Annotated in this window: 161 protein-coding genes and 4 pseudogenes (1 of these 165 only partly in view); 111 read left to right on the forward strand and 54 right to left on the reverse strand. The window is 74.3% G+C overall.

Features of this window, described 5'->3' with window-relative positions:
- The 5 genes from KBX06_RS07125 to KBX06_RS07145 all read right to left on the reverse strand — a co-directional run.
- Positions 1-28 carry the beginning of a bifunctional diguanylate cyclase/phosphodiesterase gene (locus KBX06_RS07125; protein ID WP_247685424.1) on the reverse strand. Its footprint begins 1,628 nt before the window's first position, so the window shows 28 of its 1,656 coding nt (coding positions 1-28); its start codon is at positions 26-28; its stop codon lies off the left edge, out of view.
- Between the two features lie 121 nt (positions 29-149).
- Positions 150-959, reverse strand: coding sequence for an SAM-dependent methyltransferase (locus tag KBX06_RS07130; protein ID WP_210833425.1), 810 nt, complete (start codon positions 957-959; stop codon positions 150-152).
- Between the two features lie 192 nt (positions 960-1,151).
- A complete protein-coding gene (locus tag KBX06_RS07135; protein WP_007072219.1) occupies positions 1,152-1,820 on the reverse strand; it encodes a response regulator transcription factor in 669 nt (222 codons plus the stop codon).
- Between the two features lie 7 nt (positions 1,821-1,827).
- Positions 1,828-3,522 (reverse strand): GAF domain-containing sensor histidine kinase, encoded by a 1,695-nt coding sequence (locus KBX06_RS07140; protein ID WP_307854481.1) that lies wholly within the window; start codon positions 3,520-3,522, stop codon positions 1,828-1,830.
- A gap of 14 nt (positions 3,523-3,536) precedes the next feature.
- Positions 3,537-5,339 carry a long-chain fatty acid--CoA ligase gene (locus KBX06_RS07145; RefSeq protein ID WP_210833426.1) on the reverse strand — a complete coding sequence of 601 codons (1,803 nt, stop codon included), beginning with the start codon at positions 5,337-5,339 and terminating at the stop codon, positions 3,537-3,539.
- A 178-nt stretch (positions 5,340-5,517) separates the two neighbouring features.
- Between KBX06_RS07145 and KBX06_RS07150 the strand changes: the two genes are divergently transcribed.
- From KBX06_RS07150 to KBX06_RS07175, 6 genes are all read left to right on the forward strand, one after another.
- Positions 5,518-5,973 carry an SRPBCC family protein gene (locus tag KBX06_RS07150; RefSeq protein WP_210833427.1) on the forward strand — a complete coding sequence of 152 codons (456 nt, stop codon included), beginning with the start codon at positions 5,518-5,520 and terminating at the stop codon, positions 5,971-5,973.
- Positions 5,974-6,004: 31 nt separating this feature from the next.
- Complete coding sequence (locus tag KBX06_RS07155; protein WP_210833428.1) at positions 6,005-6,649, forward strand: hypothetical protein; 645 nt, start codon at positions 6,005-6,007, stop codon at positions 6,647-6,649.
- A gap of 76 nt (positions 6,650-6,725) precedes the next feature.
- A complete protein-coding gene (locus tag KBX06_RS07160; RefSeq protein ID WP_210833429.1) occupies positions 6,726-7,673 on the forward strand; it encodes an ROK family glucokinase in 948 nt (315 codons plus the stop codon).
- Between the two features lie 10 nt (positions 7,674-7,683).
- On the forward strand, positions 7,684-8,391 hold the full coding sequence (locus KBX06_RS07165) for an endonuclease/exonuclease/phosphatase family protein (protein WP_307854482.1): 708 nt from the start codon (positions 7,684-7,686) through the stop codon (positions 8,389-8,391).
- Positions 8,392-8,483: 92 nt separating this feature from the next.
- The gene (locus KBX06_RS07170; protein ID WP_210833430.1) at positions 8,484-9,890 is read left to right on the forward strand and encodes an NAD(P)/FAD-dependent oxidoreductase; all 1,407 of its coding nucleotides are present in this window, start codon (positions 8,484-8,486) and stop codon (positions 9,888-9,890) included.
- 11 nt (positions 9,891-9,901) lie between these two features.
- The gene (locus KBX06_RS07175) at positions 9,902-10,705 is read left to right on the forward strand and encodes an alpha/beta hydrolase (RefSeq protein WP_210833431.1); all 804 of its coding nucleotides are present in this window, start codon (positions 9,902-9,904) and stop codon (positions 10,703-10,705) included.
- A 24-nt stretch (positions 10,706-10,729) separates the two neighbouring features.
- On the opposite strand, the gene KBX06_RS07180 is transcribed toward KBX06_RS07175, so the two are convergent.
- The 3 genes from KBX06_RS07180 to KBX06_RS07190 all read right to left on the reverse strand — a co-directional run bounded on the left by KBX06_RS07180 (position 10,730) and on the right by KBX06_RS07190 (position 13,905).
- Positions 10,730-12,148 (reverse strand): trehalose-6-phosphate synthase, encoded by a 1,419-nt coding sequence (locus tag KBX06_RS07180; RefSeq protein ID WP_210833432.1) that lies wholly within the window; start codon positions 12,146-12,148, stop codon positions 10,730-10,732.
- A gap of 187 nt (positions 12,149-12,335) precedes the next feature.
- Positions 12,336-13,184, reverse strand: coding sequence for a DUF308 domain-containing protein (locus KBX06_RS07185; RefSeq protein WP_210833433.1), 849 nt, complete (start codon positions 13,182-13,184; stop codon positions 12,336-12,338).
- Between the two features lie 322 nt (positions 13,185-13,506).
- Positions 13,507-13,905, reverse strand: coding sequence for a hypothetical protein (locus tag KBX06_RS07190; RefSeq protein ID WP_307854483.1), 399 nt, complete (start codon positions 13,903-13,905; stop codon positions 13,507-13,509).
- Positions 13,906-14,213: 308 nt separating this feature from the next.
- On the opposite strand from KBX06_RS07190, the gene KBX06_RS07195 reads away from it, so the two are divergent.
- Entirely contained in the window at positions 14,214-14,921 is a 708-nt protein-coding gene (locus KBX06_RS07195; RefSeq protein ID WP_210833434.1) for a 1-acyl-sn-glycerol-3-phosphate acyltransferase, read from the forward strand.
- A 22-nt stretch (positions 14,922-14,943) separates the two neighbouring features.
- Here KBX06_RS07195 and KBX06_RS07200 read toward each other — a convergent pair whose 3' ends face one another.
- Positions 14,944-18,501, reverse strand: coding sequence for an adenylate/guanylate cyclase domain-containing protein (locus tag KBX06_RS07200; RefSeq protein ID WP_210833435.1), 3,558 nt, complete (start codon positions 18,499-18,501; stop codon positions 14,944-14,946).
- A 163-nt stretch (positions 18,502-18,664) separates the two neighbouring features.
- On the opposite strand from KBX06_RS07200, the gene KBX06_RS07205 reads away from it, so the two are divergent.
- Positions 18,665-18,874: a hypothetical protein gene (locus KBX06_RS07205; RefSeq protein WP_210833436.1), complete on the forward strand. Its 210-nt coding sequence runs from the start codon at positions 18,665-18,667 to the stop codon at positions 18,872-18,874.
- Positions 18,875-18,930: 56 nt separating this feature from the next.
- Here the strand turns inward: KBX06_RS07205 and KBX06_RS07210 are convergent, their stop codons facing one another.
- The gene (locus KBX06_RS07210; protein WP_210833437.1) at positions 18,931-19,623 is read right to left on the reverse strand and encodes a Crp/Fnr family transcriptional regulator; all 693 of its coding nucleotides are present in this window, start codon (positions 19,621-19,623) and stop codon (positions 18,931-18,933) included.
- A 306-nt stretch (positions 19,624-19,929) separates the two neighbouring features.
- Here KBX06_RS07210 and KBX06_RS07215 point away from each other — a divergent pair, with 306 nt between their 5' ends.
- From KBX06_RS07215 to proC, 4 genes are all read left to right on the forward strand, one after another.
- A complete protein-coding gene (locus tag KBX06_RS07215) occupies positions 19,930-20,427 on the forward strand; it encodes a polyadenylate-specific 3'-exoribonuclease AS (protein WP_210833575.1) in 498 nt (165 codons plus the stop codon).
- 60 nt (positions 20,428-20,487) lie between these two features.
- Entirely contained in the window at positions 20,488-20,991 is a 504-nt protein-coding gene (locus KBX06_RS07220; RefSeq protein ID WP_210833438.1) for a pyridoxamine 5'-phosphate oxidase family protein, read from the forward strand.
- A 178-nt stretch (positions 20,992-21,169) separates the two neighbouring features.
- Positions 21,170-22,198 (forward strand): 6-phosphofructokinase, encoded by a 1,029-nt coding sequence (locus KBX06_RS07225; RefSeq protein WP_121400914.1) that lies wholly within the window; start codon positions 21,170-21,172, stop codon positions 22,196-22,198.
- A 28-nt stretch (positions 22,199-22,226) separates the two neighbouring features.
- The gene (gene proC / locus KBX06_RS07230) at positions 22,227-23,045 is read left to right on the forward strand and encodes a pyrroline-5-carboxylate reductase (protein WP_210833439.1); all 819 of its coding nucleotides are present in this window, start codon (positions 22,227-22,229) and stop codon (positions 23,043-23,045) included.
- A 58-nt stretch (positions 23,046-23,103) separates the two neighbouring features.
- Here the strand turns inward: proC and KBX06_RS07235 are convergent, their stop codons facing one another.
- The gene (locus KBX06_RS07235) at positions 23,104-23,532 is read right to left on the reverse strand and encodes a hypothetical protein (protein WP_210833440.1); all 429 of its coding nucleotides are present in this window, start codon (positions 23,530-23,532) and stop codon (positions 23,104-23,106) included.
- Positions 23,522-23,713 carry a helix-turn-helix transcriptional regulator gene (locus KBX06_RS07240; RefSeq protein WP_210833441.1) on the reverse strand — a complete coding sequence of 64 codons (192 nt, stop codon included), beginning with the start codon at positions 23,711-23,713 and terminating at the stop codon, positions 23,522-23,524. Before KBX06_RS07240 ends, KBX06_RS07235 begins: the two co-directional genes overlap by 11 nt.
- A gap of 172 nt (positions 23,714-23,885) precedes the next feature.
- Between KBX06_RS07240 and KBX06_RS07245 the strand changes: the two genes are divergently transcribed.
- Together KBX06_RS07245 and KBX06_RS07250 are read left to right on the forward strand one after the other, a co-directional pair.
- Positions 23,886-24,275: a PadR family transcriptional regulator gene (locus KBX06_RS07245; protein ID WP_210833442.1), complete on the forward strand. Its 390-nt coding sequence runs from the start codon at positions 23,886-23,888 to the stop codon at positions 24,273-24,275.
- On the forward strand, positions 24,272-25,048 hold the full coding sequence (locus tag KBX06_RS07250; protein ID WP_210833443.1) for a hypothetical protein: 777 nt from the start codon (positions 24,272-24,274) through the stop codon (positions 25,046-25,048). The genes KBX06_RS07245 and KBX06_RS07250 overlap by 4 nt, the downstream gene beginning before the upstream one ends.
- A 1-nt stretch (position 25,049) precedes the next feature.
- Here the strand turns inward: KBX06_RS07250 and KBX06_RS07255 are convergent, their stop codons facing one another.
- The gene (locus KBX06_RS07255) at positions 25,050-26,345 is read right to left on the reverse strand and encodes an exo-beta-N-acetylmuramidase NamZ domain-containing protein (protein WP_210833444.1); all 1,296 of its coding nucleotides are present in this window, start codon (positions 26,343-26,345) and stop codon (positions 25,050-25,052) included.
- 177 nt (positions 26,346-26,522) lie between these two features.
- Here KBX06_RS07255 and KBX06_RS07260 point away from each other — a divergent pair, with 177 nt between their 5' ends.
- On the forward strand, positions 26,523-26,873 hold the full coding sequence (locus KBX06_RS07260) for a DUF2203 domain-containing protein (RefSeq protein ID WP_307854484.1): 351 nt from the start codon (positions 26,523-26,525) through the stop codon (positions 26,871-26,873).
- An 86-nt stretch (positions 26,874-26,959) separates the two neighbouring features.
- Here KBX06_RS07260 and KBX06_RS07265 read toward each other — a convergent pair whose 3' ends face one another.
- Together KBX06_RS07265 and KBX06_RS07270 are read right to left on the reverse strand one after the other, a co-directional pair.
- Positions 26,960-27,907, reverse strand: a complete 948-nt coding sequence (locus KBX06_RS07265; protein WP_210833446.1) for a threonine/serine dehydratase — start codon at positions 27,905-27,907, stop codon at positions 26,960-26,962.
- Between the two features lie 122 nt (positions 27,908-28,029).
- A complete protein-coding gene (locus KBX06_RS07270) occupies positions 28,030-28,803 on the reverse strand; it encodes an NADPH-dependent F420 reductase (protein ID WP_256442303.1) in 774 nt (257 codons plus the stop codon).
- A 135-nt stretch (positions 28,804-28,938) separates the two neighbouring features.
- Here KBX06_RS07270 and KBX06_RS07275 point away from each other — a divergent pair, with 135 nt between their 5' ends.
- Positions 28,939-29,379: a DUF4259 domain-containing protein gene (locus KBX06_RS07275; protein WP_210833448.1), complete on the forward strand. Its 441-nt coding sequence runs from the start codon at positions 28,939-28,941 to the stop codon at positions 29,377-29,379.
- Positions 29,380-29,389: 10 nt separating this feature from the next.
- Here KBX06_RS07275 and KBX06_RS28675 read toward each other — a convergent pair whose 3' ends face one another.
- Complete coding sequence (locus tag KBX06_RS28675; protein WP_374225585.1) at positions 29,390-30,037, reverse strand: hypothetical protein; 648 nt, start codon at positions 30,035-30,037, stop codon at positions 29,390-29,392.
- Positions 30,038-30,207: 170 nt separating this feature from the next.
- Here KBX06_RS28675 and KBX06_RS07285 point away from each other — a divergent pair, with 170 nt between their 5' ends.
- The 4 genes from KBX06_RS07285 (at position 30,208) to KBX06_RS07300 (ending at position 35,071) form a co-directional block, all read left to right on the forward strand.
- A complete protein-coding gene (locus KBX06_RS07285) occupies positions 30,208-31,833 on the forward strand; it encodes a glycosyl hydrolase family 18 protein (protein WP_210833449.1) in 1,626 nt (541 codons plus the stop codon).
- 179 nt (positions 31,834-32,012) lie between these two features.
- A complete protein-coding gene (locus KBX06_RS07290) occupies positions 32,013-32,510 on the forward strand; it encodes a hypothetical protein (RefSeq protein ID WP_210833450.1) in 498 nt (165 codons plus the stop codon).
- A gap of 72 nt (positions 32,511-32,582) precedes the next feature.
- On the forward strand, positions 32,583-33,989 hold the full coding sequence (locus KBX06_RS07295) for a class II 3-deoxy-7-phosphoheptulonate synthase (RefSeq protein WP_210833451.1): 1,407 nt from the start codon (positions 32,583-32,585) through the stop codon (positions 33,987-33,989).
- Positions 33,990-34,039: 50 nt separating this feature from the next.
- Positions 34,040-35,071: a low specificity L-threonine aldolase gene (locus KBX06_RS07300; RefSeq protein ID WP_210833452.1), complete on the forward strand. Its 1,032-nt coding sequence runs from the start codon at positions 34,040-34,042 to the stop codon at positions 35,069-35,071.
- Positions 35,072-35,089: 18 nt separating this feature from the next.
- Here KBX06_RS07300 and KBX06_RS07305 read toward each other — a convergent pair whose 3' ends face one another.
- Positions 35,090-35,953, reverse strand: coding sequence for a deoxyribonuclease IV (locus tag KBX06_RS07305; RefSeq protein ID WP_210833453.1), 864 nt, complete (start codon positions 35,951-35,953; stop codon positions 35,090-35,092).
- Between the two features lie 2 nt (positions 35,954-35,955).
- Positions 35,956-37,944, reverse strand: coding sequence for a Stk1 family PASTA domain-containing Ser/Thr kinase (pknB, locus tag KBX06_RS07310; RefSeq protein WP_210833454.1), 1,989 nt, complete (start codon positions 37,942-37,944; stop codon positions 35,956-35,958).
- 164 nt (positions 37,945-38,108) lie between these two features.
- Between pknB and KBX06_RS07315 the strand changes: the two genes are divergently transcribed.
- Positions 38,109-38,504 (forward strand): Rv2175c family DNA-binding protein, encoded by a 396-nt coding sequence (locus KBX06_RS07315; RefSeq protein WP_210833455.1) that lies wholly within the window; start codon positions 38,109-38,111, stop codon positions 38,502-38,504.
- An 89-nt stretch (positions 38,505-38,593) separates the two neighbouring features.
- Here the strand turns inward: KBX06_RS07315 and KBX06_RS07320 are convergent, their stop codons facing one another.
- Both KBX06_RS07320 and KBX06_RS07325 read right to left on the reverse strand, forming a co-directional pair.
- Positions 38,594-39,676, reverse strand: coding sequence for a polyprenyl synthetase family protein (locus tag KBX06_RS07320; RefSeq protein WP_210833456.1), 1,083 nt, complete (start codon positions 39,674-39,676; stop codon positions 38,594-38,596).
- Positions 39,677-39,685: 9 nt separating this feature from the next.
- Entirely contained in the window at positions 39,686-41,110 is a 1,425-nt protein-coding gene (locus tag KBX06_RS07325; protein WP_247685380.1) for a transcriptional regulator, read from the reverse strand.
- A 297-nt stretch (positions 41,111-41,407) separates the two neighbouring features.
- Between KBX06_RS07325 and metF the strand changes: the two genes are divergently transcribed.
- Together metF and KBX06_RS07335 are read left to right on the forward strand one after the other, a co-directional pair.
- A complete protein-coding gene (gene metF, locus KBX06_RS07330; RefSeq protein WP_210833457.1) occupies positions 41,408-42,325 on the forward strand; it encodes a methylenetetrahydrofolate reductase [NAD(P)H] in 918 nt (305 codons plus the stop codon).
- Positions 42,326-42,372: 47 nt separating this feature from the next.
- Positions 42,373-43,059, forward strand: a complete 687-nt coding sequence (locus tag KBX06_RS07335) for a CDP-alcohol phosphatidyltransferase family protein (protein ID WP_210833458.1) — start codon at positions 42,373-42,375, stop codon at positions 43,057-43,059.
- 112 nt (positions 43,060-43,171) lie between these two features.
- On the opposite strand, the gene KBX06_RS07340 is transcribed toward KBX06_RS07335, so the two are convergent.
- The 6 genes and pseudogenes from KBX06_RS07340 to KBX06_RS07365 form a co-directional block, all read right to left on the reverse strand.
- Entirely contained in the window at positions 43,172-44,659 is a 1,488-nt protein-coding gene (locus tag KBX06_RS07340; protein ID WP_210833459.1) for an NAD(P)/FAD-dependent oxidoreductase, read from the reverse strand.
- A gap of 11 nt (positions 44,660-44,670) precedes the next feature.
- On the reverse strand, positions 44,671-45,798 hold the full coding sequence (locus KBX06_RS07345) for a glycosyltransferase family 2 protein (RefSeq protein ID WP_210833460.1): 1,128 nt from the start codon (positions 45,796-45,798) through the stop codon (positions 44,671-44,673).
- A complete protein-coding gene (locus tag KBX06_RS07350; RefSeq protein WP_210833461.1) occupies positions 45,795-46,685 on the reverse strand; it encodes a carotenoid biosynthesis protein in 891 nt (296 codons plus the stop codon). The genes KBX06_RS07345 and KBX06_RS07350 overlap by 4 nt, the downstream gene beginning before the upstream one ends.
- Positions 46,682-47,257: a GNAT family N-acetyltransferase gene (locus tag KBX06_RS07355; protein WP_210833462.1), complete on the reverse strand. Its 576-nt coding sequence runs from the start codon at positions 47,255-47,257 to the stop codon at positions 46,682-46,684. The genes KBX06_RS07350 and KBX06_RS07355 overlap by 4 nt, the downstream gene beginning before the upstream one ends.
- Positions 47,254-47,997 (reverse strand): monooxygenase, encoded by a 744-nt coding sequence (locus KBX06_RS07360; protein WP_210833463.1) that lies wholly within the window; start codon positions 47,995-47,997, stop codon positions 47,254-47,256. The genes KBX06_RS07355 and KBX06_RS07360 overlap by 4 nt, the downstream gene beginning before the upstream one ends.
- Positions 47,998-48,103: 106 nt before the next feature.
- A pseudogene (locus tag KBX06_RS07365) lies at positions 48,104-48,244 on the reverse strand (YbaK/EbsC family protein); the annotation flags it as partial.
- 562 nt (positions 48,245-48,806) lie between these two features.
- On the opposite strand from KBX06_RS07365, the gene KBX06_RS07370 reads away from it, so the two are divergent.
- From KBX06_RS07370 to KBX06_RS07410, 9 genes are all read left to right on the forward strand, one after another.
- On the forward strand, positions 48,807-49,256 hold the full coding sequence (locus KBX06_RS07370; RefSeq protein WP_210833464.1) for an SAV_6107 family HEPN domain-containing protein: 450 nt from the start codon (positions 48,807-48,809) through the stop codon (positions 49,254-49,256).
- Positions 49,257-49,340: 84 nt separating this feature from the next.
- Positions 49,341-50,141, forward strand: a complete 801-nt coding sequence (locus tag KBX06_RS07375; RefSeq protein ID WP_210833465.1) for a hypothetical protein — start codon at positions 49,341-49,343, stop codon at positions 50,139-50,141.
- Positions 50,138-51,700: a DNA polymerase Y family protein gene (locus tag KBX06_RS07380; protein ID WP_210833466.1), complete on the forward strand. Its 1,563-nt coding sequence runs from the start codon at positions 50,138-50,140 to the stop codon at positions 51,698-51,700. The genes KBX06_RS07375 and KBX06_RS07380 overlap by 4 nt, the downstream gene beginning before the upstream one ends.
- 222 nt (positions 51,701-51,922) lie before the next feature.
- Positions 51,923-55,444, forward strand: coding sequence for an error-prone DNA polymerase (locus KBX06_RS07385; protein ID WP_374225586.1), 3,522 nt, complete (start codon positions 51,923-51,925; stop codon positions 55,442-55,444).
- 98 nt (positions 55,445-55,542) lie between these two features.
- Positions 55,543-55,716, forward strand: coding sequence for a hypothetical protein (locus KBX06_RS07390; RefSeq protein ID WP_210833468.1), 174 nt, complete (start codon positions 55,543-55,545; stop codon positions 55,714-55,716).
- 61 nt (positions 55,717-55,777) lie between these two features.
- Positions 55,778-56,542: a methyltransferase domain-containing protein gene (locus KBX06_RS07395; RefSeq protein ID WP_210833469.1), complete on the forward strand. Its 765-nt coding sequence runs from the start codon at positions 55,778-55,780 to the stop codon at positions 56,540-56,542.
- Positions 56,494-57,690, forward strand: a complete 1,197-nt coding sequence (locus KBX06_RS07400; protein ID WP_210833576.1) for a nucleotide pyrophosphatase/phosphodiesterase family protein — start codon at positions 56,494-56,496, stop codon at positions 57,688-57,690. Before KBX06_RS07395 ends, KBX06_RS07400 begins: the two co-directional genes overlap by 49 nt.
- Positions 57,691-57,741: 51 nt before the next feature.
- The gene (locus KBX06_RS07405; protein ID WP_210833470.1) at positions 57,742-59,001 is read left to right on the forward strand and encodes a DNA polymerase IV; all 1,260 of its coding nucleotides are present in this window, start codon (positions 57,742-57,744) and stop codon (positions 58,999-59,001) included.
- A gap of 115 nt (positions 59,002-59,116) precedes the next feature.
- Complete coding sequence (locus tag KBX06_RS07410; RefSeq protein WP_210833471.1) at positions 59,117-59,512, forward strand: DUF3040 domain-containing protein; 396 nt, start codon at positions 59,117-59,119, stop codon at positions 59,510-59,512.
- Positions 59,513-59,787: 275 nt separating this feature from the next.
- Here KBX06_RS07410 and KBX06_RS07415 read toward each other — a convergent pair whose 3' ends face one another.
- The 3 genes from KBX06_RS07415 to KBX06_RS07425 are packed head-to-tail and all read right to left on the reverse strand — an operon-like array spanning position 59,788 to position 64,625.
- The gene (locus KBX06_RS07415) at positions 59,788-62,253 is read right to left on the reverse strand and encodes a DUF3488 and transglutaminase-like domain-containing protein (protein WP_210833472.1); all 2,466 of its coding nucleotides are present in this window, start codon (positions 62,251-62,253) and stop codon (positions 59,788-59,790) included.
- A gap of 16 nt (positions 62,254-62,269) precedes the next feature.
- The gene (locus KBX06_RS07420; RefSeq protein WP_210833473.1) at positions 62,270-63,568 is read right to left on the reverse strand and encodes a DUF58 domain-containing protein; all 1,299 of its coding nucleotides are present in this window, start codon (positions 63,566-63,568) and stop codon (positions 62,270-62,272) included.
- Position 63,569: 1 nt separating this feature from the next.
- Positions 63,570-64,625 (reverse strand): MoxR family ATPase, encoded by a 1,056-nt coding sequence (locus KBX06_RS07425; RefSeq protein WP_210833474.1) that lies wholly within the window; start codon positions 64,623-64,625, stop codon positions 63,570-63,572.
- Positions 64,626-64,913: 288 nt separating this feature from the next.
- On the opposite strand from KBX06_RS07425, the gene mbhE reads away from it, so the two are divergent.
- The 7 genes and pseudogenes from mbhE (at position 64,914) to leuS (ending at position 73,718) form a co-directional block, all read left to right on the forward strand.
- Positions 64,914-67,652 (forward strand): hydrogen gas-evolving membrane-bound hydrogenase subunit E, encoded by a 2,739-nt coding sequence (gene mbhE / locus KBX06_RS07430; RefSeq protein WP_210833475.1) that lies wholly within the window; start codon positions 64,914-64,916, stop codon positions 67,650-67,652.
- Positions 67,649-68,044 carry a sodium:proton antiporter gene (locus tag KBX06_RS07435; RefSeq protein WP_210833476.1) on the forward strand — a complete coding sequence of 132 codons (396 nt, stop codon included), beginning with the start codon at positions 67,649-67,651 and terminating at the stop codon, positions 68,042-68,044. Before mbhE ends, KBX06_RS07435 begins: the two co-directional genes overlap by 4 nt.
- Positions 68,041-69,507 (forward strand): monovalent cation/H+ antiporter subunit D family protein, encoded by a 1,467-nt coding sequence (locus KBX06_RS07440; RefSeq protein ID WP_210833477.1) that lies wholly within the window; start codon positions 68,041-68,043, stop codon positions 69,505-69,507. Before KBX06_RS07435 ends, KBX06_RS07440 begins: the two co-directional genes overlap by 4 nt.
- The gene (locus KBX06_RS07445) at positions 69,504-69,911 is read left to right on the forward strand and encodes a Na+/H+ antiporter subunit E (protein WP_210833478.1); all 408 of its coding nucleotides are present in this window, start codon (positions 69,504-69,506) and stop codon (positions 69,909-69,911) included. The genes KBX06_RS07440 and KBX06_RS07445 overlap by 4 nt, the downstream gene beginning before the upstream one ends.
- A 4-nt stretch (positions 69,912-69,915) precedes the next feature.
- On the forward strand, positions 69,916-70,173 hold the full coding sequence (locus KBX06_RS07450; RefSeq protein ID WP_210833479.1) for a monovalent cation/H+ antiporter complex subunit F: 258 nt from the start codon (positions 69,916-69,918) through the stop codon (positions 70,171-70,173).
- Positions 70,170-70,481, forward strand: a pseudogene (locus KBX06_RS27645) (cation:proton antiporter); the annotation flags it as partial. The gene KBX06_RS07450 and the pseudogene KBX06_RS27645, both read left to right, overlap by 4 nt.
- Before the next feature lie 372 nt (positions 70,482-70,853).
- On the forward strand, positions 70,854-73,718 hold the full coding sequence (leuS, locus tag KBX06_RS07460; protein ID WP_210833480.1) for a leucine--tRNA ligase: 2,865 nt from the start codon (positions 70,854-70,856) through the stop codon (positions 73,716-73,718).
- A 134-nt stretch (positions 73,719-73,852) separates the two neighbouring features.
- On the opposite strand, the gene KBX06_RS07465 is transcribed toward leuS, so the two are convergent.
- A complete protein-coding gene (locus KBX06_RS07465) occupies positions 73,853-74,707 on the reverse strand; it encodes a hypothetical protein (protein WP_210833481.1) in 855 nt (284 codons plus the stop codon).
- Positions 74,704-75,618, reverse strand: a complete 915-nt coding sequence (locus tag KBX06_RS07470; protein ID WP_374225587.1) for an ABC transporter ATP-binding protein — start codon at positions 75,616-75,618, stop codon at positions 74,704-74,706. The genes KBX06_RS07465 and KBX06_RS07470 overlap by 4 nt, the downstream gene beginning before the upstream one ends.
- 132 nt (positions 75,619-75,750) lie before the next feature.
- Here KBX06_RS07470 and KBX06_RS07475 point away from each other — a divergent pair, with 132 nt between their 5' ends.
- Together KBX06_RS07475 and KBX06_RS07480 are read left to right on the forward strand one after the other, a co-directional pair.
- The gene (locus KBX06_RS07475; protein ID WP_210833483.1) at positions 75,751-76,998 is read left to right on the forward strand and encodes a sensor histidine kinase; all 1,248 of its coding nucleotides are present in this window, start codon (positions 75,751-75,753) and stop codon (positions 76,996-76,998) included.
- Positions 76,995-77,651: a response regulator transcription factor gene (locus KBX06_RS07480; RefSeq protein WP_210833484.1), complete on the forward strand. Its 657-nt coding sequence runs from the start codon at positions 76,995-76,997 to the stop codon at positions 77,649-77,651. Before KBX06_RS07475 ends, KBX06_RS07480 begins: the two co-directional genes overlap by 4 nt.
- A 163-nt stretch (positions 77,652-77,814) precedes the next feature.
- Here the strand turns inward: KBX06_RS07480 and KBX06_RS07485 are convergent, their stop codons facing one another.
- Genes KBX06_RS07485 through KBX06_RS07495 form a run of 3 tightly spaced genes read right to left on the reverse strand, consistent with a single transcriptional unit; the run spans position 77,815 to position 80,454 of the window.
- Positions 77,815-78,555 (reverse strand): TVP38/TMEM64 family protein, encoded by a 741-nt coding sequence (locus KBX06_RS07485; protein ID WP_374225593.1) that lies wholly within the window; start codon positions 78,553-78,555, stop codon positions 77,815-77,817.
- The gene (locus KBX06_RS07490) at positions 78,495-79,217 is read right to left on the reverse strand and encodes a type 1 glutamine amidotransferase (RefSeq protein ID WP_210833486.1); all 723 of its coding nucleotides are present in this window, start codon (positions 79,215-79,217) and stop codon (positions 78,495-78,497) included. The genes KBX06_RS07485 and KBX06_RS07490 overlap by 61 nt, the downstream gene beginning before the upstream one ends.
- Positions 79,207-80,454, reverse strand: a complete 1,248-nt coding sequence (locus tag KBX06_RS07495) for a Mur ligase family protein (RefSeq protein WP_210833578.1) — start codon at positions 80,452-80,454, stop codon at positions 79,207-79,209. Before KBX06_RS07495 ends, KBX06_RS07490 begins: the two co-directional genes overlap by 11 nt.
- A gap of 356 nt (positions 80,455-80,810) precedes the next feature.
- Here KBX06_RS07495 and mraZ point away from each other — a divergent pair, with 356 nt between their 5' ends.
- The 23 genes and pseudogenes from mraZ (at position 80,811) to KBX06_RS07610 (ending at position 105,179) form a co-directional block, all read left to right on the forward strand.
- A complete protein-coding gene (gene mraZ, locus KBX06_RS07500) occupies positions 80,811-81,242 on the forward strand; it encodes a division/cell wall cluster transcriptional repressor MraZ (RefSeq protein ID WP_210833487.1) in 432 nt (143 codons plus the stop codon).
- 206 nt (positions 81,243-81,448) lie between these two features.
- Positions 81,449-82,562: pseudogene (rsmH, locus tag KBX06_RS07505) on the forward strand (16S rRNA (cytosine(1402)-N(4))-methyltransferase RsmH).
- Positions 82,552-83,157: a hypothetical protein gene (locus tag KBX06_RS07510; RefSeq protein WP_210833488.1), complete on the forward strand. Its 606-nt coding sequence runs from the start codon at positions 82,552-82,554 to the stop codon at positions 83,155-83,157. Before rsmH ends, KBX06_RS07510 begins: the two are co-directional and overlap by 11 nt.
- Before the next feature lie 5 nt (positions 83,158-83,162).
- Positions 83,163-85,373: a penicillin-binding protein 2 gene (locus KBX06_RS07515; protein WP_210833489.1), complete on the forward strand. Its 2,211-nt coding sequence runs from the start codon at positions 83,163-83,165 to the stop codon at positions 85,371-85,373.
- Positions 85,374-85,425: 52 nt separating this feature from the next.
- Positions 85,426-86,988 (forward strand): UDP-N-acetylmuramoyl-L-alanyl-D-glutamate--2,6-diaminopimelate ligase, encoded by a 1,563-nt coding sequence (locus tag KBX06_RS07520; protein ID WP_210833490.1) that lies wholly within the window; start codon positions 85,426-85,428, stop codon positions 86,986-86,988.
- Positions 86,985-88,409, forward strand: coding sequence for a UDP-N-acetylmuramoyl-tripeptide--D-alanyl-D-alanine ligase (murF, locus tag KBX06_RS07525; protein ID WP_210833491.1), 1,425 nt, complete (start codon positions 86,985-86,987; stop codon positions 88,407-88,409). The genes KBX06_RS07520 and murF overlap by 4 nt, the downstream gene beginning before the upstream one ends.
- Positions 88,406-89,533 carry a phospho-N-acetylmuramoyl-pentapeptide-transferase gene (gene mraY, locus KBX06_RS07530; protein ID WP_210833492.1) on the forward strand — a complete coding sequence of 376 codons (1,128 nt, stop codon included), beginning with the start codon at positions 88,406-88,408 and terminating at the stop codon, positions 89,531-89,533. The genes murF and mraY overlap by 4 nt, the downstream gene beginning before the upstream one ends.
- 296 nt (positions 89,534-89,829) lie before the next feature.
- The gene (locus KBX06_RS07535; protein ID WP_210833579.1) at positions 89,830-91,242 is read left to right on the forward strand and encodes an FtsW/RodA/SpoVE family cell cycle protein; all 1,413 of its coding nucleotides are present in this window, start codon (positions 89,830-89,832) and stop codon (positions 91,240-91,242) included.
- Positions 91,242-92,348, forward strand: a complete 1,107-nt coding sequence (murG, locus tag KBX06_RS07540) for an undecaprenyldiphospho-muramoylpentapeptide beta-N-acetylglucosaminyltransferase (RefSeq protein WP_210833493.1) — start codon at positions 91,242-91,244, stop codon at positions 92,346-92,348. The genes KBX06_RS07535 and murG overlap by 1 nt, the downstream gene beginning before the upstream one ends.
- A gap of 31 nt (positions 92,349-92,379) precedes the next feature.
- Positions 92,380-93,924 (forward strand): UDP-N-acetylmuramate--L-alanine ligase, encoded by a 1,545-nt coding sequence (gene murC, locus KBX06_RS07545; protein ID WP_210833494.1) that lies wholly within the window; start codon positions 92,380-92,382, stop codon positions 93,922-93,924.
- Complete coding sequence (locus tag KBX06_RS07550) at positions 93,921-94,736, forward strand: cell division protein FtsQ/DivIB (RefSeq protein ID WP_210833495.1); 816 nt, start codon at positions 93,921-93,923, stop codon at positions 94,734-94,736. The genes murC and KBX06_RS07550 overlap by 4 nt, the downstream gene beginning before the upstream one ends.
- Before the next feature lie 246 nt (positions 94,737-94,982).
- A complete protein-coding gene (ftsZ, locus tag KBX06_RS07555) occupies positions 94,983-96,098 on the forward strand; it encodes a cell division protein FtsZ (protein WP_210833496.1) in 1,116 nt (371 codons plus the stop codon).
- Between the two features lie 9 nt (positions 96,099-96,107).
- Entirely contained in the window at positions 96,108-96,854 is a 747-nt protein-coding gene (locus KBX06_RS07560; RefSeq protein WP_210833497.1) for a YggS family pyridoxal phosphate-dependent enzyme, read from the forward strand.
- A gap of 191 nt (positions 96,855-97,045) precedes the next feature.
- Positions 97,046-97,741 (forward strand): cell division protein SepF, encoded by a 696-nt coding sequence (locus tag KBX06_RS07565; protein WP_210833498.1) that lies wholly within the window; start codon positions 97,046-97,048, stop codon positions 97,739-97,741.
- Positions 97,742-97,771: 30 nt separating this feature from the next.
- Entirely contained in the window at positions 97,772-98,077 is a 306-nt protein-coding gene (locus tag KBX06_RS07570; RefSeq protein WP_210833499.1) for a YggT family protein, read from the forward strand.
- A gap of 44 nt (positions 98,078-98,121) precedes the next feature.
- Positions 98,122-98,931 (forward strand): DivIVA domain-containing protein, encoded by an 810-nt coding sequence (locus KBX06_RS07575; protein WP_210833500.1) that lies wholly within the window; start codon positions 98,122-98,124, stop codon positions 98,929-98,931.
- A 73-nt stretch (positions 98,932-99,004) separates the two neighbouring features.
- On the forward strand, positions 99,005-99,628 hold the full coding sequence (locus KBX06_RS07580) for a hypothetical protein (RefSeq protein WP_210833501.1): 624 nt from the start codon (positions 99,005-99,007) through the stop codon (positions 99,626-99,628).
- Between the two features lie 19 nt (positions 99,629-99,647).
- Entirely contained in the window at positions 99,648-99,947 is a 300-nt protein-coding gene (locus tag KBX06_RS07585) for a DUF167 domain-containing protein (protein ID WP_210833502.1), read from the forward strand.
- 331 nt (positions 99,948-100,278) lie between these two features.
- Positions 100,279-100,698 carry a TraR/DksA C4-type zinc finger protein gene (locus tag KBX06_RS07590; protein WP_007463005.1) on the forward strand — a complete coding sequence of 140 codons (420 nt, stop codon included), beginning with the start codon at positions 100,279-100,281 and terminating at the stop codon, positions 100,696-100,698.
- Positions 100,699-100,764: 66 nt separating this feature from the next.
- The gene (gene lspA, locus KBX06_RS07595) at positions 100,765-101,400 is read left to right on the forward strand and encodes a signal peptidase II (protein ID WP_210833503.1); all 636 of its coding nucleotides are present in this window, start codon (positions 100,765-100,767) and stop codon (positions 101,398-101,400) included.
- Positions 101,397-102,341, forward strand: coding sequence for an RluA family pseudouridine synthase (locus tag KBX06_RS07600; protein WP_210833504.1), 945 nt, complete (start codon positions 101,397-101,399; stop codon positions 102,339-102,341). Before lspA ends, KBX06_RS07600 begins: the two co-directional genes overlap by 4 nt.
- A 385-nt stretch (positions 102,342-102,726) precedes the next feature.
- Positions 102,727-104,352: an AAA family ATPase gene (locus KBX06_RS07605; RefSeq protein WP_210833505.1), complete on the forward strand. Its 1,626-nt coding sequence runs from the start codon at positions 102,727-102,729 to the stop codon at positions 104,350-104,352.
- Between the two features lie 56 nt (positions 104,353-104,408).
- Positions 104,409-105,179 carry a DUF2567 domain-containing protein gene (locus tag KBX06_RS07610; RefSeq protein ID WP_307854488.1) on the forward strand — a complete coding sequence of 257 codons (771 nt, stop codon included), beginning with the start codon at positions 104,409-104,411 and terminating at the stop codon, positions 105,177-105,179.
- Here the strand turns inward: KBX06_RS07610 and KBX06_RS07615 are convergent.
- Positions 105,094-105,795 (reverse strand): LON peptidase substrate-binding domain-containing protein, encoded by a 702-nt coding sequence (locus KBX06_RS07615; RefSeq protein ID WP_210833506.1) that lies wholly within the window; start codon positions 105,793-105,795, stop codon positions 105,094-105,096. The genes KBX06_RS07610 and KBX06_RS07615 overlap by 86 nt on opposite strands.
- 106 nt (positions 105,796-105,901) lie before the next feature.
- Between KBX06_RS07615 and hisD the strand changes: the two genes are divergently transcribed.
- From hisD to hisF, 12 genes are all read left to right on the forward strand, one after another.
- A complete protein-coding gene (hisD, locus tag KBX06_RS07620; RefSeq protein ID WP_210833507.1) occupies positions 105,902-107,224 on the forward strand; it encodes a histidinol dehydrogenase in 1,323 nt (440 codons plus the stop codon).
- 55 nt (positions 107,225-107,279) lie between these two features.
- Positions 107,280-108,350: a histidinol-phosphate transaminase gene (locus tag KBX06_RS07625; protein WP_210833508.1), complete on the forward strand. Its 1,071-nt coding sequence runs from the start codon at positions 107,280-107,282 to the stop codon at positions 108,348-108,350.
- A 55-nt stretch (positions 108,351-108,405) separates the two neighbouring features.
- Positions 108,406-109,017, forward strand: coding sequence for an imidazoleglycerol-phosphate dehydratase HisB (gene hisB, locus KBX06_RS07630; RefSeq protein ID WP_132236332.1), 612 nt, complete (start codon positions 108,406-108,408; stop codon positions 109,015-109,017).
- Positions 109,018-109,137: 120 nt separating this feature from the next.
- Positions 109,138-109,311 (forward strand): hypothetical protein, encoded by a 174-nt coding sequence (locus KBX06_RS07635; protein ID WP_210833509.1) that lies wholly within the window; start codon positions 109,138-109,140, stop codon positions 109,309-109,311.
- A 55-nt stretch (positions 109,312-109,366) separates the two neighbouring features.
- The gene (gene hisH / locus KBX06_RS07640) at positions 109,367-109,999 is read left to right on the forward strand and encodes an imidazole glycerol phosphate synthase subunit HisH (RefSeq protein ID WP_210833510.1); all 633 of its coding nucleotides are present in this window, start codon (positions 109,367-109,369) and stop codon (positions 109,997-109,999) included.
- A 99-nt stretch (positions 110,000-110,098) separates the two neighbouring features.
- Positions 110,099-110,422 carry a hypothetical protein gene (locus tag KBX06_RS07645; RefSeq protein WP_210833511.1) on the forward strand — a complete coding sequence of 108 codons (324 nt, stop codon included), beginning with the start codon at positions 110,099-110,101 and terminating at the stop codon, positions 110,420-110,422.
- 17 nt (positions 110,423-110,439) lie between these two features.
- Positions 110,440-111,165: a bifunctional 1-(5-phosphoribosyl)-5-((5-phosphoribosylamino)methylideneamino)imidazole-4-carboxamide isomerase/phosphoribosylanthranilate isomerase PriA gene (priA, locus tag KBX06_RS07650; protein WP_210833512.1), complete on the forward strand. Its 726-nt coding sequence runs from the start codon at positions 110,440-110,442 to the stop codon at positions 111,163-111,165.
- Positions 111,162-111,551, forward strand: coding sequence for a RidA family protein (locus tag KBX06_RS07655; RefSeq protein WP_210833513.1), 390 nt, complete (start codon positions 111,162-111,164; stop codon positions 111,549-111,551). The genes priA and KBX06_RS07655 overlap by 4 nt, the downstream gene beginning before the upstream one ends.
- Before the next feature lie 128 nt (positions 111,552-111,679).
- A complete protein-coding gene (locus KBX06_RS07660) occupies positions 111,680-112,123 on the forward strand; it encodes a MarR family winged helix-turn-helix transcriptional regulator (protein WP_210833514.1) in 444 nt (147 codons plus the stop codon).
- A gap of 5 nt (positions 112,124-112,128) precedes the next feature.
- Positions 112,129-112,554 (forward strand): organic hydroperoxide resistance protein, encoded by a 426-nt coding sequence (locus tag KBX06_RS07665; protein WP_247685465.1) that lies wholly within the window; start codon positions 112,129-112,131, stop codon positions 112,552-112,554.
- On the forward strand, positions 112,551-113,552 hold the full coding sequence (locus tag KBX06_RS07670) for an NADP-dependent oxidoreductase (protein WP_210833516.1): 1,002 nt from the start codon (positions 112,551-112,553) through the stop codon (positions 113,550-113,552). The genes KBX06_RS07665 and KBX06_RS07670 overlap by 4 nt, the downstream gene beginning before the upstream one ends.
- A gap of 95 nt (positions 113,553-113,647) precedes the next feature.
- Positions 113,648-114,415: an imidazole glycerol phosphate synthase subunit HisF gene (gene hisF / locus KBX06_RS07675; protein WP_210833517.1), complete on the forward strand. Its 768-nt coding sequence runs from the start codon at positions 113,648-113,650 to the stop codon at positions 114,413-114,415.
- 99 nt (positions 114,416-114,514) lie between these two features.
- On the opposite strand, the gene KBX06_RS07680 is transcribed toward hisF, so the two are convergent.
- Positions 114,515-114,976 carry a hypothetical protein gene (locus tag KBX06_RS07680; RefSeq protein ID WP_210833518.1) on the reverse strand — a complete coding sequence of 154 codons (462 nt, stop codon included), beginning with the start codon at positions 114,974-114,976 and terminating at the stop codon, positions 114,515-114,517.
- A 149-nt stretch (positions 114,977-115,125) separates the two neighbouring features.
- Positions 115,126-115,782 carry a YitT family protein gene (locus KBX06_RS07685; RefSeq protein ID WP_210833519.1) on the reverse strand — a complete coding sequence of 219 codons (657 nt, stop codon included), beginning with the start codon at positions 115,780-115,782 and terminating at the stop codon, positions 115,126-115,128.
- A 58-nt stretch (positions 115,783-115,840) separates the two neighbouring features.
- Between KBX06_RS07685 and KBX06_RS07690 the strand changes: the two genes are divergently transcribed.
- Positions 115,841-117,298 (forward strand): PLP-dependent aminotransferase family protein, encoded by a 1,458-nt coding sequence (locus KBX06_RS07690; RefSeq protein ID WP_210833520.1) that lies wholly within the window; start codon positions 115,841-115,843, stop codon positions 117,296-117,298.
- An 88-nt stretch (positions 117,299-117,386) separates the two neighbouring features.
- On the opposite strand, the gene KBX06_RS07695 is transcribed toward KBX06_RS07690, so the two are convergent.
- From KBX06_RS07695 to KBX06_RS07705, 3 genes are all read right to left on the reverse strand, one after another.
- Positions 117,387-119,213, reverse strand: coding sequence for a long-chain fatty acid--CoA ligase (locus tag KBX06_RS07695; protein WP_210833521.1), 1,827 nt, complete (start codon positions 119,211-119,213; stop codon positions 117,387-117,389).
- 140 nt (positions 119,214-119,353) lie between these two features.
- Positions 119,354-120,307: a terpene synthase gene (locus tag KBX06_RS07700; protein WP_210833522.1), complete on the reverse strand. Its 954-nt coding sequence runs from the start codon at positions 120,305-120,307 to the stop codon at positions 119,354-119,356.
- Between the two features lie 123 nt (positions 120,308-120,430).
- Complete coding sequence (locus KBX06_RS07705) at positions 120,431-121,060, reverse strand: TIGR03085 family metal-binding protein (protein ID WP_210833523.1); 630 nt, start codon at positions 121,058-121,060, stop codon at positions 120,431-120,433.
- A gap of 147 nt (positions 121,061-121,207) precedes the next feature.
- Here KBX06_RS07705 and KBX06_RS07710 point away from each other — a divergent pair, with 147 nt between their 5' ends.
- From KBX06_RS07710 to KBX06_RS07720, 3 genes are all read left to right on the forward strand, one after another.
- Positions 121,208-123,082 (forward strand): ABC transporter ATP-binding protein, encoded by a 1,875-nt coding sequence (locus KBX06_RS07710; protein WP_210833524.1) that lies wholly within the window; start codon positions 121,208-121,210, stop codon positions 123,080-123,082.
- Between the two features lie 201 nt (positions 123,083-123,283).
- On the forward strand, positions 123,284-125,011 hold the full coding sequence (locus tag KBX06_RS07715) for an ABC transporter ATP-binding protein (protein ID WP_210833581.1): 1,728 nt from the start codon (positions 123,284-123,286) through the stop codon (positions 125,009-125,011).
- Between the two features lie 109 nt (positions 125,012-125,120).
- Positions 125,121-125,879 carry a DUF2470 domain-containing protein gene (locus KBX06_RS07720; protein ID WP_210833525.1) on the forward strand — a complete coding sequence of 253 codons (759 nt, stop codon included), beginning with the start codon at positions 125,121-125,123 and terminating at the stop codon, positions 125,877-125,879.
- 28 nt (positions 125,880-125,907) lie between these two features.
- On the opposite strand, the gene KBX06_RS07725 is transcribed toward KBX06_RS07720, so the two are convergent.
- The 3 genes from KBX06_RS07725 to KBX06_RS07735 form a co-directional block, all read right to left on the reverse strand.
- Complete coding sequence (locus KBX06_RS07725) at positions 125,908-126,516, reverse strand: TetR family transcriptional regulator (protein ID WP_210833526.1); 609 nt, start codon at positions 126,514-126,516, stop codon at positions 125,908-125,910.
- Between the two features lie 113 nt (positions 126,517-126,629).
- The gene (locus tag KBX06_RS07730; protein ID WP_210833527.1) at positions 126,630-127,385 is read right to left on the reverse strand and encodes an ABC transporter permease; all 756 of its coding nucleotides are present in this window, start codon (positions 127,383-127,385) and stop codon (positions 126,630-126,632) included.
- Positions 127,382-128,110, reverse strand: coding sequence for an ABC transporter ATP-binding protein (locus tag KBX06_RS07735; protein ID WP_210833528.1), 729 nt, complete (start codon positions 128,108-128,110; stop codon positions 127,382-127,384). The genes KBX06_RS07730 and KBX06_RS07735 overlap by 4 nt, the downstream gene beginning before the upstream one ends.
- Positions 128,111-128,416: 306 nt before the next feature.
- On the opposite strand from KBX06_RS07735, the pseudogene KBX06_RS27650 reads away from it, so the two are divergent.
- The 4 genes and pseudogenes from KBX06_RS27650 to KBX06_RS07750 form a co-directional block, all read left to right on the forward strand.
- Positions 128,417-129,013, forward strand: a pseudogene (locus KBX06_RS27650) (phosphoribosyl-AMP cyclohydrolase); the annotation flags it as partial.
- A 180-nt stretch (positions 129,014-129,193) separates the two neighbouring features.
- Positions 129,194-129,631, forward strand: coding sequence for a phosphoribosyl-AMP cyclohydrolase (gene hisI / locus KBX06_RS27655; protein ID WP_307854498.1), 438 nt, complete (start codon positions 129,194-129,196; stop codon positions 129,629-129,631).
- Entirely contained in the window at positions 129,628-131,217 is a 1,590-nt protein-coding gene (locus KBX06_RS07745) for an anthranilate synthase component I (protein ID WP_210833530.1), read from the forward strand. The genes hisI and KBX06_RS07745 overlap by 4 nt, the downstream gene beginning before the upstream one ends.
- 77 nt (positions 131,218-131,294) lie before the next feature.
- Positions 131,295-131,831 carry a Trp biosynthesis-associated membrane protein gene (locus KBX06_RS07750; protein ID WP_247685470.1) on the forward strand — a complete coding sequence of 179 codons (537 nt, stop codon included), beginning with the start codon at positions 131,295-131,297 and terminating at the stop codon, positions 131,829-131,831.
- Here KBX06_RS07750 and KBX06_RS07755 read toward each other — a convergent pair.
- On the reverse strand, positions 131,824-132,081 hold the full coding sequence (locus tag KBX06_RS07755; RefSeq protein WP_210833532.1) for a hypothetical protein: 258 nt from the start codon (positions 132,079-132,081) through the stop codon (positions 131,824-131,826). The two genes, KBX06_RS07750 and KBX06_RS07755, sit on opposite strands and share 8 nt — an antisense overlap.
- Before the next feature lie 433 nt (positions 132,082-132,514).
- On the opposite strand from KBX06_RS07755, the gene trpC reads away from it, so the two are divergent.
- The 5 genes from trpC (at position 132,515) to KBX06_RS07780 (ending at position 137,924) form a co-directional block, all read left to right on the forward strand.
- Positions 132,515-133,378, forward strand: a complete 864-nt coding sequence (gene trpC / locus KBX06_RS07760; RefSeq protein WP_210833533.1) for an indole-3-glycerol phosphate synthase TrpC — start codon at positions 132,515-132,517, stop codon at positions 133,376-133,378.
- Between the two features lie 32 nt (positions 133,379-133,410).
- On the forward strand, positions 133,411-134,649 hold the full coding sequence (trpB, locus tag KBX06_RS07765; RefSeq protein WP_210833534.1) for a tryptophan synthase subunit beta: 1,239 nt from the start codon (positions 133,411-133,413) through the stop codon (positions 134,647-134,649).
- Between the two features lie 4 nt (positions 134,650-134,653).
- Positions 134,654-135,457 carry a tryptophan synthase subunit alpha gene (trpA, locus tag KBX06_RS07770; RefSeq protein ID WP_210833535.1) on the forward strand — a complete coding sequence of 268 codons (804 nt, stop codon included), beginning with the start codon at positions 134,654-134,656 and terminating at the stop codon, positions 135,455-135,457.
- A gap of 75 nt (positions 135,458-135,532) precedes the next feature.
- Positions 135,533-136,723, forward strand: coding sequence for a prolipoprotein diacylglyceryl transferase (lgt, locus tag KBX06_RS07775; RefSeq protein ID WP_210833536.1), 1,191 nt, complete (start codon positions 135,533-135,535; stop codon positions 136,721-136,723).
- A 13-nt stretch (positions 136,724-136,736) separates the two neighbouring features.
- Positions 136,737-137,924: an NAD(P)/FAD-dependent oxidoreductase gene (locus tag KBX06_RS07780; protein ID WP_210833537.1), complete on the forward strand. Its 1,188-nt coding sequence runs from the start codon at positions 136,737-136,739 to the stop codon at positions 137,922-137,924.
- 34 nt (positions 137,925-137,958) lie between these two features.
- On the opposite strand, the gene KBX06_RS07785 is transcribed toward KBX06_RS07780, so the two are convergent.
- Positions 137,959-138,804 carry a GNAT family N-acetyltransferase gene (locus KBX06_RS07785; protein WP_210833538.1) on the reverse strand — a complete coding sequence of 282 codons (846 nt, stop codon included), beginning with the start codon at positions 138,802-138,804 and terminating at the stop codon, positions 137,959-137,961.
- A 146-nt stretch (positions 138,805-138,950) separates the two neighbouring features.
- Here KBX06_RS07785 and gltB point away from each other — a divergent pair, with 146 nt between their 5' ends.
- The 5 genes from gltB (at position 138,951) to KBX06_RS07810 (ending at position 149,859) form a co-directional block, all read left to right on the forward strand.
- Entirely contained in the window at positions 138,951-143,690 is a 4,740-nt protein-coding gene (gene gltB, locus KBX06_RS07790) for a glutamate synthase large subunit (RefSeq protein WP_210833539.1), read from the forward strand.
- Complete coding sequence (locus KBX06_RS07795) at positions 143,683-145,191, forward strand: glutamate synthase subunit beta (RefSeq protein ID WP_210833540.1); 1,509 nt, start codon at positions 143,683-143,685, stop codon at positions 145,189-145,191. The genes gltB and KBX06_RS07795 overlap by 8 nt, the downstream gene beginning before the upstream one ends.
- Before the next feature lie 225 nt (positions 145,192-145,416).
- On the forward strand, positions 145,417-146,217 hold the full coding sequence (locus tag KBX06_RS07800; protein WP_210833541.1) for an SGNH/GDSL hydrolase family protein: 801 nt from the start codon (positions 145,417-145,419) through the stop codon (positions 146,215-146,217).
- A 141-nt stretch (positions 146,218-146,358) separates the two neighbouring features.
- Positions 146,359-148,905, forward strand: coding sequence for an FtsK/SpoIIIE domain-containing protein (locus KBX06_RS07805; RefSeq protein WP_210833542.1), 2,547 nt, complete (start codon positions 146,359-146,361; stop codon positions 148,903-148,905).
- On the forward strand, positions 148,906-149,859 hold the full coding sequence (locus KBX06_RS07810; protein WP_210833543.1) for a hypothetical protein: 954 nt from the start codon (positions 148,906-148,908) through the stop codon (positions 149,857-149,859).
- Between the two features lie 422 nt (positions 149,860-150,281).
- Here the strand turns inward: KBX06_RS07810 and KBX06_RS07815 are convergent, their stop codons facing one another.
- Both KBX06_RS07815 and KBX06_RS07820 read right to left on the reverse strand, forming a co-directional pair.
- A complete protein-coding gene (locus tag KBX06_RS07815) occupies positions 150,282-151,283 on the reverse strand; it encodes a hypothetical protein (RefSeq protein ID WP_210833544.1) in 1,002 nt (333 codons plus the stop codon).
- Positions 151,280-151,531, reverse strand: a complete 252-nt coding sequence (locus tag KBX06_RS07820) for a hypothetical protein (RefSeq protein WP_210833545.1) — start codon at positions 151,529-151,531, stop codon at positions 151,280-151,282. Before KBX06_RS07820 ends, KBX06_RS07815 begins: the two co-directional genes overlap by 4 nt.
- 259 nt (positions 151,532-151,790) lie before the next feature.
- On the opposite strand from KBX06_RS07820, the gene KBX06_RS07825 reads away from it, so the two are divergent.
- From KBX06_RS07825 to KBX06_RS07840, 4 genes are all read left to right on the forward strand, one after another.
- Positions 151,791-152,018, forward strand: a complete 228-nt coding sequence (locus KBX06_RS07825; RefSeq protein WP_210833546.1) for a winged helix-turn-helix domain-containing protein — start codon at positions 151,791-151,793, stop codon at positions 152,016-152,018.
- Positions 152,019-152,227: 209 nt separating this feature from the next.
- Positions 152,228-152,491 carry a DUF6244 family protein gene (locus KBX06_RS07830; protein ID WP_091076450.1) on the forward strand — a complete coding sequence of 88 codons (264 nt, stop codon included), beginning with the start codon at positions 152,228-152,230 and terminating at the stop codon, positions 152,489-152,491.
- A 187-nt stretch (positions 152,492-152,678) separates the two neighbouring features.
- A complete protein-coding gene (locus KBX06_RS07835) occupies positions 152,679-153,146 on the forward strand; it encodes a hypothetical protein (protein WP_210833547.1) in 468 nt (155 codons plus the stop codon).
- Positions 153,147-153,404: 258 nt separating this feature from the next.
- On the forward strand, positions 153,405-153,968 hold the full coding sequence (locus tag KBX06_RS07840; RefSeq protein ID WP_210833548.1) for a dihydrofolate reductase family protein: 564 nt from the start codon (positions 153,405-153,407) through the stop codon (positions 153,966-153,968).
- Positions 153,969-154,009: 41 nt separating this feature from the next.
- Here KBX06_RS07840 and KBX06_RS07845 read toward each other — a convergent pair whose 3' ends face one another.
- Complete coding sequence (locus tag KBX06_RS07845; protein ID WP_247685385.1) at positions 154,010-154,555, reverse strand: hypothetical protein; 546 nt, start codon at positions 154,553-154,555, stop codon at positions 154,010-154,012.
- A 389-nt stretch (positions 154,556-154,944) separates the two neighbouring features.
- Between KBX06_RS07845 and KBX06_RS07850 the strand changes: the two genes are divergently transcribed.
- From KBX06_RS07850 to KBX06_RS07860, 3 genes are read left to right on the forward strand one after another with little or no spacing between them, the layout of a single operon-like run.
- Positions 154,945-158,418 (forward strand): DEAD/DEAH box helicase family protein, encoded by a 3,474-nt coding sequence (locus tag KBX06_RS07850; RefSeq protein ID WP_210833550.1) that lies wholly within the window; start codon positions 154,945-154,947, stop codon positions 158,416-158,418.
- Positions 158,415-159,812 (forward strand): restriction endonuclease subunit S, encoded by a 1,398-nt coding sequence (locus tag KBX06_RS07855; RefSeq protein ID WP_210833551.1) that lies wholly within the window; start codon positions 158,415-158,417, stop codon positions 159,810-159,812. The genes KBX06_RS07850 and KBX06_RS07855 overlap by 4 nt, the downstream gene beginning before the upstream one ends.
- The gene (locus KBX06_RS07860; protein ID WP_307854492.1) at positions 159,809-161,302 is read left to right on the forward strand and encodes a class I SAM-dependent DNA methyltransferase; all 1,494 of its coding nucleotides are present in this window, start codon (positions 159,809-159,811) and stop codon (positions 161,300-161,302) included. The genes KBX06_RS07855 and KBX06_RS07860 overlap by 4 nt, the downstream gene beginning before the upstream one ends.
- An 85-nt stretch (positions 161,303-161,387) precedes the next feature.
- On the opposite strand, the gene KBX06_RS07865 is transcribed toward KBX06_RS07860, so the two are convergent.
- Both KBX06_RS07865 and KBX06_RS07870 read right to left on the reverse strand, forming a co-directional pair.
- Positions 161,388-161,642, reverse strand: coding sequence for a flavin reductase (locus KBX06_RS07865; protein WP_210833552.1), 255 nt, complete (start codon positions 161,640-161,642; stop codon positions 161,388-161,390).
- Positions 161,639-161,971, reverse strand: coding sequence for a hypothetical protein (locus KBX06_RS07870; protein WP_307854493.1), 333 nt, complete (start codon positions 161,969-161,971; stop codon positions 161,639-161,641). The genes KBX06_RS07865 and KBX06_RS07870 overlap by 4 nt, the downstream gene beginning before the upstream one ends.
- A gap of 193 nt (positions 161,972-162,164) precedes the next feature.
- Between KBX06_RS07870 and KBX06_RS07875 the strand changes: the two genes are divergently transcribed.
- From KBX06_RS07875 to KBX06_RS07885, 3 genes are all read left to right on the forward strand, one after another.
- On the forward strand, positions 162,165-162,974 hold the full coding sequence (locus KBX06_RS07875; protein WP_374225590.1) for a helix-turn-helix transcriptional regulator: 810 nt from the start codon (positions 162,165-162,167) through the stop codon (positions 162,972-162,974).
- Positions 162,962-163,156 (forward strand): DUF397 domain-containing protein, encoded by a 195-nt coding sequence (locus KBX06_RS07880; protein WP_210833554.1) that lies wholly within the window; start codon positions 162,962-162,964, stop codon positions 163,154-163,156. The genes KBX06_RS07875 and KBX06_RS07880 overlap by 13 nt, the downstream gene beginning before the upstream one ends.
- A 161-nt stretch (positions 163,157-163,317) precedes the next feature.
- Complete coding sequence (locus KBX06_RS07885) at positions 163,318-163,815, forward strand: hypothetical protein (protein ID WP_210833555.1); 498 nt, start codon at positions 163,318-163,320, stop codon at positions 163,813-163,815.
- 83 nt (positions 163,816-163,898) lie between these two features.
- Here KBX06_RS07885 and KBX06_RS07890 read toward each other — a convergent pair whose 3' ends face one another.
- A complete protein-coding gene (locus KBX06_RS07890) occupies positions 163,899-164,327 on the reverse strand; it encodes a nitroreductase family deazaflavin-dependent oxidoreductase (protein ID WP_210833556.1) in 429 nt (142 codons plus the stop codon).
- Between the two features lie 227 nt (positions 164,328-164,554).
- Here KBX06_RS07890 and KBX06_RS07895 point away from each other — a divergent pair, with 227 nt between their 5' ends.
- Positions 164,555-165,391, forward strand: a complete 837-nt coding sequence (locus tag KBX06_RS07895) for an alpha/beta fold hydrolase (RefSeq protein ID WP_210833557.1) — start codon at positions 164,555-164,557, stop codon at positions 165,389-165,391.
- Positions 165,392-165,446: 55 nt separating this feature from the next.
- Here the strand turns inward: KBX06_RS07895 and KBX06_RS07900 are convergent, their stop codons facing one another.
- Both KBX06_RS07900 and KBX06_RS07905 read right to left on the reverse strand, forming a co-directional pair.
- On the reverse strand, positions 165,447-166,319 hold the full coding sequence (locus tag KBX06_RS07900) for an aldo/keto reductase (RefSeq protein ID WP_210833558.1): 873 nt from the start codon (positions 166,317-166,319) through the stop codon (positions 165,447-165,449).
- Positions 166,320-166,432: 113 nt separating this feature from the next.
- A complete protein-coding gene (locus tag KBX06_RS07905) occupies positions 166,433-167,065 on the reverse strand; it encodes a hypothetical protein (protein ID WP_210833559.1) in 633 nt (210 codons plus the stop codon).
- Positions 167,066-167,336: 271 nt separating this feature from the next.
- On the opposite strand from KBX06_RS07905, the gene KBX06_RS07910 reads away from it, so the two are divergent.
- The 5 genes from KBX06_RS07910 to KBX06_RS07930 all read left to right on the forward strand — a co-directional run bounded on the left by KBX06_RS07910 (position 167,337) and on the right by KBX06_RS07930 (position 172,198).
- The gene (locus tag KBX06_RS07910) at positions 167,337-167,702 is read left to right on the forward strand and encodes a YciI family protein (RefSeq protein ID WP_210833560.1); all 366 of its coding nucleotides are present in this window, start codon (positions 167,337-167,339) and stop codon (positions 167,700-167,702) included.
- Positions 167,703-167,946: 244 nt separating this feature from the next.
- Entirely contained in the window at positions 167,947-169,395 is a 1,449-nt protein-coding gene (gene pyk / locus KBX06_RS07915) for a pyruvate kinase (RefSeq protein WP_210833561.1), read from the forward strand.
- Positions 169,392-170,276: an acyl-CoA thioesterase II gene (locus KBX06_RS07920; protein WP_210833562.1), complete on the forward strand. Its 885-nt coding sequence runs from the start codon at positions 169,392-169,394 to the stop codon at positions 170,274-170,276. The genes pyk and KBX06_RS07920 overlap by 4 nt, the downstream gene beginning before the upstream one ends.
- Before the next feature lie 84 nt (positions 170,277-170,360).
- On the forward strand, positions 170,361-170,831 hold the full coding sequence (locus KBX06_RS07925; protein ID WP_210833563.1) for an Rrf2 family transcriptional regulator: 471 nt from the start codon (positions 170,361-170,363) through the stop codon (positions 170,829-170,831).
- Between the two features lie 326 nt (positions 170,832-171,157).
- Complete coding sequence (locus tag KBX06_RS07930; protein ID WP_210833584.1) at positions 171,158-172,198, forward strand: sulfite exporter TauE/SafE family protein; 1,041 nt, start codon at positions 171,158-171,160, stop codon at positions 172,196-172,198.
- A 122-nt stretch (positions 172,199-172,320) separates the two neighbouring features.
- Here the strand turns inward: KBX06_RS07930 and KBX06_RS07935 are convergent, their stop codons facing one another.
- Positions 172,321-173,754: a pyridoxal-dependent decarboxylase gene (locus KBX06_RS07935; RefSeq protein ID WP_307854495.1), complete on the reverse strand. Its 1,434-nt coding sequence runs from the start codon at positions 173,752-173,754 to the stop codon at positions 172,321-172,323.
- Between the two features lie 303 nt (positions 173,755-174,057).
- On the opposite strand from KBX06_RS07935, the gene KBX06_RS07940 reads away from it, so the two are divergent.
- A partial coding sequence (locus KBX06_RS07940; protein WP_210833564.1) for a cellulose-binding domain-containing protein occupies positions 174,058-174,591 on the forward strand: 534 nt, incomplete at its 3' end.

The raw sequence follows: 174,591 nt of genomic DNA on the forward strand, positions 1-174,591 counted from the left end.
ACAGCGCCTCGAGCTGGGCCAGGGTCATCGGCAGGTAACTGGTGCCGGAGACGGCCTTGGCCCACGCCCGGGCGAAGATTTCCGTTCCGGGGCGGGACGGGTGCCGCACGGTGGTGCCGGTCGGGGCGACGGTGGTCGCCCCGGACGGCTCACCCACCGAGCCGCCCGACGCCGCCGATGAAGGCCGCCCGCTCGGCGTCCTCGGCACTGTCGGGGGACTCCGGACGCCACTGCGGCACCCAGACCACGCCGGGGTCGACGAGCTCGAAGCCGTCGAAGAGGACCGTCAGCTCGCTGCGGCTGCGGATCCACAGCGGATTGTCGGTCCGCCGGTAGACCCGCTCGGCGTCGGCCCGCTCGTCGTCGCCACGGCCGTCACCGCTGGCCTGCGAGAGCACCAGGTAGCTGCCCGGCGTCAGAGCCTCGCGCAGCGTCCGCAGCAGCTCGGCGGGCCGGTCGTCGTCCGGCACGAAGTGCAGCACCGCCACGATCATCACGGCGATCGGCTGGTCGAAGTCGAGCAGCCGGCGGACGTCGGGGTGGGCGACGATGCGCTCGGGGTGGCGCAGGTCCTCCTGCACCACCACGGCACGGTCGTTGCCCTCCAGGATCTCCCGGCTGTGGGCCACCGCCACCGGGTCGACGTCGACGTAGACCACGCGGGCGTCCGGGGCGTCGCGCTGGGCGATCTCGTGCACGTTGCCGACGGTCGGGATGCCCGAGCCGACGTCCAGGAACTGCCGGACGCCGGCGTCGAGGAGGAACTGCACCGCGCGGCGGAGGAACGCCCGGTTCGCCTGCGCCATCAGCGGGGCCTCCGGCACCGCCGCGACCATCGCCTGGGCCGCCGCCCGGTCGACCGCGAAGTTGTGCGAGCCGCCGAGGTAGTAGTCGTACATGCGGGCCACGCTGGGGCGCTCGATGTCGATCTCGTCGGGTGCCCAGACCGGCCGCTGCATGCGCTCACCCCTCCTGTCGGCGTGCGGGTCACCGTTGCCCGCGCCGGTATTCTGCCGGCTGCCCGCCCGGGAGACCATAGCGCGCCGCGAACCCTTCGCCGTCGCCGCTCGATGCGACGGCGACGGGCCCGCGCCGCCCGTCGGCGGTCGCGGACCCGTCGGTGTACGTCGACGATCTCCCGCGGGGAGCGGTCAGAACTTCGGGGCGTCCGGGGCCTCGAGCAGACCGAGCCGCAGCGCGGTCATCAGCGCCTGGGCCCGGTTGGCCGCGCCCAGCTTCTCGTAGAGCTTCGAGATGTGGGTCTTGGCGGTGGACTCGCTGACGAAGAGCTGCTTGGCGATGCCCGCCACGCTCATCCCGTCGGCGAGCAGCCGCAGCACCTGACCCTCGCGGGGGGAGAGTTGCGGCCCGGACGGGGCCAGCCGGCGCTTCATGGCCTCGGCCAGGTCGGCGGCGGTGAAGGCGCTGGGGGAGGAGGCGGCGTGCCGGGCGGCGGCGACGACCTCGTCGGCCGGCGCGGTCTTGGGCACGAAGGCGCTGGCCCCGGCCTCCAGGGCGCCGAAGAGCTGGTCGTCTCCGGCGTACATGGTGAGCACCACGATGCCCATCGAGGCGCTGGACTTGCGCAGTGCCCGGGTGGCCTCCAGGCCGCTGCCGTCGGGCAGCCGCAGGTCCATGATCACCACGTCCGGTTGCAGCGCACCGGCCTGGCGTACCCCCTCCGCCGCCGTGGCGGCCTCCCCTACGACCTCGAACTGCCGGTCGCGCTCGAACGCGTGCCGCAGGCCCTTGCGGATCAGGTCGTGATCGTCGACAAGGAGGACCTTGGTACGGGTGGCCGGTGTCGGACTTGTGGTCATCCTCGGGTTACTCCCCTTCTGCTGCCGCTACGCTACCGCGCACGTTATCGCGCCGGGGCGAGGAGCCGAGCACCACCGCCACGGTCGTGCCGCTCGGTTGCCGCGGCCTGATCTCCAACCGGCCCCGGATACGTTCCGCCCTCTCGGCCATGATCGCAAGACCGTAGTGCCCGTCGGAACGCTGGTCAGCGATCCCCTGACCGTCATCCGACACTTCGATCTGCGCGTACGGCGGGTCGACCTCGCAGGTGACCCAGAGATTCGCCGCGCCCGCGTGCTTGCGCGCGTTGGTGACCGCCTCCTGGGCGATGCGCAGCAACTCGGCCTCGGTGGCGGCGGGCAGCCGGGCGGTGGACTCGTCCAGGGACAGGTGCACCCGCAGCCCGCCCGAGGCGCCGACCGTCCGGGCGTACTCGGCGATCGCGGCGGCCAGGCCGCCGTGCCGGTCCACCTCGCTGCGCAGCTCGAAGAGGCTCAGCCGCAGCTCGGTGATCACCCGGGTCACCTCGCCGCGCAGCGTACGCAGCGCCTCGGCGGTCTCCTGCGGATCCTCGTCGACGTACGCCAGGGCGTTGTCGATGCCGTAGCCGACCATCACCAGTTCCTGCGCCACCCCGTCGTGGATCTCCCGGGCCAGCCGCTGCCGTTCCTCGTTGGTGGCCAGCGAGCGGACCTCGTCGAAGAGCAGCGCCGCCTCCAGCCGCAGCGCGGCCGGCCGGGTCAGCCCGGTCACCCGGGACACCACGCCGGGCGGGTACGCCTGCGCCGCGTCCGCCTCGAGCACCACCAGCCCGACCGTGCGCACCCCGGCCACCAGCGGCACGATCAGGGCCGAGACGTCGCCGCCGCGGTGCGAGCGGGCCTGCGAGCGGGCGGCGGTGTGCGGCTGCTGGCTGGCCCACGCGTCGGCGATGGCCGAGTCCGCGTCCAGCGTCGTCTCCCAGTCGACCCGTTCCACGCCGACCTGGGCCAGCACCACCAGCCGGCCGCCGCCGCTGGCCGACAGCACGGCCGCCCGGTCCGCCCGGGCCACCGCGCGCAGCTCCTCCAGCAGGTGCTCGGAGATGCCGCCCGGGTCGAGGGTGGCCCCGGGCAGCTGCCGGGCCACCGTACGCAGCTGGGTGAGCAGCCGGGTCGCCTCGGCGTACGGCTGGGGCTTGCCCTCGTTGCGGACCTGCATGACCCGGTGCAGGCCGCTGGCGGCGGCGAGGCCGAGCCCGGCCAGGATCAGCCACTGGGCGCAGATCACCAGGTAGCCGAGCTCGCCGATCTGCCGCCCGCCGTCGACGTCGGTGAGGGCGCCGGCCACCAGCAGGGTCGCCGCGGCGACGGCCAGCAGGGCGACGCCCTCGCGGAACCGGCGGCGCAGCGCGGTGACGGTCACCGGGACCGCCAGGTAGGGCAGCACCGCCGAGGCGCCCAGCCCGCCGACGTCCCCGCCGACGGTGGCCACGGCGGCGACCTGGCTCGCGGCCAGCCCCAGCACCAGCACCTCGGCCACCCGGCTGAGCGGGCCCACCGGCCGGTGCTCGGGCGCCAGCAGCGCGGGCAGCCCGGCGACCGCCAGCAGCGCGATCCACCAGAGCTGACCGGGGTCGTGCGTGGCGTACAGGGTCAGGACTGCGACGAGCGCCAGCATGACCACGCGCGCGGCGGCGGCGAGGGGATGCGGCTGGGGCCGGGAGGGTGTCGAGGCGGGCACGTGACGGATCGTAGTCAGGCTCGGTAGATGTCGGCGATCTCCGCCGCGTACGACTTGTGCACGACCTGTCGCTTGACCTTGAGTGACGGGGTCAGCTCGCCGGTCGCCTCGGTGAAGTCGTGGGGCAGGATCCGGAACACCTTGATCGCCTCGGCCTTGGAGACCGCCTGGTTCGCGGTGTCGACCGCGCCCTGGATCTCGGCGCGCAGCCCCTCGTGCTCGCGCAGCTCCCCGACGGGGGTGTCCTCGGGCAGGCCGGCCGAGGCGAGCCAGCGCGGCAGCGCCTCCTCGTCGATGGTGACCAGCGCGGCGATGAACGGCGCGCGGTCGCCGACCACCACGCACTGGCTGACCAGCGGGTGGGCCCGGACCTCGTCCTCCAGCACGGCCGGGGCGACGTTCTTGCCGCCGGCCGTCACGATGATCTCCTTCTTCCGGCCGGTGATGCTCAGGAAGCCCTCGTCGTCGAGCCGGCCCAGGTCGCCGGTGCGGAACCAGCCGTCCGCGCTGAGCGCCTCGGCGGTGGCCGTCTCGTTGCGCCAGTAGCCCTGGAAGATCAGGTCGCCGGCGATCAGGATCTCGCCGTCGTCGTCGATGCGGATGGTGACCCCCGGCAGCGGGCGGCCGACCGAGCCGATCCGGGTGGCGCCGGGCAGGTTCGCGGCGGCGGCGGGGGAGGTCTCGGTGAGGCCGTAGCCCTCGCACACGTTCACGCCGATGCCGCGGAAGAAGTGGCCCAGCCGGGCGCCGAGCGGGGCGCCGCCGGAGATGGCGTCGCGGCACCGGCCGCCGAGCGCCGCCCGCAGCTTGCGGTAGACCAGCTTGTCGAAGAGCGCGTGCTGGGCGCGTAGCGCCAGGCCGGGGCCGCCGGAGGTCTCCAGCGCCTCGCTGTAGGCGATGGCGACCTGTTCCGCGCGGGCGAAGATCCTGCCCTTGCCCTCGGTCTCGGCCTTCTGCTTGGCGCCGTTGTAGACCTTCTCGAACACCCGGGGGACCGAGAGCACGAAGGTGGGGCGGAAGTCCTGCAACTCGCCGACCAGGTTCTTCGGGTCCGAACAGTGCCGCATGGTGGCCCGTGCCTGCACCACGCCGATCTGGATGAGCCGGGCGAAGGCGTGCGCCAGCGGGAGGAAGAGCAGGGTCGAGGCGCCCGGTCCGAACAGGTTCGGCAGCACCGGCACCGCGTTGGCGATGTCGGCGTACATGTTCCGGTGGGTCAGCACGCAGCCCTTGGGGCGGCCGGTGGTGCCGCTGGTGTAGATGATGGTGGCGAGGTCGTCGGCGCGCACGGCGGCCCGCCGCCGGTCGATCTCCGCCGGGTCGACCGCCGCGCCGGAGCGGACCAGCTCGTCCACGGCGTCGAGGTCGATCTGCCAGACGTGGCGCAGGTCGGGCAGCCGGTCCTGGACGCCGGCGATCAGGGTGGCGTGCGCGCCGCTCTCCACCACGCAGCCCACCGCGCCGGAGTCGGACAGGATCCAGGCGGCCTGGTCGGCGCTGGAGGTCTCGTAGACCGGCACGGTGACCGCGCCGGCCGCCCAGATGGCGTAGTCCAGCAGGGTCCACTCGTAGCGGGTGCGGCTCATCAGGCCGATCCGTTCGCCGGGCTGCACGCCGGCCGCGACCAGTCCCCTGGCCACCGCCACGACCTCGTCACGGAACTGCCGGCAGGTGACGTCGGCCCAGGCGCCCGCCGCGCCGGCGGGGCGGACGAACTGGACCGCCTCCGGGGCGACCTCGGCGTTGTCCCAGACCGGGTCGGTGAGGTTGGCCGCGTCGCCGACGGTGACGATCGGCGGGACGGAGAACTCGCGCACCTGCACTCCCTCGTGCTCGCACTGGCCTGGTCGGCCGCCACCGGGGCGGCTCTGTCGAAACCTACCCGCCCCGGCGACCGGGGTGAAAAGGCAGGTGGTCCAGCCTGTCCGAGGGCCGCCGCCGGCGTGCCGGGGGCGGCGCGGCGTGGGCGCCGCCGCTGCCGGGTAGCCTCCCTGCATGGCGGACATCTCCACCCAGTCGATCGTCGTCGGCGCGTCACCGGAGCAGGTGGCGGCGGTCATCTGCGACTTCCCGAGCTACCCGGAGTGGACCGAGGCGGTGCGGCGGGTCGAGGTGATCGAGGAGTACGAGGACGGCTACGCCAGCCAGGTCCGGTTCACCATCGACGCCGGCGTGCTGGCCGACGAGTACGTGCTGGCCTACGAGTACGCCGAGGACCTCTCCCGAATCGAGTGGCACCTGGTGGCGCCCTCGAAGATGCAGAAGTTCCAGCGCGGCTCGTACGACCTGGACGGCAACCCGGACGGCGGCACCACGGTGACCTACACCCTGGAGGTCGAGCTCTCCGTCGGGATGCTCGGCATGTTCCGTCGCAAGGCCGAAAAAATGATCATGGATACGGCGTTGAAGCACCTCAAGCGCCGGGTAGAAGCATCCGGCGCGGCGCAGTGACGCGCCCCGCCGCAGGGTAGGGGAGCCGACCATGGGTGCAACGGATCCGGGCTCGGCCCGGGAAGAGGCCGAACGTCTGGTCGCCACGGCGCTGGCCGCCGCCCGACTGGCCGCGACCGGCACGAAGAGCGGCCAGTGGGGTCCGCTCGGTGGGATCGTGTCGAGTGTCCTCGGTCACAGCGTCAGCCCGGGCGGGCCGGCCGGGCCGCCCCCGGGTGGTTTCGCCACCGGCGCGGCCGAATGCTGCGTCTGCCCGGTCTGCCGGGGCATCGCCGCCCTGCGCGATCCGAGTCCCGAGTTCGCCGAGCGCCTCGCGACCGGCGCGGGCGACCTGGCCGCCGGCGTGGCCAGCCTGCTGCGCGCCTTCGGCCCGCCCGAGCCCCCCGCCGACGCTCCGGCGGGCTCGGCGACGACCCCGGCGCCGGGTGGCGGGGACGACCACGTGTGGCGCGAGGCCACCCGGAACGGGCATGATTCTCAGCCGGCACCGGAGCGGGACGTCTGGTCCACCGCCACGCGGGCGGAGGACGAGGCCGCGCCGGCCGTCGTACCGCCCGTCGACGTCGCCGGGCAGGCCGCCCCGGTGACCGTCCGGACGTCCACCGACGGGCCCGTGGTCCCCGCGTCCCGGGCGCCCGGCGACGAGGGCGAGCGGTCCCCGGGCGACGGGGCCTGACCAACGCACATCCCGACCACGCGCCGGCTGTCCGCCGGCGCCGGTGCGGACAGCACAGCAGAGGGGAGTGGCAGCGGTGACGCTGACCATCGGAGTCGACGTCGGTGGCACGAAGGTGGCCGGTGGTGTCGTGGACGCCGCGGGCACGGTCCTCGTGCAGGTCCGACGGGACACCCCCGCCGACGACGTCGCCAAGACCCGGGACGTGATCATCGAGCTCGTCCGCGAGCTGGCCACCGGGTACCCGGTCGAGGCGGTCGGCATCGGCGCGGCCGGCTGGATCGACGCCAGCCGGTCGACCGTGCTGTTCGCCCCGAACCTGGCGTGGCGCGACGAGCCGCTGCGCGACTACGTGAGCGCCGCGACCGGCCTGCCGGCGGTCGTCGAGAACGACGGCAACGTGGCGGCCTGGGCGGAGTTCCGCCACGGCGCCGCCCGCGACGCCGACGACTCGATGGTCATGTTCACCATCGGCACCGGCGTCGGCGGCGGCATCGTGCTCAACGGGGAACTGCTGCGCGGCGCCAACGGCATCGCCGCCGAGCTGGGCCACATGCTGACGGTGCCGGACGGCCACCAGTGCGGCTGCGGTCGGCTCGGCTGCATCGAGCAGTACGCCAGCGGCAGCGCGCTGGTGCGGTTCGCCCGCGCCACCGCCCGGCAGGAGCCGCACCGCGCCACCGGCCTGCTGGACCTGGCCGGCGGCGACGCCGAGGCGGTCACCGGGCCCATGGTCACCGCCGCCGCGCAGGCCGGCGACCCGGTCTCCACCGAGGCGTTCGCACAGGTCGGGCGCTGGCTCGGCACCAGCCTCGCCGACATGGCGCAGATCCTCGACCCGCAGGTGCTCGTCGTCGGCGGCGGGGTGATCGACGCCGGGGACCTGCTGCTCGGCCCGACCCGCCGGTCGTTCGCCGACGCCCTAGCCCAGCGCAGCCGCCTCCCGGTCGCCGAGATCCGCCCGGCCGAGCTGGGCAACACCGCCGGCGTCATCGGCGCCGCCGACCTGGCCCGCCGGATCTGAGGCGGTGACCGTGACGCAGAGCTCGGGCGTGCCCCTGCGCGTCGTGTCGTACAACATCCACAGCCAGCGGGACGACACGGCCGCGCTGGCGGCGGTGGTCCGCGACGTCAGGCCGGACGTGGTGATCGTGCAGGAGGGGCCGCGCCGGTTCCGGTGGCGGCAGAAGTCGGCGGCGCTGGCGGAGTCGTTCGGCCTGGTGGTGGCGGCCGGCGGGCTGCCCGCCCTGGGCAACCTGCTGCTGACCAGCCTGCGGGTGCGGGTGGTGGCCGGGAGATGCCAGCGCTTCCCGCTGACCCCCGGCCGGCACCTGCGCGGCGCCGCGTACGCCGAGTGCGTGGTGGCCGGCGCCGCCCGGTTCACCGTGGCCGGCTCGCACCTGTCCACGCACCAGGCCGAGCGGTCCGGGCAGGCCGCGCTGTTCAAGCGCGAGTTGGACGCCCTCGCCACGCCGGTGGTCGCCGCGGCCGACCTGAACGAGGGGCCCGACGGGCCGGCCTGGGCCACCGTGGCGCGCGGGCTGACCGACGCCGCCGTGGCGACGGGCCGGGCCGACCGGCTCACCTTCTCCTGCACGGACCCCCGGCGGCGCATCGACGCCCTCTTCGTCGACCCGCGCATCACGGTGGTCGACTACGACGTGGTGGACACCCCGCAGACCCGGCGTGCCAGCGACCACTTCCCGGTCCTGGTCGACCTGCTCCTGCCCGCCGCCGACTGACTCCTCCGCCGCGTCCGGGGCTGGACAACGCGCTCCGTTGTGGAGAGGATGCTGCGCGACCCGGCATTCGTGCCGCACAAAAGGAGATCCCGGTGTCCACCTCCACCGACCACGGCCGGCCCGACCCGGAGGCGAGCACCCTCGCCCTGACCCGTGACGGCCGGCCGGTCTCCGACCGGGGCGACACCGTCTGCGTCGTCGGCGCCGGGGCCAGCGGTCTCACGGCCATCAAGAACCTGAGGGAGCACGGGTTCGGCGTCGACTGCTACGAGCGGGAGACCGGCGTCGGCGGCGCCTGGAACTGGCGGCACGACCGCAGCCCGGTGTACGCGAGCACGCACCTGATCTCGTCGCGGCCGTTCACCCAGTTTCCCGACTTCCCGATGCCGGACGACTGGCCGGACTACCCGCACCACAGTCAGCTGCTGTCGTACTTCGAGCGGTACGCCGACCACTTCGACCTGCGCGGGCACATCTGGTTCGGCACCGAGGTCGTCCGGGTGGAGCCCGTGGCCGGCGACCGCTGGGACGTGACGACCCGCAGCACCGGCGGCTACGGCCCGGAACGCACCTCCCGCTACGCGGCGGTGGTGATCGCCAACGGCCACAACTGGTCGCCGAAGCTGCCCCGCTACGAGGGGCTGGAGGAGTTCCGGGGCGAGGTCATGCACGCCTCGTCCTACAAGGATCCGGCGCAGCTTCGCGGCAAGCGGGTGCTGGTGGTGGGCGCCGGCAACACCGGCTGCGACGTCGCGGTGGAGGCCGCCCAGCAGGCGTCGCGCTGCTGGCACTCCACCCGCCGGGGCTACTGGTACGCCCCGAAGTACGTCCTCGGTCGCCCCGCCGACCAGGTCAACGACGCGCTGCTGGCCCTGCGCGTGCCGCTGCGGGTGCGGCAGTGGCTCTACCACTGGACGCTGCGGCTGACCGTCGGCGACCTGACCCGGTTCGGCCTGCCGAAGCCCGACCACCGGGTCTACGAGACGCATCCGATCGCCAACAGCCAGCTCGTCTACTACGTGGGCCACGGCGAGATCGCGCCGGTGCCCGACGTCGCCCGCTTCCACCCGTACGCCGTCGAACTCTCCGACGGGCGGGAGATCGACCCGGATCTGGTCGTCTTCGCCACCGGCTACCTGCCGCGCTTCGAGTTCCTCGACCCCGCGGTGCTCGGTGACGAGGCGGGGCAGGGCCGGCCGAAGCTCTGGCTGAACGCCTTCGTCCCCGGCCGCCCCACGCTGGCCGTGGCCGGGCTGGTGCAGCCCGACTCGGGCATCTTCCCCCTGTCGCACTGGCAGACGGTGCTCTTCGCCCGGCTGCTGCGGCTGCGCGTGACCCGTCCCGACCGGGCGGACGCCTTCGCCGCCCGGGTGACGGCGAAGGCGGGGGAGCGGTACGCCGGGCCCGTCAAGGACAGCAGCCGGCACTGGTTCGAGGTGGGCCACGCCGACTACCTGCGCGCCGTGCAGCGCGCGCTGCACGACCTGGAGGAGAAGTGAAGGTGCGGGTCATGCGGGGGCGGGAGTGGGCCCGCCCGGTTCGCCCGGTCCGGCGTGAGGTGCTCGGCGCGGCCCCCGAGGTGGAGCAGGGACGTCCACCGCTGCTCTTCGTACCGGGCTTCGGGCACGGCGCCTGGGCGTTCGCCGAGCACTGGCTCGGCCACGCCGCGTCCCGGGGCTTCCCGGCGTACGCGCTGAGCCTGCGCGGGCACGGCGACAGTGGGCCGGCGCCGGAGGCGACGCTGCGGGCGTACGCCCACGACGTGACGCAGGTGGCGGCGGGCCTGCCGCGCCAGGCGGTGCTGGTGGGGCACGGTGCCGGGGCGCTCGTCGTCGCCCACGCACTGGCCCGCTACCCGGCCCGGGCCGCGGTGCTGGTCGCGCCGGTGCTCGGCGGCTGGGCGACGTTCGGGGCGGCGTTGCGCAGCAACCCGGTCGGCACACTGCCGGCGGTGTTCGGCGGGCCGCTGCGGCTGCACCGCCGCCAGCTGTTCAGCCGGGAGCTGCCCGAGGCCGAGGCCCGGCGGTACGCGGACCGGCTGGGCCGGGCCGGTCGGCGGGCCCAGTGGCAGCTGCTGACCGGGCGGGCCGCGGAGCCGGCGGTGGGCGACCCGCCGGTGCTGGTGCTGGGCAGCCCCGACGACCGGGTGGTCCCGGCGACGGCGCTGACCCGGGCGGCCCGGCGGTACGGCTCGGCCCCGCTGCTCTTCCCCGGCATGGGGCACGACATGATGCTCGACGCGCGGTGGCGGGAGCCGGTCGACGCGATCCTGGACTGGCTGGCGAAGGACCCGGCACCGACCGGCCGCCCCTGACCGACCCGGTACGGGCGGCCGCCGTCAGCCGGCGGCGCCCATCCGGGTCAGCAGGGAGCCGTCGTCGTCGAGGGCGGCGAGGTAGGAGCGGGCCCACGCCCGGATGTCGTGCCGGTGCAGGTGCGCCCGCATGGCCCGCATCCGCGCGCCGAGGTCCTCGGGGTCCGCCCGCAGCGCCGCGAGCAGCCCCTGCTTGAGGCCCTCCAGGTCGTGCGGGTTGACCAGGTACGCCTGCGGCAGCTCGGCGGCGGCGCCGGCGAACTCGCTGAGCAGCAGCGCACCGGTGTCATGGACCCGGGCGGCGACGTATTCCTTGGCGACGAGGTTCATCCCGTCGCGCAGCGGGGTCACCGCCATCACGTCGGCGACCCGGTAGAGCGCGGCCAGCTCGACGCGGTCGAACGGCTGGGTCAGGTAGTGGATCGCCGGCTCGCCGACCCGGCCGAACTCGCCGTTGATCCGCCCGACCTCGCGTTCCACCCGTTCGCGGAGGATCTGGTACTGCCCGACCCGTTCCCGGCTGGGCACCGCCACCTGTACGAGCACGGTGTCGCGCACCTTGACGTGCCCGTCGGCGATCAGCTCGCTGTAGGCCTTGAGCCGCTGTTCGATGCCCTTGGTGTAGTCCATCCGGTCGACGCTGAGGATGACCTGCTCGGGGCTGCCGAGGTCGTGGCGCAGCCGGGCGGCCCGCTCGGCCACGTCGGGTCGGGTGGCCAGCGCGGCCAGCTCAACGGTGTCGATGGAGACGGGGAAGGCGCCGATCCGGACCACCCGGTCGTCGACGACGATCCGCCGGTCGTCGGCGGGCACGTCCAGCACCTTCGCCACGAGCTGGGCGAAGTTGTGCGCGGCCTGGGAGCGCTGGAAACCGACCAGGTCGGCGCCGAGCATGCCGCGCAGCAGCTCGGCGCGGCGCGGTAGCTGCATGAACAGCTCCGGCGGGGGGAACGGCACGTGCAGGAAGAAGCCGATCCGCAGGTCGGGCCGCAACTCCCGGAGCAGGCCGGGCACCAGTTGCAGGTGGTAGTCCTGCACCCAGACGACCGCGCCGGGCTCCGCCACGTCGGCCGTGGCCTCGGCGAACCGCTGGTTGACCCGTTGGTACGCCTCCCACCAGCGCCGGTGGTACTCGGGTTGCTCCACGGAGTCGTGGTAGAGCGGCCAGAGGGTCGCGTTGGCGAAGCCCTCGTAGTGGTCGCGCAGGTCGTCGGCGGTCAGCGCGACGGTGTGCATCCGGACGCCGTCCACGTCGGGCAGGGCGGGTGCCGGGCCTGTGCCGCCGGCCCACCCGACCCACGTCGCCGGGGTGTGCCGCAGCAGGGGGTGCAGGGCGCTGACGAGGCCGCCGGGGCTGCGGCGCCATTCGCAGGCGCCATCGGGCGCCACACTGTCGTCGATGGGCAGGCGGTTGGCCACCACCACGAGGGAACTCTGTCGCATCTCGGGCATTCCGATCAGCAGGGGAGTGACCGCCGCAGCGGAGGAACGAACCGGGCAGTCAGCGAGGGATGTGACGGACAGCGGTATTCCTACTGACAGTAAGTTACACCAGTGTTGCGACCTGGGCTCGGGGCACCCGCCGTCCCGGGATGCGGGCGGGAACGTCGTCGGGTGGGAGCGTCGGCGGTCAGACGACCGCGCCGTCGTCCGGGTCGCGCTCGTCGTCGTCACCGGGCCGCAGCCGCCAGATCAGCGCGACGAAGCCGGCCAGGATGCCGGTGAAGCCGAGCAGGTTGACCAGCCCGGGGTCGGCCACGGGGAAGACCGACGGGAACAGGAAGAGCACGAAGCCGAGCACCATGGCCAGCACGCCGACCACCGCGTACTTCGAGAAGCGCGGCAGGGGCGGGGGCGGCGGCGGGGTGTAGCGCTCGTCCTCCGCCTCGTCGTCGGGCAGGTCCGCGCCGAAGGTGTCCAGCCCGTCGAGCAGGGACGGCTCGTCCTGGGGGCCCCGGGAGAGGGACACGCCCGAGATGTCGGCCGCGTAGGGCAGCCGGCGCACGTCGGTGGCGGTCGGCACGGTGGGCTCGTCGGGTGTGCCGACGGTCACGGGCCCGCCGGCGGGGCCGGACGGGTCGTCCACGTCCTCGGCGGCGGGCCACGGGTTGTCGCCGCCGTGGGGGGCGGTGGTGTGGAAGCCGGCGACGATGCGGGCCCACTCGGCCTCGATGTCCGGCTCGTCGTCGCGGGGCTTCTCGGGGGCCGTCTCGTCCGCGAGCTGGGTCAGGTAGTCGCGTGCCGTCCGCAGGTGCGAGCGGTCGACGTAGAGCCGGTCGACCGGACGGGCCGGGACGGTGGTGGTGCGGGTGACCGGGTTCAGGTCGGCCGAGGGCTGGAGGTAGGCGGCGATCCCGCCGGCGGCGAGGACGTCGAGCAGGTGCTCACCGACGCGCGGATCCACGTCACCGGCGACGGCGTACTCGTTCGCGTCGAGCCCGTTGTCCCGCCGTCCCCGGCGGGCCCCACCCGCTGACACCGACATCCTCCTCATCACGCGCCCGCGGCGCGGCCGCCTGAGCCCCCTCGGCGCCGACCCGCACGCCGTGCCTTGAATCGTGACACGTCCGGCCCCGGTTCCGGGAGTGCCTTGTGGCGCGGCGTGCGAAGTCAGGGTCCCTCCCGCAGGTCGCGACCGGGGATTTATGTCCGTTCTTGCTGAATGCTTTTCAACGGAGTCCCGCGCCCGCCGCGCCGGCCGTGCCGCTCGCAGCCGCCGCCGCGCCGGCCGTGCCGCTCGCAGCCGCCGCCGGGGGCCGTGCCACCCGCAGCCGCCGCTGCCGGGCAGGCCGCCCCGGCGCTCAGTCCGGCGTGGGCGGGGAGCCCGGCCGCACCAGACCGCTCTCGTACGCCGCCACGACGAGCTGCGAGCGGTCCCGGGCGTGCAGCTTGGCCAGCAGCCGGCTCACGTACGTGCGGGCGGTCGCCGGGCTGATGTGCAGGACGGCACGATCTCGTCGTTCGACCGCGTCGGGGCCGGTGTCCATGAGCAGGAAACCGGACGCGCCGGCCCGGATCGCCCCGAAGCCCGACGGCGAACAGGTAGGCGGGAACGTCGCGGCCCCGGTCGCCGCCCAGGTTCGCGGTGAGCGCCGCCGCCACGACGTCGAGACGGCCACGCCGATGAGCAGGTCCAGCACCATGGCCCGGGGCAGCCGGACCAACCTGCCCGCTCCCCGCCGCGCCCCGGCCTCCCGCACCCCACGAGCGTAGGTGCCGCCGGCCGCCCCGCGGAGCCGCCGGGTGTCCCGACCGGCCGTCGCCTGACGCGGTATTGAGGATCGGCGGCGGTACGTCGGCAGGCGACACCGCCGGCCGGCCGCCCGACAGCCGGGATCGGGGCCGGCGGGACCGTCGAAGAGCCCCCCGGCGCGGCCGTCCCGGATGGACGGAGGCGCGACGCGGGCGGGCTCACGTTGTGGCGGCCGGCATCGGGTTCGTAGGCTCATGCCACGACGGACCCGCGACGACCGCGGCGGCGTCGCGAAACCTCTGGGAAAGGACGCCGGTGCTGTACTGGCTGATGAAGTACGTCCTCCTCGGCCCGCTGCTGAGGCTGGTCTTCCGCCCGCAGGTCGAGGGGCTGCACCACGTGCCCGACACCGGGCCGGTGATCCTCGCCAGCAACCACCTGTCGTTCTCCGACTCGATCTTCACGCCGCTGGTCGTGAAGCGACGGGTGACGTTCATCGCCAAGGCCGAGTACTTCACCGGCAAGGGCGTCAAGGGCTGGCTGACGAAGATGTTCTTCGTCGGCTCCGGCACCATCCCGGTCGACCGTTCCGGCGGCCGGGCGGCGCGGGCGGCGCTGGACACCCAGCTGGGGGTACTGCGCGGCGGCGGCATCGCCGGCATCTATCCCGAGGGCACCCGCTCGCCGGACGGGCGGCTCTACCGGGGCAAGACCGGCGTGGCCCGGCTGGCCCTGGAGAGTGGCGCCGTGGTGGTCCCGACGGCGATGCTCAACGCCGACGAGATCCAGCCACCCGGCAAGCTGATCCCCAAGATCGCCCGGGTACGGATCCGGTTCGGCCCGCCGCTGGACTTCTCGCGCTACGCCGGCATGGCCGGTGACCGCTACGTCGAGCGTGCGGTGACCGACGAGATCATGTACGAGCTGATGGAGCTCTCCGGCCGCGAGTACGTCGACACGTACGCCCAGAAGGCCAAGAACCCGCCCGCCGGCCCGGCCGCCCGGGAACCGGTCCCCGCCTGAGGGGCCTCGTCGCACCGCCGGGTCAGCAGGCCACGGCGGTGTCGGCGGGGGCCGTCGGAGGGCGGGCCAGGTCCAGCAGGACGGGTGCGTCGTTGCGCAACGCGAAGGCGCGCAGCTCGGCCAGCTCCGGGCGGCCCGCCGTCGACTCGCCGGCCCGCTCCAGCTCCACGGTGGCGAAGGTCAGCGCGAGCATCCGGTCGGTCACGTCCGGGATGCCGGCGTAGATCTCGGCGCCGGCCAGGTGCAGCTCCGCGGCCCGCCGGTGGTCGCCGTCCGCGGCGGCCAGCGCGCCGGTCACCGTCCGCCGCGCCGCCTCCGACCAGGGCGTACGGTGGCCCACCCGGTCCAGCATCGCGCGCACCCGGGCCGCCGCGTTCCGCCCGGCGAGGCTGGCCGCGTAGCCGGCCGCCGCGATCCACTCGCCGCTGGCCAGCGCCGGCACCGCCGACCAGGAGTCGGCCAGCTCGTCGATCAGCGCTGCGGCCTCCTCCCGGTGCCCCTGCAACGCCCGGCAGAGCGCGCCCATCCCCAGCATGGTCCAGTGCAACCGGTGGAATCCGCTTCGCCGGGCGGCGTCGAGCGCGGCGGCCACGTCGTCGCGGAACGCCGCGACGTCGCCGCCCGCGGAGCGGGCCGGCGGCACCCGTACGCCGCGCAGCACCAGCAGGCAGGAGCGCAGGCCACGCACCTGCATGTCCCAGCTGCCCGTCGGGGTGTCCACGAAGGCCTCGGCGGCGGACAGCAGCCGGTCGAAGTCGCCCTCGAACCAGGCGCGCATCGCCTCCGCCGAGTAGCTCGTGGTCAGCGTCTGCCCGCTGGCCTTGCGTTTCGGCAACGACGAGAGCAGGGCGTCGGAGCGCAGCCAGTCGCCCTCCTCGCAGACGGCGTAGACGAGGTTCTGGATGGCCCGGGGCAGGGCGATCAGCTGGTTGGCCCGGCTGACCTCGACGATCGCGTGCAGCTCGTCCAGGCCGGAGCGGTCGCCGGCCTGGTAGCGGGCGATGGCCGAGGTGATCTGGGCGTTGGTCCGGGTCTCGGTCAGCCCCAGCCGCTCGCCGATCTCCGCCGCCCGTTCGGCCGCGGCGACCGCCGGGTCGCGCTCGTAGTTGAGCATGTGCAGCCGGCCCAGCTCGGCGTAGGCGTCGGCCTTCTGGGGACTGTCCGGCAGCGGGGCGAAGAGCTGCACGGCCCGGTCCAGGCAGGCCAGGGCGGCGGCCCGGTCGGCGCGCAGCCACGCGGCCTGGCCGAGCAGCGTCCAGGCGCGGGCCGCGCAGGCGTCGTCGCCGTGCGCCAGCAGCCGCTCGGCGAGCGCCTGCACCTGCTCCGGGCCGCCGCCGGAGAGGAAGCCGTTGCCGTCCCGGTAGAACGAGATCTCCGTACTGAGCAGCTCGAGCTGGAGCCGACCCACCGGGTCGGAGTCGTCGGCCAGCCCGAGCGCCCGGCCCGCGTGGCTCGCCGCGGCGTCGAGGCTGTGCAGCGCGTACGCCCGGCGGGCCGCCCGGTGCAGCGCGGCCCGGGCGGCGCCGGCGTACCGGCCGATCTCCATGCCCAGCGTCCGGGCGATCTCGTGCGCCGCCCAGCGGTGGTGGGCCAGCACCTCCGCCAGGTCGGTGTCCCGGCTCTGCGAGAGCATGTCCAGCCACTGCGCCGTCCGCTCGTGCCGCGCCACCCGTTCGGTGCGGGGCAGCCGCTGGTAGCAGACGTCGCGCACCAGCACGTGCCGGAACCGGTACTCCGGCTGGCCGGCCATCGTGGAGGCGGCCTGTTCGTGCACGAAGTCGCGCTGCTCCAGCCGGCGCAGCGCGCGCTCCACCGACTCGACGGGCTGCCCGAGCGCGGCGGCCACGGCCCCAGGCCAGAACTGCACGCCGACCACGGCGGCGGCCAGCAGCACCGTGCGTTCCTTGGTGTCGAGCAGGTCGATGCGGTTGGCGATGACGGCGTGCACGCTCTCCGGCATCGGCAGGTCGAGGTGCTTCTCCAGCGACCAGCCCCGCCCGGACTGGCGCAGCGCGCCCTGCTCGATCAGCATCCGGACGTACTCGTGGGCGTAGAGCGGGTTGCCGCCGGCCACCTCGATGAGCGGGGTGAGCATGTCGGCGGAGAAGGCCGCCTTGCCGAACATGTGGGCGTAGAGCGCGGCGATGCCCGTGTCCCGAAGCGGCGGCAGGGTGATCGTCACCGAGCCGGTGATCGTTCCCGCCCAGCTCGGGTCCCGGTCGACGAGTTCCGGCCGGGCGGTGCAGAGCAGCAGCAGCGGCACGTCCCGGGCGGCGGTGCCGAGCAGCTCCACGAAGCGCAGCATCGCGTCGTCGGCCCAGTGCAGATCCTCGAAGACCAGCACCGTCGGCCGCCGGGCGGCCAGGGCGAGCAGGAAGCGCCGCCACGCGGACTCGGTCTCCTCGGCCGGCAGCGGGGTGCCCGGCAGGCCCACCAGCGGCCGCAGGGCGTCGACGAGGCGCTGCCGCTCGCCCGGGCCGACCAGCTCGCCGACGGCGGAGGCGAGCCGCTGGGCGGCGCTGGACGCCGGGTCGGTGTCGAGGATGCCCGCCTCGGCCTTGACGATGTCGGCCAGCGCCGCGAACGTGACGTTCTCGCCGAACGGCGGGCACCGCCCGATCCGCCAGGTCAGCGGCTCGTCGACCAACTGGTCCACGTGCCGGTACAGCTCCCGGACCAGCCGGCTCTTGCCCAGCCCCGCCCGGCCGAAGACGGTCACCACCTGCGGGCGGCGGTCGCGCAGCGAGCGGTGCAGGGCGTTGATCAGCATGCCCAGCTCGTGTTCGCGGTCGATCAGCGGCGTGACGTCCGGCTGCCGGTCGGTCTGCTGCCGGCGTACCGGGGACAGGGCCAGCCACACCTCGGTCGTCGTCGACCGCCCGCGCAGGGTGACCGGCGGCTGCTCCGAATAGCGGATCGCGTCCCGGGTGAGGGCGTGCGTCACGCCGCAGACCAGCACCCCGCCCGGCGGGGCGACGGACTGCATCCGGGAGGCGGTGTTGACCACGTCGCCGGCCACGATCGCCTGACCGCCGTCGCGGGCGGCGGCCACGTCGACCAGCGCCTCGCCGGTGGCCACCCCGACCCGGAAGCGCAGCGCGTCCGCACCGGTGGGGGCGAAGCGGGTCAGCACCCGTTGCAGCTCCAGGCCGGCCCGCACGCAGCGCAGCGCGTCGGTCTCGGTCGCCACCGGCGCGCCGAACAGGGCCATCACCGCGTCGCCGATGTACTTCTCCACCACCCCGCCGTACTGGCCCACGACCCGGCGGGCGGCCGAGAAGAAGCCGGTCTGCATGCCCCGGACCAGCTCCGGGTCGGCCTGCTCGACGTACGGGGTGAAGTCGATCAGGTCGACGAAGAGCACGCTGACCCGGCGGCGGTCCTCCTGCGGGGCCGGCTGCCGCTCGGTGCCCGGCCGGGCCGCGCCGCAGGAGGTGCAGAACGCCACGTCCCGGGCGAGTGGGCGCAGGCAGTGCGGACACACCGCGCCCAGCTCGTTGCCGCAGCCGCCGCAGAAGCGGTCGCCCGCGGCGGCCGTGCGTCCACAACGGTCACACTGCGTGGCGATGACACCCTCCACTTGCGATCACTCCGGCACCGCGATCGGCACCGTTGTGGTGTCAGTATCGTCGTCCGCCCAGCTGTCGGGTACCGGGCTGTTGGCTTGTGGACAGTCCACCGGCCGGTCCTGCCGTTACAGTCAGGCGGCTGATTGTCGACCATTGACCACAGGGGGATTCCCGATGGTGTACGTGATGTTGCAGAGCGACTGGACCGACGGCGACGGGGTGAGCCACCTCGCGGGCGACTCCGTCGACGTGGACGCCGCCACGCTGGCCGCGCTCCAGGCGCAGGGGATCGTCAGCGAGCAGTCCGGTGGCGGCAAGGACGGCACGGAGTGGGTCGGGCCGGGCAGCACCAACTGGGTCGGCCCGGGCAGCAACACCCCCTGACACCCCACGCGCGAAGGGGCCGGAGCGACTGCTCCGGCCCCATTTCCGCGTACGCCTCAGCGCTCGCTCATGCCGGCGCGGCGACGCAGCGCCGCCACGTCGGTGACCACGATGCGCCGGCCCTCCGTGCGCAGCCAGCCCCGGTTGGCGAACGACCCGATCGCCTGGTTGACGCTCTGCCGCGAGCCGCCGGCCATCTCCGCGAGCTGGCTCTGGTTGAGTTCGATGGTGATCATCGGGGCCTGGCTCTCGCCGGCCAGCCGCACCAGGGTCTTGGCCACCCGGCCGGGCAGGTCCAGGAAGACGTGGTCGGCGTTCTGCTCGGTCAGTCGGCGGATCAGCCCGCCGAGCGAGCGCATCACCGCGTCGAGGATGCGCGGGTTGGAGTGCACCAGCTCCATGAAGGCGCCCCGGGACAGCGCGAGCGCCTGGCAGTCCTCGATCGCCTCGGCCGAGGCGGACCGGGTGGAGGCGTCGAGCAGGGAGACCTCGCCCAGCACGTCCGGCGGACGGATGACCGACAGCACCGCGCGTTCGCCGGTCGGCGCGGTGCGGAAGACCGCGACCGCGCCCCGGCGCAGCACGATGAGGGACTCGCCGGGGTCGTTCTCGACGAAGAGCAGCTGACCCTTGCGGTACGTGCGGGGAACCGCCGTGGCGATCACCCGCTGCCGGACCTCCGGCTCCAGCCCGGCGAACATCTCCACACCCGTGAGCGCGTCACCCGGCTCCGGTAGGCGCATCTCCACGGCCCAACCCCTCCCCGGTCAAGGACCACAACTCGCTCACCGGGCGAACCTGAAGGCCCTCGACGAGGTGAGTTGACACCGGTTCGGCGTCCGGTAGCGGTACACATCAGATCATGACGCTCCGGTCGCTTGCTGTACACCCCTCGAAGCACTTCCGTGACACTCCCGAGCTGCGGCGAACGGCCTGGCGGGAGGCGTCGGCGCCGCCGGAGCGGCGGTCCCGGCCACCCGGTGGGCCGGGCGGAGCGGCGGGTCCGGCCGCCCCGGTGGCCCGGTGGTGACGGGCGTGGGCGAGGATGACCGGTGATGGTCTACCGCTACTTCTACGACTGCGAGTTCATCGAGGACGGCCGGCTCGTCGACCTGGTGTCGATCGGCGTCGTCGACGAGTACGGCCGCGAGTTCTACGCCGTCTCGACCGAGTTCGACGACTCGCGGGCCGTGCCCTGGGTGCGCCGCAACGTGCTCGACAAGCTGCCCTCCCCGGCGAACCGTGCCTGGCGCTCGCGTGAGCGCATCCGCGACGAGCTGTACGACTTCCTCGTCGAGCCGATCCGGGACCGCCCGGGGGAGCAGTTGGAGCTGTGGGCCTGGTACGCCGCGTACGACCACGTGGTTCTGGCGCAGCTTTGGGGTGCCATGCCGGCGCTGCCCCGGGAGATCCCCCGGTTCACCAAGGACCTGCGTCAGCTCTGGGACGACCGGGGCCGCCCGCCGCTGCCGGACGCCGACGCGGCGCGGCACGACGCGCTGGTCGACGCCCGGCACAACCTGGCCCGGTGGCGGGCGATGACCGGTTCGTAGGTTTGGTCTGTTCTGTCCCGGGCACCGGTGCGACGTCGAGCCGATGTGAGGGAGAGTCCCATGAGCAACGAACCGACGAGCGCCTCCGAGGCCCGGCGACGGGTCACCGAGCTGATCTGCGAGGCGCGGATCTGCATGCTCACCACGATCGCGGTGGACGGCCGGATGGTGAGCCGCCCGATGGGCCTGCAGGAGGCGGAGTTCGACGGTGATCTGTGGTTCTTCGCGTACGCCGACTCGGCCAAGGTCCGGCAGATCCGGGTGAACCCCGAGGTCAACGTCTCCTTCTCCGACTCCCGGCGCAACGCGTGGGTGTCGGTGGCGGGCACCGCCCGGGAGGGCTACGACCGGGCAAAGGCCGAACAGCTGTGGAACCCGGTGCTCAAGGCCTGGTTCCCGGACGGGCTGGAGACCCCCGGGCTCACCCTGATCAGGGTGCACGCCGTCTCGGCGGAGTACTGGGACTCTCCGTCGAGCACGGTGGTCAGTCTGTTCGGCTACGCCAAGGCGGCGGTGACCGGCAAGCCGCCGAAGGCGGGGGAGAACCACGAGGTCAGCTACTGACTGGTAGGTCGACCGGTGGGTGGAACCGGCCCGGGGCGCGGTGTCGACGTACGCCGGCGGCGACTACAGTGCGGTCTGACGGCCCGCCCCGGGCCGGCAACGGCGCCGATGGTCTGATCCGACACATATCCTGGGGCAAATCGGGCTACACCTGATGCTCCAGGAGGATGAGCAGATCATGCGTATCGGCGTGCTCACCGGCGGCGGCGACTGCCCAGGTCTCAACGCGGTCATCCGGGCGGTGGTCCGCAAGGGCGTCGCCAGCTACGGTCACGAGTTCGTGGGTTTCCGGGACGGCTGGAAGGGCCCGTTGGAGGGCCTGTCCCGCCCCCTGGGCATCGCGGAGGTCCGCGGCATCCTGCCGCGCGGCGGCACCATCCTCGGTTCGTCCCGGACCAACCCCTTCAAGATCGAGAACGGTGTCGAGCGGATCAAGGAGAACCTCGCCGCGCAGGGCGTGGACGCGCTCATCGCGATCGGCGGCGAGGACACCCTCGGCGTGGCCACCAAGCTGCACGAGCTCGGGGTCCACGTGATCGGCGTGCCGAAGACGATCGACAACGACCTCGGCGCCACCGACTACACCTTCGGCTTCGACACCGCCGTCAACATCGCGATGGAGGCGATCGACCGGCTGCACACCACCGCCGAGAGCCACCACCGCACGCTGGTGGTCGAGGTGATGGGCCGGCACGCCGGCTGGATCGCCCTGCACGCCGGCCTGGCCGGCGGCGCCAACGTGATCCTGCTGCCGGAGCGGCAGTTCGACGTCGAGCAGGTCGCCGGCTACGTCGAGAAGCGCTTCCAGCACCAGTACGCCCCGATCGTCGTGGTCGCCGAGGGCGCCCAGCCGCTCGACGGCCAGATGGTCCTGCACAACCAGGAGCTCGACGCGTTCGGCCACGTCCGCCTCGGCGGCATCGGCCAGTGGCTCGCCGAGCAGTTGGAGGCCAAGACCGGCAAGGAAGCCCGCACCGTCGTGCTCGGGCACATCCAGCGCGGCGGCACCCCGAGCGCCTTCGACCGGGTGCTCGCCACCCGGCTCGGTCTCCAGGCGATCGACGCGGTCCACGAGGGCGACTGGGGCAAGATGGTCGCCATGCAGAGCACGGACATCGTCCGCGTTCCGCTGGCCGACGCCACCCGCGAGCTGAAGACCGTGCCGCTGGAGCGGTACGCCGAGGCCGAGGTCTTCTTCGGCAGCTGATCCATCCGCGGCGAGGGGGTACGGCCCGATGGCGGGTTCGGTGCACACGGTCGCGGTCATCGGGGCCGGCAAGATCGGCGAGCTGATGCTCTCCGGGCTGCTGCGGTCGGGATGGCCGGTGGACCGGCTGCTCGCCACCGCCCGCCGGTCGGCCCGCGCCGAGGAGCTGACCGCCCGCTACGGGGTCCGGGTGGTCGACAACCTCACGGCGGTGGACGAGGCCGAGGTGCTCGCCGTCTCGGTCAAGCCGCAGGACGCGGCGACCCTGCTGGAGGAGATCGGGCCGAAGGTGCCCGCCGACAAGCTGGTCATCTCGCTCTGCGCCGGCCTGCCGACCAGCTTCTTCAACCGCCGGCTGCCCGAGGGCACGCCCGTGGTGCGGGTGATGACCAACACCCCGGCGCTGGTCGACCAGGCGATGACGGCGATCTCCGCCGGCGCGCACGCCACCGGGGCCCACCTCGCGCTGGCCGAGGAGATGTTCAAGCCGCTGGGGTCGACCGTCCGGGTGCCCGAGTCCCAGCAGGACGCGGTCACCGCCCTCTCCGGCTCCGGGCCGGCGTACTTCTACCTGCTCGTCGAGGCGATGATCGACGCCGGCATCCTGCTCGGCCTGCCCCGCCAGGTCGCGCACGAGCTGATCGTGCAGACCGCGATCGGCTCGGCGGTGATGCTGCGCGACTCCGGCGAGCACCCGGTGAAGCTGCGCGAGGCGGTCACCTCGCCGGCCGGCACCACCATCTCCGCCGTACGCGAGTTGGAGAAGCACGGCGTACGCGCGGCGCTGCTCGCCGCCCTGGAGGCGGCCCGCGACCGGGCCCGCGAACTGGCCGCCCAGGCCGACTGACTGCTTCAACGCGGTCGGCGTGGCCCGTGGTGCGGGGCGTACCTGGGCTGTGGGCCGCTCAGCTTCGGCGGTCGATGACGATGAAGGCGACCGCGCCGACGGTGATTTCGGCGATGAGCAGCAGCGCGAGCACCATGGGCGGCTCGGCGCCGAGCGCGATGGCGATGGCTGCCACCGCGGTGAGCGGGAACGAGGCCAGGCCCAGCACGGCCAGGGCCCGGGTGAGGACGTTGTCGTCGCGTTCGTCGCCGGTCTGCGACCAGGCCCGCTCGAACGTCGTCGCGCGCTCCGGTCGTTTGATCAGCCGCCACGCCATCAACAGGGCGCCGAGCAGCCCGACCGCCGCTCCCTGGAGGAAGCCGACGCCCATGTTGCCGGGAGCCCGCTCTCGCAGCAGCAGACCCACGGCGATCACCAGCGCCACGAACGCCAGCAGGACGGCGGCGACGAGTGTCCTACGCATGGTGCTGCGACCTTCAATCGACATGGAAGATCTCCTCGACGGTGCGTTGGAAGTGGCGGGCGATGGCGATGGCCAGTGGCAGGGAGGGGTCGTAGCGGCTGGTCTCGATCGAGTTGATCGTCTGTCGCGAGACGTCGAGGGCCTGGGCCAACTCCCGTTGGGACAGCCCGGCGGCCTGCCGTAGCTCACGGAGGTCGTTCTTCAACCGACACCCTCCTGTGTCAAGCATCCTTGCCATGACAAGTCTGCTTGGCATCCGCGGCCGATGTCAAGCGTGCTTGTCCATGCGGCCGCTGACCGATCCCGCCGGTCCGGCAGTTTCCTGATGCGACCGGCGTCACTAGACAGGGCGTCTAAGTAGAGACACTATCTAGGGCATGGGCACCATCACCCAACCCAGCGAGTGGCTCCGTGGAGTCCTGGGGTTGTGCGTTCTGCGGATCATGGCTGCCGGTCCGACCTACGGCTACGCCATCGCCGCCGAACTGGCCGAAGCGGGCTTCGGGGAGATCAAGGGCGGGACCCTGTACCCGCTGCTGGCCCGCCTCGAGAAGAGCGACCTGGTCACCGCCGAGTGGCGGGTCGGTGAAGGCGGCCCGGGCCGCAAGTACTTCACGCTCACCGAGACCGGCCGGGCGGAGCTCGCGCACGGCCTCGCCCAGTGGCAGGCGTTCTCCACCAGGGTCGACAACCACCTGTCCACCAGCGACACCGGCGACGACCTGTCGTTGCCCCGCCCCCGGCACCCATCGAGGAGCACCCCGTGAACACCACCCCGCACGCCGAGGCCCGGTCCCGTGAGGTCTGGCAACGCCCGTTCGTGAAGGCCCACCAGAAGTGGTGCGACGACTTCGTGATCGAGTTGCGACTGCGAGACGTGCCCGGCCCCGTGATCGGAGGGCACCTGGGCGAGGTCGAGGCGCACTGCGCCGAGACCGGCGAGACGCCCACGGAGGCGTTCGGGGATCCGACGGACTACGCCAGGCAGATCGACGAGGACGGCTCACCGGAGCGCGGGTCCGGGATCTGGAAGATCACGATCCTCTCGGCCGCCCAGGTGCTGGCCATGCTCGTCGGCACCGCGGCGGTCACCCCCTGGGCACGCGGCGAGCAGTTGAGCTACAACGGGGTCCAGCTGGCCTGCCTCGGGCTGTTCCTGCTCGCGCTGCTGAGCCTGCCCAAGCTGTTGTCACCCCTGATCCGTCACCCCTGGGCGGTCGGCGTTCCCCTGAGCGCCCTGGTGCCGCTCGTCGCGGTGGGGGCAGCGGCCTCCGACCGGCTCGGTCTTCCGGCCCTGCTGACCCTCCCGGCCCCGGTGCTCTCCGTCGGGCTGTTCGTGGTGGTCGGCGTCCTGGCGTTCGTCGAGTACCGGGAACTGGCCCGTGACCTGGACGACGACCTCGTCACCTCGCCCCTCGCCTCCGCGCCGCAAGCACCGGAGGCACCCCGGAGCCGTAGCTGGGTGGCCGTCCTCCTGCCGTCCTGCCTGATCCCCGTCGGCTATCTCGTCCTGGCGACCTTCAGCTGGATCTACGCCTGAGTCAGCGGTAGAGCAGGTGGGGCTCGCGTCGACGGTCGAAGTCCGCCAGCTCGCCGGCCCAGGCGCCGACCACGTCGTCCACGTCGGCACCCGCGTCGATCATCGTGCGCAGCCGCGGTGACCCGGTCAGCTTGTCGATCCAGTACGGCCGCACGGCGTCCCACGAGTCGCGTCGCCACGCGAACGCCTCGTACCTGTGCGCCTCCACCAGCATCGCGACCGCCGTGCGGATGGGGTCGTACGTCTCCCGGTCGACGACCTTGACCTCGACCCCGGCGCAGAGCTTGTTGAGCAGCGCGGGCTTCTGCCCGGCGGACGTCGGCGTGAAGTACGCCTCGCGGAACTCGACGCCGGGCAGCTCGCGGGCGTTGAGCCGGTCGGACCAGTGGTAGTCGAAGTCGGCGGCCAGCCCGCCGATCAGCTCGAACGGCTTGCAGGTGCCCCGACCCTCGGTCAGCGACGCGACGCCCTCGAACAGGCCGGTGCCCGGGTAGACCAGCGCGGTGTCCGTGGTGGGCATGTTCGGGCTGGGCAGCACCCAGGGCAGGTCGGTGTCGGCGGCCAGCCTGTCGCGCTTCCAGTGCCGGCACTTCACGACGTGCAGGTCGACCTGGCGGCCGGCGGCGGCGGGCAGGAACTCGGCGTTGAAGAAGCCGGCCAGCTCGCCGACGGTCATCCCGTGCTGCTGGACGATCTCCTTCAGGCCCACCCCGGAGGTGTACGCGGGGGTCATCATCGGCCCGTACGCCCGGCCGCCGATCGGGTTCGGCCGGTCCAGCACCACGTACCGCTTGCCGACGCGGGCGGCGGCCACCATCGAGGTGTACATCGTCCAGATGTACGTGTAGAAGCGGACGCCGACGTCCTGGATGTCGAAGACGACGGTGTCGACGCCGGCCTCGGTGAACATGGACTCCCACTTGGCCTGCGAGGCGCCGTACGCGTCGTGGACGGTGATCCCGGTGCGGGCGTCGATGCCGGTGCCCTCGCTGCCCCCGGCCTGCGCCGAGCCGCGGAAGCCGTGCTCGGGGCCGAACGCGGCGGCCAGCCGCACCGTGCCGGCGGCGTGCATCAGGTCGACCAGGTGCCGGTAGGCCGAGTCCACGCCGGTGGGGTTGGAGATGACGCCCACCCGCTGGCCGGCGAGGTCGGCGAAGTCGGAACGGACGAGCACGTCGAGGCCGGTCTCCACGCGGCGGATGCCGGGCGTGGCGTGGCCGGCCGCGCCGGACGCCGTCGCCGCGACCGCGCCCGCGGTCACCGCACCCGCTCCGGCCAGGAACTTCCTGCGCTCCATGTCGCCCCTCCCGTCGTCTGGTCGAAACTTAGCTACACGTCGATGCCTCGTCAAGGAAGGTTAGCTACAAACCCGGGCGCGATACGGCCTCGCCGGGCGCGGACCGCCGTGGCGGGCCCTGCCCGGTGCGTGGCTCGCCGGGCACGCGCGGCGGGCCGGGTGCTCCATACTGGCCCGGTGTTCACCCTCGCCCAGGCCCGCCACCTGATCGTCACCCTGCGTCCGCGTGTCGACGAGCTGATCCGGCTGCGGGCCGACCTGGCCGAGCTGCGCGTCGACCTGGCCGACCGGGGCGCCAGCCCGCTCGGCGGACTGGCCGAGGTCAAGGGGCTGGAGGCGCGGCTGCACGGCCTCGTCGAGGAGCTGCACTCGCACGACATCCAGGTCAAGGGCGTCGCGCCGGTGCTGCTCGACCTTCCCGGTGAGCGCGACGGCCGACCGGTGCTCTGGTGCTGGCTGGAGGGGGACACCGACGTGCGCTGGTACCACCGGGTGGAGTGCGGCTTCGCCGGTCGTCGCCCGGTCTGATCCGGCGCGGCGGGGGCGGGCCGGTCGCCGTTCCCGCCGGGCCGGCGGCGGGGGAGCGGGACGGCCCGACGCCCCGCCGGTGGCGCTCAGGCCAGCGACGCGAGCGTGGCGGGCGAGACGTTCCCGCCGCTGAGCACCAGCACGGTACGGGTGCCCGGCCCGGCGTCGACCAGGCCGGCCCGCAACGCGGCGAGGGTGACGGCGGCGGACGGCTCGACCAGGAGCTTCGTCGCGTCCAGCAGCTCCCACCAGGCGGCCCGGATGCTCTCCTCGGGCACCTCGACCACCTCGTCCACCAGCGCGCGGACGTGCGCCAGCGTGTGCCGCCCGGCGAACGGAGCCGCCAGCCCGTCGGCGATCGACACGGGTCGCGCCGTGAGGGCGTCGCCCCCGGTGCGCAGCGCGTGGCCGAGGGCGTTGGCGGTGACCGGCTCGACGCCGACGACGCGGGCGGTCGGGACGGCCGCCCGGACGGCCGCCGCCACCCCGCTGATCAGCCCGCCGCCACCCACCGGCACGAGGACCAGCTCCGGCGGCGGACCGTCGGCCAGGATCTCCCTGCCGACGGTTGCCTGACCGGCGATGACGTCGGGGTCGTCGAAGGGGTGCAGGAGGTGGTAGCCGCGCTCCGCCGCCAGCGCCTGGCAGGTGCCCGACAGGTCGTCGGTGAGGACGACCTCGCCGCCGTACCGGCGGACCGTCTCGATCTTGGTCGGCACCGCGTGCGGTGGCATGCAGACGACTGTCGGCAGGCCGAAGGCGCGACCGGCGAAGGCCACGGCCGCCGCGTGGTTGCCGGCGGAGAAGGCGGTCAGCCCGGCGGGCGCCCCCTCCCGTTCGACGCGGGCGATCAGCGCGTTGAGCGCGCCCCGCACCTTGAAACTGCCGGTGTGCTGGAGGTTCTCCGCCTTCACCGCGAGGTCGAGCCGCAGCGGGTCGCCGAGGCGGGGGCAGGCGAGCAGCGGGGTGCGGGCGACCCGCCCCGCGATGCGCTGCTCGGCCGTGCCGATGTCGTCCACGGTGGTGAGCTGCACGGTCGCAGCCTAGCCCGCCCAGGCCGGTCGCACCGCCCGAGGTGCGACCGGCCTGGGCTGCGGTGCGGTCGGCCGTGGTGTCTGCGGCGCCACGATCGCACGGTGGCCGGAACGCCGAGCGCTCAGCGGGTGGCTTCGGCCACCGCGGCGCGCACCCGCGCGGCGTCGGCGGGCGCCTCGCGCTCCCAGCTCGCCGGGTCGGCCGAGTAGATGGTCCCGTACGCCGGGGTGTCCGGCTGGTAGCGCCAGCTCTCGGCGAGCGTCCCGGCGTCCACGGCGTCGTAGCCGATCCGGTCGAGGAAGGCCGTGGCTTCCGCCTTCGCGCCCGCGTCGTCACCGGCGATGGGCAGCGCGCTGCGGTCGTCGGCGCCGGTCGGCCGGGCCAGCGAGTGCAGGTGCTTGAAGAAGATGTTGTTGAACACCTTGACCACCCGCGACCGCGGCAGGTGTCGCTGGAGCAGCTCGCTGCTGGTGGTGGCGCCGGAGTCGAGCTCGGGGAACCTGCCGTCCCGCTCCGGGTAGTAGTTGTTGGTGTCCAGCACGAGCTTGCCGGCGAGCGGCTCGACCGGCACGTCCCGGTACGCCTTCAGCGGGATGGTGACGACCACCAGGTCGCCGGCCGTCGCGGCCTCGGGTGCCGTGGCCGCCCGGGCGCGCGCGCCCAGCTCGTCGACGAGGTCCTTGAGGGTCTCCGGGCCGCGCGAGTTGCTCAGCACGACGTCGTAGCCGGCGGCCACCGCCAGCCGCGCCACCGTGCCGCCGATGTGTCCACTGCCGATCATTCCCACGGTTGTCATGTCGCTTCCCAACCTCGTTCGCGGTGACGGCATTCCCCACCGGTGTGGTCGACAATCCCGCCCGGTGCCCGGTGCCCGGTGCCCAGTGCCGCCTGCCAAACGTACTGCCGGCTCCGGTGCCGAGGAGTCGGCTTCGGGGACGACGCGAGCCGAGCGCCCCGGCGTCGCCGTAGCGGCGATGTCGGACGCGGCGGCTAGCCTGCCTCCACCTGCGAACAGCGAACGGGGAGTGCGATGGGAACGTGGGCGGCGGGGCCGTTCGACAACGACGCGGCGGCGGACTGGTGCGCCGCCCTCGACGATGCGTCACCGCAGCGGCGGGCCCTGCTGGTGGAGCAGGCGCTGCGCGAGGCCGTGCGGGAGGGCGACTTCCTGGACTCGTGGCCCGGCGCCAGGGCGGTCGCGGCGTCGGCGGTGGTCGCCGCGCACCTCTCCGGCGGGCCGCCGGTCGACTCGGCGTACGCGCCGGAGTTCCTCGCCGCCGGTGGGCGCCTGGCGCTTTCCGCCGAGCTGCCGGCGCTGGCCCTGCGCGCCCTGGACCGGGTGCTCGCCGACGGCTCCGAGCTGGCCGAGCTCTGGGACGAGGCGGGGGAGCTCGACGAGTTCGCCGCCGCGCTCGCCCCGATCCGCGCCGCGCTGGCCGACCCGGCCCCAGCCGCCGTCGTCGCCGGCTGAGGCGCGGGGGTCACGGCCGGCGGGGCCCGGGCGGGGTGTGGTCGGCCGGTCCGTCCGGATCGCCGTCGCGCCAGACCGCCACCACCACCCGCTCGACGCGTTCGCCGGTCGTCGGGTCGGTCCAGGCGAACACCACCGGCCTGGCCGCCGCGATGAGCGCCCGGACGAACGGCGGCAGGTCGGCGGGCGACATCCGGACGTAGGACGCCGCTCCGTCGATCCGAGCGAGCAGGTGCTCCAGTACGAAGCGGCGCCGCCCAGCGGCGTCGAGGTGCGCGGGGGCCGGCGGGAGGTGCCGCAGCCGACCGTGGTCGCGCAGCACGTCGTCTGGCACGGCGGCGTCGAGCACCACCCGGCTGGCGTCGAGTGGGCCCTGGATGCTGATGTGGTGCTCGGGCGGAACCTGGCCCGGTGCGAGCATCTCCTGCACCGCGAAGAACATCCCGCCCCCTCCGCCCGGACCGTCCCGGGTGTCGCCGATCGTAGTCCGACCGACACCCGGCGGCACGACCGAGACGGGTGACCCTCGGGCCGCCGGGGGCAGCGCCTTCTCGGTCGCGGCGCGCAGCTCGGCCGCCCCGGGCTCGACGGTGGGCGCGAAGCGGGCCGCCACCGTGCCGTCCGGGGCGACGAGGAACTTCTCGAAGTTCCACCGCACGTCGCCGCTGTGGCCCCCGGCGTCGGTCGTGCCGACAACCGGGGGCGGCCGGGGGCTGGTCGCGCTCCCAGTGGAAATCGATACATGGACATCTTGACTAAGGGATGACGGCGTGAGTAGCGTCTCACCATCAATCTGGAAAGTTTCCTAACTGTTTAGGGAGACGCCGCATGAAGAGATCGCTCCGCCGGGCCCTCTGGGTCGGCGCCGTGATGGCGGTGACCGTCGCCACGGTCCCGATGGCCAGTGCGTTCGGCGCCGGCAGCGTGACCGCCGGTTTCGCCAAGGCGCAGGACTGGGGGACCGGTCACGAGACGCGGGTGACCGTCACCAACGGGACGAGCGCCCCGGTGAGCACCTGGCGCATCGAGTTCGACCTGCCGTCGGGCACCAGCATCAGCAGCTCCTGGGACGCCGACGTCACGCGCTCCGGCAACCACTACGTGGCGGTGAAGAAGAGCTGGGCCGGCCCGATCGCGGCGGGCGCCTCGTTCAGCTGGGGCTACAACGGCACCGGCGCGTACAAGGCGCCGCTGAACTGCACGATCAACGGCGCACCGTGCGGCGGCGGCACCCCGCCCCCCACCACCGCGCCGCCGACCACCACCCCGCCGACCACGGCGCCGCCCACCACCGCGCCGCCGACCACGCCGCCGCCCACCACGCCGCCGCCGGGCCCGGGCGGCAAGAAGGTCGTCGGCTACTTCGCGCAGTGGGGCGTCTACGCCCGCAACTACCACGTGAAGAACATCCACACCAGCGGCTCGGCCGCCAAGCTGACCCACATCCTGTACGCCTTCGGCAACACCACCGGAGGCCGCTGCACCATCGGTGACAGCTACGCCGACTACGAGAAGGCCTACACCGCGGCCGACAGCGTCGACGGCGTCGCCGACACCTGGGACCAGCCGCTGCGCGGCAGCTTCAACCAGCTGCGCAAGCTCAAGAAGATGTACCCGAACCTGAAGGTGATCTGGTCCTTCGGCGGCTGGACCTGGTCCGGCGGCTTCACCCAGGCCGCGCAGAACCCGGCCGCGTTCGCCGAGAGCTGCCACAACCTGGTCGAGGACCCGCGCTGGGCGGACGTCTTCGACGGCATCGACGTCGACTGGGAGTACCCGAACGCCTGCGGGCTCACCTGTGACAGCAGCGGCCCGAACGCCTTCAAGAACGTGGTCAGCGCACTGCGCTCGAAGTTCGGCTCCTCCGCGCTGGTCACCGCCGCCATCACGGCGGACGGCAGCAACGGCGGCAAGATCGACGCCGCCGACTACGCCGGCGCCGCCACGCACCTCAACTGGATCATGCCGATGACGTACGACTACTTCGGCGCCTTCAACGCGCAGGGCCCCACCGCCCCGCACTCCCCGCTCACCTCGTACGCCGGCATCCCGCAGCAGGGCTTCTGGTCCGACGCGGCGATCCAGAAGCTCAAGAGCAAGGGCATTCCGTCGGACAAGCTGCTGCTCGGCATCGGCTTCTACGGCCGGGGCTGGACCGGGGTGACCCAGACCGCCCCGGGTGGCACCGCCACCGGCCCCGCCCCGGGCACCTACGAGCAGGGCATCGAGGACTACAAGGTCCTCAAGAACACCTGCCCGGCCACCGGCACCGTCGCCGGCACGGCGTACGCCAAGTGCGGCAGCAACTGGTGGAGCTACGACACCCCCGCCACGATCAACGGCAAGATGACGTACGCGAAGAACCAGGGCCTCGGTGGCGCCTTCTTCTGGGAGCTCTCCGGTGACACCGGCAACGGCGAGCTGATCGGCGCCATCAAGGGCGGTCTCGGCTGAGCCGAGGGCCGACGCACCACCCACACGGCGGGGAGGGACCACGCACCGGTCCCTCCCCGCCCGCTGTGCCCGGTCGGGCTGGGATCGTCCGGTTCGGGCGCGGCGGCATCGGGGCACGTGTGTCGATGTGACAGACTCCCCGCTCGACGGGCTCACTGTCCACGGCGACGGAGGTGGCGATGCGCGCGACGCGCGGAAGGCTGGTGGCGGGCGCGGTGCTGCTCGTGACCCTGCCCCTCGCCCTGCTCGGGTGCGGTATCGGCGAGGAGGAGGACCCGGCGACCAGGCCCGGGCGGGCCCCGGCCGAGGAGGCCGCCGCCAAGTCGCGGGAGCGGGTGCAGGCCTACCTCGACGCGATGACCGCCAAGGACGTCGCGGCCGGGCGCAGCCAGCTCTGCGCCGCCCTCCAGCAGAGCTTCGACGCCGCCGCGACCGGCCCCAACGGCGACTTCGCCGACCACTTCACCGTGCCGAAGGCCGAGATCACCGACATCCGCCCCGGTCCCCGGGGCCAGGAGGTGAGCACGTCGATCTCGGTCGCCGCCGGGTCCCGCACGATCACCCGGCCGCTGCTGTTCACGGTCACCCGCGACGGCGCCGACTGGTGCATCGCCGCCGAGGCACCGGGCGGCAACACCCCCGCCCCGGCCGCCACCCCCTCGCCCGGGTCCGGGTGAGCCCGCTCTCACCTGCCGGAACCATCCCCCTCGCCGACAGGCCGTGAGGCCGCTCGCCGTACGCTTCCTGTCATGCGCCATGAGTGGCATCAGCTGAGCCATCCCGCGGTGGGCAGCCCTGGGCTGCAGACCAGCCGTCCGACCGTCGACTCCGCCGAGGACGCGGCCCTCGGCCTCGACCGCTGGCGGGAGCTGCCGCGCGAGCAGACCCCGCCCTGGCCGGACCCGGCGGGGGTCGCCGAGGTCTGCAAGGTGCTCGACACCGTGCCCTCGGTGGTGGCGCCCTACGAGGTCGACCAGTTGCGGCAGCGGCTGGCGCTGGTGTGCGAGGGCAAGGCGTTCCTGCTCCAGGGCGGCGACTGCGCGGAGACCTTCGTCGACAACACCGAGAGCCACCTGCTGGCCAACGCCCGCACCCTGCTCCAGATGGCGATCGTGCTCACCTACGGCGCCTCGCTGCCGGTGGTCAAGGTGGCCCGGGTCGCCGGGCAGTACACCAAGCCCCGGTCGCTGCCGACGGACGCGCGCGGCCTGCCCGCCTACCGCGGCGACATGATCAACGCGCTGGAGGCGACGCCGGAGGCGCGCGCCGCCGATCCGCAGCGCATGATCCGGGCGTACGCGAACTCGGCCGCCGCGATGAACATGCTCCGCGCCTACCTCGCCGGCGGGCTGGCCGACCTGCACGCCGTGCACGACTGGAACAAGGGCTTCGTCAAGAACTCCCCGGCCGGTGAGCGCTACGAGGCGATCGCCCGCGAGATCGACCGGGCGCTGGCCTTCATCCGGGCGTGCGGGATGACCGACGACGAGGCGCTGCGCACCGTCACCCTCTACTGCTCGCACGAGGCCCTCGCCCTGGAGTACGACCGGGCGCTGACCCGGGTCTCCGACCGCCGGGCGTACGGGCTGTCCGGGCACTTCCTGTGGATCGGCGAGCGCACCCGGCAGATCGGCGGGGCGCACATCGACTTCATCTCCCGCATCGCCAACCCGATCGGCGTGAAGCTCGGCCCGACGACGACCCCGGACGAGGCGATCGAGCTCTGCGAGAAGCTCAACCCGGAGAACATCCCCGGCCGGCTCACCCTGATCAGCCGGATGGGCAACCACCGGGTCCGCGACGCCCTGCCGCCGATCGTGGCGAAGGTGACCGCCGCCGGCGCCAAGGTGGTCTGGCAGTGCGACCCGATGCACGGCAACACGCACGAGTCGTCCAACGGCTACAAGACCCGGCACTTCGACCGCATCGTCGACGAGGTGCTCGGCTACTTCGAGGTGCACCGGGGCCTGGAGACCCACCCCGGCGGGCTGCACGTCGAGCTGACCGGTGAGGACGTCACCGAGTGCCTCGGCGGCGCCCAGGGCATCGAGGATCTCGACCTGCCCGGCCGGTACGAGACCGCCTGCGACCCGCGGCTGAACACCCAGCAGTCGCTGGAGCTGGCTTTCCTGGTGGCGGAGATGCTCCGTGGCTGACGCGAGGAGTGAGCTTGCGAGCCCCGCAGTCGGCGGCCGAAGGGACGACAGTGGCTGACCAGTTCGTCGACCTTCGGTCGGACACCGTCACCCGGCCCACCTCCGGGATGCGGGAGGCGATGGCCGGCGCCGACGTCGGCGACGACGTCTACGGCGAGGATCCGACCGTCAACGCGCTGGAGGCCGAGGTCGCCGCGCTGTTCGGGCACGAGGCGGCGCTGTTCGCCCCGAGCGGGTCGATGGCCAACCAGATCGCCCTGCAACTGGTGGTGCCGCCGGGCAACGAGCTGCTCTGCGACGCCGACGCGCACGTGGTGACGTACGAGATCGGGGCCGCCGCGGCGTACGGCGGCATCTCCTCGCGGACCTGGCCCGCCGTCGGCGCGGACGTCGACCCGGACGCGGTCGCCGCCATGGTCCGCCCGGACGGTTACTGGGCGGTGCCCACCCGGGCGATAGCCGTCGAGCAGACCCACAACCGGGGCGGCGGCGGGGTGATCCCGCTGGGCATCCTGCGCGAGCTGCGCCGGATCGCCGACGACGCGCAGGTCGCGCTGCACTGCGACGGCGCCCGGATCTGGCACGCGCACGTCGCCGACGGCGTGCCGCTGGCCGACTACGGCGCCCTGTTCGACACCCTGTCGGTCTGCCTCTCCAAGGGTCTCGGGGCGCCGGTCGGCTCGCTGGTCGTCGGCAGCGCCGACAAGATCGAGCGGGCCCGGTTCGTCCGCAAGCGGATGGGCGGCGGGATGCGGCAGGCCGGCATCCTGGCCGCCGCCGGCCGGTACGCGCTGGCGCACCACGTCGACCGGCTCGCCGACGACCACGCCAAGGCGGCCCGGCTGGCCGAGGCGATCGCCCCGTTCGGGGTGCTGGCCACGACGGTCCGGACCAACCTGGTGCCGTTGGACCTGACCAAGGCACCGATGGACGCGCACGCCCTGGCCGCCGCCGCGCGCGCCGAGGGCGTCCTGCTCTCGGTGCTCGGCCCCCGCACGGCGCGCCTGGTCACCCACCTGGACGTCGACGACGCCGGCATCGACCGCGCCGTCGACGTCCTCACCCGCGTCCTGCGGGGCTGACCTTCTGCCGGCCCCGCGTCAGGGGTGCAGGCGCCTGAGGGTGGCGATGTCGGCGGCGTGGCCGACGTGCTTCTCCGTCGGCGTCTCCACCACGACCGGGACGCCGGCGGTGGCCGGATGCGCCATCAGCTCGGCGAACGCCGGCTCGCCGATGGTGCCTCCGCCGATGTTCTCGTGCCGGTCGCGGGTCGAGCCGCAGAGGTCCTTCGAGTCGTTGGCGTGCACCAGCCGCAGGCGGTCGGCCCCGACCGTCGCCACGAGCGTGTCCAGCGTCGCGGTCATGCCGCCCTCGGCGGCGAGGTCGTGCCCGGCCGCCCAGGCGTGGCACGTGTCGAAGCAGACCCCGAGCCAGGGGTGCCGCTCCACCGCGTCGAGGTAGGGCCCGAGCTGCTCCACCCGGGAGGCGAGGGAGCGACCGCCACCAGCGCTCGGCTCGACCAGCAGCCGTGGGCCGCCCGCTGCCGCCGCCTCGTCGAGCAACGGCAGCAGCGTCTCGCGTACCTGGCGCATCGCGGTGTCGGCGTACCCCTCGTCGACCGCGCTGCCGGCGTGGAAGACCACCCCCTCGGCGCCGATCGCGCGGCCCCGGCGCAGCGCGTGGGCGAGTGTCTCGGCCGACCGCTCGACCGTGTTCGCGGTGGGCGAGCCGAGGTTGACCAGCAGCGACGCGTGGATGAAGACGGGCACGCCCCGCTCGCCGCAGCCGTCGCGGAACGCCACGTCCTGGGCCGGGTCGCCGGCCGGCAGTGCCCAGCCCCGCGAGTTGGACACGTAGACCTGCACGACCTGCGAGCCGGCCGCGTCGACGTACGGCAGGGCGGCCCTCGCCAGGCCCCCGGAGGTGGGCGTGTGCGAGCCGACCAGCCGGTGGTGCGCCGGCATCGCTACAAGCACCCGAGGGTGACCGGGGTGCCCGGCGGCACCTGGGTGTTCTCCGGCGGGTTCTGGAAACGGGCGACGCCGTTCGGGTTGAACTGGATCGCCACCGGGAAGCCCTGGCCCTCCAGGAGCTGCTTGGCCTGCTGACAGGGCAGGTCGATGGCCCGGGGGACGGCGACCAGCGGCGGGCCCTTGCTGAGTTCCAGCTTGACCTTCGCTCCCCGCTCCACCCCGGTGCCGTCCGCCGGGCTCTGCCCGAGGACCTCGTCCCTGGGCTTGTCGGAGTCCTTGTAGGTGGGCGGCTCCACCAGCTCCAGGCCCAGTTGGGCGAGGGCCGTCCGCGCCTCGCCCAGGCTCTTGCCGACCAGGTTGGGCACCGAGATCGGGGCCTTGCCCTTGCTCAGGACGACCGTGACCTTGTCGCCCGGCTTCACCTCGGTGCCGACCTTCGGGTTGGTGTCCATCACGACGCCGGCGGGCAGGTTGTCGTCGTAGCGGGCGGCGCCCTTCGCCACCACCAGCTTCGCGTCGAGCAGGTCGGCCTCGGCGAGCTCGAACTCCTTGCCCACCACGTCGGGCACCGGGAAACGTTCCGGGCCCAGCGAGAGGGTCAGCGTGACGGTGCCGCCCTTGACGATCCGGGTGGCGGAGACCGGGTCCTGCGCCAGGACGGCGTCCTTCGGGACCTTCTCGTCGTGGCGCGGTGCCGCGTAGCTGAGGACGATCCCGGCGCGGGCGGCCTGTGCCTCCGCCTCGGCCTTGGTCATCGCCACCAGCTGCGGCGCCTCCGTGTAGCGCCCGGCCGCGAACCACCAGCCGCCGCCGGCTGCCACCAGGACCAGCGCCAACACGGTGGCGATGACCCCCGTGCGGCCGCGCGGGTCGCCCATGACCCGGGTACGCAGCGTGGCCAGCCGCGACCACAGGCTCTCGCCCTCCTCGGGCTCGGCCCGGCGACGGCCCGTCCGGGGGCCGCCGCCCTCGGGCAGCCGGGCCCAGGCGGGCCGATCGGCCGGCCGGATCGCCGCGACCATCATGGTCGGCTGGGCCACCGAGTCGTCGGACACCCGGCGCAACACGGCGGTGTGCGTGTTCGCGTCGCCAAGGTCGTCGCGGGCGGCCTGCACCTCGGCCAGCAGCGCGCCGGCGTCGGTCGGCCGGGCGCCCGGATCACGCCGGGTGGCCCGGGCGACCAGTTCGTCGAGCGACCTGGGCAGGCCGGGCACCAGGGTGGACGGTGCCGGGACGTCCTTGTCGACGTGCTGCCAGGCGACGTCGACCGGGCGGTCCCCGTCGTAGGGCACCCGGCCGGTGAGCATCTCGAACAGCACGATGCCGGCGGAGTAGACGTCGGTGCGGGGGTCGGCGTGGCCCTCGGTGACCAGCTCCGGGGCCACGTACGCGACGGTGGCCATCAACTGGTTGCCGTTCTCGTCGTCGGCGCTCGCCTCGACGGCCCGGGCCAGCCCGAAGTCGGCGACCTTGACCACGCTGTCGACCAGGTTGGCCGCGCCGCCGGTGGGGGCCTCGGCGACCAGCACGTTCTCGGGCTTCACGTCGCGGTGCACCAGCCCTGCCCGGTGCGCGGCGGCGATCGCGGCGAGCATCTGCTCGGCGATGGCCAGGGCCTCGTCGGGGTTGAGCCGGCGCCGCTCGGCGAGCACGTCGCGCAGGGTGCGACCGCGGACGTACTCCATCACGAGGTAGGGCAGGCCGGAGTGGGTGCCCTGGTCGTAGACCGCGACGACGTTGGGGTGGGTCAGCCGGGCGATGGTCTTCGCCTCGTCGGTGAACCGCTCCACGAAGCCCGCGGCCCGCGCCCGCGCCTCGGGGGCCTGGGACGGGTGAATGATCTTGACCGCCACGGTGCGCTCGAGGCGCTCGTCGGTGGCGGTGTACACGGTCGCCATGCCGCCACGGGCCACGCGACCGCGGATGCGGTAGCGCCCGTCGATCAGCGAGCCCAGCAACGTGTCGGCGACCTGTGTGTCCATCGGCAGGGAGTCTATGTGTCCAGGAGGTGAAGGTTGAACAGGATGCTACAGATGGGGTACGACCGTGACCCTCCCGCCGCGCTCGCACTGCCCGCCGGCCCTGCTCAGCCGGCTCGTCGGGGTGCCGTTGGCCCCGGCCGGGCGGGACGTGGCAGGGTGGTCCGGTGACCGACTCAGTACCCGCCGACCGGGCCGTGCCCGGCCCCGAATCCGCCACCGGCCCCGCCGACGCCGCCGACTGGCTGACCCTGCCGGACGTGGCCGAGCGCCTCGACGTGTCGATCAGCAAGGTCCACCAGATGATCCGCGACCGGGAGCTCATCGCCGTACGCCGCGACGGCGTCCGCCGGATGCCGGCCGACCTGGTGGCCAACGAGACGGTGCTCAAGCACCTGCCCGGTGTGCTCAACCTGCTGACCGACGCCGGATACGACGACGAGGCCGCGCTGCGCTGGCTCTACGAGCCGGACGACACCCTGCCGGGCGCCAGCCCCGCGAAGGCGCTCGGCGGCGATCAGGCCCGCGAGGTGAAGCGCCGGGCCCAGGCCCTCGGCTTCTGACCCGCCCCGCCCTGCTCTGCTCTGCCCGCCCTGCCCCGCCCCGCCCCGCTCTCGCCCTCCGCCCGGGGCGAGGGGGCGTGGGTGGCCGGTCAGTCCGCGCGGCGGGTGGCGGCGATGGCCAGGTCGACGAGGGCCTGCCGGGCCTCGGTGTCCAGGTCGACGGCGGCCAGCGCGGCCAGCGCGGTGTCGGTCAGCATGGCGATCCGCTCCTCCGTACGCGCCAACGCCCCGCTGCCGTCGATGAGCCCACGCAGCCGGGCGATCCCGGCCTCGTCCAGCCCGGGGTCGCCGAGCGTGCCGAGCAGCACGTCCCGGCCCGCCCCGTCGGTCGTCTCCAGCGCCGCCGCCACCAGGTACGTCCGCTTGCCCTCGCGTAGGTCGTCGCCGGCCGGCTTGCCGGTCTGGACCGGGTCGCCGAAGACCCCCAGCACGTCGTCGCGGAGCTGGAACGCCTCGCCCAGCGGCAGCCCGTACGCCGAGTACGCCGCCCGGACCTCCGCCGGCGCGTCGGCCAGCGCGGCACCGACCAGCAGGGGCCGCTCGACCGTGTACTTCGCCGACTTGTAGCGGGCGACCTTGCCGGCCCGCTCCACCGAGGTGTCCCCGGTGACCTGGGTCAGCACGTCGAGGTACTGGCCGACGGTGACCTCGGTGCGCATGGCGTCGAAGACCGGCCGGGCGCGGGCCACCGTGCGCGGATCCAGCCCGGCGGAGTGCAGCAGCTCGTCCGACCAGACCAGGGCCAGGTCGCCCAGGAGGATCGCCGCGGCGTCGCCGAAGCCGTCCGCGTCGCCGCCCCAGCCGGCCGCCCGGTGCCGGGCCGCGAACCGCCGGTGCACGGCCGGCTCGCCGCGCCGGGTGTCGGAGCGGTCCATGAGGTCGTCGTGGATCAGCGCGCTGGCCTGCACGAACTCCAACGAGGCCAGGGCGGTGACCACCTGGTCGGTGTCCACCCCGCCGGCTCCCCGGAAACCCCAGTAGGCGAACGCCGGCCGCAGCCGCTTGCCGCCGCCGAGGACGAACGCCTCGATCGCCTCGGCGAGCGGAGCCAGGGCGTCGTCGACCCCGGCCATCCAGGCGCGCTGGCTGGCGAGGAACTCGGTCAGGGCCTTGTCGATCCGTTGACGCAGCCCGGCGCGGTCGACGGGGGAAACGGGAGCAGCGTGGGTCACGCCCCGACGCTATCCGGTCGGCGTGGGGCCCGTCGCGCCACCGGGGGGCCGACGCGCCGTACGCCCCGCGGGAGCCGGCCCGCCGGCCCGCCCAGGTGGCGGCCCCGAACGGGGCAGGTACGGGGCGGCCGACGCGGCGAGCGCCCGGTACCGCCGTACGGCCGGCTCGTCGCCGTGCCCGGCCAGCCGCCGGCGCACCTCGGCCAGCTGGCCCAGCGCGCGGGGCGACCCGGCGCGGACCGCGTCGAGCAGCGCCTCGCCGGCCACCGCGCTGGCCCGCTCCACCTCGCCGAGTTGCAGATAGCCCCGGGCCAGCCAGCTGCCGTAGATCGCCGACGTGCGCGGGCCGCGCCCCCGGACGGCGTGCAGCGGCGCCTCGGCCGGGCGCGGGCGGCCCAGCGCGACCAGCGTGCGCCCGGTCATCGCGGCCAGTTCCGGCCCGTCGAGCCAGTAGAGCCATGGCGGTTCCCGGCCCGGTTCGGGTGCGTCGGTCACCCGGCGGGCCGCGTCGAGCGCCTGCGGGACCGCTCCCGCCCGGCCGCCCAGAGCCATGGCCAGGGCCACCCGGTGCAACAGCAGGGCCCGCAGACCGGGGCTGGCCGACCGCCGTGCCCCCGCGTACGCGGTGCGGGCCAGCACCAGCGCGCCGGCCGGGTCGCCGACGCCGGTGAGCAGGTGGCTGGCCGAGCCGAGCACGTGCCCGGCGAGCGCCGGGTCGCCGGCCGTCGCGGCGGCGCGCAACGCCAGCCGGTAGGCGTGCAGCGCGCCGGCGGCGTCCCCGGCGTCGGCGGTGAGCCAACCCGCGAGCTGGGCGGACTCGGCCAGTTCGAGCAGCAGTCGAGGGCGCGCGGCGGGGCCGCACCCGGACAGCGCCCGCACCGCGCGTCCCAGCCGGTAGGCCCCGAGCCCGGCCAGGTCGGCCCCGCCGGCGAGGTCGTCGAGCCGGCGTAGCTGCGCCAGCCGCACCGGCCCTTCCGGCCCGTCGGTGTCCGCCGTCGCCGGCCGGGTGCCCGGCAGCCCGGGCCTGGCCGGGCTGCCCCGACCGTCGCCCCGACCGTCGGGTCGAGCGGGCGGTCCGGGCAGCAGCACGGCGTGCGGGTCGGCCAGCCAGCGCTGGGCCAGGGCCAGCAGTGCCGCCCGGGGCCGGGACCCGCCGAAGGCCGGCGGCGGACCGAGGCGGCGGGTGCGGGCCGCGGCGGCGGCCAGCAGGTCGACCGGCACCGCGAGGACGACGGCGAGCCAACCGAGCCAGAACACGCCGGGAACGCGCAGTTGCCGTTCCCACCGGGAGACCTCGTGCCGGCTGAGGGTCGGCACACCGGAGGCGGCGCAGAGCTCGGCCGCGAGCCGCAGCTGGCTCCGGCCCCGGGCCAGCCGGAGCTGGGCGAGCAGCGGCCCGAGCAGCTGCGGGCCGGGCGGCGGGGGCGGCGTCATCGGTTCCTCCGGGCGGGTGTCGGCACGGCGGCGGCGCAGACCCCGGAACGGGACCGGTGCGCCACCGGTGGATGCTGACCCCCGCGCGTGCCCCCGGGCGGGTCGGCCTACGGCCGGGACCACCCCGCGCAGTCACATGACTACTCCGTGGGTACGACACTTCGCGGCCCCGGTGACCGGCCCCCGCCGCCGGCCCGCGCGCCCGGCCCGGCCCGGAGCCGCCCGCCGGGCCCGGTCCGGTGTCCACCAGTGTGGGAAGGTCTCGGTATGCGGGGCCCGGCCCGCTAGAGTCGTGGCGTGGCGCTCGGTCTTCCATCGGTCCTCCCCAATCCCCAGCCGGCGATCGGGGAGCTGATCCGCGACCGGCAGCCGACCTTCTCCTTCGAGTTCTTCCCGCCCAAGACCGAGCAGGGCGAGCGACTGCTGTGGCAGGCGATCCGCGAGCTGGAGTCGCTGCGCCCGTCCTTCGTATCGATCACCTACGGCGCCGGCGGGTCGACCCGCGACACCACCGTGGCGGTCACCGAGCGGATCGCCACCGAGACCACCCTGCTGCCGATGGCCCACCTGACCGCGGTCAGCCACTCGGTGGCAGAGCTGCGCCACGTCATCGGCAGGCTCGCCGGGGTCGGGGTGCGCAACGTGCTCGCTGTGCGGGGCGACCCGCCGGGCGACCCGGGCGGCGACTGGGTGTGTCACCCCGAGGGCGTGCTCTACGCCGAGGACCTGGTCCGTCTGGTGCGCGACGCGGGCGACTTCAGCGTCGGGGTGGCGGCCTTCCCCTACAAGCATCCGCGCTCGTCCGACGTGGCCAGCGACACGGAGCACTTCGTCCGCAAGTGCCGGGCCGGCGCCGACTTCGCGATCACCCAGATGTTCTTCGACGCCGACGACTACCTGCGGCTGCGCGACCGGGTCGCCGCCGCCGGCTGCGACACGCCCATCCTGGCCGGCGTGATGCCGGTGACCCAGATCGGCACCATCGAGCGTTCGGTGCAGCTCTCGGGGGCGCCCTTCCCGCCGGCCCTGGCCGAGCGGTTCGCGAAGGTCGCCGACGACCCGGAGGCGGTACGCCGGCTCGGTGTCGAGCAGGCCAGCGAGATGTGCCGGCGGCTGCTCGACGAGGGCGTGCCCGGGATCCACTTCATCACCCTCAACCGCTCCACCGCCACCCGCGAGGTCTGGCAGAACATCCAAGCCGGCGCGCGGGTGTGACTCCGCTGCCGCGACACCTGACCGGCGGCGCGACGGTTGATCCGAAGGTGGGCACACAGCTGAACTGGGACGAGTACGCCACCGCCTGGGCACGGCTGCACGGGGGCTTCGACCCCCGGGCGGCGGCCCCGGTCGTCCGCGCCTGGCTGCGCTTCGCCTACCACGTCGGGTTCGTGCTGGGCCGGCTGCGGGTCGGCCCGACCCCGGTCACCGTGGTCGGCGTGCTGCTCTGTGCCTGCGTGCCGCTGTTCGCCGTACGGCCGCAGGACGGTCCCTTCCTGGCGTCGCTGTTCGTGCTGCTCGCCGCCGTGGCGGACAGCGTCGACGGCGCGGTGGCGGTGGCCACGAACCGGACCTCCCGGCTCGGCTACGTCTACGACTCGCTGGCCGACCGGCTCGGCGAGGTCGCCTGGCTGGCCGCGTTCTGGCTGATCGGCGCGCCGGGGGCGCTCGTCGTGACCGCCGGCGCGCTCTCCTGGCTGCACGAGTACGTCCGCTCCCGGGCGGTCTCCGCCGGCATGCGGGAGCTCGGTGCGGTGACGGTGGGGGAGCGCCCCACCCGGGTCTCGGTGGCCCTGGTCGGGCTGCTGCTGGCCGGGCTGACCGGGCTGATCGAGCCGGACCTGGCCGCCGGCACGATCACCATGGCCACCGCCGTCTGGGTGCTGCTGGCCGGCTTCGGCCTCGGCCAGTTGCTCTCCGCCGTCCGCCGCGCCCTCATCGACGCCGGCTGACGGCTGCGCTCACCCGGTACGCGGGGCTGGTGCGCCCGCCCGAAGGTGTAAGGAAGGGCCCCTTCCTATACCTCAGGCGTTAATAAGGTGCCCTTCCTTACACCTTCGGCAGCTACCAGGCGGGGCCGATCTCGTCGGCGACGATCTGGGCGGAGAGCGTCACCATCGGCAGGCCGCCGCCCGGGTGGCTGGAGCCGCCGACCAGCCACAGCCCGTGCGCCGGGCCCCGGTTGGCGGGGCGCAGCAGGCCGCCGGCGGTGCCGTAGATCGACCCGCCGGGCGCGCCGGTCGCGTCGTCCAGGTCGGCCGGGGTGCGGACCTGCCGGAACACCAGCCGGTCCCGCACGTCGACGCCGCGTTCGGCCAGCACGTCGAGGACGCGGTCGGCGTACGCCTCGGCGAGGCCGGGCCGGCGCCAGTCGACGGCCCCGGCGGCGGTGCCGTGCCGGGGGGCGTTGACCAGCACGAACCACGCCTCGTGGTCGGCCGGCCGGACCATCGGGTCGTCGGCGACGGTGACGAAGACGGTGGGGTCGGCCGCCGGCCGGGCCCGCATCCCGCGCCCCGGGTGGCCGAAGACCGCGTCGAACTCGGCGTCGTAGTCGCGGGGGAAGAACACGTTGTGGTGGGCCAGCCCGGAGTCGCCGGCGACGCCGAGCAGCAGTACGAAACCGGCCAGGCTGCGGTCGGTCAGCCCGGCCAGCCGGCGCGGGCTGGGCAGCAGGTCCCGGTAGAGGGTGAGCGCGTCGACGTTGGCCACCACCACGTCGGCGGGGACCGGCGCGGTGACGCCGCGCAGGCGTACGCCGTGCACCCGGCCGCCCGCCGCGTCGATCCGGGTGACCGTGGCGCCGGTCCGTACGACCACGCCGAGGTCCAGGCAGCGGGTCAGCAGCGCGTCGGCGAGTGTGCCCAGCCCGCCGCGCAGGTACCAGCCGCCGAAGGTCAGCTCGGCGTAGGGCACGGCCACCAGCGCGGCCGGCGCCCGGCGCGGGTCGGCGCCCGTGTAGGTGGCGTAGCGGTCCAGCAGCATCCGCAGCCGGGGGTCGGACAGGTGCCGCCGGCCCAGCCCGCGTAGCGTCCGACCCGGCCCGATGGCGGCCAGGTCGCCCAGCCGCCAGGCCAGCGCGGCCAGGTCCAGCGGGGAGTCGATCGCGCGGCGCAGGATGTCCCGGTGCGAGGCCTGCCACACCCGCGCCGCCCGGCGCCACAGCCGCTGCCAGTCAGCGGCGGCCCGGTCGCCGAAGGCCGCGCCGACGCGGGCGGCGAACTCGGCCGGGTCGGCGCACGAGTCGAGGGCCGGGCCGCCGCCGGGGAAGACGTGCCGCACGATCGGGTCCACCGGCGTCAGGTCCAGGTACTCGTCGAGCTTCGCGCCGGTCGCCTCGAACAGGTCGTGGAAGACGTCCGGCAGGGTGAGCAGACTCGGCCCGGTGTCGAAGTGGAACGGGCCCGCCGGGGTGTCGTGGACGTACCGGCCGAGCTTGCCGCCGACGGTGTCCGCGCGTTCGAGCACGGTGACCTGGTGCCCGGTGGCGGCCAGCCGGGCGGCGGTGGCCAGCCCTCCCACGCCGGCGCCGACGACCACGATCCGCGCCATGCCGCGCCTCCCTAGGTGACGGGGCGGCCGCGCCAGGACAGGCGACGCCGCTTCCGCAGATGGTACGACCGCAGGGTCAACCAACCGAGGACCACGACCGATACGGGGTGTGCCAGCGCGTCGGGCCACCACCGGCCGCCCGTCGCCCGGGCGCTGACCGCCCGCCCGGTGACTCCGAGCAGGTAGGCGGCGAGAGCCGCGGCGGCCACCGCCGGGGCGCCGGCGGCCAGGGCGACGACCGCCAGCAGCGGGGGGGCGGTGTAGAGCAGGAGCAGCAGGGCCACCACGGCGGCGGCGGCCCCCGGATGGCCGAAGGTGGCCCAGAGCGACTTCGAGTAGCCGTCGCGCAGCTGCGGCCAGTCCTCGTACATCCGGCAGGTGGCCAGCCGCGAGCCGTCGGCGAGGGCGATCCGGCCGCCGGCCCGCTTGACCGCGCGGGCCAGCTCCACGTCCTCCAGGATCTTCCCGGCCACCACGGCGTGCCCGCCGGCGGTCTCGTAGCCGGCCCGGTCCACCACCAGGAACTGTCCGCCGGCGGCGGCCAGCGACGGCCGCCGCGAGCGCTCCATCGCCCGCAGCGGCAGGAAGGTCAGCCACAGCCACTGCAACAGTGGCTGGACCAGCCGGTCGGCCACCGTCGCCACCAGGATCCGGGGGTACGGCGACAGCAGCGTCACCCGCGCGGCACGCAGCTCGGTGACGGCCGCCGCGACCGCGTCCGGGGCGAGCACCACGTCGGCGTCGACGAAGACCAGCGCGGTCGCCGCGGGGTCGGCCCGGGTGGCCAACTGCCAGCAGGCGTGCGGCTTGCCCAGCCAGCCCGGCGGCGGGGCGACGCCGTCGAGCAGGGTGACCCGGGGGTCGCCGCCGGCCACCGCGCGGACCACGTCCGCGGTGCCGTCGGTCGAGCCGTCGTCGAGCACCACCACGCGCAGCCCTGGCACGCCCCGCTGGGCGAGCAGCGCGCGCAGGCACGGGGTGACCCGCCCCGCCTCGTCGCGCAGCGGCAGCAGCACCGCCACGGGCTCGGTGACCGGCGCCGGCCGTTCGGCCGGGCGGCGCAGCCAGCGGCCGGCGTTGACGAGGGTGTGTGCGGTCAGCGCGGCCACGCCGAGCAGCAGCGCGAGCACGGCGGTCATGCGGTCGCGTCGACGCCGGGGCGGTGCGGCTGACGGGGGCGGTGCCGGTCGTCGCGCCGGGCGCGCAGCAGCGTGACCGCCAGCGGCACGGCGGCCACCGACATGCCGACCGCGCCCCACAGCGCCGAGGTGGGCAGGCCGAGGAAGACCGCGTGGGCCAGCACGCTGGAGAAGTACGTCCACAGCCAGAGCGCGAACATCGGACCGTCGCGCCCGTCGGTGGTGGCCACGGCGGGCCCGGCCAGCGGGCGCAGCGCGCTCATCATCAGCACGGCGAAGAGCAGCCAACCCAGGTAGTTGCTCACCGGGATGCCGGGCAGGCCGGGCAGCGCGGGGGTGGCGTCCCGCCAGACCCAGTAGCCCTCGGCCACCATCTGCGGGTCGAGGAAGAGGTCCCAGGCGGCCAGCCCGACGGCCGCCAGCGCGATTCGCCGGACGGGGAACCGGCCTCCCGGCCGACCACCGATGCCCGGCCCGCTGCCGGGGGCGCCGCCGGCCCCCAGTGGCCCGCCGCCGGCGTCGCCCCCGGTCAGCCGGGTGGCGGCCAGCCAGGCCGGCCACGCCATCCAGGTCCAGGCCAGCGGGATGATCAGTGGCACCCCGGCCAGCTTCGGTCCCAGCTCGCCGGAGTAGTCGTAGCTGCCGAACGGGAAGCCGGTGGTCACCCCGAGCGCCTCGATGGCGAACCCGCCGACCGTGGCCACCGCGACCAGCGCCGCCGCCGTACGCGGGCCCCGGCTGAGCAGCGCGTGGCCGACCGAGAGCAGGTAGCCGAGCACGACGGTGGCGACGGTCAGCCGGGCCCGGGTCTGCCCGGTGGTCAGCGGGTAGCAGATCTGCGCCAGCACCAGCACGGCCAGCAGCGCCCAGGACAGCCGTCGGGTCACGGGGCGCCCCGGCCGGGCGCGGCGGGTGTCGGCGGCTCCAACGGCAGGTCCCGGCCGAGTACGCCGAAGGGGCGCTCGTCGCCGGGGAAGTGGAAGTCGCGCAGGACGTCGACGAAGCCGAACCGGCGGTACAGCCGCCAGGCCCGCGACCGCGCCTCGTCGGCCTCCGGGGTGGAGAGCAGCGTGGTCGTCCCCTCCGCCAGGCTGAGCAGGGCCCGCAGTTGCCGCGCGCCCAGGCCGTGGCCCTGTGCGGGCGGGCGGACGTGCAGCTCGACCACCTCGAAGCAGCGGGTCAGCCAGCGCTGCCGGGTCGGGGCGTCGAGGGCCCGCCAGACCTGGTCGTGCCACCACTGCCCGGAGCTGCCCAGGTAGCCGTAGCCGAAGCCGGCCAGGTGGCCCTCGCTGGTGAGGCTGGCGACGGCGCGGAAGCCGGGTCGGCGTACGTGGGTGGCGATGTAGCCGCGCCGGGCCTCCAGCAGCTCCGGCCGGTATCCCATCGCCTCACCGTAGACGGCCACCACGTCGTCCAGCCGTCGGACGAGATCGTCCGGCGTCCACCGCACCAACCTCATGCCCGTGCACCCTCCGCCGCTCCCGGATCGCCGTCCGCGATCCACCCCAGCACCGCCCGGTCGCCCACCACGTCGCGCACCTCGAACCGCGCGAAGAGTTCCTCCGCGTACCACCCCTCGGTGGGGGTCCGCATGATCGCCGCCCGATGCTCCGGGTGACGGTACGCGAACGCCACGAGGTCCGCCGGATCGCGCCACACGCTCACCGTGCCCTGCCAGCCCAGCGGGGCCTCGCCGACGCCGAAGCGGGCCAGCAGGCCGGGCGCGGCGTGCAGCGCGGCGGCCACCGGGGGGACCGCCCGCCAGAAGGTGACCGCCCGCCGTGGCCGCAGCCGGGCCCGGGTCAGCGCCAGCACCGGGCCGGTGACCCGGCCGCCGGGCGGCTCCCCGAACGGCCGGCGGCCCGACCACTCGCCCCGGCTGCTCAGCGGGCGCAGGTCGACCCGGACGGACGCGCGGGCGATCCGCGCCCAGGCACGCCCCACCGGCGAGGCGTCGAAACCGGCCGCGCCGGCGGGGGAGTCCCACGCGGTCAGGGCCGCCCACCGGGTGAGATCGGCGTCGCCCGGCCCGAAGCCGGTGCCGGTCCCGGTGCCGAGCAGCTTGCCGAACCGTACGCCGGGCAGCGCGCGCAGCCGGCGGGGGTCGAGCGCCATCCGGGTGAGCGCCCTGGGCAGCGCGGCGCGGGAGGTGCGCCACACGTGCAGCGTGACCAGCTCCGGTACGTCGGTCCCGCTCACGTCACCACCACCTCGCTGCGCTCGACGGTGGTGCGAGGCATCCGCGTGCCGGTGGACGTGGGCTTGCCCGCGCTGCCGGGTCTCATGGTCTGTTCGCCCCGCTCGCTCACGCCACCGCGGTCGGTACGCCGCCGGCCGCCCAGCTCTCGTCGTACGGCTCCAGGGTGGTGCCGACCAGGGTGCGCGGCGGGCGCGGGTGACCGACCGGGGCGACCCCGCCGATCACCTGTCCGGTGTACGCGCGGACGGCGTCGAGCACGTCCTGCACCGCCCGTACGTTCGGGTGTGGCTGCATGCCGGCCATTCTTCCCGGTACCTCCGTCGGCGGCTCAGCCGGCCGTGCCGCGCTCCGACCGGGCGGGCCGCGGCGGCGTACGCCCGGGAGTCGGACCTGCCGCGACGCCGCCCGACGTCCGCGCGCCACACGTTGCGTTTTCGTCGGCGGAAGGGTGTACTGTCAGCAGCAGTTAGAACGAGTGTTCGATTGCCTCGAACGCCCGTTCCAACAGACCCGGAGCGGTGTTTCGCGGCGCGGCTCCGGGCGGTGCGGCTCCGCGGGCCGCACCTGGGTCCCGGGCAGTCGCGAGTCCGGGCCCGTCAGGCAGGAGCGTCGCCCGCCGCCCACGACCCCCGGGCGGCGGGCGACGAACCCGCCGGGTAACGCCGGCCGGGTGTGGTGTGGGGAAGCATCCACACCCGGCCGGCCACCCACCGGTGCGTCTTCCTCCGCACCACTCGACCCGGCGTCCCGCCGGCGGCCCAGGGCCGTCTCCGGGGCGGCGCCTCGGCCACGTGGAGGAGACAGTCCCATGCCGACCAACCCGGCTCAGGCACCGACGGTGCCGGCGCACGTGCTGCCGCACCGCACCCCCGCCCAGCTTCTCGCGGTGGCCCGGCGCGGGCTGGCCGAGGCCGCCCAGACCCGTCCCGACGGCCTCCGTTACGCGGCCGCCCACCTGGCCGCGCTCCGTGCTGCCGCGGCCGTGCTCGCCGCCCGGGCGCGTCCCGCCCCCGCCCGACGTCACCGGGTCACCAGCGTCTGGGTCCTGCTCTCCGGCGTCGCCCCCGAGCTGGACGAGTGGGCCCGGTTCTTCGCCCTCGGCGCCGGCAAGCGGGCCGCCGCCGAGGCCGGCATCCCACGGGTCGTGACCGCCCGGGAGGCCGACGACCTGCTGCGCTCCGCCGAGCAGTTCGTCACGGTCGTGGAGAACGCGCTCGGGGTGGCCCACCAACCGGCGCTCGACGGCCTCGCGGCCTGACCGGGCCCCGCCATCCGGCGACCGGGCGTCCCGGGCACGCCCACACGCACGTCTGATCCGACAGCACGACGGGGGGTAGGTCCGATGGCGGGCCGGATGGTGGTCGGTTCCGCCGCGCTGGCCGGTCTGGTGCGCCCGGCGAGCGCGCCGGACCCGGCGGGTGGTCACCGGGTGTTGCCGGTGGCCCCGGAGCTGACCGGGCTGCTGCCCAACCGGGGGTTGCGCAGGGGCAGCACGATCGCGGTCGCCACCGGCCAACCCCGGCGCAGTGGCGGCACCTCGCTGGTCCTGGCGCTGCTCGCCGAGGCGTCCCGGGCCGGCTCGTGGTGCGCCGTGGTCGGGGTCCCGACGTTCGGGGCGGGCGCCGCCGCCGAGTTGGGCATCGCCCTGGACCGGCTCGCCCTGGTGCCCCACCCGGGCCCGGAGTGGGCCACCGTCATCGCCGCGCTGATCGACGGGGTGGACGTCGTGGTCACCGCGGTGCCGACGGCGGTCTCGGCGTCGGTCGCCAACCGGCTGGCCGCCCGGGCCCGGCAGCGTGGCAGCGTCCTCGTCCCGTACGGGCGGTGGGACGGCGCGGACGTGACCCTCCAGGTGGTCCGGGGCGCCTGGGAGGGGCTCGGGCAGGGGCGGGGCCGGCTGCGCCGCCGCGAGGTCACCGTCTCCGCGCGGGGTCGCGGGGCCGCCGCCCGTCCGAAGGAGATCAAGGTCTGGCTGCCCGGGGACGGGCTCACCCGGGTGATTCCCCGCTCCGCTCCCGCCGCCGCCGTCTCCGTCACCGGCCGGTCGGCCGCCGGCCGGCTGCGCCCGGTCGGCCCGGCCGTCGCCTCTGCGTCCTCCGACCCGTCCCGTCGTGCCGCGCTCACCCTGGTCGGTCCCGCGTGACCGCCGCGCCCGCGCGCACCCTGTTGCTCTGGTGCCCGGACTGGCCGGTGCTCGCCGCGGAGATCGTCGACGGGGTGCCGGCCACCGGTCCGGTCGCCGTGCTGCACGCCAACCGGGTGGTCGCCTGCTCCGAGCGGTCCCGCGCCGAGGGCGTGCGCCGGGGGCTGCGCAAACGGGAGGCCCAGGGCCGCTGCCCGCAGCTCACCGCCGTCGAGTACGACCCCGGGCGCGACGCCCGGGCGTTCGAACCGGTGGTCGCCGCCGTCGAGGAACTGGTCGCCGGCGTCGAGGTGGTACGCCCCGGCGCGTGCGCGGTGGCCGCCAGGGGGCCGAGCCGCTACCTCGGGGGCGAGGAGGTGGCCGCCGAGCGGATCGTCGAGCACGTCGCCCAGACCTGCGCGGTGGAGAGCCAGGTCGGCATCGCCGACGGGGTCTTCGCCGCCGGGCTGGCCGCCCGCGACGGACGGGTCGTGCCACCCGGCGGGACACCGGGGTTCCTCGCCGACCTGCCGGTCGAGGCGCTCGGCCGTCCCGCCCTGGCCGACCTGCTGCGCCGGCTCGGCGTACGCACCCTGGGTGACTTCGCCGCGCTGCCCGCCGGCGACGTGCTGGCCCGGTTCGGCTTCGACGGCGCGCTGGCCCACCGGCTGGCGGCCGGGCGCGACCACCGACCGCTCGCGGTCCGGCGGCCCCCGGTCGACCTCGCGGTCGCCGCCGACCACGACGAGCCGCTCGACCGGGTCGACGCGGCGGCCTTCGCCGCCCGGACGTTGGCCGAACGGCTGCACGACCGGCTCGCCGCGCACGGGCTGGCCTGCACCCGGCTCGGCATCGAGGCGGTCACGGCACACGGCCAGGAACTGCACCGGGTCTGGCGGCACGACGGGCTGCTCACCGCCGCGGCCATCGCCGACCGGGTGCGCTGGCAGCTCGACGGCTGGCTCTCCGGCAGCACCGGCCGGGCGGGCACCCACCCGACCCGCCCGACGGCGGGCATCATCCGGCTGCGGCTGGTCCCGGACGGGGTGGTCGCGCAGGCCGGTCTGCAACCCGGCCTGTGGGGGGAGACCGGCGAGGAACGGGAACGGGCGCACCGGGCGTTGAGCCGGGTACAGGGCATCCTCGGTCCCGAGGCGGTGGTCACCGCGGTGCTCGGCGGCGGGCGTTCCCCGGCCGACCAGGTGCGCCTGGTGCCGTGGGGCGACGAGCGCCTTCCGGCCCGGCCCGTCCCGCCGCCCTGGCCGGGCCGGCTGCCGCCGCCCGCGCCGGCCGTGGTGCTGCCCGAGCCGCTCGCCGCGGTCGTGCACGACGCCGCCGGCGAACCGGTCGAGGTCAGTGCGCGGCTCCAGGTCAGCGCCGAGCCGGTCCGGCTGACCGTGGGCGCCGCCCGGCCGGTCGAGATCGCCGGCTGGGCCGGCCCGTGGCCGGTCGACGAGCGCTGGTGGGTGCCGGCCGAGGCCCGTCGCCGGGCCCGGTTCCAGGTCTGCCTGGCCGACGGTACGGCCCTGCTGCTCGCCGTCGAGGCCGGGCGCTGGCTGGTGGAGGCGATCTATGACTGAGCGCCCGCCCACGGTCACGACGTGGCGGTCGGGTCGGTGCGGTGCCGTGTCGACGGGGCGGCTCGGGCGCGCTGGCACCGCACCGGAGCGCCGTCCGGCACTGTCGAGCTGCCCCGTTCGTGAGACCACCGACCACCGGCTGCCGGGTCCTGGCGAGAGCCTGCCCCTCCAGGGGCCGAAATCGTCCAAGATCTCTCCGGTCGTCGGTACGGAGGGGCTCCGGTGAGCTTCCACAACCCGAAGCTGCCCTGGTTGGAGCTGGAAAATCTGCTCTCCGGCCGGGGAGCAGGCACCGGACGATCAACCCCGAACCGGTCGGGTGCGGGCCCGGGTGGATCGGGTGCGGACCGGTGGAGTGAAGGCCGGTCGGGTGCGGGCCCGGGTGGATCGGGTTCGGGCCGGTCGGGTGAAGGACTGCCGGGGGAGGGGCTGGCCGGCGGGGCGGGCGGCCGGGTGCGCGACGAGCGGCACCTGCACGTGGTCGACCCGCTGGCCGTGGACGCCGACGGCGGCGACTCTCCCGCCTGGAGCCGCCGGCGGGAGCACTACCAGCCGCCCGAGGTGGCCCGTCCCGCCGACGCGGTGCCGTACGCCGAGCTGCACGCGCACACCAACTTCAGCTTCCTCGACGGTGCCAGCCACCCGGAGGAGCTGGCCGAGGAGGCGGCCCGGCTGGGACTCACCGCGCTGGCCGTCACCGATCACGACGGCTTCTACGGGGTGGTGCGCTTCGCCGAGGCGGCCCGCGCACTGCACCTGCCGACCGTCTTCGGCGCCGAACTCTCCCTGGACCTGCCCGGCCCGCAGAACGGCGAGCCCGACCCACTGGGGCGGCACCTGCTGCTGCTCGCCCACGGCCACGAGGGGTACGCCCGACTGGCGTCGACCATCGCCCGTGCCCAGTTGCGCGGCGGGGAGAAGGGCCGCCCGGTCTACGGCGACCTGGAGCAGGTCGCCGCCGAACTGCGCGACCACGTGCTGGTGCTCACCGGCTGCCGCAAGGGGCACGTGCCGTCGGCGCTGCTCACCGAGGGGATGGCCGCGGCGGCCCGCGAGCTGGAACGGCTCACCGCCCTGTTCGGCGCGGAGACGGTGGCGGTGGAGCTGACCGACCACGGGCATCCGGTCGACGCCGACCGCAACGACGCGCTCGCCGAGCTGGCGGCGGCGGCCGGCCTGCCCACGGTGGCCACCAACAACGTGCACTACGCCACCCCCGGCCGGCGGCGGCTGGCGACCACCGTGGCCGCCGTACGGGCCCGGCGCAGCCTGGACGAGATCGACGGCTGGCTGCCCGCGGCCGGCACCGCCCACCTGCGCGGCGGCGCCGAGATGGCGGCCCGGTTCGCCGCCTACCCCGGCGCGGTGGCGCGGGCCGCCGAGTTCGGCGCCGAGCTCGCCTTCGACCTCCAACTCGTCGCGCCCCGGTTGCCGGCGTACCCGGTGCCGCCCGGGCACACCGAGATGAGCTGGCTGCGCCACCTGACCCACGCCGGCGCCCGCGAGCGCTACGGCCCGCCCGAGGCGCACCCGAGGGCGTACGCGCAGCTCGACCACGAGCTGAACATGATCGAGGAGCTGGGCTTCCCCGGCTACTTCCTGGTGGTCTACGACATCGTCACGTTCTGCCGCGAGCAGGACATCTACTGCCAGGGGCGGGGCTCGGCGGCCAACTCGGCGGTCTGCTACGCGCTGCGGATCACCAACGTGGACGCCGTCCGGCACCGGCTGCTCTTCGAGCGCTTCCTCGCCCCGGAGCGCGACGGCCCGCCGGACATCGACGTGGACATCGAGTCCGACCGCCGCGAGGAGGTGATCCAGCACGTCTACGCCCGCTACGGCCGGGAGCACACCGCACAGGTCGCCAACGTCATCTCCTACCGGCCCCGCTCGGCGGTGCGCGACGTGGCCAAGGCGTTCGGGTTCTCGCCCGGCCAGCAGGACGCCTGGAGCAAGCAGATCGACCGCTGGGGTTCCGTGGCGTCCGTCGACGTGGCGGACATCCCCGAGCAGGTGGTCGCGTACGCCAACGAGTTGCAGACGTTTCCCCGGCACCTGGGCATCCACTCCGGCGGCATGGTGATCTGCGACCGGCCGGTGATCGAGGTGTGTCCGGTGGAGTGGGGGCGGATGCCGGGTCGCAGCGTGCTCCAGTGGGACAAGGACGACTGCGCCGCCGTCGGCCTGGTCAAGTTCGACCTGCTCGGGCTCGGCATGCTCTCCGCGCTGCACTACGGCTACGACATGATCGGGATGAGCCTGGACCTCGGCGACATGACGCTGGACGACCCCGAGGTCTACGACATGCTCTGCCGGGCCGACTCGGTCGGGGTGTTCCAGGTGGAGAGCCGCGCCCAGATGGCCACCCTGCCCCGGCTGAAGCCCCGCGAGTTCTACGACCTGGTGGTCGAGGTGGCACTGATCCGGCCCGGCCCGATCCAGGGCGGCTCGGTGCACCCGTACATCCGGCGCAAGAACGGTCAGGAGCCGGTGACCTACCCGCACCCGCTGATGCGCAACGCGCTGGAGAAGACCCTCGGCGTGCCGCTGTTCCAGGAGCAGCTGATGCAGCTCGCCATCGACCTGGCGGGCTTCGACGCGGCGGGGGCCGACCAGCTGCGCCGGGCGATGGGCGCCAAGCGTTCCGCCGAGCGGATGGCCCGCATCGCCGACCGGCTCTACGCGGGCATGGCCGGGCGGGGCATCACCGGCGAGCTGGCCGACGACGTCTACCGCAAGCTCTCCGCGTTCGCCAGCTACGGCTTCCCGGAGAGCCACGCGATGAGCTTCGCCTACCTGGTCTATGCCAGCTCCTGGCTCAAGCGCTACCACCCGGGGCCCTTCCTGGCCGCGCTGCTCAACGCCCAGCCGATGGGCTTCTACTCGCCGCAGACGCTGGTCGACGACGCCCGCCGGCACGGGGTGGAGGTGCGCCGGCCGGACATCAACGCCAGCGGCGCCATGGCGGTGCTGGAGTCCACCCCGCAGACCCGGTGGGGCAGCGCGCCGGGGGAGCCGCCGCACGCGTGGGGGCTGGACGGGCCGGCCGTGCGGCTCGGGCTCTCCGGCGTGCGTACCCTCGGCGACGGGGTGGCCGAGCGGATCGAGGCGGAACGGGCGGCGCGCGGGCCGTACCGCGACATGCCCGACCTGGCCCGGCGGGCCGGGCTGTCCGCCGCGCAGCTGGAGGCGCTGGCCACCGCGGACGCCTTCGCCTGCTTCGGGCTGTCCCGGCGGGAGGCCCTCTGGGCCGCCGGCGCGGCGGCCCAGGACCGGCCGGGCCGGCTGCCGGGCACGGTGACCGGCGCGACCGCGCCGACCCTGCCCGGGATGGAGGCGGTGGAGCGGCTGGTCGCCGACGTCTGGGCGACCGGGTTGTCGCCGGAGAGCCACCCGGTCAGCTTCATCCGGCCCCGGCTCGACGCCCTCGGCGCGGTGCCGATCGCCCGGCTCGGCCGGGTGGAGCCGGGTCGGCGTATCCGGGTCGGCGGGATCGTCACCCACCGGCAGCGGCCGGCGACCGCCGGCGGGGTCACCTTCCTCAACCTGGAGGACGAGACGGGGATGCTCAACGTCACCTGCTCCCCGGGCCTGTGGCAGCGCTACCGGCGGGTGGCCCGCACGAGCGCCGCACTGGTGGTGCGGGGGCGGTTGCAGCGGCACGAGGGAGTGATCAGCCTCACTGCCGACCGGCTGGACGCCATCGAACCGCCGGTCAGCCCGGCCTCGCGCGACTTCCGCTGACGGCAGTGATCCACATTACGGTTTTCCGCGCCCGATGGAGGGACACTCCAGCTCGCGCGGGCAGAGTGGCCCGCGCGAGCACGAGGGGACGAACGATCATGGGAAACAACGAGCGTAGCGGCGGGGTGGCGAACTCCCGGCGGACCCGGCTCAGCGCCGGTTGGACCCCGAGTCACCACACCGAGCCGCGCGAGTACGAGATCGTCGAGGGCCCGGTGGCCAACGCCCTGCGGTCGCGCGCCGAGGACGACGCCGCCGCCGGCGAGTCCTGACCTCCCGTCGTCGGCCAGCCGGCCGGGTCGCCTCAGGTGCGGCTCGGCACGGCTGGACCGGGTGACTAGGCTCGACCGGGTGGAGCAGACCCCAGGCCGGCTCGCCGGGCCGCCGCTGACCCCCCGTACCGCCGTGATCTGGTCGGTGCTGCGCGCCGAGCTGGAGCGCCGCCCCGGCACCGCGCTGACCGTGCTCGACGTCGGCGGCGGCACGGGCGGCTTCGCCGTGCCGCTGGCCCAGGCCGGGCACCGGGTCACCGTGGTCGACGCCAGTCCCGACGCGCTCGCCGCGTTGACCCGTCGGGCCGCCGACGCCGGCGTGGCCGAGCGGGTCCGCGCCGTGCAGGGCGACGGCGACGCGCTCGCCGGCCTGGTCGCGCCGGGCAGCGCCGACCTGGTGCTCTGCCACGCCGTGCTGGAGGTCGTCGACGACCCGGCGGCGGTGGTGTCGGCGGTGGCCGCCGCGCTGCGCCCGGGCGGCGCCGCGAGCGTGCTGGTCGCCGGCCGGGCCGCCGCGCTGCTCGGCCGGGCGATGAACGGGCACCTCGAGGTCGCCGCCACGCTGGCCGCCGACCCGGCCGGCACCGCCGGCCCCCGGGACACGCTGCGCCGGCGCTACGACGCCGACGGCGCCGCCGCGCTGCTCGGCGCCGCCGGGCTGGTCGTCGAGGAGATCCACGGCGTACGCGTGCTCGCCGACCTCCTCCCCGCCGCCGTGGCCGACGGCCAGCCGGCCGCCCTCGTCGAGTTGGAACGGGCCCTCGCCGCGCGGGCGCCCTGGCGGGACCTCGCCGCCCAACTGCACCTGTTCGCCCGCCGGCCGTGACCGACCCGCTGGAGACCGTCGGGCCGCGCTACGGCGACGCCAGTCTCGCCGACGTCCTGCCCGCCGCGCTCGCCGTGCTCGACGTGCCCGGGGCCACCGACCCGCTCGGGCTGCGTGCCGCGCTGCCCGGGGTGCGCCGGGTCGCGGTGCTGCTCGTCGACGGCCTCGGCTGGCACCAGATCCCGACCGCCGCGCCGTACGCGCCGACCCTGGCGGGGCTGGCCGCCACCGTCGGCCGGCCGCTGACCTCCGGTTTCCCGTCGACCACGCCGACCAGCCTGGTGACCCTCGGCACCGGCGCGGCCCCCGGCGCGCACGGCGTGCTCGGCTTCACGGTGCGGGTGCCGGGAACCGACCGGGTGCTCAACCACATCGAGTGGGCGGCCGACCCGGCGCCGCTGCGCTGGCAGCCGGTGCGTACCCAGCTCGAACGGGCCCGTGCCGCCGGGGTCGCGGTGACCGTGGTGAGCCGGCCGGAGTTCGGTGGCAGCGGGCTGACGCTGGCCGCCAACCGGGGCGGCGACTACCGCGGCGCGTCCGGCGTCGACGCGCTCGCCGAACGGATGCTCGCCGCCCTGGCCGCCGGGCCGGGGCCCACGCTGGTCTCCGGCTACCACCCCGACCTGGACCGGCACGGCCACCTCACGGGTGTCGACTCGGCACCCTGGCGCGTCGCCGCGGCCGAGGTGGACCGGCTGCTGGCCCGGCTCGTCGACGGGCTGCCGCCCGACGCCGCGCTGCTGGTCACCGCCGACCACGGCCAGCTCGACGTGCCGGCCGGGCACCGCTTCGACCTGGACACCGACCCCCGGCTGCGCGCCGGGCTGGAGGTGGTCGCCGGGGAGCCCCGGGTCCGCTACCTGCACGTCACCCCCGGCGCCCTGGACGACGTCGTGGCCACCTGGGCGGCGGTGCTCGGCGACGCGGCCCGGGTGCGTACCCGCGACGAGGTGGTGGCGGCCGGCTGGTTCGGCCCGGTGGCGGAGGAGCACCTGCTCCGCATCGGCGACGTGGTGGTGATCTGCAACGCCACGTACGCGGTGACCGCCTCCCGCTCCGAGCCGCCGGTGGTCTCCCGGCTGGTGGCGTACCACGGGGCGGACACGGCGGCCGAGATGACGATCCCGCTGCTGGTCGTACGCGGCTGACGCGCCGGCCCGCCGGGCGGGGATGTCGCAGGTGCGGACTAGCCTGCGGGGATGGGCCGCAGCCAGTCGTTGCCCCGGGGCGGCGATCCCCGGTTCGGGCCGGACGCCGACGACTCCGGCTGCCCGATCCTGCACGTCGACATGGACGCCTTCTTCGCCTCGGTGGAGGTCCGCCGCCGTCCGGAGCTGCGCGGTCGGCCCGTCGTGGTGGGCGGGACCGGCCCGCGCGGGGTGGTCAGCTCCGCCAGCTACGAGGCCCGGCGCTACGGGGTGCGCAGCGCCATGCCCACCGCGCGGGCGCGGGCGCTCTGCCCGCACGCGGTCTACCTGCCGCCCGACTTCACGCAGTACTCGGCGGCCTCCACGGCGGTCATGCAGATCTTCCGGGACGTCACTCCGCTGGTCGAGCCGCTCTCCCTGGACGAGGCGTTCCTCGACGTGGCCGGGGCCCGGCGGCTCTTCGGCCCGCCGGCCGCCATCGCCCGGCGCATCCGCGAGCGGGTCGCCGACGAGCAGAGGCTGACCTGCTCGGTCGGCGTCGCCCCGAGCAAGTTCGTGGCCAAGCTCGGCTCGACCCGCGCCAAGCCCGACGGCCTGCTCGTCGTCCCGGCCGCCCGGGTGCTCGACTTCCTGCACCCGCTGCCGGTGTCGGCCCTGTGGGGGGTGGGGGAGCGGTCCACCGAGACGCTGCGCCGGCTGGGTCTGGCCACGATCGGCGATCTCGCCGCGGCGCCGCCGGGCATGCTGCGCAAGGCGCTCGGCGAGGCGGCCGCCACCGGGCTGCACGAGCTGGCCTGGGGACGGGACCCGCGCCGGGTCAGTCCGGAGCACGTGGAGAAGTCGATCGGCGCCGAGGTGACCTTCGACGTCGACGTGGGTGACCCGCTGGAGATCCGCCGGGCGCTGCTCGCGCTCGCCGAGAAGGTCGGCGTCCGGCTGCGCCGGGCCGGGCAGGTCGGGCGCACCGTGTCGCTGAAGGTGCGGCTGGCCGACTTCCGCACCGTCAGCCGTTCCCGCACGGCCGGCACACCGACCGACGTCGCCAGGGAGATCTTCGACACCGTCTGGGCGCTCTACACCGCGCTCGACCCGGTCGAGCCCATCCGGCTCGTCGGCGTACGGGTCGAGGGGCTCGCCGCCGCGCAGGAGAGTCCGCGACAGCTCACCCTCGGTGCGCCCGAGCGGGGCTGGCGGGAGGCGGAGGCCGCCGCCGACGCCGCGGCTGCCCGTTTCGGGCGGTCCGTCATAGGTCCGGCCAGTCTGCTCGGGCGGCGCGAGGGGCGACGAAATGAAAATCCTCCCCGGCCGTAGGTCGTCCCGCTTTCCGACGCGCGGGGGCCCTCGTAGACTTGCGGGTAAGCAGCCGGTTGGCTGCCACGGTCTGTCGGCCCGACCGGGCCGACCAACGTGACCGGGGAGGAGTGCCGTGCCGCTCTCGGAGCACGAGCAGCGGCTGTTCGAGCAGATCGAGCGGTCGCTTGCCGAGGACCCCAAATTCGCCTCGGCCGTGCGCGCCAGCGATCCGCGCTTCCACGCGCGGCGTCGCCTGCTCGTCGCTGCCGGCGTGATGATCGTTGGGCTGGCGCTGTTGGTCTACGGCGCGGTGATCAAGACTCCGCCGCTGGCAGTGGCGGGTTTCGTCGTCATGCTGGGCTCGGCCGCGTTCGCGGTGCAGTCGCATCGTCGGTCGCAGTCACCCGACCTGCACGTCGTCGGCGGGACGACGAGTCGTCGTCGCCCCCGCGGTCGGTCGGGTCGCCGGCCCTCGATCCTGGATCGGATGGAGGACCGGTGGCGGCAGCGCCCGGAGGGGCACCGCTGAGCCTGGCCCGCCGCTGAGGCGGGCCGCCCCGACGAGTCGGCCGCCGGGACACCCCGGCGGCCCCTGACGATTCCGCACGTCCCCGGGCGCACGTCCCCGGGCGTGCCTCCCCGGGGTTTGGCTCCTCGTGGTCACCCGATCGTCCGGCCGGTCCCGGCACGCCGAGCCGGCCCCGACGGTCCGGTGTTAGGGGGTAGCCGGCGTCACGACGACACCTTCGCGAACGCGACGGGCCGGCAGGGGCGGGTGCCCCCACCGGCCCGTTCGTCCGTCGGTCAGCGGGCCACGCGGTCGGCCAGCAGGCGACGCGGGTTCCAGCGCAGCAACCGGTGCCGGGCCCGCCCGCCCGCCGCCACCAGCCGGGAGGACGCCTCGGCGGTGCCCGTGCGCCAGCGCAGCAGCACCGACGGCGGCAGCACCGCCGCCACCAGTCGGGTACGCCGGTCGGCCTGGGCGGCGAGCGTGGTGCGTACGACGCGCAGGGGCGGCAGGAGCTGCTCGCCGGTCAGCGGATCACGGGCGTAGCGGGCGCGTTCCTCGGCACGGCCGAGCAGGCGGACCGCCGTGACCGCCTCCGTGTCGGCCGCGAGCGACTCCCGGGACAGCCGGTCGGCGGTCGCCCGCGGGGTCTCCGTGCGGTCCACCCGCACCCGGTAGTCCACCAGCGTGTCGAGCAGCTCGTCCCAGGCGGCGTGCGCGTCCGCCCGCGCCCGCTCCGCGTCCGCCAGCACCACCATGCGCCGCCCGTGCGCGGGCGCGTCGCCGGCCGCCGCGGGGCGCACCGCCGTCGCGGCCGGGGTCGCCGGACCACTGCGCCGCCGGCGCAGGGCCGCGCGGCGCAGCGCCGGCAGGGCGAGCAGAACGAGCAGGGCCAGCACCGTGCCGGCGGCGTACCAGGGCCAGACCGGACCCTGCTCGACGGGGGCCCGGCCGTCGAGGGCCAGGCCGGAGTCGGCGTCCTCCTCTGGGCCCTCCGGCCTCGCCGGGCCGGCCGACGGGTCGGCGCCGCCGGGGGCACTCGACGGGCCGGCGGCCGGCGTCTCCTCCTCCGGGGCGTCGGTGTCCGGCGCCCAGGCCGAGCGGGTCGAGCCCTGCACGCCGTACGCCGGGGTGGCGTCGAAGGGCACCCAGCCCACCTGGTTGAAGTAGACCTCCGTCCAGGCGTGCAGGTTCCGGTTGGTCAGGGTGTACGTGCCGTTGCCGGAGTTGCTGCCGTTGGCGAAGCCGAACGCCACCCGCGCCGGAATGCCGGCGGCCCGGACCAGCCACGTCATCGCGGCGGCGTACTGCTGGCAGTAGCCGACCTTGTTGTCGAGGAAGTCGACGATCTCCTGCCCGCTGGTGCCACCCTTGGTGCTCAGCGAGTAGGTGAAGCCGTTGTCCGCCGAGAAGTGGTCGTAGATCGCCCGGACCTTGTCGTATTCGGTGTCCTTGCCCCGTACCAGCGTGGAGACCAGCTCCTCGACCTCGGACACCGGCGGCGGCGTGGGATGCAGGCGCCGTACGGCGTGGTCGGCCGGCAGCGGCTGGGACCGGCGCAGGGCGGCCGGCGTGTACGTCGAGCGCACGTAGTCGAACGCATACCGCTTGTCGCGGGAGCTGTCCCGGTTCGAGAAGATCACCTGGAGGCTCGGGTCGTACGCCCAGTTGCCGTTCAGGTCCTCGGTGCGCACCGGTTCGGGGTAGACCGGCAGCAGCGGCATGGTGAGGTTCTTCGTCACCTCGACCGAGGCCCGGTACGTCCGCTGCTCGACGCCCCGCGCGGACGGTTCCGGCAGGTCGTCGACGGGACGCCCGGTGGGCGTGCCCTCCCGGAAGCCGCGCGGCGTGAGCTTGTCTGCCACTCCGAAGCGCAGGTAGAAGGGCCGGGGCTCGTTGGTGGTGACCTTGACCAGGTCGGCGACCTCGGACTGGTTGAGTTGCCCGCTCAGCGCCGCGAACAGGTCGATCCTGCCGGTCCCGCCCTGCCCGGGGCGCCCGTTGCCGTTGCCGTTGCCCGAACCGGCGCCCAGCGTGTCGAGCAGCCCGCCGGTCATTCCCGGCACGGCCAGCGGCAGCACCACGGCCAGCGTCACCCCCACCGCCGCCAGCCGCCGGCCGGCGGCGGCCAGCGGCGAGGCCTCCCAGACGTCGACGTCGCGCCCGTCGCCGGTGAACCGCCGGCCGAACCGGCGGACCCGGTCGACGTTGTCGGTCACCAGCAGCCAGAGGAAGCCGGCGGCGCCGACGACGAACGGCACCGCCGGGACGCTGTCCACGTAGACCGCGACGGGCACCGAGTAGATCGCCAGCATCGGCAGGCCGGCCATCGCCGGCCGACGCAGCCCGACGGCGAGCACGTCGACCACCACGGCCACCCCGCCGACCCCGAGCACCGTGACGAACAACAACGGGTCGGTGTCGGGCACCTTGACGCCGTAGGAGCGCATGTCCTCCAGCGAGCTGTCGAGCAGCTCGCCGAAGTGCGTGAAGGTCGACGGGGTGGGCACGATGCCCAGCAGTTCGCCGCCGCCCGGGAAGAGCCAGGTCAGGGCCAGCGTCAGGCCGGCCAGCATGCCCAGCGCCTGGCCCCAGAGCGGAACCCGCGCCGCCCGGGCGAGCGCGGCGGCGGCGGCGACCACGGCCACCGCGATCGTCGCCTGGATCAGCCACGTCCAGCGCTCGAAGATGGCCGACAGCGGCGCGGCGGCGAGCAGCGTCGCCACGGCGGCCACGAAGCCCAGGTTCCGGTGGGCGGTCATGAGGGGACCCTTCCGTTCATCGCATGCCGCCCGCCACCGTCTCGGCCATGGCCGCCCGCAGCGCGAAGCCCTGCGAACCGCGGGACGCCTGCGGCCACAGCGCGGGCAGCAGCGTGCCGTGGTCGACCCCGATGACCCGCCAGCCGCTCTGCAACATGGCCAGCGCGGCGGCGCCGTGCGCGTGGTCGGCCTCGGCCCTGGCCTTGGCGGGCAGGCTGAGCCAGGTCGAGCTGTCGAGCAGGAAGCCGACGCAGGTGGCGCCGTTGCCCCGCAGCCCGGCCAGCAGCTCGGCCTCGGCCGTGCTCACCGAGCCGAACAGGCCGATGATCAGGCCGCCGTCCGACCGTTGCCGGACCCGCTGCACCAGGGTGGTCAGCTCGCCGGACTTGTCGAGCCGAACCTCGGCGAGATGGTCGAGGAGCACCCCGTCGCCGGTCGTCTCGGAGGCGTCCACGTCGGCGCCCGAGCCGGTGACCAGACGCAGCTTGTAGCCGGCCTGGCGCAGGTGCACCGCGATGCTCGCCGCGGCGGACACCGCCCACTCGAAGGAGGCCGTCGGCCCGTCGCCGCGGTGGCCGTACGCGCGGGTGTCGAGCACGACCGTGGCCCGGCTCTCCCAGGGCTGCTCCTCGCGGCGCACCATCAGCTCGCCGGTGCGCGCGGTGGACTTCCAGTGCACCCGGCGCAGGTCGTCGCCCATCCGGTACTCCCGGGTGGCGGCGTCGTCCTCGCCGTGCACCGCCACCGAGCGGGCCCGGCTGTCGCCGCTGCCGGCGTACTCGCCGGGCAGCCGCACCGAGGGCAGCGGGGTGACCTGCGGGATGACGATCAGGTGATCGGTGCTCGGGAAGGCGCGGCTCAGCTCGCACAATCCGAACGGGTCGGTCATCCGGACCACCAGCGGGCCCACCTCGTAGCGGCCGCGCACGTCGGCGCGCACCGTGTAGGCCACCGAGCTGGCCTGGTTGGCGCCGAGCCGCTCCAGCACCACCCGGGGCCGGCTGCCCAGCGCGTACGGCAGGCGGTCCTCCAGCAGCAGGGTGCCGGTGGGCAGTCGGGACATGTTCTGCAACCGCAGCACCACCCGGGAGCTCGCCCCGACCGGCACCCGGTGCGGGTCCAGCGACCGGGTGCAGGCCAGCTTGTAGCGGCTGCGCCCGACGTAGGCCGCGGCGAGCAGCGGCAGGACGGCCAGCAGCACGGCCACCCGGAGCAGGTCGTTCTCGCCCAGGATGCCGGCCGAGACCGCCGCCGCGACAGCGGCGGCGAGGAACGAACGGCCGCGGGTGGTCAGCCCTCGCAGCCCGTCGCGCACGTCACCGCCTCCGCGGCTCGTAGGTGGCTCGGCCGTTGCCCTCGCCCGTCGGGCGGGTGTCGTAGGGGGAGCGGCCGCGGTCGTGCGGCAACGGCAGCCGGTGCACCAGATCGGAGACGATCGCGTCGGTCGTGCGCCGGGCGAGCTGGGCGTCGGCGGTGGGGATGATCCGGTGTGCGAGCACCGGCACGGCCAGCACCTGGAGATCGTCGGGGAGGACGTAGTCGCGTCCCTCCAGGGCGGCCACCGCGCGGGCGGTGCGCAGCAGCTGCAGGGTGGCCCGGGGGGAGGCCCCGAGACGCAGGTCGGCGGACTCGCGGGTGGCGGTGACCAGGTCGATCGCGTACTGCTTGACGGCGTCGGCGACGTGCACCTGACGGACGTGGGCGATCAACTGCCGCACGGTGTTGGCGTCGGAGACCGACGACAGCTCGTCCAGCGGGTCGGTGGCGCCGTGCCCGTCGAGCATCGCCAGCTCGGCGCTCGGATCCGGGTAGCCCATCGCGATGCGGGCGGTGAACCGGTCGCGCTGCGCCTCCGGGAGGGGATAGGTGCCCTCCATCTCGATCGGGTTCTGCGTCGCGACGACCATGAACGGCGTCTGGAGGTGGTAGGTGACGCCGTCGACGGTGACCTGACGCTCCTCCATGCATTCCAACAGCGCGGACTGCGTCTTCGGCGAGGCGCGGTTGATCTCGTCGCCGACGACCAGGTTGGCGAAGACGGCCCCCGGTCGGAACTCGAAGTCGTGCGTCTCCTGGTTGTAGACGCTGACCCCCGTGACGTCGCTGGGCAGCAGGTCCGGGGTGAACTGGATGCGGCGCACGGAGCAGTCGATGGACCGGGCCAGGGCCTTGGCGAGCTTGGTCTTGCCGACTCCGGGCACGTCCTCGATGAGCAGGTGGCCCTCGGCGAGGAGGACGGCCAGGGCCAGCCGGACGGTGGCTGTCTTGCCCTCGATGACCTTCTCGATATTGGACACGATGGCTTCGCTGGCGGCGCGGAACTCGTCGTGCGGCAACAGGCCGCCCACCTCGTCCCAGGTCTGTTGTGTCACGGGCCTCCTCCTCGTCGCCGGACGGCAGCTCTGTATAGAGCAGCTGGACCCGCCGTAGGGTTCGCGACGCCGAGCCTCGTCCGCCGCAGAAATCTCACTGGTCTCTCAGGCTAACCATGTTTCTCGCCGTCGCCGACCCCTGCCGGTAGTCCGGCGGTTACGCCCGGGAAATTTCGCCGGTCGGGGGACGCATGTGCCCCTGCCGACCGGGTAGACGCCGCTCCTGATCCGGACGGGAGCGAACATGACCGACCCGGCGCCGCTGTCGGCCACCGACCGCCGCCCGGCATGATCCTGGCAGCCGTCCTCGTCTGGCAGGTCGTGCTCGCGGCCTGCGTACCCCTGCTGTCCCGTCGGCTGGGCCGCGACGCCGGCTATCCGTTGGCCGCCGGGTTCCTGCTGACGGCCGGGCTGCTGCTGCTCCCGCTCCCGGTGGTCCTCGCCGACCGGACGGTCACCGCCGACTGGCGGTGGCTGCCCTCGTTGGACGTCTCGGCCGCCCTGCGCATGGACGCCCTCGCCCTCGTGTTCGCCCTGCTGGTGCTCGGGGTGGGCGCCCTCATCCTGACCTACTGTCCGCGCTACCTGGGCCGCGAGGCGTCGCACACGCGCACGTACCTGCTGCTGACCCTCTTCGCGACCGCCATGCTCGGCCTGGTCCTCGCCAACGACCTGCTGGTCCTGTTCGTCTTCTGGGAACTGACGTCGGTGCTGTCCTTCGTGCTGATCGGGCAGGGCAGACCGGCCGCCGGGCCCCCGGCGGTGCGGGCGTTGCTGGTCACCTCGGGTGGCGGCCTGGCCCTGCTGGCCGCCGTCGTGGTCCTCACGCTCGAACTCGGCACCAGCGACCTCGGCCGCATCCTCGCCGAACCGGAGCGGCTGAAGGGCGGCCCCGCCTGGGCGGCCGGCGCGCTGGTGCTGGTCGCGGCCTTCACCAAGTCGGCGCAGGTGCCGTTCCACTTCTGGCTGCCCGGCGCCATGGTCGCGATCACCCCGGTCAGCGCCTATCTGCACGCGGCCACCATGGTCAAGGCCGGCATCTACCTGCTGATGCGGTTCTCCACCCTGTTCGGCGGTCAGCCCGCGTGGAAGCAGACGCTGCTCGTGGTCGGCCTGCTGACCGCGGTGCTCGGCGCCTTCCTGGCGTTGCGCCAGTACGACCTCAAGGCGCTGCTCGCGTACTCGACGGTGAGTCAGCTCGGGCTGATCGTCGGGGTCGTCGGGGTGGGCACCCCCGCCTCGGACGCGGCCGCGATCCTCTACACCGTCGCGCACGCGCTGTTCAAGGCGACGCTGTTCATGCTGGTCGGCATCATCGACCACGAGGCCGGCAGCCGGGACATCCGCAGGCTGTCCGGACTCCACCGGATCATGCCCGCGACGGCGGTGTTCACCGCCCTCGCCGCCGCCACCATGGCCGGCCTGCCGCCGACGATCGGCTTCGTCGGCAAGGAGGCGATCTTCGAGGCGCTGACCGAGGCGCACCACCCGCGCTGGACCGCGCCGTTGGCAGCCGGGCTCGGGGTGCTGGCCTCGGTGCTGACCTTCGCGTACGCGGCCCGACTGGTGCACGGCGTCTTCACCGGCCCGCTGCGCCAACAGGGGCTGCGACCGCCGCCGCTCGCCTTCGTCGCCCCCGCCGCGGTGGCCGCGGTGCTGGCCACCGCCCTGGGCCCCGCCGTCACCCTGCTCAGCCCGCTCGTCGAGCGCGCCGCGAACGACGCCCGGCCCCAGGGCGACCCGCCGTACCTGGCGTTCTGGCACGGCTTCACCCCGGCCCTCGGGCTCTCCGCGCTCACCGTCGGGCTCGGGACGCTGCTCTTCGTCTTCCGCGCCCGGGCCGACCGGCTGCTGCGCCGCCTGCCCACCTCCACCCCCTTCGCCGTCTGGTTCGAGGCCGGCCGCGCGCGACTGCTGCGCCTCGGCGCACTGGTCGCCCGACCGGCCCGGGCCGCCGGCCCGGCGACGTTCCTGCTCCGGCCGGTGCTCGCCGTGCCGCTGCTGGCCGTGGTGGCGGCGGTCGGACTCGGCCCGCTGCCGCCGCCGGTGGGCGACGCGACCCGCCCCGGCGACGCGGTGCTGCTGGTGCTGCTCGTGGTGACCCTGGCCGGGCTGGTCACGGTCCGCTCGGCGTTGGGGGCGGTCGGCCTCACCGGCACGGTCGGACTCCTGCTGTCCGTCTGGTTCGTGACCGCCGGGGCGCCCGACGTCGCGCTGACGCTGATGCTGGTCGAGGTGCTCACCACCATCGTGGTGATGCTGGTGCTGCGACGCCGCCCGCCGCGTCTGCCCCCGGGCGGCGCACCGCGTGCCCTGCTGGCCGGCGCGGTGCTGGCCGGCGCGACCGGGCTGGCAGCGGCGGCCGGCACGGCGGCGTTGACCGGCCGCCGTGACCTGTCCGCCCCCGGCGGCTTCCTGCTGGCCGAGGCGGCCCCGATCACCGGCGGGAGCAACGTGGTCAACACGATCCTGGTGGAGTTCCGCGCGCTGGACACGCTCGGCGAGTCGGTGGTCCTGGCGGTCGTGGCGCTGGGGCTGGTCTCGCTCTCCGACCGGGTCGCCCGAGCGGGGCGGGAGACCCCGGCCGGCCCCGCCGACCCGGTTCTGGTGTTCGCCCACCGGCTGCTCGCCCCGGTGATGCTGGTGGTGTCTGGTCTGCTCTTCGTACGCGGGCACGAGGAGATCGGTGGCGGGTTCATCGGTGCCCTGCTGGCCGGGACCGCCGTCGGGCTGGGCCACCTCGCGTACGCCGGCAGCCCGGCGCCCCTGCTGGGCCGGCTGCGGACCCGGCCCCTGCTGGTGGCGGGGCTGCTGCTCTGCCTCGGCGTGGGGCTGGCGGCGTTGCCGCTGGGCCGCCCGCTTCTCACCCTCGGCAAGGTCGGTCTGCCCGGCGGGGCGGCGCTGCCGTTCTCCACCAGCCTGCTGTTCGACCTCGGGGTCTACCTGATCGTCCTCGGGCTGATCGTGGCGGCGGTGCGCCGGCTCGACGTGCCGACCCGACCGGCCGCGACGGGAGAGCGCAGGTGAGCGCCGCCGTCGCCGTCGGCGTACTGGTGGCCGCCGCGGTCCACCTGCTGCTCCAGCGCGGCCAACTCCGGGTGATCCTCGGCTTCGTCCTGCTCGGGCACGCGGTCAACGTGCTGCTGCTCTCCGCCGGCGGGCTGGACCGGCGTGCACCCGCCTTCGACGGCGCCGGCGCGGAGGTGGCGGACCCGCTGCCGCAGGCGTTCGCGCTCACCGCCATCGTGATCAGCTTCGGCATCACGCTCTACCTGCTCGGTCTGCTCAGCGCGGACGGCCCGACCGGCGGCGGCGAGAAGGAGACCGGCGACGGTCCCTCCGCCACCGCGGGCGGCGAGGGGGAGACCGGCGGCGGTCCCTCCGCCACCGAGCGCGGCGCGGGCGGGGGAGAACGGTGAGCCGCCTGCTGGTTCTGCCGTTCGCCGCTCCGCTGCTGACCGCCGCGCTGCTGCTCGCCGTACCCCGGCGACGGACGGCGCACCGGCTGGCCGGTCTCGCCGTGACCGCCGCCGTCCTCGTCCTGGCCGTGGCGCTGCTGGTGGTCACCCGGGACGGCACGGTGCCGGTCGAGCGGATCGGCGGCTGGCATCCCCTGGTGGCGATCGGGTTCGCGGCCGACGCGTTCAGCGCGCTGATGGTCACCGTCTGCGCGGTGGTGGTGCTGGCCTGCCTCGCCACGACCGCCGCATCCGGCGACGACCACGATCCACTGTTCGTGCCGCTGGTCCTCGTGCTCTCGGCCGGCGCCTACGGCGCGTTCCTCACCGCCGACCTGTTCAACCTGTTCGTGCTGGTCGAGGTCATGCTGGTGCCGTCCTACGCGCTCGCCGCGCTGGGCGGCGGCGCCACCCGGCTCGGCGCCGCCCGGGTCTACGTGGCGATGAACCTGCTCGCCTCCACCATCCTGCTGGCCGGCGTCGGGCTGGTCTACGGGGTGACCGGCACGGTGCAGTTCGGTGACCTGGCGGCCGCCGCGCGTACCTCGCCCACGGTGGCCGTGGCCGCCGGCGTCGTGCTGCTGGCGCTGGCGGTCAAGAGCGCCGTCGTGCCCTGGCACGACTGGCTGCCCAGGACCTACCCCGAGGCGCCGCCCGTGGTGCTCGCGCTCTTCTCCGGGCTGCTCACCAAGGTCGGCCTCTACGCCCTGATCCGGGTCTACGCCGTCGTGTACGACGGCGATCCGGCGTACCACGGGGTGATCGCCGCGGCCGCGTTGCTCAGCATGGTGGTGGGCGTGTTCGGCGCGCTCGGCGAGGCCACCATGCGCCGGGTGCTCACCTTCCACATGGTCAGCCAGATCGGGTACGTCCTGCTGGGACTGGCCCTGTTCACGGCCGCGAGCCTCGCCGCGGCGGTCTTCTACCTGGTGCAGTACATCCTGGTGAAGACGGCGCTGTTCCTCTGCGCCGCGGCGGTGCACGCCGGCCACCGGACGGATCGGCTGGACCGGCTGAGCGGCCTGTCCACCGCCCAGCCCGTGCTGGCACTGGCCTTCGCCGGCGCCGCGCTCTCCCTGGCCGGGCTCCCACCGTTCTCCGGGTTCGTGGCGAAGTTCCTGCTGATCAGGGCGGTGGGCGACGCCGGGCAGTGGGTGGCGGTGACGGTGGCCGTCGGCGTCAGCCTGCTCACGCTGGCCTCGATGCTCAAGATCTGGGGAGGGGCGTTCTGGGGGGAGCCGCCCGCCCCGGACGAGGTCGCCGCGACCCGCGTGCCGGCCCGGACGGTGCTGCCGGCGTTGACCCTGGCGGTCGTGTCGTTGCTGCTCGGCCCGGTGGCGCAACCCCTGCTCGGGCTCGCCGACACGGCGGCGGCCGGTCTGCTCGACCCCGACGCCTATCTGCGGGCGGTGAGCGGCCGGTGAGCGTGCACGGGGGGCGGCGGGCGGTGGTGCGGGCCGGGCGGATCCTGCGCTTCCTCGGATGGTTCGTCGCCCGCCTGGTGGTGGCCAACCTGGTGGTCGCCCGGGAGATCCTGACCCCGGGTTGGCGGCTGCGCCCGGCGATCGTCCGGGTGCCGCTGCCCGGGGCGAGCAGCACCGAGCTGGTGCTGACGGTGCTTCTCGTCGGGCTGACCCCGGGCACCCTCGCGGTGGCGGTCCGGACGACCCCGCCGGTGCTCTTCGTGCACGGCATGTACGCCGAGGACCCGCACGCGTTCCGCCGGGAGGTCGTCGAACTGCAACGGAAGCTGCTGTCGGCCGTCCGTCCCGCCGGTAGGCAGCCGACCGGACCCGCACCCGCGGCCGGCGACGCGGATGGGAGGTGAGCACGTGTTCCTGCTCGACGTGGTGCTCGTCGTGCTCGCGCTGTCGGCGCTGCCGGTGATCTGGCGGCTGGCCGTCGGCCCGACGGACGCGGACCGGGCGGCTGCCCTCGACCTGGGCTTCTTCGTCGTCCTGGCCGCGGTGGCCGTGCTGGCCGCCCGGCTGGACTTCCCGGCCCTGCTGGACCTGGTGCTGACCGGCACCCTGGTGGCCTTCCTGGCCACGGTCGCCCTGGCCCGCCTGGTGCACCGGCGGTCGCGCTGATGCGCACCGTGCTGGCGGCGATTCCGCTGCTCGTGGGCACCGGGCTGATCGCGGTCAGTGCCCTTGGCCTGCTCCGGTTGCCGGATGTCTACAACCGGATGAACGCGGTGGCCAAGGCGGCGAGCCTGGGCATGGTGTGCGTGCTGGCGGGGGTGCTGGTGCTGGTGTTCGACGCGCGCAGCGCGGTGGTGGTGGCCGTGGCGGTCGGCCTGCAACTCATCAGCGCGCCCGTGGGCGGCTACGCGCTGGCCGTGGCGTCCTACCGGGCGGGCAGCCCGTTGGCCGCGCTGACCCGCTACGACGACCTCGCCGACGCCGACGCCGACGCCGACGCCGACGCCGACACCGACGCCGACGCCGACGCCGACGCCGACACCGACACCGACACCGACGTCCGGTCGTCCTCGGACGGTGGGTCGCCCTCCGACGCCGGAGGCGACCGGTCGGGCGGACCCGTGGGTGGCGGACCCGCGGGTGGGTAACCGTCTCGCCGTCGCCATCGACCCGGCGGTAGACTGCGGGTCATGTCCGTGGCCGGTCTGCTTCTTACCGAGCCGTGTTGACGCGCTGATCCGCGACAGCACGGCCGCCCCTCCTGCGCGAGGGGCTTTTTTGTGCCTGCCGGACGAGACCGACCCGCATCCCGCGGTACGACGAACAGCGGATCGAGGAGAGACGCCATGAGTGAGGCAGCCGCACCGGCCAGTGACGTGCCACCCTTCCGGTACACGGCCGCTCTGGCCGAGGAGATCGAGCAGCGCTGGCAGGACGTCTGGGCGCGGGAGGGGACGTTCCACGCCCCGAACCCGACCGGCCCGCTGGCCGACCCCGGTCACCCCCGCGCCGGGGCGGAGAAGCTGTACGTCCTGGACATGTTCCCGTACCCGTCGGGCGCGGGACTGCACGTCGGGCACCCCCTGGGCTACATCGGCACCGACTGCTTCGCCCGCTACCAGCGGATGGCGGGGCGCAACGTGCTGCACGCGATGGGCTTCGACGCGTTCGGCCTGCCCGCCGAGCAGTACGCGGTGCAGACCGGCACCCACCCCCGGACCACGACCGTGGCCAACATCGAGCGCTACAAGGCGCAACTGCGCCGGCTGGGCCTGGCCCACGACGAGCGCCGCTCGGTGGCCACCATCGACACCGACTTCTACCGCTGGACGCAGTGGATCTTCCTGCAGGTCTACAACTCCTGGTACGACACGGGGGCGAAGCGGGCCCGCCCGATCGCCGAGCTGATCGCCGAGTTCGAGGGCGGCAATCGGCCGACCCCCGACGGGCGGGCGTGGGCGGAACTGTCCGTCACCGAGCGCCGGGCCGTCGTCGACGGCCACCGGCTGGCGTACGTCTCGCAGGCGCCGGTCAACTGGTGCCCGGGGCTGGGCACGGTGCTGGCCAACGAGGAGGTCACCGCCGACGGCCGTTCCGAGCGGGGCAACTTCCCGGTCTTCAAGCGCAACCTGAAGCAGTGGATGATGCGGATCACCGCGTACGGCGACCGGCTGCTGGACGACCTGGACACCCTGGACTGGCCCGAGCCGATCAAGCTGATGCAGCGCAACTGGATCGGTCGCTCCACCGGCGCGCACATCTTCTTCCCCACCTCGACCAGTGATTCCGGTCCTGCGGGCGAAGCCCGCCTCACTGTTTTCACCACCCGGCCGGACACGATCTTCGGCGCCACCTACATGGTGCTGGCCCCCGAGCACGAGCTGGTCGACGCGCTGGCGCCGGCCGCCTGGCCCGAGGGGACGAAGGACGCCTGGACCGGCGGGCACGCCGACCCGCGCGCGGCCGTGGAGGCGTACCGCAAGGCGGCGGCGGCCAAGACCGACGTCGAGCGGCAGGCCGACACGAAGGAGAAGACCGGCGTCTTCGTCGGGGCGTACGCCACCAACCCGGTCACCGGGGGGCGGGTCCCGGTCTTCATCGCCGACTACGTGCTGGCCGGCTACGGCACCGGCGCGATCATGGCGGTGCCCGGCCAGGACGAGCGGGACTGGGCGTTCGCCGAGGTCTTCGAGCTGCCGATCGTGCGTACCGTGCAGCCGGCGGAGGGCTTCGCCGGCAAGGCGTACACCGGGGACGGCCCGGCGATCAACAGCGCCGCGCCCGAGCGCGGCCTGGACCTGGACGGCCTGGGGGTGGCCGAGGCCAAGGCCCGGATCATCGGGTGGCTGGAGGCCAACGGGCACGGCACCGGCGCGGTGACCTACCGGCTGCGCGACTGGCTGTTCAGCCGGCAGCGCTACTGGGGCGAGCCGTTCCCCATCGTGTACGACGAGACCGGGGCCGCCATCGCGCTGCCAGAGGAGATGCTGCCGGTCGAGCTGCCCGAGGTGGACGACTTCTCGCCGCGCACGTTCGACCCGCAGGACGCCGACAGCGACCCGGAGACGCCGCTGTCGCGCCGGCGCGACTGGGTCGAGGTGGAGCTGGACCTGGGCGACGGCCCGAAGCGCTACACCCGCGAGACCAACGTGATGCCGCAGTGGGCCGGCTCCTGCTGGTACGAGCTGCGCTACCTGGACCCGACGAACTCGCAGCGCTTCGTCGACGCGGAGAACGAGGCGTACTGGATGGGGCCGCGCGGCGAGGGTGACTGCGGTGGCACCGACCTGTACGTCGGTGGTGCCGAACACGCCGTGCTGCACCTGCTGTACGCGCGGTTCTGGCACAAGGTGCTGTACGACCTGGGCCACGTGTCGTCGTTCGAACCGTTCCGCAAGCTGTTCAACCAGGGCTACATCCAGGCGTACGCGTACACCGACGCCCGGGGCGCCTACGTGCCGGCCGAGGAGGTCACCGAGCGCGACGGTGGCTTCTACCTGGGCGACACCCAGGTCAACCGCGAGTACGGCAAGATGGGCAAGTCCCTGAGGAACGTGGTCACGCCGGACGAGATGTGCGCCGCGTACGGGGCGGACACGTTCCGCGTCTACGAGATGTCGATGGGCCCGCTGGAGGTGTCCCGCCCGTGGGAGACCCGGGCGGTGGTCGGGTCGTACCGGTTCCTGCAGCGGGTCTGGCGGGCGGTCGTCGACGAGCAGACCGGCGCGCTGCGGGTCACCGACGCGCCCGCCGACGACGCGACCCGGCGGCTGCTGCACAAGGTGGTCGACGGGGTCCGCGGCGACATGGAGGCGATCCGGTTCAACACCGCGATCGCCAAGCTGATCGAGCTGACCAACGGGCTGACCCGGCTGGCGGAGACCCCGCGCGAGGTGGCCGAACCGCTGGTGCTGATGCTGGCGCCGTTCGCCCCGCACGTCGCCGAGGAACTGTGGCGCCGGCTGGGGCACGACACCTCCCTGACGTACGCGGACTTCCCGACCGCCGACCCGGCGCTGCTGGTGGCGGAGACGGTGACGTACCCGGTGCAGATCAACGGCAAGGTGCGCGGCCGGGTCGAGGTCCCCGCCGACGCGTCCGAGGAGACCGTCCGCGCGGCGGCCCTGGAGGCGGTGGCCGGCCCGCTGGCCGGCAAGGAACCCCGCAAGGTCATCGTGATCAAGGACCGCATGGTCTCCGTCGTCGCCTGACCCAGGTGTACGGACTGAGGTGTAAGGAAGGGCCCCCTCCTATCGCATCTTGTATAGGAGGGGGCCCTTCCTTACACCCGGTCGATCCGGACCGCACCGGATCGCACCGCACCGGGAGTCGGTGGGGCGGGCGGTTACGGGTCGCGGCGGTGGGTCAGGGTGACGGCGGCGAGGGTCGCGGCCGCGGACCAGGCGGCCAGGGTGAGCCAGGACCCGGTGACGGTGGCCGGGTACGGGTCCCGGTTGACGACGTCGGGATGCACCTCGATCAGTCGTAGCCAGGCGGTGAGGGGCAGGGCGTTGTACGCCTCGGCGATCCACCGGTGCTCGTCGCTGTCCACCGTCATCGGCACCAGCACAAGCACCGACGTGGCCGCGGCCACGGCCCCGGCGGCGTGTCGGGTGAGCGCGCCCAGACCCATCCCGACCAGCGCGCACACGGGCACCAGCACGGCGCTCGCCGCGACGGCGCGCAGCACGCCCGGCTCGCCGATCGACCAGCCGGCGCCCCGGTCGGCGAGGATCGCCTGGGACACCCAGAACGAGGTCGCCGCGGTGACCGTGCCGAACACGAGCATGACCCCGGCCAGTACGGCGGCCTTCGCCGCGACCACCGCGCGGCGGGCCGGGACGGCGGCGAACGTGGCCCGGATCAGCCCGCTCTGGTGCTCGCCGACGATCGTCAGGGCGCCGATGGTGGCCGAGACGAGGATCAGCACCAGATAGCCGACCTCGGGGAAGGCATCGCGCACCGGCCCGTACAGGTGGAACATCTCCCGGCGCCCCTGCGGGTATCCCGGCCAGTTCCGGTGGTCGGCGAGGCTGGCGTTGACGCTGACCCCGACCACGAACAGGAAGACCAGCGGCAGCGTCCAGCGGGTCGAGCGCAGCGACCAGAGTTTGATCCACTCGGCGGCCAGCAGGTCGCGGAACCGGGCCGGCGCCCCGGTCACGGTCGGTCGGCGGGTCGGCTGGGTCACGGCGGTCATCGGGTCCCCTTCCCGGCGAGATACTCGACGCTGTCGGCGGTGAGTGCCATGAAGGCCTCCTCCAGCGAGGCGGTACGGGTGGTCAGTTCGTGCAGCCCGACGCCGTGGGCGAGCGCGAGGTCGCCGATCCGCGCGGCCGTCAGGCCGGTCACGACGAGCGCCCCGGCGTCGTCCGGTCGGACGTGCGCGCCCTCGGCCGTGAGTACGGCGGACAGCGTCGCCCGGTCGGGCGTACGGACGGTCACGGCGGCCCGGGTGCTCCCGGCGGCGAACTCGGCGAGGCTCTGCTCGGCGATCAGCCGGCCCCGGCCAATCACCACGAGCCGGTCGACACAGTTCTGCATCTCGCTCATCAGGTGGCTGGAGACGAAGACCGTGCGCCCCTCGGCAGCCAGCCGCCGGAACAGGTCCCGTACCCACCGCACCCCCTCTGGGTCGAGGCCGTTGAACGGCTCGTCGAAGAGAAGTACGGGCGGGTCCCCGAGCAGCGCGGCGGCGATCCCGAGCCGTTGCCGCATGCCGAGCGAGAAGCCGCCGATGCGCCGCCGGGCGACGGCCGACAGCCCCACCTCCCGCAGCACCTCGTCGACCCGGGCGCGCGCGATGCCGTTGCTGCGGGCCAGGGCCGACAGGTGCGCGACGGCGCTGCGCCCGCCGTGCACGTCCCCGGCGTCGAGCAACGCGCCGGCGTGGCGCAGCCCGCGTGGCCGGTCGGCGAAGCGGACCCCGTCCACCGTGACGGTGCCGCTGGTCGGCGCGGTGAGTCCGATGATCATCCGCAGCGTGGTGGACTTGCCGGCCCCGTTGGGGCCGAGGAACCCGGTCACGTGGCCGGGGCGCACGGTCAGGGTGAGGTCGTCGACGGCCGTCGTGCGGCCGTACCGTCTCGTCAGGGCGTTGAGTTCGATCACTCCACCCACGCTGCCGGGCGGGGGGCGGCGGGGCGTCGCCCCGGCGGCCACACCCGGCGGCCGGTGACCCGCCCCGGGGCGTACGCCCGTGGGCCGATGCGCGGGCGGCGACCGGCTGTCTACGGTGTGCGCATGGACGCCACCGTGCCGCTGCCACGCCGCGCCGCGTCGCTGGCGCGAGCGGTCCTGCCCTGGGTCGGCGTCGCGCTGCTGCCCGTCACCGTGCTGCTCGCCCCGGCCGTCGCGTCGAGCCGGGGCGGCGTGGGGTTCGGCGACTGGTGGATTTCCGAGCGCTACCTGGTGCCGCTGCTGGCCGTGGTGCTGCCCGCCGGCCTGCTGCGCCGCCGCCCGGTGCTCGCCCTGGCCCTGATGGTCGTCGCGGCGTGCGTGATCACCGCCGCCGTCAACGTTCCGGAAGGCGGCTACCTGACCGACATCTGGTACGCGCAGTTCCTGGCCATCGACCTGGTGGTGGGGCTGATCGCGGCGAGGAGGTCGCGCCGCGTCTCGGTGCCGGTGGCCGTCGCGGTGCTCGTCGTGCAGATCACCGCCGGCTTCGTGAACCCCGCCAGCGACCCCATCAACCGGGCCACGCTCGCCGTGCTGGCGGTCGTCACCGCGTGGACGGTCGGCAACTCGGTCCAGGCCCGGCGCGGCTACGCCGCAGCCGTCCGGGCGCACACCGCCGCCGAGGCGGTCACCGCCGAGCGGCTGCGCATCGCCCGGGAGCTGCACGACATGGTCGCGCACAGCATCGGGGTGATCGCCATCCAGGCCGGCGTGGGCGCCCGGGTCATCGACACCCAACCGGCCCAGGCCCGCGCCGCGCTTGCCACCATCGAGGCGACCAGCCGCGACACCCTGGCCGGCCTGCGGCGTACGCTCGGCGCGCTGCGCCGCCCGCAGTCGGAGTCGCTGGACCCGACGCCCGGGCTGGACGATCTCGACCGACTGGTCGCGGCTGCCGCCGACGCGGGGGTGCGGGTGGACCTGCGGCGCGTCGGCGAACGGCGGCCCGTCCCGGCCGAGGTCGACCTCGCCGCGTTCCGGATCGTGCAGGAGGCGCTCACCAATGTGGTGCGACACGCGGGCAGCGACCGGTGCCGGGTCACCGTCACGCACGGCCCCGACGAGGTCGCCGTGGAGGTCGTCGACGACGGCCGGGGCGGCGCGGTCGGCGGCGAGGGGCACGGCATCGTCGGCATGCGGGAACGCGTCGCCCTGACCGGCGGCCGGTTCCACGCCGGGCCGCGCCCGGAGGGCGGCTTCCGGGTGGCGGCGTGGCTGCCGGTGCCGACGGCGACGGCGACGGTGGCACCACCGGTGTCGCCGGCGGCGGTGGAGCCGGCCGGGTCACGGACCGGGACGGGGGAGCGGTGAGCGTCCGGGTGCTGCTCGTCGACGACCAGCCACTGGTCCGCGCCGGCCTGCGGGTGCTCATCGCCGACGCCCCCGACATCGACGTCGTCGGCGAGGCGGGCACGGGTGCCGAGGCGGTGCGGCTGGTCCGCGAGGTCGTGCCGGACGTGGTGCTGATGGACCTGCGGATGCCCGGCATGGACGGCATCCAGGCCACCCGCGCGATCACCGCGCACGGCGGCGTCACCCGCGTCCTCGTGCTCACCACCTTCGACGACGACGAACACGTGCACGCCGCGCTGCGCGCCGGCGCGAGCGGCTTCCTGGTCAAGGACATGGCGCTGGACGACATCCTCAACGCGGTCCGGGTGGTCGCCGCCGGGGACGCGCTGATCGCACCCGGGGTCACCCGCCGGCTCATCGCCGAGTTCGCCCGCCGGCCGACCCCCGCCGCCCCGACCCGGGCCCTCGACGGCGTCACCGAGCGGGAACGCGAGGTGCTGACGCTCGTCGGCCGGGGCCTGTCCAACGGCGAGATCGCCGCCGAGTTGGTGATCAGCGCGGCCACCGCCAAGGCGCACGTGGCCCGGCTGTTCAGCAAGCTGGGCGCCCGTGACCGGGTGCACCTCGTCATCGCTGCCTACGAGGCGGGGCTGGTCTCCCCGGCCGGGTGAGCACGCGACCCCGCCCGCCGCCGTGCGGCCACCCGCCCCGCGTCCGATCTTGGCAAGAAATGGCCCCTGGAGGGGCACTTTCGTCCCAAGATCTACAGACAGCGCGGGTGGGCGCGGCGCGGAGGCGGCACAGCGCGGGGCGACCCGCCGCGCACCGTCGGCCTCAGCTCGGCCCGAGCCGGCGCTGCCGCTCGGCCCGCCACCAGCGGTGGATCAGCACCACGCTGGCGACGAGCCCGAGCGCGGCCGGGGCGGCGCCGAACCAGTTGACGTCGCCCGGGGAGGTGACGGCCGCGCCGACCGCCGCGTAGCCGAACGCGGTGGGTGCGGAGGCGATCACGCTGCCGGCGAGGAACGGCAGGACGCGGGCGCCGGTGGTGCCGTAGCCGTAGCTGACCAGCCCGAAGCCGGCGATCGGCAGCAGCCGTACGGTGATCACGCCGAGGACGCTCTGCCGGGCGAACCAGCCGTCCAGCCGGGCCAACCGGCCGCGCACCCGGTCGGCGACGAACTCCCGCCCGAGGAGGCGGCCGACCGCGAAGCCCAGCGCCGCCGCGAGCAGCGCGGCGCCCAGCGCGTACGCGGCACCCTCCAGCGCGCCGAACAGCGCCCCCGAGGCGAGCGTGATGAAGGTGCGGGGGACCAGCGCGACCAGCAGCAGCGCCCCGCCCACGATCGCCGCCACCGGGGCGAATCCGCCCAGCCGGTCGGCGAGCCCGGGCAACTCCCCCGCCTCGGGTAGCGGCACCACGAGCAGCGCCGCCCCGAAGATGGCGAGCAGGAGCAGCAGCAGGGCGAACCGGACGGCCGACGGTTGCCGCAGCAGCCGCCGGACGGCCGGGATCATGCCCGGGTGGCGGCGGCCACCGCGGCGCGGCGCTCGGCGCGCAGCCGGTCCGACCAGGTGTCGTCCAGCGGCGGAAGCTGGTGCACGCCGGTGGCCCAGCGCAGCAGCAGGTCCGCCAGGGCGGGATTGCGGGCCAGGGCCGGGCCGTGCGAGTACGTGCCGAGCAGGTTGCCCCGCCACGCCCCCTCGGTGGCGCCGTCGTTGCCGACCCCGGCGGTGACCCGGGCCAGTGGGGAGACCCCCGGGCCGAGGTGGGTGCGCCCACCGTGGTTCTCGAACCCGGTCAGCGCCGGTACGCCCAGCCGCGGGTCGACCTCGCCGGCCAGCTCGCCGACGGCGCGGGTCGGCCCCCGGTCGGAGGAGAAGTCGAGCAGTTCCAGCCCGGCGCAGAGGGTGCCCTTGGCGAAGAAGGACCTGCCGAGGAGTTGGTAGCCGGCGCAGACACCGAACACGACCGAGCCCTGGGCGACGGCCCGGTGCAGGCCGCCGTCGGCGAGCAGCCGCTGCGCGCCGAGCGCCTGCGGGCCGTCCTCGCCGCCACCGATGAGGTAGATGTCGGCGGTGGACGGCAGGCGCTGGTCGGAGCGCACCTCCAGCACCTCGACCGGGAAGCCACGCTGGCGTGCCCGGCGGGCGAGGATCAGCGCGTTGCCGCGGTCGCCGTAGGTGGAGAGCAGGTCGGGGTAGATCCAGACGATGCGCAGGCTCTCAGTTGACACGGTCCAACTCCGCTCGGATGTCCTGGAACGCGGTGTAGTTCGCGATGACCTCCAGGCGCCCCGGGGGCACCGACCGGACGGCGTCGTCGAACGTCCGCACGTGCTGGAAGGGCACGTCGTTGACCTCCAGCCGCACCGCGAGGTCGTACGCGCGGTCGCCGGTGATCAGCACCTGCCGGCCCCGTAGCGGGGCGAAGTCGACGTCGAAGAGCCACGAGGTGTCCAGCCCGTCAGGGTCGCGGGCGTTGATGGAGAGCAGTGTCGGGGCGACGTCGGCCATGTCGAAGGCCTCCAGCCAGCTGGCCGGGTTCTTCGCCAGCAGCAGCCGGATGTTGCGCCCGTCCCGGTCGACCTGGGCGTAGCGGCCCGCGACGGAGCTGACGGTGCCGAGCTGCAGCACCGCGTCCACGGGCCGGACGCCGAACTCGGCGGCGACGGCCAGCGCGGTCGCGGCGTTGCCGACGTTGACCTTGCCGGGGAGCTGGAGCTTGACCTTGTGCCAGGCACCGGTCGGGTCGACCACGCCGTCGTCCTCGACCGTCCACTGCGGCTCCGGCCGGCGCAGCGGGCAGCCGCTGCACCACCACTGTTCGCCGGAGCGTTGGATGGTGGAGCCGCACTCGGGGCAGACCCACGAGTCGTCGTGCCAGCGTTGCCCGGCGCTGAACCAGGTGACGTGCGGCGGGGCGATGCGGTGGTCGTGGTTGGGCGGCGGGGTCGCGGCCCACACCACCATCGGGTCGTCGGCGTTGGCGACGATGCGGACGTCGGTGTGCCGGACCAGCGCCGCGCGCCAGAGCTGCGCCATCATGGCGACCTCCTTGGCCCGGTCGAGCTGGTCGCGGGAGAGGTTGAGCAGCGCCACCACGTGCGGCTCGGTGGCGTCGAGCACCTGGGCGAGATAGTGCTCGTCCACCTCCAGCACCGCGTACGGCGTGCTGCCGGCCTTGGCGAGCGCCGAGGTGTGCCCGGTCGGCATGTTGGCGCCGAACGAGTTGGTGGCGACGCGGCCGAGCACCCCGACCGCCGCCGCGGTGAGCCGGGTGGTGGTGGTCTTGCCGTTGGTGCCGGAGATCAGGGCGATGGCGCGCCCGGCCGACAGGTGGGCCAGCAGGTCCGGGTCGATCTTCAGGCCGATCCAGCCACCGATCACCGAGCCGTCACCGCGCCCCGCGGCCCGCGAAAGCGCCGCGGCGGTCCGCGACACCGAGCTGGCCACCTTTGCCCGCAGGGGCATCTTCGCGTCCGTCACCCGAGCGAGGTTACCGGACCGGCCACCCCGCCAGATCGCCGCCGACGGCGAACCGTTCGGCCGGGGTGCCGCGGCGGGGTGGTCGGATCGTGCTCGGCCGGACGGAGTGGATCTATGTCGGAAAGCGGACCGGCCCTGGGGGGCCGCGCGGCCCTCCACTCCGCCCCACCCCCGTTGACGTGCTGTTATGCGCTCCGAAACGCCGCGCCACGCGGGCGAATCTGGTTGCGGGTGGAGGGAAGTGGAGTAGAGTGGGGCCCGATGGTGAGGCCGGGAGGGCCCACCGGCCCGGGGGGTCAGCGGCGCCGCGAACGCCGCTCGAGGGCGAGGGGGTTGGGCCGATGTTTCTCGGCACCCACACCCCACGCCTGGACGACAAGGGCCGGTTGATCCTCCCGGCGAAGTTCCGGGACGAGTTGGCGGGGGGTGTCGTGATCACCAAAGGGCAGGACCGCTGCCTCTACGCCTTCCCGATGCCCGAGTTCCAGCGGATCGCGGAGCAGTTGCGCGCGCAGCCGATGACGAACAAGGCGGCCCGGGCCTACAGCCGGGTCTTCTTCGCCAGCGCGCACGACGAGGTGCCCGACAAGCAGGGCCGGGTGACGATCCCGGCCCACCTGCGGGCCTACGCCACCCTCGACCGGGATCTGGTCGTGATCGGCGCGAGCACCCGGGTGGAGATCTGGGACAAGGCGGCCTGGGAGGCCTACCTCGCGGAGAGCGAAGACGACTTCGCCGACATCGAGGAGGGGGTGCTGCCCGGCGGTCTGTAGGGCGTGGCGGCGCCCGACGTACTGCGAGATCTCCACCCGCTTTCGAGTTCCTGGCACCCCTTCCCCGGTGCCAGGCGCACGATCCGATCGGAGGGCCGCGGCCTCCGACGGGCGGGAGCGGATGGGGATCTGGCGGTACGACGGCACGGCGTCGTCCGACGACGGACGCGTGAATAGACGAGGGTTTCACACCAGTGGGGGTCGACATGGGGGAGCTACGCGGCACGCACGTGCCGGTGCTGCTCGAGCGGTGTCTCGAGTTGCTGGCCCCCGCGCTGGGCCGGGGCGGGCGGACGGTCCACGTCGACGCGACGCTGGGGCTGGCCGGGCACGCCGAGGCGGTTCTCGACGCGCACCCGGAGACGGTGCTCATCGGTCTGGACCGGGACACCGAGGCGCTGGCCCACGCACGCGTCCGGTTGGCCCGTTTCGCCGACCGCGTCCACCTTGAGCACGCCGTCTACGACGAACTGCCGGAGGTGCTCGGCCGGCTGGGCTACCCGGGCATCGACGGGATCCTGTTCGACCTGGGCGTCTCCAGCCTGCAACTCGACGCACCCGACCGCGGGTTCGCCTACGCGCAGGACGCCCCGCTGGACATGCGGATGGACCAGACCCGGGGGGTGACCGCCGAGGAGGTGGTCAACACGTACGCCCATCCGGACCTGGCCCGCGTGCTGCGGGTCTACGGCGAGGAGAAGTTCGCGGGCCGGATCGCCTCGGCGATCCTCCGTGAGCGCGAGCGGGCCCGGATCACCTCGTCGGCGCGGCTGGCGGAACTGGTCAGGGAGTCCATTCCGGCACCCGCCCGACGAACCGGAGGACACCCGGCCAAGAGAACGTTTCAGGCTTTACGGATCGAGGTAAACAAGGAGCTGGCAGCGCTGGAGACGGCGCTGCCAGCCGCGCTCGACAAGCTCAACGTGGGCGGCCGCATGGTGGTCCTGTCCTACCACTCGCTGGAGGACCGGCTCACCAAGGCGGCGCTCAACGACCGGGTCCGCAGCAAGGGCCCGGTCGACCTCCCGGTCGAACTGCCCGGGTCAGGTCCGACGTTCCGGCTGCTCAGCCGGGGCGCCGAACTGCCCGGGGAGGTGGAGGTCGCCGCGAACCCGCGGGCCGCCTCGGTGCGGTTGCGGGCCGCGGAACGACTCGACCCGGACGCGGCGCAGCAGGGGCGTACCGACCGCGAACGGTACCGCCGGCGGGTGAAGGCGATGCACCAACCAGGGGCGGGGTCCGGAGGATCCGAGGCGGATCCGACGAACCCCGGGGGACGGGACAGGGACGGACGAAGAGGGGGAGGGACATGACGATTGACAAGCGCGACCGCCGGGACGTCACCGGCGGCGGGCAGCGCACACCGCGGTCGGGGGGCCGGACCGCGGCGGAGCGGGCCACGCGCATCGGGACCGGCGCGCCGCGGGTCGACCGCGCGAGCCGGCAGGGGGAGACTCGCGCCCGGGGGGCGCGCGAGTTCCCGACCCAGGGCAGCGCCGCGCTGCGGCCGCTGGAGCGGGAGAGCGTCGAGACCGCGCGTCCGCCCCGGCTGCGGGTGGCGCCGCCGCCGCCCGTGAAGGTGCCGAGGGCGCCCTTCGCCGCGCTGGTGCTGGTGCTGGTGGTCGGCGGCGTGCTCGGCATCCTGCTGATCAACACGAAGATCAACGAGAACGCCTTCCGGCTGGAGAAGCTCCAGGAGCAGCAGGCCAAGCTCGACGTGGAGCAGCAGCAGCTGAACAAGCAGATCGCCGACGCGGCGGCCCCGGGCAACCTGGAGGCCAACGCACGCCGGCTCGGTCTGGTGGAGGCCGGCGAGCCGGCCTACATCCGGCTGCCCGACGGCAAGGTGATCGGCGTGCCGCAGCCGGCCGAGGGGCAGCCCTCGATCACCAGCCAGCAGGGCGCGGGAGGCTGACGACCGTGCCGCCGAGATCGGAGGAACCGCGCCGGGACGCCACAGGCTCCCGGCGCGGTTCGTCCCGTAACACCGGTGGCCGGGGCGCCGGATCGCGCTCCGGCGAGCCGGGGGCCGGTGGCATCTCCGACGCCCGGGCGTACACCCCGCGCGGGCGCACGGTGCGCGAGCAGCGCGCCGGCGGGCGCGCCGGGTCCGACGCCGACGCCGGCCCCGCCGAGCAGCGCCGCACACCGCGCAGCACCGGCTCCGGCGACCCCTTCCGCCCCGCCCTCCAGGTGCTCGACGGCGGGCGCGCGGGCTCCGGCCGGGCCGGTCGGCGCGAGGCGGCGGGCCGCCCCGGTGTCGTGCGCACCGTCACGCCGCGCACCCCGCGCCACGACGACGAGCCGCCGCCGCGCCGCCGCGCCGCCCCGCGCCCCGCGCGCCGGCCGGACCGACCGGCGGCCCGGCGGCCGTCGCGCAAACCGCCGAAGCCACCCCGGCTCGCCGATCCCCGGCGCCGGCTGCGGCTGGGCACCGTGCTCACCCTGATGCTCTTCGCCGTCATCGGCATCCGGCTGGTCGTCCTCCAGACCGTGGAGACCCCGGCGTACGCCGGCGGTGGCCTCGCCGACCGGCTGCGCACCGTCACCCTGCCGGCGGCGCGCGGCGCCATCCACGACCGGTTCGGTGCCCCGCTGGCGCACAGCGTCGAGGCCCGCTACGTCTACGCCGACCCCACCCAGATCGAGGACCAGCAGGCCACCGCCAAGGCGTTGTCCCCGCTGCTGGGCATGCCGGCCTCGGAGCTGGCCGAGAAGATGAAGCCACGCAAGCGGGTCAACGGCGACGACTCGCAGTTCGAGTACCTCGCCCGGGGGGTGGACATCGACCGGGCACGGCAGATCATGGCGCTGGAACTGGCCGGCATCTACACGCACCGCGACGAGCGGCGCGAGGTGCCCGGCGGTGACCTCGCGGCCAACCTGCTCGGCTTCACCAGCCAGGACATGGTCGGGTTGGAGGGGCTGGAGGCCCGCTACGACGACGTGCTGCGCGGCAAGGACGGCAAGCGGGTCTACGAGGTGGGCCTCGGCGACCTGGCCGCCCCGATCCCCGGCGGCTACAGCGTGACGACGAAGGCCCGGCCGGGCAGCTCGCTCCAGCTCACCGTCGACCGCGACCTGCAGTTCATGACGCAGCGGATACTCAGCCGGCACATGGCGCGCAGCAAGGGCAGCACCGGCGCGGCGGTGGTGATCGAGATTCCCTCCGGCGAGGTGCTGGCCCAGGCCAGCCACCCCACCTACAACGCGGCGAAGCCCCTGCCGAGCGACCCGGCCGACCGGGAGGACGCGGCCACCAGCTTCGTGGTCGACCCCGGCTCGGTGCACAAGGCGATCACCTTCGGCGCCGCGCTCCAGGAGCGCGTGATCACCCCGGACACGACGATGCCGATAGCCAACGGCATCAAGAAGGGCGACGTCTGGTTCACCGACACCCACAAGGCGCACGGGAAGCGGATGAGCCTGCCCGGCATGATGGCGTACTCGTCGAACGTCGGCACCATCCAGATCGCCGACAAGCTCGGCCCGGAGCGGCTCATCGACTACCAGAAGCGCTTCGGCCTCGGGGAGCCGACGCGGGTCGGCATGCCCGGCGAGGCCAGCGGTCGACTGCTGCCGGCCGACGAGTGGAGCGGGTCGTCGGCCGGGTCGGTGCCGATCGGGCACAGCGTGGACGCCACGCCGCTGCAGATGGCCGCCGTCTACGCGACGATCGCCAACAACGGCACGTACGTGCAGCCGCGCCTGGTCAAGGAGGTGATCGGGCCGGACGGGAAGCGTACGCCGACCGAGGCTCCGGTCACCCGGTCGGTGCTCAGCCCGGAGAACGCCGCCGCACTGCGGCACATCCTGGAGGCGGTCACCACCGTGGAGGACGGCACCGGCAGGGCCGCGGCGATCCCGGAGTGGCGGGTCGCCGGCAAGACCGGCACCGGCTGGCGGATGGTCGACGGGCAGAAACAGCCCGGCGACGTGGCCTCGTTCATCGGGATGGCCCCGGCCGAGAAGCCGCGCTACGTGATCGCGGTCTTCGCGCACACCCCGTCCGGCGGGGGCGGGGACATCGCGGCCCCCGCGTTCCGGGACATGATGCAGTTCACGCTGCGTCACTACGGGGTGCCGCCGAGTGGGGAGAAGGCCCCGAAGTTCACGGTCCATCCGCGCTGAGCGGCCACGCCGCGACATGATCGGTGAGTGCGGACGAACCACCGGGGCGGCTGTGCGGCCGGAGCCGGACGACCGGGTAGGGTCTGACGCCGTGCCCGGCAATCCTCGTCCCCGTACCGTGATCGGTGTCCGGCTCGGCGACCTCGCCGCCCGGCTCGCCGTCGAGCCCCCGGAGGGCGCCGCCGAGCTGGTGGTGACCGGGGTGACCCACGCCAGCCAGGAGGTCCGCCCCGGCGACCTGTACGCGGCCCTGCCGGGCGCCCGCCGGCACGGGGCGGAGTTCGCCGCCGGCGCGGCGGCCGCCGGCGCGGTGGCCGCGCTGACCGATCCGGCCGGGGCCGCCGCGGTGGCCGGGGCCGGCCTGCCGGCGCTGGTGGTGTCCGACCCGCGCGCGGCGCTGGGCGCCCTCGCCGCGGCCGTCTACGGCGATCCGACGGAGGGCCTGACGGTGATCGGGGTGACCGGCACGGCCGGCAAGACCTCGACGGCCTATCTGGTGGAGTCCGGCCTGCGCGCCGCCGGCCACACGACCGGCCTGATCGGCACCGTCGAGACCCGCCTCGGTGACCTGGCGATCGACAGCGTGCGCACCACTCCCGAGGCCACCGACCTGCACGCCATGCTGGCCGCCGCCCGTGAGCGCGGCGTCACCGCCGTGGTCATGGAGGTCTCCAGCCACGCCCTGGCGATGGGTCGGGTCGGCGGGGTCCGGTTCACGGTCGGCGGTTACACCAACTTCGGCTCCGACCACCTGGACTTCCACGCCGACACGGCGGACTACTTCGCCGCGAAGGCGCAGCTGTTCGACGGGCGCTGCGCGGTGGAGGTGCTCAACCACGACGACCCGGCGCTGAAGTCGCTGTACGGTCCCGCGACGGTCAACTACTCGGCGGCCGGCGACCAGAGCGCCACCTGGTGGGCCGACGAGGTCGGCGGCGAGGGGTACGCGCAGCGGTTCACCGCGCACGGCCCGGACGGGCTGACCCTGCCGGCCGGGGTGGCGCTGCCGGGCCGGCACAACGTGGCCAACGCCCTGCTGGCCATCGCCGCGCTGGTCGCCGCCGGGGTGGACCCGCGCACCGCCGCCGCCGGGGTCGCCGAGTGCGGCGGGGTTCCCGGCCGGCTGGAGCTGGTGGACGCCCCCGGTCCGGTCCGGGGCGTGGTCGACTACGCGCACAAGGCGGACGCGATCGTCGCCGCGCTGGCGGCGCTGCGGGAGTTCGGCGCCGGCCGGTTGATCTGCGTGATCGGTGCCGGCGGGGACCGGGACCGGGGCAAGCGGCCGGTGATGGGCGCCGCCGCGGCGGAGGGAGCCGACGTGGTGCTGGTGACCGACGACAACCCGCGTACGGAGGACCCGGCGGCGATCCGCGCCGAGGTGCTCGCCGGCGCCCGGCGGGCCGCCACGACGGCCCGGGTCGAGGAGGTGGCCGACCGCCGGACGGCCATCGACGCGGCGGTCCGGCTGGCCGTGCCGGGCGACGTGGTCGCGGTGCTCGGCAAGGGCCACGAGCGCGGGCAGGAGATCGGCGGCGAGGTGCACCCGTTCGACGACCGCACCGAGCTGGCCGACGCGCTGCGCGCCCGCTTCGCCGACCCGGCGGGCCAACGGTGATCCCGCTCAGCCTGGCCGAGGTCGCCTCGGCGGTCGACGGGCGGCTGGCCGGCGCCGACCCGCGGGCCCGGGTCACCGGCCCGGTCGAGTTCGACTCCCGCAAGGTGCGCCCTGGTGCGCTCTTCGTCGCCTTCCCGGGCGAGCAGGTGGACGGGCACGACTACGCCGCCGGCGCGGTGGCCGCCGGGGCGGTGGCCGCGCTCGGCACCCGGGAGGTGCCCGGCGTGCCGATGGTGCTGGTCGACGACGCGTTGGCCGCGCTGGGCCGGCTGGCCCGCGCGGTGGTCGACCGGCTGCCCGGGCTGACCGTCGTCGGGCTGACCGGCTCGTCGGGCAAGACCACCACCAAGGATCTGATCGCCCAGCTCACCGCGCGGCTCGGCCCGACCGTCGCCCCGCCCGGGTCGTTCAACAACGAGCTGGGGCACCCGTACACGGCGTTGCAGGCCGGGCCCGAGACCCGCTACCTGGTGATGGAGAAGGGCGCCCGCGGGGTGGGGCACGTGCGCTACCTCTGCGACGTGGTGCCGCCCCGGATCTCCGTGGTGCTCAACGTCGGGGTGGCGCACATCGGCGAGTTCGGCTCGGTGGAGACGATCGCGCTGGCCAAGGGCGAGCTGGTGGAGGCGCTGCCCGCCGCCGGGCTGGCCGTGCTGAACGCCGACGACCCGCTGGTCGACGCGATGGCCGCGCGTACGGTCGCCCGGGTCGTCCGCTACGGCGAGTCGGCGCACGCCGACGTGCGGGCCGAGGACGTGACGCTGGACGACCGGGGGCGGCCGGCGTACACCCTCGTCACCCCGGAGGGGACCGCGCCGGTGCGGCTCGGGCTGACCGGCCGGCACCAGGTGTCCAACTCGCTCGCCGCCGCGGCGGTGGCCCGCGAGCTGGGCATGCCGCTGGCCGAGCTGGCCACCGGCCTGGGCGCGCTGGGGCTGGTCTCCACCCGCCGGATGGACGTCTTCGAACGCGTCGACGGGGTGACCGTGATCGACGATTCGTACAACGCCAATCCCGCCTCGATGGCGGTCGCGCTGCGCGCGCTGACCGGCATCGGGCGGGAGCGGCGCACCGTCGCGGTGCTCGGCTACATGGCCGAGCTGGGCCCGTTCGAACGCGACGGGCATGCCGAGGTCGGCCGGCTCGCGGCCGAACTGGGCGTCGACCGGCTGCTCGTGGTGGGCGAGCCGGCCGCGCCGATCCACGAAGGCGCGACATCGGTAGGGGACTGGGGAGGAGAGTCGGTGCTGCTCACCGATCAGGCGGCGGCCGTCGAGGTGCTGCGGAGCGAGTTACGGCCGGGTGATGTCGTCCTGGTGAAGGGCTCCCGGTATCGCACCTGGGAGGTGGCCGACGCGCTGCGCGCGGACGCCGCCGGTGGCGGGGCGAACGGGCAGGCGACGGCGGGCGGCGCCGCATGAGGGCGGTCATCGTCGCCATCGGCGTGGCCTTCCTGGTCTCGCTGCTCTGCACCCCGATCGCGATCAAGGTGTTCGCCCGGCTGAAGGCCGGCCAGCCGATCCGATCAAACCTCGGGCTCGCCAGCAACGAGGGCAAGAAGGGCACGCCGACGATGGGCGGCGTGGTCTTCATCCTCGCCACGGTCATCGCGTACGTGGCCGGTCACCTGGCCCTGACCACCCTGCCGGACGCGCAGATCGCCCAGGTCGAGCCGACGATCACCGCGCTGGTGCTGCTGGGGCTGATGGTCTTCTCCGGCGCCGTCGGCTTCATCGACGACTTCCTCAAGGTGCGCAAGCGGCACAGCGGCGGGCTCAACAAGCGCGGCAAGCTGCTCGGGCAGATCCTGGTCGGCGCGGTCTTCGGCGTGGTGGCGCTCTACTTCCCGAGCACCATGACCGACGCCGCGGGGGCCGAGACCAACACCGAGACCGTGGGCAGCACGACGCTCAGCTTCATCCGGGACATCCCGGCGCTGGACGTCACGAAGATCGGCGCGGTGGTCATCTTCATCTTCGTGGTGATGGCCGCGACCAACGGCGTCAACCTCACCGACGGCCTCGACGGCCTGGCCACCGGCGCCTCGGTGATGGTCCTCGCGGCGTACGCGCTGATCGCCTTCTGGCAGTACCGGCACTGGTGCGCCGACCCGAACTACACCCAGGACTACTGCTACGCGGTCCGTGACCCGCTGGAGATCGCGCTGATCGCCGGTGCGGCGGCCGGGGCCTGCGTCGGCTTCCTGTGGTGGAACACCTCGCCGGCGCGGATCTTCATGGGCGACACCGGCGCGCTGGGCCTGGGCGGCCTGATCGCCGGTATGGCGATGTCCACCCGGACGATCCTGCTGCTGCCGATCATCGGTGGCCTCTTCGTGATCATCACCATGTCCGTGGTGATCCAGATCATCTCGTTCCGGACCACCGGCAAGCGGGTGTTCCGGATGTCGCCGTTGCAGCACCACTTCGAGCTCGCCGGGTGGAGCGAGGTCAACATCGTGGTCCGGTTCTGGATCATCGCCGGCATCGGCGTGGCCATCGCGCTGGGACTCTTCTACAGCGAGTTCCTCGCCAACATGACCTGAGCCGGCCGGCAGGGTCATGCCGCGGGGTCCGGGTGCGTGCCGCCCGGGCCCCGTCGCGCGTCCGCCCGCCGGCACGGCCCGGCCGCCCGGCGCAAGCCCGACACGCCGACCGGGCGGTTGCGCCGGTGGCGAACCAGGGGAACCGCCATGATGGTCGGGTGGGGGAGGGACGAGGCATCGAGGTCACGACAGAGGGGACACCCGGGCGGCCGGCGGGAGGCAGGCGTACGCGCGCCGCGCCCGCCGCGACCGATCCCGGTCCGCAGGTGCCGCGCGGGCTGGACCCCGCCGGCGGGCTGGCCGCGCTGCGCGGGCTGCTGGCCCGGCCGTTGGCCTCCTACTACCTGCTGCTGTCCAGCGCCGGCCTGCTGCTGCTGATCGGCCTGACCATGGTCTTCTCCGCCACCAGCGTCCGGGACTACGCGGAGAACGGCGACGCCTCGACGTCCCTGGTCAAGCAGGCGATCTTCGCGGTGATCGGCATCGTCGCGTTCTGGGCGTGCCAGCGGCTGCCGGCCACCACCTTCCGTTCGCTGGGCCGGCCGCTGCTGTTCACCGCCATCGGCCTGCTGCTGGTGCTCAACCTGCTGCTCGCGTACGCCCGGCTGACCAAGCAGGACTCGGCCCAGATAGGCCCGGTCGAGGCCCGGCTGCTCTGGCTCTTCGTCGGCGGCATCCAGGTGCAGCCCTCCGAGTTCGCCAAGTTCGCCCTGGTGCTCTGGGGGGCCCACGTGATCGCCCGGAAGGGCGCCGCGCTGGGCTGGTGGCGCGAGCTGGCCACCCCCCTCTTCCCGGTGGTCGGCCTGCTCTTCGTCCTCGTCGGCTACAACGACCTGGGCACGATGCTCTGCCTGCTCGCCGTGGTGGTCGGGCTGCTCTGGGCGGCCGGGGTGCGGATGCGCGTCTTCGGCACCCTGTCGGTGCTCGGGCTGGTCGGCGTCGGCCTGCTGATCGCCGTGGCCTCGCTCGGCGCTGGCTCGGGTGCGCGCGGCGAGGAGAACTACCGCTTCGCCCGGCTGACGTCGTTCTTCAATCCACCCGACCCGCAGGACTGCAAGCTCGAGGGCTGCTACCAGATCTACCAGGGGCGGCTGGCCATCGAGCACGGCGGCTGGTTCGGTGTCGGGCTCGGCAAGAGCAGCTTCAAGTTCGGCTGGTTGCCGGAGGCGCACAACGACTTCATCTTCGCGATCCTCGCCGAGGAGTTGGGTGTGATCGGCTGCGTGGTGGTGCTCAGCCTGTTCGCCGTGCTGGCCTACACCGGGCTGCGGATCGCCCGCCGGGTGGACGACCCGTTCCGCCGGCTGGCCGCCGCTGCGGCGACCACCTGGCTGGTCAGCCAGGCTGTGATCAACATCGGCGGGGTGGTCGGGCTGTTGCCCATCACCGGCGTGCCGCTGCCGTTCATTTCCGACGGGGGCAGCGCGCTGGTCATCACGCTCGCCGCGATCGGGATGCTCGCCTCCTTCGCCCGCGCCGAACCCGACGCCGCCCGAGCGCTGCATGCCCGTCCGCCGGCCCGATGGGTCCGACTACTCTGGGCCCCGTTGCCGCCGCTTCCCGGGCGGCGCCGCCGTCCGGCGGCGTCCCCGGCTGCCCGAGGGTCCGTGCCCCGGTCGCGGGAGCGGCGGGAGGACGACCAGGCCGCACCGCGCGGTGTCCGGCTGGCCCGGACCCGCCGCGGGTCGGCGGACGAGAGGAGACGTTGATGGGTCCGCTGCGTTCGGTGGTGCTCGCGGGAGGTGGCACCGGGGGGCACATCTACCCGCTGCTCGCCTTCGCCGACTGCCTGCGCCGACACGACCCCGGCGTCCGGATCACCTGCCTCGGCACACCGCGGGGCCTGGAGAACGAGCTGATCCCGCCGCAGGGCTACGACCTGCGGCAGATCCCGGCGTACCAGCTGCCCCGCTCGGTGAACATGAACCTGGTCAAGACCCCGGGGCGGATGTGGACCGCGGCGCGCGCCGCGGGCAGGGTCGTCGACGAGGTGCGCGCCGACGTGGTGGTGGGCTTCGGCGGGTACGTCTCCGTGCCGGCCTACCTCGCCGCCTGGCGGCGGGAGCTGCCGATCGTCATCCACGAGGTCAACGTGCCGCCGGGGGTGGCCAACCGGCTGGGGATGCGGTTCACCAACCACGTGGCGGTCGGCTTCCCGCACCAGCCCGCCCAGGCCGAGGCCCTGCGCGACGCCCGGGTGGTCGGCGTGCCGCTGCGCCGGGGCATCGCCGGGCTGGACCGGTTCGCCATGCGCAACGCCGCGAGGGCCCACTTCGGCCTGCGTCCCGACCTGCCGGTGCTCTTCGTCGCCGGCGGCTCGCAGGGCGCCCGCTCGATCAACCTCGCCGTCGCCGGGGCGGCCAAGGAGCTCGCCCGCAACGGGGTGCAGGTGCTGCACGTGATCGGCGCCCGCAACGAGCCGGTGCCGGTCCCCACCGACCTGCCGGTCCCCTACGTGACGCTGCCGTACCTGTCCGAGATGGAGGCCGGCTACGCCGCGGCGGACCTGATGCTCGGCCGTGGCGGGGCGATGACCTGCGCGGAGGTGGCCGCCATCGGGTTGCCCACCATCTACGTGCCGTACCCGCACAGCAACCAGGAGCAGAAGCGCAACGCGCTGCCCGTGGTGGAGGCCGGCGGCGGGCTGCTCGTCGACGACGCCGAGCTGACGCCGGACTGGGTGGAGCGGACCGTCATCCCGCTGATCCGCGACCCGCACCGGCTGCACGGCATGGGCGCCGCCGCCGCCGCGTACGGCCGCCGCGACGGCGACGAGGCGCTGCTCAACTTCGTCTACGAGGCGGTGGCCCGATGACCGGGGGCACCGCGACGGGAAGGTACTCGTCATGAACACCGCACAGTTCACCCCGGCCGGCACGCTCACCGCCGAGGACCTGGGCACGATCCACCTGATCGGGGTCGGCGGGGTCGGCATGAGCGGGCTGGCCCGGCTCTTCCTCACCCGGGGCATCCGGGTCAGCGGCAGCGAGCTGCGGGAGTGGCCCTCGCTGGCCGGTATGCGCGCCCTGGGCGGCACGATCCACATGAGCCACGAGGCGTCCAACCTCGACGGCGTCGACACGGTCGTCTACTCCTCGGCGATCCCGCAGGACCACCTGGAGATGGTGGAGGCGCGTCGGCGCGGCCTGCGCGTGCTGCACCGCTCCGAGGCGCTGGCCGCCGCGATGACGGGCCGCCGGACGGTGGCGGTCGCGGGCACCCACGGCAAGACCACCACCACCTCGATGGTCACCATGGTGCTCCAGCAGGCCGGGCAGGATCCGTCCTTCGTCATCGGCGGGGAGATCTCCGAGGTCGGCTCGGGCGCCCACCACGGCACGGGCGAGTACTTCGTGGTCGAGGCGGACGAGAGCGACCGCTCCTTCCTGATCTACCGCCCGTACGTGTCGATCATCACGAACGTCGAGGCCGACCACCTGAACACCTACGGCGACCTCGCCACGTTGGAGGCGGCCTTCGCCGAGTTCGCCCGGCTGACCGACCCGGACGGCTTCATCATCACCTGTGCCGACGACCCGGGCGGCCGGCGGCTGGCCGAGACGCTGCGCGCGGAGGGCCGCCGGGTGCACACGTACGGCGAGGCGGCCGACGCGGACCTGCGGCTGACCGACATCGCGTCGTCGGCCCGCGGGGTGCGCTACCTGGCGGGTGTCGACGGGCGCTCGCTCGGCGAGTTCCGGCTGCCGGTGCCGGGGCGGCACATGGGGCTCAACAGCGCCTCGGCCGTGCTGACCGCGTACCTGCTGGACCTGCCGCTGGAGGCGGCGGAGGGCGCGCTCGCGGCGTTCCCCGGCGTGCGGCGGCGCTTCGAGCGCAAGGGCGTCGCGGACGACGTGCTCGTCTACGACGAGTACGCCTACCACCCGACCTCGATGACGTTGGCGTTGCGGACGTTGCGCGAGGTGGCCGGGGACGGCCGGGTGATCGTGGTCTTCCAGCCCTACCGGCTCTACCGCACCCGCGACCTCCAGGCGGAGATCGCCGAGTCGTTGGCGATCGCCGACGAGCTGGTGCTGCTGGAGGTCTTCGGCCCGGGCGAACTGCGCGAACCGGGGGAGGGGTCGGCGGCGCTGATCGAGGCCGTGGCCCTGCCTGCGGAGCGGAAGGTCTTCGTGGACTCGTGGGAGGCCGCCCCGGTGGAGGTGGCCCGGCGGGCCCGCCCCGGCGACGTCGTGGTGACCATGGGCGCCCCGCCGATCTCGCTGATGGGTGACCAGTTGCTGGCCGCGCTGTCGGGGCGTACCGCCGATCCGGCGGCGCCGACGGCCACGACGCCCGGCGGCGACGCGGGCGGGGCGACGACCATCGGCGGCACCGTCCCCGGCGCAGGCGGTGCGGTCCCGGACGGCGCGGCGCCCGCGGCCGGATGAGCCCCGGCCCGGCGCGGGGGCGCACCACGGGCGCGGACGGCGGCGGCCGGCGCGGGCCGGAGCGCCGGTGGCAGCTGGTACGGGCCGGCAGCGACGCGGTGCCCGCCTCGACCCGCCGGTTCATGGCGCGGGCCCGGCAGCGTCGGATGCGCGCGGCGCTGCCGTGGGCGGTCGCCGCGGGCGTGTTCGTGGTCGCCGGGTTGGTCGCCTGGACCGTGCTCGGCACCGGCCTGTTCGGGGTGCGCGAGGTCCGCGTCGAGGGCGCCGAGCTGGTCACCAGGGTGCAGGTACGTGACGCGGTGGCGGTGCCCGACGACGCCCCGCTGGCCCGGGTGGACCTGGCGGCCGCCGCGCGGCGCGTCGGCGGGCTGCCGGCCGTGGAACGGGCGGTGGTGACGCGGGACTGGCCGGACACGCTGGTGGTGCGGGTGACCGAGCGCACCGGCGTGGCGGCGGTGCCGCGTGGCGGGCAGTTCGTGGTGATCGACCGTGCGGGTGTGGTCTTCCGGACGGTGCCGAGCCCGCCGGACGGCCTGCCGTTGGTCCGGCTCGCCGAGCCGGGGCCGGGCGACGGGCCGACCCGGGCGGCGCTGGAGGTGCTCGGCGCGCTCACCCCGCGGCTGCGCGCCGAGCTGGTGGACGTGACGGTCGAAGGGCTGGCGCGGATCACCCTGCGGTTGCGTGGCGACCGGGTGGTGGTCTGGGGGGACGCGACCCGCGGCGCGGACAAGGCCCGGGTGGCCAGCGCGCTGCTCGACCGGAAGGCCGACACCATCGACGTCAGTGCGCCGGACGTGGTGACCCTGCGGTGACCGGCCGCTCAGTCCGCGACGTGACCCGTCCCGCTCTGGCGGCGACACGCCGAGCGGGTCCTTGGCTCATCGCGTGAGGGCGCTTACGTTGCCCCGAAGGGGATCAGTGGTTGACATAACGGTAGGCCTCTAGTAGAGGGTGAGGGTTTGACCCTGATCCGTACTGGAGACAGCTCTCGTCGGCCGCTGGTCTGGCCAGGCCCTACCCGGTCGGCCCATGCCAATCTCGAAGGGAAAGGACCGGAGATGACACCTCCGCACAACTACCTGGCGGTCATCAAGGTCGTCGGCATCGGTGGCGGCGGCGTCAACGCCGTCAACCGGATGATCGAGGTTGGGCTCAAGGGCGTCGAGTTCATCGCGATCAACACCGACGCGCAGGCGCTGCTCATGAGCGACGCCGACGTGAAGCTCGACGTCGGCCGCGAGCTGACCCGTGGGCTCGGCGCCGGCGCCAACCCCGACGTCGGCAAGAACGCCGCCGAGGACCACCGCGACGAGATCGAGGAGGTCCTCAAGGGCGCCGACATGGTCTTCGTGACCTGCGGCGAGGGTGGCGGCACCGGCACCGGCGGGGCGCCCGTGGTGGCGAACATCGCCCGCAAGCTCGGCGCGCTGACCATCGGCGTGGTGACCCGGCCGTTCTCGTTCGAGGGCAAGCGCCGCCAGGTGCAGGCGGAGTCCGGAATAGACGAGCTGCGCAACCAGTGCGACACGCTCATCGTCATCCCCAACGACCGGCTGCTGGCGCTCGGCGACCGCAACATCAGCATGATGGACGCGTTCCGCACCGCCGACCAGGTGCTGCTCTCCGGTGTCCAGGGCATCACCGACCTGATCACCACGCCGGGTCTGATCAACCTGGACTTCGCCGACGTCAAGAGCGTGATGAGCGGCGCGGGCAGCGCGCTCATGGGCATCGGCAGCGCGCGCGGGGAGAACCGCGCCGTCGAGGCGGCCGAGGCGGCCATCTCCAGCCCGCTGCTGGAGCAGAGCATGGACGGCGCGCGCGGCGTGCTGCTCTCCATCGCCGGCGGGTCGGACCTGGGCCTGTTCGAGATCAACGACGCGGCCCAGCTCGTCACCGACGCGGCCCACCCGGACGCCAACATCATCTTCGGCGCCGTCATCGACGACGCCCTCGGCGACGAGGTGCGGGTCACCGTCATCGCGGCGGGCTTCGACGGGGGCGCGCCGGCGTACAAGGCGGCCGAGCCGCCCCGCAAGAGCAACCAGAACCAGCCGGCGCAGCCGAGCACCCCGGTCGCACCACCGACCACCATGTCGGCCCCGCAGCAGTCGCCCCGCCGGGTGCTCTTCGACGACGTCGACGTGCCCGACTTCCTCAAGAACGGTTCCTGAGTACCGCCGATGACCGACAGCCCAGCAACGGTGCGCCCGGACCGGCGCGCCGAGATCGCGGCCGGCCTGGGCCGCGTACGGTCCCGGATCGCGGGCGCCTGTGCCGCCGCGGGGCGGGACGACTCCGAGGTCACCATGATCGCGGTGACCAAGACCTACCCGGCCGGGGACGTGGTGGCCCTGGCCGGGCTCGGCGTGGCCGACGTGGGGGAGAACCGCGACCAGGAGGCGTCGGCGAAGGCGGCCGAGGTGGCGGCGGCCGGGGTGACACCCCGGTGGCACTTCGTCGGGCAGTTGCAGCGCAACAAGGCCCGCTCGGTGGTCCGCTACGCCGACGTCGTGCACTCGGTCGACAGTGTCCGGCTGGCGCGGGCGCTGGACGCGGCGTCGGCGGCGGCGCGGGACCGGCCGCTGGAGGTGCTTCTCCAGGTCAGCATCGACGGGGACGCGGCCCGGGGCGGGGCGCTGCCGGACTCGGCCGACCCGGGCGCCGGGCTCGGCGCGGTGGCCGAGGCGGTGGCCGGCGCGGAGGCCCTCGGACTGGCCGGCCTGATGGCGGTGGCGCCGCTCGGCTGGGAGCCGGAGCGGGCGTTCGCCCGGCTGGCCGAGGTGGCTGCCGCGTTCCGGACGGTCCACCCGGGAGCGACCGCGCTCTCCGCCGGGATGAGCGGCGACCTGGAAATCGCGATCAGGTACGGCGCGACACATGTCCGCGTCGGCAGCGCGTTGCTCGGAATGCGTCCCACGCTGCGGTAGCCTGACCGCGAGAGGCAAATTACAGCTGTGTTGTTTGAGGGAGCGGCGTCCCGTTGTCGGGGGTCGTGGCACGCGACGCGAATCGCGTGCCAGGGGATTGCCGGTCCGCTCCAGTGGGCAGAAGTGGTCCACTCGCGACAAGCGACACGGTACGGGGGCGCGTGCCGCACGGCGGACGGGAAGGGCGCGGGATGGGTGCACTGCGCAAGGCGGGGGTCTGGCTCGGTCTGGTCGAAGAGGACGACGAGCGGGCCTACGACGACGGTGGCTACGACAAGGGCGGCTACCGCGACTCGCGCTACCGGCAGAGCCGGTACTCGGAGGAGTTCGCCGACGACGACGAGGACGACGCCGAGGAGCCGCCGACGCCTCGGTCCCGGCTCGGTGACCGTGGCCGGCTCTCCGAGCGTGCCGCGGCTCGGGCGGCCGACGCCGAGCGGGGCGACTCCGACCGGCCGGAGCGGGCCGAGCGGTCCAGTGTCCGTTCCATCACCCGGCAGTCGTCCGGCGACACCTCGGGCGCGCTGACCTACCACACCCGCGACAACCTGGCGCTGGCGCCGCAGTCGCAGCCCCGGGAGCGCGCGGTGATCGCCGAGGAGGAGCAGCGCTACCAGATCACCACGCTGCACCCCACCACGTACCGCGAGGCGCGCACCATCGGTGAGCACTTCCGCGACGGCGTTCCGGTGATCATCAACCTCACCGAGATGGACGAGGCGGACGCGCGTCGACTTGTCGACTTCGCCGCCGGCCTCGCGTTCGGGCTGCGGGGTACGATCGAGCGCGTGACCAATCGGGTGTTCCTGCTCTCACCGGCCAATGTCCAGGTCACCGCGGAGGACAAGGCCAAGATCGCCGAGGGTGGCTTCTTCAGCCTGAGCTAGCCCCGCCCGACCCGAGGGACGTCGCCTGCCGTGTTGTCGATCGTGCTGCAAGTGCTCTATCTGGTGCTCTACTTCTTCCTGCTCGTCCTACTGGCCCGTTTCGTCCTGAGCGCCGTCCTGCAGTACGGCCGCCGCTGGCAGCCGGGACGCGGGGCATCGGCGGGGCTGGAAATCGTGTGGAGCGTCACTGATCCCCCTCTCAACGCGTTGAGGCGTGTGATCCCTCCGTTGCGAATTGGTACCGTGAGCATCGACCTGGCCTCACTTGTGCTCCTGGTTATCCTGTTCGTGCTGATGGAGTTCGTGTTGAGGCGGTCGATCATCGGCACCGTCTGATGAGCGACGCGCTTTCGCGGCCGCAACTGACCCGAGGAGTTTCGATGCCGCTGACCCCGGCCGACGTCCACAACGTCGCCTTCAAGAAGCCGCCGATCGGCAAGCGGGGCTACGACGAGGAGGAGGTCGACGCTTTCCTCGACGAGGTCGAGCGTGAGCTTGCCCGTCTCATCGAGGAGAACAACGAGCTGCGCGCCCAGGTGGAGCGCGGCGGCCGTGGCGGCGCCCCCGCCGGCCCCGGCGGCGACGCCCGTCTCGCGGCGGAGCTCAACGACGTCAAGGCCCAGCTCGACCGGGTGCAGCGCGACAAGGCGGCGGCCGAGCAGGCCGCCCGCGCGATGCAGGCCGAGCTGGAGCAGGTCCGCTCCGCCGGCGGTCCGGCCGTCGGTGGCGCCGACGGCGAGCAGCAGGCGCTGCGGGTGCTGATGATGGCCCAGCGGACGGCCGACGACCACGTCTCCGACGCCCGTCGCGAGGCCGACCAGCTGCTCTCCGAGGCCCGTTCCAAGGCCGAGGAGGTCACCCGCGAGGCCCGCGCCAAGGCCGACGCCCTGGAGCGCGACGCCCGCCAGCGGCACCAGGAGGCCATGGGCGGCCTGGACGCCAAGCGCACCGCCCTGCAGAAGCACATCGAGGAGCTCAAGCAGTTCGAGCGTGAGTACCGCACCCGGCTCAAGGCCTACCTGGAGAGCCAGCTGCGTGACCTCGACGGCCGCGGTCAGGGCCTGGAGGTCGAGATGACCCGGGGTGGTGAGGGCACCCGGGCCGCTGGCGGCGGCAACGGGCTGGCCGCCGCCGGTCTCGCCGGCTCCTACGGCGGCGGTCGTTCCGGCGCTCTCGAATCCGGTCGCTGAACCATCGGTCGGCGACTGTCGCCCTGACGGTCGCCGACCTCGCCTCATCAGCACGACGCGGCGGGGGTGAGCCGTGATAGTCGCCAGTCTCCTGCTCATCCTCGTCGCGGTGGTGCTGCTGGTGCTCGGCCTGGCCGGTGGCTCCAGCGTTCTCCTGACCATCTCCATCGCGGCCAGCCTGCTGGCCGCCGTCGCGCTGGTCGCGGGCGCCCGCCAGGCGGCCGTGGACCGGGCGGCGGCGGATCCGGGCCGGCCGGGGTGGCGGCCCCGTCAGGCGACCCGCCCGGCCGGGCCGGCCTCCGCCGGCTGGTCGCCGCCGGCGGAGCCGGGGATTCCCGTGCAGCACGTTCCTCCGACGGTCGGCTCCGACGGCACCGGGTGGCGGCAACCGCCCGAGCCGCCGGTGGCCGACGGCGACGTCCCCGCCGCCCCGCCCGGGGCCGGCCCGGCCGTGCCGTTCGACGACGAGCCGCCCGCGCAGGACGTCACGCCGGTCGAGGCCGCCCGGGTGGCCCGCCTGGACGCCGAGGTGCGGGTGGTCGACGGCCGGCCCCGCTACCACCTGTCCGACTGCGCCTACCTGACGGGGCGGGAGCACGAGCCGCTTCCGGTCGCCGAGGCCGTCGAACTCGGCTTCACCCCGTGCGCCCGCTGTGCGCCCGACACCACCCTGCTCGCCGACGCCGGCCGGGTCTGAGCGGCGGGACGGCTCCCTGATGGACGCCACGCTGACGGTCGCGGTCCGGGTGAAGCCCGGCTCCGTCCGGGCCCGCGTCGGCGGCTGCTTCGACGGGCCGCTCGGGCCCGCCCTCGTCATCGCGGTGAACGCCCCGGCCGTGGACGGTCGCGCCACCGAGGCGGCCCGACGGGCGCTGGCGGGTGCGCTGGGCGTACGGCCGGCGGTGGTGTCGCTGCGGGCCGGCGCGGCCAGCCGCGACAAGCTCTTCCTGGTCGAGGGCCCCGCCCCGGAGTTGACGGAGGCGCTGCGCCGGCTGCGCGACGGGGCGTCCGGGTGACGGCCCCGGCCGGGCGTCCGACGATACGGAGCGTCGGCTGCGGTCGGTGAGCCGGCGCAGGCGGCCGGCCCGCTGGTTCGGCGAGTACGGCCGGGGTCCCGACGCGTGATCTGCTAGCGTTCCTTTTGCCCCAATTGGGGATGACTAGGGAGCGAACGTCGATTCGGCGGTGCGGCACGTTGTCGTGCGCCTGTACGTTCCGTATTCTTGCGAACCTCCGGAGTGCGCGGCCCCGTCGCCGCGCGCCCCTTTCGTACCTGGGGGCGCCGATGCCGGCGGCCCCCGTCCAGGTGCCGCGGACCGCCGCGGTTCCGTGGCCGAGGGAGCGACGATGGCGAAGCCAGCCGACACCAGGACCGCCGGCCGGAAGCCGGTGGCGAAGGCGACCCGCAGCGCTGCGGAGACCGAGAAGATCCGGGCGGCCCTGGCGGCGCGGCGTGACGAGTTGCGCGCCGAGTACGATCAGACGCTGAGCGAGATCACCGAGCTGCAGCGCGACCGGCTGACCGACTCGGCCGGGGACGACCAGGCCGACACCGGGACCAAGACGTTCGAGCGTGAGCAGGAGATCTCACTCGCCAACAGCATCCTGGAACGGATCACGCAGGTCGAGCGGGCGCTGGAGCGGCTCGACGAGGGTGGCTACGGCTGGTGCGAGCGGTGCGGCAACCCCATCCCGGTGGAGCGGCTGGCCGCCTTCCCGTCGGCCACCCTCTGCGTGACGTGCAAGCAGCTGGAGGAGCGGCGCTGAGGCCCGCTCCCCGGCGGCCATGGGAGGCGGCGCGCGAGCGCCGCCGCGAGCGTCGATGGGGAGTAGATGTCCGAAGCACCGTCCGCCGGGCCTGGCAGCGCTGAGCCGGGTACCGGCAGCGCCGAGCCGAGGGCCGGAACGCCCCACCGCCGGCCCGTCGCGATCCTGTTCGGCCTCGCGCTGACCCTGCTCGCCGCCGACGCCGCCACCAAGCACCTCGCCCTGGCCGCCCTGGAGGACCGGGAGCCGGTCAGACTGCTCGGCGGGGCGGTCTACCTGAGCCTCACCCGCAACAGCGGCGCGGCGTGGAGCATCGGCGCCGACCACACCTGGGTCTTCCCGCTGATCACCCTCGGGGTGATCGGTTGGATCGTCTGGATGGCGCTGCGCCTGCGCTCGCTGCCCTGGGCGATCTCGCTGGGCCTGGTACTGGGCGGGGCGCTGGGCAACTTCGTCGACCGGGTCTTCCGCGCCCCGGGCTGGTTCGTGGGGCACGTGGTGGACATGGTCAGCGTCTTCGCGCCGTACGGCCGGGTGTTTCCGGTGTTCAACCTGGCCGACAGCGCCCTGGTCTGCGGCGTGCTGCTCGCCCTCCTGCTGGAGCTGACGGGCCGGCAGCGCGACGGCAGCCGGATCGGCCACGGCGAGTCCACCGACGAGGCGGCGGCCCGGGCCGACGCCGGGCAGCGGGAGCGGGCATGACCGCCGCCTTCGCCGCCGGCGGCGACCACCGTTCCCTGCCCGTTCCCGACGGTCTCGACGGCTCGCGGCTCGACCAGGCCGTGTCGCGGCTGTTCGGGCTGTCCCGCACCGCCGCCGCGGCCCTGGTCGACGCCGGCGACGCGCTGGTCGACGGGGTCGCCCGGCCCAACTCCCACCGGGTGAAGGCCGGCTCCTGGCTGGAGGTGACCCTGCCCGCGCCGGTCGCCCCGCCCACCGTGGTGCCGCAGGCGGTGCCCGGGCTGCGGGTGGTGTACGCCGACGACGACATCGTGGTGGTGGACAAGCCCGTCGGCGTCGCGGCCCACCCGAGCCCCGGCTGGACCGGCCCGACGGTGATCGGCGCGTTGGCTGCTGTCGGGCACCGCATCTCGACCAGCGGCGCCGCCGAGCGGCAGGGCGTGGTGCACCGGCTCGACGTGGGCACCACGGGCATCATGGTGGTGGCCAAGAGCGAGCAGGCGTACACGGCGTTGAAGCGCGCGTTCAAGTACCGCGAGGTGGAGAAGCGCTACCACGCGGTCGTGCAGGGCCACCTCGACCCGCTGCGCGGCACCGTCGACGCCCCGATCGACCGGCACCCCACCCACGACTACCGCTGGGCGGTGGTCTCCGGCGGCAAGCCGAGCATCACCCACTACGACACCGTGGAGGCGTTCCCGGCGGCGAGCCTGGTCGACGTGCGGCTGGAGACCGGGCGTACGCACCAGATCCGGGTGCACTTCTCGACGCTGCGGCACCCGTGCGTGGGAGACCTCACCTACGGCGCGGACCCGACCCTGTCCGCCCGGCTCGGGCTGAGCAGGCAGTGGCTGCACGCCCGGTCGTTGAGCTTCCTGCACCCCCGCACCGGGGACGAGGTGCAGTTCGTCAGCGACTACCCTGACGACCTGGACCGCGCGCTCGAGATCCTGCGCGACTGAGCGCCGTCCCGGCCGTGACGATCCGACGAGGGGAATCCCGCCCGTGCGCGTCGGCGACCCGCTGCGGCAGCCGGGACAGCGACCGCTGCCCCGACCGGTGGGCACGGTGACCCGGTTCGGCGGGGGCCGTGACCCGGGAACGCCCGGCGCCGCCGCGCCCGCCGGTGGGCGAAACGTCGGAACCCGCACCGGGCGTGGTGGACGCGTCACCGGGACCGGTCGGGCCGGCACCCGGCGTGACGCCGCCGGTGGCCCCGGCGACCTCGGCATACGCCGGCCTCGGGGGCGCGGCGGGGCCAGGGCCGTGACCGCAGGAAGAACCGAAGGTGCGTAGACGGGTGTGGTCCGAATAGGGTTTCGTTCGTAGCCTGTCAGACGGGCATCGATGGCGCTGGGAGGGCGAGCCGTGGAGGGCAGCGAGACCGGCTGGGGGCGGCCGGCCGAACCAGCACCGCGGTGGCGGGCGCTGCTCGACCGGGCCCGGCACGGCGGTCGCACGGCCGAGCAGGCCGAGACCGACCGGCACGCCGACCCGCCGCCCCTCCCGCCGGAGCCGCTGCCGCGACGCCCGTCGGGCAACGGCTACGCCGCGCGGGTGCCGGCCATCGGGCGGGCGCCCGAGCCGCCGTACGTGCCGGAGCCCGGCCCGCCGCCCTACGGCGCGGAGTACGGCCGCCCGGTCGAGGCGGGCTACCGGGCCGAGGCCACCTACCGGGTGGAGCCGGCCTACCGGGTGGACCCGACCGAGCCCGCCTACCGCGTGGAACCGGAGTACCCACCGGAGCCCGGCTACCGGTCGGATCCGGTCGAGCCGTCCTACCGGTCGGATCCGGTCGAGCCCGTGTACCGGTCGGATCCGGTCGAGCCGTCCTACCGCGCCGAGCCGGAATACCCGGCCGAACCGCCGTACCGGGTCCCGACCCAGGCGCCGCCGCCCCGCGTCGAGTCCGAGCCGCGCCACGGCCCGGGGCCGATCGAGTCGCGCTACGCCCTGCTGGACAACGGCTACCGGCACGAGCCGCCCCCGGTCCGGTCCCGGTACGCGGTGCTCGACAACGGCTACCGGTCCCAGTCCGCCCCTCAGGCCCCACCCCCTCAGGCCCCACCCCCGCCGGCCCCGCCGCCGCCCCCGCCCGCCGCGCCGGTGGCCGCCGACCAGGGCTACCCGGCGCACGTCGAGTGGCGCCCACGCGGCACGGAGAGCGCGCTGGAGCGCGCCGCCGGGGTGCTGCGCCGCGACCTGGGCACCCCCCGGGTGCTCGCGTTCGCCAACCCGAAGGGCGGCGTGCACAAGACCACCGCCACCGTCCTGGCCGCGGCGACCGTCGGCAGCGTACGCGGGCGTGGCGTGCTGGCCTGGGACGACAACGAGCTGCGCGGCACGCTCGGGCTGCGCGCGGGCAGCGCCCGGCACGCCCGGACCATCCGGCACCTGGTCAGCGATCTCGCGCACGTGGAGATCAAGGAGGGGCCCGAGCTGCTGGAGCACCTGGACGACTACCTGCGGCACGCCTCCGACGGTTCGTACGACGTGCTGGCCGGCGAGGAGAGCCCGCGGTTCGCCCAGCGGCTCGACCAGTTCACCGTCCGGCGGGTGCTGGAGCTGCTGCGGCGCACCCACGACGTGGTCTGCGTCGACACGGGCAACAACGTGGAGAGCGCCAACTGGCGCACCGTCATGCAGGCGGCGGACCAGCTCGTGGTGACCACCGTGCCGCGGGAGGACGCCGCGTTCAGCGCCGACTGGATGCTGGACCTGCTGCACGAGGTGGGCATGGGGGAGCTGGCCGACAACGCGGTCACCCTGATCTCCTGTCCCACGCCGGGCCGCTCGCCGTTGCAGGACGACCTGGAGCGGCACTTCGCCACGCGCACCCGGGCCGTCGCCGTGGTGCCGTACGACCCGGCGCTGGAGACCGGCTCCTCGATCGAGTACCACCAGCTTCAGCAGGAGACCCGGCAGGCGTGGTTGACGGCCGCCGCGGCGATGCTGGAGCCGTTCGCCCGGTGAGCGGGTGTGCCGCCACCGACCACCCACGCCGCCCACCGGCCTGAGAGGATCACCGGGTGAGCGCGGACACCCCCGAACCCGACCGGCCCGACCGCCCACCGTACGGCGGTCCGGTGGAACACGGTGCCGGCGCCGACCTCGGTTACGCCGCCGGCTACCCGCGTGCGCCGGTGGAGCCGGACCTGCCGCGCGGGCGGGCGGTCCGCCTCGCCCTGCTGGCGGTGCTCGCGTCGAGCGTGCTGGGGGTCCCGCTCGGGCTGCTCTGGGCCGCGCTCGCGCCGGACACCCCGGTGCTCAAGGTCGCCGACGGGGCGATCTACACCGAGCCGCAGCCGGAACAGCCGATCGCCGCCGACGGCTGGTTCAGCCTGCTGGGGCTGGGCTTCGGGGTGCTCGTCGCGCTCGTGCTGTGGTTCCTGCTGCGCCGGGTACGGGGGCCGGTCGGCCTGCTCGCCGCCGTGCTCGGCGCCTTCGGCGCGGCGCTGGTCGCCTGGCAGGTCGGCCGGCGGATGGGGCTGGCCGGCTACGAGCGGCTGCTGGAGAACGCCCCGGTGGGTCGGGCCTTCGACAAGCCGGCCGACCTGCGGGCGGGCGGGATCGAGTGGGTGCTCGGCGTGCTGCCGGTGCCGCACGGCAACCTGCTGCTGCCCGCGTTCGGCGCGGCCGTGACGTACACCCTGCTGGCCGGCTGGTCGCGCTGGCCGTCGCTGCGTCCGGAGCGCGAGCCCGGCGAGCCGGGGGTCAGTTGGGGGCCGGCGGGGACGCCAGTTCCGCCAGTGGCACCGGAACCGCCCGCACCTGGCGCAACAGCGCCGCCTCACGGTTGAGCAGGCGCAGTTCCGCGCGGAGTCGGGCGGCGGTGTCGTCGATGGCGAGCAGCCGCTGCCGGTCGGCCACGGTCAGCACGGCCGTCGCGGCCACCAGGTGCGACAGCACCGTCGGGTCCTCCGGCAGCTGCTCGGAGAGCTCCTCGGGGTCGGCGCGGATCAGGCCCAGGTACTGCCGGAAGACCGAGATCACCCGGGCGGCGAGCAGGTCGGCGACCTCGTCGGGCCCGCCCGGCTCGGGCAGCCACTCCACGTCGGCGGTCAGGTAGGGCTCGGCGGCCCGGTCCACGCCGGCGATGCGGAACCTGCGCTTGCCCACCGTGACGATGTCGAAGCCGCCGTCGGGGCGCTCGGTGACCTGCCGCAGCTCGGCGGTGCAGCCCACCTCGTGCAGGGTGACGTCGCCGTCGGGCAGGGGCTGGCCGTCCGGCCCGGTCGGGGCGACCTCCCAGCCGGCCCGGATGGCCACCACGCCGAACTCGCGCGGGGCGTCCTCGGGCAGCGAGACCAGGTGTCGGACCAGGGCGCGGTAGCGCTCCTCGAATATGTGCAGGGGCAGCACCAGGCCGGGAAAGAGGACCGTTCCGAGCGGAAACACCGGCAGCCGCGCAGTCACGCCCCGAGCCTAGCCCGATCCCGGCGCGACGGCGTGTCCCGGCTCACCGTCCCGGCGTACGGGCGGCGCCGGTCGCCGTCCGGACGGGCCGCCTAGACTCGCAAGGGTGTTGAACCGGATCGACCTGCGCGGCGGCGTCCGTGACCCGCGCCGTCTGCTGCCCCGTGCCCAACTCGACGTCTCCGTGGCCGTCGAGCGGATCCGCCCCCTCGTGGAGGCGGTCCGGGAGCATGGCTACCCGGCGATCCGGGAGGCGAGCGAACGGTTCGACGGGGTCTCGCCCGAGGTGCTGCGGGTGCCCGCCGACGCGATCGCCGAGGCGGAGGGCACCCTCGACCCGGCGGTGCGCGCCGCGCTGCTGGAGTCCATCACCCGGGCCCGGAAGGTGCACGCCGACCAGCGCCGCACCGACCACACCACCCAGGTGGTGCCGGGCGGCACGGTGACCGAGCGCTGGGTGCCGGTCGACCGGGTCGGCCTCTACGTCCCCGGCGGCCTGGCGATGTACCCGTCGACCGTGGTGATGAACGTGGTGCCGGCCCAGGCGGCCGGGGTGCGTTCGCTGGTGGTGGCGAGCCCGCCACAGAAGGAGAACGGCGGCCTGCCCGACGCCCGGGTGCTCGCCGCCTGCGCCCTGCTCGGTGTCGACGAGGTCTACGCCGTCGGCGGCGCCCAGGCGGTGGCGATGCTGGCGTACGGCGCGGCGGTCGACGCCGAGGGCGCCGCGCACTGCGACCCGGTCGACATGATCACCGGGCCGGGCAACATCTGGGTCACCGCCGCCAAGCGGCTGCTGCGCGGCGTCGTCGGCATCGACGCCGAGGCCGGCCCGACCGAGATCGCCATCCTGGCCGACGACACGGCCGACCCGGCGCACGTCGCGGCCGACCTGGTCAGCCAGGCCGAGCACGACCCGCTAGCGGCCAGCGTGCTGGTGACCTGTTCGGTCGAGCTGGTGGAGGCCGTCGAGCGGGAGCTGGCCCGGCAGGTGCCGGCCACCAAGCACGCCGAGCGGGTCACCACCGCGCTCACCGGCGAGCAGAGCGGCGTCGTCCTGGTCGACGACCTCGACGCGGGGCTGCGGGTGGTCGACGCGTACGCGGCCGAGCACCTGGAGATCCAGACCCGGGACGCGCGCGAGTGGGCGCTGCGGGTGCGCAACGCCGGGGCGATCTTCGTGGGCGCCTGGTCGCCGGTGTCGCTCGGCGACTACTGCGCCGGCTCCAACCACGTGCTGCCCACCGGCGGCTGCGCCCGGCACTCCTCGGGGCTGTCGGTGCAGTCCTTCCTGCGCGGCGTCCACCTGGTCGAGTACACGCAGGAGGCGCTGCGGGAGGTGGCCCCGCACGTGGTCACCCTCGCCGGCGTCGAGGACCTGCCGGCGCACGGGCAGGCGGTCAGCGTGCGTTTCCCGGGGGCCGCGTCGTGAGCGGGCCGGAACCCCGTCGGCCGCGGGCCGTCGCCGGGTGCAGCGGGATGGCGGCGTGACCACCATCGACGACCTGCCGATCCGCGACGACCTGCGCGGGATGTCGCCGTACGGGGCACCGCAACTCGACGTGCCGGTGCGGCTGAACACCAACGAGAACTCCCACCCGGTGCCCGAGCCGGTGGTGGACGCGATCGGCAAGGCCCTCGCGGCGGAGCTGCGCGACCTCAACCGCTACCCGGACCGCGACGCCGTGGCGCTGCGCGCCGACCTGGCCGGCTACCTCGGCCACGGGCTCACCGTCGAGCAGGTGTGGGCCGCCAACGGCTCCAACGAGATCCAGCAGCAGCTGCTCCAGGCGTTCGGCGGGCCGGGGCGCAGCGCGCTCGGTTTCGTTCCCGCGTACTCGATGCACCCGCTGCTGGCGCTCGGCACCGGCACCCGGTGGGTGCCGGCCCGGCGGGGCGTCGACTTCGGTCTGACCGCCGACGAGGCGGTCGCCCAGGTCCGCGAGCACGCCCCGGACGTGGTCTTCCTCTGCTCGCCGAACAACCCGACCGGCACCGCCCTCGACCCGGCGGTGGTCGCCGCGGTGCTCGACGCCGCGCCCGGCATGGTGGTCGTCGACGAGGCGTACGCCGAGTTCGCCCGGCCCGGCACCGTCAGCGCCCTCGCCGTGCTGCCGGGACACCCGCGGCTGGTGGTGACCCGGACGATGAGCAAGGCGTTCGGGTTCGCCGGTGGCCGGCTGGGCTACCTGGCGGCCGACCCGGCCGTGGTGGCGGCGGTGCAACTGGTCCGGCTGCCGTACCACCTCTCGGCGCTCACCCAGGCCGCGGCCCGGGCGGCGCTGGCGCACCGCGACGCCCTGCTCGGCACGGTGGCCGCCATCTGCGCGCAGCGCGACCGGATCGTGGCGCGGCTGCGCGGGCGGGGGCTGCGGGTGGCCGACAGCGACGCCAACTTCGTACTGTTCGAGGTCGGGGGCGACCAGGCCGTCGCCTGGCGCACCCTGCTGGAGCACGGCGTGCTGGTCCGCGACGTCGGCCTGCCGGGCTGGCTGCGCGTCACCGCCGGCACGACGACCGAGACCGACGCCTTCCTCGCCGCCGTGGAGAAGATCTAGTGGGAGCGCGAGGAGCGAGCTCGCGAGACCCGCAGTCGCGACCGAAAGGCAGGCAATGAGCCGGACCGCCCGCGTGGAGCGGATCACCAAGGAGACGAAGGTCCTCGTCGAGATCGACCTCGACGGCACCGGCCGCGCCGAGATCGGCACCGGCGTCGGCTTCTACGACCACATGCTGCACCAGATCGCCCGGCACGGGGGCTTCGACCTGACCGTGCGCACCGTGGGCGACCTGGAGATCGACGCCCACCACACGATGGAGGACACGGCGCTGGCCCTGGGCGCCGCGTTCGACCAGGCGCTGGGGGACAAGGCCGGCATCCGGCGGTACGGCTCGGCCACCGTCCCGATGGACGAGGTCCTCGTCCGGGCCGCGGTCGACCTGTCCGGCCGCCCGTACGTGGTGCACGACGAGCCGGTGCTGGCGCCGTACATCGGACCGGTCTACCCGACCAGCATGACCCGGCACATCTGGGAGTCCTTCGGCCAGGCGGCCCGGATCACCCTGCACGTGGACGTGCTGCGGGCGGCCCGTCCGGGCGGCCACCCGGACGCCCACCACGTGGTGGAGGCGCAGTTCAAGGCGGTCTCCCGCGCGCTGCGCGAGGCCACGGCGGTCGACCCGCGCGCGGCGGGCGCCATCCCCAGCACGAAGGGAGCCCTGTGAGCGTGAGCGCGAGGAACGCAGCGCAGCGGAGTCCCGCAGTCGCGAGCGGAAGGTTGGCCCGGTGAGCGCGAGGAACGCAGCGCAGCGGAGTCCCGCAGTCGCGAGCGGAGGGCGGATCTGATGGGCCGGGTGCTGCCGTCGTTGCTGCTGATCCTGGCCGGCGTGCTGGTGGGCGGGGCGTGGTCGTTGCACAGGCAGGCCGCGCCGCGTGGCGCCGTGGTCGTCACCGCGCTGCTCGCCGTCCTGGCCACGGCCGCCGGCGTGCTCTGGATGCTGCCGGGGGAGGGCGCGTGAGCGGGCGGATGGTGCGACGGCGTCCCGCCGCCGCCGGCCGGCGGGTGGTGACGGCATGAGCCGCGTGGCGGTGCTCGACTACGGGTCGGGCAACCTGCGCTCGGCGGAGCGGGCCCTGGCCCGGGCCGGCGCGGACGTGACGGTGACCGACGACCTGGTCGCCGCCGCCGAGGCGGACGGGCTGGTGGTGCCGGGCGTGGGCGCGTTCGCCGCCTGCATGGCCGGGATCGAGGCGCTCGGCGCCGGCCCGGTGATCGCCGAGCGGGTGGCCGCCGGCCGGCCGGTGCTGGGCATCTGCGTGGGCATGCAGGTGCTCTTCGAGCACGGCGCCGAGCACGGGGTGGTGACGAAGGGCCTCGGGCTGCTGCCCGGCGGGGTGACCAGGCTGGCCGCCGCCCGACTGCCGCACATGGGCTGGAACACGGTCGCGGCGCCGGCGGGTTCGGTGCTCTTCGCCGGCCTGCCCGCCGACAGCCGGTTCTACTTCGTGCACTCGTACGGGGTGGGGGACCCGGGCGCGCTGGCGGGGGCCGGCGCCACGGTCACCACCGCCCACCACGGGACGGATTTCGTGGCGGCCGTGGAGCGGGGCCCGCTCTGCGCCGCGCAGTTCCACCCGGAGAAGTCCGCCGACACCGGTGCCGCGCTGCTGCGCAACTGGCTGGCCACGCTGTCCACCGGTGGCTGAGCGTCGCCGCGGTGCGGTGGGCCCGCTCCGACCCGCCGCCGGTAGTGTTCCTGCGCGTCGGCAGTCACCCGGCCGGCCGCGTCGCCGACGGGGCACGTCGTGAGCAAGGAGCGGGCCCGCCGCCGGGCGGCCCGGGAGGCGCAGGCCGCCCGGGAACGGGTCGTGCGTGAGCGCCGGTCGGCCCGGCGCTCACGTCGCCGGGCGCTGGTCCGCCGGTTGACGCCGTCGCTGCGCCGGGGGCGGACGGGCCGGCTGCCTCGGCACAGCCGTGGCGAACGTGCCGCCATCGTGCTGCTGACGCTGGCGGCGATGGCGCTGATCTGGACGTTCGTCGACGATCTGGCGCTGCGGATCGCGCTGGTCGTGCTGTTGCTGCTCGTACTGCCGGCGATCGTGGTGATCGCCCTGGACCGTCGCACCTGAATTCGAGGAGAAACACCGTGAGCCTCACCCTGTTGCCCGCCGTGGACGTCGCCGACGGCCAGGCCGTCCGGCTCGTGCAGGGCGCCGCCGGCAGCGAGACGACGTACGGCGACCCGCTGGAGGCCGCGCTGGCCTGGCAGCGGGACGGCGCCGAGTGGATCCACCTGGTCGACCTCGACGCCGCGTTCGGCCGGGGCTCCAACGCGCACCTGCTGGCCGAGGTGGTGCGGCAGCTCGACGTGAAGGTGGAGCTGTCCGGCGGCATCCGCGACGACGAGTCGTTGCACGCCGCACTCGGCACGGGCGCGGCCCGGGTGAACATCGGCACCGCCGCCCTGGAGGACCCCGTCTGGTGCGACCGGGTGTGCGGGGAGTACGGCGACCGGGTGGCGATCGGGCTGGACGTGCGGGGTCGTACCCTCTCGGCCCGGGGCTGGACGCGCGACGGCGGCGACCTCTTCGAGGTGCTGGAGCGGCTGGACAAGGCGGGTGCGACGCGCTACGTCGTCACCGACATCACCAAGGACGGCACCATGCGCGGGCCGAACCTGGACCTGCTGCGCGAGGTCTGCGCCCGCACCGACGCCCCGGTGATCGCCTCCGGCGGGGTCTCCACGCTGGACGACCTGCGGGCGCTGGCCACGCTGGAGCCGCTCGGGGTGGAGGGCGTGATCGCCGGCAAGGCGCTGTACGCGGGCGCCTTCACGGTGGCGCAGGCGCTGGAGACCCTGGCCGCGGCGTGACCGTCACGCGGCTCGGTTCGGGCGGCCCGTGGGAGTCGCTGTACGGCTACTGCCGGGTGGTCCGGGCCGGCGACCTGGCCGTGACGGCGGGCTGCACCTCCACGGTGGACGGCACGGTCACCCACGTCGGTGACGCGGCTGCGCAGACCGCCCAGGCGCTGCGGATCGGGCTGGACGCGCTGGCCGAGGTGGGCGCGGAGCCCGGCGACGTCGTGCGGACCCGGATGTACGTGACGGACCGGACGTACGCCGACGAGGTGGGCCGGGCGCACAACGCGGTCTTCGGCGCGGTCCGCCCGGCGGCCACCATGGTGGTGGTGGCCGGCCTGCTGCACCCGGACCACCTGGTCGAGGTGGAGCTGGAGGCCTATCTCGGCGACCGCTGAACCGGTCGGCGGTGGCGTCGGCGGCGGTGGCGGCGGTCGTGGTCGCGTCCCGTCGGGGCGGCGGTAGCGGCGGTCACCGCCCACCCCGATCGGTTGTGCGCAATACAATTGCGCGCTACGGTTTCCCGGTGACCGACCATCTGGTGCTGCGCCGGCAGGTGTGCTTCGCGCTCTACGCCGCGTCGCGCGCCCTCACCGACGTCTACCGGCCCGTCCTCGACGAGTTCGGTCTGACCTACCCGCAGTACCTGGTGCTGCTGGTGCTCTGGGAGCGCGACGACGCCCCCACGGTCTCCGAGCTCGGTGCCGCGCTGCGGCTGGACTCCGGCACGCTCTCCCCGCTGCTCAAGCGGCTGGAGGGGGCGGGGCTGGTCGTCCGGACCCGGTCGGCGCGCGACGAGCGGCGGGTGGAGGTGGGCCTGACCGGCGACGGGCGGGCCCTGCGGCACCGGATGGCGGAGGTGCCGCTGCGGGTCGCGCTCGCCACGGGCCTCACCGAGGCGGAGCTGGTCGCCCTGCGCGACACCCTCACCCGGGTCACCGAGACGATCCACCGACAGAAGGAGCAGTGACCATCATGCAGGTGCTCTACACCGCGTCCGCCCGGGCCACCGGGGACGGTCGGGACGGCCACGTCCGCACCTCCGACGGCACCGTCGACCTGGATCTGGCCGTGCCGAAGGAGATGGGTGGCGCCGGCGGCGCCGCCAACCCCGAGCAGCTCTTCGCGGCCGGCTACGCCGCCTGCTTCCACTCGGCGCTGCGTCTGGTCGCCCGCAAGGCCAAGGTCGACGTCTCGGGTTCGGTCGTCGAGGCCGAGGTCGGCATCGGTGCCAACGGCAGCGGCGGCTTCGGGCTGGCCGTCACCCTCCTGGTGGACCTCCCGGCCGCCGAGCGGGCCGCCGCCGAGCAGGTCGTCGAGCAGGCGCACCGAGTCTGCCCCTACTCGAACGCGACCCGCGGCAACGTCGAGGTGGCCCTCACCGTACGCGAGGCGCTGTGAGCACCCGCAACCGCGAGATCCACCTCGCCTCCCGCCCGCAGGGCTGGCCGACGGCCGACAACTTCCGCCTCGTCGAGACCGACGTGCCGACCCCCGGCCCGGGTCAGATCGTGGTCCGCAACCGGTACATGTCGGTTGACCCGTACATGCGGGGCCGGATGAACGACGTCAAGTCGTACGTGCCGCCGTTCGCGCTCGACGCGCCGCTGGACGGCGGGGCGGTCGGCGAGGTCGTGGCCGGTGAGACCGAGGGCCTGCGGCCCGGCGACACCGTGCTGCACGGCCTCGGCTGGCGCGAGTACGCGCTGCTCGACGCGAAGGCCGCCCGGAAGGTCGACCCCGACCTCGCCCCGGTCACCGCCTACCTGGGCGTGCTGGGCATGACCGGCCTGACCGCGTACGCCGGGCTGCTGGAGGTCGCCGGGATGAAGCCGGGGGAGACCGTCTTCGTCTCCGCCGCCGCAGGCGCGGTGGGCAGCCTGGTCGGCCAGATCGCCAAGCTCAGGGGCGCGGCACGCGTGGTCGGCAGCGCCGGCTCGGCGGCCAAGGTCGAACGGCTGCGCGCGCTCGGCTTCGACGCCGCGTTCGACTACCACGACGGGCCCGTACGCGACTCGCTGAAGGCCGCCGCGCCCGACGGCGTCGACGTCTACTTCGACAACGTCGGCGGCGACCACCTCGAGGCGGCGATCTCCGCGATGAGGGTGCACGGCCGGGCCGCGATCTGCGGCATGATCGCGCAGTACAACGACACCGAGCCCCCGGCCGCGCCGCGCAACCTGGCGCTGGTCATCGGCAAGCGGCTCACCCTGCGCGGCTTCCTGGTCGGCGACCACGGCCACCTGCGCGGCGAGTTCGTCCGCGAGATGGCCGGCTGGCTGCGCGACGGGAAGGTCTCCTACGACGAGACGGTCGTCGACGGCATCGAGGACGCCCCGGAGGCGTTCCTCGGCCTGCTGCGCGGCGAGAACCTCGGCAAGATGCTCGTCCGGGTGTGACCGGAAGCGCCGCTCCTGGCGCCACGGGTCCCGCTACGCGGTGGCCGGCCTCACCGGCCGGTCACCGCCGGGACCGGGAAGGATAGGCTCGCGGCATGACGGTGGCGGTGCGGGTCATCCCGTGTCTCGACGTGGACGCCGGTCGGGTGGTCAAGGGGGTCAACTTCCTCGACCTGCGCGACGCCGGCGACCCGGTGGAGCTGGCGGCGGCGTACGACCGGGCCGGCGCGGACGAGCTGACCTTCCTCGACGTCACCGCCTCCTCCAGCGACCGGGGCACGATGCTCGACGTGGTCCGCCGCACGGCGGAGTCGGTCTTCATCCCGCTCACCGTCGGCGGCGGCGTCCGGCAGGTCGCCGACGTCGACACCCTGCTGCGCGCCGGCGCGGACAAGGTCGGGGTGAACACCGCCGCGATCGCCCGCCCGGAGCTGATCGCCGAGATCGCCGACCGCTTCGGCCGGCAGGTGCTGGTGCTCTCGCTGGACGTACGGCGCGCGCCCGGAGGCGGCACGCCCAGCGGGTTCGAGGTGACCACCCACGGCGGCCGGCGCGGCACCGGGCTCGACGCGGTCGGGTGGGCCCGCCGCGGCGCCGAGCTGGGTGCGGGCGAGATCCTGCTGAACTCGATGGACGCCGACGGCACCAAGGCCGGCTTCGACCTGGAACTCATCGGCGCGGTGCGCCGGGTGGTCGACGTTCCGGTGGTGGCCAGCGGCGGCGCCGGCGAGGTGGCGCACTTCGCGCCGGCGATCGGCGCCGGCGCCGACGCGGTGCTCGCCGCCAGCGTCTTCCACTTCGGCGAGCTGACCGTCGCCGAGGTCAAGGACGCGCTGCGCGGGGCCGGGCACCCCGTCCGCTGACCGCCCGCGTGATCTGGCCGGCCGGCGCAATCCGCCCGGTCCCTCCGGCCCGCGTGATCCGCCCGGTCCCTCCGGCCTGCCCGGCCCGTCGGTGCCCGCTCAGTCGCGGCGGGACCGGTTCTCGGGCGAACGCCGCGGCGCCGGGATCGACCGCACCACGTACTCCTGGACGGCGGCGGCGTGGTCGGCCTCCTCCAGCTGCCACTCCGCACTGACGGGGGCGTGCCGCCGCACCAGCACCCCCTGCACGGTGTCCACCGTGGTGGCCAGCCCGGCGCTCGGCCGGGTGCGCCAGAGGCGTTCACCGTCGGCGGTGATCCGGAACCAGCCGTCGGTGACGCTGACCAGCCCGGCCCCGACGAGGCGACGGACCGCCGCCTCCACCTCGTGCCGTTCGGGGATCGCCTGGTTGAGGTGGTCGGCGGTGGAGAGCACGTCGGCGAGGCGTACGCCCTCGGGGCGGCGGCTGGTCGCCGCGCGGCGGTGCCGTCCCGCACCGCTGGCGATCACCACCGAGACGAAGATCCAGGCATCGCTCCAGCGCCATCCGTTCTCCCCCATGCGAGGATTCTGCCGGGCGTGGCGTCCGAAGGGAACACCGGCGTCCGGCCCGTGTCCCCGGGACAGGGGTGGGCTCGGACGCGGCTCGGGGTGGCACTGGGGCGGTGCGCCCGGCCGGGTCCGCCGCCATCCCGGGGGCGGCGCGCGGGTCAGGCCGTGGGGAGCGGCGCGACCGGGCCCGCAGTGGGGCGGTCCTTCGGCCCGGCGACGGTGAACAGCGGCAGGAAGAGCTGGGTCAGCGGGCCGATGGCCAGCGCGTAGACGACCGTGCCGACGCCCACCGTGCCGCCCAGCAGCCAGCCCAGCGCCAGCACCGCGACCTCGATGACGGTGCGGACGAGCCGGATCGAGCGGCCGGGCCGGCGGGCGACGTAGCCGGTCATCAGGCCGTCGCGGGGGCCGGGCCCGAGGCGGGCGCCGATGTAGAGCCCCGTCGCCGCCCCGTTGGCCACGATGCCGGCGACCAGCATCCCGGCCCGTACGCCCAGCGGCCCGCCGCCCGGCAGCAGCGCGAGCGCCGCGTCCACCACCAGCCCGATCACCAGGACGTTGCTGACCGTGCCGAGGCCGGGGCGCTGGCGCAGGGGTATCCAGAGCAGCAGCACCAGCGCGCCCACCGCGATGGTGACGATGCCGAAGGAGAGGCCGGTCAGCTCGGACAGGCCCTGGTGGAACACGTCCCACGGGTCGAGCCCCAGCCCCGATTCGATCATCAGGGCCATGCTCACGCCGTAGAGGACGAGGCCCGCGTAGAGCTGGCTGAGCCGCCGCACGGAACGATGTCGGAGATTGCCAATCGGTGTCACCCATGCCACGCTAAAGGCCAATTAGCGCAGCGTAAGAGCCAATCCGGGGAGAGTGGCCATGACGAGTCAGGTTAGGGGTGCGCAATTGGCCCGGCTCCTCGGCCAGTGGCATGCCCTTCCCGGCCGCCGCCGCAGCCCCGACTACGCCGCCCTGGCCGGTGCCGTACGCGGGCTGCTCGCCGACGGCCGGCTGCCGCTGGGCGTGCGGCTGCCCGCCGAGCGGGAGCTGGCCGAGGCGCTGAAGATCAGCCGGACCACGGTCACGGCCGCGTACCGGGAGCTGCGGGAGAGCGGGCACCTCGCCAGCCGGCGGGGGGCCGGCAGCTGGACGATGCTCCCGGGCACCCACCGGGTGGCGAGCACCGGGCTCTGGACCCCGCTGGACGACCGCGACATGATCGACCTCGGGGTCGCCGCGCTCGCCGCACCGCCCGAGCTGCTGCCGGCCGCCCGCGCGGCGGCCGAGGACCTGCCCCGTTACCTGGGCGGCGCCGGCTACCACCCGACCGGCATCATCGAGCTGCGCGAGGCGGTCGCCCGCGCCTACACCGCCCGGGGCCTGCCCACCTCGCCCGACCAGATCATGGTCACCAACGGCACCCAGCACGCCCTCGACCTGGTGCTCCGGCTGGCCCTGGCCCCCGGCGGCAACGTGCTGGTCGAGGCGCCCAGCTATCCGAACGCGCTGGCCGCGCTGGCCGCCCGCCGGGCCCGGATCACCACCCACGGTCTGGCCGTCGAGGAGCCCGGATGGGACGCCGACCTGCTGCTCGGCGGCCTCCGGCAGGCGCGGCCCAAGCTGGCGTACCTGATCCCGGACTTCCAGAACCCGACCGGCCACCTGATGCCGGCGGCGCTGCGGGAACGGGTGGTGGCCACGGCGCACGCCGTCGGCACCGACCTGGTCGTCGACGAGTCCTTCGTGGACCTGCCGCTGGACGGGACCGTGCTGCCCCCGCCGACCGCCAGCTTCGACCGGCACTCCCGGGTCATCACCATCGGCGGGATGAGCAAGCCCTTCTGGGGCGGCCTGCGCATCGGCTGGGTCCGGGCCTCCGCCCCGCAGGTGCAGCGGCTCGCCGCCGCCCGCGTCGGCGTCGACATGGCCAGCCCCGTCCTGGACCAGCTGGTCGCGGTGCACCTGCTCGCCGACGCGCCGGCCATCGTCGCCGCCCGCCAGGCCCAGCTGACCGCTCAGCGCGACGCGCTGCTCGCCGCGCTCGCGCAGCGCCTGCCCGAGTGGCGGGTCACCGTCCCGCACGGCGGGGTGACGCTCTGGGCCGAGCTCGACGGCCCGATCTCCAGCGCGCTGGCCCGGGCCGCCGAGGAGGTCGGCGTACGCCTGGCACCCGGCCCCCGGTTCGGCCTGGACGGCACGTTGGAACGCTTCCTGCGACTGCCGTTCACCCTCCCGGCCGCCGACCTGGTCGAGGCGGTCGGGCGCATCGCGGCGGTCCGCTACGACCTGGACCGGGGCGGTCGGTCGCAGTGGCGGGAGCCGACGGTCATCGCCTGAGGGGGGCCGGCGTTCGCTGCCCGCCCCCGGCCCTGCCCCGGACGCCGGTGACCCCGCGCCGCAGCGCGGGGTCACCGGCGTCGCATGCTCAGAGTTCGGCCAGCGAGCCCGCGTACATCTTCTCGATCTCGCCGGCGAAGTTGCTCTCCACGCCGCGGCGCTTGATCTTCAGGGACGGGGTGATCTCCCCGTCCTCGATGGTCAGGTCGCGCGGCAGGATGGCGACCTTCTTGATCGTCTCCCAGCGGTTGAGCTTCGCGTTGAGCTCGGCCACGTAACCCTCGACCATGGCCTTCGCCTCCGGCGAGGAGACGATCTCGGTGTAGTCGCGGCCCTCCAACGGGGTGCCGACGGCCCAGCCCTTGATCGCCTCAGGGTCCAGCGTGACCAGCATCGTGCAGTAGTTGCGGGCCTGGCCGATCACCACCGCCTGGGAGGTGTACGGGCAGGTCGCCTTGAACAGCCCCTCGATGTGCGAAGGCGCGACGTACTTGCCGCCCGAGGTCTTGACCAGGTCCTTCTTCCGGTCGGTGATCTTCAGGTAGCCGTCGGCGTCCAGGGTGCCGATGTCGCCGGTGCGGAAGAAGCCGTCCTCGGTGAACGCGGCCGCGGTCTCCTCGGGCAGGTTGTGGTAGCCGCGCATCACCGGCCGGCCGCGCACCAGGATCTCTCCGTCGGTGTCGATCCGGCACTCCAGGTCGCCCATCGCCTTGCCGACGGTGCCGATCCGCAGCCCGTCCGGCGGGTTGACGAAGTTGCCGGCGCTGGTCTCGGTGAGGCCGTAGCCCTCGGAGATCGGCAGGTTCGCCGCGGCGAAGAAGGTGGCGATCTCCGGGCTGAGCGGGGCGGCGCCGGAGACGAGGACCCGGATCCGGCCCCCGAGGCGGGCCTGGAGCTTGCTGAACACCAGCTTCTCGGCCACCGTGTACTTCAGCTTCAGCCCCGTCGGGACGGGCCTGCCGGCCTGCTCCAGGGCGACCTTCTCGGTACCGACCCGGACACCCCAGGCGAAGATCTTCGCCTTCGCGCCGCCGCTGGCCTGCGCGGTGGTCACCGCCTTGTTGTAGACCTTCTCGTAGACCCGGGGCGCGCCGCACATCAGCGTCGGGCGGATCACCGAGAGCAGCTCGACCAGCTTGTCGACCCGGCCGTCGACGTACGTCGGCAGGCCCACGTGGATCGCCCCGCAGAGCAGGGTCTTGCCGAACGAGTGCGACAGCGGCAGCCAGAGGTACTGCAGGTCGTTCTCGCGGAGCAGCCCCAGCTCGGCCTGCGCCACGCCCTCCCAGCACCAGCCGCCGTGCAGCAGCTCGACGCCCTTCGGGCGGCCGGTGGTGCCGGAGGTGTAGATCAGGGTGGCCAGGTGGTCGGGGCCGATCCCGGCGACCAGCGTGTCGATCAGGTCGGGCTGGGCGGCAAGGGCGCGGGCGCCCTGCTCCTCCAACTCGGCGAGGGTGAGCTGGGGGACGGCGGCGGCCGGGTCGGCGGCGCCGTCGAAGAGCACGACGTGGGTCAGCGCCGGCAGGTCGGCGCCGGCGATCTTGGCGGCCTGGGCCGGGTCCTCGGCGAACAGCACGCGGGAGCCGGAGTCGGCGACGATGTAGGTCGCGTCGTCGGGCTCCGTGGTCGGGTAGACGGTGGTGGTCGCGCCACCGGCGCACATGATGCCGAGGTCGGCGATCACCCATTCGAGCCGGGTGTTCGCCAGGATCGCGACCGGATCCTCCAGGCCGACACCGAGGCCGTGCAGCCCGGCGGCGACCGCCTTGGCGCGACGGGCCATCTGCTCCCAGTTCAGCCAGACCGGGCCGGAGTCGTCGGGGGCCGGGTGGGCGAAAGCGTCACGGTCGGGGGACGCCGCCACGCGCTTGAGGAACATGTCGGGGATGGAACGGTACGGTACATCGAGAGCCATCGCTGTAGCCGCCTTCGGGGGGTGGAGACGTGACAGCGGTCACGTCGGCGTTCGTTACCGAAGGGTATTGCCTGCGCCCGGCCATCGGCTAGCCCTGTCGATCACGGCTGGGCCACGGCTCGGCAGATGGAACGCCCGGCTCAGGCGTACCGGGCCGCCCGCAGCGACCAGTCGTAGGTGGCGCGGATCCAGTTGCGCCGGGCGGTGAGGGCGGTCCGCAGACCGTCGTCGCCGACGGTGAGCAGTGCCGTCTCCGTCGCCAGGTAGGTCGACAGGGCCTCGTTGAACCGGTCGGCCGCCGCCCGCAGCGCCGCCGACTCGTCGCCGTCCGTCCGCCCCGCGGCGAGCACCGCGACCAGGTTGTGCGCGTCCGGCCGGCTGAGGTGCTCCTTGCCGTACGAGAAGACGTCGTTGCACCAGCAGACCAGGTCGGCGGCGAGCAGGTCGAGGGCGACCAGCGACGGCTCGGTGCGGTGGGCCGCGCCCGGCGGAGTCCCGCCGGCCAGTTCGGTCAGGGTGAAGCTGGGGTGGACCGCGCCGGTGTGCCGGCGCATCTGGGCGTACTCGGCCAGCCCCGGCACGCGCCCGTGCTCCCGGTTGGCCGCCTCCCACAGCAGCGCCAGCAGATACTCCCGCACCTCCCCGGCGAAGCGCAGCAGCGCCGTCGGCCCGCCGGCGGCGCGGGCCCGCCGGCACAGGTCGCCGAGCGCCTCGCCGAGCGGCCCGGCCGCGGTCACCGGCCCGTCGGCCCGACCGCCCTGCCCGTCGAGCACGTCCAGCAGGGCGGCGACGGTCGGTGCCAGCCGGGTGGGGGAGGCGCCGAGGCCGTCCTCGTCGCAGGCGTCGTCCATCACGAACAGCCAGGAGATCAGGTCGGCGAGCAGCCGCAACCCGTCGACCGGGCCGTCCGGGTAGGCCCGCCCGGCCAGTCCGGCGGCGTCGGCCCGGTGTAGTCGGTGCAGCCCGTGCCCGTTACTGATCAGTCCGTGGCCGAGCGCCCACTCCGTGCTCTCCCGCGCCACCCGCTCGGTGGCGTCGTGTTGGCGCTCGGGAAAGGGGGGTTCCCGTAGCGCCGAGACCGCAAAGGTCCGCATGGTGCCCCCTGTCGCGCTGTCCCACCCGGGATCGCGCGGGACAGCGTACGGGAGCAGGGATCGGTCGCGATCGTTGGGGAGGCGCCTGCTCACGCTGCGCTGTGACCGTTTGCGTGCAGTGCGTCACATGCCCAGGTCGGTGCCCCGCAGCCGGTCGGCCAGCGCCGCCGGCCCGTCGATCTGCATCCGGGACACCCGCTGCCGGCCGCTGAGGAACAGGGCCAGCTCGCCCGGCGCACCGGCCACCCGTACGGAATCGCCGCCCCGGCCCACGTGCAGCTCGCCGTAGCCGGGAGCCTGGACGAGGACGTCGGCCGGGAACCGGCGCAGCGCCAGCCGGGCCAGCCCGGCGCACCGCTTCCACAGCGCCGCGTTCAGCCCTGCCGCCAGGTCGCGTGGGAGCCAGTCGGGGCGGGCGCGGCGCACGTCCTCGTGGTGGATGAAGAACTCCAGCGTGTTGGCCAGCTCGTCGGTGACCGGGTTGCTGACCGGGCTCCACGCCGGCGGCCGGCGTACCTCGTCGAGAAGGCGCGGCCAGGCGCGCGCGGCGATGCGCAGGCGCACCCGCTCGGCGTGGCCGCGCAGCGGCGGAAGCACGATGCCGCCGGCGGCGTCGGGCCGGCGTTCCCGGAGCACCAGGTGGGCGGCGAGGTCGCGGATGGTCCACCCGTCGTTGACCGTGGGCGCCTCCGGTCCCAGCGTCTGCATCAGGTCGGCGAGCGCCTCGCGCTCCGCTCGGGCGTACCGCGGCATGACACCGATCGTAGGCGCGGACGAGCCGATCGGCGCGCCGAGCGGGCCGGGGCCGTCGTGACGGTGGACATAGCGGTCCGGGGCGGCGGAGCCGGCCCCGAACGGTAAGGATGAGGAGGATAATTGCGGCTTACGGCAGGGGAGAGCGTGGCGAGCAGGACAAGTCGGGACGTGCTGGTGCGAGGGCTGGCCGTCCTCGGGCGGGCGATCCGGGAGGAGCCGCGCATCTTCGCGGTCGCGGTGAGCAGCAGCGTGCTCTTCGGCGCCATGACGGTGGCCAGCGCCTTCGTGGTCGGTGCCGTGGTCGGCGACGTGGTGGTGCCCGCGATCGAGCGCGGCGCGGTCGGGGTCGGTGGGCTCGCCCTGGCCGCCGTCGCGCTGTTCGGCATCAGCGTGCTGCGGGTGGCCGGCATCTTCGGCCGCCGGCTCGGCGCGGGCTACATGCAGTACCGCCTCCAGGCCGCCTACCGGCGCCGGGTCACCCGCCGCTACCTGGAGCTGCCGCTGGCCTGGCACCACCGCAACGCCACCGGCACGTTGCTGTCCAACGCCAACTCCGACGTCGAGGCCGCCTGGTACCCGATCGCCCCGCTGCCGTTCGCGGTCGGCACCCTGGTGATGCTGGTCGGCGCGGTGGCGTCGCTCTTCGTCACGGACTGGGCGCTGGCCCTGGTCGGCCTCGCGGTCTTCCCGGCGCTCTTCGCGCTCAACGTCGCCTACTCCCGCCGGATGGCCCCCCGGCAGGCCCGGGCCCAGCGGCTGCGCGCCGAGGTCAGCGGCATCGCGCACGAGAGCTTCGACGGCGCCCTGGTCGTCAAGACGATGGGCCGGGAGGCGCAGGAGACCGACCGGTTCGCCGCCCGCGCGGGTGAGCTGCGCGACTCGCTGGTGGCGGTCGGGCGGCTGCGCGGCGTGTTCGACCCGCTGCTGGAGACCCTGCCCAGCCTCGGTACCCTCGCCGTGCTGGTGGTCGGCACGATCCGGCTGCGGCAGGGCGCGATCACCGTCGCCGAGCTGATCAGCGTCGCCTTCCTCTTCACGGTGCTGGCGTTCCCCGTGCGTGCCATCGGCTGGGTGCTGGCCGAGCTGCCGCGCAGCGTCGCCGGCTGGGACCGGGTCAGCCGGGTGCTCGACGCCACCGGCAGGATGCCGTACGGCGACACGACGCTCGACGTGTCGGAGCCCCGGCCGGCGAGCCTCACGTTCACCGGCGTGCGTTTCGGCTACGAGCCGGCCGAGGCGCACCTGCCCGGCACGGAGGTGCTCGGCGAGGTCTCCTTCACCGTGCCGGCCGGGAAGACCGTCGCCCTGGTCGGGCCGACCGGCTCCGGCAAGTCGACGATCGCCGCGCTCGCCGTGCGGCTGGTCGATCCCCTGGCCGGCACCGTGTGCCTGGATTCGGTCGACGTCCGCCGGCTCACCGCCGCCTCGCTGACGGGCACGGCCGCGCTGGTCGCCCAGGTGCCGTTCGTCTTCGACGACACGGTGCGCGCCAACGTCGCCCTGGACCGGGCGGGCATCGGCGACGACGACGTCTGGGCCGCGCTGCGGCTGGCCGAGGCGGACGGCTTCGTCGCGGCCCTGCCCGACGGCCTCGACACGATGGTCGGCGAGCGGGGCACCTCGCTCTCCGGCGGTCAGCGGCAGCGGCTCACCCTGGCCCGCGCGCTCGCCGGTCGGCCACGCCTGCTGGTCCTCGACGACGCGACCAGTGCGGTCGACCCCCGGGTCGAGGCGGCCATCCTGGCCGGGCTGCGCTCGTCGGCGGCCGGGGCACCGGCCGCGTCGATCCTGGTGGTCGCCTACCGGCGGGCCACCATCGCGCTGGCAGACGAGGTGGTCTACCTGGAACAGGGCCGGGTGCTCGCCCGCGGCCGGCACACCGAGCTGCTGGCCACGGTGCCGGGCTACGCCGACCTGGTCACCGCCTACGAGCAGGCCGAGGTCGACCCCGCCAAGGACGAGACGTACGACGAGGTTGCCCCGGTGACGTCGGGCCTGAAGATCGAGGTGGACCGGTGAGCGCGAGGAGTGCAGCGCAGCGGAGCCCCGCAGTCGCGAACGAAGGGTGGCTGCGGTGAGCGCGAGGAGTGCAGCGCAGCGGAGCCCCGCAGTCGCGAACGAAGGGCGGGCCCGGTGACCACCACCACCGACACGGCACGGAAGACCGCGACCGTCGAGACGGCCGAGGCACCTGAGCCACCCGAGACGACCTGGCAGACGATGCGCCGCGGTCTGGCGCTCTCCCCGGAGCTGCGGGTCGGCCTGGCCGGCACGCTCGGCCTGGCCCTGGTCTACATGGTCGGCCGGGCGGCCGTGCCGGTGGCGGTGCAGCAGGGCATCGACAACGGCATCGTCGACGGCCTGGACCTGGGCGTCATCTGGACGGTGGTCGCCGTCACCGCCGCGGTGCTGGTGGTGACCACGCTCTGCGGGTACCTGATGATGCGCCGGCTCTTCACGGTCAGCGAGACCGCGTTGGCCAACGTGCGGATCCGGGCGTTCCGGCACGTGCACGACCTGTCCATGCTGCACCAGCAGTCGGAGCGGCGCGGTTCGCTGGTCTCCCGGGTGACCAGCGACGTCGACCAGATCACCCAGTTCCTCCAGTGGGGCGGCGTGATCCTGGTGATCAATCTCGGTCAGCTGGCGGTCACCACGCTGGTCATGTTCGCGTACTCCTGGCAGCTGACCCTGGTGGTCTTCGCCGCCTTCCTGCCCGCCGTGTTCGTGATCCGGCGGCTCCAGCGCCGCCTCGCCGGGGCGTACGGGGTGGTCCGGCAGCGCACGGGGGCGCTGCTCGGCGCGATCGGGGAGAGCGTGGTCGGTGCGCCGGTGATCAGGGCGTACGGGATCTCCGGCCGGACGGCCCGCCGGCTGGACGAGGCGATCGACGGCCAGCGCCGGGCCCAGCAGCGGGCGATCAGGATCAGCGTCATGGGCAGCTCGGTCGGCGAGCTGGCCGCCGGGCTGGCGTTGGCCGGCGTGGTGGTGCTCGGGGTGACCCTCGGCGCCGACCGCACCCTGAGCATCGGCGAGGTGACCGCCTTCCTCTTCCTGGTCACGCTCTTCATCCAGCCGGTGCAGATCGCCACCGAGGTGCTCAACGAGGCGCAGAACGCCATCGCGGGCTGGCGTCGGGTGTTGGACGTGCTGGACGTCGAGCCCGACGTCGCCGATCCGGGCGAGCAGGGGCGCGAACTGCCGGCCGGCCCGCTGGACATCCGCTTCGCGGGGGTGCGTTTCGCGTATCCGGGGGGTCCGCCCGTGCTGCACGACGTCAGCCTGGAGATTCCGGCGAAGAGCCGGGTGGCGGTGGTGGGGGAGACCGGCAGCGGCAAGACCACCTTCGCCAAGCTGCTCACCCGCCTGATGGATCCGACCGCAGGCCAGGTGCTGCTCTCCGGTGTGCCGCTGGAGCGGGTCCGGTTCGCCTCGCTGCGGTCGCGGGTGGTGATGGTGCCGCAGGACGGCTTCCTCTTCGACGCCACGGTGGCGGAGAACGTCCGCTTCGCCCGCCCGGAGCTGACCGACGAGCAGCTCGCGGCGGCCTTCACCGAGCTGGGGCTGGCCGACTGGCTGGACGCGCTCCCGTCGGGTCTGCACACCTGCGTGGGGGAGCGCGGCGAGGCGCTGAGCGTGGGGGAGCGGCAGCTTGTCGCGCTGGCCCGCGCGTACGTCGCCGACCCGGATCTGCTGGTGCTGGACGAGGCGACCAGCGCGGTCGACCCGGCCACGGAGGTGCGGCTGCAACGCACCCTGGACGCGGTGACCCGGGGGCGCACCACCCTCGCGATCGCGCACCGGCTCTCCACGGCGCAGGCCGCCGACGAGGTGATCGTGGTGGACCGGGGCCGGATCGTGCAGCGCGGTCCGCACGACGAGCTGGTCCGCGACCCGGAGTCGGTCTACGGCCTGCTCTACGCCTCCTGGCTGGAGCAGACCCGCTGAGCGGACGAGTCGCGCAGCAACGTCATCCGCAGTTCCGGCACGCTGGACGTCACCGTTCCGGTGCTCTAGTCTCCGAGTTAGGTAAGGCTAACCTACGAAGGAGCGGTTCATGCGGCCCAGCCCGGCAGAGATCGTCCGTACCCTCGTCGCGGGCCGGCTGCCCGGCATCGCCCACGTCGCGCACCGGCCCGGCCCGCATCAGGTCCGGCACGTGACCGACCCGGACGGTCGGGTGCTGCTGCTGGTGCCGGTGGTCAGCGACCTCGCCGCCGCGCTGCGTCCCGCCGCCGGCGAAGCCGCGGTCGCGCTCGTGCTGGACGTGCTGGACCTGCCGCCCGCCGCCGGTGCGCCGAGCCTCGGCCGGGCCTGGGTCTCCGGCTGGGCGGCCCGCCTGGCGGGGGACGAGGAGCGCCGCGCCGCGCTGGACTTCGCCGACGTCGAGCCGGCCGGTGACCTGCTCGACGTCGGCACCCGGTTCCGGCTGCACCGCTTCGAGGTGGTCGAGGCCCGCTGGGAACGCGGCGACACCGTCCGCCGCGTCGACCCGGAGGCGTACGCCGAGGCGGAGCCCGACCCGCTGCACGCGGTCGAGGCAGAGCTGCTGGCCGACCTCGCCGGCCACCACGCCGCCGAGGTGGCCGGCTACCTGGGCCGCCAGCTCGGCCTCGCCGACGACGCCCCCGACGCCGCGCCCCGGGTGGTCCGGATCGACCGGTACGGCCTGCTGGTCACCCACGGCCGGCCCGGCGCCCGGCGGCGCGTCCGGTTGGCGTTCCCCCGTCCGCTGGACTGCCGGGCGGAGCTGACCCGGCTGCTGCACCCACTGGTCGGCCGGCACGCCTCGCCCCGGCACGCCGACCACGCCTGACCGGCGGGCACCGGCCACGGCCGCCCGGTCAGCCGGCGAAGACCTCGGCGAGGTCGCCCGTCAGGTAGCGCTGCACCGTGGGCCCGACCGCCGTGACGAGCGTCTCCGGGGCGGCCGAGGCGACCGGCTCCAGCCGGACCACGTACCGCATCACGGCCAGCCCGATCATCTGGCTGGCCACCAGGGAGCCGCGCAGCGGCAGCTCGGCCGGATCGACGTCGAGCTGGTCGAGGACCCTGCGCAGCACCTGGGTGACCAGGAACTCGCGCAGCAGCCGGGCGGTCCACTCGTTGCTCACCGCCGAGCGCAGCAGGGCCACCCCGGCGGTGCCGGCCGGGGAGTCCCAGACGCCGAGGAAGGTGCGTACCAACCGCTCCCCGAGACCCGCCCGGTCGCCCGCCAGCACGCTCGGCAGCAGCTCGGCGGGGTCGACCGGCGCGTGCATCGCGGCCAGGAAGAGGCGGTCCTTGCTGCCGAAGTAGTGGTGCACCAGCGCCGGGTCGACCTGCGCGGCGGCGGCGACGGCCCGGATCGAGGCCCCGTCGAAGCCCCGCTCGGCGAAGGCGGCGCGGGCCGCGTCGAGGATGGCCTGCCGGGTGTCCGGGTTCCCGGGGCGTCGTCCGGTCCGCCGCGCCATCGCCACCCTTCGCTTGATTGTCGGTTCCGCCGTCGGACCGGCTTGGCCGTCGGTGCGCCAGCCGGCGGGGTGCCGCGCGGCACCGGGGCCGTCCTGCCGGCCGGGCCGGCGGCTCAGCCGCTGCGCCGCCGGAGGGTGGCCGCGGCGAGCACCAGTGCCAGCGCCGCCGCGCCGGCGACCACCGCCACGTCCCGCCACATCGTGCCGCTCGGCTCGGCGTGGGCGCCGACCTCCTGGAGCGCCTCGACGGCGTACGACAGGGGCAGCACGTCGCTGACCGCCTGCAACCAGCCGGCCATCTCGCCGCGCGGCACGAAGAGCCCGCAGAGCAGCAACTGAGGCACCACCACGACCGGCATGAACTGTACGGCCTGGAACTCGGTGCGCGCGAAGGCGCTGCAGAACAGCCCGAGCGCGACGGCGAGCAGAGCGTTCAACGAGGCGATCATGACCACCAGGCCGCTGTGGCCGGCGGTGTCCAGCCCGAGGAACCCGTACGCGACCACGGACGCGACGACCGCCTGGAGCACCGCGGCGAGCCCGAACGCGATGCCGTAGCCGAAGAGCAGGTCGAGCTTGCCCAGCGGCGTGGTGAGCAGCCGTTCGAGGGTGCCCGTGGTGCGCTCGCGCAGCATCGCGATGCTGGTCACCAGGAACATGACCACGAAGGGGAAGAAGCCGAGCATCACCAGGGCGACGCGATCGAACGTCGACGGCTGTCCCGGCGGGGCGGGCTGGTCGACGTACATGGAGTGGACCAGGACGAGCAGCGCCGACGGGACCACCAGCAGCAGCGCCACGGTGCGCCGGTCGTGCCGCAGTTGGCGCAGGATGCGGCCGGTGGTGGCGGCCAGGATCCGGGGGTTCACGACGCCTCCTGCCCGCCGGCGCCCGCCCTGATCAGCCGCAGGAACGCCTCGTCCAGATCGTGCGTGCCGGCGGCGGCGCGCACGGCGTCGGGGGTGTCGTCGGCGATCAGCCGCCCCTCGCGGATCAGCAGCAACCGGTCGCAGCGGGCCGCCTCGTCCATGACGTGGCTGGAGACCAGCAGCGTGGTGCCGGCTGCGGCCATGGCGTGGAACCGGGCCCACAGGTCGGCCCGCAGCACCGGGTCCTGACCGACGGTCGGCTCGTCGAGGACGAGCAGTTCCGGTTCGCCGACCAGGGCGCAGGCCAGCGACGCCCGGCTGCGCTGCCCGCCGGAGAGGGTGGCGGCCAGTTGGCCGGCGGCCGGTGCGAGCCCGACCTCGGCGACGGCCCGGTCGGCCTCGGCCCGGCCCCGGCCGTGCAGGGCGGCGAAGTAGCGCGCGTTCTCCCGCACCGTCAGGTCGGCGTAGACGCTGGGCGCCTGGGTGAGGTAGCCGACGCGGCGGCGCAACTCCGGCGACCCGGCGGGGCGCCCCAGCACGGTCACCGAGCCGGCGCCGACCACCTGCACGCCGACCACCGCCCGCAGCAGTGTGGTCTTGCCGCTGCCGCTCGGGCCGAGCAGCCCGGTGACCGAACCGCGCGGCACGTCCGCGCGGATGCCGTGCAGCACCCGCCGCCCGCCCCGCTCGACGACCAGGTCGCGTACGGCTATCGCCTCGTCCACCGGCGCCTCCCGGGAAAATTCATCATCCGTTGAACTCGACGCTAACGGAGACCCCGCCGGGCCGCAACGGTCGGCCCCGGTCCACCCGTGCGGACCCCGGAGCGGCGGGGAGATCGGTCGGGCATTAGCCTTCGGACCGGACAGCGGGTCCGCCAACGGGCATCCGTCGCGGCAGCGGGCATTGCGCCCTGATCGGACGTACGGCACGATGGCGCCGTGGGTCACGCTGTGTCACCGGACGAAGGCTTCCTCGGCGAGTGGGCGACCCGGTTACGGGCCGGTGCCGAGCAGCCCGTGGTGGGCATCATGCTGCGTGGCAGCCACGCCCGGCGGGCCGCCACCGCGCACAGCGACGTCGACGTCGACGTGCTGCTCGCCGGTGCCCCGTACGCCGCCCGCCGGGCCTTCCTGGCCGAGCACGGGGGCCGGCTGACCCACGTCTCGGTGGCCGCCCGCGACGTGCGCTCCTGGCTGGCCCGCCTCGGCGAGCCCGCCGACTGGGCGTTCGGGCTGCCGGTGGCGGCGCCGGCCCGGCTGCTCTGGGCGGACCCGCACTGGCGGCCCCGGATCGACCTGCCGGTGCTCTGCCAGCCCGCCGGCGAACCGCAGTTGGAGGAGCTGATCGCGACGCTCGGTAAGGTCGCCGGGGCGCGGGACGCCGACGACCACCTCGGCGTCCGGCTGGCCGCCGCCGACCTGGCCCGGCTCTGCCCGTCGGTGCTGCGGCTGGCCAACCCCACGGTCCGGGTGGTGTCCCGGCGGGCCGCCTTCGCCGCCGCCCTCCACCTGCCGGTGGCACCCCCGAACTACCGGGAGGACCTGCTGCTCTGCCTCGGCCTGCGGCCCGGCTCCGTCGGTCAGCTCTGCGCCGCCACGGCCCGCCTGGTCACCGGCGTGCTGCCGCTGATCCGCCCGTACGCCGCCGAGGTCGCGCGGGTCGCCGGCGCGGACCTGGCCGACGCCCTGAGCGACGGCCGGCTGGACCGCTACGTCGACCAGCTGACCCGGCCCGCCCGCCGACCACCGCGGCCCCGGCGGGAGCCGTCGCCCGTGCCCGCCCCGCGTGCGGGACAATGGGTCACTGTGCCCGTACCTGACGCGCCCGTGACCGGCGCCCACCCCAGTCCGCAGGAGTCCGCGGCCGACGGCGCGGCCCGTCCGTCCCGGCTCGACCCGACCGTCGCCGCCCGGCTGCGCCGCACCCCCGACGGTCTGGTGGCCGCCGTGGTCCGCCAGCACGACTCCGGCGAGGTGCTGATGGTCGCCTGGATGGACGACGAGGCGCTGCACCGCACCCTGACCACCGGCCGGGCCACCTACTGGTCGCGCAGCCGCCGCGAGTACTGGGTCAAGGGCGCCACGTCCGGGCACCACCAGTACGTCCGCGCGGTGGCGCTGGACTGCGACGGTGACGCGCTGCTGGTCGACGTCGACCAGGTCGGCGCGGCCTGCCACACGGGGCACCGCACCTGCTTCTTCACCGAGCTGCCGGTCGGCGGGGGCGGGGCGGGGGCCCGGTGACGACCCAGCGCGCGACGCCCGGCGGCGGGTCCCGCACCGACGGCGCGGTCAGCCCCGACCTGGCCACCTTCACGGGGCTGGCCGCCCGCTGGCGGGTGGTCCCGGTCACCCGCCGGCTGCTGGCCGACGCGGAGACCCCCGTCGGCGTCTACCGCAAGCTCGCCGGTGGCCCGGGGACGTTCCTGCTGGAGTCCGCCGAGCAGGGCGTCGGCTCGGCCGGCCTGGCCTGGTCGCGCTACTCGTTCATCGGCGTACGCAGCAGCGCCACGCTGACCGAGCGGGACGGCGCCGCGGTGTGGACGGGACGCCCCCCGGCCGGCCTGCCCACCTCCGGCGACCCGGTCCGGGTGCTGCGCGAGACCGTCGAGGCGCTCGCCGGCCCGGCCTGGGACGCGGCCAGCGGCATGCCGCCGCTGACCGGGGGCATGGTCGGCTACCTGGGCTACGAGCTGATCCGGCGCTTCGAGCGGCTGCCCGAGCTGACCGAGGACGACCTGGGCGTGCCCGAGCTGGGCATGATGCTCGCCGTCGACCTGGTGGTCCTGGACCACTACGACGGATCGGCGATCCTCGTCGCCAACGCGATCCTGCCGCCGTCGACCGAGCCGGACCACGACGTCCAGGTCGCGGCGGCCTACCACCACGCGGTCGGGCGGCTCGACGCGATGACCACCGCCCTGTCCCGGCCGATCCCGCCGATGGTCTCGACCGTCGAGCGGCCCCCCGCGGGCCAGGTGCGCAGCCGTACCCCCGAGGGCGGTTACCCGAAGGCCGTCGAGGCGGCCAAGGAGGCGATCCGGGCCGGCGAGTGCTTCCAGATCGTGCTGGCCCAGCGGTTCGAGCGGGACACCCACGCCGACCCGCTGGACGTCTACCGGGTGCTGCGCACGACGAACCCCAGCCCGTACATGTACCTGCTGCGCTTCGACGGCTTCGACATCGTCGGGTCCTCCCCGGAGGCGCACCTGAAGGTGACCAGCGACGCCGAGGGGCGGCGGCGGGCGCTGCTGCACCCGATCGCCGGCACCCGGCCGCGCGGCGGCACCCCCGAGGCCGACGCCCGTCTCGCCGCGGAGCTGCTCGCCGACCCCAAGGAGCGCGCCGAGCACGTGATGCTGGTCGACCTGGGCCGCAACGACCTGGGCCGGGTGTGCCGACCGGGCACGGTCGAGGTGCCGGAGTTCGCCACCATCGAGCGCTACAGCCACGTCATGCACATCGTCTCGACCGTGGTCGGCACGCTGCGCGAGGACCGGACGGCCTTCGACGCGCTCGCCGCGACCTTCCCCGCCGGCACCCTCTCCGGCGCGCCCAAGGTGCGGGCCATGGAGATCATCGAGGAGCTGGAACCGGTCCGCCGGGGCCTCTACGGGGGCACCGTGGGCTACTTCGGCTTCGGCGGCGACCTGGACATGGCGATCGCCATCCGCACCGCGCTGATGCGCGACGGCAGGGCGTACGTGCAGGCCGGGGCGGGGGTGGTGGCCGACTCCGACCCGGCCGCCGAGGACCAGGAGACCCGGAACAAGGCCGCCGCCGTGCTCGCCGCCATCGCCGCCGCCGAGACCCTCCGGCCCGCCCGGTGACGGCCGCCGAGCCGCGCGGCCGGGAACCGGGTACGACACCGACGACCGACGCGGGCCACGGCGCGCGCCGGCGCGAGCTGACGTACGCCGTGCTGCTCTGCGTGGCTGGCGCGGGCCTGGCGCTGTGGGCGTCGACCCGCACCTGGGCGGTCGAGCTGACCGCCCGGCCCACGCCGCTGCCGCCGGTACGCGACGCCCGCACGGGTGCCGGCCTGTTGCCCTGGCTACCGGCGTTGGCGCTGGTCGGGCTGGCCGGCGGCGGCGCCGTGCTCGCCACCCGGGGCCGGGCGCGGCGGTTGCTGGGTGGGCTGCTGTGCGGGCTGGGCGTGGCCGTGGCGGCCGGCGGCGGCTACGGACTGGTCGCGGCGTTCGACGGCGAGGTCGCCCGGCACTGGCCGGCGATCTGCCTGCTCGGCGGGGTGCTCGCCACGGCGGGCGGGCTGCTGACGGCGCTGCGGGGCCGACGGTGGCCGGCGATGGGTGCCCGCTACGAGCGGCGCCCGGCGGGCGACTCCGCACCGGCGGCCCGGGGCGGGGCCGGCCGGGTCACCGGCCGGCACACCACCGAGGCGTGGGACGCGCTGGACCGGGGCGAGGACCCGACGGTCAGCTGACCGGCTGGCGCTCCCGGGCGGCGGCCCGGGCCGCCGCCAGCTCGGCCACGAGGCGGTCGAGTTCGGCGCGCTGCTCGGCCCGGGCCCGGTCGGCGCAGACCGCCTCCCAGGCGTTGCCCCGCGCGGTCCGCATCCGCGCCTCGCCCACCACGGCGCGCTCCAGGGTGTGGACGACGCCGACGGCGAGCGACGCGACGGTACGCGAGACGGTCGTCAGCCCGACGGGCTGGTGCTGCTCGACATTGCTCATGATCATTCACCCCGCAGAGGATCGTTGGTGGCGGTGGGCAGGCGCGTCACCGAGTCTGCCCGAGGACGATGCTGGCTGGTTCACGTTTCGCCGTGGTGACCGACACGTCAACTTTGCTTCCGGGGCCCTCACCTGGGAAAGGGCCGTTCGGCCTTGAGGTAGGTCACATGTGCGGCGGGCGTCGGCGGCGGGCACCGGACCGGCGGTCGACCGCGCCAGCGGATAGGATCACGTCGATGACCGGGGCGGTGGAGGCGGGGTGGTCGCGTGACGTTTCGTCGACGGGCGTGCTCGCCCAGCGTGACATTCCGTTCACCGGAGGTCGGCCATTATGCCGGAGCCCATCTCGTGAGGCAGGCCATACCCCCGGCGCCCGTGGCCAGGTGGCGCCCCCTAGCATCGGCCCATGACACCCGGAGAGGGGAGTCCGTTGGTGACTGCTGAGCATGCGCACGCGGAGGGGGACGAGGCCGGTCCGGCGGCGTCCGTAGGCGTACTCGACGAGATCCTGGCCGGCGTACGTGAGGACGTCGCCCGCCGCCAGGAGCAGGTTCCGCTGGAGCGGATCCGGGAACTGGCCGCCGCGGCACCGCCGCCGCTGGACGCGTACGCGGCCCTGCGCAAGTCGGGCGTGGCGGTGATCGCCGAGGTGAAGCGCTCGTCCCCGTCCAAGGGACGGCTGGCCGAGATCGCCGATCCCGCCGACCTGGCCGGCGACTACGCCGCCGGCGGCGCGCGGGCGATCAGCGTGCTCACCGAGGGCCGCTGGTTCGGCGGCTCGCTCGACGACCTGGCCGCCGTCCGGGCCGCCGTCAGCATCCCGGTGCTGCGCAAGGACTTCGTGGTCTCCAGCTACCAGGTGCACGAGGCCCGCGCGCACGGCGCCGACCTGGTGCTGCTGATCGTCGCCGCCCTGGAGCAGAACGCCCTCGTCGGCCTGCTGGAGCGCATCGAGTCGCTGGGCATGACCGCGCTGGTCGAGGTCCACGACGAGGAGGAGGCCGACCGCGCCCTGGAGGCCGGCGCCCAGGTGATCGGGGTCAACGCCCGCAACCTGCGTACCCTGGAGGTCGACCGCTCGGTGTTCGAGCGGATCGCGCCCGGCCTGCCCAGCAGCGTCGTCAAGATCGCCGAGTCGGGGGTGCGCGGCCCGCACGACCTCATCCGGTACGCCTCGGCGGGCGCCGACGCGGTCCTGGTCGGCGAGGGCCTGGTCACCCAGAAGAGCCCCCGCGAGGCGGTGGCCGAGCTGGTCAACGCCGGCAACCACCCGGCCACACCTCGCCCGGTGCGCTGAGGCGCACCGGCTCGTCCACCGAGAGGATTCCGATGAGCGCCGACGCCCTGGCCGCGGAGATCGGTCCGCTGCCCGACCCCGCCGGTCACTTCGGCCGGTTCGGCGGCCGGTTCGTGCCGGAGGCGCTGGTCGCGGCGCTCGACGAGCTGGACGCCGCGCACCGCACCGCGATGGCCGACGAGGCGTTCCGGGCCGAGTTCGCCGCCCTGCTGCGCGACTACGCCGGCACCCCCTCGCTGCTCTACGCGGCCGAGCGGTTCTCCGCCAGGGTGGGCGCGCGGGTGCTGCTCAAGCGGGAGGACCTCAACCACACCGGGGCGCACAAGGTGCGCAACGTGCTCGGCCAGGCCCTGCTGACCAGGCGGATGGGCAAGCGTCGGGTGATCGCGGAGACCGGCGCCGGCCAGCACGGCGTCGCCACCGCCACCGCCGCCGCCCTGTTCGACCTGGACTGCGTGGTCTACATGGGGCAGGTCGACACCGAGCGGCAGGCGCTCAACGTGGCCCGGATGCGGATGCTCGGCGCCACCGTCGTGCCCGTCGCCAACGGCTCGCGCACCCTCAAGGACGCGATGAACGAGGCGATGCGCGACTGGGTCGCCAACGTCGACGACACCCACTACCTGATCGGCACCGCCGCCGGGCCGCACCCCTTCCCGGCGCTGGTCCGCGACTTCGTCCGGGGCATCGGCGACGAGGCACGCCAGCAGTGCCTCGACCTGACCGGCGCGCTGCCGGACGCGGTGACCGCCTGCGTCGGCGGCGGCTCCAACGCGCTGGGCATCTTCCACGCCTTCGTCGGCGACCCCGACGTGCGGCTGTACGGCTTCGAGGCCGGCGGCGACGGGGTGGAGACCGGCCGGCACGCGGCCAGCATCACCGGCGGCTCCGCCGGGGTGCTGCACGGCACCCGCACGTACGTGCTCCAGGACGACGACGGGCAGACCTGCGAGTCGCACTCGATCTCGGCCGGGCTGGACTACCCGGGCGTCGGGCCGGAGCACGCCTGGCTGCACGACAGTGGCCGCGCGACGTACCTGCCGGTCACCGACGACGAGGCGATGGCCGCGTTCGAGCTGCTCTGCCGCACCGAGGGCATCATCCCGGCGATCGAGAGCGCGCACGCGCTCGCCGGCACCCTCCAGGTCGCCCCGAGGCTCGCCGCGGAGCTGGGCCGGGAGCCGACGATCGTGGTCAACCTCTCCGGCCGGGGCGACAAGGACGTGCACACCGCCGGCGACTACTTCGGCATCCTCGACAAGGAGCAGTGAGATCGTGAGCCGGATCGGGGTGGCCTTCGACAAGGCCCGCGCCGACGGGCGGGCCGTGCTGGTCGGCTGCATGCCGGCCGGCTTCCCGACCGTCGAGGGCAGCATCGCCGCGATGACCGCGATGGTGTCCGCCGGTGTCGACGTCATCGAGGTCGAGATCCCGTACTCCGATCCGGTGATGGACGGCCCGGTGATCCAGCGGGCCAGCGACATCGCCCTCGCCGGCGGCGTACGCACCCGTGACACGCTGCGCGTCGTCGAGGCGGTCGCGGCCACCGGGGCGCCCGTGGTCACCATGACCTACTGGAACCCGGTGGAGCGCTACGGCGTCGACGCCTTCGCCCGGGACCTCGCCTCGGCGGGGGGCACCGGGCTGGTCACCCCGGACCTGATTCCCGAGGAGGCCGGCGAGTGGCTCGCCGCCTCGGACGCGTACGGGCTGGACCGCACCTTCCTGGTCTCGCCGTCCTCGACCGACGCGCGCCTGGCGATGACCGTCGGGCACTGCCGGGGCTTCGTCTACGCCACCGCGATCATGGGTGTCACCGGCGCCCGCGCGCAGACGTCCGACGCGGCACCCACCCTGGTGTCCCGGGTGCGGGAGGTCACCGACCTGCCGGTCGGCGTCGGGCTGGGCGTCGGCACGGGCGCGCAGGCCGGCACCGTCGCCGGGTACGCCGACGGCGTCATCGTCGGCAGCGCCCTGATCCGCTGCCTGCTCGACGCGCCCGACGAGGCGTCCGGGCTGGCCGCCCTGCGCGCGCTGAGCGCGGAACTCGCCGAGGGCGTCCGCACCCCGACCCGCTGACCGGAGGCCGCCACGAGCGGCGGACGGCGGACCGGGGTGCCACCGGAGGGGTCCACGGCGGTAGCGTGTGCACCCGTGACTCTCGCCTCGCTTGCCCCCCAGGCGGCCCTGCCCAGCCCCAGCACCGCCGTGTGGCAGCTCGGACCGGTGCCGATCCGGGCGTACGCGCTGTGCATCATCCTCGGCATCGTGGTGGCCTGCTGGGTCACCGAGCGGCGGTTGCGTCGGCGCGGTGTCGCCCCGGGCGCGGTTCTCGACATCGCGGTCTGGGCGGTGCCGGCCGGCATCGTCGGCGCCCGGATCTACCACGTGATCACCTCGCCGGAGAAGTACTTCGGCACCGGCGGCGAACCGCTCAAGGCGTTCGCCATCTGGGAGGGCGGTCTCGGCATCTGGGGCGCGGTGGCCGGTGGCGCCGTCGGCGCGTGGCTCGCCGCCCGGCAGCTCGGCATCCCGCTCACGGTGGTCGCCGACGCGCTCGCCCCCGGCCTGCCGCTGGCCCAGGCGATCGGCCGGCTCGGCAACTGGTTCAACAACGAGCTCTACGGCGGCCGGACCAGCCTGCCCTGGGGGCTGGAGATCCACCGGATGGACCCGGACAATCCGGGCCACGCGCTGCGCGACGACGCCGGCGAGCCGATCCTCGAGCCGGGCCTCTACCACCCGACCTTCGCCTACGAGCTGCTGTGGAACCTCGGCGTGGTGGCGCTCGTGCTCGTTCTCGACCGCAAGCTGCGCCTCGGCCGTGGGCGGGCGTTCGCGCTCTACGTGATGGGCTACACGGCCGGGCGGTTCTGGATCGAGCTGATGCGCACCGACGAGGCGAACACCATCCTCGGCGTACGCCTCAACGTCTGGACCGCCGGCCTGGTGTTCCTCGGCGCCCTGGCCTACTTCGTGCGGGTGCGCGGCCCCCGGGAGTACCTCGTCCCGCTCGGCGCGACCGCGCCGTCGGAGCCGGCCGTCGACTCCGGCGTCTCGCAGGTCGACCTGTCCGCGCGGGAGGCCGGCGCCCAGCCGGCCGCGCCGGAGGGCTACCGCGTGGTGGGCGAGGCGCAGTACCGGCACTGGCAGGAGACCGGCGAGGCGCCGGCCGATCCGGACGGGGAGGCCTCTTCCGGGTCGGTGGACACGACGGCCGGCGCGGGCGCCACCCGCGGTTCCGCCGGTGACGGTTCCGCGCCCGCCGGGCCGGACACCGCCGGGGAGGCCCCGGAGGACCGGGCCGGGGCCAGGGGCACCCGGCCCGCCGACGGCGACAGCTGAGAAGGAGCACCCGATGCGTAGCGCGGTCGTGGTCGGCGCCGGGGTCGGCGGCCTCGCGGTCGCCGGCGCGCTGGCCCGCTCCGGCTGGCGGGTCACCCTGCTGGAGCGGGCCGACCGGGTCCGCCCCGAGCCGACCGCCGTGGCGCTCTGGCCCAACGGCGTACGCGCGCTGCGCGCCCTGGGGCTCGGTGCCGGCCTGGAGGCGATCGCCACGCCGCTCGCCGACGTCGGGGTGCGCCGCCCCGACGGGCACTGGCTGGTGCAGCCCCGCCCGACGCCCGCCGACCGGATGCCGGTGGTGGTGCACCGGGAGGACCTGCACGACGCGCTGATCGCCGGGCTGGGCGACGAGGTCGAGCTGCGTACGGGGGTGACCGTGCGGACGGTCCGCGCCGCGTCCGGGGCACGGCCCTCGGTCGGTGACGGCCGGCACACCATCGAGGCCGACCTGGTCGTCGCCGCCGACGGCACCGACAGCGAGGTGCGCCGGCAGCTCGCCCCGGAGTCCGGCGTGGTCAGCTCGGGCTGTGCCGCCTGGCGGGCGGTGATCCCCTGGTACCGGGCCCCGAAGCTGCCCGCCGACCAACCGGTCGGCGGCGAGGTGCTCGGTGCCGGCTACCGCTTCGTGTCGGCCTCGCTCGGCGAGCGCGGCTCCTCCGGGGCGTCCAGCCGGGGCGGCATCTACTGGGTGGCCACCGCCGTCGGTGCGGCCCGCCCGGAGCCGCCGGAGACCCAGCTCGCCCTGCTGCGCCGCTGGTACGCGGGCTGGCCCGCGCCGATCGCCGACCTGCTCGACGCCACCGATCCGGCGGACCTGGTGCAGCAGGAGATCCGCGAGTTGCGCCCGCTGCCCAGGTCGTACGGCTATCCGGCCGGTCCGGGCGGGGTGGTGCTGCTCGGCGACGCCGCGCACGCCATGCCCCCGCACCTCGGCCAGGGCGCGTGCCTCGCCTTCGAGGACGCCGCCACCCTCGCCTCGCTGCTGCGTGAGTCGCGGCTGCCCGACGCCGTGGTGGCGTACGACCGGGTGCGCCGGCCCCGGGCGGCGACGGTGGTGCGACAGACCCGCCGGATGTCGGCGGTGCTCAAGGCCCGGGGCCCACTGGCGCTGCGTGCCCGGGACGCCGCCCTGGGTGCCCTGAGCCCCCGCCTGCTATCCACGGCCGCCGCCACGGCCGCCCAGTGGCGCCCCCCGACCTGACCCGCGCGGCCGGTGCGCGGCCCTGGGCGCCCCGTCAGGGGGTCACCGGGGTGGGGTCGGCGATGCAGGCGGTGCCGACGCGGCGGAAGCCGACCCGCAGGTAGACCCGGGCGATGTCCTCGCTGCCCGCCGAGAGGAAGATCAGCTCGGTGCCGGCGGCCAGCAGCTCGCGGGCCAGCGTGGCCGTCACCGCCGCGCCCAGGCCGCGGCGGCGGGCAGCCGGCAGGGTGGCCACGCCGGCGATCTCGGCCACGTCGCCGACCCGCATCGCCATCCCGCTGGCCAACGCGCCCTCGGTGGGCGTTCCCGCCAGCGCCGACAGCCGCCGGCCGTCGGCGACGCGGGCCCGCTCCTCGTCGAGCGCCGTCTCGTCCAGTGCGCCCACCGCGAGGTCCCGTTGCGCGGGGCCGGCCTCGCCGCGGTCGGTGCCGGCCGCGGCGAACCCGACGGCGGCGACCGCCCGCCGTGCCGCCACGTCCGCCGCGAAGCCGGGGGCCGCCGCGTCGAGCATCCGCAGCGGTACGTCGGTGAGGGTGCCCGGGTCGGGCAGGGCGGCCGGGTCGAGCACCATCAGCGGCGCCTCCAGCACCGCCAGCCCCGCCGAGCGGGCCACGGCCAGCATGCCCGGGGTGGTCTCGTGCACCCACTCGAAGGACTCGGGCAGGCCGAGCTCGCGCTGTCGCCCGCGTACCGCCGCGACGTCGGCCAGCGACGGCGCCTCGGTGGCGTCGAGCCGGGGCCGGGCGTAGAGCGGCCACCCGGCGCCCTCGCGGACGAACAGCACGATGCCGCCGTGCTCCTCCGCGCGGGCCGCGTCCCGGGGCACCGCGTCGTAGAAACGCTCGAGCCGGCCGAAGAGGTCCTGGTGCAGGAGATCCACCGCGCGAGACTACACGTCCCAGAGTCTGGAAGGTGTGATCAATCTGCACTGGCCTTGCGCGCCGGACCCTAACGTAGACTCAATAGACCCTTGAGGGCCGACGTCGTCCCGATCGAGATCCACCCTGAGCGACGACAGGAGGCCCGGTGGCCTTTCCGTACCCTCACAGCAGCCCCAAGCAGGCCCCGCACCTCGGCCCGGGGGCGCCCGCGGCCGGGCTCTACGACCCCGCGCAGGAGCACGACGCCTGCGGCGTGGCCTTCGTGGCGGACCTGCACGGACGGCGCTCGCACGCGGTCGTGGCCAACGGCCTCGACGCGCTCTGCCGGCTGGACCACCGGGGAGCCCGGGGCGCGGAACCGAACACCGGCGACGGCGCGGGCATCATGATCCAGATTCCGGACGCGTTCCTGCGCGCGGTCGTGGACTTTCCGCTGCCGCCCGCCGGCGAGTACGCCACCGGCCTGGTCTTCCTCCCCGACGACGACGCCGACGAGGCCCGCGCCCGCCGCGTGGTGGAGAAGTACGCGCTGGTGGAGGGGGCCGACGTGCTCGGCTGGCGGGACGTGCCGGTCGACCCGGGCGGGCTCGGCGAGACCGCCCTGGCGGCGATGCCCCGGGTCCGGCAGCTCTTCCTGGCCGCACACCGGCTCACCGACTCGCCGGCCGGGCCGGCCGGGTCGCCGCTGCGCGGCATCGAGCTGGAGCGGGTGGCGTTCTGCGTGCGTAAGCAGGCCGAGCGGGAGAGCGCCGAGCGGGGCGTGCCGGCCTACTTCCCGTCGCTGTCGGCGCGGACCATGGTCTTCAAGGGCATGCTCACCCCCGACCAGCTGCCGGCGTTCTACCCGGAGCTGACCGACGAGCGGGTGCAGAGCGCGATCGCGCTGGTGCACTCCCGGTTCTCGACCAACACGTTCCCCTCCTGGCCGCTGGCGCACCCGTACCGGCTCATCGCGCACAACGGCGAGATCAACACGATCCGGGGCAACCGCAACTGGATGCAGGCCCGCGAAGCGTTGCTGCGTACCCCGGACCTGCCGGGCAACATCCGCCGGGTCTTCCCGGTCTGCACCCCCGCCGCCTCCGACTCGGCGAACTTCGACGAGGTGCTCGAACTGCTGCACCTGGCCGGGCGGAGCCTGCCGCACGCGGTGCTGATGATGATCCCCGAGGCGTGGGAGAACGACCCCGACATGGCCGCCGACAAGCGCGCCTTCTACCGCTTCCACGCGAGCCTGATGGAGCCGTGGGACGGGCCGGCCTCGGTCGCGTTCACCGACGGCGACGTCGTCGGCGCCGTGCTGGACCGCAACGGGCTGCGTCCGGGCCGCTGGTGGCGTACGGACGACGGGCTCGTGGTGCTCGGCAGCGAGGCGGGCGTGCTCGACCTCGACCCGGCCCGGGTGGTCGCCAAGGGCCGCCTCCAGCCGGGGAAGATGTTCCTGGTCGACACCGTCGCCGGCCGGATCGTGCACGACGAGGAGATCAAGGCGGAGCTGGCGGCCGAGCAGCCGTACGCCGAGTGGCTGCACGCCGGCCTGATCGAGCTGACCGACCTGCCCCCGCGCGAGCACACCGTCTACACCCACGACTCGGTGCGCCGCCGCCAGCAGACCTTCGGCTACACCGAGGAGGAGCTGAAGATCCTGCTCGCGCCGATGGCGCGTACGGGCGCCGAGCCGATCGGCTCGATGGGCACGGACACCCCGATCGCGCCGCTGTCCACCCGGCCGCGGCTGCTCTACGACTACTTCCACCAGCTCTTCGCGCAGGTCACGAACCCGCCCCTGGACGCCATCCGCGAGGAGCTGGTGACCAGCCTGGCGTCGACCATCGGGCCGGAGGGCAACCTGCTCGACCCGGGTCCGGCGAGCTGCCGGCAGATCGTGCTGCCGTACCCGGTGATCGACAACGACGAGCTGGCGAAGATCCTCTGCATCGACGAGGACGGTGACCTGCCCGGTTTCAAGGCGGTCCGGGTCTCCGGGCTCTACCGCGTCCGGGAGGGCGGCGCCGGGATCAGGGCCCGGCTGACGGAGATCTGCCGGCACGTCTCCGAGGCCATCGAGGACGGCGTACGCATCCTCGTGCTGTCGGACCGCGACTCCAACGCCGACCTCGCCCCCATCCCGTCGCTGCTGCTCACCGCCGCCGTGCACCAGCACCTGGTGCGCGAGCAGACCCGTACCCAGGTGGCGCTGGTCGTGGAGTCCGGCGACTGCCGCGAGGTGCACCACGCGGCGGTGCTGATCGGCTACGGCGCGGCGGCGGTGAATCCCTACCTGGCGTTCGAGTCGGTGGAGGACATGATCGCCACCGGGGCGCTCGTCGGCGTCGAGCCGGCGAAGGCGGTCCGCAACTACGTCAAGGCCCTCGGCAAGGGCGTCCTGAAGATCATGTCCAAGATGGGCATCTCGACGGTGTCGTCGTACTGCGGGGCGCAGGTCTTCGAGGCCGTCGGGCTGGACGCCAAGCTGGTCCAGCGCTACTTCCGGGGCACCCCGAGCAAGATCGGCGGGATCGGGCTGGACGGCATCCACGCCGAGGTCGCCGCCCGGCACGCCGTGGCCTGGCCGCCGCCGGGCGCCGAGCCCACCGGCCGGCTGGAGGTGGGTGGCGAGTACCAGTGGCGCCGCGAGGGCGAGCTGCACCTGTTCAACCCGGAGACGGTCTTCCTGCTCCAGCACGCCACCCGCAGCCGCCAGTACGACGTCTTCCGGCAGTACACGGCCAAGGTCGACGAGCTGGCCGCGAAGGCCGGCTCGCTGCGCGGGCTGTTCACCCTGCGTACGGGCGTGCGGCCCCCGGTGCCCATCGACGAGGTCGAGCCGGCCACCGAGATCGTCAAGCGGTTCGCCACCGGCGCCATGTCGTACGGGTCGATCTCGGCGGAGGCGCACGAGACCCTGGCGATCGCGATGAACCGCCTCGGCGGCAAGTCCAACACCGGCGAGGGCGGCGAGGACGTGGAGCGGCTGCACGACCCGGCCCGCCGCTCCGCCGTGAAGCAGATCGCCAGCGGCCGGTTCGGGGTGACCAGCGAGTACCTCGTCAACGCCGACGACCTCCAGATCAAGATGGCGCAGGGCGCCAAGCCCGGCGAGGGCGGGCAGCTGCCCGGCAACAAGGTCTGGCCGTGGATCGCCCGTACCCGTCACGCCACCCCGGGCGTCGGCCTGATCTCCCCGCCGCCGCACCACGACATCTACTCCATCGAGGACCTCGCGCAGCTCGTGCACGACCTGAAGTGCGTCAACCCGTCCGCGCGGGTGCACGTCAAGCTCGTCAGCGAGGTGGGCGTCGGCACCGTGGCGGCGGGCGTGGCCAAGCTCAAGGCCGACGTCATCCTGATCTCGGGCCACGACGGCGGCACCGGCGCGTCGCCGCTGAACTCGCTCAAGCACGCCGGCACCCCGTGGGAGCTGGGGCTGGCCGAGGCGCAGCAGACGCTGCTGCTCAACAAGCTGCGCGACCGGGTCACCGTGCAGGTCGACGGGCAGCTCAAGACCGGCCGGGACGTGCTGGTCGCGGCGCTGCTCGGCGCCGAGGAGTTCGGCTTCGCCACCGCGCCGCTGATCGTCGAGGGCTGCGTGATGATGCGCGTCTGCCACCTCGACACCTGCCCGGTCGGCATCGCCACCCAGAACCCGGTGCTGCGGGAACGCTTCACCGGCCGGCCGGAGTTCGTGGAGAACTTCTTCCTGTTCCTCGCCGAGGAGGTCCGCGGCTACCTGGCCGAGCTGGGCCTGCGGTCGATCGAGGAGGCCATCGGGCAGGCCGAGCTGCTCGACGTCGCCCCGGCGATCGCGCACTGGAAGGCCGGCGGGCTAGACCTGGCGCCCGTGCTGCACCTGCCGGAGCTGCCGGCCGGGGCCGCGCGCCGGGGCGTACGCGCCCAGGACCACGGCCTGGAGTTGGCGCTGGACAACGAGCTGATCGCCCTGGCCGCCCCGGCGCTGCGCGACCGTACGCCGGTGCGGGTGGCGGTGGCGGTGCGCAACGGGCACCGCAGCGTGGGCGCGATGCTCGGCGGCGAGGTGACCCGCCGCTTCGGTGGGGCGGGCCTGCCGCCCGACACGATCGAGTTCACGCTGCGCGGCACCGCCGGCCAGTCGTTCGGCGCGTTCCTCCCGCACGGGGTCACCCTGCGGCTGCACGGCGACGCCAACGACTACGTGGGCAAGGGCCTCTCCGGCGGTCGGCTCGTGGTGCGGCCGGACGCCGCCGCTCCCTTCCTCGACGGCGACGCCGCGCCGGGGCAGCGGGCGGAGGACCAGACCATCGCCGGCAACACCATCCTCTACGGGGCCACGGCGGGCGAGTTGTTCCTGCGCGGCCGGGTGGGGGAGCGGTTCGCGGTGCGCAACTCCGGCGCGGTGGCCGTCGTGGAGGGCGTCGGTGACCACGGCTGCGAGTACATGACCGGCGGGACCGTGGTGGTGCTGGGCTCGACGGGCCGCAACTTCGCCGCCGGCATGTCCGGCGGTACGGCCTTCGTGCACCGGCTGGACCGGCGGCGGGTGAACGCGGAGCTGGTCGACCTGGCGCCGCTGTCCGAGCCGGAGCAGGCGGTGCTGCACGAGCTGGTGCAGCGGCACTTCGCCGAGACGGACTCGACGGTCGCCGAGGGGCTGCTCAAGCGCTGGCCGGAAGCGGTGGCGGAGTTCACCGCCGTGGTGCCCCGGGACTACCGCCGGGTGCTGGAGATCATGCGGGCCGCCGAAGCCGCCGGCCGCGACGTCGACGACGCGGTGATGAGCGCACTGGCGCCGCCCACCGCCTCGGCGCCCTCCGCCGCCGCGGCGGCGCGCACGGCGTCGTCCGATTCGTCCGTGCCGACCCTGCCCGCCGCGCGGGTGACGGTCCAGGAGGTGGCTCGTGCCTGACCCGAACGGTTTCCTGCGCTACGACCGGCGGCTGCCCGCGCGCCGCCCGGTGCCGGTGCGGATCAGCGACTGGCGTGAGGTCTACCCGCCGGCCGGCGAGGAGCTCATCCGCGAGCAGGCTACCCGCTGCATGGACTGCGGCATCCCGTTCTGCCACGACGGCTGCCCGCTGGGTAACCGCATCCCGGACTGGAACGACCTGGTCCGCACCGGCAACTGGGACGCCGCGGTGGACTCGCTGCACGCCACCAACAACTTCCCCGAGTTCACCGGCCGGCTCTGCCCGGCGCCCTGCGAGGCGGCCTGCGTGCTCGGCATCGGCGGGGGCGAGCCGGTCACCATCAAGCAGGTCGAGGTGGAGATCGCCGACGCGGCCGTCGCGCGGGGCGGGCTGTCGCCGCGCCCGGTGCCGGCGCCGACCGGCCGGTCGGTCGCCGTGGTCGGCTCCGGGCCCGCCGGTCTCGCCGCCGCGCAGCAGCTCGCCCGCGCCGGTCACGCCGTGACGGTGTACGAGCGCGACGACGCGATCGGCGGCCTGCTGCGCTACGGCATCCCGGACTTCAAGCTGGAGAAGGTCCACATCGACCGGCGCCTGGCCCAGCTCTCGGCCGAGGGTGTGCGCTTCCGCACCGGGGTGAACGTCGGTGTCGACGTCACCGCCGAGCAGTTGCGCGCCGAGCACGACGCCGTGCTGCTCGCCTGCGGCGCGCTCGCGGGCCGGGACACCCCGCAGACGCCGGGTCGCGGGCTGCGCGGCGTACACCAGGCGATGGACCACCTGGTGGCGGCCAACCGGGTGGTCGCCGCCGCGGCGGGCGGCCGGCCCGACACGGCGGTGCTGCCCGACGGCGACCCGATCGACGCGGCCGGCAGGCACATCGTGATCATCGGCGGCGGCGACACGGCGGCGGACTGCCTGGGCGTGGCGCACCGCCAGGGCGCGGCCGGCGTACACCAGTTGGACCTCTACCCGCAGCCGCCGCAGGCCCGCGACGAGGCCCGGGACCCGTGGCCGACCTGGCCGTGGCTGCTGCGCAGCTACCCGGCGCACGAGGAGGGCGGGGAGCGGGTGTTCGCCGTCGCGGTGCAGGAGTTCGTCGACGACGGCACCGGTCAGGTGCGGGCGGTGCGGATCGCCGAGGTGACCGTGGAGAAGCGCGACGGGCGGCGCATCGTCACCCCGCTGCCCGGCTCGGAGCGGGAGCTGCCGGCCGACCTGGTGCTGCTGGCCATCGGCTTCGAGGGCACCGAGGAGCAGCCGCTGCTCGACCAGTTCGGGGTCGGCCGCAACGCGCGCGGCGCGATCGACGCCCGGCCCGACTGGCAGACCGACGCCGACGGCGTCTTCGTCGCCGGCGACATGCACCGGGGCGCCTCGCTGATCGTCTGGGCGATCGCCGAGGGCAGGGCCGCGGCCGCCGCCATCCACGCCTACCTGGACGGGGTGGGCTCCCTGCCGGCCCCGGTGCACCCGGCCACGCGCCCCCTCGCGGCGCGCTGACCACGGCACGTCACCGGCCGCCGGAGCACCGCGACCGACCGCACCGACGCCCGCCCGCCCCTCGTGGGCGGGCGGGTCTGTCGTCGGCGGTGCTGTTCGAGGGGCCGGGCCTGTTCCATTGATCTGGATGTTTCGCTAGTCTTACCGGCTAGTAACAACGATCACACCCCTGGCCACGCGCGCGGTCACCGGGCTCCACCACCCCCCATGCTCCGTGGAGGTCCCATGCCCCACCGTCCGTTGGCGCGCGCCCTGGCCGCGCTGGTCACCCTTCTCACCGGCATCCTCGGCGCGGTCGCCGTCCCCGCCGCCGCCCAGGCCGCCGCGCCCGTGCACTACGTCGCCCTCGGCGACTCGTACTCCTCCGGCGTCGGCGCCGGCCCGTACGACTGGTCCGGCTGCCTGCGCAGCCAGAAGTCGTACGCCCCGCTGTGGGCCGCCGCCAACGACGTCGACAGCTTCCGCTTCCCCGCCTGCGGCGGCGCGGTCACCGCCGACGTCATCAACAAGCAGGTCAGCTCCCTGAGCAGCAGCACCACCCTGGTCACCATCACCATCGGCGGCAACGACGCCGGCTTCGCCGACGTGATCACCAGTTGCCGCCTCGGCAGCACCTCCGAGTGCACCAACGCGGTCAACGAGGCCAAGGCTTTCGCCACCGGCACGCTGCCCGGCCGGCTCGACCGCACCTACGCCGCGATCCGCGAGCGGGCCCCCAACGCCCGACTGATCGTGCTGGGCTACCCGCGCCTGTTCGAGACGAACTACTGCGGTCTGCTGGCGATGAGCTCCTACAAGCGCACCATCCTCAACCAGGCCGCCGACACGCTCGCCACCGTCACCTCCGCGCGGGCCGCCGCGGCCGGGGCCACCTTCGCCGACACCCGGCCCACCTTCGCCGGTCACGGCGTGTGCGCCGCCGCCCCGTGGATCCGTGACATCAGCGGCCTCATCGAGGCGTACCACCCGAACGCCGCCGGCTACCGCGACGGCTACCTGCCGGCGCTGAACGCCGTCACCGGCTGACCCACCCGGGGGTGGCCCGGCGGTCCACACCGGACCGGCGGGCCGCCCCCGCGGCGTGTTCCGTCGCTCCACACTGTCGTACCCTCGCCGCCGTCCGTTAGGGTTTGCCACGACCAGGGGCGCTCGGCGGAGGGGCAGAGGGTGGGCAGGCTCGCGTCGGCGTACGGGCAGGCGGTCGCGGCCCACCGGGCGGCCCGCATCCACCTCGACAACGCCCGCGCCGCGTGGCGTGCCGCGCCCCCGCCGGCCCCACCGCAGGCCGATCCCGACCTGGTCGCCCGGCTGGCCCGCGTCGGCGGCGCGCTCGCCGCCCCTGCCCCGGGCACCCCGCTGACCGGTACGCCCCTGCCGGTGCGCCTCGGTGCGGCGATCACCGCGGGCGGCGGGTTCCCCGTGCTGGTGCCCCTCGGCGGCGGCCACCACCTGTCCGTCGACGTCGACGCCCGCGACCCGCGTGTCGCCGCGCTGCTGCGGGCCGTCGTCCTGCGGATGCTGGCCACCGCGCCGCCCGGCGGGCTGCGGGTCGCCGGGCTCGACGCCGCCGCCCTCGGGGCCACCTTCGGGCCGCTGCGCCCGCTGGTCGACGCCGGGGTGCTGGACCCGCCCGCCACCACCGAGGCGGAGGTGGCCGCGCTGCTCGACGACGCGGAGCGGCACGCCCGCGCCGCCCGGAACGGCGACCGTGACGACCAGGAGCTGCTGCTGGTGGTGGCCGCGTCCGCCCCGCCGCCCCGCGAGGCCGCCCGGCTCGCCGCGCTCACCCACGCCGGCCCGGCCGCCGCCGTCTGCGTCCTGGTCGGCGGCTGGTCGTCCGGGCCGTCGGTCACCCCACCACCGGCGCTGGGCACCACCACCGCGCTGCGCCTGACCCCCGACGGGTACGCCCACGTCGGCGACCCGCCGGGCACGCCGTTCAGCGCCGACGGCACCGGGCTGGCCGTGCCGGTGCTGCTCGACGGCGATCCGCCGCCGGCGGCCGTGTCGGCCCTCGCGGGGCACCTGGACGCCGCTGTCCGCCGGCACGCCGCCGTGGGCTTCGCCGAGCTGCTGCCCCCGCACCGGTGGACGGAGTCCGGCCGGGCCGGCCTGCGTACCGTCGTCGGACGCGCCGGCCGGGATTCCGTCTCGGTCGCCTTCGACGACGCCACCCCGCACTGGCTGGTCGGCGGGCGCACCGGCGGCGGCAAGACGGTCTTCCTGCTCGACGTCCTCTACGGGCTGGCCGCCCGCTACTCCCCGGCCGAGCTTCAGCTCTATCTGCTCGACTTCAAGGAGGGCGTGAGCTTCACCGAGTTCGTGCCGACCGAGCGCGACCCGGCCTGGCTGCCGCACGCCCGCACGGTGGGCATCGAGAGCGACCGCGAGTACGGCGTCGCCGTGCTGCGTGAGCTGCGCCGGGAGCTGCACCGCCGGGCCACCCTGCTCAAGCGGCACGGCGTCACGAAGCTCGCCGACCTGCCCGCCGACGTCGCGGCCCCCCGGGTCGTGGCGGTGGTCGACGAGTTCCAGGTGCTGCTGGCCGGCAGGGACGCCATCGCCCGGGAGTCGGTGGATCTGCTGGAGGAACTGGCCCGCAAGGGCCGCTCCTACGGGGTGCACCTGGTGCTGGCCAGCCAGAGCACGACCGGCATCGAGGCCCTCTACGGGCGGGCCGAGGCCGTCTTCGGGCAGTTCGCCCTGCGGGTGGCGCTGCCCGGCGGCGGCGGTGTGCTCGACCGCGACAATCCCGCCGCCGCCACCCTGAGCGTCGGCACGGCCGTGCTCAACACCGCCGCGGGGGCCGCCGGTGCCGACACCGTCGTCCGCTTCCCGGACGCCCACGCAGAGACCGGCGTGCTGGCGCGGCTGCGCCACGAGCTGTGGCAGGCCCGCCCCACGGCTGCCCGCCCACCGGCGGTGTTCCGGGGCTACGAGGGGGCCCGCGTCGAACAGGACGCCACGTTCGCCGGTCTGCGCCCCGGCGGCCGGCGTCCCCTGGCGCTGGTCGGCCGCACCGTCGACATCGACGGCACGTCCGCGCTGTTCATGATGGACACCAGCCCCGGCCGGCACCTGGCCGTCGTGGGCACCGCCGTCACCGCCGCCGAGGTGCTGCGCGCGGCCACGCTCAGCCTGGCCCGCCAGCACGGCCCCGGCGAGGTGCGGTTCCTGCTCGCCCCCCTCGTGGCAGCCGCCGACGCGGTCGTCGACGACACCGTCGACACGTTGGTGGCCGCCGGCCACACCGTGGAACGCCTCGACGCGCACGCCCTGCGCGACCGGATCGTGGCGCTGGCCGCGCCGGCTCCCGACGCGGCGGGGCCGCCCCGCAGCTATCTGGTCGTGTTCGGGATGGATGCCGCCTCCGCCGTGCTCGCCGCCGCCGACCCGGTGACGTTCCGTTCCGCCCACGAGGACCTGCGCGCCCTGCTGCGTCAGGGGCCGGGGCGGGGCGTGCACCTGCTGGCCTGGTGGCGTGGCCTGCGCCGGCTGGCCGACGACCTCGGCGGCACCCAGAACCGCGACGACGTGGCCTGCCTGGTCGCCCTGAACGTGACCGGCGCCGAGCTGGGGCTGCACCTGGGCGTGCACGATCTGGCCTACGAGCCGCGCGCCGACCGGGCGCTGCTGGTCGACCGGCACGACCAGCGGGTACGCCTCATCGTGCCGTTCACCCGCGACGGGCACGCGCCGGACGGGGAGAGCTGAGTGTCCACCTTCGAGGACTATGCGGCGCTGGCCCGCCACCTCGCCGCGCAGCGGCGGGCCGGCGAGCAGGGTGCCGCCGCCGAGTCGGCCCGCCGCCGGGACCTGCACGCCGCCGTCGACTACCTCGACCGCCGGCTCACCGCGCAGGGGCAGCGCCTCGACCAGCTCGGCCACATGATCGGCTGCCCACCCCCGCTCCCCGGGCAGCCGCCTCCCGGCACCGCCCCGGTCGGCCCGGCGCCTGACGCGCCGACGTCGGGCGGTCCGTTTGCGCCCGCGCCGACGTCGGGCGGTCCGTTTGCGCCCGCGCCGACGTCGGGCGGCCCGGTGTCGCCTGCGTCCACCTCGGCCGGTCCGTCGGTCGTCGGGGTGCCGCCGGCCGGGCCGTCCCACGGGTTGCCGCGACCGGGGACGGGGTCGACCGGCGGCGCAGCCGCCGCGCCGGGGCGGCCGGGGGTCGGGGCGTACCCCCAGGGGAGCCCGGGGGAGACGGCGCTGGCGGTGCCGGGCGGGGTGCCCGCGCCGCGCGCCGGGGAGCTGGACCCGTCGGCGGAGCTGGAGTCGGCGCGGCGCTGGGCCGACGAGGCCGACCGGCTGGGCCAGCAGGTCGAGCTGACGGCCCAGCGCCCGGCGCTGCTGCCGGGCTGGTCACCGGTGGCCCGGGCGCTCGCCGTCTATCTCGCCTGTGCCGGCGTCGGCGTGCTGCTGATGCTGGTCATGGTGCTCGCCTCCGGCGTCGGGGCACTCGGCCTCGGCACGCTCTACACGTGGATGTGCGCCGGGCTGCCCGCCGTGTCGCTGATCGCCGGGTGGCTCGTCCTCGGTCGCTGGGGCACGCCCGCCGTGGTCGCCGGCACGCCACCGCGCTACCCCCTGCTGGGCATCCTGGTCTGTTTCCTGGCCGTCCCGCTGGCCTACTGCGGCTACCTGCTGATGTTCCGCGCCCTGCGTTGACGCCGTGCCGTCGCGCCGGGCGGCGGTCTCGGTGGCGGCGAGGAAGGCGTCCAGCTCGGTGGGGGTGAGCCCCTCGTCCTCCAGCAGCGCCAACAGCAGCACCGTGCCGGCGGTCACCGCACCGGCGGTGCCGGGCGGCGGCGGGCGCTCGCCCAGGGCCGCGCCGAGCAGCGCCTCCGCCAGCGTCGGGTCGACGTCCACGCCGGTCAGGTCGTAGCGTTCCCGGGCCGCCGCGACGAACCTGATCAGCGGCGCGCGGTCCTGCCCGGCGACGAAGCGGCGCCGCGCGGCCACCAGCAGCGCCCCGGCGAGCAGGTCGGCGTAGCGCAGCCACTGCGGCTCGGTGAACCGGCGCAACCGGCGGTCGTGCCGGCCGAGCCGCCCGTCGAGCAGGCTCCGCAGGGCGGTCGTCGGTTCGTCGGTCATGGGCGGTTCCACCTTCCTCGGTTCTGTCGGCTGCGTGGCAGGCCCACTCCGGCCCGCCGGTCGTGCCGCCTGGTGTTGGCGGCGACCAGCGCGGCGGCGGCCCGTGCCCCCTGGGCGGTCGCCTGGGCGGTCGCTGATGTCTGTGCCTGCGCCGGGACGGCGGTCAACGGCGCGACCAGCTTCCCGTCGGCCCGCTGCGGCGGCAGCGCGGGTGCCGGCTCCGGGTCGCCGGCCAGGGCGGCCCACCGGTCGATGGCCCGGCCGCCGAGCGCCAGCCGCGCCGCCACCAGGTCGAGCCGGGCTACGGCCGCCCGGAAGCGGCCCGCCGCGACCAGGTCGCCCGGGTCGCCCGCCGCGTCGGGCCGCAGCGGCAGAGCGCCCCCGGAGGCGGGGCCGGAACGCTCGGGGCGGCGGCGGATCCGGTCCTCGGCCGCGGCCAGCCACCATCGGGTCCTGGCGGCCTCGGCGGCGGCCCGGTCCGCGTCGGCGCGGGCCGCCCGCAGCCCGGCGAGCAGGTCACCGGCGCTGCCGGAGCCGGCCCGGGCCACGCCAAGGCCGGCGTGCACGAGGCTCAGCGCCCGCCAGCATTCGGTCACGGCGTCCTGCCAGGGCAGCCGCCGGCCGGGCGGTCCCGCGCCGTGCAGCAGCCCGCCGGGCGGTCCCGCGCCGTGCAGCAGCCCGCCGGCCCGGTCGGCTGCCGCGATGGTCGCCAGCCAGGCGTCGCGCAGCCGGTCGACCGCACGCTCGTGCCCCGGCAGTTCCGGCGGCACCGGCCGGCCCCGGGGCGCCGGCAGGCCGGGCGACGCCGGGCGGATCGGCGGCGGGGCGTCGCGCCGGTCGTGCAGTCGGGCCCGCGCGGCGCGCTGCGCGTCGCAGGGGCCGGGCCGTCCGCAGCCACGGCAGATCCCGGTGTACGCCTCCGTGCCGTGCTCGACCACCGTCCGCCGCGCCTCGGCCAGTTCGAGCAGTACGTGCCGGCGCAGCTCGTCGGCGTTCACGGGGCGACCCGGGCGTGCTTCACCAGCAGGGCGAAGCTCACCTCCGGGCACGGGTACGGCTCGCCGCACCCGCACATCCAGCGCGTCACGGGCCGGGGCGGGTGGGCGAACAGCACGTCGTCGGCGTCCTCGACGTCCTGCGCCGACGCGAATGACCGCCCGGCGGCGGGTGCCGTGTCGTTCTGCGGTGGCGCGTGGTCGTTCACCGGTACGCGGCCGGCGGGTGGTGGATCTGGTTCGTGGGGCACGAGGGGGTCTCCCGTCCGTCGATGGCGGTGCGGAATCCAGCCGGGGCCGCGTGCGGCGACCACGGCACGCCCGGCCGACCGGGGGGATCGACCGGCCGGGCGCTCTGTGCGGTGGGGAAGAACCAACTCCGGGTTGCAGACCTGGGAGCCGGTCAGGGCCAACTTTACACATGTAGTCACGGATAGCAAGGACGAGAACACATTGCTTGTCACAAGTAGTCACGCGTGATCAAATGAGCGGGCAGACCTGGGAGTCCATATGCCCGTAAAGCCCAAGTGGGAACAGCTCGCGGACCACATCCGTGGTCAGATCGAGTCAGGCGAACTTCAGCCGGGGGACCGGCTGCCCTCTACCGTCCAGCTCACGACCCAACACAACGTCTCCACCACAGTCGTCCGCCAGGCGATCCTGGTGTTGCAGACGCAGGGCTGGGTGCAGGGCGTTCACGGGCTGGGCGTCTTCGTCGCCGAACGGCAGACGGACTGACCGCTGCCGAGGGCCACGTCCCCGTACTTCCCGTAGATCTTGGCAGCCTTCGGCCCTGAGCGGGGCGCTATATCTCCAAGATCTGGCCGCCGGTGATGTCTTTACGTGATCGCGCGGTCGCGATCGGTGCGTCGATCTCGTACTCTCCTCTGTGGTCGTGGCTCGTGCGGAGGCGCGACGGTTGTCCGTGGTGGATCGGGGGAGGGCACGTGAGCGCAGCGGAGATGATCGCCAGACTGGCGGCGGCGTCGCAGAAGCTGGACGAGGCCAAGGCCAAGACGGCGGCGGCTGCCCAGGACGCGGCCGAGGCGCGGCAACTTGTCGCGGGCGCGTTGCAGGGCATCGGGGCCGGGCCGCTGATCGGGATGATCGATTCGTACCGCGAGGCGCTGATGCGGGCCGCGCAGGGCAGCGAACCGGCGAAGCAGCAGGTTCAGGAGACGATCGCCAAGGTGCACGCGCTGGGAAACTGAGCACGGGTGGTGGCGGCACAACCAGCCAACCACCCGGGCAACCCCTGACCGATGTGCTGGAGCCGGAGGCCGCTGTGCTGCTTGCGTTCGTCGTCTCCGGCAGCTTGCTTTCCTCACGCCCCCAAGGCGAGGGAAAGTGGTGGTTCAACTATCTGGACAAGGTTGAGGCGGCGATCGAGGCGGCGGGATGACCGGGGTGTCCGAGCCGGCGACGCGTGACGGTGGGGTGCTGGACGGGTTCCACCTCCGGCAGGTGCCGGGTGGCATCGGCACCGAAATCTCCGACTTCGCCAGCGAATGGGAGGACGTGCGGTCCGCCACTCGGGTGTGGGAGCGGCAGACCGACGACGGCTACCGGGTCGACCTGCGCGTCCACGTCCTGCGCGGCGACCGTCTGACCGACCTTTCGGCGCTGCGTGAGTTCCTCGCCGAATACCACGAGCGCGACCCCGCCGACTGGCCGTTGACCGAATTCCCGCACGGTGACACCACGGGGCTTCATGACGACTCGCAGGCGTTCTGGTTGGCCGAGCCCGGCGTCGCCGTCAACGTGCTGGTCGACCCCGCTCAGGTCGACCGGGGGCAGCTCCTGGCAACGGCGCTTGCCGTGGTGGCCGTCGGAGAGCGGGATGGAAGCTCGCGGTCACCTCGGTGAACCCTGAGAACGGCACGCGGTTCGCCCTCCCGGCACGATCGATCTCGACGAGCACGGGCGCTTCAGGACCATGGGCGTCGAGCGGCGGGAGTCTGCAAACGTTCCCGGCCCGGTGTCGGATCCGCCGCGGGTCGTTCGTGGAACAGGTGAAGGCAGTCGGTGCTGGCCTTCCGGGGACAAGCTCGCCTCCCGGGACAAGGGAGCCATGAGACGGCCCGGTACCTGATCTAGTTCGATGGACCATCGAGAGGCAACGGCATGGGCAAGCTCATCTACGTGACGAACGTGTCGCTTGACGGCTACATCGAGGACGAACGCGGCAGGTTCGACTGGTTCCCACCCGACGACGAGGTGTTCGCGTTCACCACCGACCTCCTGCGGTCTGTGGGCACGTTCCTCTACGGGCGGCGCCTGTACGAGGCGATGGCCGTCTGGGAGACCGACGCCGCTCTGGCCGCGCAGTCCGACCTGATGGCCGACTTCGCGAGCGCCTGGCAGGCGGCGAGCAAGGTCGTGTACTCCACCACCCTCGCCGCGGCGTCGACTGCCGACACCCGACTCGAACGCCGTTTCGACCCCGCCGCAGTACATGAACTGAAGGCCACGGCCAGCAGTGACCTCACCGTAGGGGGCGCGAACCTCGCGACGCAGGCTTTCAGGGCCGGGCTGGTCGACGAGTGCCAGCTGTTCGTCCTGCCCGTCATCGTCGGCGGGGGCAAGCCAGGGCTGCCGACAGGCATGCGCGCCGACCTTGAGCTCCTCGATGAGCGCCGGTTCCGAAACGGCGTCGTACACCTGCGCTACCGCCCTCTCGGGCAGTAGACGGCAGCCCTCATCCGGTGCCGTCGAGCCGAAGGCGGCGGTCAGGAACTCCTGGGGAGTTCCTCCGGCCACCGCTGGCGGTCGACGCTGGTCTCCCACTCGGCCACCGGGCCTGACCCTCCAGCGCGGGCCGCGGCCCGGTCGACGACCGGGAAGTCCGCCCCGCCAACCAGCTGGTGCGTTCCGCGCCCCTGCTCGGTCTTCGCGGCCAGCACGTAGGTCGTGCCGGGCCGCAGCAGGGGCTCGCCCTCGACCCGCCAGGTGTCCTTGCCGAGGGTCCCGCCCAACTGGACCATCCGCAGCGTCTTGCCCGGGTCGCCCTTGAGGGTCTGGTCCACCGTCACGTCGAAGACCGTGTAGGGCGTGCCGTCGCGTTCCTGCACCTCGGCGATGCGGTCCACCGTCGCGACGACGACGTAGTCGGCGAACCCGGCCACCTTCGTCTCGTCCTTCACGTCGAACGCGTAGGACGAGTGCACCGAGTGCATCTCACCCGCGCGCAGCGAGTCGTAGGCGAACCACCCGCCAGAGGCCACCGCGACGGCGGCGGCACCTGCGACCAGCGGTCGAACAAGGCGGCGCTCCATGCTCAGTACCCCCACCCCCCCCGGCGGCAGATCCGATGATCTCGCCGGGCGACGAACGAACAAGTGTCTGACACACTCGGCGGCGTGTTTGTCACCATCACGCTACGAAACGTCGGCACGGCTGCCATCACGGTTGGGCTCCTCGTCGCCGTGCTGACCCTCGGGACCGCCAGCGACCGTCCATTCATCCTCGCTGGGCTGCTCGTCCTCGTCGGTACGGGCCTCCGGTTGGAGGCTGCCGTCCGCGCTCGGGCCGTCGGAGGTTGTCGCACCCCGGATGTCGGATAGGCGATAGGTCCCCGTCGAGAGGTGTCCGTGTTGATCGTGGGCCCCTATCCTGACGTGTTCATCGGGGCCTATGGACGTGGGGAAACGTGGATCCTCGACAGGTGCGACGCCTGGCGGAGCACTCCGCCAACTTCGGCTTTCTGAAAGACCATCCGCTGCTCGTCTGGTACGGGGCGGGTGCCGAGCTGCTCGTCTACGTCGACGCGCAGTCGGCGATGTTCAAGATCCGGGCGTTCGGCGACGAGCTGGCGAAGGATCTGCTGCGCCGCACGGGCCAGCGACCCCGCGGCGACTTCTTCCGCCGGGTGGAGGCGCTGCACGCCGACGGCACCCTGACCAGCGAGGTCTATCGCGCCTTCCACAGCCTGCGCGACCAGGGCAACAGGGCGGTGCACGACCATCTGGCCGAGGCGCGGGCCGCGCTGGAGATGCTGCGTACCTGCTTCGAGTTGGGGGTCTGGTTCCACCGGGCGCTGACCGGTGACCGTACGCCGATCGGTTTCGTCCCACCGACGCCGCCCGCGCAGCAGGTCCCGCGCAGCGTCGCCGAGGCCCTCCGGGCGGAGCTGGACCGATACCGCGCGGAGCTGGCCGAGGCGAAGCTGCTGCTCACCGGCGCGCAGTCCGTCGCGCAGGCGCGGGCGGCGGCCGCGCAGGCCGCCGACCAGGCGGTCCGCGCCGCCGCCGCCGGCCGCGACACGGCCGCCGCCCTGGTCGACAGCCTCGAACCGGCGGTCCGCGCGGAGCAGGAGCGCCGCGACGCCGCCCGACCCGGCCGCGTGTCGGCCGCCCGCCGGGAGGAGTTCATCGCCCGGGCCCGCCGCGCCTCCCGGGGGCCGCTGAACGAGGCGCAGACCCGCGTCGAGATCGACCGGCAGCTCGGCGAGGCCGGCTGGCAGGTCCAGAACGAGGAGCACATCAACCTGTACGCGGGCACGGGTGTCGCCGTCCGCGAGGTCACCCTCGCCGGTGGCCGGGCCGACTACCTGCTGTACGTCGAGCAGAAGCTGGTCGGCGTCATCGAGGCCAAGCGGGAGGGCACCGCCCCGCGCGGCGTGGAGGCGCAGCTCGACCGCTACCTGCGGGGGCTGACCCCCGAGCAGACCCTGCGCGCCTGGCGGCGGGACGCCCCGCTGCCGTTCGGCTACGTCGCCACCGGCACCCAGACCGCGTTCGTGAACCGGCTCGACCCGCACCCGCGTACCCGGGAGATCTTCGCCTTCCACCGGCCCGAGACCCTGGCGCGGTGGATGCGGGAGGCCGACGACGACCCGGCGGCGCCGACGCTGCGGGCCCGGCTGCGCCGGATGCCGGAGCTGGACGCGACCGGCCTGCGGCCCGCGCAGGTCGACGCGATCGTGGGCCTGGAACGGTCGCTGGCCGACGACCATCCCCGGTCGCTGATCCAGATGGCCACGGGTGCGGGGAAGACCTTCACCGCGGTCACCGCCAGCTACCGGCTGCTGAGGCACGCCCGCGCCGGCCGGATCCTGTTCCTGGTCGACCGCAACAACCTGGGCAAGCAGACCCTCCAGGAGTACGCGGGCTTCCAGACCCCGGGCGACGGGCGGAAGTTCACCGAACTTTATCCCGTGGACCGGCTCTCCGGCGCGGGTCTGCTCGACTCCTCGACCGTGGTGATCTCCACGATCCAGCGCCTGTACGCGGCGCTGCGCGGCGACGACCTGCCCGACCCGGACGCCGACGACCGCGCCTACGATGACTACGAGCTGGACGCCCCGGCGGAGGTCGGCTACCAGCCGCGCATCCCGCCGGAGACGTTCGACCTGATCGTGGTGGACGAGTGCCACCGCTCGATCTACGGCCGGTGGCGTGCCGTGATCGAATACTTCGACGCGTTCGTGGTGGGCCTGACCGCCACCCCCGTCAAGCAGACCCTCGGCTTCTTCCAGCAGCACCTCGTCTCGCAGTACACCTACGAGCAGGCGGTCGCCGACGGCGTCAACGTCGGCTTCGACGTCTACCGGATCAGGACGCAGATCACCGACGCGGGCGCGACCATCGACGCCCGCACGGTGGTGCCGCTGCGGGACCGGCGCACCCGCGCCGAGCGCTACCAGGAGCTGGAGGACGACTTCACCTACGACGCCGGGCAGGTGGGCCGCTCGGTGATCTCGAAGGGCCAGCTCCGGCTGGTGCTGGAGACGTTCCGCGACCGCCTGTTCACCGAGATCTTCCCCGGCCGCGACACCGTGCCCAAGACGCTGATCTTCGCCCGCGACGACAACCACGCCGAGGAGATCGTCACGATGGTGCGGCAGGTCTTCGGGCGGGGCAACGACTTCGCCGCGAAGATCACCTACGCGTCGCGCCGCGACGGCGACAACCCCGACACGCTGCTCCAGGCGTTCCGCAACAGCCCGGAGCTGCGCATCGCCGTCACCGTCGACATGATCGCCACCGGCACCGACGTACGCCCGCTGGAGTGCGTGTTCTTCCTTCGGCCGGTGCGCAGCGCCACCTACTTCGAGCAGATGAAGGGCCGTGGGGCCCGCACCATCGACGCCGCCGAGTTCCAGGCCGTCACGCCCGACGCCCAGGTCAAGGACCGGTTCGTCATCGTCGACGCGGTCGGCGTCACCGAAGCCGACCTGGACGAGGCGGTGCCGCTGAACCGGCACTCCGAGAAGCAGATCTCCCTGCGGGACCTGCTGAAGAAGGCCGGCACCCTGACCGCCGACCCCGACGAGGTGTCGACCCTCGCCGCCCGGCTGGCCCGCCTCGACCGGCAGCTCACCGACGCCGAACGCGAGGAACTCGCCGACCTGGGTGGGCAGCCGCTCACCGGGATCGTGCGGGGCCTGGTCGACGCCGTCGCGCCCGAACAGCTCAACCCGGCCAAGGCCGCCGGCCCCACCGCCGTACGCGACCTGCTGGCCGACGCCCTGCGCCCGCTCGCCGCGAACCCGGAGCTGCGCGAACGCATCCTGGAGATCCGGCGGGCCCACGACATCACCATCGACGAGGTCAACACCGACACCCTGCTGTCGGCGCGGGGCGTGCCGGCCGAGGAGCGGGCGCAGGTCACCGTCAAGGACTGGCACGCCTACCTGGAGGAACACCGCGCCGAGATCACCGCCCTCCAGGTGTTCTACGAGGGGCACGGCCGGATCGGCTACGACGACCTGAAGGACCTGGCCCGACGCATCGCCCGCCCGCCGCAGGCATGGACGCCGGAGACGCTGTGGAAGGCGTACGTGCTGCTCGGGCGCACCGCCGACGCGCCCGGCACCCGGGGCGTCACCGACCTGGTCAGTCTCATCCGCTACGAGTTGGGACTCGACACCGAGCTGCGCCCCTACCGCAGCCTCGTGGAGGAACGCTTCCGTGGGTGGCTGCTGCGGCAGGAACAGGCGGGAGCTACCTTCACAGCCGATCAGGTGTGGTGGCTGGAAAGGATCAGAGACGTGATATCGGTCAGCGTGGAGATCACGCCGGACGACCTGGACGGCGCACCGTTCACCGAACGCGGCGGCATCGACGGGTACGCGGGCACCTTCGGCCACCGCGCCGAACCCCTCCTCACCGAACTCAACCAGGAGCTGTCCGCGTGACCGATCTACCGGCCGGCTGGGTCCACGTACGGCTCGATGAGATAGCCGAGGTACGGCTGGGACGTCAGCGGTCACCCAAGAATCACAGTGGCTTACAAATGCGACCCTATCTTCGAGCAGCAAATGTCGACTGGAGCGGCTTGAAGCTCGACGACGTTAAGTTCATGAACTTTACGGATGAGGAATTGGAGAACTATCGGCTTCGGCCTGGCGACATTGTCGTGGGTGAGGCGTCAGGGAGTCCGGGCGAAGTCGGCAAACCTGCGATTTGGGCCGATGAGATTGAAGATTGCTGTCTTCAGAATACGCTCATCCGTGTTCGCAGCTTTGGCGTCGAACCCAAGTTCCTCTTACATCTTCTCCGGCACGAAGCGCGTCGAGGTGCATTCGTAGACCAGTCTCGCGGCGTAGGTATTCACCACCTAGGCGTGGCTAGGCTCGCTTCGTGGCCCATTTCTCTTCCACCGTTCAGTGAGCAGTGCCGCATAGTTGAATCTGTTGAAAAACACCTCTCGCGCCTTGAAGCAGCGGATAATCTAGTCACTGCGGCGCGGGCGCGTACTAGGCGGATCAGAACCTCCCTGCTGCGAAGATGGTTTGTCGGCGAAGACGCGATCCTGAGTGGGTGTGCCCAAGGTTCGCTTGCCCAAGTTGCCCGCATTGCTGGGGGTCAGACGCCGCGCGGGATCGCCGAACTACTTCACGGTTGCGCGGCCCCGGACAGCCTGCCCTTCGTCAAGGTTGGCGACATGAACGCTGGCGACGGTTTGACAATTGGAGAATCGCGAACCTACATAGAGCCTTCGGATGCTAGAAGACTCAAGCTTCGCGTATGGCCTGCCGGAACGATCATACTTCCGAAACGAGGCGGTGCAATTGCGACGAATAAGAAACGGATACTTAGTCGAGATGCCGCCATTGACCTGAACCTCATGGGCGTATCCCCCACGGAAGTCCTCTTCTCCTCGTATCTGTGGTGCTGGTTTGAGCACCTAGATCTAAGAGGGCTGGCCGATGGCTCAAACGTCCCGCAGATCAACTATGGCGACCTTGCTTCATTAGTGCTTCCTGTTCCCTCAGTGGCGGTGCAGCGAGAGGTGTCCGAAGCCATCATGAAGGCCTTCGACGGTGTAGCCCGGCTTGCGGCCGGCATCGAGAGGGCCCAGGCAGACCGACTGCGAACGGCGCTACTTAGGGAGGCGTTTGCGGGGCGGTTGGTGCCGCAGGATCCGAACGACGAGCCCGCCTCGGAGCTGCTGGCCCGGATTCGGGCCGAGCGTCAGGCCGCCCTGCCGAAGCAGAAGGCGCGATCCTCGCGTACCAGAAAAGAGCTGGCGGCACCGCCGACCAGGGTGACCGGCGACGACTACCGGCAGGAGACTTTGCCGCTGTGAGCACTGTGGATTCGCGCCGGCTGGTGCAGAAGCTGTGGAACTACTGCGACGTGCTGCGCGACGATGGCGTGTCGACCATCGACTACGTGGAGCAGTTGACGTTCCTGCTGTTTCTCAAGATGGCCGACGAGCGGGCGAAGCGGTCCATGCGGCCCGAGCAGATCGTGCCCGACGAGTTGAGCTGGCAGACGCTGCTCGACGCCGAGGGCGACGCGCTCGAAGTGCAGTACCGGCACATCCTGACCGGGCTGGCCAAGGAGGGCGGCACGCTCGGCACGATCTTCCGCAAGGCGCAGAACAAGATCCAGGATCCGGCGAAGCTGAAGCGGCTCATCGTCGACCTGATCGACAAGGAGCGGTGGTCGGGCACCGGCGTCGACGTCAAGGGCGACGCCTACGAGGAGTTGCTGGCCCGGGGTGCGGAGGACGCCAAGTCGGGTGCCGGGCAGTACTTCACGCCCCGCGCGCTGACCGTCGCGATGGTCGACTGCATGCTGCCCACGCCCGACGACACGATCACCGACCCGGCGTGCGGCACCGGCGGCTTCCTGCTCGCCGCGTTCGACCACGTCCAGCGGCACCACGGCGACAGCCTCACCCCCGACCAGCGTCGCCGCCTCGCCGCCGGAGCCGTCACCGGCACGGAACTGGTCGAGGGCACCGCCCGGCTGGCCGCCATGAACATGCTGCTGCACGGCATCGGCACCCCCGGCGGTGAATCGCTGATCGCCGTCGAGGACGCCCTGGGCAAGCCGCCCAGCCGCCGCTACAGCCTGGTGCTGGCCAACCCGCCGTTCGGCCGCAGCTCCACGATCCGCTCGGTTACCGAGGCGGGCCGGGCGTCGCGCGAGGAACGGGAGATCGAACGGCCCGACTTCTGGGCCGCCACCGCCAACAAGCAGCTCAACTTCGTGCAGCACATCGCCTCGCTGCTGGAGATCGACGGCCGGGCCGCCGTCGTCCTGCCCGACAACGTGCTGTTCGAGGGCGGCGCGGGGGAGACCATCCGTCGCCGGCTGCTCAAGCAGTACGACCTGCACACCCTGCTGCGCCTGCCCACCGGCATCTTCTACGCCGGTGGGGTGAAGGCCAACGTGCTGTTCTTCGAGCGCAAGCGCGCCCGGGAGACGCCGTGGACCCAGAAGCTCTGGGTGTACGACTTCCGCACCAACCAGCACTTCACCTTGAAGCAGAACCCGCTGCGCCGCGAACACCTCCAGGATTTCGTGGACTGCTACCTGCCGGGCAAGGACCGCGCCGAGCGGGTCGAGACCGAGCGGTTCCGGGCCTTCACCTACGACGAACTGGTGGCCCGCGACAAGGTCAACCTGGACATCACCTGGCTGCGGGACGCCTCCCTGGCCGACGCCGACGCGCTGCTGCCGCCCGAGGTGATCGCTCAGGAGATCGTCGAGGACCTCCAGGCGGCGTTGCGCGAGTTCGCCGCCATCGCCGAGGCCCTGGGCGGTTCCGGGTCGAAGCCGGCCTGACACACCCACCCGTCGCACGGGTTCCCGACCTGGGCGCGATCTGCTCGGCCGGGGATCGTGCGACGGGGTGGGCGGCCTGCGGCTGTCAGCGGGAGCGGACCGGCACCCAGTCGGTGAACCGCCTGTGCAGATCCGTCGACGGTGCGTCCGGGTGCTGCTGGGCGAGCTGGTCGGCGGCCTCCTCGCGCAGCGTCACGAGGTGGACCAGGAGCCCGGCCATGTCGCCCCGGTACCTCGCGAGGAGACGCAGCTTCGCCGGGGAACAGGGCCAGGCGATCCCGCAGGCCCGGCAGCGCCACGTCGGGCGGGACGGTACGTGGAGGTGGAGGGGCGCGCTCACCGGCTGGTCCTCGCGTTCCGCCGGACCGGGGTGCGACGTGCGGCCGAGGGCGGCTGCGCGGGGCGCATCCCGTCGGGCCGTACGTACAACTCGCGACGGTCGGTCGCCTGGCCGCGCGCGTCGAGCTGATACACCTCGATCCACGTCCAGCCGTGGTACGTGACCAGGTCGGTTCGCTCGCGGATCAGCCGTACCGTGATCGGGGTGGCGAACTGCGGCGACGCCTCGCGCGTCAGCAGGTAGACGCCGGGGCTGACCCGGGGCGTCCCGTCCGGGCGGGCGCTCGCCGCCGGGGCGGCGGGGCGTGCCGCCCAACGCGACGCCGGCACGGCATTCGCGGGCCTCGGCACGGGCACAGGCGTCTCCATTCGTCGTCGGTGGGCCGAAGCGCGGACCGGGCGTCCCGCGCTCCTTCCACCCTGGACGCCCACCCCCTAACCTCGAAACAGTCACCGCCCGATCGCGGAACGTAGTGCGCGGATCCGGGCTGGCGACGAACGGTGTGGAGAGTCGTGGAAGGGCGTGGAAGCCGTGGGAATCTCGCCATCGGAATACCTGCTTCGTGAGCTGAGGCGACGCCGGGCGGCCGCCGGGTTGACCCAGGCGCAACTCGGCGAGCTGGTCTTCTGCTCGGACTCCCAGGTGAGCGCGATCGAGACCGGGACGAAGCCGCCGACCCCGCCCTACCTGGCCGCCGTCGACAAGGCGCTGGACACCGGCGGCTACTTCGCGACGCTCTGGAACGAACTGGTCAAGGGCGACGCCGCGCCGATCTGGCTGCGCGAGCTGATCCAGATCGAACGGGAGGCGACCGCCCTGCGCTGGTACGAGCACGCGTTCGTGCCGGGACTCCTCCAGACCGAGGCGTACGCCCGAGCGACCTTCCGGGCGGCGCGGACGCCGGTCGCCGAGCTGGACCAGCGGGTCGCCGCGCGGATGGAACGTCAGGCGGTGCTCGCCCGCGAGCCGAGCCCGCTGCTCTTCGTGGTGCTCGACGAGATGGTCGTCCGGCGGGCGTGCGGCGGCCCTGACGTGATGGCCGAGCAGCTCGAACATCTGCTGACCTGCGCCGAGCAGCCGCATATCCAGGTGCAGGTCGTGCCGCTGTCTGCTGGCATCTACTCAGGACTGGCCGGAGCGTTCATCCTGGCCGACCTGCCCGACGGCTCGCGCGCGGGCTACGTGGACAACCAGCTAGCCGCGCAGATCGTGGGGCAGCCGGATCTGGTTGCTAGCCTGGGCGTGTCGTGGGACGCGGTCCGCGGCGAAGCCCTCCCGTTGGGGCAATCACTCGACGTACTCAGGGAAGCGGCAAAGGCATGGACATCCTGACCGGTGCGCGCTGGCGCAAGTCGTCCCGCTCGTCGACGAACGGTGGGGCCTGCGTCGAGGTGGCCGACAACCTGCCCGGCGTCGTGGGCGTACGGGATTCGAAGGACCCGGCCGGCCCCGCGCTGCTCTTCACCCCGACCGCCTGGCGGGCCTTCGTCGCCCAGCTCGCCGACCGCGCCTGACAGTCGCCCGACGAAGCGGGCGCCCATCGGGCCGACGGCGCGGACGCACCACTGCCGCCCGAAGCCGTAGCGGGGGAGACGTTCAGACCATCGCGGAGGCGATCGCCGCAGACGGCACCGTGGCCGGGTGGGTGCGGTCCGCCGACGGGACACCGACGGCGGTGACCTGGGCCCCGGACAACACCGTACGGGCGTTGCCGGGTGCCGGCGACAGCCGGGCGGTCGACGTCGACGCCGACGGCACCGTCATCGGTCACCTGGCCGGCAAGCCGGTGCGGTGGGCGCCCGACGCCCAGCCGGAGCAGCTTCCCGGCTACGCAGGCGACCCGGACGCGTTCTGGGAACTGGCCGGGATCAGTGCGGGTGTGGTGGTGGGCCAGGAACACACCGGGAACAAGGCCCTCGGTCTGGTGTGGGCGCCCGGCGCGGCCCCGACCCTGCTCGCCGAGGGTGCGGTGGCACCCGCGGTCAACGCGCGCGGCTCGGTCGCGTACAGGCAGACCTATGAGAACAAGCAGTGGCTCCGGCAGAACGGCGTCGACCGGGCGCTGCCGTTCGGGTCGTCGCCCTATGCGATCGCCGACGTGGCCGCGCTGACCGACGACGACATCGCCTACGGCAACATCTCCTCGGCCCCGGTCCGGTGGATCTGCGCCTGACCGGGTCGGTCCAGCCCTCACCGTGACGCGGAGGCCCGGTTCGGATCCGAACCGGGCCTCCGCCGTAGCTGCCAGCCGGGCGATCAGGCGCGTTCGACGACGACCACCGGGATCTCCCGCTCGGTCTCCTGCTGGTAGCGGGCGTAGGTCGGGAAGACCCCGGTCATCACCTGCCACAGCCGGGGCCGCTCCTCGGCGGTGGCCGTGCGCGCCGTGCCCCGGAACTTCTCGGCCCCGACCTGCACGTCCACCTGCGGGTCGGCGCACAGGTTGAGATACCAGCTCGGGTGCCGCGCCGCCCCGCCGTTCGACGCCACCAGCAGGTAGCGGTCGCCGTCGCGGCCGTAGAGGAGCGCGGTGCGCCGCAGCGTGCCCGAGCGGCGCCCACGGGTGGTGATCAGCAGGGCGTCGTAGCCGTGGTACTTCCCGCCGTCGGCGCCGTCGGTCGCCACGTAGCGGCGCACGTGACTGGCCACCCACTGCACCGGACTGTCCGCAATGCTCTCCGCCATCAAGGCAGCCTATCGGTCGCATCTGGCCGGTGACCCGGGCGCGGCCGAGAACGGCGGCAAGCGCCGGGATTGCCGGTTTGTGCTCTTCGTGCGACAAGTGGTTACCCGCGCGTAACTTGTTGTTGACGAGAGTCAATCAGAGACATCATCATTCGTCCCACGATCGATCGGATCCCCCACCCGCCGTCCCCGGTCACCCCCGGGTACCTCCCGCCGGAGGTGCAGCCATGCTGCTCCGAAAGATCGTCGTCGCCACCGCCGCCACCGTCGCGCTGCTCGCGCCGGCCACCGCCGCGACGGCCGCCCCCGAGCGTTCCGCCACCGCCCCGCCCGCCACCGCTTCGCCTGCCCCGGCCACTGGGGAACGCCTCACCAGCACCGCCGCCGAGATCGCCGCCGCAGCGGCAGGCAACCCCGTCATCGTCGTGGGTGGCCTCAGCGGCATCGCCTCCGCATACGGGCCGCTGGCCACCCGGCTGCGCGCCGACGGATACCGGGTCTGGGTCTACCAGCTACCCAACCTCGGGCTCGGCGACATCCCCACCTCGGCCCGCGCGCTCAGCAGCTTCGTCGGGCAGGTCCGCGCGTACACCGGCGCGGCCAAGGTCGACCTCGTCGCCCACTCCGAGGGCGGCCTGGTGTCCCGGTACTTCATCAAGAGCCTGGGCGGAACCAGCAGCGTCGGCCGCTACGTCAGCCTCGGCACCCCGCAGTACGGCACGTACGTGGCCAACATCGTGAAGTTCCTCGGCCTGGGCAGCTGCGCCGGCATCGTCGCCTGCCAGCAGATGTCGATCGGCTCGTCGTTCCTCGCCGGCCTCAACTCAGGCGACGACACCCCCGGCACGGTCCGCTGGACGGCGGTGCGCACCATCCAGGACGAGCTGGTGCGCCCCGTCGACAACGCCAAGCTGGCCGACGGAGCGACCAATGTGCTGATCCAGTCGGCGTGCCCCCTGCGGATCGTCGGACACCTCGGCCTGGTGCTCGACGGCACCACCTACACGGTGATCCGGCAGGCCCTGCGCGACCAGGCGATCCGCCCCAACTGCTTCGCCCTGTAGCGCTCGCGTGCAGCGGGGCGGGTGGCCGTGTGCCGCCCGCCCCGCCGCCGCGTCGTCAGCCGGCCTTCGCGAGGGCCGCGTATTCGTCGTCGGTCAGCCGCACCTCGGCGGCGGCCACGTTCTCCTCCAGGTGCGCCACCGACGAGGTGCCCGGAATCGGCAGCATCACCGGCGAGCGGCGCAGCAGCCAGGCGAGAGCGAGCTGCGCGGGCGTCGCGCCGTGACCGGTGCTGATCTCGTCGAGCGGGCCGCCCGGCCGGGCCAGCTCGCCGGTGGCGATCGGGAACCACGGGATGAACGCGAGGTCGTTGCGCTCGCAGTGCTCCAGGACGGCCTCCGCGCCGCGGTCCGCCAGGTTGTAGAGATTCTGCACCGAGGCGATCGGGGTGATGCCGCGGGCCGCCTCGATCTGCTCGACGGTCACCTCGGACAGGCCGATGTGCCGGATCTTGCCCTCCTGCCTGAGCAGCGCCAGCTCCCCGAGCTGGTCGGCGAGCGGCACCTGCGGGTCGATCCGGTGCAGCTGGTAGAGCGGAATGCAGTCGAGGCCGAGGTGCCGCAGGCTCAGCTCGCACTGCTGGCGCAGGTATTCCGGGCGCCCCACCGGCCGCCAGTCGCCCGGGCCCGAGCGGGTCAGGCCGGCCTTCGTCGCGATGACCAGATCATCGGCGTACGGGTGCAGCGCCTGACGGATCAGCAGCTCGCTGACGAACGGCCCGTAGGAGTCAGCCGTGTCGATGAACGTCACGCCCAGCTCGTATGCCCGGCGCAGCACCCGCACGGCCTCGGCCGGATCCCGCGGATCGCCCCACACGCCGGGGCCGGTGATCTGCATCGCCCCGTAGCCGAGCCGGTCGACCTGGAGGTCGCCCCCGATCCGGTACGTCCCCGAGGCCTTCGCGGGCTGCTTGCCGGCGTCGTTCGCCATGCCTGGACTCTCCATCCTGCTCGTCCGTATCCGGTGACCGGTCCAGCCACCGCCGAAAAGGGCTTTCCCCCCGATCGCGGCCGGCACCACCATCGGATCGATCGAGACCGGGATCACCCGTGCCCGGGCCGTACGTGCACGGGGGTCGGCCGGTGGTCGAGGTGGGCGTGCCGGAAGGGTCGGGTCAGCGGGCACGCATCCAGCCGTAGCGCGTCGAGGATCGCCCGGTGCCGGCACTCGGCGAACAGCCGGGGCTCGTCGTCGCCCGGCACCTCCCCGCGCAGCGCCGCGCCGAGCGCGACGGGATCGACCGCGCCGACCCCCAGCGGGGCGAAGACGGCCGGGTCGTCCCCGCTCGGGCCGGGCGGGGGCGGGGCGTCCACCGGGTGGAGCGTGCCGTCGAAGCCCGCGAGGAACTCGTTGTCGTCGTCGTCCCAGTATTCCGTCACCCAGCCCCCGTCGGAGAGGTAACAGTGCGCCTCCCGGCCGTCGACGTGCAGGGTGGCCCGCATGACGCTGGAGTCGAAGACGTCGAAGGCGACCGCCGGCTCACGCGTGCGAAGAGTGATCAACTGCGCCAGGTCGTCGACCTCGGCGTAGCCGCCTTCCTCCTCCTCACGGGGCACGACCGCCCACCGGCGCTCGCCCACCCGGGTCACGTAGGCCTCGGTGCCGACGTCGGTCAGCACCGTGCGGATCTGCGCCAGCCCGCCCAGGGCCAGGATCGTCTGATAGCTCGTGCCCACGTCGGCAGGGTAGGGCGGGGGTGGGACAGTTCCCGGCCGCCCTACCCGGGTACCGCCGCGCCCCGGGTGCCGCCGCGCCCCGGGTACCCCCGCGATCCGGGTACCGCCGGAGCCCGTCGGCGGAAACGGCGCGACCGGGCCGCAACCGGGCCGGGTCGCGGGCGAAGTTGACCGGAGCGCCCGTTGCCGCCCGCCCGCCCGTGCGACGCTGGGCCGTGCCGGCTCGGCGTCGACCACGGTCGCCGCCTGCGCGACGCGGGGAGGGAGCGCCATGACGGGAGCGCCGCAGGTCGACTTCGCGCTCGACACGTACGAGTGCATCGTGCTGTATCCCGGCGCGGCCGGGCGGGCCCTGCCGGCGGAGACGGTACAGCGGTTGCAGGCCGAGCACCTGGCGCACATGCAGGCCCTGCAACGGCGGGGGATCATCCTGGTCAACGGGTCGGTCGACGGCCCGGCCCGCGAACCGGACCCGCCGATCGGCTTCGGCCTGGCCCACACCGGCTCGGTGGACGACGTGCGCAGCGTGATGGAGGCCGACCCGGCCGTCCAGGCGGGGCTCTACCGGGTGGACGTGCTGACCTTCCTGTGCCCGGCGGGCTCGCTGGAATTCCCCCTGGTCAAGACGCAGAGCTGAGCGACCCGCCGTACGGCGACGGACTTCCGGCCGGCCCACACCGGGCGGACCGGCGGGGGAGCGCCCGGCTGTCCGGTGGCGTCGGGGGCGTACGATTCCGGCGCGCGGTCGCCGATGCCCGCCGCCTCAACGTTCCGGCGTGGGTTCCGCCCGCCGGCTGCGCGCGTGACGCGCGTCGTTGGACAATGTTCCGCAGTCCGCAAGGGGTCGGCCCACTGCCCGACCCGGAGGAGAGACTAGCCTGATGGGCGTGACACGCCGCGCGAAGATCGTCTGCACTCTTGGTCCCGCCACCTCGTCGCCGGAGCGCATCCGGGGCCTCGTCGAGGCCGGCATGAACGTGGCGAGACTCAACTTCAGCCACGGCAGCCATGAGGACCACGAGGCGGTGTACCGGCTGGTCCGCGAGGCCGCCGACGCGGCCGGCCTGCCGGTGGCCGTGCTCGCCGACCTGCAGGGCCCGAAGATCCGGCTCGGCCGGTTCGCCGACGGCCCGCACGAGTGGCGCACCGGCGACTCGGTCGTCATCACCGGCGACGACGTCATCGGCACCAAGGACCGGGTCTCCTGCACCTACCGCAAGCTTCCGCAGGAGGTCAAGCCCGGCGACCGGCTGCTGATCGACGACGGCCGGGTCGCCGTCGAGGTCACCGACGTCACCGGCAACGACATCCGCTGCCTGGTCACCGAGGGCGGCCCGGTCTCCAACAACAAGGGCGTGTCGCTGCCGAACGTGGCCGTCAGCGTGCCGGCGATGTCCGAGAAGGACGCCGAGGACCTGCGCTTCGCGCTCGGCCTGGGCGTCGACCTGATCGCGCTCTCCTTCGTCCGCTCGGCCGACGACATCAAGCTGGTGCACGGCATCATGGCCGAGGAGGGCGTGCACCGGCCCGTGCTGGCCAAGGTGGAGAAGCCCGAGGCGGTCGACTGCCTGGAGCAGATCGTGCTGGCCTTCGACGGCGTCATGGTCGCCCGCGGCGACCTCGGCGTGGAGCTGCCGCTGGACCAGGTGCCGCTCGTGCAGAAGCGTGCCGTGCAGCTCTGCCGGGAGAACGCCAAGCCGGTCATCGTGGCCACCCAGATGCTCGACTCCATGATCGAGAACTCCCGGCCGACCCGCGCCGAGGCCTCCGACGTGGCCAACGCCGTGCTCGACGGCGCGGACGCGGTGATGCTCTCCGGCGAGACCAGCGTCGGCAAGTACCCGGTGCTCACCGTCAGCACCATGGCGAAGATCGTCACCACCACCGAGTCCGGCTCGATCGGCGTGCCGCGCCTGCAGCACGACCCCCGTACGCACGGTGGCGCGCTCACCATCGCCGCCTCCTCGATCGCCCGGGCCATCGGCGCGAAGGCCCTGGTCGCCTTCTCGCAGACCGGTGACACCGTGCGGCGGCTGTCCCGGCTGCACTGCGACCTGCCGCTGCTCGCGTTCACGCCGGTGCCCGAGGTGCGCAACCAGCTCGCCCTCTCCTGGGGCGTGCAGACGTTCCTGATGCCGTTCGTCGAGCACACCGACGACATGTTCCGCCAGGTCGACCAGGCGCTGCTCGGGCTCGACCGCGCCAACCCCGGCGACTACGTGGTGATCGTCGCCGGCAGCCCGCCCGGCACCCCCGGCTCGACCAACACGCTGCGCGTACACCAGCTCGGGTCGCTGGTCGACGCGGCGTCGGCGCGGGCCTTGCAGTGAGCGTCGCGGACGTCGCGGTCGGGCAGGCCGCGGTCGACCAGCTCCTGGAGGTGCTCGACCTGGAACACACCGGTGGGATGACCTTCCGGGGGATGAGCCCCCCGGTCGGTCCCCAGCGGGTGTACGGCGGCCAGGTCGCCGGCCAGGCGCTGGTGGCCGCCGGACGCACCGTCGACCCGGCCCGCTTCGTGCACTCCCTGCACGGCTACTTCGTCCGCCCGGGCGACCCCGCCGAGCCGATCGTGTACGAGGTCGAGAACGTCCGCGACGGCCGCTCGTTCTCGGTGCGCCGCTCGGTGGCGCTCCAGCACGACAAGCCGATCTTCTTCATGTCGGCGTCGTTCCAACGCACCGAGGAGGGCCTGGACCACCAGGCCCCCACCCCGCCCGACGTGCCGGGCCCGGACGAGGTCCCCACGATGACCGACCGGCTCGCCCGCTACCCGGAGCGGCTCGGCATCTGGGCGCAGATCCCGCGCCCCATCGACGTCCGCTACGTCGGCGAGCCCGGCTGGGTACGCCCCGGCGACCGCCCCGCCGACCCGCACCAGCGGGTCTGGATGCGCATCGACGGCAAGCTGCCCGACGACCCGCTGCTGCACGCCTGCGCGCTGACCTACGCCTCCGACCTGACGCTGCTGGATTCGGTGCTCTCGGTGCACGGCGAGGTCTGGGGCCCCGGCGGCGTGGTGGGGGCCAGCCTCGACCACGCGCTCTGGTTCCACCGGCCGTTCCGCGCCGACGACTGGTTCCTCTACGACTGCTGGAGCCCGTCGGCCTCCGGCGCCCGGGGGCTCGCCACCGGCCGCATGTTCACCACCGACGGGCGGCACATCGCCAGCGCCGTGCAGGAAGGGCTGCTGCGCCGCGTCGGCGACTGACCGTTCCCGTCACCGCATCGCCACCGGCCGATCGGCTGAGGGGTGATCGTCCGGGCGGGGCGGCCAGGCGACTAACCTTGCCGCATGCGCCTCTCCGCCCGGGTCGACTACGCTCTCCGCGCGGTCGCCGAGCTCGCCTCGGTGACCGGCGACGCCGGGCCCGGGCGAAGCCGGCCCGTGACCGCCGACCAGATCGCCCGCGCCCAGGAGATCCCGCCGAAGTTCCTGGAGAGCATCCTGCTGCAACTGCGCCGGGGCGGCATCGTGCAGGCCCAGCGTGGCCCGGAGGGCGGCTACTGGCTGGCCCGCCCGGCCGGGGAGATCTCCCTGGCCGAGGTGATCCGGGTGATCGACGGCCCGCTCGCGCACGTGCGCGGGCACCGGCCCGAGGACCTCGGCTACCACGGCGCGGCCCAGGCCCTCCAGAAGGTCTGGATCGCGCTGCGGGCGAGCGAGCGCGAGATCCTGGAGCTGGTCACCGTCGCCGACGTGGCCGGTGGCACCCTGCCGGGCCGGGTCGTCGAGCTGGCCGCCGACCCGCGCGCCTGGACCTGAGTCGAGCTGGCCGCCGACCCGCGCGCCTGGACCTGAGTCGAGCTGGCCGGCCGCCCGCCCGGGCCTGGACCCGCCGATGCTTGACGCTGCCGCCGCCGGCCGTCCCGGATGGCCCGCCTTCGCCGAAGCGCGATCCGACCCGCACGTCGTCAGAGCATCCGCGAGGACCCGCACCGCCACGCTCACCGGCTCGTCGAACCCGCCGGGTGGCGGCGGCCGGGGGCAGTCTGTCGTCTCACTGACCGGTTGGAGGCTTGACCGGGGCGAGCCCCGTGCCGCATTGTCGACCAAGTCGATAGGAGATGCCGAAAAGTCAGGGGGCGCTCGTGCGCAAGCTGCTGGTCCTCGCGCTGGTCGGGCTCGCCGCGCAACTCGTCGACGGCGCGCTCGGCATGGCGTACGGGCTGACCTCCTCCACGTTGCTGCTGCTCGTCGGGGTGGCGCCGGCCGCCGCCTCGGCGTCCGTGCACCTGGCCGAGATCGGCACGACGCTCGCCGCCGGGGTGTCGCACTGGCGGTTCGGCAACGTCGACTGGCGGGTCGTCTCCCGGATCGCCTTCCCCGGCGCCGTGGGCGCGTTCGCCGGCGCCACCTTCCTCAGCTCGATCTCCACCGAGTCGGCAGCCCCGTGGATGGCCGGCATCCTGTTCACCCTCGGCGCGTACCTGCTGGTGCGCTTCTCCCGGCCGCTGCGCACCGACCGGCGCGGCGGCCGGCTGCGTTCCCGCTTCCTCGGCCCGCTCGGCCTGGTCGCCGGCTTCGTCGACGCCACCGGCGGCGGCGGGTGGGGGCCGGTCGCCACGCCGGCCCTGCTGGTCAGCGGGCGGATGGAACCGCGCAAGGTGATCGGTTCCGTGGACACCAGCGAGTTCGTGGTCGCCGGCGCCGCCAGCCTCGGCTTCCTGATCGGCCTCGGCTCGGAGGGCTTCCTGCTGCCCATGGTGGCCGCGCTGCTCATCGGCGGCCTGATCGCCGCGCCGATCGCGGCCTGGCTCGTACGCATCGTCCCCGCCCAACTGCTCGGCGCGACGATCGGCGGCGTGATCGTGCTGACCAACGCCCGCACGCTGATGCGTTCGGCCGACCTCGGCGGCCCGGCCCGACCGGCCGTCTACGCCCTGCTGGCCGTCGCCTGGGCCGCCGCCCTCGCGCTGGCCGTCCGGGCGCTGCTGCGCACCCGCCGCCAGCGGGCCCTCGCCGCGACCGCCCTCGCGCCCGTCTCTCCGACGGCCGTCCCGACCGACAACCGTGTCCCGGCGGTTGTCCCCTCGACGGCGGTCCCCTCGGCGGCTGTCCCCTCGACGGCGGCCCCGGCCGAGAGCCGTCTCCCGACCCCTGCGGCGGTTTTCTCGGGCGGCGACCACTGACCTCCCGCCCCTCCCGCCCCTCCCGCCCCTCCCGCGGCCCGTCGCGGAGATCTTGGTAGAAACGTGCCCCTCCAGGGGCCGCTTCGTACCAAGATCTCGCCGCCTCCGCCTCCGCCTCCGCGTCAGTGGGGGAGGAGGGTGCTCGCGGCGTCGGCGAGGAGGGTCCACGCCTCGTCGACGTGGGCCTCGGTGGTCTGCGGGGAGCCGACGGCCAGGCGCAGCGTGTACCGGCCGTTCACCCGGGTGTGCGTCAGGTGCACCCGACCCGTGGCGTTCACCCGGGCCAGCAGCTCCGCGTTGACCTCGTCGTCCGCTGCCAGCCGGAAGCACACCAGCGAGTACGGGTGCGCCCCCACCAGCGCGAACCGGTCGTCGGCGCGGACCCGGTCGGCGAAGCGGGCGGCGAGCGCCACGCCGGAGCGGATGTGCGCCCGCAGCCCCTCGGTGCCGTACCAGCGCAGCACGAACCAGAGCTTCAACGCCCGGAACCGGCGGCCCAGCGGCACCTGCCAGTCCCGGTAGTCGATCACCGCGCCGGACTCGGTGGCGGCGTTGCGCAGGTACTCCGGCAGTACGCTGAGCGCCTCGATCAGCTCCGCCGTGTCGGCCACCCAGAACGCGTCGCAGTCGAAGCCGGTCAGCAGCCACTTGTGCGGGTCGAAGCAGTACGAGTCGGCGTACTCCAGGCCGGCGTGCCCGAACCGCAGCTCGGGGCAGACCGCCGCCGCCCCCGCGTACGCGGCGTCGACGTGCAGGAAGATCCCGTACTCGGCGCAGATCGCCCCGATCTCCGGCAGCGGGTCGATCGCGGTCGTGGAGGTGGTGCCGACGGTGGCCACCACGATCGCCGGTACGACGCCGGCGGCCACGTCCGCCTCGATCGCCGCGCGCAGCGCCGACGGGGACATCGCCTGCGTACCCGGGTCGACCTCGACCGGCCGTACGCCCTCGGCGCCCAGCCCGGCGATCCGCGCGGCCTTCTCGATGGACGAGTGGCCCTGGGTAGAGGCGTAGGCGCGGTAGCGGCGGTCGACGCCGACCTCGCGCCACCGGCCGCCACCGGCGCGGTGCAGCGCGACCAGGGTCGCCACCAGCGTCGCCGAGGACGCCGAGTCCTGGATCACCCCGCCGCCGCCGGAGCCGGTGCGGAACCGCTCCGGCAGGGCCAGCAGGTCGGCGAGCCAGTCCAGCAGCACCGTCTCCAGTTCCGTGCACGCCGGCCCGGTCGCCCAGAGCATCCCCTGCACGCCCAGCCCGGCGCTGACCAGGTCACCGAGAACGCTGGGCCCCGAGGTGTTGGCCGGGAAGTAGCCGAAGAAACCGGGGTGCTGCCAGTGGGTCAGCCCCGGCGTGATCAGGGTGTCCAGGTCGGCGAGGACGGCCTCCACCGGCTCGCCGTGCTCCGGCGGGCCGGCCGGCAGCCGGGCGGCCACCGTCCCGGGCGGGTCCGGCGAGGTCACCGGGCGCCGCTCCAGCGTCGCCCAGTAGTCGGCGATCCAGTCCACCACGGCGTGCCCGGCGCGGCGGAACTCGTCCGGGGTCATGTGCTCAGCCACGCCCTGAGTCGATCAAGAATCGGGCCCGGGGGCAAGCTGACCCGGGGGACAGGGGTGCTCTGAGCAGTGCAGTCCCCGGGAGGGCCGGGGCGGTGGAGGGCCGGGGCGTAGCATCGTAGGTGCGCGGAGCCACCCCCTCGACGCCGCACCGACAGGCCGGAGCACCGGCGCCGGGATCCCGGCGTCGACGCTGCGGCGACCGGTCGGCGTCGGACCACCGCCGCCAGCGCGGCGCACCCTCCCGCCGGCCCGGGCAGGCCGGCGGCGACGCCCGCGCGCCCGACCTCCCCGGAGGACATCCCCATGCCCGTCACCCCCCGCCGCGTCGCGCTGCTGGCCGCGGGCGCCGCGGCCGCGCTCGTCGCCGGCGCGTTTCCCACCCTCACCGCCACGGCCGCCGCCACCGGCTGCCGCGTCGAGCACCGGATCACCAACCAGTGGCCCGGCGGCTTCGGCGCCGACGTCGCCGTCACCAACCTGGGCGACCCGGTGAACGGGTGGAGCCTCACCTGGTCGTACACCGCCGGCCAGCAGGTCACCCAGGCGTGGAACGCCGTCGTCAGCCAGTCCGGTGCCCAGGTCACCGCCCGCAACGTCGACCACAACGCCGCGATCGGCACCGGCGGCAGCGCCACGTTCGGCTTCAACGGCTCCTGGAACGGCAGCAATCCGGCGCCGACCGGCTTCGCCCTGAACGGCACCGCCTGCACCGGCGCCGTCCCCACCGACGGCCCCCCCACCGCCCCCCCCCCCCCCCCCCCCCCCCCCCCCCCCCCCCCCCCCCCCCCCCCCCCCCCCCCCCCCCCCCCCCCCCCCCCCCCCCCCCCCCCCCCCGCG

Origin of the sequence: Micromonospora sp. C31 (assembly GCF_018070575.1) — a bacterium.
Lineage (GTDB): Bacteria > Actinomycetota > Actinomycetes > Mycobacteriales > Micromonosporaceae > Micromonospora.

What these genes read in the sequence shown, in the direction of transcription:
- KBX06_RS07130 (WP_210833425.1), bottom strand. Translation starts at nt 959, where the DNA reads ATGCAGCGGCCGGTCTGGGCACCCGACGAGATCGACATCGAGCGCCCC.
- KBX06_RS07135 (WP_007072219.1), bottom strand. Translation starts at nt 1,820, where the DNA reads ATGACCACAAGTCCGACACCGGCCACCCGTACCAAGGTCCTCCTTGTC.
- KBX06_RS07150 (WP_210833427.1), top strand. Translation starts at nt 5,518, where the DNA reads ATGGCGGACATCTCCACCCAGTCGATCGTCGTCGGCGCGTCACCGGAG.
- KBX06_RS07155 (WP_210833428.1), top strand. Translation starts at nt 6,005, where the DNA reads ATGGGTGCAACGGATCCGGGCTCGGCCCGGGAAGAGGCCGAACGTCTG.
- KBX06_RS07175 (WP_210833431.1), top strand. Translation starts at nt 9,902, where the DNA reads ATGCGGGGGCGGGAGTGGGCCCGCCCGGTTCGCCCGGTCCGGCGTGAG.
- KBX06_RS07180 (WP_210833432.1), bottom strand. Translation starts at nt 12,148, where the DNA reads ATGCGACAGAGTTCCCTCGTGGTGGTGGCCAACCGCCTGCCCATCGAC.
- KBX06_RS07205 (WP_210833436.1), top strand. Translation starts at nt 18,665, where the DNA reads ATGGTGTACGTGATGTTGCAGAGCGACTGGACCGACGGCGACGGGGTG.
- KBX06_RS07215 (WP_210833575.1), top strand. Translation starts at nt 19,930, where the DNA reads ATGGTCTACCGCTACTTCTACGACTGCGAGTTCATCGAGGACGGCCGG.
- KBX06_RS07220 (WP_210833438.1), top strand. Translation starts at nt 20,488, where the DNA reads ATGAGCAACGAACCGACGAGCGCCTCCGAGGCCCGGCGACGGGTCACC.
- KBX06_RS07225 (WP_121400914.1), top strand. Translation starts at nt 21,170, where the DNA reads ATGCGTATCGGCGTGCTCACCGGCGGCGGCGACTGCCCAGGTCTCAAC.
- proC (WP_210833439.1), top strand. Translation starts at nt 22,227, where the DNA reads ATGGCGGGTTCGGTGCACACGGTCGCGGTCATCGGGGCCGGCAAGATC.
- KBX06_RS07235 (WP_210833440.1), bottom strand. Translation starts at nt 23,532, where the DNA reads ATGTCGATTGAAGGTCGCAGCACCATGCGTAGGACACTCGTCGCCGCC.
- KBX06_RS07245 (WP_210833442.1), top strand. Translation starts at nt 23,886, where the DNA reads ATGGGCACCATCACCCAACCCAGCGAGTGGCTCCGTGGAGTCCTGGGG.
- KBX06_RS07255 (WP_210833444.1), bottom strand. Translation starts at nt 26,345, where the DNA reads ATGGAGCGCAGGAAGTTCCTGGCCGGAGCGGGTGCGGTGACCGCGGGC.
- KBX06_RS07275 (WP_210833448.1), top strand. Translation starts at nt 28,939, where the DNA reads ATGGGAACGTGGGCGGCGGGGCCGTTCGACAACGACGCGGCGGCGGAC.
- KBX06_RS07285 (WP_210833449.1), top strand. Translation starts at nt 30,208, where the DNA reads ATGAAGAGATCGCTCCGCCGGGCCCTCTGGGTCGGCGCCGTGATGGCG.
- KBX06_RS07290 (WP_210833450.1), top strand. Translation starts at nt 32,013, where the DNA reads ATGCGCGCGACGCGCGGAAGGCTGGTGGCGGGCGCGGTGCTGCTCGTG.
- KBX06_RS07295 (WP_210833451.1), top strand. Translation starts at nt 32,583, where the DNA reads ATGCGCCATGAGTGGCATCAGCTGAGCCATCCCGCGGTGGGCAGCCCT.
- KBX06_RS07305 (WP_210833453.1), bottom strand. Translation starts at nt 35,953, where the DNA reads ATGCCGGCGCACCACCGGCTGGTCGGCTCGCACACGCCCACCTCCGGG.
- pknB (WP_210833454.1), bottom strand. Translation starts at nt 37,944, where the DNA reads ATGGACACACAGGTCGCCGACACGTTGCTGGGCTCGCTGATCGACGGG.
- KBX06_RS07325 (WP_247685380.1), bottom strand. Translation starts at nt 41,110, where the DNA reads ATGACGCCGCCCCCGCCGCCCGGCCCGCAGCTGCTCGGGCCGCTGCTC.
- KBX06_RS07340 (WP_210833459.1), bottom strand. Translation starts at nt 44,659, where the DNA reads ATGGCGCGGATCGTGGTCGTCGGCGCCGGCGTGGGAGGGCTGGCCACC.
- KBX06_RS07345 (WP_210833460.1), bottom strand. Translation starts at nt 45,798, where the DNA reads ATGACCGCCGTGCTCGCGCTGCTGCTCGGCGTGGCCGCGCTGACCGCA.
- KBX06_RS07355 (WP_210833462.1), bottom strand. Translation starts at nt 47,257, where the DNA reads ATGAGGTTGGTGCGGTGGACGCCGGACGATCTCGTCCGACGGCTGGAC.
- KBX06_RS07370 (WP_210833464.1), top strand. Translation starts at nt 48,807, where the DNA reads ATGCCGACCAACCCGGCTCAGGCACCGACGGTGCCGGCGCACGTGCTG.
- KBX06_RS07375 (WP_210833465.1), top strand. Translation starts at nt 49,341, where the DNA reads ATGGCGGGCCGGATGGTGGTCGGTTCCGCCGCGCTGGCCGGTCTGGTG.
- KBX06_RS07390 (WP_210833468.1), top strand. Translation starts at nt 55,543, where the DNA reads ATGGGAAACAACGAGCGTAGCGGCGGGGTGGCGAACTCCCGGCGGACC.
- KBX06_RS07405 (WP_210833470.1), top strand. Translation starts at nt 57,742, where the DNA reads ATGGGCCGCAGCCAGTCGTTGCCCCGGGGCGGCGATCCCCGGTTCGGG.
- KBX06_RS07415 (WP_210833472.1), bottom strand. Translation starts at nt 62,253, where the DNA reads ATGACCGCCCACCGGAACCTGGGCTTCGTGGCCGCCGTGGCGACGCTG.
- mbhE (WP_210833475.1), top strand. Translation starts at nt 64,914, where the DNA reads ATGATCCTGGCAGCCGTCCTCGTCTGGCAGGTCGTGCTCGCGGCCTGC.
- leuS (WP_210833480.1), top strand. Translation starts at nt 70,854, where the DNA reads ATGAGTGAGGCAGCCGCACCGGCCAGTGACGTGCCACCCTTCCGGTAC.
- KBX06_RS07465 (WP_210833481.1), bottom strand. Translation starts at nt 74,707, where the DNA reads ATGACCGCCGTGACCCAGCCGACCCGCCGACCGACCGTGACCGGGGCG.
- KBX06_RS07475 (WP_210833483.1), top strand. Translation starts at nt 75,751, where the DNA reads ATGGACGCCACCGTGCCGCTGCCACGCCGCGCCGCGTCGCTGGCGCGA.
- KBX06_RS07495 (WP_210833578.1), bottom strand. Translation starts at nt 80,454, where the DNA reads ATGCCCCTGCGGGCAAAGGTGGCCAGCTCGGTGTCGCGGACCGCCGCG.
- mraZ (WP_210833487.1), top strand. Translation starts at nt 80,811, where the DNA reads ATGTTTCTCGGCACCCACACCCCACGCCTGGACGACAAGGGCCGGTTG.
- KBX06_RS07510 (WP_210833488.1), top strand. Translation starts at nt 82,552, where the DNA reads ATGACGATTGACAAGCGCGACCGCCGGGACGTCACCGGCGGCGGGCAG.
- mraY (WP_210833492.1), top strand. Translation starts at nt 88,406, where the DNA reads ATGAGGGCGGTCATCGTCGCCATCGGCGTGGCCTTCCTGGTCTCGCTG.
- murG (WP_210833493.1), top strand. Translation starts at nt 91,242, where the DNA reads ATGGGTCCGCTGCGTTCGGTGGTGCTCGCGGGAGGTGGCACCGGGGGG.
- murC (WP_210833494.1), top strand. Translation starts at nt 92,380, where the DNA reads ATGAACACCGCACAGTTCACCCCGGCCGGCACGCTCACCGCCGAGGAC.
- KBX06_RS07550 (WP_210833495.1), top strand. Translation starts at nt 93,921, where the DNA reads ATGAGCCCCGGCCCGGCGCGGGGGCGCACCACGGGCGCGGACGGCGGC.
- ftsZ (WP_210833496.1), top strand. Translation starts at nt 94,983, where the DNA reads ATGACACCTCCGCACAACTACCTGGCGGTCATCAAGGTCGTCGGCATC.
- KBX06_RS07560 (WP_210833497.1), top strand. Translation starts at nt 96,108, where the DNA reads ATGACCGACAGCCCAGCAACGGTGCGCCCGGACCGGCGCGCCGAGATC.
- KBX06_RS07565 (WP_210833498.1), top strand. Translation starts at nt 97,046, where the DNA reads ATGGGTGCACTGCGCAAGGCGGGGGTCTGGCTCGGTCTGGTCGAAGAG.
- KBX06_RS07575 (WP_210833500.1), top strand. Translation starts at nt 98,122, where the DNA reads ATGCCGCTGACCCCGGCCGACGTCCACAACGTCGCCTTCAAGAAGCCG.
- KBX06_RS07585 (WP_210833502.1), top strand. Translation starts at nt 99,648, where the DNA reads ATGGACGCCACGCTGACGGTCGCGGTCCGGGTGAAGCCCGGCTCCGTC.
- KBX06_RS07590 (WP_007463005.1), top strand. Translation starts at nt 100,279, where the DNA reads ATGGCGAAGCCAGCCGACACCAGGACCGCCGGCCGGAAGCCGGTGGCG.
- lspA (WP_210833503.1), top strand. Translation starts at nt 100,765, where the DNA reads ATGTCCGAAGCACCGTCCGCCGGGCCTGGCAGCGCTGAGCCGGGTACC.
- KBX06_RS07600 (WP_210833504.1), top strand. Translation starts at nt 101,397, where the DNA reads ATGACCGCCGCCTTCGCCGCCGGCGGCGACCACCGTTCCCTGCCCGTT.
- KBX06_RS07605 (WP_210833505.1), top strand. Translation starts at nt 102,727, where the DNA reads ATGGCGCTGGGAGGGCGAGCCGTGGAGGGCAGCGAGACCGGCTGGGGG.
- hisB (WP_132236332.1), top strand. Translation starts at nt 108,406, where the DNA reads ATGAGCCGGACCGCCCGCGTGGAGCGGATCACCAAGGAGACGAAGGTC.
- KBX06_RS07635 (WP_210833509.1), top strand. Translation starts at nt 109,138, where the DNA reads ATGGGCCGGGTGCTGCCGTCGTTGCTGCTGATCCTGGCCGGCGTGCTG.
- hisH (WP_210833510.1), top strand. Translation starts at nt 109,367, where the DNA reads ATGAGCCGCGTGGCGGTGCTCGACTACGGGTCGGGCAACCTGCGCTCG.
- KBX06_RS07665 (WP_247685465.1), top strand. Translation starts at nt 112,129, where the DNA reads ATGCAGGTGCTCTACACCGCGTCCGCCCGGGCCACCGGGGACGGTCGG.
- hisF (WP_210833517.1), top strand. Translation starts at nt 113,648, where the DNA reads ATGACGGTGGCGGTGCGGGTCATCCCGTGTCTCGACGTGGACGCCGGT.
- KBX06_RS07680 (WP_210833518.1), bottom strand. Translation starts at nt 114,976, where the DNA reads ATGGGGGAGAACGGATGGCGCTGGAGCGATGCCTGGATCTTCGTCTCG.
- KBX06_RS07690 (WP_210833520.1), top strand. Translation starts at nt 115,841, where the DNA reads ATGACGAGTCAGGTTAGGGGTGCGCAATTGGCCCGGCTCCTCGGCCAG.
- KBX06_RS07695 (WP_210833521.1), bottom strand. Translation starts at nt 119,213, where the DNA reads ATGGCTCTCGATGTACCGTACCGTTCCATCCCCGACATGTTCCTCAAG.
- KBX06_RS07700 (WP_210833522.1), bottom strand. Translation starts at nt 120,307, where the DNA reads ATGCGGACCTTTGCGGTCTCGGCGCTACGGGAACCCCCCTTTCCCGAG.
- KBX06_RS07705 (WP_210833523.1), bottom strand. Translation starts at nt 121,060, where the DNA reads ATGCCGCGGTACGCCCGAGCGGAGCGCGAGGCGCTCGCCGACCTGATG.
- KBX06_RS07715 (WP_210833581.1), top strand. Translation starts at nt 123,284, where the DNA reads ATGCGCCGCGGTCTGGCGCTCTCCCCGGAGCTGCGGGTCGGCCTGGCC.
- KBX06_RS07720 (WP_210833525.1), top strand. Translation starts at nt 125,121, where the DNA reads ATGCGGCCCAGCCCGGCAGAGATCGTCCGTACCCTCGTCGCGGGCCGG.
- KBX06_RS07725 (WP_210833526.1), bottom strand. Translation starts at nt 126,516, where the DNA reads ATGGCGCGGCGGACCGGACGACGCCCCGGGAACCCGGACACCCGGCAG.
- KBX06_RS07755 (WP_210833532.1), bottom strand. Translation starts at nt 132,081, where the DNA reads ATGAGCAATGTCGAGCAGCACCAGCCCGTCGGGCTGACGACCGTCTCG.
- trpB (WP_210833534.1), top strand. Translation starts at nt 133,411, where the DNA reads ATGAGCGCCGACGCCCTGGCCGCGGAGATCGGTCCGCTGCCCGACCCC.
- KBX06_RS07780 (WP_210833537.1), top strand. Translation starts at nt 136,737, where the DNA reads ATGCGTAGCGCGGTCGTGGTCGGCGCCGGGGTCGGCGGCCTCGCGGTC.
- KBX06_RS07800 (WP_210833541.1), top strand. Translation starts at nt 145,417, where the DNA reads ATGCCCCACCGTCCGTTGGCGCGCGCCCTGGCCGCGCTGGTCACCCTT.
- KBX06_RS07825 (WP_210833546.1), top strand. Translation starts at nt 151,791, where the DNA reads ATGCCCGTAAAGCCCAAGTGGGAACAGCTCGCGGACCACATCCGTGGT.
- KBX06_RS07835 (WP_210833547.1), top strand. Translation starts at nt 152,679, where the DNA reads ATGACCGGGGTGTCCGAGCCGGCGACGCGTGACGGTGGGGTGCTGGAC.
- KBX06_RS07840 (WP_210833548.1), top strand. Translation starts at nt 153,405, where the DNA reads ATGGGCAAGCTCATCTACGTGACGAACGTGTCGCTTGACGGCTACATC.
- KBX06_RS07845 (WP_247685385.1), bottom strand. Translation starts at nt 154,555, where the DNA reads ATGGAGCGCCGCCTTGTTCGACCGCTGGTCGCAGGTGCCGCCGCCGTC.
- KBX06_RS07880 (WP_210833554.1), top strand. Translation starts at nt 162,962, where the DNA reads ATGGACATCCTGACCGGTGCGCGCTGGCGCAAGTCGTCCCGCTCGTCG.
- KBX06_RS07890 (WP_210833556.1), bottom strand. Translation starts at nt 164,327, where the DNA reads ATGGCGGAGAGCATTGCGGACAGTCCGGTGCAGTGGGTGGCCAGTCAC.
- KBX06_RS07895 (WP_210833557.1), top strand. Translation starts at nt 164,555, where the DNA reads ATGCTGCTCCGAAAGATCGTCGTCGCCACCGCCGCCACCGTCGCGCTG.
- KBX06_RS07900 (WP_210833558.1), bottom strand. Translation starts at nt 166,319, where the DNA reads ATGGCGAACGACGCCGGCAAGCAGCCCGCGAAGGCCTCGGGGACGTAC.
- KBX06_RS07910 (WP_210833560.1), top strand. Translation starts at nt 167,337, where the DNA reads ATGACGGGAGCGCCGCAGGTCGACTTCGCGCTCGACACGTACGAGTGC.
- pyk (WP_210833561.1), top strand. Translation starts at nt 167,947, where the DNA reads ATGGGCGTGACACGCCGCGCGAAGATCGTCTGCACTCTTGGTCCCGCC.
- KBX06_RS07925 (WP_210833563.1), top strand. Translation starts at nt 170,361, where the DNA reads ATGCGCCTCTCCGCCCGGGTCGACTACGCTCTCCGCGCGGTCGCCGAG.